The sequence below is a fragment of the Paenibacillus sp. FSL K6-0108 genome (assembly GCF_045040695.1).
GTDB classification, from domain to species: domain Bacteria; phylum Bacillota; class Bacilli; order Paenibacillales; family Paenibacillaceae; genus Paenibacillus; species Paenibacillus pabuli_B.
Genome location: NZ_CP150288.1, coordinates 3,229,600 through 3,460,285, shown reverse-complemented (window position 1 = coordinate 3,460,285; position 230,686 = coordinate 3,229,600). Strand labels below are relative to the sequence as shown.

Below are 230,686 nucleotides of genomic sequence, written 5' to 3'. Positions count from 1 at the left end.
GATGGGTACAATTAATCCGAGAACAATCTTCCCGACCGCGATAACCAACGTATTCACAAAGATCTGCTTCGCATCCGGCAGTTGAAACATATACGTAAAATTGGAAAGCCCAGCCCACTTGGAGCCAAATATGCCTTTAGCTGGAATGAACTTTTGGAATGCCATCACAACCCCAAACATGGGCACAATAGAGAAAATGAACAGCATGATCATGCCGGGCAGCAGCATAAAATGATAGGTCATTTCATCAAAGGTTTTACGTTTCTTTTTCCCCCGGTAACGCACTTCCCGCTCTTGATTAACGGTTGTTTCCACTTGCCCCATTGTCCTTTCCACCTCCAACATGTGCCTAGATTGGACAGGCTTTATGAGCAAAAGCCTGTGCGGAAGTCCACGATCAGGCTTCCGCACCCAAGCTCACGCAATCGTCATCTGCTGCTCATCTCGTTGACTTCTTCAGTAATCTCATCGCCACCTGTACGTTTCCAGGTGTCGACAAACGTATCGAATTCATCTACAGACGCTTCCCCCATAATGATCTTGAGCATGGTTTCCTCTTCGAGCTTCTGCAGATTCGCCCACTTCAGCTTCATCGTTTCAGTTGTTCCATAAAAGCCTGCGGGGATCACTTCCAGGTTTGGATTGTTTGCCTCACGCTGTCCCTCGATTCGGGAGAGATATTCACCGTAGGTGTTTGCATCGACCGCATTCCCTTTCTCTTTGAATTCCTGATAGGCCTTGAAAGAAACCACTCGATCTTCCTGAACAGCGGAAGCATCTCCGGCCTCATCAGCCTTGATCAGATCATCGTAATAACGTTTCAGCACATCGTCATAATCCACTTGCATCGGAATCTGGGTAGGATCATTGTTCCAGCGGCTGGCATCCGTCAGCAACTCGTCGGGGTGCTCCTTCTTGTAATTGACTGCGTCTTCCGTTAAGGAGTACAGGAAGTCCGTTGTTAGATTGACTGATTTCATAATCGCTTCAGGATGAGCAAAGTCCTTCTTTACAACGACGATACCCCCACCCACCGGGTCCTGCCGAATCGTCTTGAACTTGCCATTCGCATCGACCGGTGCAGATACGGCTACCCATACTGCTTCTGGATCTTGCTTGATGGAATCCTTGTAGTTGGTGTAGCCGATCCACCATGGGTTAAACAGCATTCCAGCCTGTCCGTTGATGACGAGAGCTTCCTTCTCTTCATTCGATCGGACAGCAAACTGTTTATCAATCAAACCTTCTTTGTACATAGCGCTCAACTCTGTTAGTGCTTGCTTCACTTCGGGTTGAACAGATCCATATTCCACCTGACCGTCCTTCTGTATCCAGTTCATCGGGAAGGCACCATGTGCAGCAAAGATCGGTGTAAAATTCATGGCATTGGAATCCATGACCATGCCAACCGTCTTGCCTGTTCCCGAAACGTCCTTCTCCACAAACGTTCTGGCGAGATTCCATACATCCTCGACAGATTCCGGCAGCTTTGCACCGACTTTATCCACCCAGTCCTTACGGACCCACAGCAACTGGTGCTGGTTTCCGATATTCGTCATTGGCAGACCCATGATTTTGCCATCCACCTTTACCTGATTCAGCAGCAAGTCACCGTAAGAGCCATAAATATTTTTAACACCCTCGGATGCTGTCTTCTCGTAAACCTCTGTCATATCTGCAATCAGATCGTTATCCACCAATTGATTAAATATTTCGCGGCTGACAAGCATTACATCCGGCAGATCACCTGTCGTCATCGAGAGTGACAGCTTCTGATCCATATCATCGGTCTCCCAAGCCACCTTGGCCTTGACGTTCACCCGGTCTTCTACATAGCGGGTAGCCAGATTGTTCTCAATGGTATCGCCAGCAGGCAGGTTGTTCACATGATTGGTATTCCGGCCAATCGTAAATTCCACGGGTGTCTCATATTTGCCGTATGGTTCATAGTCCTGCTGCGAAATTTGCGGTTGTGCGCTCTCGTTGTTTCCTGCGTTACATCCACTGAATACAGCCATCATCATGCTGCCGATCAGCAGCGTTGCCATCTTTCTGGGTTTGTTCATCCTGTCATCCCCTTTATCTGATCTGATCTGATTTGCTTTTGATAACCAAATTGTATGCGTTTTCAAAAATGGCGTATATGCCACATTTTTCGGATATGTATCACTTTTTTTATGACCTCCAACTTGCTTTATTTTTCTGGTTTAAACGTTTCTAAAAAGAACAAAACAAGCGGCTGCCATGGCAACCGCATCCGTACTAACCTTATTTTTTTCAGAATACCTTAACACACTCATGAGGCAGGAAGGACAATCGACACTTCCGTTCCGTTGCCCGGCTCACTATGAATCACAAGCCCGTAATCCCGACCATAATACAGCTTGATTCGGTCATTCACGTTACGAACTCCACATCCGCCGTTCTCCCCTGTTAACAACCCTTCTGTCTGCATAGGTGTCATGCCCACACCGTTATCACGAACAGTGAATATAATTCCCTCTTCTGCCCGGCAAACCGCAATGTGAATACGATAATTAGTCACATCTGGCTCCACAAAACCATGCTTGATGGCGTTCTCCACAATGGGCTGCAGCATAAAATGAATTACCTCGGTATGTAATACCTCATCAAGGATATGGTAATTCACATCAAATCGGCCATCGTTCATGATGAGCTGCAAATCTAGATATGCCTTAATATGCTGCACCTCATCCTTGATGGTGACCATATTCTTCCCCTGGTTAAGTGTTGTCCTATAGAAACGGGCTAATGCAGATACCATATAACTCGTTTCTATATCCGATCTTTTTTCGGCCCTCCAGCGTATAAATGAAAGAGTGTTGTATAGGAAGTGAGGGTTGATTTGACTGATTAACTTGTTATATTCACTCTCCTTCTTGGCAATTTCGGCGTGATACACCTGGGAGATCAGGCTGTTGATCCTTTTTAGCATCTTGCCGATGCCATTCGTCAGCTCTCCAAATTCATCCCTGGATGAACTTTGGATAATCACATCCAGATTGTTACGTTCCACCTTGTCAACCTTGTTCTTGATATGGATAATGCGTTGCGTAAAGTTATTCGAAATGACATAAATGAGCAGGAAGGTAATGATCAGACTGAGGATGATGACAAACAGCGTAATTTGAAAAATGCCCATTGCATTTGCATACGCATTGGTATTCAACAGATTATAGTGAATGGTCCAATCGTTGTTGGCGAGCGAGCGGCTTAGACTCAGATCACCAGAATCCCTAACTTTCAAACCTGTGGCCACAACAGCACGTTCGTGGTTTTCCTGAAAAATCACATGCTGCTTCGCGTCCTCAATATAAACGGCTACATGTTCCGACAGATTGTCCAGGTCTGCAAAGATGCGATCATGCTGAATGGAGATCACCATGAAATTGCTGTCTTTCGGATTGCTGATCAATTCCTGAACGAGATAAAGCTTCTCCCCATCCACAATCCAGCGCCTGCCTCGAAATCCGTCATACCAGGACTTGCTCTTGAGATCCCCGATTGGCAAAATATTATTGCGGATTCCCAATAAATCCCCGGACGTATAAAAGGTAATGCCTTCAATATCATCATCCATCAACCGGATATTCGAGATCAACGGCTCCAGAATGTCCCGGAAATCCAGGTACATATTATAATAATTTCCCTCGTAGTCTTTCGTAAATATTTGCGATAAATCCCGATTAAGCACCATGAACTCACTTAACGTGTTGTACCGATTAATCTTATAATCCATTATGTTAGACACCTGCTCCAGACTCGCTTCTGCTTCGCTCCGCAGCTCCTTCATTTGAATACGGTAGGACTGTATGAAGGAGAGCAGTCCAAGCAGAAGAATCGGAATGAGTGCAATCACCAAATGCGACAGCAGCAGCTTGTTTCGGAGCCTGATATCATTGAATTTGCTCTTGATCCATCCGATCATGAAGCACCCCGCACTCTCTGAACTGTAACGGACTGACACCGAACCTGTTTCGGAACAGCTTGGCAAAATAAGAATGATTGTCGATACCAACAGCCCCTGCAATATCATTGATTTTCATATTCGAATGAGCGAGCAGATGGCTTGCACGCCGCAAACGGTAATCGGTCAAATATTTCGAGAAGTTTTCCCCGGTCTCTTTTTTAAACAAAATGCTCAAATACCCTGGCGATAAATAAACATCGTGGGCTGCCTCGGACAATGAAATATCTCTCTGATGGTTATCCTTCACATAATCCTTCACCTGTCGAATGACCTTCGATTCCATGGATTCCGGTTCGGGACCCCCGCCATAAGCACGAATCTGCGTAATATCTTCCATCACCTGTAGAAACTCTTCCCTGACCAGCGGCTTGAGTAAATAATTCACCACACCCAGCCGAATCGCACTGCGGGCATATTCGAATTCATCATAACCGCTGCAGATGACAATCTTTATATTTTGCTGCGTTTTCCTGGCTTGTTTGCTAAGCTCCAGTCCGTCCATAAGAGGCATTTTAACGTCAGTGATGAGGATATCAATTGCATTCTGAACCAGAATTCGCTCTGCGCTCTTCCCGTTCTCAGCTTCCCACACTTGAAAGGGAAATCCGTAGTGAGAGATCAAATCCTTAATGCCTTCTCTTTGAGCGCACTCATCGTCAACAACAAGAACATTAAACATCATGACATCTCCTTTGCAGGTGAAATTGAAGGAAACGATAAGTTTGAATATCTTTTTTCCATGGTATGCCAGTCATATCGTAGTATATCATAGATTTTTGGAAAGGCTTTCAAAATGGTATTTCGCCACCTATCAGGCATCAATGTCCATGATATAAGTCCCCAATGCGATAAGCGTATTGATGTTAAACAACAAAAAAAGGCCAACCAGTAATTATTGGCTCACCTGAAAATACGAAAAGCCGCCAATAAGGCGACTATTTCCGTACACGCTCTATCCTTTCACCGCACCCAATGCAACGCTGCCTATAATTTGTCTGGAGAATATCGCAAACACTATGATAATAGGCAAGATCGAGATCGCAACTCCCAAATACAACAGCCCGTAATCCATCCCATAATATCCTTGCACCAGTGCAACGAGTACCGGGAGCGGATATTTATCCAGGGAGAAAAACAGGACCAGCGGCGTAAGGAAATTATTCCACGAACCGATAAAGGTGAATATGCCAAGGGCTGAGATTGCCGGGCCCAGAATGGGCAAAACAATCTGATTGAATGTACGGAACTCCCCTGCGCTATCTACACGTGCAGATTCAATAATCTCATCTGGAATGCTGCTTTCCATAAATTGTTTGATAAAAAATACATTAAATGCATTCGCCGCTGCAGGCAAAATGATCGCTGCATAGCTATCCAGCAAGCCTAACGTACTGAACAGACGATACATCCCGATCAGTGCGAGCTGCCCGGGAACCATCATCGTAGCAAGCAAAAACAGAAATAGCCAGTTTCGTCCTTTGAATTTGAACTTGGCGAAGCCATATGCGGTTAGGGAACCGATATACAGGGATAGCACCGTAGACGTTCCGGCAATGAAAAAGCTGTTGGCAAACCCGCGCCAGATATTGATTTTGGAAGCCATGTTCGTATAATTATCCAACAGGAAGGGTCCGGGCAGAAACGTAAATGTAGATGCGATCGTTGCATTGTTATGTGTGGAATAGATGAGCATGAGATAAAATGGAATGATACAGATCACGGCAAGGCTAATCAAACACAGATAAATAATGACTTTGCCCAGTGTCAGACGCTTCACAGAATCGTAAGACTGTAGAATGACTTTTTGTTGCTCGACCGGTTTGACGGTTTGCATTTCATTTCCCCCTCTCTATGCACGGCTCTTGCGCTTCGTCATCATGAAGGATATGACCGATAGCAGAATAATGATGATGAACAGACAGAATGCAATGGCCGCTCCATAACCAAAACGTGTACTTTGAAATGCCACATTATACAGATACATAATACTCGTCATGGCTGCACGATCCGGGCCACCTGTTCCATTTGTCAACGTAAACGGCTGATCGAAAATCTGAATGCCCCCAATAATGGAAGTGATCATCTGAAACAAAATGATTGGGCGCAGCATTGGAACAATGATATGAATAAAAATATGTTTCTTTTTTGCCCCATCCATTTGAGCGGCTTCCTGCAGAGCGGGATCAATACCCTGAAGCCCTGCCAGGTAGATGACCATGGAGTAACCAAAGTATTGAAAGAACAGAATGGATGAAACGATCAGTCGCATAAACCAGGGATCATTTTTCCAGTTAATTGGATCTTCGATGAGCCCAACTTGAACGAGAAAATGATTTAAGCCTCCGGATTGCCAATCAAAAATCAGACTCACAAGCAGGCCCAAGGATGCAGCGGTAACGATATTGGGAAAGAAATAAACCGCTCTGAAAATGTCTCTTCCCTTAAGCAACTTGTCGTTGAGAATAAAGGCAAGGACAAGTGAAACGGTTAGCTGAGGGACTACGGAGACACCCCAGATAAAAAGGGTATTAAACAGCGTCTTGTAGAAAAGAGGATCTTGTAAAACCGCAACATAATTACCTATTCCAACAAAGTCCGGCGTAGTAATCCCGTCAAAGTTGGTAAAGCTGATGTAGAGCGAATACAAGATTGGATAAAGCCCAAAAATGGCGAAAAGAATGAAGAATGGAGCGATGAAATAGTATCCGTAATGGTCTTTGCGAATGGACTTGGCAAACATGATTTGTACCTCCAGTCATCGGATGATTAAAAGGCATTTGCTTACTTCTAAGCTAATCCACTTCCAGCTCCGGAAATCTCAATTTGACATCACGCTTTATACGTTTTATGGCTTCTTCCTTGGTCTGAATGTCGTTATTGAGGTACAACTGGAGTACATTTTTGAAGATATCATTGTTAATGATCGAATCATATTTGGTTCGCGCATATACAGGAACCTGCTTGGCCGCTTCCGAGAAAAATTCAAAATGCTTCTGCCCGCCCAAATATGCTGAAGATACAGATCTCGCCAGCTGATCATTCACGACCATGTTGCTTGTGAAATAGTCCTGCTCCTTCGCAAGCTCAGACAGGAAATCATGATCAAAGTTATAAAACTCAATGAACTTCCAAGCCAGATCTTTTTTGTCACTTTTGCTGTACATCGCAATATAAGTTCCACCGGCACTAAAAGCAGATGGTCCGGGCGCGAGGCCCCATAATCCTTCGGTATCCGGTGCGTTTGCCTTAAAAGTGTATTGCAACGCCCAGGTCGCTCCAGGATAGAACATCACCTGCCCTTTTTGCATCGAAGCTGCATACCCCGCACTACCATCATCCAACTCTGCAAGCACATGTCGCTGACGTGCTTCACGAACAAGGTCAAGCACCTTCATATAGGTGGGATCGATCACTAACTTCCCATCCTTAACCCAAGGAATACCATCATATGAATTGGATACCGCATTCCAGTTGGCAAGGGCATGAACTTTGTTTCCACTCTGCTGCTGGACCCTCTCGCCAATCTCAAATATCTTCTCCCAAGTATCGATCTGCGGCGCCACCTTCTCCGGATCGTCCGTACCCAGATATTCTTTGGCCAGATCTCTTCGATAATAGATGCCTCCAGGCGTTCCCTGATAACCGATTGCTCTAATATTTCCTTCGCTATCCTTCTCATTGGCCTGCACAAAAGCATATTGTTCTGGAATCAGTTCATTGGCGTTATAAGGCCTTGCCGATAAATTCTCGAGATAAGGCACATCAATCAGCTCTCTTATATTTGCATTCTCGATCATAAACACATCCGGTGCCTTGGACGTTGTCTGTAGTGCAGACTTAAGTTTGGTGATGTAGAAATTGCCCGGAATATTGACAAAGTTCACTTTAATGTCCGGGTATTTCTCCTCGAATTTCTCAATGGCATAACCTGCTTCATCCGTAAAACTCCAAACGGTAATCTCTTCCTGCTTGGGCTGGTTGGCTCCATTTAATTGGCAGCCGGACACCATTATCACTGCGCTTACGAGTGCAATCATGGAGATATATTTAAGCTTAAACTTCTTCATGGGCCCCCTCCTTCAAAAAGGAAACGCTTACAATTTATTAGAGTATATGGATTTTGGAGAAGGCTTTCTCCCCATATATTGTGAATCATCCTTCATATGTTGTGATATTTGTACGATGCTTCTTGCGAAATTCAGACGGAGTGCAGTCATTATATTTTTTGAACAGACGGTTGTATGAGTTCACATTGTTGAATCCATGACCAATGGCAATATCCAGAATGGATTCTTCGCGAAACAATAACGCCCACTCCGATTTGATGATTCGAAAATGATTCAGGTATTCCATCAGTGTGATTCCTTTGACCTCTTTAAACAGCTTGCACACGTGAAACTTGCTGAATTTAATGTGCTCCGCGACCTGATCCAGTCTGATGGGTTCAGCATAGTGCTCCTCCAGATATGCACAGACTGATTCGAGAAATTCAAATTTTTTGGAAGCGGTACATGGCCAACCTGAATTTAATTCGCTTGTAAGTGGAGTGTTTGTACGCAGCATATGAACGATGAGATCATATAATCTGGCAACCATTAACCAGCGATATCCCGTTTGTTGATCCTTTTCTTCATCCAGTAATGCATCTATATATTTTTCCAGATTTTGCTCGTTACTAATGTTTGACGGGATCACCGTAGTTTTATTGAAAAGCTCTCTCAGATTCTGTGTTTCCTTATCCGTTGTAAAACTCCCTGTTAACAATTCCAGTCGAAACTGAATAATGGTTAGATGATTGGTTCCAGGCAAGAAACAGTGAACATCCCCTGGTTTGATTAACAATACGTCCCCTTGTTGCAACTCATGCACATGGTTATTTACGCCAATCCTTGCGCTCTTTCCATTCACCACGACCAATTCAACCTCTTCATGCCAGTGGGCGGCAAAATTAAACGGATTACCGGTATGAATTACCCGGATCGGAAAACCTTCTGTCATATGACCTGTTTCAAGAAAAGTAGGTACACCCATCGAATCACCCTTTCCTCATTTTCCAGTTCAACAATGATCTAGTTATCATTATTATGCATCAAGTATAGCTGTCCCTTCTAAACGAGCTTAAAAAAACGGTTGGAGAACCCAAAGAAGCTCCCTAACGAACATGTGTTAAGGAGCCCCTGAGTTTAGTTTATATTCTTTACAACCTGCTGCACACGTGGCAAGAAACCGAGCATTCTCATTTTGCTTCAAAAGACATCTTCATGAGTCTTTCTTCTACCTGATTTCGAATATCCTGATCCAAGGTTCCAACGCCGAAAATCTCTGAAAACCATAATCCATCTGTTGCTAACTTTATAATAGCAGCATTAACGGGATCAATGCCATCATTCAAAATTTCTGTTTGAAGGACGTTATTTTTTTTATTGTACGATGCAAGTAATTCAGGATTCGAGAATAACACGGCCAAAAGAGCTGAACTCAAAGCTGCAGTTGTTTGGGTGTCATGGAAGGTCGTTTCGATATAAGCCCTGCTCCATTTCCCGACTTCGTTTATGCTTTCAATTGATTTTTGCTGTAGTTCAGAGAAAAACGTATCCCCGAATTCCTCGATCATGGCAGTAACGATAGCTTCTTTATTGGGAAAATGATGAAGCAACCCGCCCTTGCTTACTCCAGCATGTTTAGCAACAGCTTCCAACGTCAATTTCTCCATGCCCAAATGTTCGACAATATATGATGCTGATGCCAAAAGCTCATGACGTCTTGAATTACTTCTCAAAGCGGTAACCTCCTTCATGACGTTTATTTAAGAGTGACTTGCGTTTGATGATTTGGCTGGACTTTTGGATAAGTTTAAAAGTACTACGCCCCCGATAACCAACATGAGTCCGATTCCCGAAAGCATGTTGAAAGGATCATTCCATAAAATGACGCCAAGCAAGGCGGTTATTGCTGTCCCTACACCTGCCCATATGGCGTAAGCAGTACTCAAAGGAATTGTTTTCAAACCCATTGTCAAAAAATAAAACGATAACGCCATGCCAACAACAAGTCCAATTGAAGGTAGCAAATTCGTGAATCCATCCGACAATTTTAGCATAGTAGTACCGAAAACCTCAGCAATAATGGCAATGGCCAGTGCAAAATACCCTTTCATTATTCATCCCTCCATCCTTGCTCAGCTATGAGCCAATTTCATAATTACGACCCCAGCAATGATTAAAATTAATGCCGAGATTTTTCTGAGGTTCACGCTCTCTTTATAAAACACTATGCCAACGAGTGCTGTAAGAGCAGTTCCCACACCCGACCACGTTGCATATGCGGTACCAAGCGGAATGGTTTTCAAAGCCAGTGAAAGACAAAAGAACGCTGTACCCATTCCCAAAATCAATCCTACTATCGGAAGTTTCTTTTGGAATCCGTTTGATAATTTCATCATGGAACTACCAAACACTTCAGATACAATCGCTAAACCCAATAAAAAATATGCAACCATCTCTCATTCCCCCTACCACATACGTAACGTTATTCAACTTCCATTTAACTATACCGTCTGGACGGTTTTCTGTAAAGTTTTATAATAACTTAATGTTTGTCATTATTACTTGCTTTCATGCTACACCGGTATAGCCATAGGCTATAGCTAGATATAACTTAATGGAATTACATTATAACTCCGGATATGTGATAACTTTTTGGTAACATATTGTAGAGGAGTTTTACGTCATGGCAAAAAGCAGTGTATTGGGATATCCACGAATTGGTGCAGATCGGGAATGGAAAAAAGCCTTGGAGGCATTCTGGTCAGGCAAGCTCGAAGAAACAGATTTTCAAGCAAGATTGCAGGAGATTCGGTTAGATCACCTGCGCAAGCAGCAAGAAAAAGGTATCGATCTTATTCCTGTTAATGACTTCAGTTACTATGATCACATTCTGGATACTGCCGTTATGTTCGGAATTGTTCCAAAACGGTTTGCATATGACGGTGGCGCTGTACCTTTGTCCGTCTATTACGGAATTGCTCGGGGAACGAAAGATGCAGCAGCAAGTGAAATGACAAAATGGTTTAACACAAACTATCACTATATCGTGCCTGAACTGGACGGTGCTTCCCCTGCCCTTACGGAAAACAAACCGCTTATTGCTTATCGGGAAGCCAAAGAGAAGCTCGGTATTGAAGGCAAACCGGTACTTGTCGGACCGTTGACCTTCCTGAAGCTGTCCAAAGGATACGATAAATCCGAAACGAACGCTTGGCTGGAACGCTTGCTTCCACTCTATGTACAAGTGCTTCAGGAGCTTGCAAATGAAGGTGTTCAGTGGGTACAGATTGACGAGCCAATCCTCGTTACCAAAACAAGTGATGCTGACCTAGAACTGCTGACTAAAATTTATGAGACGTTTGCATCTGCTGTACCGGGTCTGAACATTATGCTGCAAACCTACTTTGAATCCGTTGAGAACTATAGCAGCATTGTTGCCCTACCGGTTCAGGGTATCGGACTTGATTTTGTACATGGCGCTGCGGGTAACATTCAGTCCATTCAAGCGTCCGGTTTCCCGGCGGATAAAGTTTTGGGTGTTGGGGTTATTGACGGCCGCGGGATCTGGAAAGCCTCTTTGCCAGGAAAACTGAAGCTGTTGGATGAACTGGCTGAACTCGTGACACCTGAACGTTTAATCGTGCAATCCTCATGCAGCTTGCTTCATGTTCCGGTAACGACAGAGCGGGAAACTAAACTCACATCCGAACTGAAAAATGCTCTGGCATTTGCAGATGAAAAGTTGGACGAGATCGTTCTGTTGACAAAAGCATTGTCTTCAAGAAATGCTGAAATCATCGCTGAGATTGAAAATTCCGATCGTACGATCCAGGCTCTCCAGCAATCCGAAGAGCGCAATCGTGTTGCGGTTCAAGAGGCCGTGGCAACACTCCGTGTTCAACAGCCGGAACGTTCCCGTCCGTTTGCAGAGCGTCATATCGCGCAGCAGGACAAATGGAAATTGCCTCTTTTCCCGACAACGACTATCGGCAGCTTCCCACAATCCGCAGAAGTGCGTAAAGCACGTCAATTGTGGCGCAAGGGTGAGTTGAACAATGAGCAGTATGCTGCGTTCATCCGGGATCAAATTGATATCTGGATCAAAATTCAGGAAGAGATCGAAATCGATGTCCTCGTACATGGTGAGTTTGAGCGTACCGACATGGTAGAGTTCTTTGGGGAAAAACTTGCAGGGTTTGCCTTCACACAATTCGGATGGGTACAATCATACGGTTCCCGCTGCGTAAAACCACCCATTATTTTTGGAGACGTTGCATTTACCGGAGAAATGACCGTTGAAGAAACCAAATATGCACAATCCCAGACACAACGTCCTGTAAAAGGTATGCTGACTGGACCGATCACTATCATGAACTGGTCATTTGTACGTGAAGACATCCCGCGCGAGCACATCGCATATCAATTGGCGTATGCACTGAGACAAGAAGTCGAAGCGCTGGAGCAAGCAGGTATTGGCATGATCCAGGTCGACGAGCCTGCGGTTCGCGAAGGACTGCCGTTGAAGGAAAACGAGCAAGCCGATTATCTGGCTTGGGCTGTCAAAGCATTCCGTATTTCCACTTGCACGGTTCAAGACACAACTCAAATTCACACACATATGTGCTATTGCGAATTCCATGACATGATTGATTCCATCGAAGCGATGGATGCCGATGTTATTTCGATCGAGACATCCCGCAGTCACGGTGAACTCATTCACAGCTTTGAGTTGAACACGTATAAACTGGGCATTGGACTTGGCGTGTATGATATCCATAGCCCACGTGTTCCAAGTGTGGATGAAATGACAAGCATGATCGAACGTGCCTTGCGTGTATTGGATCCTAAACTGTTCTGGATTAATCCGGATTGCGGTCTCAAAACTCGTGGACTCGAAGAAACCGTTGCTTCCTTGCGCAACATGGTGGATGCAACCAAGATTGCCCGTGAGAAGCATGCTGCAGCAACGGTTTAAGTTGAATAGATAAAGAATTCAAAAATTCGTTTATAAAAGGCGGACATTCCTATGCTATGGAATGTCCGCCTTTTAAATGAACCAATAAAAACTGAAACTGCCTTTTTACTCACTTCTGCGTATCCGGCACTTTGAACGAGATCATCGATAATGAATCCATCCATTCCCCGCATAACCGCAAGTTCAACCGCTCTCAGTTCACATCAATGGCGAGCTCGATAAGCTGGTCAAGAATATTGGCATAAGTCATGCCGCTAGCTTGGAGCATGTTAGGATAGCGGGAATTCGATGTGAAACCAGGTATCGTGTTGACTTCATTGAACACAATTCTTCCGTCAGTGTCCAGGAACATATCTACTCGCGCAAACCCTCTGCACCCAAGCGTTTTATAAATAGTCAGAGCACTCTCTTTAACCTTCATTGCAGTATCCTCATCAATACGGGCTGGCAAGTGAATCTTCGAACTCATCAAGGAGTACTTTTCCGAATAATCAAAAAAGTGCCCCTGCAGTTCAATTTCATCAATTACGCCGATTATGGGATCAGAATTGCCCAATACAGCACACCCCACTTCAAAACCATTGATATTTTGCTCAATGACAACTTTGCTATCGTGTAAGAAGGCTTGTTCAGTCCCAGTAATCAATTCCTGCTTATTGTTCACCTTCGATATGCCTAAAGACGATCCTGATCTAGCCGGCTTAACAAAGAGTGGGTAACCCAGTGCTTCTGCTGCTGATAACACTTTTTCCATCCGTTCACTTCGATGTATTATAAAGGAACGCGGCGTATCAATCCCTGCTGCCTGCACCAGTTTATGAGCCAGTTCCTTGTCCATACATAACGCAGAGGATAACATGCCACATCCAACAAACGGTATACCCGACAGTTCCAACAATCCTTGCAAGGTTCCATCCTCACCGTATTTGCCATGAAGCACTGGAAACACAACATCAATCGGTGTTACATGATATTCCGTATGCACAAGTTCAATGAGTCCTCTGACTTCTCTGCTCGGCGAGAAAAAGGATGGGATACAACTCGGATGCAAATGCCATCGATCATTGCGAATATCCTCAACCGTTCCACTATATCTGAGCCAAGAACCTTGCTGTGTAATTCCAATTAACACAAGATTGTATTTTTCGGTATCCAAATTTTCAATCACTGAAGCGGCCGAACTCAAAGATACGTTATACTCACCTGAACATCCGCCAAACAATACCGCAATCGACTTCTTCTGCATCTTAAAATCCTCCTAAAATGTAATATAATCCGAATAATTCCTATTGTTATAACTTAATTGTTGGAGAAAGTCGTAACAATGAATCCTTCACGATTCGTTCCTGATATCCGATAAGAATCACATTTCAAGATCGGGATATGACTAGACGCCCCTTTATCCGCTGGAACATAATATATCTGGATTGTCATGTCCTTTTCTTTAACTGTGAGCTGCTCTCCAGAGTACCGATATTGCTGTACAAAATCGATGTACTCCTCTAAACATAGATTGTTTTCTTCCATGATTTTGGAATGGGGGTATCCTACATATCTAAAATGCCATGGCTCATAAGCAATACGAGTGATTGATTCTTTTTCTTGCTTATATCGAAGAATAAAACCGAATTGTATGGCATGTTGTCTGAAGGACTTGTATATGCCCGTGTCCGGAAAGGAAGGTGCAATAAAATCGATATTCGATTTCAATTTACCGACATCGATAGCCAACCCTGTTTGGTGCTCACTCTGGTCAGGCAAGGCTACGTATTTGGAAGTATATTCTGGACCCTGTTCTATCAAACAATCCTGATAGATTTGGGATTGATCTTCTTTGGTTCGATATGCACTGACGGCGACAATTTCATCCATCCCCCCACAAGCCTTAAGTAGAGCATGAAATTGTTTGAAGCACTGCTTCTCCAGAAGCATCTCCTTATTTAACTTCTTTATTGAAAGTAAGGAATCCAAGTACTCTAGTTGATTAGCTTGTACTTGCCTTCTGATTGGGTTTTGAAAATTTATTAACACTAAGTGCCCATGACATAGTTCTTCGTTACTTACGCTGATTTCAATATGTTGTTGTACGACTTCCTGTGATTTCACGTTGAATTTCCCCGCCTTCTTTATAGATTCGCAATACTCTGTCCGTGATGGAACTCGTTATTTCTTGAGATACACCACCGATATGATTGGCTAGTTCCTGAACCGTAATTTTCTGTTCACCTGAATAACCAATGAAGGTCACCTTGGATCCTTCAGGAAAATATATGGGAAGCTTAATCATCAATTGATCCATGGAGATTTTCCCTACAATTTCTGCTTGATGCCCCTCAACCAACACCTTCGTATTTTGCATTCTCTGCGACCATCCATCTGCATAGCCGATAGGCACTGTTCCGATCCATTGATCGGAGTCTGTTTGATAAGCATTGTTGTAGCCCACATATTCGCCTTTTTCTAATCTTTTCGTTTGCAATAATCTACTGTGCATACTGAATGCAGGCTTTAGCTGGATGTCAGGTACTAGTTTTTCCGGATAAAAACCATAAATTGCAGCTCCTATTCGAGCCATATCCATGCACAATTCCGGAAATCGAAGTGCTGCCACACTTCCCGCACAGTGATAATGATTGACTGGAATCCGTGATATACTGCTCCATTCTTTCATTTCCAGGAAGCGTTGAATCTGAAGCTGCAGATAGCTGTTGTCTGCCTCACCCGCTGTCGCGAAATGAGTATAGAACCCGTCTACGATTACATCTGGAGCTCTGAGCCACGGAACCATTTCAAGCCATTTTTCTTCCGTACGTATACCGATTCGCCCAAGACCAGTATCCATTTTCACATGCACAGATAGCTTATGCCGGGTATGAACAGGTTTGTATTTTCTCATCTGCTGAAACCATGAAGCTTGTGTAACGGTAAGCATCAAATCATGTTCCAGAGCCAGAGGTACAAGTTCGGGACGTATCGGAGTCAAAATAAGAATCGGTTGTGTTAAGCCGGCATTTCTTAAGCGGATGGCTTCTTCAATGAAGGCACACGCTAAATAATCCGCGCCTGCCTCTACTGCTTCTTTCGCTGTCTCAATATCTCCATGGCCATATGCATTTGCTTTAACAACTGCCATTAATTTGGCCGAACGGGGTAGAAAATTGCGGATCTGTATGACATTCTCGCGAATTTGCGTTAAATCTATTTCAGCCCAAGTATCTCGGTACATTCGAATGATCCCCTCAACCGAATAGATGGCTTGTTTTTACTTACTATTTTCAGTAGATCCGCATATGCACTTTTCATAGTTTGGCCTCCTAAATGTGTGAATGTGGTGCGTTGAATTGGTCTAAGTGTATATTAAGGCCACTTCAGCTCCTATCGATCAAACTTACACAAAACTGACAACGATGTAAGATTACAGATTTGCACTTCTCCACATCTCATAGTTACAACAAAAAAACCTGCACTAGGGCAGGTTTCTTTCATTATTGTGGATTTTCATTGCTCATCCAGCTATCAACATACAGTGGCTCACTGTAGTCCTCCCGGACCGTAAATTGTTTCAAATGTTTCTCTGCATCTGCACGATTTTCGAAGCCTCCCATAACGACGGTGAATTTTCCATTTTGAGTCTGCACAACGCTGCTGCCATCGGCAGAATACTGTTCAGCCAACATGGCCAGTGCTTCGCCCTGCTCCATGTCTTCGCTACGGACAAAGAAAAGTTCATGCGATTTCGTTGTCTTCCCGTCGGAAAAAAGCTTCAACTGAATATATCCAGGCTGCTGATACTCTGACACGGAGTATTTCACATGATCCTTAAGTTCAACCACAAAGCCAATAGCGGAATCATCCAAAATAATGTTTTGATAGACATCTTTTACATTCTTAAGTGCTTTAATATCCTTCTCCAGCTTGCCATAATCCAGATGACGTACCCCGTTGAAGGTGAAGATCAATCGGTTCGGTCCTTCTTTGTGATCCACGGTATACGATGGAGCAGAGGTGATCTGTTCACCATCAATCTGAAAATGAATGTTTAGTGTATCCGATTCTTTGGTCGTTGTAACCGAAACCCCATCTGTGCGCTCCCCGCCACCACCAACTTGCAGAATTTTAACGACAGAACCTATAACGGGTACATCGGATAAAGCCTTGGCCACACCTGGTACGTTGGCTGTTATCATCACCGCAGCACAGGCAGCAACCAGGGAGGAACTGCGCCAGATCATCATTTTTCTTCGTTTTTGTTTTCTTGCACGCTGGCGGGCTTGCTGAATAACTCCGGAAAGACCGGATGGAATATTGATCTGTTCGTATCTTTCTTTTCCTGTCATGTAAAATCAACCTCTTCCTTGGTTAGATGTTTTTTGAGTTTGTTTAAGATCTTATAGAACCTGGTCTTCACCGTGCTTTCTGGCAGCGATAATACCTCCGCCATATCCTTGAATCGCTGATCCTGGAAAAATTTCAAAATGATAAATGCCCTATCTTCGGGATGCAGGTGATCAAGTGCTTCGTACAAATCCCATTGCTCTTCAAGCCCCATGGAAGTATCTTCGGCTGCAAACGGTATTGTACTGTCTTCCATATACGTGTACTTTTTCTTTCGTCTGATGTGATCCAGAGAACAGTTGATGACGATCCGGGTCATCCAGGTTTCAAAATAATCTGGACTCTTCACTTTTTCATAAGATAGAAAACCTTTGTAAGAGGCTTCGGATATGATTTCCAGTGCTTCCTGCTCGTTTTTCACATAAGAAAACGCGAAGCGATAAAGCTTTTCTTTACATGCCTCCAGACGTTCACTGAACTGCTGTTCAGTTAGTGCTGTACTCACCTTGCTCAGTTGGTCCACCCCCATTGCGACTGTTTATTTTGATTATTGCCGCATTTTTAATAAAGCTTACTTGGTATGTTGTTTCGCATGTTAGACAGCTGAGAGTCGAAAATAGTTTTAAAGAAGATGATTTTTTTGATTTTTTTATCTCGGAACAAGAACTTATATCGTCCCAAACGAAAAAAGCCGCCAATAGGCGACTTCTTTTCCCTTTTCTTCATTAGGAAGAGCAGTAATTGAAAATCAGACTGAAACAGCTATCTTCATATTGTTATCGAGGTCTTATCTAACGTGTTCACTTTTTGAAAATGGCTTATTCCTGGGCGATCCACCCCAAGATGTTCACGAAGTGTGCTTCCCGTATACTCTTTGCGGAAAAGGCCGCGTGCTTGGAGAATCGGTACCACATGATCCACAAATTCATTCAAATCTCCCGGCAGAACGGGTGGCATGATATTAAATCCGTCACAACCATATTCTTCAAACCATTGTTGCATCAAATCAGCCAGTTGTTCATAGGTCCCCACAAACTGCATGTGTCCTCTGGCCCCTATCAGCCTCCGCCCCAGTTTAAGAATGGACAACTTATCTTGTCGCGCCATGTCCATAATCAGCTGTACCGGCTTTTCATGCCATTGGAAGCTTCCACGAGATCTGGAATATCAGGCAGTTGGCCTTCGACAGGATATTCCGAAAGGTCAAACTTAAGCATCCCGGATACCATACCTACAGCAGCCTTCGGAGGACTCCTCCGTTTTATAGCTGATATTGGCGCGGTTATGACCAGCGTTTGCCCCTTCTGAACATGAACACCAACGTTAACCACGAGCGCTGCGTAACGCTGTAATTTCTCATGAAAGTCCCCTAGCATTCTCCTCCACCTTCCCCTGAATATCATTCCCAGTCAAAATAAAATGGAAATGCGATTATACGCGAAAGAAACCGAAACTGTACAAATTTCCGTTTCTTTCGCGTATTTACTTTAGCCCATCCTATCTTATAATTGGAACTCTATGAAAATTTTGCTATACTATTTTATGCTAGATTACTGTTCAGATGAGATTCAATTCTACTATATTCGATGAGTTGGAGGAATACAAAACATGTTACATACACGAATAGGAAAAACAGCTGCTGCCACTCTGCTGGCCTTCTCCTTGCTCGGTTCCACTGCACACCTTAACGATGCCTATGCTGCACCCGCCATTTCAGTCATGCTGGATGATGTTCCCCTGAAATTTGATGCAGATCCTCGGATTGACAAAGGTGTTACCTATGTTCCGTTCCGGACCGTTGGCGAAGCCCTGGGAATTAACATTACGTGGAACAGCAAGGCACAAACCGTAAAAGCAATTGGAAAAGTAAAAGGTCAGTCGACGGAAGTTCTGCTTCAAGTGGGGAGCACTACAGCAACCGTCAATGGAGAAAAAGTGAAGCTCGCAGCGCCACCGGTTCAGCGAGAAGGTCGTGTGCTTATTCCACTCAGCTCGTTCAGCAGCCAGTTCGGTGTTGGTGTAGGCTGGAACCAGTCAACTCGTACCGTTTCTCTTGTTTCACCTCAACGTGAAATGCATTTGAGAGCCTTCTATGCGCTGCAATCCTATAAGGAAATTGATTTGGTGTCATCCATGAACTCTGTCGCTTTTGGCTGGAGTCGTATCGATCGTGAAGGTCAATTTACGCTTCAAGGTAGTGAGTATCAACTCCCTGCTGCTGCCGGTGACGTTACACCTCAATCCATTATTGCTGATGCAGCAAGTCAGAGCATTAAACCGTATCTTATGGTGTATGCTTTGGATGGGAATGGAGAGCTTACCAAAGTGCTGAGTGACAGCAGTATGCGCCAGAAGTCCATTGAGGGAATAACTGCTGCCATAGCTGAGAATGGCTTTGGAGGGGTTGTTCTTGATTTTGAAGGACTGGGTTTCAAGCTGGACGCTGTAGAGCAACAGAAGCTGCTGAACAATTACGTCAAGCAATTGAAGGATTCATTGCCTAAAGACATCGCTCTATCCTTGGCCGTGCCTCCATTAAATAGTGCATATAAAGGTTATGATTATAAGACGCTCGCTTCGTTGGCAGACGATATCATCATTATGGCATACCAATATAATCCTGTCGGTACCAAATCGCAGGTCCCTGAGCCAAACAGTCTTGTGGATCAAGCCATCCAGCTTGCGCTCGATGCTGGCGTCTCCAAGCAAAAGCTTTTGCTCGGGATAAGCTTAAATAGTGAAACCTCATCTTCCATAGATGATAAACTGGGACTTGCCAAGCGATATGATCTCAAGGGTGCTGCCTTCTGGCGACTTGGATTATTCCGTACCTACAGTAATCAGATGGAAGACGCTGTAAATGCCTCCGTTATAAAAGAGTAAAGGAATTTCAATATTCTTGGGCCTCTTCAATTTTCACACACAGAAAAACGAACCGAAATCTCTGGACGCCAACAAGAGATTTCGGTTCGTTTGGTATACAAGAATATTATCTATACGTTCAATGAGGAATGCTCGTTTCTGTGGCTGCACTTCCTACCAGATCTTTTTGGTAAGCAAGCACCTGATCCCAGTCCCCGTGAAAAATCGGTATCCGATAGTACCCCACTCTTTCATAAAGGGCCGCCGCCTCAGGCTGCTTGGGGCCGGTCTGCAGCTTCAGATTGGTGTATCCGAATTCGAGTGCAAGTCGCTCCGCTTCAGCCAGAATGGCCTGGGCCACACCCTTGCGACGAAAATCCGAACGTGTGTACATGCGCTTGACCTCCACGGATGTATCATCAAGGGGCCTGATGGCTCCGCAGCCTACCGGGTATCCATCCAAACGCGCGACAATAAAGGCTGCTCGCGGTGTCTCCACATCGGATGGCTGAAATCCCGCCGTCCCGTCGCCGCCATATAACAACCCCAGTTCTTCGCTTAGCTCCTTGATTAAAAGTTCCGAATCCTCGCTTCGTATATCTTCAGCAGATGCAACCACGATTGACGACATTACGCAAAACCCCTTTCCCTCATTGGATTTATTGGAATTTGTGATTTCTATAAATTATCACGAACTGCTCCTTAGCGTCAATTCCCCATCGATTGAATATTTCAATAAGCAAACTGCCGAACAGGTCACAGTAAAAAAGCCGCCAGATTGGCGACTTTCCCTTCACTTACACGATTACCATTGGCGGATGCACTTGATTCCAAGCCAATGTTTACCCTTCAACCACATCGGCTCGCAAATCCGTTGCAACCTCAATCATTTGCGGAACGACAGCTTCATTGGCAATGGCAACATACAGATCTCCCATATACAGACGAAATGGAATCTGCTGGTTCTCATACGTCCACATGAAGAAATCCCCATCGATAGACATGACACTCTCCGGCCCCTGAACGGTAAGAACAGGTGAGTACGTAAAGTCCGGTTTGGATGCAAAATACACTTTGCATTCTTCCAAAGAGATCGCTTGCTCCGCATTATCTTCTTGCATGGATCGTGTGATCCGAAAACGTTGATTCATGAAATATGCCTCCAATTAGAATTTGTGCAAAACCTGTCCCAGAATTTCAATTCCCTTCACAATTTGCTCATCAGAAGGTGTTGAGAAATTAAGTCTGATGGCATTGCAAGGTTCGTTCTCATCGACGAGAAAAGCAGTTCCTGGAACAACAGCTACACCTTCCGCAGCAGCTGTTTTGGCATAATCCAGCATCGGGATATGAACCGGCAGATCACACCAGAGGAACAACCCTCCATCCGGTTGGGTAAAGGTAATGGACTCACCCATATGCTCCTGCAGCTTGTCCATCATCAAGGCAGACTTTCTGTGATAAATCGCACGGATACTGCTGATGTGCTCTGCATAGTTATACTCAGTCATGAACTTGTGTGCCAGAATCTGCGGCAGCATGGCTGTATGTACATCCTCTCCCTGTTTGGCAACAACCATCTTCTGTACAACCTCGGAAGGAGCCAGAACATAACCAACACGCAGGCCAGCGGACAGAATTTTGGAGAAGGAGCCTACGTAAATGACCAAACCTTCATCATCCATCGACTTAATCGTCGCTACATCTTCTCCGCGAAACCGAAGTTCACCGTATGGGTTATCTTCCAGAATCATAACTCCATACTTCTTGGCAAGATCATAAATTGCCTTGCGCTTCTCCAGACTGGTGGTAAAACCTGTAGGGTTCTGGAAGCTCGGAATTACATAAATCATCTTTACATTCTGCTCGGTTTGCAGGGCATGCTCCAGCTTCGCGATATCCATACCATCCGTCTCCATCGGAACACCGACAAGGTTTGCTCCTGAAGCCCGGAAAGAGTTCAGTGAACCGATAAAGCTTGGGCTCTCACAGATAATCGTATCCCCTTCATTGCAGAATACTTTACAAGCGAGTTCAATTCCCTGCTGTGCGCCAGATACGATAAACAGTTCATCCGAGTCTTTGCCTGTGTCAAAGCCTGTTTTCAGATGTGCAGTCAATGTATCCCGCAGCGGGGCATACCCTTCGGTAATTCCGTATTGCAGTGCTGTTACCGGGTCCTGTTCCAGAATCGATTGGGTGAATGTGCGAATCGCCTCAATAGGGAATGTCTCCGGAGCGGGGTTCCCCGCAGAGAACGGAATTACATTTTGCCCCGAAGAAGCCTTCAGGATCTCACGAATAATGGATGGCTGCAGTGCAGCAATCCGGTTGGAAAATGAATAGTTCATCTTAAAATAATGCCTCCCGAATTCAAGTCTGACTCTTGTCTCTATAACTACAATTAGATTCTATTATACGAGTATTTGGCAGATTTCTAAACGGTCTCGTCAAACTTTGCTGCCATTTATGATCGATGGACAAGATTAATTTCCGATAACCGTGTTGCCTTCACCAAATAAGTCGCCAAACCAGGGAGCATCCGGGCTAAACCAGGATAGAATTTGTTCGTTTTGGCAAAAGCCAGCTTCTGAATTCTCCTTGCACGTCGGAGCAGTCCGGAAAATTCAAGATTGGCTTCCTTTGAATACCCTCTCTGCCACTGCACAAAGCTGATCTCTCCTTGAAGATACCTGTCGGTCCATTCAGCACATAATAGCGCGGAACGAAGTGCAATGGACATCCCGTCACCACACAGAGGAGGTATCATCAGCATGGCATCCCCAATATGAGGATATTGGGACCACGGTTCAGGGACATTGGATAGATGGAGTGGTGCAGCCGAGACCTGTGTTGCTGGCACAAGACTGCCTTCGGCAAGCCTCGAAGCCAATCTTTCGTTAGTCCGAGATGCAGCCTGCAAAATATCATTCACAGACTTGCCGCTTCCCTGCACCGTATCAAGGGTCAGCAATGCAGCCACATTTGCGATGCCATCCTCAATCGGAGAAATGCCGACATACCCTCCCTTGCAAAAATACAACTCTACCCGTGGCGGGATAGTGATTCCCCGATAGTGCGATTTGACACCAACATATGCTTTTTTATCCCGCAGCTCTGCTGGCGAGGTTATCCCCCGCGGCTTCTTCGAGCCATGGGCTCCGATAACGGTTTTTGCTCTATAATGAATCCGCTCATTTCCTTGTTTGGCTTCGACTTCATAGCTATCATCATCTAACTGCTGAATGTTGGTTATCGTTGCCCTCGTAACGATTTCAACGCCTGCGGCTGTGGCCTGCTCATGCAATATCCGATCCAACTCGTATCGGCTAATGCCATGAGCCAATCCTGGCAAAGGGGCTACGATCTCCCCGCCCTGAGGCATAATGATCTTGGCATGATCCAAGGTACTCGGCTTCACCTCTTGTTCACATAGACGGATACCTAGATATTCCAACATTTCCGTTGTCTCAGGTGACATAAATTCACCGCATGTTTTGTGACGTGGAAACGCCTGCCGGTCCAGCAGCAGTGTGTGATGGCCTTGCCTGGCAAGCTGTAACGCACAGGTACTGCCGGCAATACCGCCTCCGATGACGATGACATCCAATGGTTCAGACATTAAGAACCCCCGCTTTCATTTCATGGTGCTTTATAATAATTCCGTATTCATCTGATGATGTTATGATAACGTTCCATGTTGGGGAATCACGACCGAATAGCGAAATAAGGGCTTCCACTCATAAGTCAGCGTGTCATGGTTCAACTGCTGTTTCAAGTCTTGCCAATCCCTTCCTGTAAAGCCTTTTGCTACAGACAGCGGTCCATCATGACGAATATACCGATTGCGTGAGATGATCCGAGTTGTGATCCAGACAACCGCATAGGATACAGGATGCCGATGGATATCGTTAATGACAACGCCATATTTGGAGGCACGCAGCATATGCGAGACCATTTCAACCAGCTGCTTTCCCTCGAAATGATGAACAAATTGTGAGCCAGTCACGATATCTGCTGAGGCATCTGGTAATTCCCTGACATCGGCACGCCGAACTATGATTCTGGGTTCATTCCGGAAGAGGTTTCTCGCTTCCTCACATGCCTCCTCTGTCAGATCTACCAGAGTAATCTCAAGCTTTACTCCCTTACGGTCCGCCCAGCGCAATAACTTCTGGTTTACATCACCTGATCCTGCTCCCACATCAAGCAGCGTCAGCGTAGCGGGACTCCCCATCGCTTTCCATAACTTCTCCACCCCTGCACGGGTTGGAGCGGGAGCAGCGAATATTTTGTTCAGCCATCTCAAATGTTTGAGCGCTTCGCTCAATTCTTCTCCACCCATGGAGAAATCGTCCATTAATTCGTCTTCCCGTGCCCGTACGGATAGTGTTCTAAAGAAGGTCATGATCCCGCTCCTTTACAGCTAAATATCGTGAGTGATTCATCCAATTAACAATTATCCCCTTAACCAAGTCTTATAATCGCAAGAGCAGTGATATGTTATTTTACGAAGAGATCCCCCATCTCAGAATGCTTAAATTCTTTTCAGCTATGTTATCCACCTCATGTTAGGGATGCACAAGTAAATGCGTTATTGGAGCTGAATCTTTCATGAAAAAAAAGTCGCCAAAATTGGCGACCTTATGGGTTAGAGTTATTTCTTGATCATTTGTTCTTGATTTTCATTATTGTTGGCACTTTCTTTAAAATAGATTTCGTTCAGAACGTTGACACGAACGTTAATATTCTGCTCCAGCTTCGGAAACCACTTGGTTTTCCACTCCTTTATCTTTTCCTCTGATAGTTGGGGCCGGAATATCATCCCGATACCCAGTACATCCGATTTTAAGGATTGAATCTTTCTCACGGTTTTATTGAACTGTTGGCTTAACTCCTCCTGCATTTCTTTTTCAATTACTCTATTGCCTTTTCCTTCAGGGCTCTCCGTAATGACCACATCGAGAACAACATTCGTCTGAATGGACGGGCCTTTCTCCGACCACTGGGTCTGATGCTTGATATGTGCGTCCTGAATAAGAACACTTGTGTTCTGTGCCACTTCAATCGTTCCCCCTGTATATTTCCCTTTGAACAAATTAAACAAAAGTGTCTCTTCCTTATTCAGTGTTCCTACCATCCGGTCATTGCGCATGACAGCCGTACCTTTAAAAGTAAACAGGGTTCGTTCGCCATTTTTGAGCATGGGAATGGCCATGTCTTCCGTATACGAGTTTTGGTTTTGATAAGCTTCCCATATTCGGACAATAGATTGATTGGGCGTCCATCCGGCATCCTGACTAAAAAAGTCGTAGGAAGAGATTTCAGGTGTGGGTGAGATCTGATGATACATCGTCTTCTCAAAATCACCATCAATTAACCCTACTAAGCCTTTGATCGATATATCGTTCGCTCTTACAGCAAAATTGATGATGTTCTCAATTCCCTCCTCCGCAACCTTTCTGTCGATTAACAACAACCTCAGATGCACCAATTCGATGCTTTTTTCAGAATCAGTACGTATCAAATCGATCGCTTTACTGATGGATTTCGACTCTTTTTCAAGAATTTGCGTCCTACCTAACGCATCTGGTATTTGGAGAATGATCTTATATTTTTCGGTAGCACCTTTACCCACACCCATGACAACAGGAAGATATTGTTTATTAATATCCTTTGTATCCCAACATCCTGGAAGCAACAAAAGTATAACCAGAGTGGCAATCAGTGCCTTTGCAATACGCATGTTCATGCACTCACCTTCTTTCGCCGCCATTGCGCCGCCAGGAATACTATGATCGGAAAAGCCAAAACACTGTAAAGACAGAAGTAAACATTCAGATACAGGTATGAATTCAGTGCGTTCATATCAGGAATCCACAGACTAACAAGGTACAAGGATACGCTCGTTAGGGAAAGAATCCATAATCTGTTGATCTTCGGTATAAACAGCTGCTGCAGCAGGGATACCAGAATCCAGAGTAAAACGGAAACCTTCAAAACACCAAGCGCGCTTGAAGCCACCACGTAAAAGCTGGGGAGCCAATCAAATACAACCCACTCCAGATCAATGGTGTCCGAGGCCATAAGCATGGGATATTGCAAATGAACTACCGTTTCCTGTCCAAATACAAGAAGTGGAACATACACAGACCCCAAAGCGAATACAAAAATGACACTGACCACAGCAGCTGCTTTACCAAAGCTAATGCGTTGCTTCGAGGGAATCATGCCAAGGAATAAAAACCCGGCTGAAATGACTGTACAGACATAGAAATCCGAATTGGAGAAAAACGACATCTCGTTATCCCAAATCGGAAAAATGTAGCTGATTCTGAAATTCTGGACACTGATGAACATAGAAAAAAGAATGAATGGCATCAAAAGGATACATAATCCGATGCTAGCCCGGATGATTACATGAAGCCCCTTCCAAACGGCATAGAAGCAGATCAAGATGAAAAGGGCCCCTGTCGCAGCTGGCGGTGTTCTCTGTAGAAGTACAGCTTTAATTTCCCCCGACTGAAAATACATAAGCAAAAACAACTCGACATATAGGAAGATGAGCAAAGGCAAAACGATCAGCCTCGTTCCCCATTTGCCAAGTGACTCATTACAGATGTCTACCACTGTTTTTCCTGGAAATTGGGTCAATGCTTTTAGGTAGAGCCATAGAACCAGCAGCTCTGTCACAAAAAGGATTGTTATAGGGATCCAGTGGCCTTTTGAAGTCGCAGAGATGATGCGTTCGGGAAAGATGGCAAAGATTGAAGCAAGATGAAGCAGAACAAACAGTGTCAACATATGAGCTTTATTCATCTGAAGCCTTTCCTTTCACACTTAAACTTAAGTAGGGAACGGAGCATGTGCTCAACGAGGCAAAGTACAGTATAATCCAAATCATCGCAGCCTCAAGACCCCATATTCCAAAAAAGGAACTGATGAGCATGACAACGTATTTATACATTCGTGTGCCCGTCGTATTCATATAACCCGCCAGCACAAAATTGGCAATTGCCGAGGCAACAAGAATAATAATTAATAGATTACTGACGAGTTTAGCCTGGACGATTGCTTGTCCCAACAGAATACCGCCAATCATCGTTATCGTAGGTCCGATGTTTTTGGGGAGTCGAATCGTAGCTTCAATAATCATCTCGAGAAGCAGCATAACCAGCAGCATTTCGATCAACGAAGGATACGGAACCCCTTCTCTGCTCTTGGCTACCGTTATGGCAAGTTGTATTCGCAACAATTCCGGGTTTACCGAATTCAGCACGATATACAGACCTGGAAGTGTAATGGCAAGTAGTGCACCAATTGCCCGTACGGTTCGTAAAAAAACTTGAAACAAATACGGGTAGTTGACATCCAATGTTGTTGACCATAGATCTGATATGATGGCCGGAAAAGCAAAGGCAAACGAAAATTGGTCAATCAATATAACCACTTTTCCGTTCATTAAATTCTGTATCATCTCTCCCGGCAGCTCCGAAGAGATATACGTTGGGGTTATTGAGAATTTTGGATGACCCAATATACTCATCAGGTCCCTTACCGTAGTCAATTCCTTGTCCTTATTTTGTTCCAGCATATCTCGAATAGACGCGATGACCTTGGCTTGGGCAACTCCCTCCAGATATACCATGGCAATTTTCTTGGTAGAACGAGTTCCTGTTTCTCGTCTTTCAATAACCAAATCATCGGAAATCAACTTTTTACGCAGCAAACCGATGTTTTTATTAATATCTTCTGTAAACGCATCGTATGCAGATTGAAGGGGATTCTCACTCTCCGGTGCACTGACAGATCGCGAAATGTCAGTATGCTCCGGTTCCATGACAGCTGCCATCCCCTCAGTGCTGAACAAAACAAGCTTTCCATGCAAAATATGATCACATATCTCATCTAATGACATGGAGGCTTCTTCTTCAAATGGACTGAACATATTTTGAAATGATCCGTTCTCATTGCCACTCGCTGCATGGTTAATTGAAGACAGGGTTGTCGGAAAATCGACAAGGGTCTCCATGTAATACGCTCTGAATTCCTGATCGGCAATAACCACGTTCTTGCTTAAGAAATCAGAGCTTTTTTTGAAATGTTCAGAGAGTTGCTTTTCGATGTCGTGAAGGTCTAGTTCATGGAATCGCTGCAAATTTTACCACCTCTTTTGAAGTAGTATGTCGTTAAGAAAAAAGTTTATTCAGAAATTTCGCCTAGAATTATGCAGCTGTCAGAAAGGCTTTTGTACTGGAAACCAAAATTTAATATAATAGGGTAATGCACCAACGGGTGGGAGGATAGTCCATGAACAAAGAAGAACAGGTCCTATTGGGTTTCAGGGATTTATATAACAAGCTGGTTTGGCTTAATAAAGATAAGATGGAAGAAAGTCTTAAGGGTTATAAGCCCTCTGAGGTACATTGCATCGAATATATTGAAAAGAATGCAGATTCCAATGTAACAAAACTTGCGGAGTCTTTTTATATGACTCGCGGTGCGATAAGTAAATTAACGAAGAAGCTCATAGAAAGAGGCCTTATTGAAAGCTACCAGAAGTCGGATAATAAGAAAGAGATCTATTTTAGACTAACGGAGAAAGGGAAAGTCATTTATCAAATCCATGAGGATTTGCACAACGAGTTTCATGAGCGAGATAAAGCCGTATTTGAACAGGTAAGCGAGGAACAATTCGATAGTATGCTTAATTTCGTAGACAAGTATAGTCAGCATTTGGATGCAGAGATCAAGAAACGGGGTGAAGATATCAAGTCCGAATAAATTTGAATAATGAAAGTAAAACGGAAAGCAGCCAGGCTCTATTGAGGGCAGGTTGTTTTTTTTATCCCCATCATTTTGTTGACAGGGAAACAAAGTAGCTGTACGATATTAATGTTTCCAAGGAAATAAAAACACAACTCTCGAGGGGAGAATTTAATGTTTAAATTTCGATCACGATCACACCATAAACAGAACACAGAACAGAAAATAGAACAAACTATAGACAAACATGCTTTATTATTTGGTCTTGTCTCTGTGTTTCTTTGTGGAATAGGCTTCAGTATCATAGCGCCTGTCGTCCCTTTCTTAGTACAGCCTTATATAAGCCGTCCGGGAGAACAAGCTATTGTTGTTACGCTGTTGACCTCTGTGTATGCTTTCTGCGTATTTTTTGCATCCCCCGTACTTGGTGCTCTCAGCGACAAATATGGTCGTCGTCCATTACTCTTGGTATGCCTTTTGGGTTCCGCAATCGGGTACTTAGTTTTTGGTATAGGTGGAGCACTATGGGTACTCTTTACGGGGCGCATAATCGAGGGGATAACAGGCGGAAGTATAGGCACAATTTTTGCATATTTTGCGGATATCATCCCATCCGAACAGAGAACCAAATACTTTGGATGGGTGAGTGCGGTTGTGGGTGTTGGCACCGTCATTGGCCCGACTGTTGGAGGATTACTCGCCAAGATTGATTATTCTGCACCCATGTATTTTGGAGCAATCATCACTTTGGTTAATGTTATATATGGATTCTTTTTTATGCCTGAGAGTCTTGACAAGAAAAATAGACTGAACGAAATTACGCTTGTAAGACTTAATCCATTCATACAGCTTGCAAACCTGCTTTCCATGAAAAACTTAAACAGACTACTGATCTCAGCGTTCTTACTTTGGATACCCAACGGATCTTTACAGGCTGTTTTCTCCCAATTTTCAATGGATACTTTCAATTGGAAGCCTGCAATCATCGGACTTATGTTCTCGATTATGGGTGTCCAGGATATCATCTCACAAGGTTTCATCATGCCCAAGCTTTTGAAAAGACTTAGTGATAAACAGATCGCCATTCTTGGAATGATTTCAGAGATTATAGGCTACAGTCTCATTGCTCTGTCTACTTTGTTCTCTTTCTATCCTCTCTTTATCGTTGGCATGTTTATCTTTGGTTTTGGTGATTCGATCTTTGGGCCGTCCTTCAATGGCATGCTCTCCAAATCTGTCGATTCTAGTGAACAAGGCAGGATTCAAGGGGGTAGCCAATCTATTCAGGCTTTAGCAAGAATGATTGGTCCTATCATTGGAGGTCAAATCTATGTATCACTTGGTCATGCTGCACCCGCGATTATGGGGATGATCCTTATAGCCGTGGCAATACCCGTTTTGTATAAGCGAACGCAAGCAACTATTTAAAATGCCTGCTTTCATGAACCAAGTATTAGATGATGGGTGCCTTGACACCATAGAACAGATAATAGGGTATCAGAACTTAGATACAAGTTCTGATACCCTATTTGTCTACAGGACAGGATGTTGATTGAATTGATCTGCCTTTCCACACTCCAGTACATAGATAGATGAAGGACGTAATACGTAACCCCGCTTCCAATCCTCGGTCAGAACAATACCTTCTGTGCAATTGATATGATCTGGTTGAAACACGGAGTTGATATTATTGTGCGAATCGCTGGTAATCTCATATAAGGTCCCCACTTCGCTCGCATCAAAAGATTGTAAATCCAGCTCAACCCGTACCTCTTCCAAGCTTCGGTTCACAATAAACAAGGTGACCCTGCTGCAATCATCATTCGTTCCGGCTACAACATCCAGATCGGGGAGTGCGTCCAGCTCTACAGGCGTTTTTTGGTTTGAAGTTACAGAGAATGTTCCACATTCAGCTTCTACGGGTAGAATATAACGAATATCCCGATTCGCGTAAAGCTTTAGTACTTCATAGGTTGGAGTTCCATAAATCGTGAGTGGGTGTCCACTCCATCCAGCCTGCTTGCCCCGATATTGATCGGCATAGAAATCCCCGACACGGATGCATCCCCCGAGCCAACCATTGACCAAGTCAGAGAAACTGCCGATGTGTACACTATCGCTGCAGCGAATCATCTCATTCAGATTGGCTGCATTCGCGACGGCGGCCCCAAGGGTGTGTTCGTCTGGGAACCCTTTTCGTACGGTGTTTGGATAATACATTGTGTTATATTCAGTGATGGCCAGCTTCACATGCTGATGTTTGATGTCGGAATGGATGACCTCCGTTGTCTGGCGGATATAGTGCCGAGTCCACTCGGGGTAACTCGCCATCGCTTTATACCGATCCTCAGCCGGCGTATCTCGATTCATGCCAAAGGGACCGTAGCCATGATACAAATGTAACGTTAGATAATCGATATGTTCCCCGGCGAGAGCAAGCACGGTTTTATTCCAATCCTGTTCATAATGTCCACAAGCCAGCAGCACAATGGAATCATCTGCTTCCTTCATCCTTTTGGCAAACTGTACGGTCCTCTCCGCAAATTGCTCCGCAGAGCAGGCACCCACTTGCCATTGCCCCCAAACCTCGTTGCCGATCTCCCAATACTTGACATGATATGGTTCTGGCGATCCATTCTTCGCCCGAAGGGCTCCCATTGGGGTATCTACACTTCCATTACAATATTCAATCCATTGGGCGGCCTCTTCAGGTGTACCCGAGCCATCGTTCACACAAATTAGAGGTTCTACCTGCAGTTCATGGCAAAAGCGGATAAATTCATCCGTTCCGAAATATTTGCTGGTCCATCCTCCCCATGCCTCGTTGTACATGACGGGTCTCTCCAGAACTGGTCCGATGCCATGCTCCCAGTGATAGGCGCTAATATAGTTTCCTGCAAGTCTCATCATGCCTGCGTTTAGCGCTCTGGTCATCTCTACTACTTCGCGTTTTACCAGAGCAATATGATCCACTGGCAATAAAGACACATGGTCCAGCCAGAGCATTCCTGTGGAGACATGATCGATCCATCTCGGATGCTCTGCCGGAATATATACCCGAATTTCTGCATCGGGGCAAGCTCGTTTAATCGTCAGCCGTCCTTCATAATCCCGCCAGTTATGGCTGTCCAATTCGACTTTCAACTGACCAAGTAATTCTTCCGTTCGTCTATCAACCGCTTCGACCATCAAATATTGTAGTTCGATGGAAGCTCGCGCAACTATACGTACGGTGTAATCCATGGGCCCTTTCAAAGCGGATCTTTGTGCAATTCCAGCGTACGCTTCATCATCACTAAAGATACGAATACGCTGAGCACGGCCCGAATGTCTGTGGGCTGGAGCCTCCATCGCATATTGCGTATTTCTCCCATTGGTGTAAGCGTACCAGCTTCCTGATACAGAAGTGCCTAATTCAGCCTCGCTTTCAAAATCCATATCCTTCAATGGAAAGGCAAGCATCGCCTCCATATGGTCCCGGATGTCTTCCACAAAATGCCCAAACAAATAAGGGTTGACCGTATGCTCGCTTACACGACTACAATCTATACTAATTCTGGCGTTTGATTTCAACATAAGTCCTCCATCATTGTGGTTGATCTGAATTTAACCTTTAATCGATCCAATCATGACCCCTTTAACAAAATGCCGCTGCACAAAAGGATACATCAACAGTACAGGCAAACTGGAGACGATAATCACCGCATATTTGATGCTCTCCGCGAGCAGGATTTTATCCTCCAATCCAAGGCTGCCGTCCACGGCATCGGATTGGCTGATCAGCAGAATTTCGCGCAGTACCAACTGAAGCGGATGCAAATTCTCGTTACGAATATAGATGAGTGCATTAAAAAATGAATTCCAGTGTCCTACAGCATAGAACAGTACCATCACGGCCAGAATCGGCTTGGACAAAGGCAGAATAATGCTCAGTAGCAGCCGCCAATTGGAGCACCCATCCATGTGGGCAGCTTCTTGCAGCTCCCAGGGAATACTCGACTGAAAATACGTTCTCATCACAATCAGATTGTACGTTGCGATCGCGCCAGGAATGATCAGAGCCCACATCGTATCCACCATGCCCAGATTTTTGACCAATAGATAGGTTGGAATTAATCCGCCACTGAAAAACATCGTTAGTGTGATAAACACCATGATTACATTACGTCCAGGAAGGTCAGGTCTGGAAAGAGGGTATGCGGCCAACACGGTCATGATAATGTTAATCACAGTGCCCACGACCGTATAAAATATCGTATTGCGATACCCAAGCCAAATCTTCTCGTTGTGCAAAATGTTCGTGTAGGCGTCCAACGTCAGTCCTTTGGGCAATAACCAGACTTCTCCGTTCAATACTTTCGTGGGATCACTGAATGAAGCACTCACGATAAAAATCAACGGATATAGCACAGCGATGATAATGATTGAGGCTATGATGTAGATGATTACATCGAAAATCCGTTCATTGGAACTGGCTTGCAATGTCGGCTGTTTGGACATGGGATCTTGCCCTCCTTTACCATAAGCTCGTCTCAGACGTCTTTCGCGCAATCCGATTGACCAGTAAAAGTAACAGCAGATTAATGATTGAATTAAAAAGCCCGATCGCAGCTGTATAGCTGTATTCTCCCTTGAGGATGCCTGTCGTATAAACAAACGTTGAAATGACGTCACTGGATTCCAAATTGAGATTGTTTTGCATCAGCAAAATTTTCTCAAACCCTATGTTCATGAAATGACCGATATCCAAAATGAGCAAAATGATGACGACCGGAGCGATGCCGGGTAGCGAAATATGCCAAATGCGCCGCAGCCTTGATGCTCCATCCATCTTGGCCGCTTCATACAGATGCGGGTTCACTCCGCTCAAGGCTGCAATATAGATAATAGATTGCCAGCCCATGTTCTGCCATATATTCGAACTGATAAAAATGGTTTTAAACCAACCAGCTTCCTCAAGAAAACGGATCGGTGTACCTCCGAAAGCCTCAATCAACAGATTGACTGGACCCGTATGAGGCGAGAGAAACACATTCAGTATGCCAACGATAACGACCACTGAAATAAAGTGGGGAATATACGTAATATTTTGCAGCCACTTGCTGAAGGTTTTATTGCGAATTTCGTTAATAATTAGTGCTAGCAGAATCGGAATCGGAAAAGCAATTAATAAGGAGAACAAGTTAATCGATAATGTATTCCATAGAAGTCTCCAGAAATAATAGGAATCAAAGAATCGTTCGAAGTGGCCAAAGCCTTCCCAGCTGCTGCCAAGAATCCCTTTAGCCGGATTGAAGTTTTTGAACGCAATTTGCAGTCCATACAACGGGGCATAATGGAATACCACATACCAAGTGACTGGCAGAAGCAGCATAAGGTACAGGTCCAATCTTTTACCCATTTGCCTTAACACGCCTGAACTCTTTTTTTGATGGCTTCGTGGCATCGTCATCGTTGTATCGGTTTTGACGCTTTTCATAGGCAATTGCTCCTCATCCATGATGTTTCAGCATTATTTCTGCATCTTGTCAAAGGCATCCTGATACAACTTCTCCAGTTCCTCAACTCTCATCTTTTTGAGCGTGGTCTGGAATTGCTCCCACTTGTCAAAACCGATTGCACCCACAATAAATTTTGTACTCTGTTCTTCGTAATATTTATCAATATCATTTCGCAGAATATTGACTTCCTGGGCAGTTTGCTCATCAAACATCGGAGCTGCATAGCGGACTTTTGGCATAAACGGATCGAGCTTTTGCTGCGCCTCCTGCACCTGAGGTGGATTGATAAAGGAAGCCACCTGTTCACTGATCAGATGTGGCGCGCCTCCGCCGGCATAAGGCGTAATTTTGGCCTGGTTACTGATTTCTTTCAAGAAGTCCTCTTTATAGTAAGGAATACCGTCCTTCATCTCGTAATGCTCGCCTTCTCTTCCGAATCGGAGCAGGGTAGAACCCTCGTCACTGTAGAAATAATCAATCCAGCGCATCGTCACTTCCGGATATTTATTAACGGATGTGATTGCAAAAGCTCCAAAATCTCTGGCAATCGGCAGTGCCTGACTCTGCAACCGGTCACCTTGGGGGCCTTCCAGTGGGGCGATACCGGTATATTGGTCCTGTATCGACAGAAAGTTATTGTTTGTCTGGTCAAAGAAAAAACCTGTATTTCCCGATCCCTGCTTGGCCAGATACTGCGCTTCCGTGTGAGAAAATATTTCCTGGTCCAGCAGCTTTTCCTTGTACAGCTTATTTAAATACATCAGCATTTCTTTATTCTGGTCACTGCCCATCCAAACACTTACTTTGTCATTTTCAATATTGATGTTATATCCGAGCTGTGAATCCAATCCGAATGAGCCGCTCATCGCGCTTACAACAGCCAATCCCACGCGGGCAGTCATCGGAAGTTCATCCTGTTTGCCGTTTCCATTCGGATCACCATCACGGAAGGCAAGCAACACGTTGTACAGTTCCTCTGTAGTTTCCGGCACTTCCAGATTCAGCTTGTCAAGCCACATCTGATTGATCCATTTCTTATCTGTACGCGCCGCACTTAGCGTAACAATTCCCGGAATCGCATAAATGTGGCCCTCTGGTGTAGTAATGCCTGAGCGAATTTCGGGATATTGATCCATTAATTTTTTCAAATTCGGAGCATATTCATCGATAAGACCTTCCAGTGGGATCAATTGGCCGGCAGAGCCATAGCGGATGGCTTCAAGCGGGGAAATGCCTGAACGGAACAAGGCATCCGGCAGCTCATTTGAAGCAAACAACAGATTTTTTTTCTCTTGGAAACCATCTGTCTGAGCTTCAATAAAATCCACTTTCACTTGGCTTAATTTCTCGTAATCCTGAAAAACTGGCATCTCCTTGAAAGGGCCATTTACAGGTGCAATTCGGGTAAACATCTTGAGATTAACTGGCTGGTCCACAATCGGAAACCCGGTCGCATGAACTTCGTTTTTCGAAACCTCTGGTGAAGATTCGTTAGTTGTTCCACCAGAACTGCATCCTGCCACCATCAAACTGGAAGCGATCATCATCATGATCATGTTTCTTCCCCAGTGTTTTCGCATAAAGTTGTGCCCCCCACAATTCTTCATCACCAACGTATTTTGTAAGCGCTTCACAGTCGGTGTGTGCTCATTATAATTCACTAGGAATGGAAGGTAATTACAATAATATGACCCTTTACTCCACATATTTTACGAGTTTGAAGTTCACTTATCGTCCTAGTTTCCCATGTGCAAAGACGAGAGCTTAGATTCGTTCTTCCTTTTTTCCGGATTACTCAAATACGCTTGGGGTGTCAAACCCGTTATTTCTTTGAACACTTTAAAAAAATAGTTGTGCGTCGTAAATCCCACTTGTACGCTTATTTCTTTGATTGAATATTGGCCGCTGTCCAGCAGCTTGCACCCTGCATCAATCCGAACTTGATTCAGATATTCCGAGAAAGTTCGCTGTGTCTCTTCCTTGAATATTCTGCTTAAATAGGAGGCATTCAGGCCGATTACGCTTGCGGCAAGCTCCAATGTTACATAACCGGAGTACCTTTCCAGAATGAATTGGATCGTCTGCGTGACATGGCGAGAATAGGAACCGATTACACGATGCTGATTGAGTAAATGAAACAGACTGGAGAAGAAGGATTGCAGGCCTTGCTCCAGTTCTCTAATATTTTTCATGCGCCCAAGCTCGCTTCTTGAAGGCAGATTAGCTATCGCTGGATCTGTGGAAGGCAAGTAGCTCTTCCATGCTTTATCCCCTGTTTGCATGAGCTCGCTAACAATCATCTGAACCGTATGTGAATGAATAGGCAGGTGTTCTATCGAAGCAATAATGGAGGAAATCAATTGGTGCACGCCTTGCTTGTCAAACCTTTCTATAGATAACAGAAGCTGCTTATGCTCCTCGATTGTCAGAGAAACGCGCTGACGTTGATGGACTTCATCTGAATTTTTGTCCGATGTATGCTTGTCCGAACATGGGATTTTAACTTGGGCGGTATGACTTCTGATCGTTTTCACAGACGAAGATCCATCGAGTTCGTATTCGGCTGAACAGTAGCTGGATGCCAACTGTGACAGACTGGTGCATATAGGTCCTACTGCGGTTACACTTTGCAAATTCAGGAACAATTCCAATGCATGCTGAATCTTCCGCAGTTGTCCGTCTACCTCACGCTGCATGATGTGCTCGCTACGTTCCTTGAAAGAAAATACGATAACAAATCGACCTTCCTCTACGTACACCGCTGTACGCTCATGGATATCTCCCAGGCTCTGCTGCATCATATCCACGACCTGCTGAATCAGTCCATTGGTTTGCACGTCACTGTATGACTCTGTCAACAACAGGAACGGAACAATCTGTAAAGCTGCAGCTGCATATCTGAACGCATGCGGATACAGACTGTCTTGCTGGGAAAATTCTTCAACTCCGTATGTTGCTTTTGTCTTTCTTTTGAGCAAATACAGCAAATAATCGCGCATAACCTCGGGACTCACTTTCTCGGCCATGGTGCTCTCGGCGATCTGTTTCTTACGCAACCGATCTTCCTGCTGCATTTCCGATACGGCTTTATTCAGGATGTTGAGCAGTGTTGACTCGTCCAATCGATGCTTGAGCAAATAATCAATGGAGCCATTGTTCAGGCAATCCCGCACATAGTCATAATCGTCAAAGCTGCTAAGCATAATGGTCTTAATCCATGGAAAACGTTCATTAATTGCTCGGTTGAGCTCCACACCGTTCATTTCAGGCATATCGACATCAATAATGACAATATGCGGTGGTGACTGCTCAATCATCGTTAAAGCAATTAACCCATTATGCGCCTGACCGCATAATTCGAATCCATAGTCAGCCCAATTCAATAACGTCCATAGATTATGGCGTACTAACGGTTCATCATCGACGAGCAGCACCTGAAACATGGCTTATATCACCTCTCGTTTGGTATTTTCCATACTTTTCTCCTGTTTGGGGAGCCGAATTTCAGCTTTAGTGTACACCCCCGGTTCACTGCACAAATAGACACCATACGAGTCGCCATACGTTCGAACGATTCGTTCGTGTACATTACGTACACCCATCCCACTAAAACGTGATGTTTCTCCGTTAGTACCCGTGCCTTTCAGTAAATACTCCCGTTGCTCCTCCGTGATCCCCTTTCCATTGTCCACCACATCAATTTTGAGATTGTTTCCTTCTTCATACACCCTTATCAACACGAATCCATCCTGTTCGAGTGGTCCGATTCCATGAATAATTGCGTTTTCGACCAGGGGCTGCAGCATCAGCTTTAATACCCTGCAATCCAGCAATGCGTCATCCTCAATTTCGGTAATCATACGAATCGGCTTCATATATCTGTACTTCATAATGGAGAAGTAGTGCTCAACATATGCCAATTCTTCACGCACCGTAAGAAATTCGCTTGAATTACCGAGGACACTTCGCATGAGTTCAATCAACGATCCCGAGACCGCTTCAATGTTCGGAACTCCATTCATCCTGGCCAGAACCTTGATCGTATTGAGCGAATTGTATAAAAAATGAGGATGGATTTGTGCTTGGAGCGCAGTAAGCTCAGCTTCCCGCTTCTCTTTCTCGCTGACGCGGATTCCTTCGAGCAGACCTTTCAATTCTTCCACCATACCGTTAAAGACATGGTACAGTTGTCCTGTCTCATCCTCACTTTTGATCTCATTTTGTGGAAGTGTCAGATTTCCGTCCTTCACCAACATCATCAGTGATTTTAGTTTCCGGATATTCAAGGTTATTCGGGAAGAGACTTGAAGTGAAACGATCAGAACAACGACAAACACAATAATGGACACCTCTGCCAGCAGGTTGCGCAGTTTCACCGATTCGGTCAGAAGAGAATCCATCGGAACCAAATAAATAGTACTCCACCCAGTATAGTCGGATTGACGGCAAACAACGATATATTCTTTTCCATCGATGTACCGTCTGACCGCTTCACCATCCGTTTTAAATTGCTGATTGATCTCCTTAATTTGCTGGTAAGATGGAGTAACAGGTGAGGTCGCTCGGGTTTCATAGATGAATTGATTTCTCTTGTCCAGCACATAGATCATGCTATCTGTAGTTGGTCTCACGTCATATGTTTTCTGGATAAACTCATAATTCAGGTCAACCATAACGATACCAATGGATGTACGGTTATAACGAATCTCACGACCAATGGTGACGGCATCTGACACTCCTGTTTGCCTGAAATATGCGTGCTTTGATCCATTTTGCAGCATGTAGTTCATCATTGGCGTACCCAAGGTGGTCCTGTCCAGCCAAGGTCCTCCTGAGAAAAACACCTTTCCGTTCAGACCCACAACGGCTATCCGTGAAATGTAAGCTTTATAATCGATTAGAGACGATAGAAATTCATCCATCCGCTTCTGCTCCTGAAACCACTCATAACTGATCTCCTCACTCGGACTGAGCAAAGTATCAATGACTGTGTTTTTGTTTGTCACCACGACCGTATTCAGGCGGTCGATCTCTTCCAGCATCATGTTTAATGATTCATCTGCCTGCCTTATGCTGTCCGAAACCGACGTAATGGCATTTTGGGTAATGGTCTCACGCATGCTCATATAAACGATGACCGTAATCAAAATAATGGATACTAGCGTAACAACCATAAAAGCGATAAAAATTTTTCCCTGAATGCTGCGCTTCGGTGAAATCCATCTCTGCATTGTAGAGAGTTTCATTATGGGAGTCTCCTTTTTAAAGATCCAATAAAAAAGTAAGTGTCCTCCGTACTTGCGATCGGTATGTTCAGGATCAGCTAGAGGTTCTCCGCATCATGATTGGAGGTACTTTATAATAGATTTTGAATGCTCTGGTAAATGAATATAGATTCGGATAACCCAGCGACAAAGCAATCTCCGTAACGGTAGCATCCGTATCCTTTAGAAGCTGTTTGGCCTTGTCCATTCTTATTCTCTGCATGAATTTTAACGGAGGCAGCCCAACCTGAGTGGTGAACATGTTAGAGAAGTAGGAACGATGAACCCCCGCAAAGTCGGCAACCTGTTGCACGGAAATGCCCTCTGTTGCATGCAATTCCATGTAATCCATACATTCATGAATCCAGCCGGCCAATTCTGTAGGTTGTGCATAGCTCGTGTCTGGAACAAGACTGGCTAACAATCCATATACCAACCCATGCAGCTCCAGCGATACTGCTGGCTTCCACCGTTCCACACTTGCCAGTGCATGAATCAGATGTTCTGACTTTTCCTCAACCTGTAGAGAACACATCTGTTTGCCGAATGGACTTTCGGGCGTCAAACCAGCCAGCTCCAATAAAGGTTTGACTTTCCTCCCATCCAATGCCAGCCAGTTCATTTGCAGCGGAGATTCCGAGGGAAGCATGTGATAGTAATAGGTTCTGCCGGGAAACAGACAAAACAGATCATTCTTCTGCAGGTCCACTCGCTTGCCATCAAACTCAAGCCTAACCATACCTTCACGCACAAAATGAAGACTGTAACACTCGATACGTTTGGGGCCAACCCGGTAATTGGATTTGGCTATACTTCGCCCTGCCCGGACTGGCCAGATGTGTTCCTCTTTATCCAAATAACCCGGCTTATAGTAGATGAATTCTGCATACTCGTACTCATATTCCTGCATCGTAGGGAGTTCCCTCCTTCTCCTATTTTGTTTGATCATAACAAAATGACAATAAAAATATAACACCGGGCTATTTTTATAACTCGTTTTTTTCAATATCATTCTACTAGGAGGCGATTACACTTGACGAAAAGACCTAACATTTTGCTAATCACTAGCGACCAGCAGCACTGGAATACGATCGGAGCCTTTCAGTCTGAAATCTCAACACCCAATCTGGACCGGCTTGCCCGGCAAGGAACAACGTTCGATCGGGCATATTGCCCAAACCCTACCTGCACTCCTAGCCGGGCTTCCATGATTACAGGCATGTACCCCAGTCAGCATGGAGCTTGGACATTAGGCACCAAACTGCTTGAAGACCGTCATACCGTCGGGGAAAGTTTCAATAAGGCAGGCTACCGCACCGCGCTGGTGGGAAAAGCACATTTTCAGCCTTTGAAATCCACAGAAGCCTACCCGTCGGTAGAAGCTTATCCCATCCTGCAGGATTTGGAGTACTGGAGACATTTCCACGGACCGTTTTACGGATTTGACCACGTTGAGCTGGCCCGTAACCATACAAATGAAGCACATGTCGGTCAGCATTACGCGCTGTGGCTGGAAGAACAGGGATGTACCAACTGGAGGGATTACTTCCTTCCCCCAACTGGAACGATGGGTCCTTCCGTAACGTATACATGGCCCATTCCTGAAAAATATCACTACAACACCTGGATCGCCGAGCGAACCAATTCCCTGTTGCAGCAATATACCGATGCCGATGACCCCTTCTTTCTTTGGGCCAGCTTCTTCGACCCGCATCCGGAATATCTGGTACCGGAACCTTGGGATTCGATGTACAATCCCGATGATCTGACGATTCCGTCGATAACGCCTGGAGAGCATGATCGTAACCCGCCACATTTCCCATTGACCCAGGAGGAGACCCCTAATTTTGAACATCTGATTGAAACCGGCTTTGGCATTCACGGATACCGCTCGCATCATTATTATGAATACGGCGACAAATCCCGGTTAACGGAGTATGACAAGAAAAAACTGGTCGGTGTGTATTACGGGATGATCAGTATGATGGATAAATATATTGGCAAAATTCTCAATAAACTGGATGAGTTGGGCATTGCAGATGATACGATCGTCGTTTTCACAACCGATCATGGTCATTTCTTCGGGCAGCATGGTCTTCAGGCCAAGGGTGGATTCCATTACGAAGATCTTATCAAAATCCCATTTATCGTAAGATATCCTGGTGAGGTGCCTGCTGCGAAAAAATCAAATGCCATACAATCGCTGGTCGATCTGGCTCCTACCTTCTTGTCTTTTTGCAACATTGCAATTCCGCATGCCATGACGGGCATCGATCAGAAGAAAGTGTGGATGGGCGACAAGGAAGCCGTTCGTAATCATGCTCTCTGCGAATTTCGACACGAACCCACGACGATTCATCAAAAAACATATGTCGAACAGCGGTATAAAATCACAGTCTATTACAATCAAACCTATGGTGAACTTTTCGATCTTGAACAGGATCCTGATGAACGTTTTAACTTGTGGAATGAACCTGAGTACACCGAGCTCAAGTCTGAGCTTCTGCTCAAATATATCTGGGCTGAGCTTGGCAAGGAGTCCATGCCGATGCCTCGAATTCATCATGCGTGATGGAAAGGATAAGGGTAGCATTAAGAACCTGAACGAACAATTTATGTTACTGATCCAGCTTTTTTGGACTTTCTTTTGCATCGGTCCTTCCACCTTTGGAGGCGGATACGCGATGCTGCCCATCATCGAACGCGAAGTGGTGAACAAGAAAAAATGGATGCAAGAGGACGAGATTGGTGAGCTTATATCGCTTGCCGGCTCGGCTCCCGGAGGAGTTGGTGTCAATGCCGCTGCGATAATCGGTCATCGCAAGGCAGGAATTGCGGGAGCTGTGTCTGCCGTCATCGGCGTGACATGTCCCACGTTTTTAATTGTAATCCTGATCAGCGCGTTCGCCATCCTATTTCGTAACTACCCCAAAGTTGAAGCTGCTCTAAAAGGAATGAACGGTGGCATTATTGCACTAATTATTATGGCAGCTTATCGGACGGCCAGGTATTCCATCCTAGATACAACAACTGCGATAACTGCTATTGCAACCGTAGCCGTGCTGTTATTTGCAGGTATCCATCCCCTTTATCTGATTGTTTCGGGATTGATATGCGGTATAGCCGTAATTCGGATAAAGAAGCGGTTGGGGCTTCAAGTGAAAATGGAAAAGGAAGCTGTAACCGGAAACCACCCGGAACTGGAATATTACATTTAAGAAAGACGAATCGGAGCGGATTGAAATGTACTGGGACCTGTTCATGATGTTTATACGTGTAGGCCTTGTTTCATTTGGTGGCGGTTATGCCGTTATTCCGATCATTCAACACGAGGTCACGGAAAAAGGATGGCTGACAAGCGCAGAATTCCAGCAAACTGTAGCGCTGGCCGGGATGGCACCCGGTTCGATCGCAACCAATGCCGCGACGTTAGTTGGTTATCGGACGGCAGGTTATATCGGAGCCGCTGTCTCTACTGCAGGTATGATATTGCCTTCACTCGTCGTAATTGTAGTACTCTCTGCCTTATTTTATCGCTTGAACGACAATTCATGGCTAAAGTCATCTTTATATGGCTTGCGCCCCATAACGACAGGATTCATAATCTATGCTGCCATTCATTTTGGATATCCAGAGGAAAACGCAGGCATAAACTGGGTATGGATCGCGACACTGCTTATTGGCGGAGTTTGTTTGTTTCTCCTGTTCAAATACAAGCTTCATCCCCTGCTGATTCTCATTGCAGCCGGCGCCGCTGGCATTATTTTATTTTAAAGCCAGCATAATGCCCGAGGAAGATTCTCCGCCGACAAATGTCGGTTGCTGCCCTTTTTTTTCAAACAGGTTACTCCCTTCAATGGTTTTAAAAGGAGCAGCGCGATCACAGCAATAGCTGTCCTGGCTGCTCCCTTTATTTTTATTTTACGAATGACGCAGATATAATCTGCTCGTTTCTTCCCAAATTTCTCCCGGCTGCAAACTAAATAACCCAGCTTCTTCCGCCTGCATATCCAGATTTGGTGCATTCACGAGATTGATCTGAGGTTCGGGACAGAAAAAGCCTTCTTCCGCATTGTTGTTCCAGATCATCCATTGTTTATAGGAAGTTCCCACATCGTAGATGAGTGCCATTCCGTTCTTCGTATCCTGAAGCTCCATCCGGTTTCTCCCGTTTTGCGGTACAGCAGTGTAGTGATTATCCATTTCTGCAAAGAACGGATATACCCCGGAGTCACGCATCTGCTCTTCCTCCTGAATCAAGGGCTGAAAACATGTCGTTGGCAGCATACGTTGATTCAATTCCCATCTGTCTCCAATGGTCAATTTGAGCTTGTAATCACGAGCCGATCCTCCCGGATTAAAGGGAGCATTAATTGAGGTATGAAAAGCGATCAGGCACGGCATGCTGGAGCTTCCATGATTGCGAATGCGGACATGCTGCATGAGTCCATCACTGCTCAGCGAGTAACGTAATGTAATACTGAATTGAAAAGGAAAGCATACGTATATCGGATGAGTTTCATCAACAGTTATGGACACCGAGACATGGCTTTCATTCTCGGTATGTCCATACTCATCCACAACCCAGGGCGTATTATACAAAAATCCATGCAAATGATTGCCTGTGGTTTCCTCATTGACCGGAAAATGAAGCGTCTGCCCGTTCCAGGCAAACCGCCCGTCCTCATAGCGATTTGGCGGAAACAAAACGGGGATCCCGTGAATCATGGGTCTTGCCTTGAATGAATCCATCTCTTCTGGTGAGGGTTCATGAAGGAAGCGAAGCCCCCGCTCAAGATCACGATAAGCGACCAGATTACCACCGATCTCCGGCAGCATAACAGCCTCACTGGAACCAAAGCGAAGGTAAATGGCCTTTTCCCCTTGAAAATCGCCTTCCCAGGATCTACTTGTCTCCTTTGTATTCAACACGTATTCCCCTCCTTATTCGCCGGCCGACGATGGATAATGTCCTTCAATAATCGCCCGAATCTGTTCCATCGGTATCTTGGGCTGTCGGTCATACGTCAGCAGACCGTTAATCTCCTGTTCCACATCCGTCAGCTGGGTGTAACAAAATCCTTCTACTACTGGAGAATCCAATAGTGGCTGTACTACGGCATGCAATCGCTGTGCAAAATCCTCATCATTTTCCGCTCCGGAGTAACCCCAGCCTTCCCAGTCACTTTTCTTATACCCGATTCCACCGAATTCGGTAATTAAAATGGGCTGTCCTTCATAACGATAGTTACCCACGCTCAGCTTCCGACTGCCTGGCAGGGCGCTTACCGCATTTTCACGGGTACGATACCGCTCCTCCAAAACGTCCCTTCTCCATTCATAATCATGGATGTTATACAAATCGGTCTGTACCATCTCCCAGCCATCATTAGAAATGACCGGACGGGTGGCATCCAGCGACTTGGTCAAAAAATACATCGACAAGGCGTGATACTGCTGCTCCTTGCTGGTCAGGATATTGGGAACGCCCCAGCTCTCATTAAGAGGTACCCAGACCACAATACATGGATGGTTGTAGTCTCTTTCCAGCGCCTCCTGCCATTCCCGTGTTATCTGAGCGACATATTGTTCCGAGTAATCGTATGCATTCGCCATCTCTCCCCACACCAGAAGACCCAGCTTATCACACCAGTACAGGTATCTCGGGTCCTCAATCTTCTGGTGTTTTCTGGCGCCGTTAAATCCCAGTTCCTTCGTTAATTCTACGTCGCGCCGGATAGCATCATCACTCGGCGGAGTCAGGTTCCCATCCGGGAAATACCCTTGATCCAGAACGAGCTTCATATAATAAGGTCGGTTATTCAGAAACAGCTTGCCTTGTTCAATGGAGATTTTGCGCATGCCGAAGTAACTATCAACCTCATCAACTGCCACACCATCCACCAACACCGTGAAATGAATGTCATACAGATTGGGATGCTCTGGTGACCAGAGCCTGCCGAGGCTGTGTTCGTTAAAAGTATGCAGTCCGATAGCCCGGGTCTCTGTCCTGTCACTGATTCGATATTCATCTTCAGACAGCTGTTCTCCCTGATAGGCAATTTGTACACGCAGCCTGACATCCTGTGCGTCCCAATCCTTTGCTGCTGACTGTTCCCTTTGAACGTAAGCCGCAACCTCGATTTCGTTGCGATCGACATCGGGAGTCAGCCGCACCTTCTGCAAATAAACGGGTGCGACAGCTTCCAGCCACACCGATTGCCATATTCCAGTCGTACGGGTATAGAAAATTTGGGCAGATTGTTCCTGCCAAAACTGCTTCCCGCGCGGAAGCGTTACATCTCGGCTGTAATCAATCACTTGTACAACCAGCACATTGCTGCCTTCCAACAGAGCATCCGTAATATCGGCATGAAATGGCGTGTGCCCGCCCTCATGCCGAACCACCAGTTTTCCGTTCACCCATACAGAGGCTTCATAGTCCACAGCTCCGAAATGCAGCAGCAACCGTTTACCGATGAAGTTCTCGGGAATGTCAAAGGTCCGCTTGTACCATACATTATCGTGAAAATCCGGATCTGCAATGCCACTCAGTTGACTTTGAAAAGCAAACGGCACCTGGATTCGTCGGCTGAATGCCTGTTTGCCCTCACTCCAGTTTTCCGAACATCCCTTGTTATGATCATCAAATTCAAATTCCCATTCCCCATTCAAACTCATCCATTCTTTCCGCATAAATTGCGGCCTTGGATAATCCTGTCTCAGCATGATGTTCAGCACTCCTGTTCTAAATGGATCTCTAGTATTCTCAGGCTTTACCCCAGGTTGATCTTGCGGATCACTTCCAGTGGAACCTTCGGTTTGCGGTCTTCCGTCAACAGACCATTGATCTCCTGCTGCACATCCGTAAGCTGTGTGTAACAAAAGCCCGAGATATAGGGGATGGATTGAATTGCCCCGGTGATGGAACGGAAACGTTCAATAAAGGCTTCAACCGAGTCTACCTGATTGCCGTAACCCCAGCCTTTATCCGATTGGAAAGCAATACCGCCGAATTCACTGATGATAATGGGTTGTCCTTTATAGTGGTAACCTTCAGCAAAAGCAAACTTCCACCGATTGGAAGCAATCTTGTTATTGACGATCATGTCCTTATCCTGATAACGCTCCAGAAAAGCTTCGCCTGACTCTACATAATCATGGAGGGTCAGAATATCTGATACCGTATGCTCCCACCCGTCATTGGTTATAACCGGACGATACGGATCAATGGCTTTGGTCAGATGGTAAATGGATTGCGTGAATTGCTGCTGCTTTACCTCGTGAGCAATCGTCTGTATTCCCCATGATTCATTAAATGGCACCCAGGTAATGATGCTGGGATGATTGTACTGCTGGGGTACAATTTCAAGCCATTCTTTGGTGAATCGGCTCACTGCCTCATCGTTAAACTCGAAGGTTGCTGCCATCTCTGACCAAACCAACATGCCTTTTACATCACACCAATACAAAAAGCGCGGATCTTCCAGTTTCATATGTTTACGAACTCCGTTATATCCCATCTCGGCAATTTTATCGATATCCTCAATCAGTGCTTCCACTGAAGGCGGGGTCAAATGGCTCTCCGTCCAATAGCCCTGATCCAGAATCATTCTTTGGTACAACGGAGCATTGTTCAGCAGAATCTGCCCATTTTCAATCGATATTTTTCGCATGCCAAAATAGGAATGAACCCGATCGATTTCTTTCTCATCTTCGTACATCACAAACTCGATATCGTACAGGTTCGGTGAGCCCGGTGACCATAACGACTGTTTCCACGGGCCACCAGCCTCGTGTTTTACACTTGCCTCTATCGTCATCCAAGGCCTGTCGGGAGACAGGCTGATCGTTTGCACATGCTTTCCATGGAGCTCAATCCGTGTCTCCAGACGCAAGTTGTTCCTGCCTTCAATGCCATTTAGCTGAAAGTCCAATCGAATCATATGACGATCGATATCCGGTGTCATTTTGACTGCTTCAACCCTTGCTTCACTCACATGTTCCAGCCAGACACTTTTCCATATCCCGGTACTTTGCACATAAAAACATTCAAAATTGTCATCCACCCAGCGTTGTTTCCCCCGAGGCTGCATCGCGCTCTGACTGTCTTCTACTTCAAGAACAATGTTATTCTCCGATCCGTAAGTGATATAAGGGGTAATGTCGAATGAAAACGCTGCGTACCCACCTTCATGTTCGCCAACAACCGTTCCGTTCACCCAACATTTTGCGCGATAATCCACGCCCTGAAAATGCAGAATGCTCCGCTTTCCTTTGGCTTCCTGAGGAATCTGAACACTTTTGCGGTACCAGACCAGAGGATGAAATGTTTCAATCCCGATACCGCTCGCCTGGGTCTCATACGTGAAGGGAACCTTGATTTTCGTCCCTTCCGGAAACTGATTCTGATCGTACCAGCGCTCGCTTTCACCCGTCTGATTGTCATCAAAACTGAAATCCCATTCTCCATTCAAATCCAACCAGTCTTTGCGTACAAATTGCGGTCTTGGATAATCCTTGTTGTAAAATTTAGTTGTCATATTGTTCTCCCCGATCTCCTCTATATTTGGCTCGTTGGCCTGAAAACGTGTTAACCCTTAATACCAGACATGCTGATACCTTTGACAATCTGCTTCTCAAAGATGACAAATAATATAATGATGGGAACAGAAGCTACGGCATTGATCACCATCGGTTTAACATAATCCTCTGAATACTGTCCCATCAGCGTTGGAATTCCCATTGGCAGTGTGAACAGATTATCGTCGGTGATCGAAAGAAAAGGCCAGAGGAAATTGTTCCATGAACCAATAAACGTCAGGATAGCCATGGAAGCCATCGCTGGCCGGGTCAGCGGCAGTACAATGCTGGTGAAAATCCGCCAAAAGCCCCCGCCGTCAATTTGCACACTCTCCAACAGATCATTGGGAATGCCGTCGAAGAAGCTTTTAAGTACAATGACTGCTACAGGCGAAGCCAAAGCAGGAATAATCAATCCACTGTAGGAGTTCAGCAGATTTAAATCCTTGGCTACCTGATAAAGTGGAATAATGGTAGCTTCACCAGGAATCAGCAGCCCGCCAAGAATGAAGAAGAAAATAAATGTACGGAAACGAAACGGTACTTTGGACAGGGCAAATCCGGCCATGGCAGCGAAAATTACAGTCAGTACGGTCACAATCACCGCGACAAACAGACTATTAACTACCCACTGTGACAGCTTTGTCGTTGTCAGAATTTCGTTGTAGACGGCAAGTGAGTATGGAGGTTTAAACCAGTCCAGGACCGTAATAATCTTCATGCCCTCTTCTTTGATGGAGACCATCAGCATCCACACAAGCGGGGCCGCAAACATAACCGCCATCAACGCAGAACCTGTGCGATATAGCCATTTCATCAGTATTCCGCTCCTTTCCGGTTCGTCATCCAGTATTGCAGCGCCGATAGCACCAGCAGAATCACGAATAAAATATAGGACATCGTTGCTGCATAACCCAGGTTGTTGTTCTTAAATCCGGTCTGATAGATTAACTGAATAATCGGACGTGTCTGATCCAGCGGCCCCCCGCCAGTAATAACATAAATTTGCATAAAAACCTTGTAGGAAGCGATGATCTGCAGCATGGTTATGGTCTTGGTCAATGGATTCAAATAAGGAAGAGTTATCCGCCAAAATATTTGAGTATCGCTCGCACCATCCAGCCTTGCCGCTTCATAGATTTCATCCGGTATTTCCTGCATCGCAGAAAGATACAGAATAAAGTTAAAACCCACCGTCCACCACAAGGTAATTACGGTAATAACGACCCAGGCGAGCCCGGTTTCCGTCAGCCAGAAAATCTCGGCATTTTGAGGCAATAATTGCACAAGATGCAGGAAGGAATTAACGAATCCCGTATAAGGCTGAAAAACGAATAAACCCAGATAAGCTGCGACGGCGACGGAGAGCACGCTTGGTATAAAGAAGATGATGCGGTAGAACTTTTGCAAAGACGATTTTCGGTTGGCAATCAAGGCCAGCAGAATCGCAAGTATAATCATGGTCGGTGTACTCAAGAAAACAAAAAAGGTTGAATGCCAGATCGCTTCCCAAACCTCTCTGTCCTGAAAAACTTTTCGGAAGTTATCCAGGCCAACAAAATCCATTTTCTTAATCAACGTCCATTTGTAGAAGGTCATCTCTACGCCTTTAATCATGGGCCAGATCGTAAATAAACCATAAATAATTAAGAATGGAAGCAGAAATACCAGTGCCTGCAAATCCGCTCTCATTTTTTTGATCTTCATGTGCGTCTCCCCTTTGATTGGCACGCAAGCCGGCGATTTCTTGTTTACAGATGATGAATACGCACGGCTTGCGTGAACCGTCTTCCTTCTATTCGCTCAGTATTTTCTGAATGGCGGTCTCCATGTTGTTCATGGCATCCGCAGGGGTCATTTTGTTCATCCATACTTCATTCAAAAATTTAAACGCAGCTTCATCGCGAATCTGTGCATTTTTGGTGGAATGTTTGCTGAATTTAACCACACTTGCTACTTCGGAATAATCACTGCGGTATGGCAGATCTTTGAATTCCTGTTTTTCCAGTACGGAAGGCTTCGATGGAATATGCCCGGCTTTCGCCCAGACTTGACCATTGTCAGCAACCCAGTCAGCGAAGATCATTGCGGCTTTGCGTTTAGCCGGGTCCTCATCCTTCGTCAGCGGCAGCACAATGGTATGCGAATCTCCCCATGTTGCTTCCTTGTCGTAAAATTTCGGAATCGGCATAGCTCCAAATTCAAGACCTTTGGTGGATTCCCATGTTCCTGTAGTCCAGACACCTGTCATAATAATTGCGGCTGTTCCACTTTGAAAATTTTTATAGAAGTCCGGATCATTTTTCTTGATATAACCTTCGGTATAAAGCTTCTGAACATAGTCAGCGGCCTTGATGCCTTTCTCCTTATCAATGGCTGCGGACTTCAGATCATCCGACACCACGTCGTTACCACCCAACTGCGAGTACAGAGACCACCACAAGCGATAAGGATCATCATTATTATTGGACAATGCAAACGGAGTCGTTTTGGCAGGCAGCTTCTCTTTTAACGTCTGAAGGAAACTCACAAATCCGTCAGCTGATTGCTCCAGGATCGGCTTTCCGTCTTCACCCAGCAATCCTGCATCTTTTAGAAGTTTTTTGTTGTAGAACATGATAAAGGGATGTGTATCAATGGGGACTGCATAATGTTGACCTTCTACGGTAACCGCATCCAGGAGATTCTGGTTATAGGTGTTCCAATCCACACCTGCATCCGTAGCCGGAGTATCAAGCTCTGTGACAACCCCCTGATTGATCAGATCGGGCAGTCTGGAGGAATGGGAAATCCCAATATCCGGTCCATTGCCGTTACCCACAGCAGTTACGAGCTTCGTATAGTACTCGCCCCAGGCCAATTTGGTATTCTTCACTTCAATGTCCGGATGGCTTTTGTTGAATTCATCGACCAATGTCTGCATGTTTGCGCCATCACCACCATCGAACAGTGTCCAGAAGGACAATGTCACTTTTCCATCACCAGAGCCGCTATCCCCGGCCTCGTTACTGCCTCCGCTGCATGCACTTAAAACGGTTGAGAATGAGAGCAATAATGTCAGAGCTAACCTGCCGATCTTTCTTTTCATGCGAGTATCCCCTTTACTCTAATTTGTAGATACAAACGATATAATTGTTTTATTACACTATTACTGTATCTATAGGGGATTATATAAGGGTAAATCTTTCTTGTCAACGCTTTCAAACATATTTAATGTAATTATTAATAAAAAAAAGACTTTAGTTACATAATATCTGCAACCAAAGTCTTTCTTTCTCGTCCGATTCTAATGAACGGCATAATGTACAGTCATTTTGATGTTTTGATCATAATCCCCAAATTGTCTCCCAAAGAGATTTACGCCTCCTTGATGAATTGCATCCGGCTTAATGCCAATCCTCACCCTTAGCTTGTGGCTATCCTTAAGGTTAAGCTGATCCAGATCAACTGCTGAGATTTTCTCCATATCCAGCGTTGTCTTCGTTTTGTCCACTCGCCAAGTCTTTAATAAACCATACTGTGTTGACCATTCAAACCACCAAGCCGGGTTGAGCTTTCCGCGCCGATCTCCAAAGTCTCCAGGGCATGTCCACATGCCAATTTCCACACCGTTAACCCATACAGAGATATCGGAAGGCCAATTATGATCATAGTTTGGTGCTTCAGAACATATTTCCATGGACAGTTCGAGCGATTCGATTACCGCTTCTGCCGGAATCTCCAGTGGCATTAAATATTCGACATATCCCTTACGAAACCACATAATCTGCGCTCCAACATGCTTCGGATGATAAAAGCTGGCGGGTTCATCCTCACGAATGATCATGCCCTCGCCATTCGCCATGCCGCAAGTGGGTGACACTTCACAATCACTATAATGACCGATAGGCATATCCACTTCATATACCTGAATATCACCTTTGGGAATTGCTTTCTCCAGATTAAGAGCAATGTGAATATCATCGTAATTGCGGCTGCATACCTTCATCGCCCCGCGAGAGGCAGGCAGCAGTTCCGTATTGATTAGCTTTGCAGCTTCCAAAACCTTGATGTTGCTGGCTACCGTGGATACGGGAAGTTTGAGAGCTTCCGCGATTTCGACTATGTTCAGGTTCTGGAAGATCAATAGTCGGAGAATATCCACTCTGGATCGGGTCGATAACGCATGCGTGACCGTGACCAGCTCATCCGGATTATCAAAACTCAGCTCAAGCATTCGTTCACCACCTTTTATGTATTTATAAAACAGAAAATGTAATCGAATGATTTAATTCAATCGATAATATTGTAACAAATCATTTATTTTGTATCAATTTACTTTTTACTTCATCATTTTTCTTAGCTTATCCACGCTAGCGTTGTCATACTTGGGTCCTCTTGATAGAAGCGGATACTTATGAGAGCACCATAGGTCAGTAGTACGATGCCGATACTGATCTTGGAAAATGGTTTCATCATGCCCCCCTTCGATGAAAGATTCCCTATAACGACAAATTAAAGAACTTGTAAAGAACTATTTCGTGTTTTTCCCAATTAGATCCTGCAAACGAATACTGGAATTGTTGATTTTGCCTATCCAAATGAAACTTATAGCACAACACAAGAAAATCCGCCAAACATGGCGGATTTCCCGAGCTACATATGCTCCTTCTTGCCCTAAGAAACTTCACTCTAACTCTTCTGTTAAAAAGCGACAGGTAAGGCAGCCAAGCTCTGTGAACTAAGCGCCAAGTGCCACTCAATGCTTTCCCGAGGAATATGAAGCCGCAGATTAGGCATACGTTTTAACAATGTTGTAAAGGCGATGTCTCCCTCCACACGAGCAAGCGGAGCCCCCAAGCAGGAATGAATGCCATGACCAAAAGCCAGATGGCGATTAATATGTCGTGTAACATCCAGATTCTCTGGCTCTTCATATTGAAGCTCATCCCGATTAGCTGATTTCAACACAGGAATGACCATATCACCTTTTTTAATCTGCTGTCCTGCCAGCTCAATATCCTGAGTCGCAAAACGAGGTCCAGCAATGGTTGCAGGCCCGTTAAAGCGCAGTAACTCTTCGACAGCTGCTGGCACTAAACTAAGATCAGCCTTGAGCTTCTCCAATTGTTCAGGATGATCCAATAACATCATTGCACCTGTAGCAATCAGATTGGATGTCGTCTCATGGCCAGCAAAGATTAATAACGTAATCATGGATAACAGTTCCGGTTCACTGAGTCGATCGCCCTCTTCTTCGATAGCAATCAATTGGCTGATCAAATCATCCGCGGGATGTTTGCGTTTCTCAGCTACCAGCTGCGCGGTATAGTCACCGAAAGCTCGGAGGTGTTCCTCCACTCCCGGCTCACGCACTCCGAGGCCCAGGCCATGTGCAATCGCGGAGGACCAGGTCTGAATCTGCGGGCGATCTGCTTTGGGTACTCCCAGCATATCGGATATCACATGGATAGGTAAGGGATAGGCGTAGTCCTTGACCAAGTCCATCTCGCCTTCGGCTTGAACCTGATCCAGTAATTCATCAGCGATTTGCTGCACACGTGGGCGAAGACTTTCCATATATTTTGGTGTAAAAGCTTTGGAGACCAGTCGGCGTAATCGCCGATGATCAGGTTCATCTACAGAAAGCATCGATTTTCCGGTAAAGAACGTTGGAGGGGCATCTGGATCGATATTCTCCACATAGGCTTTCAGGATATTCTCATTGCCGTCAATGGATAATGGGTCTACTGTGAAGTGAGCATGATCTTTGAGCACCTGTGAAGCTTCTTCCATTCGTGTGACCAACCACTGACCTCGATCTGTACCACCCATTGGCAAGGATACCGAAATAACAGGACCTGTGTCACGCAGCTGCTTGATCAGTGAAAACGGGTTTTCACCACTATCCCCACTAAACAGGCTCAGCGCCGCTTGTTGTGAAGCCTTAAGATCTAACTCACTCATCATAACCATCCTTTCGCTTCGACCATTTTCTACGTTTACATGAATGTATTTATCCAATCATCTACAGCCAGCACATCGGCTTGTTGAGGGAACACACTTTCTACGAGAACTCGATGAACTTCAGGGTCCCGATCCAGACAAGCATCCGAAAGAACGGTAAGCGCGTAATCCTTATCTGCAGCCTCACATAATGTAGACAGCACGACTCCACTTGTTGCGATACCTGTGAGAATCAGTGTATTAATGCCTTGGGATTGAAGGAGGGTCTCCAATTCACTTCCCGAGAATCCACTGACGCGAAACTTGTCCACAATGAGCTCTTCCGGTAGCGGCTGTACCGATTCGTGAACGTCCATAGCCACATTCATCGCTGGATTGGTTTCATTTCCACTACCGAAGCTGGACTTTCTTCCAAACAACTTGTTGCGCTCACTAATTGGAGGGGAATTCTGGCGATGACCAACCTTCACAAAAATGACGGGTACGTTATGTTTGCGAGCTGCTTCTAGCGCTTTTTGAAACGGCACCAGTGCATCTTTGTGCTTCGCATATTGGGATACAATGATGTTCTGCATGTCCATAACCAGAAGTGCAGCTTTGTTATGATGACTCTCCATGGGTTGCACACCCCTCCCGTTTTGATTAAGATTAAGGGGAGAACTCTCCGCTTAATCTCTTCTTGATATTAAACGGAGAGTTCTCCCCTTGTCAAATTATGGACATTGAAGGATAGGAAGTGACCAATTATGGATAGAACCAATACAACCTCTCGTTTGGAACGACGGGATGCCGCGGAGAATCGCCAGCGTATTTTGAATGTGGCTTCTAAATTATTCGAGCTGCACGGCGTCGAGCGGATCAGCATGAATCAGATCGCTTCCGAAGCGCAGATTGGAGCGGGTACCTTATACCGCCGATATCGCAATAAGAGTGAGTTATGCATGGACTTGATCAAAGATAACGCAGCACTGTTCTTCAAAGATGTGGAGATCTACTTACTGGAAAACGGAAATCGTCCGCCATCTGAGCGCTTGCGCGGTCTGCTGACATTGTTTATCAAGTTTAGAGAGAAGAATGCAGATCTGCTCTTGGGCATTGAGAATGAAGTATATCAAGGGTCAGAGTCCAGAACCTCAAGCCCGCTATATGAGCAATTGCATCAACAGCTATTCGAACTATTCGAAGAGATGGCAACAGAGAGTGAAGAATCGCAGGCCATCAGCTTGTTCAAAACAGACATGCTTCTGACCGCTATGAGCAATGACTCGTATCTGTTTCAAAAAAATGTGCGTGGCAACTCTCCCGAACGCATTGTGGAACAGCTCTGTTTAACGTTTCTTTAGGTATCTGGGTATCCGAAAATGCCAAAAAGCCTAATTCATAATCGGTAATCTACCGCTTGAATTAGGCTTTTTGGAGTTGAGCTGTGAATATTGAATCTATAATGTTTTGATATACCATGCATCACAAGCAAAATGCTCTGTTGCATTTAACGGTTCCTCTAACGGAATAAAACCGTTCTTCATGTAAAATTTGTTGGCTGCGACCATGTTGCTAAGCGTCTCAAGATAACATTGTTCATAGTATTCTTTGGCAAAATCAAGGGAAATTTGAAGCAAATCATATGCGATTCCAGTGCCTCGTGCTTCTTTTAATGCATACATTTTCTGCAATTCACAAATATGTGAAAATCCGTCCACGGGTCCGATGCCGCAGCCAGCTACAATGGTTGAATCATGCTCAACTACCCAATATCTGGAGCCCTCCTGTTGATAAAGATGATAGAAATCACCCAGATTCGGATCTGCCCACGCCGTTCCTGACTTATTGGCCCCGAATTCAATCAAACAGCTTCGAATCAGAGACTCCACTTCTTGATTATCTTTTTCTTCTATCTCTCTAATGAACATGCAGTAAGCCTCCGCATCATGAAATAATTGCTGCTCTTAGCTGCACAAATTATACTACAATTCGGATGAACACAATACAATTCAATTACAATGAAACGGAATCATTGGCTCTGGCAGTAAGCGATTGCTTGATTTTCAACAACCGTCTTACATAGATCATAAACAGCAAAAAAGAAACCATAACCGACGAAGCGCTGACCATAAACAATATGTGATAGTTCATGTACTCGGATACCACACCCAGGACCATGGCACCCAGTCCGATACCAAGATCGGTCGCAGTCGAAAAGAACGCATTGGCTGCGCCTTTCCGATCCTCGGGTGCGAGGCGGAGTGTTATCGCCTGAAGGGCTGGCTGAGCGGAACCAAAACCAATCCCGTACAGAATTGCTGAAGCGAGCACGCCAAGCAAACTGCTTGAGAGACTCAGTACAATCAAAGCAATAATCGTAATGATAAGCGCCGGAACAATGACTGCTGTCTCTCCTTTCTTGTCGGACAGCTTTCCGGCAATGGGCCGGGATAGCGCTAGTGTCGCGGCGTAAACCAGAAAGAATGTGCCTGAATTGACTTGGATCTGCTCTGCAAACAGAGGCACAAATGTAGTAATTCCCCCATATGCAATGAAAAGAAAAAAGATTGGCGCCATAACAGGCAAGACCGATTTCTCAAATATTTGGATTTTCTTTCTGTTCGTATGGGGTTGGAATGGCATTTTGGCTCCCAGCGTCAAAAGCAGAGCCATGATAGACAAACCAACAGCAAACATAAACATCGTCTGGTATGACGTGCCTTGCATAATGCCCAGACCAATCATGGGACCAACCGCCATTGCCAGCGTCATGGAGGTACTAAACCACCCCATGCCTTCCCCGCGCCGAGCGGATGGAATCATGTCAGTCACAGCTGTCATCATGGAAGTCGTGGATACGGCCCAGCTCATTCCATGCACAACGCGAAGTCCAATCAGCATGATGATTCCACCGACCCAGTTGTACATGTACATTGCCAGTATAAATAAAAGCAACCCCCCGATCATAAACGGACGTCTACCGAATCGATCCAGTAATCCACCGACAAAAGGACGAAGGATAACGGAAGATAACATTAATGCCCCCATTGCCAAGCCCACCTGTTTTTCACTGCCACCTATCACTTTGATGAAAAGCGGCAGTGTGGGATACAGCATATAAAATGCAGTAAATAAAAAAAGCAAACCCAGCGTCATCAAAATAAAAGATTTTGTCCATAAGCGCTGCATCATTCATCCCCTCACTTTTATTTTGATATCTATAATTCGATCTGTTCTTGTACAAAAACAAATATGGATATATTAATGAACATCTGTTAATAATTATAGACAGAATGAAAAAGCTTACCATTGTTATTTGAACGCATTATGTTAATTAATGAACATTAATCATGGAAATGTTTAATATCTTTTGAAAGTTTGGTGAGGATATCATGACCAAAGTGGATCGACGAATTCGAAAGTCACAAGAAGCCATCAAAGCGGCCGTGATTGAATTGATGTCAGAAAAAAATTTTGATGATATTACCCTTCAGGACATTTCCGATAAAGCGGACGTAAGTAGAGGCACCATTTACCTCCACTACGTCGACAAGTATGACCTGCTGGATAAGCTCATTGACGGGCATATCAAAGAATTAAGTGAAATTTGTCATTCGGTTGCAGACTTGGATTGGAAACAATCCATCGTTCCCTGGTTTACCTATCTGGAACAGAATTACTTGTTCTTCTCAACGATGATGGCCAGTAAGGGAGCAGCACAATTTCGCAACCGCCTGGTTGAGTTTCTTAATGAGGATTTCAAAGAGGAAGTGAATTTATCTCAGGCCAGAAAATCCGGTTTAAGTGAGGATATCATTCTCCAATATGTAGTCATGTCTTATGTAGGGGTCGTTGAATGGTGGATTAAGAATGAAATGCCCCATCCACCTGAGGTCATGTCTGAGCAATTGGGAGAATTAATCAAGATGAATTTAGGGTAACGCGCAATGTGCAAGCAACCAAAAAAGCGGTAGGCTCAGGATACGAAGTTAACATCCCTGAACTACCGCTATTTTTTCGAAAAAGTTGGATGATCTACATTTGGCGCAAACCGCTGCTCTCCAAAATTGTGGCTGCATGCGGACAATTACGATATGGATTCCAAAAGACTTTTGGACAAGGTTTTGACCACCAACTCATATGAATGATCAATCATCACAAAGATATCCTGCTCCGACAAGGAGCCATCTAGAATAATGGTATTCCAATGCTTTTTGTTCATATGGTAACCTGGTTGAACGGCTTCATGCTGCTCTCTCAGGTTTTCTGCAATGATTGGATCACATTTTAAGTTTAAGCGAACGTTGTCCGCCTTTCCCTCAAACATAAGCGCAAACATCTTCCCAGCAATTTTGACTACTACCGTATCAGCTCCGAAGGGATAATCCTTTGTTGCACCTTTTTTCTTCAAACAATAATCAATAATCTTATTTTCCAATTCAGTATCTCTCCTTTGCGCAGAGTGACAAACTTTCCCTACCCAATCTAATGATACCGAATGTACGTTTGCATGTAAATATCAAGCATTTTATCTGATTAGCCAGTAATGCAGGAATTATCTTCTCAGACAGGTTCCTTAATCGCTACGATACGTAATCGGGTTGTGTCAAGAAACCATTGACCTTCCCGCTCAAAGTGAGGCTTAACCTCTGTCACGATGGCTTGATAGATTGCTTCCTGGTCTGCGGAGGAAACGCCCTTAAAGAAATAATCAGCGAAACTGTTTAGCCAATTCCGAAGCCCTTCTTCCCCTTTGAGCGGAGCAGGCTTGTCAAAATGCTGAGCAAATGTGACACGGAAGCCGTTCTGCTCCAGCAAGGTGGCGTATTCACCAAGAGTGGGATGATACCAGGGATTCCGTCCTGCCCACGTATAACCACGCTCCACCAAAGCCTGTTTTATCGCAGTGATCAAGATGGCGACATTTCCGCTTCCGGCAAATTCAGCTACGAATCGCCCACCTTCGCGCAGCGCCAACCAGATGGATCGAGTCAAAGCCGCAGGGTTATTGATCCAATGTATAGCTGCATGTGAGAATACAGCATCAAAGGGTATATCTGTCCGATATTGAGAAGCGTCTTTCACTTGAACATTCAGGTCAGGGTACTTCTGTTGGGCCATGTTCACCATTCTCTCCGATAGATCAATTCCTGTCGGTATCGCACCGGCAGCTGCGATCCTGGCTGTCAAATCACCGTTTCCACTGCCAATATCCAGAATACGTTCTCCGGTTTGCGGCTGCAATAAAGACAGGACATCCACTCCCCGATTAGATAAGAAATCGGTTGAATGATTGTGAGGTACTGAATGATGCTCATTTTTGAATTGTTCACCAGGCATAGGCTCAATCTCCTTTAAAGATCTTAGATATCTATAATAACTTTAATACTCCAAACCTGTCAACTTACGTAGGTAAGGCCGTAATCTAATGAATATCAATGCGAGAATGATGTGTGACACAGCTTCAAAGAACATACTATCAAAAAAACCTATCCCATGAAAAATCATGAGATAGGCAATTCATCATTCGAATTAAGCATAGGCATTTCCTCTACGGGACTAGGAGCACTGAAACGTTCCACCAGTTTATGACTGTAACCTTTTTCGACGACCATAACGCGAGTTTGAATGAACATCATTTACGCCTCCTGATTGCTCCAAGTCATTACATGCATACAATGGCTTGGGACATTTGTTTAACATTCTCTCTATAATTCTATTCTTATTGAAAATGAACTCAATATCACATTGATATTGAGTTCACAAAAAAACCTCCTCCACGAAATGGAGAAGGCTTCTTGCTCATCTTCAAAGAGCTTTATTTACTTTACTGCTCTTGGTTTACCGTAACTTGTACTTTTTTGAATTGATTTACCGTGGCTTGGCTTATTATGATTGGGTTTACTGCTGTTAGGCTTACCATGATCGGCTTTTCCACTCTTTTTAAACCACTCCGACTTGGGCTTTCGAGCGGGATTCGCTTTTGACTTCACAGGTTTATCGGCCGCAGGTTTATGGGCTGCCGATTTTGATGTTTGATTCGGTTTTACAAAAGCAGGCACACTTGTCATCGGATAAGGATGATTTTTCACTTCAGGAATAGTCTTCTTGATTACTTTCTCGATATCCTTAAGGAACGTAAGTTCCTCCTTCTCGCAAAAGGAAATCGCCATTCCGCTATGCCCTGCTCTGCCTGTACGGCCGATTCGGTGAACATATGTTTCTGGAATATTAGGCAGATTGAAGTTGATTACATGTGAAAGTTCCTCAACATCAATGCCCCTTGCCGCTATATCCGTCGCCACCAGTACCCGTGTAACACCGCTTTTGAAATTATTCAGCGCTCTTTGACGTTCATTTTGAGATTTGTTGCCGTGAATGGCCTGAGCCGTAATATTCACTTTGGACAAATCGCGAGTTACACGGTCAGCCCCGCGCTTTGTGCGGGTGAATACCAGTGCCGAAACAATGGATTTATCCAGCAAGATATGATTCAACAGACTTTGTTTTTTGCCATTTTCCAATAAATACACAGACTGTTCAATTCGATCCACTGTGGAGGAGACGGGTGTAATTTCTACTTTTACCGGATCAACCAGCAGCGTTTTTACCATTTTGGTAATCTCGGGAGGCATTGTAGCTGAGAAGAACAGCGTCTGTTTCTTGCTCGGCATCTTCGCAATAATTCGTTTCACATCGTGAATGAAGCCCATATCCAACATCCGGTCTGCTTCATCAAGAACGAGAATTTGCACATGTTTAAGATCAATACGTTTTTGATTAACCAGATCAATCAGTCTTCCAGGCGTAGCAATAATAATATCTGCTCCTTGATTGAGCGCACGCTCCTGAACCTTTTGAGAAACGCCACCCACGATTGCGGCGCAACGAATATCTGTGTAACGGCTGTAAGCCTTAATGTTATCCGAGATCTGAATCGCCAGTTCTCTTGTCGGCGTTAGAATCAACGAACGAATATGACGTGCGGCTTTGGGGCCGTTCGACTTTTCGCTTAATAATTGAATGATAGGTACAGAAAATGCTGCCGTCTTCCCTGTCCCTGTTTGCGCACAGCCAAGCAAATCTCTGCCTGCCAATACGGCTGGAATTGCCTGTTCCTGTATAGGTGTCGGGGCAGTATAGTTTGCTTTGTTCAAGCCTTCCAAAATTGCGGGTAGAATATTCAAGTCTTTAAATGTCATTAGGTCTCCTTAATTTACGCAACAAATATTCATTTGACGTATATCTCATTTCAAAACGTAACACATAAGGATAACACTAAAAAACTCATCTGTATATTATCTTTTCAAACTGCCACGTTGCAGCATTCATCTACCGGGATACTATGATATTACTATAAGTCGAATCCCACAAAAAAATGTTGTATTTACAACATTAAATATATCATTTACAATAATCAAATCATGGATATTCGCAGGAGGAATCTTCATTGCAATTATTAATAACAAGACTATTTACCAAAAACACATTGAACCAAAAGGTCGCTCCGTTTCTATTTGGTATACTATTGTTAAGTTTGGGGATCACCTGCATGATCAAAGCCGATTTGGGTGTATCTCCTTTTGATGCAGTTTTGGTTGGATTACACAATAACTTAGGATTAACTGTAGGAAGCTGGGAAATCATTATTGCTGTATTAATGATACTGCTAAATTCTCTGTTAATTAGACAAAAGCCAGCATTTGCTGGCGTGATAACCTCTTTTATGGTGGGGATAGGCATCGACTTGTGGTTTCTTCTGTTTAGTGTTGTTCCTGCTCCATCCTTTTGGATGCATCAATTCCTTCTCTTTGCGATCGGGTTAATTCTTTCGGGACTGGGAACTGCAATTTATTTGCAGGCTCAAGTGTACAGGATCCCCATTGATCATACGATGCTCATACTTCAGGCCCTTCTTAAGAAAGGAGTGTTTTTCACTAGAACATTGATTTATTTGTGTTTCCTGTTGTTAGCCATTTCCATTGATGGTCCCATTGGGGTAGGTACGATCGTAACAGTTCTTTTGGGTGGGCCTATTCTGCAAATGTTCATGAACGTTCCCAAACGATCAACTCACCAGCTTTAGCCCAACTGCTGATCCAAGCACCATGGCAATAAACAGAATTCTCAATGCATTTCGAGGCTCTCCATAAAATATCATGCCGAGAATGGCTCCCCCAGAAGCGCCGATTCCCGTCCATACGGCGTATGCTGTTCCCATTGGAAGAGTCTTCATTGCAAGGGATAGGAAAAGAAAGCTTAGTCCAAAGCCTGCAACCAAGAGTATGATTGACAACAGGTTACGATCTTTGTGCAATTTGTTAATCATCAGAACCCCAATCATTTCAAAGACACCTGCTAATACGAGAAATACCCAGTTCATGATTCATGTACCTCCTTTGTTTTTCCTTTGCTAAGCATTTTAAGACCAATTACGCCCAATAAAAGAACCCCAATGAGCAGCATTTTCCCAGATTGAATGGCCGCATCAAACAATATAATCTCTGCCAGTACAGTTCCTGCAGTACCCAGTCCAACGAATACCGCATATACGGTTCCTACATCTAATGAGCGGGATGCCGCAATCATTAAGGTGAAGCTGACAATAATGGCGATCAGTGTAGCCCCCCACTCCAGAAAACCACTGGCATGTTTCAATCCAATGACCCAACCGACTTCAAATAAAGCTGCAATAACGACGGACAACCATGTTTTGTTCATCTCTGCCACACTCCTTATCAAATTTTGCTACGTTATTATTAGTTACATGAAGCCAAAATAAAAAAAGCCCGGGAAACAAACTGCATAAAGCAGTTCATCTCCCAGGCTTTTGTCCCTCCGTGACACAACCAACAGGCTGTGAGTTTTCTCTCGGACCAGACCGACATTAACAGTCGCGGAACCCTAGAAAACATTTGAGTATTCTGATGTGACTCCAATTATACACAATTCTTTTTGATTGGCAACCCTTTAACGAATTCTAATTTAAGCAGGGGTTCCTCCTGGCTGAGTCAGCTGATGCTGCGGATGTAGCCTAATTCTTTTCCCATCCTTATATTGACAGCTTGTGATTCACGGAACTATAATCCATACTAAACCAAGTTACATACAATGTTTTATAAAGGGGATGTATCGGATGGCTAATGTTCAGACTTTCAAAGCTACTGCCCATCTGCAAGATGGGGTTCAAGTGATCACCAAAGCAAGACAATTCGAACTGATCATCGATGAGCCAACAAACCTCGGGGGTATGGACACGGGAATGAATCCTGTAGAAGCTTTACTTGCCTCCCTTGGCGCATGTCAATCCATTGTGGCCCGGGTCTATGCCTCGAAATTTGATGTTGTACTTGATGATTTTAGAGTTGATGTTGAAGGTGATCTGGATCTTGACGGATTTTTTAACCGAGCCGATGTACGTCCCGGTTATTCCGATATTCGATACACATTCTATATTAAAACCAGCTCATCTAAAGAAAAAGTTGAATCATTTGTAGAATTTCTAGAAAGTAAATGTCCTGTGGGGGATACGATTTCCAATCCGGTGAATACCAAGCTCAATCGCGTCATTATCGAAAATGGTATATCGTTGTAACAAAACGAATGAACTGGATACCAAAAGATACAAGGAGGCAGCTTTCGAACAAGTTAAATTTGTTCGAAAGCTGCCTCTCTATGAATCTTGTATTTATTGGGTCAGTTGAATAGCTCTTTGGATAAGTGCAGCGGCTTCGGCACGAGTCGTATTTCCTTTCGGTTTCAATGTTCCGTCTGGATGACCGTTAACAAGGCCATTAGCAATAGCTGCCTCAAGAGCAGAACGTGCCCAACTGGATATTTCCGTGACATCGGAGAAGCTAACCTTGCTCTCTGAATCAGCGATCTGCGCTGCACGAACGACCATTGTCGCAATCTGCTCGCGGGTCACCAATTCATCTGGACCAAAGGTGTTATCACTATATCCATTCACAATGCCCATACTTGCCGCAGTGGAAATCGCGACATGCGCCCAATGCGATGTGGTATCTGCAAATCCTTTGTCAACAGAGCCTTGTAAATGTAAAGCCTTAACGACAAGAATAACAAATTCGGCTCTAGTAATTTTATTATCCGGTCTGAAGCTGTTGTCCGGATAACCTTGGATCACACCGAGTCCAACCAGATCCATAATACTTTCATAAGCCCAATGTCCTTCAAGATCCGTGAAGTTTTTGGTTCCTTCCGGCGTTGGTGTTACCGTTTTATCGGATACCAGAACAGCAAACTTGGTGAAATGATCAATGGTTCCCGATACAGTCCCATTCATTTGATCCACTTTCAAATTATCAAGTGCAACCCACTTTTTGGCCTGCTCGTTGAACCAATACAATCCCACTGCTGATTTGTCAAAGTCCACTTTGTTCTTGTCAAATGGTAAGGTGACAGTCACAGGCTTAGTGAAATCCTCACTCTTGCTTGCCGTAATCTCATAGACATCCCCGAGCAGTTTTAATGTGGAATCGGTGAACAGATTCGACGTTTGGCTTACTTTATTTACGGAAATAACGCTGCTCTCCATCGATCCGGCTGGCACATTGATTTTGACACCGCCCAGGCTCAACGATCCACCATTCGCAGTGATCGTTCCACTGTTGGTAGGAGTACCCGTTTGATCAGCATTCGTTCCTCCAGTTGGATTTGAAGGAGTTGAAGGAGTCGAAGACGTTGGTGGAACCGAGGTGGAATTTCCTGCTCTGACGACAGTTACACTGTAAGTCTTGCTTGATCCATTACGTGCCTGCACCGTAATTGGAATTACATTTTTTCCAACAGATAACTCATACGATTGGCTTATTCCGTTTACATAAGGCTCACCTTTGGCTGACAAAGTCGCCTGACTATCCGTAGCCTTCGCCGTAATACGGATGGAATCTACAGCTTGTTCAACATTCAGACTGTAAGCCGTAATTGCAGGATTGAATGCTGGAGTCAGGGAGCCTTGATCAACAGATAAATGATCCAATGTGGAAACGTCAATCAACTTCCCGGTTCGCATATCTTCCTTTACAAGCGCAAAATCCGCTGCGACCTGGTGGGAGTAATCCTCCGCTGCATTAAGAATAAAGTTCTGCAATTCATTCCAGATGGGGACGATATTCGTTACAAAACGTTCTTCAAAACGGTAATTCAACTCATCGGATACCTTGTCCAAGCGCGAGCTTGCATAAGCGTAAGCCTTGGCCGCATCGACCAAATACTGCTCCAGCTCTTGCTTGTTCTTGAATGGCTTATCCGTGTAATCCCCTTTAAAAGGTGAAACTTCCCTGATCAGATACGAGCGATTCATTGCTTGCAGTACACCCAGATAAGAATCGGGATCAACTGAAGTTTTAAGATAGGCATCTTTCGATAAATTGGCGTCCCGAGTCTGCTCTTTCACGTCGAGCAAAATATCATCCGTGTTGGCTTCACTTGCTCCTTCGATCAGCACATTGTAGCGTTCAACCCCAATGCTGCCAATCCCCTGATGAATACGGCGCACCATATCCTTTATCTTAAAATAGGCATCGAATTCATCGTCACTCAGGTTCGGGAAATTGCTTCTGACTTGTAATTTGTATGCTGTCCAAGCGGCTTGCAGGGAAGATTTCTCTGCATCTGTCGCGGATTCAAACTTATCGGAGTTGCCGGCAATGTTCAATTTTCCATCAAGTGCCCGTTTGCCGAGCAATTTTTGCAATGCTTCCTCATAAGACACTTTGGAGACTTTGTCCATGACCTCTTTCGTATAAGCCGTTACATTGCTTTTGGTCAATTTGGTGTTTTTGGGGTTTATCTCGCTATTAATCTCTATCAAAGTATCCTTATAGGTATTTAAAAAGGTGCGAGATACGTCCCGGAAATCGGCGTCCTGTAGATTGGTAATCGCAGAGCTGTCTTTTTCGTATTTGACTACATAAATACTTGTAACAAAGCGAATCAGATCATCATAAAAGCTGCCGATGCCGGAAGAATCCACATCATTCAAGCTGAACACCATTTGATTGGTACTATCGTTAAAGGTTCCCACATTCTGAATATGGGCATCCCCTTGTGTGTAAGTAAGGATATCCTTCTCATTCCAACCTGGAATTACTGCATTTGGAGAAGGAATAAGACCCGCTGCACGATCAGCCCTAAATAAGGAATTTGTTCCGCGCAGGAAAGTATATTCGTTCGCTCCCATGGCATCACTTCCATATTTATATTCTTTGGTAGCAGGGTCATTAAAACCTGTATTGTCTGCTATGATGCTGTCTTCAACGACATGTTTGCGATTCTCATCCGTAAGAACCGATTGACTATACCGAAGCAGGCGGACGCTGATCTCTTCCGAAGCCAGCCAGTCTGTATCCTGCACAGCCTCAGCCATTAACGTCACATTCAGCATGACCGTGTTCATGACAGCGGAAGCGGATGTACCTGAAATGGAAAGCGTAATCGTGTGATCACTGCTACGGCCCTCAGCCTTGATGTTCCAGTCTCCTTCAGGGAGTCCCGTCACACTGTAAGCATTCGAGTCCAGTGTCCCGTCCACGGGAACACCGGCGCTAAGATTGAGTTGGATCGTGGTATTCAAGTCCTTCGCACTGTTCATACGAATGTTGGACGATGAGGAGTCCAATGTTGCTACAATCTTATTGGAAGGTATGAATTGAGCCAATGTTATGGTATTGCTTCCTTGATACACTGTTAAGGATGAGGCGGGTTTGTGTACTTGATCCCACGCATCAGGATGAATCTCAAATGTCAGAAGGCTGTCTGAAACCACATTCCCGGTACCGTCTCCAGTGATGGTCACTTCGATCTGATCTCCGCTCGCACTGGCTTCAGCAGAGAATCCTGCCGGGAGGCCCAGCACACTGAAATCATTGGATGTCCATGGTCCTTGTTTAACCAAACCACCAAATGCAAACAACGTAATTTTGTTATGTACAGGATCCACACTCGAAGCAGACTGCATCTCTATACGTTGATTACTTTTCAGAATGACATAGGCGGAAGTTGTGCTTGAATTGCGAGCCTTCGCGCCTGCGATTTTCTCAAAGTCATTTCCGTTATTTCGGGTGTCCCAGTTATTGCCCCGATTCGGAAACGCCGCTGTTGTAGTTTTCTTCTCCGGGTCCATCGGATCGAACACCAGTCGTTGCATTGTGTTTTTTTTCCCTGCTTGTGGAGCCGGACTTCCCCAATAAGCATCCGCATCATATCCAACAAAATCAACCACATGTTCCTGTAAAACATCAGCCATCGGATCACTCGCCGACAACAATTGTGTTGTATTTAACAAGACCAGCTTTCCACTGTTATTATCCAGTTTGAATGAAGTTTCGCTGGCATCCGGCTGTGGAAGCTGCTCTCCAACATTACCATTGCTGCCGAGCGCAATCAGATAATAGCCATATGCCGGAATCTGGGCAGTCGTTGTACCCAGCAGAGCTATTTTCCAATTATTCTTTTGGGTATCCGCAAATTGTATGGACCAGCCGTTCAGCGAAACAGGTTCTGCTGTCGGATTATACAGTTCTACAAAGTCGTTGCCATACACGTCGACTACGTCGTCTTTCTTACCTCCGTAAAATTGGCTGATGACCACGTTTTTCGCCAAATTACTAGTGTTAAGATCTTGTGATGCTGCTGCGTATCCTATGCCTGCAAATGTCCAGAATGATTGAACAATCATGACTGTCGAAAGGATGATCGCCATCCAGCGCTTATTGATGTCTTTCAAGTTGTCTAACCCCTCTCCCATATAAAAGCTCAGGCTAGTATATCAACCCAATGTAAGAGGATAGTTAAACTAAATAATCATAATATCAAAATTGTAAAATCCTTGAATATGTAAAATTCACAAGTAATGTATAGGATGGATGATATTCAAAAAAACATATTAAAAGAGCCGCGATTACTCGCGGCCCCTGGCTTGCTGGGTAAGGAAACGGAAGCAGCTTTCCCGTTTTCCCTTAAGAAACATTTCCATACCATTTATACGTCATGGCAGACTTACCTGGAATAGTAACAACAAAGCTTTGGCTGCCCCATTGAATCTTCACATTTTTCGAGGAACTGGAAGAGTTGTAGGCGACAACGACTTTTGAACCGTCCGGATTGCGGAAAGCCACATTTTTAACTTCAGATCCCGTGTTACTGTCAATGCGATATGCATTAGGCACTACAAATTTGCTAAAGTGACCGAGCAAATAATATTGTTTGTGATACGTCACATTATTTTCAGGAGCATCATTACGGTTGTCCGAGTTGCGGATGGTGATCATGCCTTTATTGGTATTGTTCGGTGAAAGCAAGGCTGGACCGTCTTTTTGATCCAGAGCAGCATTCCAGAGAATGATGGATTTAGACCAGTTTCTCGTAATATTAATGAACTCGTTCATCATATTATCGAAGCCTGATGAAGTACCATTCTGCGGATCATTCCAGTTGCCGAAACCACCCTCCGTAAACCAAACTTCCTTGTCCGGATGACTGTTATGCATAGAGGTCATTGTTGATCCGTCCCCACTGTCGTAATGGTGGAATGCGCTACCTGATACGTAGCTGCCCTTGCCTGCGTTCTTCAGATTTGTGATGACTTGGTTCGGGAAGTTCCAATCCAGAAAGTTATGATCGAATGCAATAATTTTAGTGTTGATTCCGGCATTTCTGAGTGTTGGTCCAAGATAATCCCCGATAAAGCCCGTCTGATCCTGTACATTCATACCCATGGAAGGATAATGAGATGGCTCGTACATTGGCTCGTTTTGCAACGTAACAGCGTAAATGGGTACGCCTTCAGCCTGGTAAGCTTCAATGTACTTTTTGAAATAATTCGCATATGTGCCGTAGTGCTCTGCTTTCAGTTTGCCGCCGTTCAGATTGTTGGAATATTTCATCCAGGCAGGCGCACTCCATGGGGAACCCATTACTTTAATATTGGGATTCTTGGCGATTGCCGCTTTGACCATGGGCAGGATGTAAGCCTTGTCCCGATCAATCGTAAATTGGCTGAGTGAAGTATCATTTGGTGTATCGGCATAGGTGTAGGCGGCCCAGGCAAAATCGGAGCTGCCGATCGGTTGTCTCAATAAACTAAGACCTATTCCTGTGTTGCCAAACAGCTTCTCCATCACTTCTGCACGTTTGTTGTTATCCAGCTTGTAGTTCATGAGCCATGCAGAGGCATCCGTTAAAGACACGCCAAAACCATCCATTTGCTGGTACGTTTTGTTTTCGTTGACGGTAATAGTCACATCCGCATTGCCTGAATTGCTGCTGAAGTTTTTGGAGGCAATCTTGGTGAGTCTGGCATCTGTTCTAAGTCCTACTGCCGGTTCGGAATTGGGGTCTGAAGTTGAAATCCATACCTCCACCTGTTCACCCGCTGCATGCGCAGTCTTGGGCATATATGAACCATATGAACCCGCAGTTACCAGAAAAGTGGACAGCAGCACTAACGCACTCTTTTTCCATATCTTCATTGACATATCTCCTTTGATTTATTGTAATTTGAACAATCAAATATCAATCACTGTAAAATGAAATCGATTTCATTTTCAAAAACATAAAGTCTGTTTTTCAGTTGTCACATGTCTTAATACTTACACCTCCTTTTTGAAGGGTATCGATAAAGGATATAGATCAAAATTTTGTAAGCGTTAACAAAGATATTTATACACTTTATTGGTAAAAATTTCAACAGTAAAATTCATCTTTTTTATTTTATTTTGCAAATAGTCCAGAAGTTGAATCGATTTCACACTCATGCTTCTCCTCATTTCCCCCTGTTATCCATCATATAATACAAAAATGACGTTCTCTGGAGGTAACTCGGAATGAGCCATGTACTAAGCGCAATTGATGAGGAAATAAGCCGGATGACGACTTCTTTACTTCAACAGCAGCAGCAAGACGGTTCCTGGCGTTTTTGTTTTGAGAATGGTACAGTGATTGATGCTTATGTCATCATTATCTTCCGTATATTGGAAGTTTCCAATGAAGCACTGATCCGTGAATTGCATGATCGTATCCTCAACGAACAACAACAGGATGGATGCTGGAGATTGTACGCCGATGAAGAGAATGGAAATCTATCCGCATCGGTTGAAGCGTACTACGCCCTGCTTTACTCCGGGTACAGCAAGAGTACGGACGAGCCAATCCAGCGGGCCAAAGCGTATATTCAGTCCAAAGGAGGTATCGGCAAAGTCACCAGCATTTTGACCAAAGCCATACTTGCCGCTACCGGACAAATGAAATGGCCTTTATCCATCTCGATGATCCCCCTGGAAATCCTGATGTTCCCTACCTATTTTCCCATCAATTATTTTGAATTTTCCGGTTATTCCAGAGTTCATCTGACCCCGATGCTCATTATGGCAGACCTGCGCTTCGCCCTCACAGTACCCCATGCTCCCGATCTGTCTGATCTGACCGACTTACGAAATATTGAAGATAAGCCAAATTCCAAAGAATATCAGGAAATGCAGGACGATATTCTAAGAGGGAGAAACAGACTCCTTGGCAATCCTCGCCACATCCACGAAACGGCGAGGAGCCGCGCGGAACAGTTCATGATAGAGCGAATTGAGTCTGATGGCACATTATACAGCTATGCCAGCAGTACAATTCTCACGATTTTTGCCCTACTGGCCCTAAAATATGATAAGCAGCATCCTCTGATTACAAAAGCCATCTCCGGACTCACTGCAATGCAGTGCCGTTCTTCTGAAGGTAAAACAACGATCCAAAACTCCCCATCCACCGTATGGGATACGGCCCTGATCACTTACGCATTACAGGAGGCTTCCATTACTGATGACCATAATGCTATTCAACGCGCGGCCTCCTATTTGCTCTCCCGTCAGCAAGATAAAACAGCCGATTGGAGCATCCATAATCCGAACACAGTCCCTGGAGGATGGGGATTTTCGGAATCGAATACAATCAATCCAGATGTGGATGATACAACAGCAGCTTTACGGGCAATCCGAAGCTTGTCCACCACTCTTCCACCATTTCAGGAATCCTGGAATCGCGGGCTGAATTGGGTTCTGTCGATGCAAAATAAAGACGGTGGTTGGCCAGCATTTGAAAAAAATACAAACAAGGAGATGCTCACCTGGCTCGCCATCGATGGTGCCAAATCTGCGGCTACAGACCCTTCGGAGGCTGACTTAACGGGGCGTACCCTGGAGTACCTCGGAAACTTTGCCGAGCTTGATACCAGGCATGAATGGATCAACCGTGGTACGAAATGGCTCATTCGTAACCAGGAGAAGGATGGCTCATGGTACGGAAGATGGGGGGTATGTTATATCTACGGCACTTGGGCTGCACTAACCGGTCTTATAGCTGTCGGGCTGCCTGCAAGCCATGATACAGTGCAAAAAGGAACCGAATGGCTCTTAAGCATTCAGAACTCCGACGGTGGATGGGGAGAATCCTGTCAGAGTGACCGTCTCCTGCACTATGTGCCATTAGGGGAAAGCACCCCCTCCCAAACCGCCTGGGCACTTGACGCACTTATCGCAGTCCACCCCAAACCCACACCCGAAATAAATAAAGGTATTCTAAGGCTTATTGAATCCATGCAGGTAAACGATTGGAGAACCTCTTATCCAACAGGTGCTGGTCTACCCGGTAACTTCTATTCTAACTATCACAGCTATACATATATTTGGCCTCTACTCACGTTAAGTCACTATAGAAGAAAATATGGGGCATCTTAAAACTTTAATCTGCGAAGTACTCTCTCCATATTTCGAGATATTGTTGAGTCGTTCCACCTCTTCTTAACCTAAAAAAGCAGGGAACTCATTGGAGCTCCCTACTTTTCGTTGAAAAAATTTATTGAATGATCAAATTAAAACCATTTTGAATCTGGTTCACATTAGGGTTCGCAATGTTGCTTGTTGTAAGATTATTGAATGTCGCAGAGCCATTTCCGGTGTAGGTGTATATTGCTGCACCTTTATGTGGTGTCGTAAACCTTGATGTCTCAATTCCATCCAAGCCGGTGCCATTAATGTTGATGTTGTTAAACACAATGTTCTGGAAGCCGCCGCCGTATCCGAATTGAACAGCACTGCGCTGCGTATTGAGGATGTCAATATTGGTAAACGTTACGTTCTTGATGGAATCATTGGAAGCTTCCAGATCAATGGCTCCGCGTTCACCGTTGTACAGATCTTTGCTTGTACCGCTGTTAATAATTGTTGTATCAGAGAACACAATACCTGTGTTGTCCTGGAAATGGTATCCCGGGAAAACGGTATTCATTCGGATTGCGGAACCACCTACCGTATCAACAATCAGGTTGTTGGTTGCCTTATGCCCGCTACCACCAAAAAATGCAATACCTGCTGCACGCCAGTTATTCTCAATTGTGTTGAACGAGAATGTGTTGTTCACACCGGCAGGTGCACCATTCACGTTGCTGGTCCATACAGCCAGACCATCATCACCATTGTTGCGGACGCTGCTGTTACGTACTGTCGAATTGCTCGTGCCTTGGGCAAAGTTGACGCCATCGGCAAGGTTATTCCGAATACGACTGTTCTCTATTACCAGTCCATCAGCAATAATTGCAGGTGTGTGGGCGTAATCTCCCACCCAGAAACCACATTCAAAGTGCTCAACCCATACGTTGCTGAACTTCGAATTTTTGCCGAAATTGTCCATGAAACCTTTGTACACTGCATTCTCGTTATAACGTGAACGCAGCATGGAATTCATATAAATATTGCTGAAATCCAGTTTGCCCTGCACGCGGAAAGAAATCCCCCCGGAGGCTGCATTAGGGTTGGTAAATTGAATATTGGTATGCCAGATGCCTGCACCTACAATGGTGAGGTTGTTAATCATATTCGTCGGCGTGCCAATTTTCCACATATTGCCCAGATGGAACGTGCCCTCAGGGATATATAGAGTTTTGCCTGTGGATACTGCGGATTGGACTGCCGCTTCGAATGCGGCAAGGTCATCTTTTCCATCGTTCGCAATAGCACCGAAATCGGTTACAGAGACGGAGTTAGCCGGACGCGGGATCACCGCCTGAACGGGTTCGATTTCGAGAAAATCCACACCATATTCCAGGTTATCTCCATTGTTCTTCTGAATACGAATGGTGTCTCCCGCTTTTAGCGGCGTATCCATTTTCCAGTGCACTTCATCAAAACGGAACAACGGACGTCCGGCACTCGGTGTATCTCCCGGATGATCGCTGGAGAAGTACTGCCAGTTATAGTAGGAGGTCAAAGGTACTGTTTTCGCCTTAGTCCCGTTGACATAGACGTCAAGCGCACCATTAAGACCCATGCCATCTGCGGAATCCGGCATCGTGAATCGCATGGTTACACCTGCGCCTCCCTCCCCTTGTCGAACAGTCCATTGTGCATAGGAACCGTTGGAAGGCAAGGCAATATACTTCTGCCCTGAGGCTTCCGATGCCGTCAATGCCTGGTCGAAAGTCGGTGCAGACTTCAGCGTTGCACTTCCGCCGCGCGTAGCATCATCCGTATCGTAACGGGTATAAGGCATACTTGCGCCACGGGCAGAATATACGTTCAAACTTGTTGTAGCAACGTTGTTCGTTTGTTTTACCGGAGCTTCATTATTGTCCACTGCAACGGTAGTTGTCACATTGTAATTACCGGTTGTAGCAGTCCAGGTGCCGACATTGACATTGACCGAAGCACCCGGTGCCAATGTCCCTGTATAGGAACCACTGTATGTCTGAAGCGTTGCTCCGGCAGCATTCTTGAGAACCACTGTAACTCCGTGTGAACCACCTGCGGAGGCCATGTTGCCTTGATTTTTCAGATTAACCGTAAATGTTACTGTGCTGTTTGCTGTAGGGGTTCCAGGACTCCAAGAGACCGTGCCTACCAGATCAGAACTTGTAATCGGGGTAACCACCAAAGGAGAGGTGTGTGTGTAACTGTTGTTTCCTTCATTCTCTTCGATGATCTGGTTATTCTCATCTACCTTGGCACTGAGCGTATATGATGCAGCTGCTTTATTGCCAGCATTAAGCGAGACCGTAGTCGAAGCCCCTGCTTGCAAAGCAGCTACTGGAGAGGAACCCGCAAGCTCGTTGTTCAGATAGAAGTTTACGCTAGAAGCTGGAGAAGCGGCAGAACCAATGTTTTTGACGATAGCATTCAGGGTGATGGCATTGTTCTCCACTGGAGACGATGGAGACCAGGACATGCCTGTAATCGTCAGATCAGGATTGGGTGCAGGTGTGCCGAATACCTGAAATTCAGCAATTTGACCGGCAGGAGCGCCCGAGTTCGCCGTAATGTTCAGTTGCAGACGTTTTACCGTTGCTGTAACGGGGATAGTCACGGTGTTGCCGGAAGCCGGGTTGAATGTATACGATTGTGAGGATACCAAGTTGCTGAACGTTGTCGTGTCCTGATTATGTCCAAGCACTTGAATGGTCTGTGTACGGGTGCCCCAGATTGGATCTGGATTCAGTTTAAGTACAATGGATGTAATCTTATGATTGGAGCCAAGATCCAGCGTGAGCGAACTTGGATTGCTGCCACCTTCCCAATACGTATTGATATTGTTATCGTTTGCATTCGCAGCTACGAAGTTTAAGGTGCTGGACGATGCAGTAATCGACTTACCGATGGCGATGTTGCTTCCCTCTGTAGGGATTGGAGGATCCACAGGATCGGGGCCAGGTAGCGTTGGTCCCTCACTGCTCGGGCCGTAAATTTCAAATGTTGACAATTGAGCTGCCGGCCACTCGGAATTACCTGTTACGCTTAAGCGAACGTACCTTGTCTCAACAGCAGGAAAATCGATGGTAACCGAGTTCTCCCCAACCGATGGATTAAATACATAATCCGCAGAACCCACGATATCCGTAAACGATGAACCGTTTGTGCTGCCTTGCACGGTTATCGTTTGGGTCCTCTTTTCCCACACTGTCGGAAGCTTCAATACGATTTGGTCAACATTCATATTGTTGCCAAGATCCACCTGAATCCATTGAGGGAACGCGCTATTGGTACTTTCCCAATAGGTTGCTTGGTTACTGTCAATCACATTGGTCGGGCTGTATGTTTGGTTGTACCCGCTCGCGGTAACCTGTTTTCCCTGTGCCAGGTCCGGTCTTTCGGCTGCTGATACAGGCGATGGAAATCCGACAGTCAGGAATACGTTCGAGATCAGCATCGTTAATACGAGTGACCACACAATGTACTTGTTGCGCAAGTTCAATTCCTCCTCAGGTTATTAGCAAAATGGTTATTGAATGAACATGGACGGTTGATCTGCCTCATCTTTTGCTGCGCCAATCATCACCCCCTTATCAAAATACAAGACAAAATATAGCAAAGGCATACAGCACGGCTTACGCAACCGTAATGTGTAATCGTTACTTAACTTTGGGGAGTTTCTTGGAGAACTGATCTGATTCCCTGCTTTCATTTGGCATATCTGGAATAGATTTAGTATAAACCGCTTTCATTCCTCCTTATCGGACCCCTAGAGACGGTATTCGGACTTCTGCTGTTCCATTTTGGATGTTTGCGAGCAATCTGAAGGCTACTGAGTAGAAAATACATCGTTATCCAGACTTTCCTGTGTGTATTTCAGACTTTTGAACCAAAAGAGGGAAATATTTATATTTTTTCAAGCGATGGATTTATATTTTCCTGGCGCGTTTGTTCTAGATCAATGATCAGCATCTCTGAAACAACAAAAAGCACGCATTCATCCACTAAGGGCCGATGCGTACTTTTTATTAACGTCATAAAGTGAAACAACGAATTGGAATAAACGCCCTAGTTCAGACCAAACCCTCGAACGAGCACGAAGCCGATGACGGATAAAATGACAGAGCCCAGCAATCCTGCCAAAAAAGGTTTCTTGCCCAGACGACGGAAGGTTGCCATATCCACTCCCAACCCCAATCCAGCCATCGCCATCGCGAGCAGCATATAGGACAGAACCAGAAGTCCCGAGATCATCTCTTGCGGAATAATACCCAGAGTGTTTAATCCACTCATGGCCAGAAAACCGAAAATGAACCAAGGTACTGGCAATTCACGCCACCGGATTCCTTTAGATGATTGTTGCTCTCCCCCACGCGCCTGTTGTCCACTCCACAAGCCGATCATCAGCGCAATGGGCACCAGCATGGCGACTCGGGTTAGCTTCACGATGACTGCCATATCCAGTGCCGCTTGGCCTCCAGGTGCAGCCCCGGCGATGACGTGTGCCACTTCATGCAGTGTAGCGCCTGTGAATAGGCCGTATCCTTTCGCACTTAAACCCAATACCGGGTATAGCAATGTATAGGCTAAAGTGAAAATTGTGCCGAGTATCGCCACTGTGGCCGCACCTACTGCCGTTTCTTCATCTTTGGCCTTGATCTGTGGCGCAATCGCGACCACTGCCGCTGCACCGCAGATGGCTGTTCCACAAGCAGTCAGCAGCCCTATTCGTTTGTCGATCTTTAACCACTTGCTCAGTCCGTAGACAACAAAAATCGTGACAACAACATTGATTGCCGCTAGCGCAACGACTTTGTATCCTGCATGGACAATATCCATAAGGTTCAGCTTCAAACCCAGCAGGATGATGCCAAACCGCAGCAATCGTTTTCCCGAAAAGGATATCCCTGATTGCTCGGTCAGCGGAACGCCACGCATCGCCCGGTACAGGATGCCAAGCAGAATGGCAATAACGAGTTGACCCATGATATTCAGAAACGGCAGATAACCCAGCAGCTTGGCAATGAACGAGAGCAGTAAGGTCAGTCCAATTCCCTGCAAAAACCCCCGGTTTCTAACCACTTTTATGTTTTTAACGAATCTCAATGGGGTCTGTAAAATCATAGCTCTACACTTCCTTATGGGATAAAGTATATCCTCACTATAGAAGCAGACAGGAAGGAAGTGAAATATGAATCTGCGATCCTAATCATTATAAAAACTTATGATTGATTGAGCATATTGTGTTAAAATGACTCGAATAGGCTTATTTCCATGAAAATACTCTAATCAAATGAGGAATCATAATGATAACTGATGCGCTAAAGGTCTTCGTTACCGTTGCGGAACAAAGCCATTTTTCTAAGGCAGCAGAGCTGTTGAACCTGTCACAGCCAGGGGTGAGCCTGCATATCAAAAATCTGGAGAATGAGTTGGGAACCAAGCTGCTGCATCGTTCGCCAAAACAGGTGTCTCTGACTGAAGCTGGGGCGATCCTCTACAGACATGCCAAAGTCATTCAAGCTCGCTACGATGAAGCGCGGCAGGAGATTCAGATGCTCCGGGATGAGGTGACCGGAAGTATACAGATCGGAGCCAGCTTCACTATCGGTGAATATATTTTGCCTAAGAAACTAACAGAGTTCGCAGCTCAGTATCCACAGGTAAACATTCAGGTTACGATTGGCAATACTCAAGAGATTCTGTCTGCGGTTAGGGGAAATCAACTGGATATCGGATTTGTGGAGGGTGAAGCGCAAGCCTCGTCAGATCTTGACGTTATCCCTTACATGAAAGATGAGATGATCGTTGTAGCTCCTTCCGGTCATCCCCTCTCCGGTTCCGTCGTGGTAGAGCAGAACATGCTTCAGGATCAGGTCTGGGTTCTTCGTGAGTTAGGTTCAGGAACACGTGCGTTTAGCGATCATTATATGGAACAGACTGCGATCCGTCCCAAGCGATCCTATGTCTTCACCAGCAGTCAGGGTGTGAAGGAAGCTGTCGCTGCCGGGCTCGGAATTGCTCTGGTATCCAGATGGATTGTTCATAAGGAGCTGGCAACAGGGGAAGTCGAAGAACTACGAATCAGACAGCTGCATCTGGAACGCAGCTTCTCCATCATTCGGCATAAGGAACATACGCATTCCATGGCGCTTGATGTTTTCTTGCAGAAGCTTCTTTTCGTCAAAAAAGAGGATTGATGGCTATTCGCCACCAGCCCTCTTTTGAACTACACAAGCAGATACATTCTTGCTTCATATGGACGAAGTTCGTTCTCTGAGACAACATCCGAATAGTTACTAATTAATAATGTTTTATCCCCTGCAAATCCCCCAGGTATCTGGAATGGAACAACTTTGCCATAGAAGTTGCACAGGACTAGCAATTTGGTATCACCAAGTGTTCGTGTGTAAGCGAAAAGGTTGGTGTCTTCCGGATACAACAGTTCATACTCCCCATAGATGATTACTTCATGCTCTTTTCGCAGCTGAATCAGTGTTTTATAGTAATGGTAAATGGAATTCGGATCATGTATAGATTCTTCCGCATTAATCTCCGTGTAATTCGGATTCACCAAAATCCATGGTTTGCCTTCCGTAAAACCCGCATTTTCGGAAGCATCCCACTGCATCGGCGTACGTGCGTTATCACGGCCTTTGGCATAAATGGATTCCATCACATCTTCCTCAAGATACCCATGCTCCACTCGTTCCTTATACAGATTCAGCAGCTCAATATCACGGTATTCTTCAATAGGGTAACGTACATTCGTCATGCCTATCTCTTCACCCTGATACACATATGGCGTACCTTGCATGCCATGCAGAAGAGTCGCCAACATTTTGGCAGACTGTACACGATATTCCCCGTCATTTCCCCAACGGGACACGATCCGCGGAAGATCATGGTTATTCCAGAACAAGCTGTTCCAGGCTTCGCCCTTCAGCTCGGTCTGCCATTTGGATAACACTTTCTTTAATTGAAGCAGGTCCAGTGGTTGGAGGTCCCACTTGCCTTTCCCCTCCTGCTCATCCAGGCTAATATGTTCAAATTGGAAGACCATGGATAGTTCACTGCCATCCGGGTTGCTATAAAGCTTGGCACTTTCGGGCGTGGCTCCCCAGGTTTCTCCGACAGTTAGCAGATCACCCTTTTGGAATGTCTCTTTACTGAGTTCACGCATATATTGGTGCAGATTTGGCCCATTGCCTGTAATTTTGAGGTCAGGCTGTTTGCCAATCAGATCGATAACATCAAGACGGAAACCGCCTACGCCTTTATCCATCCACCATTGAATCATATCGTATATCTCTTTCCGTACCTTGGGGTTCTCCCAGTTCAGGTCCGGTTGTTTAACAGAGAAGAGATGCAGATAATACTGTCCCAACTCAGGAACCCATTCCCAGGCCGATCCACCAAACGTTGAACCTAAATCGTTGGGTGGTGTTCCTTCCACACCGTCTCTCCATACATAATAATCGTGATACGGATTATCCTTGCTTTTCCGGGCTTCCTTAAACCAGGGGTGTTCGTCTGAGGAGTGGTTAAGCACCAGATCCATAATAATTCGGATGTCCCGCTTTCCTGCCTCCTGAATCAGCAATTCCATATCCTTAAGTGAACCAAACATCGGATCAATATCCTGATAATCCGAAATATCATACCCGTTATCATCTTGCGGAGACTTGCACACCGGTGACAGCCAGATCGCACCGATGCCAAGCTCCTTCAGATAATCAAGTCTGGATAATATGCCTTTCAGATCCCCGATTCCATCACCATTGCTGTCCTGAAAGCTGCGGGGATAAATTTGATATACGACAATTTCTTTCCACCATTTTTTATTTTCCATAGCGCACCACCTTTCTCTTGAACCAGATTCTGCTCATCCAGACTTTGTTCCATTCACGATTATTCTTTTACCGACCCCACAACAATTCCGGTCACAAAGTATTTTTGCAGCAGCGGATAAATCAGCAGCAGTGGAATGACAGCTACTACGATTTTGGCTGCATTCAGATTTTTGTTCGAAATCTCAGTCAGATTGCTGAGCTGAGCGGAGTTTGTACCGGATTGAAGAAGTTCTGCAATATTCACATTAAGCGACTGAATATAGGTCATCAGCGGATAATTGCTAACTTTGGTCATATAGATCAGTCCACTGAAGAAGTCATTCCATGTACCCACGATGCTGAACAGGGATACCGTCGCCAGTGCCGGAATAGATACGGGAACATACACTTTGAACAGAACCTGCAATGCGTTCGCTCCGTCAATGAAAGCCGCTTCTTCGAGTGCTTTCGGCACTGCGGCGAAAAAGTTCATCACCAGGATGACACTGAATATCGGAACAGCACCTGGCAGTACAAGCGACCAAATGGTATTGAGCATATCCAGGTTTTTGATCAACAGATAACTGGGGATCATTCCCCCACTGAACAGCATGGCAAAAATCATGATATTCATATAAATATTTCTGCCCTTAAACTCCCTTTTCGATTTGGACAGCGGGTAAGCCATCAAAACAATAAGAATCATGTTGAGCACAAGAGATAAAGCCACACGCAGAACGGAAATGCCAAAAGAGCGCCAGAACTGCGCATCATCAATAATTTTCAAATAAGCCGCTGTTGTAAACTTGACGGGTAACAGACCTACGGCATTGGCCGAGACGGCCTCGCTGCTGCTGAATGAAATCGCAACGATATTCCATAATGGAAGGAGGCAGATCAATGCCAGCAGTATAACGATGGCGTAGATGACAAACCGGCCCATTCGGTCTTTCAGGTTTGCGGAATAAGACACAAGTTTCGCCTCCTTAGAAAATTTTTCTGTCGGTGTATTTTTTGGCCAATTCGTTGGCTGACAATAACAGAACAATACCGATCACTGACTTGAACAAACCAACAGCCGTACCAAAGCTGTATTGTCTGCCAACAAGACCAATCCGGTATACATATGTATCCAGAATATCGCCTGACTCATAGACAACCGGGTTATACAGATTGTAGATTTGGTCGAAGCCTGCACTCAAAATATTGGTCAGACTCATGACACCCATGAGCAGAATAATAGGCAGCATGCCTGGCAACGTAATATGCCATACTTTTCTCCACCAGCTCGCTCCATCCATCCCCGCCGCTTCATATAGACCGGGATCAATCGAGGTAATTGCAGCCAAATAAACGATGGAGCTGTAACCGAATTCCTTCCATACGTCCGTCCCGATAATTAACGGCTGAAACCAGGTGTTGCTTCCGAGAAAATTAATATTTTCCAAGCCGAAAAAGGCCAAAATCTGATTCACACTTCCATCCAGACTGAACATGTTAACCACCACGGAGGCCAGCACGACCCATGACAAAAAGTGAGGCAGATAAACTATGGTCTGCACGGATTTTTTAACGAATTTAAAGCGAATTTCGTTTAATAAAATGGAAAAAATGATGGCCATCAGGGTGCCGAGTAGAATCTTGGCGATGGCAATCACCAACGTATTGCTGATTACTTGACCGATGTCCGGCAGCTTGAACATATAAATAAAATGCTTGAGCCCCACAAACTCGGAGCCAAACATACCTTTGGCTGGTACGTAATCCTGAAACGCCGTAATGACACCAACCATCGGAATGTAGCTGAATACCAGCAAAAATAAAATGCCAGGCAGCATCATCATATGATACATGGCACCCGTGCCCAAGCGGTTTCTTGCTTTATATTTTTCCTGTTTCATGGATGAACCCCTTTCCCTGAAGAAAGGCTGCTTATCGCAGCCTGTCAGCAGTGTTAGCTTCATTTATTTTTGGGATGCGGTTTCGGTCTCGATCTCCTGGATCACTTGGTCGCCGCCTTGTTTCTTCCAATTGCTTACGAACGTTTCGAAGTAATCCAGCGGTTCTGCACCCGTTATGATTTTGATGAAAGATTCCTGTTCCATCTTGGTCAGGTTAGCCCACGTCTGTTTCATGCTTGGTGTAGTTCCAGAGAACGCTGGCGTCATCCAGTTGAATTTGCCTTCCTGCGTCAGCTTGTCGATCAGCCCCACTCCGTTTATACGGGAATGATATTTCGACCAAGCGGTTAGATCATCTGTATCCTGGTCTTTCAAATACGTTTGGATACTGCCAATATTGTTCTTCGATTCGGTTGTACGGACCTGATCCAGACCGATCTCACCTTTAATTCCACGAACAACGTCGGAGTAATCATCCAGCAGGGATGTTGCCGAGTTCACTTCAATATTAAAAGGTCTGGTTGAACCGTCTACGCCGCTTTCCAGATACTTCGCTGCCTCTGGCATGGTAGTTGCGACATCTTTGTCATTTGCCAATTTATCGTAGAACAGATTAATAATTTTAATCGCAAGTTCCGGGTGTTCATACCCTTTTCTCACAACGATGAACTGACCGGATGGATTGGCGTGTGCCACGTTTACCTTACCGTCTGCATCCTCCAGCGTGTAAGCCGTGAATTTCGCATGTTTATCCATCTGCTTGACACTGCTCAGTCCCCAGTCTGGAATGTGCCATGGTCCAAAAGCAATGCCGCTCTGACCATTGGTGTAGAGTGCAGTGATATCGTCAAATGTTCGGGTTCCAAATTGCGGGTCAATGATACCTCTCTTGAACCAGTCGGCCATGATGCCCAGCATCTGCTTCGTTTCCTCTGTAGTTGAACCATAAACGATGCTGCCGTCTTCACCCTTCATCCAATATTGAGGATACGCCCCTTCAGTTGAAGCAACACCCAGCATGGTATAGGCAGAACCATTATAGTCCGTCGTATTCAAGGTGTTCACAAAAGGAATCCCCACCGGTTTCCCGGTCTGCCCAGGATCTTTTTTCAGGAACTCTTCTGCTGTTTTCTCTACATCTTCCAGCTTGATCGCACCGTCTCCATCCGCATCGAGTTTGATTCCCAGCACATCCAGCCAATCCTGACGAACCCAGACCATGGTTGGTGCGGAATCCAGGGAAGTCGCCGGAAGGCCCATCAGTCGGCCATCAATCGTGGCATTGTCCAGTGCGCGGCCATCGTAGGAGTCGTAAGTCTGCTTGATATTATCGGTGGCATACTGTTTGTACACTTCCGTCAGATCTTCAATCAGATCATTATCAACCAGTTCTTTAAGTTCATCCTTGGAATCGACACGCATCATATCGGGCAGTTCCCCGGAAGCGATTGCAAGAGAAACCTGACGACTGTAATCTTCACCGTTAGCCTCAAATTGGTCCTTAATTTGTGCGTTAAACGCTTCTTTGACCAGACGGGTATACGCATTGTTCTCGTATGTATCTCCTGCCGGCAATTTCGGATTCGCCGTCGTAACACGCCCCATCGTTACCGTCACTTCGTCTTTATAGGCACTGAACGGGTCTCCTGGTGTCACCTCATACTGGCCCGCATCCTCCGCCGTCGGCGGATTGGAGGCCCCCCCACAGGCTGCCAGGACGGAAACCATCAGGGCGGACATGGATAGCACAGCCAGTCGTTTCGTCAACTGTTTGCTTTTTATTGACCAATTTTTACTCATCAAATTCAACTCCCCTTCGTTCTGATTATTTCTCTATCATGTTGTTTGCGCTTTCATTATAAAACTTGGAGAAGCTTAATCGGGATAGGGATTAAACGCTTGTTTGGATAGAGAAGTGTATACAGTTTTCACTCGGATCAACGAGCAACATGAAGGTTGTGAACATTTATCTTACCTATCGGCTTACATTTATCTACCCTCATTCGTAAGCGAGTTTGGCACAAAGAAAAACCGGCAAACTCCTTAAACAGGAGTCTACCGGCTATGAAGGATTGAATAAAGTAAAAAACGTGTGGAATTCAGCATATTTAGGTTAGCACTTCAGCGCTGCTTCTGGGAAGCAGTCACTTCAGCAGTCACTTGGTCGCCTCCCTGTTCTTTCCACTCCTGTACAAATTGATCGAATGAATCGATCGGTGCAGCGCCTAAAATAATTTTCAGAAATGTATCATGTTCCAGCTTGGACAATTTGCTCCATATTCTCTCCACCGCTGGCGTTCGTTTGTAGGTAAGGCTTCGAACTTTATGGATATTCGGATCAAAGAAGTTTCTTCCACCCACGAGCAGTGAATAACCACGCATAAAGTTCTCGTTGTGCTGATCCCAATACGAAATGCCAAGTTGATCATAAGGCTTTAGCTTGGTTTGTTTAATCGTCGAAACTGTATTTTCCAGCAGCTTATATTCGGACTTGTCCTTGAAATCGGCTGGGGTTTTGGTTCCGGCCAGAATCTCCTGCACGGCCTTGGATTCATATCGGGCTTCATCTGCCGGGGCAAAGAAATTGCGACTGAGCATAAAACTCGTACCATACTTGAACTCATCACGGAGGTATAGATTGTTTATTTTAATGATCGCTTCCGGATGAGCATACCCTTTTCTTACCACCAGGAAAGAACTCGAGGGATTAGCCACCTTCACATGATATGCTCCGTTTGCATCAAGCGGGAGCGCGTATGCCTGCCAGTTCGCCTTTGGATCATTCAGCCATGCGCTTGGAAGCGGCCAGTAGCCCGCAAAGAAACCTTGGAAGAACATCCCCGCCTGTCCGTTAATGACGGTTTCTTCCGGCTCTTTACGGATGCCCAGATCTGGATCAAGGAGACCTTTGGCATACATATTACGAAGCCTGACCAGGGCGTTTTTTGTCTCTGGTAGAATTGAACCGTATACAGGTTCTCCATCTTTCTCAAGCCAATATCCGGGAAAAGATCCATAAGCCGAGAAGATCGGTGTCAGATCAAAAGCAAATCCGCTGTTGTTAAAATCATTAAACAGACTCGTGCTTGAGGCAAGCCCGATTGTATCCCGTTTCCCGTTTCCATCCGGGTCCTGCTCCACAAAAGCCTTTGCGATCTCTTCCAGTTCATCCACCGTTTTTGGTGGTTTCAATCCAAGACGATCCAGCCAGTCCTGCCTGATCCAGAGCATGCTGAAATCTTCCGCAGTGACAGATGGAACAGCCATCATTTTCCCTTCAAAGGTCACTTGTTCCCGTGCCAATCCATTGGTGCTGTCAATAATTTTCTTCATCTCGGGTGAAGCACTGTTTGTATATGCCTCGGTCAGATCTTCAATTTCTCCTGCTTTGACCATCTCGTTCAACTGAACCTGATTAACGATCATCGCATCTGGCAAATCATTGCTGGCGATAGCCAAATCAATTTTCTGACCGAAATTCTCCTTGGATACCTGCCACATGACCTCGACGTCAATGTTGAGGTTTTGCTTAATTACCGTTTTCCACATATTCTTTTCTAATGTTTCTCCTTCGGAGAGATCCGTACCTGTGGGGTCAACCACATATCCCAACCTTATGGAGACTGGATTTTTATATTTACCAAATGGATTTATGGTGGCTGTGTCAGAGATGGTTGTTGCTGGCGCCAGTGGTGAATCCCAAGATTCACGTAAATAGGAAATACTGAAAAATACGATACCTGCAATCAAGCTGACGACAACAACACACGCAGCCATCTTCTTGATCATTGCTTTCCCTTCTTTCACCGGATTCTCAGTCGGTTGTGCGGAGCACACACTATTTGTCCGCTCTGCCTAATTGTCGATATTCACTCGGCAGCACGCCTGTCAGTTCGCGAAAGATTCGGCTGAAATATTTCTCATCCGTATAACCCACCCGCTCTGCAATCCAGAAGATCGTGTTGTTTGTGTTCAATAAATACTCTTTCGACTTCTCCATTCGTATATATCGGGAATAATCATTAAAGGTTTTTCCCATGATGTCTTTGAAGCATTGGCTAAAATAGCTGCGGCTAATGTTGAGCTGCTGGGACAGCCCTGAAGCTGTAAATGCCTGATCCAGATCATTCTGCATAATCATTACGGCTTTTTTCACCCCATCTATCATTTCCTGAGAATACGAAGTCTGTTCATCCGCCTTTCGAATACTCTCAGCAGTCTGTTTGATCCACTGTTCCACCTCGTACCAGGATTGAAAAGAATGGATCATGGAGATTCTGCCCAGCGTAGTCTGTGCGAAAAGATGGTTCCACTCCATGACCAGGGAGTACAGTAATCCCATCAGCTGACCTTTTTGCAGCCTTAGAGATCTAAATTCTTCAACAAGCTGGTTGTAATAATTATCGTTATGCGTCCACGGAGATAGAAACCAACTTCGCTTAATCCGATCCATGTCCTCATCCCGAGGTTCTGTTGGAGCTGTATCTTCTTCATTTATAGAAACGGCAATAACCGGATCTTGGGGTTCATACGCATAAAATAAGGACGTTTCTGTATAGTTTATAATCCAGTTTTGAATTTGCGACCATGTCCGTTCCTGTACATCAGACAGCACCAGTAGCGCACCTTGAGGAACTTGATCCAAATAACCCTTCAATCTATCAAATAGCTGATCCTCTCCACCCTGAGGTACCGCCCACATCCAGCTGTTCCGTTCCACTTCAAATCGGACCTCGTCTACGCTGGGTTCGGATTCAATAGGCCAGATCTGGCCGGATTTTCGTTTCAGTGAAACAAGTGCATACACTTTACGATAATGGACGTTAGTTTCACCTAGCTGCGGCAGCTTTCGTCTTGTATTCGTGAGCTCACCAATCCGGGTATGTATTCGATTCAGTACATGTTCGAATTGTTCCTTCTCAAGCTGAACTTTGGCTATATAGTCGATCGCTCCCAGCCGAAGCGCTTCCTGGATATAATCAAAATCCTGATGAAGGGTAAGCACGACAATATGAAGTTCCGGGTAGATCTGTCTTGCAGCTCGCATCAGTTCAATGCCTGACATCACAGGCATCGCAAGATCGGTTAACATCAGATCTACCGGGTTGGATTCCAGAAAATCCAGCGCTTTAGCCCCGTTACTCGCTTCTCCCACAACCTCCATGCCGAACTCATCCCATGGCATCGCGGAGCTTATTCCTTTTCGTACCAATTTATCATCATCCACAATCAATACCTTAATCATGCCGAGATATCTTCTCCTTTGATCGGAAGTATAAGCAATATGCTTGTGCCTGTTCCCAATTCACTCTCAATCACCAGTTGAGCTTGATCTCCGTATTGTGCTTTTAACATACGGTGAACATAATTGAGCCCAATGCCCATCCCTACTTTTTGATGTTCGGCTACACGATTATTCAGAAGTCTTTCAATTGCTTCCTCCGTCATGCCTGCTCCATTATCCTGAATCATAATGTTCAGCGTTTCTTTGCGTATCACTTCAATTTGAATAAAACCTTCGTCGCTCAGTCCATGGTAAAGTGAATTTTCAACCAGCGGCTGTAGAATAAAACGAGGTACCGGTATTTGAAGCACTTGTTCATCAGCCGAAATGCGCACATCAAATTCAAAGTCATAACGGATTTGCTGCAGAATTAAGTACTGTCTAAGCGCATCAATTTCCTCTTCCATCGTGGAAACCTGACCTAACTTGCCCAAATTGTAGTACAACAGCTTATTCAGTGACTGTACCAGCTTATCAATCTCCCCTTGTCCATTCATCACCGCCAACCAGTGCACGGTATCCAATGTATTCATCAAAAAATGAGGATTGATCTGGTACAGCAGCTTCTCCACTTCAAGATCTGCACGAATTTTCTCTTTCTGCTGCACCTCTTTAAAGAGGTCACCGATTTGATGCTGCATATTCGAGAACTCGCCCAACAAAAAATCAAATTCGGGAATTTGTGTGCGGGTCTGGCTGCCTGTCGTTTGTGGATTTTGAGACATTCCGTTGATTTCCGAATGGAACAGTCCGAGGGGTTTATACACCATCTTCCACAGCAGCCAAGCCAGAAATACCGTAAAACCAAGGAAAAATAAAGCGACCAGCAATATTTGAAGCAACCACTGGTTTTTCTCCTGTTGATACTTGGCCTGCGAGATTACGGACACAACGCTCCAGTTCTGAGTGGAATCCTGCCTGAACCAATGATGATCACGAGCTATTCCGTCGGACACTGCACCCTTCGATAAGCTGGAGAAATTCTCCCCCACTTTCATCGCTTCCGGAATCTCACTGTACACAATGTTTCCCTCTCCATCGAGGATCAGATGGGATACATCCCCCTTGTACTGATTGTAACCCAATATATCCTGTGCAAGATGAAAACCAGATTCAACGTAAATATAAACATCGTCCCTCTGGGGTAATTTTACCTTCCGCATAGCGGATAAGACGAGTTGATCGTCAAACCGGTTCATACTGACATGAGGACCATAGTAGGTAATCCCATACGCTTTGGAGAGCACAGGCAAAGATTCGGGTGCAAAACGATCCTTTATGGGGAAGTTTCCGAACTGTGTGGAGCCATCCTTCTGAAAATAATACAATGTCAAACCTATATTCGGGTTGGTAAACGTGACGACGTTTAATTCGCTCTTTAATTCATCCCGCGTTTCAATCAATTCAAATATATTGGAGGATGGTTTCAGCACCTCGTCTAACTTCTTGCCTAATGTACCACTGTAGGACAATTGCTGAGTAACATGATTCAGGTTGGTGATCGAATTCTCCAGTGAGGAAGTCACCTGCTGTAAATTGCTCCGAATGCCATCATCGATCTTGTTCGCAAAAATGGAATCAATGGTGTAGTAGGAAATTGCAAATATACTAATGAAGGGGATAAACGCACTGAGAAAAAACAGCAAAAATATTCTTTTTTTGAGTGTCATTCCAACCTATTCTCCTTAACTTCATCCATTCGATGTTGAATGCATAACTCCATAATTATAGATTGATAATTCAATATGTCAAACGCTTTCAAATTGTGATCATGACAAAAAGACCCTGCCAGCGTGATGCCAGCAGAGTTGTTCATAAGGTAAAGGAATTAAACCAGGAAAGCTTTAGAGATGATGACCAACAAGATGAACAGAACAAGGATTGCGCCGATGGATGTGAAACCACCGTATCCACCAAGACCTCCAACATTTCCATATCCTACTTCACTCATGTAATCTCCTCCTCTTTTATGTTATGTCACAAGGTATTCATATTGTTGTGTATTGACAAGGCTATTCACGCAATCATCAAAAAAAGGGGCTCTATCCGCTTATAACAGCAGACAGAAGCCCCATCTTCATAAGGAAGATGACAAAAGTCACCTTAAACGAATTACTTTGTACACTTATATACGATTTAAATATCCTCGATACTTAGGTTACACAAAAAAACAGACGAGGTGCTTACCATGAATCCAATATCTTTAACAATCTCATTATTAATTGTTGTACTTATTTTGAGGGGCGTTATCCAGGGCAGCAAGAAGCCTTTGCACGAATCAGGCCGGAAACTATTAATTCCGATCCTTTATATCTCTACATCTTTGTTTGAATTGTTCGATCCTACGTTGGTGCTTACATCTGGCAGAATGATCAGTTCAATCGCTATAGGTGCGATTCTGTCGATCCCATTAATTCTGCTGACGCAATTTGAGCGGAAATTGGATGGCAAGATGTATTATAAAAGGAACGTATCTCTTTATGTTTTAATTATTGTTATCTTCTCGATCCGATTCTTTGACTTCATGTTCATCTCAGGTATTGATCCCAAGACTCTTGGATTCCTGAATAATGTAGTCGCCTTAACCTATATTGCCATTTGGCGAATGGCCAGCTTCATTAAATTTCACAATTCGAAGTCTAGTACGATTAGCGCTTGGGACAGAACTGCTTAGTCGTACGGTTAGCCAGAGCTGTTTGACTTGCCATATTAAGCATGTTAACCTAGGCCGAGTATCATTAACAATGATTGTAAAACCCTCCTACTCTTATAATGATGAAAGGTAATTCAATAAATGATGATTTATAGTCGTCTCGCCATCATGATGCCCCCCTTTCCCTAGCTAGGCTCATATTCTTGTTGTCATAACAGAGTATAAGCTTGTAGGAGGGCTAATCTATAATGAAGAAATATGCAGTACCATCTTTGCTGTTAATGATTGTTCTTATCGCTTTTCCACAAATCAGTGAGACCATCTACACTCCATCGTTGCCAGATATCGCAGCAGCACTGGGTGTATCTGATAGTTCCGTACAGTTCACATTAAGCATCTATTTTATAGGATTTGCCTTGGGCGTCTTCTGCTGGGGCTGGCTGTCGGACTTGATTGGTCGAAGACCTGCAATGCTGGGCGGTCTCATCGTATATGGGATCGGAAGCTTGATGTGCTTTTATTCGGATTCGATTCAGTTGCTTCTCATTGGCCGTTTCATACAGGCTTTCGGTGCCGCAACTGGCTCGATTATCACCCAAACCATGCTTCGAGAAAGTGTATCGGGAGATCGAAGACATGCGATGTTTGCCCAAATCTCTGCTGTCATTGCATTTACGCCGGCAGTTGGACCACTTATTGGTGGTTGGATTGATCAGGCCCTTGGCTTCAGATGGGTGTTCTTGGCGTTAGTAGTGATGAGCGTGTTGTTGTTCATTTATGCTTTTCTTAAACTGCCGGAGACAACGAACGTTTCTTTACGATCCAAAGTCGCTATACTTCCGGTTGTAAAAAAGATGCTAGCTATGCCGCGCGTAATGGTGTTTGGTGTGTTGATCGGAGGTATTAACGGCGTTTTATTCAGTTATTATGCCGAAGCTCCCTTCATCTTCATTGAACACTTTGATCTGTCGCCTGGCGTTTATGGTTTTCTGGGCATTATTGTGGCCTTGGCATCGGTGGTCGGTGCAATGATCTCCAAAAAATTATTGACCGTTTACGCACCGGAAAAGATCATTCGTTTGGGTTGTCTGGTCATGACCAACGGAGCTCTGCTCTTAACTCTTGGAAGCAGCTTGTCTATGCTGCCCAATCTTTTGCAGATCAGTTGCATGTTATTTGCCATGTTTGTTCTGTTGATTGGCGCAGGTATTGCTTTACCCAATTGTCTAAGTCTTGCGCTTGTTCATTTTCATGATGTGATTGGCACCGCCGGTGCGATATTTAGCTTAGGCTACTATTTGCTGGTAAGCCTTACGACATGGGGAATGGGTGCTCTCCACAACGGTTCATTGCTGATGATGCCTTTATATTTTCTGGGCATTAGCGGCGTAATGTGGTTGCTTGGCAAAGGTTTTATTTTGAAGAGTAATTCATTGAGATAATTCATTAGAATCAGTATGAAAGCCAACTGCCTTATCGAATGCTAGTCCTGTACGAAGCGAGGACTTTAAAGCTTGAACATTTGAAATTCTGGGATATTGAATACGTCATCATCCACCGCCCTTTCGGGCGGTATTTTGTTTGATCATATCTATTCCATGAAATACAACTGATGCTTCTTGCGGTACTCTCCAGGCGTGATGGAAGTTTGACGTTTGAACAACCGTGTAAAATAGTTATGGTCCTGCAGTCCACACAACTCGCCGATACGCTTGAGTGGAAGCTCAGAATGTGCCAATAACCGTTTGGCCTTCTCTATTTGCAGGTGATGCCTGTATTGCAGGGGGCTCATCCCCGTATACTGCTTCAGGCAGCGAGCCAGGTAATCAAAATGATAAAGCAGATCACGCTCCATCTGTCCGGAATCAAACGGTTGCTCGAGGCGTTGACCCAGATAAGTTGCCACCTTCTCGCTTAGAAAATAGGAGCGAGCCTGCGGGCTGTTCTGTCTCATTCCCTTCTGTAATTGCAGCAGGAATTGGCCCAACAGAACATGAAGCTCGACTGAACGCTGACGGGTGAGTACATGGTGAAGCTCAAGCATTTTTTTCAGTATCGGCTCTAGGTTACGTAGATCCACTGCGGCGAATTTGGGAATTTCAATGACTCCTGGGGGAGCCGCAATATCCTGGTCTGTTTGTTGAAGCAAAGGCTGCTCCCAAGTCGTCTTTTCTTTCAAAATCATCTTTTGCACAGAGGAGAGCTGGAAATGAATCCAGTATACCTCCGTCTGCACATCCGTTGGTCTATAGCCACGGTGGTCTTTGCCAGGTTCAAGAACCAGCATCATTCCTTCCGCAATCTCGTAACGGAGGCCATCTTCCTCCATGTACAGCGCTCCTTTGGCGCAAATAATAAGATCGAACACATCAAAGCTACGCTGCGCATGCTGCATTCCCGGCTGCCATTCGGTGTGTCCAATGGCTGCTAATAGCGGAAACGGCGGAACTTGAAGTTCAAGTACAAGCATAAGATCCCTCCTTTGTTCAAAATGTAGAGAATGTGCTATCAATAGTCGTGATTGTCAGCTGTATTGAAGCTGATGATCGATTAGAGTGGTAGATATAATATGATTCTATCATTTAATGACCAGGGGGAAGCAAGCATGAAATTCCGTCAAGTTCATCTCGATTTTCATACGTCAGAAGCCATTGAAGGCATTGGCCGTGATTTTTCGAAGCAGCAATTTCAGGAGATGCTCCAAACTGGACATGTCGATTCCATCACCATATTCTCCAAGTGCCATCATGGCTGGGCCTATCATCCGACTACCGCCAATCAAATGCATCCACATCTGAATTTCGATCTTCTGGGTGCCCAGATTGAGGCTGCTCATGAGATAGGTGTGAAGACTCCGGTCTATCTCTCCGCTGGCCTGGATGAGCGGCTCGCCCGCAAACATCCACAATGGCTCATCCGCAATCAGCAGGAGCAGATCAGTTGGACAGTCGACTTCATGACGCCAGGATATCATCAATTTTGCATGAATACCCCTTATCTTGACGTTCTCACCTTACAGGTCGAGGAAGTCGTAAAGAAATATGATGCCGACGGCATCTTCCTCGATATCGTTGGTGTTCGTGAATGTTATTGTCAATATTGTGTTGCCGAGATTCGCTCACAGGGCTCCGATCCACGAAACATTCAAGATATGAAAAAACTGTGGGAACAGACGTATGCTCGTTATGCTAATCGAATGAATGCAACGGTAAATGCAGTGAAACCTGGATTACCCGTGTTCCACAACAGTAGTCACGTCGACCGTGGGCGGCGGGATCTCGCCCATGTGAATACCCATCTGGAGTTGGAATCGCTACCAACAGGCGGCTGGGGCTATGACCACTTCCCGCTCTCTGCACGTTATGCGCAAACACTGGGCATGGATTTCCTCGGCATGACCGGAAAATTCCATACGTCCTGGGGCGAATTCGGTGGATACAAACATCCCAACGCGCTGCGTTATGAAACTGCACTGAGTCTTGCGAACGGGGCACGCTGCTCCATTGGAGATCAGCTGCATCCGGGTGGTCAGATGGATCATGCCACGTATTCGTTGATCGGGGAAGCTTACCGTGAGGTAGAAGCAAAGGAAGAATGGTGTCAAGATACTACCGCTATTGCCGATATCGCATTGCTGTCAGTGGAGGCAGCCTTATGGGAAACCGGAGGCGATCCTCATAACCAGCACATGCACCACCACGATACCGGAGCTGTAAGAGTTTTGCTGGAAGGCCACTTTCTCTTCGATGTGGTCGATCTGCAGGCTGATCTGTCCAAATATAAAGTTGTTATTTTGCCGGATGCCATTAGCATTACAGAGTTAATCAAAACCAAACTGACAGCCTTTCTTGCCGGGGGCGGCAAAATTCTGGCCACTGGCCGTTCCGGTCTCTCACCGGATGGAACGGGCTTTGAATTCGATTTGGGCGTAGAATATCAGGAGGTTTCCTCATTCCGTCCCTCCTATTTCCGTCCGAAATTCGAGCTTCCTTCGCTGCGTACAGCCTCTTTCGTCATGTACACCGAAGGACAGAACACCGTACCAACGGCAGACGGCATCGTACTTGGCAGTAAGGAAAATTCATATTTTAACCGTGACTTGTTCACGTTCTGCTCTCACCAGCATACACCTTCTGATCTGCAGGAATCGGGAACTGGCATGGCTGAAGGTGAGGATGGAATCTATATCGCATGGAATGTTTTTGAAGATTATGCGACGAAGGGGAGCTTGGCTGTCAAGGAAATCATCTGTTATGCGCTGGACCGGTTACTAAGTAATAATAAATCGTTGATGACCAATCTGCCTGCGCAAGGGGTTACCACGCTGCAGATGCAGCCGAACTCAAAACGTTGGGTGAATCATCTGCTGTATGCCTCTCCAGTACGTAGAGGACAAGGTGTGGAAGTTATCGAGGATTTGGTCCCGCTCATTAATACAGAGGTCACAATTGCAGCGGATGATCAAGTAAAGGACGTGTATCTGGCTCCTCAGAACCTTAGTCTCCCTTTCAGTCAGGTGAACGGCCTTGTGACCTACACAATACCGGAGTGGTCCTGTCATCAAATGGTCGTGGTTCAATTTTAGAAGTACATTTATAGAACATATAACAGCAAATGAAAATAAAAGAAGTCGCCATCCGCATGGCGACTTCTTCATTGGCGGATTACTCCGCCTTGTACTAACCTTTAAATATTAATGGACACACATACTTTAAATATAACAGGGTTCTTTTGTTTGGTTTAAGACCTGGGAAATATCACGAATCAGTGAATCCACATTTTCCCGCTGGGTTGCCCAACTGGTACAAAAACGAACAACGCTGTGTGTATCGGACACCTTTTCCCAGAATGTGAACGAGTAACGGCTGCGTAAATCCTGAAGCAGGTCGTCTGGCAGAATCGGAAATTGCTGATTGGTTGGTGAGTCATATAGGAAAGCAATACCTTGCTCCGCAAGCGAATCATGAATCAACATGGCCATGTCCACCGCATGCTGGGAAATTTCAAGATACAAACCATCTTCAAACAGCGTTTCAAATTGAATCCCCAACAACCTGCCTTTGGCGAGCAGGCCTCCTTTTTGTTTGATCATATAACGAAAATCTGGCTTGAGCTTGTCATTCAGGATGACTACCGCTTCCCCCATCAATGCTCCGATCTTGGTTCCGCCAATATAGAATACATCACATAGGCGGGCGAGATCAGCGAGAGTCATATCACAATTCCGGGAAGCAAGAGCATACCCAAGACGCGCCCCATCAATAAAGAACGGGAGACCACACTGTTGGCTTACATCAAACAATGCTTGCAGCTCTGCCTTGCTGTACATCGTACCGTTCTCGGTAGGCTGGGATATGTAAACCATTCCGGGCTGGACACAATGTTCAGGTGCTGCATCATTCCAATGAGCATCATAGACAGCTTTGACCTGGTCTGACGTGATCTTCCCATCTTCGCTTGGTACCGTGATCACTTTGTGACCTGTGGCTTCGATCGCTCCCGTCTCATGGACCGCGATGTGGCCCGAAGTCGCTGCAATCACGCCTTGGTATGGACGTAAAATGGATGCAATAACCGTTGTATTGGTCTGTGTACCACCAACCAAAAAATGCACATCCGCCTGTTCATTTTCACAAGCTTGTCGAATGAGACTTCTCGCCCGATCACAATGGGCATCTTTACCGTAGCCGCTCGTTTGTTCCATGTTCGTTGAAATCAGTCTTTGCAAAATGCGCTCATGCGCGCCTTCGTTGTAATCACATTCGAATCGTATCATCGTCTTGTCTCTCCTGCTCTTTTGTTCAACTTATCCTGAATATTCATCATTGAAGCGTACACTTCTCTGATCTCTTCCTCATCCAAACCTTGCATTAACTTCACAATCTGCTGATCTGAACGTTCATTTAACTCACCGTAAAGCTCCTGCCCTTTTTCAGTCAGACGAATCAAACTAACCCGGCTGTCAGCAGCTGAATCCACTTTTATGAGCAGCCCTTCTCTGGTCAGTTTACTTACAATTCGGCTCATATAGCTGCGATCAATGGTCAGTGTATCCACCAGATTGTTCGCAATGCTCTCCCCTTGAATGCCAATCTCAATAATGACCCTTGCTTCGGCGAAGGAGTATCCCGTTCCCAGAATATGCTTGTCAAGTACACCGAGTATATTGGTATAAAAACGGTTAAAACGCCGCATTTCAGTCAACATATCTGCATTTATTTTCTGAGAGTCGATGTTAAACCCTCCCTTTTAGTGGACATTGTCAACATTATGATAATCAGATTAGTGGACGTTGTCAACAATATAAATGATGATAGGCAAGTCAATTCACCTAATGAAAAGCTTAGCTAAATCCGTAGTTTGCAACATTGGAATCAACTTGCTACATCCGCACAAACAAAAAACCGCGAAATATGCGCGGTTTTGGCGTTACAACATTATGAATGGCTGTATTGTACCTGATGAAGTCTGCTATAGATGCCTCCGGCAGCGACCAGTTCTTCATGATTACCCTGCTCCGCAATGCCATCAGCATTGACTACCAGGATGCGATCTGCATTTTTGATGGTTGTCAGTCGATGTGCAATAACAAGGGTTGTTCTGCCCACTGACAGTTCCGCCAAGGACTTTTGAATTAACGCTTCGGTTTCGGTATCCAAAGCAGACGTAGCTTCATCCAAGATGAGAATCGGTGGATTTTTCAGGAACATGCGAGCTATGGACAAACGCTGTTTCTGGCCTCCGGAAAGTTTGACACCACGTTCTCCGATGACCGTATTGATTCCTTCCGGCAAACTAAGAATCAATTCTTCCAGAGACGCACGACGGGCTGCATCCCAGATTTGCTCGTCCGTCGCCGTTAAATCGCCATAAGCGATATTTTCCTTAATTGTACCTGAGAAGAGAAATACATCCTGTTGAACAATACCGATATGTCTGCGCAAGGATTCCAGCTGAACCTCTCGAATATCCATCCCGTCAACAGTGATCCGGCCTTCCTCTACTTCATAGAATCGTGGAAGCAGGCTGCAAATGGTCGTTTTACCCGCGCCGGAAGGACCGACAAATGCAACGGTTTCCCCTGGATTGATGGACAGACTGATATGATTCAGAATACGTCGATTCTCTTCATAACCAAAGGAGACATTTTCGAAGCGAATTTCTCCACGCACACTTTTTAGCTCAACGGCATTTTTCGCATCAGCAATTTCCGGCTCCGTATCAATGATTTCCAGATAACGCTTGAATCCGGCAATCCCCTTAGGGTAACTCTCGATTACTGCATTTATTTTCTCAATCGGACGGAAGAAGATATTGGACAACAGCAGGAATGCCATGAAATCACCCATATCAATTCTGCCATCGATGAAGAACCATGCACCGCTGATCATAACGAATACAGTAACGAGACGCATCATCATGTAGCTGACCGATATACTCTTCGCCATCGTTTTGTAGGCAAGCAGCTTTGTTTTACGGAAGTTCTCATTGTCTACGGAAAATAGTTTTTTCTCATGCTCTTCGTTAGCGAACGATTGAACAACACGAATTCCGCCTACGTTGTCTTCAATACGGGAATTAAAATTCCCCACATCGCCAAAGAGACGCCGATAGGTCTTCGTCATGCGCCCACCAAACACGATAATGACCCAGGCCATAATAGGAATAATGATAAAGGTGATCAGTGCAAGCTCCAAATTAATGTTCGCCATAAGCCAGAAAGATCCGATTAATGTCATCACTGCGATGAAAACATCCTCCGGTCCATGGTGAGCCACCTCGCCAATATCGTTAAGATCATTCGTAAGATGACCGATCAGATGACCCGTCTTACGATTATCGAAGAACCGGAAGGATAACTTCTGAAGATGAGCAAACATCTTCGATCGCATGTTGGTCTCAATGTTAATGCCAAGCATATGTCCCCAGTAAGTAACGACATAATTCAAGGCCGTATTCAGCGCGTAGATTGATAACAGTACGACACATGCGAGGATAATGAGCGGCCAATCTTGACCTGGCAGCAACTCATTGATGAATTTGCTTACAGCAAGTGGAAATGCCAGCTCTAATAAACCAGCTATTACTGCACATCCAAAATCAATTAAAAACAGTTTTTTGTAAGGACGATAATACGAGAAAAAGCGACGAACCATTCTTATTCACTCTCCAGATCCTGATTAGGGCTTTCTTCTTCATTTTGCAATTCAAAAAGTTGGATGTATTCATCAATGACCTGATCAATGGCTTTTAGTTCACCACTAATCATCTGATGAATATTACGGAACTCCTCTTGACCGAGCTGTCTGGCCAATGTAGCTCTTCGATTCTGCATTTGTTCCAAAAAGACAAGAATTCTCCCACGTCGAAACGTTTGTGCCCCGTTACCCCGTTTTCCGTGATGCTCTCCATGCCCTCTCCCACGTCTGGAACGTTCACCTTGTCGCTCATCTTCCCCACGACCGCGTCTGGATCGCTCTCCATGGCGGTCAGGCTGTTCGTTCTCATTTATATGTCTTTCTCTCATTTGAGAAGCACCTCCAATTTCGTATACATTTGTATACATTTCGTTTACGTATACGATTGTATACACAACAAGCTGTTCTGTCAACCCGTATTTTTCCATTTTTTCAGGTCAATTCATATTCAGTTCATCGCCCTAGAGTACACTAACTCAGGTACCACCACAGAGATTCCCAATTCACAGATAAGACAGGAGAAGATGAGATTGAACTGAAAAAACGAACTTCATTCGCGGCGGTAACCCTGATGTTAACGATGTTGGCCCCAACCGTTCTTATCAGTCTGTGACAGGGCTTGGAAAGATCGCCTCCTCGGAATACCAGGCAGAAAAGTTTGAAACCAATACATTACCCGAAGATGTAACAGCCGCTTGGCAGAAGCGCGAAGGCAACATGTATTATCTGGTGAATGAAAAATACACCTCAACGGTATATGACAGTGCAACGCCAATCATCCCTATTCATATGTTCAATGAGGTACCAGGTTATGTGTATACCAATAAAATTATGGATGCAAACCTGGCCGTGAACCAACTTCAAATTCCAGGCTTGGCGGGTCGGGATACGATGGAGTATGAGTTCTACGAGAAAAACGGCGTGGAATACGTTACAGCAGGAGGAAAGATCTACGTTAGTCAAGAACTTGTGAGACCACTCTATTCAGGGAAACAATCAAAGACAACGATCCAAACGAATGGTTATGCGACATGGTACTCGATACCGACAGCAGCCGCAGGTAAAGTGATGACAGTGAAAATGCCTTCGAAAGGTGCTTTCACTGTATATGACCAGACGGGTATCCGTACGAATCATACCGTGGTTAGTGGTGAAGATGAAGCTACATTGCCTGAAAATGGTACGATTGTATTTGCTGGTGATGCGGGTTCAACGTTCGAAATTTCATTAACAAATCAATAATAATGAGAACGAAAAATACGCCCGTTCCCCAGTATTTTATCGGGAAACGAGCGTTTCGTTACTTCTTTAATCAATTCTGAAAGGTACTACGTTTATTTTACTTCGTTCATAAACTTCCTGAAGTTTTCGGTTATTTCTTTGGATCGGGTGTGATGCAAATAATGATCTCCCTCGAAAGTCATCACTTTTCCATGCACTGAATCTTTGACTTGCTCTTCATGCAAGGGTATCCAGCCTTCCGTTTCGGTATCATTCGCCTGTAAGAAGAAAATTACGGGAAGATCTTTGGGGAAGGACAAGTTCTCAGCTGCTTTGAAATTATGACCGAAGTTTTCGCCTTCATTCAGATTGTTCGGATTAAACGTATTTTTGAGTGAAAGGATTCTAATTTGCTCTCTGGTTTCATCATCAACATCAGGTGCAATCAGTTGATCAGGGGCCAGTTTCATTAACAATCGGTAGAATCCTGATTTTTTAAGCAGTTTGTACGTTTCAGTTGGGAATGGATCATCGTTACCTCCCTGCGTTGGGACACTGCTCTCGATGCCGACAAAGGAAGTTACTTCGTTTGGATATTTGTTCACATAATCCAGTCCGTATATCCCTGAAATGGAGTGAGCCATGAGCGTGTAACGTTGAATACCAAGTTGCTGTAACGCTTCATGAATTTCACTAACCATATTTTCCGTAGTACGCTCTTTTTCAGTAATGTCACTTAATCCATAACCGAAAGGTTCAATGACAACGACTTTGTAAAATGGAGATAGCTTATCGATGAGCGGTTTGAAATCAAGGGCTGGGGCGGGTGTTCCATATCCAGGAAGCAATACCACCGTTTCTTTGCCTTTTCCTTGAATTAACACATTCATGTTTTTGCCGTCAACCGCTACAAACTGGCCATAAGGTTTTATTTTCCCTTCCTCCGATTTGTTGCTAAATACATTAACAATAAAGACAGTCGCAATAAATAATGCAAAAGCGATAACTATGGCTCCGAATATTTTGAGCAAAATGATTAATATTTTTTTCATCATGATGGTTCTCTCCTGTTGAGTTCGTTTATTGTACAAGCGTTTGAAACTCTACTCCTTTTAATTTTTTAATGAAATTTGAAATTGGGAACCAGCCTCACCTGCAAATACAATACGGCCGTTCTCTGGTAAAACAACAACATTCTTACCGCTGACTACGCTGTGATTAATACAAATTCCGTTCTGATCATAGATAGCAAAGGCTCCATTTGCAGGTAACTTCACTGTCATGACTTTCCCTTTCGCAGTAGCGGGTACCGAAAACCATTTGGCATATCCATCTGCTTGAATGGTTGTTGCGGATCGTTTACCCGAATAGATTGGTTTCACCATTTCCTCACTGGCGAATACATAACCTGAAAATGTAAGATACTCTCCTCCGTTCTTTTTGGAGAAATGAATGTCCATCGGTTCTCGTCCGGCAGTACCCGGAATCTGCAATTGATTGGCTGCTTCGTTTGCTCCAATAATCTTATTATTGGACATATACCCTGGATTCTCTTTATTCATATGAATAGGCAGGATCGAAGTAGCATTAAGATAAAGCATTGATGTGTATTTCGCATTCACCAGATAATATTTTTTACCATCACGCTTTGCCCATGCAGCGTTAATCTCCTTGGGTAATGTATTGGCTTTGAGCTTCTCCGCATTATATTCTGAGAGAGCCACCTGTCCGAGTCCTGGAACGGAGATATAAGATCGAGACCACAGGTAGGTATTCCCATTTCCCTCCACAACGAATTTCAACTTTTCTGTACCATCATCACTCACAAAAGTACCATCTGATGTAAAGGTGTATTCTTGAACTGGATTACTTGGAGCCGTGAGAGAGGAAACCGTCATTTGTCCAGCCTTATTTATTTTGATCTTCGTAACTGAATTATTGCCACCATATATCCCTGCAAACTTGGAGATTTCTTTAGGCATATCAGCCTTCACAGGTACACCAAATGATTTTTCCGGTTTCCGTTCTTTAATAATGCCCTTTTCTTCAAGTGCGCTAAGTAATAACTCACTCGCAATGAATTGATTGGTTATGCTTGCTCCGCCTGAAGAGATCACGGCTGCAGCCATGTTGTATTCCGGAAGTACGACGAGTGAAGAATGATAAGATAACGTATCTCCACCTTTCGTAACAGCCTTGATGCCGTAGTCACTGAATGGGAACAAGTCCACACTATCCCACCCTAATCCGTAAGACATAGAAGAATCACTATCCTCTGGCCACATGCCTCTTCTGTATTCTTTTTGCTCCATGGCTTCTACTGACTTGTTGGAAAGAATCCCTTTGACCTCTCCTGTGAAGATTTGCGAAAATTTCACCAGATCCTTAGCGGTGGAATATATGCCTCCTGAAGCAATGATATTATAATTCTCTTGTGGAAGCTGCCCCTTATACACCGGAGAATAGATTCCCGCCATTTCTCCCGTATTAACTATATCCTGTGGTGTTTTGGTATAATTCATTTTCAGAGGCTCTGTAAAATATTTGTGTATAAATGCCGTAAAGCTCATACCAGTGACTCTCTCAACCAGAATTTCAGCTAATGTAAATCCATCGTTAGAGTACACCGAATACGCACCTGGCTCTGCCATCAGATGCTGGGTCGCCAATTGATCCAAAAAGGTATCATGTGCATAGGTATCATTGTCCCCATACAGTATCGCACTACCGCTAGAGGTTCCGATAAGCCCGGCCGAATGATTCAGCAACATTCGAGGTGTAATCTGTTTGTATCGGTTATCTTTCATTTTAAAGTCAGACATATAGTTCACAACAGGCACATCCAAATCAATCTTGCCTTCATCCACCAGCTTCATCACTGAAGCGGTAAGAAACATTTTACTGGTTGAACCAATACCATAGATCGTGTTCGTAGTAAGAGGTACCTTGTCGTTTAGATCGTTCTTCCCCGTTTGACCGGACACCATAATCTCTCCACCATCCATGAGCGCATATTGCAGACTCGTCGTACCGTACGTTTCAGTCAGTAATTTGGCTTTTTCGATTACGGTTTTCTTTGTTGTCTCATACGTAAGGTTAATGCTGTTATTCGTGATAGCCGGTGCGGCCATTGCAGATAGCGGGGCTAACATGGTTAACACTAGCGTTAAAGCTGCAATTGAAGTTTGTTTTTTGACTGTTCTCTTGACCACGTTCTTCATTTTCTCTTGTTGTATCATTTGCATCTTCTCCTGTCATTATCTCTTTATTAGAGTATCTTGCTTTGGTGCTAAAATAAGCTTAACTAAAATAATTGTACTGCTCGTGACGTCTATATGAACCGAATATGAACGGATAAAATAATTTGAGTACATGATGATTTACGACCCCTGAATCTTCCTTTTTCTCCATAAAAATATCCCCTTTATGCGATACTAAAGGGGATAAAAACTTTGCCTATTTCAATGAAATTTCAAATGTGGAACCAACGTCACCTGCAAATACAATGCGGCCGTTTTCCGGTAAAACAACCTCATTTTTACCGCTGACTACGGTGTAATTGATGCATACACCGGTTTGGTCATAGACTGCAAAAGCACCGTTCGAAGGCATATTCACCGTCATAATCTTACCTTTGGCAGTCGCTGGCACCGAAAACCATTTGGCGTAACCGTCTGCTTGAATCGTTGTTACAGATTGTTTGCCCGAATAGAGTGATTGTACGATTTCCTCACTGGCGTATATGCTACCTACGGCTGTAATGTACTCTACTCCGTTCTTTTTGGAGAAATAAATCTCCTTGGTATCACGTCCAGCCATGCCAGGAATTTGCAGATCCGTAACTGCTTCATTGGCTCCAATAATCTTAATATTGGACACATACCCTGGAGTCTCTTTATCAATATCAATGGGGAGGATTGGTGACGAATGGAGATAAACCGTTGATGTATATTTCTCATTCACCACGTAATATTTTTCACCTTCACGCTTGTTCCATGAGTCGGTAATGTCCCGGGATAATTCATTGGCTTTCAGCTTCTCCGCTTTATATTCTGAGAAAGCCAACTGACCAAGTCCTGGCAAGGATATATAAGATCGAGACCACAGATACGTACTTCCGTTCTTCTCCGTTACGAATTTCAACTTTTCTGTGCCTTCATCGTTAACAAACGTACCATCCGCTGTATATGTGTAAGTTTGAGCCGAATTACTTGGAGCAGTAAGTGTGGAGACAGTCATTTGTCCGGGATGTTTCATTTCGATCTTCTTAACCGAATTATTGGCACCATATATACCGGCATACGTGGATATTTCTTTAGGTATATCAGACTTCACTGGCACCCCAAATGATTTTTCCGGCTTCCGTTCTGTAATAATGCCCTTTTCCTCAAGTGCACTGAGTAATAATTCACTCGCAATGAACTGATCTTTGGCACTTGTCCCACCTGAAGAGGTAACGGCTGCAGCCAGATTGTATTCCGGAAGTACAATTAATGAGGAGTGATACGATATGGTATCCCCACCTTTGGTAACAGCTTTGATGCCGTATTCACTGAATGGGTACAAGTTCACACTATCCCATCCTAACCCGTAAGATATAGACGTATCGCTATCCTCCGGCCACATGCCTCTTTTGTATTCTTCTTGCGCCATGGCCTCTACCGACTTATTGGAAAGAATGCCCTCGACCTCTCCCGTGAAAATTTGTGAAAATTTCACAAGATCCTCAGCAGTGGAATAAATGCCTCCAGTAGCGATGATATTATAATTCTCTTGAGGAAGCTGCCCTTCAACCAAAGGAGAATAGATTCCCGCCATTGCTGCCGGATCGACCACATCCTGCGGTGTTTTGGTATGTTTCATGTCCAGGGGCTCTGTAATATATTTGTGTATAAAAGCTGTAAAGCCCATGCCGCTCACTCTTTCAACTAGAATCTCGGCTAACGTAAAACTGTCGTTACTATACACCGAGTACGCGCCAGGATCAGCCTTCAGGTGTTGATTCGCCAATTGCTCCAGAAACGTGTCATGTGAATACGTATCGTTATCTCCGTATAATGTGGCATTGCTTCCGGTGCTGCCTAACAGACCAGCGGAATGATTCAACAACATACGTGGTGTGATTAATGTGTACCGGTTATCTTTCATCTTAAAATCAGGTAAATAGTTCACAATTGGCACATCCAAATCGATCTTGCCATCATCAACAAGCTTCATAACAGAAGCTGTAAGAAACATTTTACTTGTTGAGCCGATGCCGTAGATTGTATCTGAAGTAAGCGGTACTTTATCCTCTAGATCGTTCTTGCCTGTCTGACCGGACACCACAATCTCTCCAGCATCGATTAATGCATATTGCACACTGGTCGTACCGTACGTCTCAGTAAGGATCTTCGCTTTCTCCGCTACTATTTTCTTGGTTGGTTCGTACGTTAGATCGCTGTTGTTACTCGTAGCTGGTGCGGCCATGACTGACATTGGAGCTAACATCATTAACACCAGAGTTAAGGCGGTGATTGAAGTTCGTTTTCCCGTTTTTCGTCCCATTGACATCATCTCCTGAGTTTAAATTAGAGTTCTTTCGGATCTACAAATTTCACCTCTGGGTAGATGTCGCTCGGCCCCTGTATCAGGTTTCCACCGGTTCCTTTCAGCTGCTTTTTAAAGAAATCGAGGACATATTGATTTACGATGTCTGATCCTCTTTTACCATTGATCTCTCCTGTGATCCCGGACAGTTTAATCAGTTCTGAATAAAATTGAAGATCCGTGAAATTGAAGTGCTGGGTTCCTTCTATATAAATCACATTTCCCCCATGTTCAATAACATTTTTCATAATGTGCAGCTCATCTGAAAGAAATTTAGTTACTTCGTCATCCGAATTTCTATCCTTTTCAAAATTGGCTAACCAGTCTTCAAAATTTCCCGATCTGATAAACATAAACGGCTTGTTTATATCATCTCTATCTTCTACTTCATTCAGTGACCCATCCATATTAACCCCGGCCTTGATTCGATGATCTAAATACGTTGCATTAAACGCCGTTGCACCCCCAAAAGAATGCCCCATTGCACCGATGTTATCTACATCGATTTTTCCTTTAAACTGACTTTCAATTGCACCTGAATTCAGCTTTTCAATTTGATCAATTACAAACTCCACGTCTTTTGTCCATATATCGCCAACTTCTCTGCGGTCATCTATGGTTGTCATCTTTGTTGTATAACCCGTTACACGGCCATCAGGAAAAAGGGTAGCAAACGTGCTGTACGTATGATCGATTGTCACTACGATAAACCCATGACTAGCCAGATTCTCCGCCTGTGATGCTTGTAGAACTCTACTGGTTCCCATACCATGAGATAACAGCACCACAGGATAAGGACTAGTAGAAGGTAATATTTCTACATTTTCATAAGAGTTGCTATGACTATACTTCCAGTAGTCGAGCACAAATTCAGGCAGTTTCAAAGAAGCAGAGAAGCTCTGAATATACGTTTTGAACATTTCTTTATTATTTGGAAACAGCGTGTCACGCTTCTTGTTATTAATATTTTCAGTTGGGTACCATACTTGAACCATTAATTCCCTCTTATCACTTTGATCATCAGTCAAGATTTCATCTCTGTTCTGATCTGTAAAATGGAAGGTTTGAGTACCTACTTTCTCTGGACCCTCCGGCTTCGGCAAATCAAAGACAGGTAAGTATACGGACAAAAGGGTAGAAGCAACAAGCAGAATGACGATTAGGGAAGATAAACTATACTTCAACACCTTTCCTATTTTTAGATTCACCATTTTTTCGGAATGCCGGAGTAAAACGATGATTATGAATAGAGCCGTCATGATATATACCAAAAGCAACTGCCATCTGTATCCCTCAACCAATAAATGAGCTACGAGTATGACACTGCTTCCTATGCCTATACCTAGGCCTGTTTTCTTTGCACTTCTTTTAATAAATAGTAGGTCTACGAGTAAAGCGAAGCAGGATAGAACTAAAAGTATCTCAAATAATCTCATTTTGAATGCCTCTCTCTTTCATCACGGACATCGTCCGAATTAGATATTTATTTTGCTTCGTTTATAAAAGCTCTAACGTCTTCAGCAATTTTTTTGAATTGAGTATGATGTAAATAATGTGAACCATCCATTGTAATTACTTTCCCATGTACCGAATCTTTGATCTGCCCTTCATGCAATGGGATCCATCCTTCTACCCCTTCATTATTCGCTTGTACAAAGAGAAGAAGTGGAAGATCTTTAGGGAAGCTTAAACCTTGAGCTCCTTTAAAATTGGTATTAATATGGTCCATCTCGTTTAATGAGGTGGGATTGTACATGTTTTTATTCGAGATCATCTTCATCTGCTCAACCGTCTGTTCATCGAATGCAAGTCCCTCATAGGGGTCTGCACCCACTTTCATCATTAATCTTAAGAGACCTGTATTTCTGAGAAAAGCAAACGTTTTTAATGGGAACTTTGCATCTGTAATACTTGGTTGGGTGGATACACTGCTATCAATACCGACAAAGGCAGTTACCTCATCCGGATATTTGTTCACATAATCAATGCCGTAAATACCCGCAATGGAGTGACCCATGAGCATGTACTGCTGAATATCAAGTTGTTGCAGAGCTTCATGAATTTCACTTACGACATTCTCCGTGGTTCTTTCTTTTTCAGTTTCGTCACTTAATCCATAACCGAATGGCTCAACAGCAACAACTTTGTAATATGGTGATAATTGATCAATAAGCAACTTGAAATCAAGCACTGGAGTTGCTGTTCCATAACCAGGCAGAAGCACGATTGTTTCCTTGCCTTCACCTTGAATGAGCACATTCATATTTTTCCCGTCTACAGATACATGCTGACCGTAGGGCTCGATCTTTTTCGCCTCTGAATTGGAACTGATCACATTCGTGATATAAACAATACCTAGAAACAGAATAATAGCGATTACGATTGCTCCTAGTATTTTAAGTATAATGTTTCGTACTTTCTTGGCCCTTGATCCATTCTTCGCTTTCTTTTCCTCTGGTTGTGTCACTCTCATCTTCTCCTATCTTGAACTGCTTATTGGGCTTGCTTCACTGCCGTCAATGAAATCTTATCCAATGAAGATGTACTCCTCGTGACGACAATATGAACTGAATATGAACAAGTAAGGAAATGTTATGATGTTATGTTACGGGCAAGGAGCTTGTACATCATGGAGTTATTGAATTCCTCCCATAAAACCCCTAAATTTTTCAGCGATTTCTTTGGCATGGGAACGGTATAGATAATGATTTGCTTCCAGCAGCACCATTTCACCACGCGCAGAGTTGTCTATTAACTTCTCGTGTTCGGGAACCCAATTGTCCACTGCAGGATGATTCTTTTGAACAAAGAAAAGAACCGGGAGATCGACTGGGAACGTTAACTGTTCAGCTGCTTTAAAATTGGAATACATGCTTACAATCTCGTTTAACTGAGTTGAATTAAACATGTTCTTTTGTATCAAAATGTTCAATTGTTCCTTGGTTTGTTCATCATACGGTAGACCAGCATATGGATCATCACTCATTTTCAATTGCAAACGTGGGAAACCCAAGTTACGATACCATTTAATCGGTACGATTTCTGATGCTTCAACCTTCTGTTCACTAATCGCTGGAACACTGGTATCCAACCCAACATATGCACTTATTTCATCTGCATATTTGTTCACATAATCCAGACTATAGATCCCCGAGATGGAATGACCCATCAAGATATAACGATCAATATGTAGACTCTGTAACGCTTCATGAATTTCACTGACGATATTTGCTGTACTGCGTTCCTTTTCGGTCTGATCACTCAATCCATAACCAAAAGGTTCAACCACGACGACTTTATAATCGGGAGATAATTCTGAAATGAGTGGCTTAAAATCAAGTGCAGGTGACGCTGTTCCAAAACCCGGCAGAAGCACAATCGTTTCCTCGCCTTCGCCTTGAATGAACACATTCATATTTTTCCCATCTACGGATACATGTTGACCATACGGCTCCATTCTTTTTTGCTCCGAATAACTACTGATTTTATTAACGATATATACGGTAGCTACAAAAAGTAAGATTGCTATAAGGATTGCGGCAAGCACTTTAAACAAAATGCTTAACACTTTCTTTGTTTTGCTTTTACTCTGTACTTCTTTGTCTGCTTGTTGATTCACATTCATCTGCTCCAATCCTCATCTGTGTATTGGCCTAAGAGGCCGTTAATGCAAGCCTAACCAACAAAGATGTACTCTCCGTGACCGGAATATGAACGGAATATGAACAAGCAAAAAAACCATGTATAACATGCAAGGAAACTTGCATGTTATACATGGTATGAAAATTCGGTTTTGAATTATCCGATGGAAATTTTAGTTATTGGCCTATCCTGCGAGCCTAACTATCCGTTGGTGGATGGATGGGTAACGTGATGATAAAGGTCGTCCCTTGACCAGGTTCACTTTCCACTCGGATGTCACCCTGATGAAGCGATACGATCTGTTTAACGATAGCAAGTCCCATACCACTGCCGTCATATTTACGACTGTGGGAACGATCCGCCTTGAAAAAGCGCTCGAATATACGCTTCTGGTCTTCAAGGGGAATACCGATGCCCGTGTCGGACATTCGGATAGTCACATTTTTGATATCCTCTTCGATACTGACTTTAATCATACCGCCATCATTGGAAAACTTGATGCTGTTTCCCAGGATGTTCGTCCATACCTGATTTAACTGATCGTGATCAGCCATTACCTTCACGTTCTCCAAATCAAGCTCGAAATGAATATTGCGCGCAGACCATTGCGGCTGGAGTGCCACGATAACCCGACGGATCTGTTCATCCAGACTTAAGGTATTGAGCCGAAGTTGCTGTGACTGCGATTCAAGCAAACTCAGCTTGAGCAGGCTGTCGCTCATTTTGGACATTCGCTTGGCTTCAGCAATAATAATATCCAGATAACGGTTCCGCTCGCGTTCTGAGAGGTTTACTTGCTTCAGAGCTGAAGCGTAACCGGATATCGAGGTGAGCGGAGACTGAACCTCGTGCGAAACATTTGTAACGAATTCCCTGCGCATCTGCTCCAACTGCTGCAGATCGTGCATCATCTCTTCAAAACTGCGAGCCAACGTACCTATTTCAGTCTTTTGCGTGATGTTCAGCTTGACATTGAAATCTCCAGCTGCAATCCGTTTGGTCGCTTTGGTCAATTTCTTGATTGGTCTCACCAGGTATACAGAAGCAATCAGAATCAGCAGACTTCCTGCAATCAACGAACAGCTTGCAAAGATTAAGCCAAACTGGACTACAAAAGAGGCGGAGGGCGGTGCGAGTGTTTCCAAAAACATCGCTTTTGTGCCCATTTCCGTCTTGATCGGTAGCCCCAAAAGAACGGTAGCGATCCCCTTGGGTGTGTCTTGAACAACCCCTCCATTTAACACTTTTTTGAGTTGCTCCATCGATACAGCAGCTGATTTATGTCCATTAAGCTTCCCATAAGTCTGGAGTTTGCCCGTTGCATCATAAATTCGAATATGATATGAATCAAGCTGTTTCATTCTGCTAACGAATAATTCTGCTTCATCCAGAGGCATCGTCTTATATATCTGCACTACGTCTTGGCCAAAGTTGCGTATGTTAATTCGGGCATTTTCGTTCAATTTATCTTCGAATATCCAGGTTGACATAAAAAAAGAAATAACTGTACCAGCGATGACAGAGATCAGAAAGGTGAGCACCACACGAATGTATAATGATCTGATCATTCATAAACCTCAAGTCTGTATCCTAGCCCACGCACCGTTTCAATCCGAAAATCAGGTGTCGTCGCGAATCGTTCGCGCAGGCGCTTGATATGTACGTCTACCGTTCGATCATCTCCGGCGTAATCAATACCCCATATCTGATCAATTAACTGCTCACGTGTATAGACTTGGCCAGGTGTTCCAGCAAGCTTATACAGCAATTCGAACTCCTTCAATGGCAAAGTAAGCGATTCTGTACCTCTCGTCACCTTATACGTCTGACGATCCAGAATGACGTTGCCAAACTGGATTGTGTGTGTGGAGCCAATCTTATATCGTTTCAGCAATGCTCGGACACGTGCGGTAAGCTCCAATGGATCAAACGGTTTTGTCAAATAATCATCCGTACCCAATTCGAACCCTTTCACCTTCTCCCAAGTCTCTCCTCTCGCCGTCAGCATGAGTAACGGGAGATCCGGATTGGCTCTGCGGAGTTCCTTGCATAATGCCCAGCCGTCCATAACAGGCATCATAATATCAAGCACGACAAGATCGACATGTGATGAGCTGTAAACGGTCAGCGCTTCCTTGCCATCCGCAGCTTCAGCCGTTTCGAATCCGTCATTTCTCAAAAATAAACAGACGAGTTCCCGAATGTTCGGATCATCGTCAGCAACCAGTATTGTAGGCATTTGTTTCCTCTTTTCCTGTTTCCATGTCATGTAGTCGTAATCTTTATACTATTATTGGATTTTTGACACTCCCACCCCTAAAGGGGCAAGATCACTAAAGTGATTGGGATTCTTAGCTAAGCTTAACGTCCTCATTTCATTTCTGCTTTGGACAGATGCTAAGATTAGGGTATGCCATTACCCCTCCTAAGACAGTGCATATAGCATCCTAGGCTGATTGACTGTTACCGCCAATCACAGTTGCGTAGCGAATATTCATCGCCCCAACGATATCACGATGTTTCTTGAATCCACATGGACACGTATATCTTCTATTTTGCGCCTTGTTCTTTTTTGAACATTCTGGACAGGTTTGACTTGAATATGCAGGGTTCACATATTCCACTTTGATCCCTGCCATATTTGCTTTGTATTCAATGAAGTGTGCCAAACGGTAGAATGACCATGTGTGTAGATTCTTTTCGTTTTTACGACTTGTTCTTGTCGTCTGCCTAATATTCGTTAGTTGCTCTAAGCGAATGACAGAAGTCTTCTTTTCGACTGCGAAATGAACGATTTCACGGCTGACTTTGTGGTCTTTGTCTTTCATCCATCGTTGTTCTTTATCATCTAACTTGCGAATAGCGTTCACTTTCTTTTGTTTTCCTAGCTTTTGACGAACACTACGAAACTTCCGTTTCTTGTATTTGTTTTCTCGCCCATTCCCAAAGAAGCGAACGTGATCATTATCTGTGATGGCTACGGCAGGGACTTTCAGCCCTAAATCAACGCCCAAAATCCGCATACCCGTTTTTTCAGTTGTTGGCATGGTGACAGCAATTTGGGCTACCCACTTACCTGAGCTTTTCGTGACACGGAGCGTACCCAGTTTATGCTTCAAAAGGTCAACGTTTCGATGGTCCCTGCCTATGAACAATGCACGAATTTTTATACGCTTAGATTTTCCCTCTACCATGAATGGAATGGAAATGTGCGTGAAGTCAAGAGAATAGTTTTGGTTATTCCATACGCAAATCGGTTTCTTTAGGATCGGTATGATTGCGTATTTACTTTTCTTAACTTTGGTAGAGAATACACTATTCGCATCTTTAATCGCTTGATTTTTTACTGCACTTGGTAGATTAGCAGGAATGTCTTTTGTTGTCTTCTTCAACCTTTTCTTTTCTTCTACCATCTCGGCCACGAGTGTATTCACAACTCGGATATATTCATGACTACTTTGTTGCAATAGTTGGATCTGCTCTTTCGTCGGCAGCAGCTTTACCTTAACCGTTATGGTCTGAGACATATACTTCACCCCCTTGTCTTTTGTTGTTCAACATAACGCTTGATGGTCTCACTTGATACATGTCCAGCGGTAGAAACAAAATAGGAACGTGTCCACAAACTGGGCAAATGCAGAAGGTGGGGAAACTCTTCTCGTAGTTTTTTGGATGTGACTCCTTTTATTTTTGCCATGATCTCAGCAGGGCTTAAGGTTGGAAGTGCATTGAGAAACATATGTGTATGGTCTTTGTCGCACTCCATGGCAAAAATCACAATTTTAAGCTCTGCACATACCTCATGCACCAGTTCCTTGAAGCGCTGTTCTACCTCAAATTTGAGAAATATCTTTCTCCTGTATCGTGGGCAGAACACAAAATGATAGTTCAACAAAGATACGGTTGTGTTTGTTCTTCTATATTCATTCATATCTATATTGTATCAGTTTAATAGATAAATTGAAACAAGCTAAAAAAATTAAGAACGCAGACTATTTCGGATACTTGAAGCATCACAATAGTGATACTCCGTATCCCACCTCACTTTCATCCCAAATGTAAAGAATTGGGCTTTCTCGTTCGGGGATTCTGTAAGAAATTTAATCACGCCATTCCCTCAGCATGTTCTGCATCTCCGCCTTATTATGAAGAAACTGTTTCACACGAGAGCCATTGGCACCAGATGGATGAGGGAATCCCCATAAAATTTTCCCATTATCTATCCGATGTTCATCAAGCAATTGATGAAGTACAGCCTCCACCGACTTTCCTAACGGAATAATAAGAGGATGCTTCAACTGTTCCAATTCAGGCAGAAAAGACTCAAGTACGACTTGGTATAAAAATGTATTTTTAAGAATGGAAGGCTGGTGTCCATTGTAATTTTGTTTATTTACCAAGATTGGATATCGAATTAAGGAAGTTGTATGTAACCAGGTACAATCTGTTTCAAATAGCCTTTGCACATGAGGAACTCTTACATATTCATTCAAGCCTATTTCCTGAAGCATTTGAAGCAAGTTGGTACGCATGGACCCGGCCATTCTTGCAGCCATTTTGGCTTCTTTACAGGCTTGCTCATATGAATGATGTTCTTTCAAAGCTTGGATGGCCGTTCTATAAGCAATCTCCATCTGCTGCCACCCTGGTGTGATGCCCACAAGCATGACTTTTGCGGAAGGATTGATATATTCATTATGGGGAGAATAGAACATCTCAATCTCACCCGAAGAGCTTAATTTCAGATCATTAATCAGCAGTTGTGCTTTAGTATACTTTGGCTGTAAATGATCATGATCTTATTTTGTACCAAAATAGCCTAATGAATTGAAATAAAAAGGGTAATTGACAGACCAACGTCCATCGATTACCCTTTATGGCATTCTTTTAGGCTGAAAGGACCGGCAGTTGTACTGTAAATGTTGCACCTTCTCCCGGTTCACTGAACACGGAAACAGTGCCCTCATGCATCTCCACAATTTTATGAACGATGGAAAGGCCCAGCCCACTGCCGCCCAAGGCACGTGTACGGGATTGATCCGCTTTGTAGAAGCGTTCAAATATGCGAAGCTGATCCTGCTTGGTGATGCCAGGTCCACTGTCAGTAATTTGTACACTGATTTTGCCTTCTGTCTGTGTAAGGAAAACATCAATTTTCCCACCTTCTGGTGTGAACTTGATTGCATTATGAATCAGATTGATCCACAATTGAATCATCAAGTCCTCATCAGCAAAGATTTCAACTTCTTCCAGCTCTACATTCATATCAATTTTCTTGTCATCCCATTGGGGTTCACAGGCCAGAACCAGAGTCACCAGCTGCCGGTCCAATCGGTATGTTGTTTTATGAGATGCATGCTCGGATGAATCCAGAACGGCGAGCTTCATCAAATTATCACTGAGTCTGGACAAACGAACACATTCCGTCTCAATAATCGTCAGATACTTTTCCCGCGTCTCCTGGTCCATATCTTTATTTTTCAACGCTCTGGCGAACCCGCTGATTGACGTGAGCGGTGATCCGATCTCATGTGATACATTGGAGATGAATTCCTGACGAAGATCTTCCATCACTTTGAGATTTGCTGCCATATCATTGATGCTCTCAACCAACTGCACAAACGGGTGGGGATTTCTCTGTCTCCCATTTCTATTGGCAAATTCAGCGTCTAGATTTACACGAAAATCGCCCCGGGAAATGCTTTTCAATGCCAGAATCATCTCATTAAAAAATTCGTACTGCCTGCCTTTAACCAGCGGACCTATGATTGTAATGCAAATTCCAAAGAAAATGAATCCCAGCATGGCATTAATCAGAAAAGAAAGCAATTCATGCGGTTCCCATGGGATAAAGGAATATACATATCTCGTAAGGTAGAAAGACGCTGTCCAGCAGGAAAACAGGGCCAGAGATACCAGAATGACGTTTCTGGCAATATGAAGAAATCCAGGCTCCTGCCTCTTCATTGCCTTACCTCCAGACGATAGCCCAAACCTCGCATGGTACGAATGACGAAAGCATGCTCTTCCTCCGGAAATCGTTCACGAAGTCGTTTGATATGCACATCAATCGTCCTCTCATCCCCTTCATAATCATAACCCCAGATCTTTTCGATTAACTGATCACGGGTAAAGGTCTTGCCAGGATAACTTGCAAGAGTAAACAGTAGTTCAAATTCCTTGCGTGGCAAAACGATATCCTGATCTCCCTGCTTGCACTCATACGTATCACGACGCAAAACAAGTTCACCTAGCAGTATTACTTGTGAAGTCATGATACGGTATCGTTTCAATAAAGCTTTCACACGTGCAACCAGCACCAGCGGATCAAAAGGCTTCACCAGATAATCATCCGTCCCAAGCGTAAATCCTTTGATGATTTGCGAGGTTTCCCCTTTTGCCGTTAACATCAGGAGCGGCAGATCTGTCTGCTGCCGTAACTGACGACACAGCTCCCATCCGTCCATGCCTGGCATCATAATATCGAGAACGACCAGCTCAACCTTATGCTCAGCAAGTAATCGCAGAGCATCCAGGCCATCAACAGCCTCGATTACGTGCAAACCCTCCTGCTGTAAAAAGTGTCCTACCAGCTCTCGGATATGCGGGTCGTCATCAACGACCAATATGCTTGTCAATGTGACCACCTCCATTTTTCAACCTTGTCTTATACTCCACATTCTGTCAAGAAGGAGACCTTAAACCATGAAGGCATAACGTCTCTTTCCTGACGTCCAACACTTTTCAGCAAAAATTCATCATTTTCAATTACGTTCTGCGCATATATGCACGGACTGTCAACGGTGCAAAAACAGCTACAATAACCACAGCTCCAGCAAGGCTCGTTACCAGATCTGTGCCGACTGTTCCTTGATTCGCCAAATCCCGGACAGCAGAGACCAAATGGGATATTGGATTAGCATTAACAACCCACTGAAGCCAATTTGGCATCGTATCTACCGGAACGAAAGCATTCGAAGCAAAAGTCAGCGGAAACAGCACGAGCATGGAAATCCCTTGCACACTGGACGCTGTACGCGCAATAACACCGAGAAAAGCAAAAATCCAACTGATCGCCCAAGCGCATACAATAACCAGCAGTCCTGCCATGGCAACATGACCTAATCCACCTGCAGGGCTATATCCCAATAAATAGCCGATCGCAAAGGTAAGGAATGTTGCGATGGTATAGCGGATGGTGTCTGCCAGCAATGCACCGGCCAGCGGAGCAATACGTGCTATTGGCAATGATTTGAATCGGTCGAAGACCCCTTTATCCATATCTTCACGCAATTGCACACCCGTAACGACTGAGCTTGTAATTACCGTCTGCACAAGTATACCCGGAATAATGACCAGCAAGTAAGCTTGAATATTTCCCGAGACCGCACCGCCAAAAATGTACGTAAACATCAATGTGAAAATGATCGGCTGTAGGGTAACATCGAATAATTGCTCTGGTGTGCGTCTAACCTTCAATATCCCACGATAAGCCATCGTTAAGGAATTCCGGACGGTTTGCCCTACGCTTGTGTATTTTCTCAGCTTCCGACTTGGATTTTGTTTCGCTATTGTACTGTTCATACTTGCAACTCCTCCACTGCTTTTGTTTCTTGAGACGTATGAGACGCTTTGCCAATCGCATCTTGGCCCGTAATGGTAAGAAATACTTCATCAAGTGTAGGTTTCTGGACACTCATCTCTGCCAGATCAATGTTTGCAGAACGGAAAGCAATCAGGAGATCTGCTGCAATATTCGCATTGGCCATCGGTGCAGTAATCTTCCCTGCTTCCGCCGATACACTGGAATCTGTACGAAGGATCTGCTCGACAATCTGACGAGCGTGTTCAATCCGTGTCGGTTCCTGAATGCGCAGTTGAAGTGACGCCGTGCCAACTGAAGCTTTCAAATCATCCACCGTACCCTCGGCTACAACATGACCCTGATCGATTACGGCAACACGGTCAGCCAGCTGATCCGCTTCATCGAGATATTGCGTTGTCAGAAGCACTGTTGAACCAGTCTTGACCAACTGGCGAATCGTATTCCACATCTGTGCACGTGTCCGTGGGTCAAGTCCAGTCGTCGGTTCGTCCAGAAAGATCAGCGGCGGCTGAGCAATAAGACTTGCCGCCAGATCCAGACGGCGGCGCATGCCTCCCGAGAACCCTTTGATCGGACGTTTCGCCGCATCTGTCAAGCCGAACTCTTCCAGCAGTTCAGCCGTTTTACGCTTCGACTCTGTGCGGCCAAGACCCAACAGTCGTGAAAATATCATCAAATTTTCGTTGGCACTAAGTGACTCGTCAACAGAAGCATATTGTCCTGTAAGTCCAATCAGCTGGCGCACGATATGTGACTCTTTCACCACATCATGCCCAAATATTTTGGCCGATCCTCCATCTGGCCGGAGCAGCGTACCCAGCATACGAATGGTTGTTGTTTTCCCTGCTCCATTCGGACCAAGCACGCCGTAGATCGTACCTGCCTTCACGTTCAGATTTACACCATCCACTGCACGCTTATCTCCAAATATTTTTACAAGCCCCTCTGCTTCAATGGCCCAATCTCCAAGTTCATTACCTGTTGTTCTTTGCTGTATGTTTGTCAATTGTGGTTCCTCCCATATCGTTGATAGGGGAAGAATAACGTACTTTTATGAACTGAATATGAATGGAAACGAAAGTTTGTTTTCAACTTCAAAATCACAAAACCCTGCCAGCGTCCCAATGGACACCAGCAGGGTTCGGATCTGTGTATCATTTTCTAATTGGCAGGTTTGATATCAAAAAAGTCCAGTTCACCATACCCTTCCCCTTTGGAAAAGCGGATTTTGTTTACACCAGCCTTGAGCTGAACTCTCGCTGTAGACAGGCCCCAATTCTCCCATCCCTTGTTCGTAATGTAGAAAGGGCTGGCTGTACCTCCATTCACACTCAACAGAAGGTTGGACCAGTTGCCGCCTGTGGTGCCATTCGCGGTCCTTGCCAGGAGAATATATGGGCCTGCAGTTGCTGCATTGACGTTAAATTCAACATAGCTGTCCGCCGTATCCATATGGCCCGCTTTCATACCGCCAGAACCGGAAGGACTTTGAGATGCGTAAGCGATTCCCCCAAAGATTCCCTCTTCACCCTCATATCGAACGATTGATTTTTCTCCCGAAGGCAGGTCAATAGGGGCATTGGGATTCACCGGTGCACCCAGATTCGGGGTATTGTCAGCATTCCAGGTGAACTTCTGCAAGCGGATCTCACGGTTCCATCCGGAATTATTGAATTTCGCTGTGTGGTACATGATCCAGTCCTCAGTTCCATCAGGCGATTTTGTAAAGGAATGATGGCCCGGACCATACAAGCCGTTGCCGGATTGAAAGATAGGTTGACTGCGCTTTCTCCATGATGCCGGATTCAGCAGATTACTTGAGGCACTGGCGGTAATAAGCCCAAGACAATAGTCATTGGTCCAGCTGCCACTTGCCGAATACACAAGACTAATCACACCGTTTCGTACGATCACCTGCGGTCCTTCATTTACATTTGGGGAATGATTGGTTTCCCAGGCGTAGGTTGGTCGTGCTATTTCTACACGATTCGAATCAATGGTCCAAGGATTGCTCATGTGGGCAATGTATAGATTCTGCCTTACATTCGTATCCCCTTCCCAGCCCGACCAGATGAAGTAGAGCTGTCCGTTTACCTGTAATACTGTCCCGTCAATGGCCCACTTGTTGGTGGGGTCGGTGATCTGCCCTTTGTATTGCCAAGTCCCCTGTGTGGGATCAGCTGATGTATTTTCCATCACATACATGCGATGATTGACGTTGTCTCCATCATCCTTGGCATAATAGATGTACCATGCACCGTTGATGTAATGAAGCTCAGGTGCCCAGATGCCGCAGCAGCCGGTATTCACCACTGTGGTTGGAGCCGCATCAATGGTTGTTAATTGAGCTGACTTCCAGATGGTAACGTTACCACCGGTTGTTTTCGTAAAATAATAAAATCCGTCTGTGTGCTTGTAAACCCATGGATCTGCTCCATCCTGCATCACAACATTATAGAAGTTATTCTGAACGGTAGCTGCATGCATCGTCTGTCCCATGGGAAAAATAAGAAATGCACACAAGGCCAGCAACAATTTGTTCCTGTAATTTATTATCTTCATCTATAGTCACGCTCCTTATCGGATGATGGATCATGCACGCAACCAACCTTTAATGTTCAATCTTCTATTGCAGCCTTGCGGGAATTGATGCGACGAATCGTTTCCGGGTCGAATTTGGGACGGCGGTCATACGTGTACAGTCCATTCACTTCCTGTTCCACATCATAGAGCTGAGTATAACAAAAACCGAACATCTTCGGATGGTCCAGCAGAACATTGGTTAATCCCTCATAACGTGCAATGAAAGCTTCTTCGGATTGCGGTCTGTCTCCATAACCCCAAGCTTTCTCATCATGCTGATCCGGATTCCACCAGATACCACCATACTCGCTAATAAAATAAGGCTGCCCTTCATATGTCTGTCGTTCCGGAAAGGTATTGAACACTTCCCCGCCGCTTTTCATCGGTTCATATCTGGCTCGGAACGTTTCCGGGTTCTGATCATAGTCATGCAAATCAAAGATATCCGTTACCACATGAAAGTTGCCGCTGGTATCAATGACCGGACGTGTCGGGTCCATACGTTTAGTCATCTCATAGACAATTCGGAGCACGTCGTCATCCTGCCGGGTTCCATTACGATCCCACGTTTCATTGAACGGACACCACCCGACAAGTGATGGATGATTGAAGTCACGTTCCATGCCTTCCATCCATTCCGGCAGGAACCGCGCGAGACTTTCGGTCGTTGTGATATCCTGTCCCCAGTTGGCATGTTCTCCCCATACCAGATATCCAAGCTGATCCGCCCAATACAGGAAACGTGGCTCAAACATCTTTTCATGCAATCTCGCGCCATTAAAGCCAAGCTCCATGGAGATCTCGATGTCCTTGCGCAGATCCTCGTCACTTGGTGCCGTGTAGATGCCATCCGGGTAAAAACCCTGATCCAGCACAAGCCGTTGAAAAACGGACTTTTCATTGATTCGGAATGCCATGCCGTCCAGCCTCACTGTCCGCAGTCCGAAATACGATGTAACCGTATCGCTCGTCTGATTCTGCCCATCCAGATTCAGTTCCAAGTCATACAGTTTGGCGTTCCCCGGCTCCCATAAGTGGATTTCGGATAATGGAATAGTAAGCTTTACAACAGGTCCATGAACAACGGCCGTTACCGATCCCACATCCTTACCGTCAAAGCGGGCAGTTGCAGCCAGTTCCCCTCCAGCAGCGTTACCCCCTATTTGCACGTCCAGGTGCACGCATGCATTATCCGGATCAGCGGCGACTTTCATGTCGGACAGATACACCTCCGGCACCTGCTCCAGCCACACCGTTTGCCAGATGCCGGTTGTCCGCGTGTAATCGCAGCCGTGCGAATGGAATCGTTCGCTCTGTTTGCCTCGCGGCTGAAGCCCGGAACGCACATCGTCTTCCGCATACACCGTGACGACATTTGTTCCCGACGACACATGGGATGTGATATCAAAGTGAAATGACGAATAACCTCCCCGGTGCCTTCCAACGGCTTTTCCATTGACCCAGATCTCGGCTTCGTAATCAACAGCCCCAAAATGAAGCAATATGCGTCCATTCATCCAGGTATCCGGGATCGAGAATTCTCTTTTGTACCATACAGCTGCCATAAAATCGGTATAGGCCACACCGGACAGCTTACTCTCTGGACAGAACGGAACAATGATTGTTCCAGACAGGGGATGTTCGGGCTGCTCATAACCGCGCTCTTTTCCACTTTTGCCATGATCCATCTCAAATTGCCAGGATCCATTCAGATTGATCCAATTGCTTCGTACCCATTGAGGGCGAGGGTATTCCGGGCGTGGTGTCAGTTGTGTCAATGTCATCTTGTCTTTATTCATACGTAAATCACTCCTATTAGCCTTTGATTGAACCGATGTATACTCCTTTGACAAAGTACTTTTGCAGGAAAGGGTATACCATCAGTATTGGAATGGTGGACACAACAATGGTGCAATATTTGACCAGTTCCCGATAAGCGGTTGAACTGCCAGCACTATCAATCACTACTCCGCTTGCACTACCCATGGTAGTTGCAGTGGAGTCATTTGCTACCAGAATTTCTTTCATTAACAGCTGCAGCGGAAATTTGTCCCGGTCCTGCAGCAGCACCATGGCATTAAACCAGGAATTCCAGTTGCCAACCAGATAATAGAGGAAAATGACCGCCAGGGTGGCTTTGGATAGTGGCAAAATCACATACATCAGTATTCGTGCCTGACTCGCCCCATCAATGGTCGCTGCCTCTTCCAGTTCCAGCGGAATCGCCTGAAAGCCGGTCCTCAGAATGATGATGTTCCACGTACTCAGCGCCGTAGGCAGAATCATCGCCCACAGATTGTTGAACAGGCCAATATCTTTCATTAAAAGGAACCACGGAATCAGTCCGCCTCCAAAGAACATCGTAATTGTGATGACAATCATGATCGCATTTTTAAAATACAAATCACGTCTGGACAAGACAAAAGCTCCCATAATGGTCATGACCATATTGATAAAAGTGCCTAGACCCACGTAAATTAACGTGTTTTTATAACCCACCAGGAGACTGTTATCCTTAAAAATCAGCTTATATCCATCCAAAGTGAAGCCCAGTGGTTTAAGTAGAAGTCCCTTATGCGCCACTAATCGAGCCGGATCACTAAAGGAAGCAAACACAATATGCAAAATGGGATATAGACAGGCCAGCGTCAACAGGGTCAGCAGCGAATAATTGAAGATGTCAAACATTCGGTTGCCCATCGTTTTGCGATATTTCATTTCAGTTTACCCCTCCCTACCATAAGCTGACCTCAGAGTGGCGTTTGGCAATTCGGTTCGTCGCCCAAAGCAAAGCGAAATTGATGATTGCGCTCAACAGTCCAACAGCTGTGGAATAGCTCAGACTTGCTTCCCTTAACCCTCTTCGATATACGTAAGATGCAATGACATCGGCGGTATCATAGGTCAACGGATTATATAGAAGGATAATTTTCTCGTAACCGGATGCCATCAGGCCGCCGATTGCAAATATGAACAGAATGACGATCACCGGGCTGATTTGGGGCAACGTAATATGCCACATCTTTTTGATTCTCCCTACGCCGTCCATATCCGCTGCTTCGTACAACGTAGGATCGATCGTACTCATCGCAGCCAGATAAATGATGCTCTCCCACCCGATACTCTGCCAGATTCCCGAAAAGATATAAATGGTCCTGAACATGGAGGAGTACCCCAGCAGTGAACTGTATTCCTTGCCTGTGATGAACTGCAATACCTGGGTAATAATACCTTCATCAGCAGTAAAGATATGAATCATGCCGCAGACAACGACGAGTGAAATGAAGTGAGGCATGTAGGTAATGGTCTGTACGACTTTTTTGAATCTGCTGTTCCGGGCTTCATTCAGCATTAATGCCAATAGGATCGGGGCCGTAAAACCAAATACAATGCCCCACACATTTAACAGCAGCGTGTTCTTGACCACTCTCCAGAAATAAGGACCCTGGAAAAATTCTATAAAATGTTTGAACCCAACCCACTGGCTATCTGCGAAGCCAAGAAGCGGCTTGAAATCCTTAAAGGCAATCAGCACGCCCCACATCGGTCCGTAACAAAAGACGAGAAACCAAGCGATCACCGGGATCGCCAGCATGTAGGCAAACCAGTTCTTTTTAAAATCCTTTTTGATGATTTGACCGGTATTTTTGCGCTTGGGGTTGATCATCCCACTGCGCAGCTCCCTGTTTTTTCGTACAGTCAGCATCTCATAGGCACCTCATTTCTAACTGCTCACTGCTCAGAAATTCATGCTACCTTTGGTTATACCGATCCAGCGCTGCCTGATGGATACTCAGGAATTCATCCAGCCCCATCTTTTTGGCATCGGTTAGAAACTTGTCATATGCATCAACCTGAAGTTCGCCCATGATGATTTTGGCAAAATACTCACCCCGCAGCGTGGACAACTGGTTGCCCAATTCAGCTTCTCGTGATGCTTCTTCCTGAGTAAACGTGATTGGCGGCATCGCCATGCTCGTATCCATGTTCTCTGTCCACTCTTTCCGAATGTTTCCGGAGTAGCTGCCTTTGGCCACAATTAGTGGATTGGAATTATGCTCGTCACGAATGGCTGGCCAGGAGTGCATGCGGTACTTCAACAAAGTCGTCGCAACAGGCTGGCCCTCAGGGTCTTTGTAAATGTAGCTGTCTTCTGGGAAGTATGGTTTTCCATTCTCATCAATCAAATGAACTGTTCCATATTCGCCGTAATTGAGAATTTCCCAGCCTTTTTTGCTGTAGTTAAAATCAAGCCAAGCCATTGCGGCTTCCACGTCATCACATTGCGTGGTAATTGCCGCTGTGGTCCCTGTTCGTTTGAAGTTCTTGTAGGTTGTTGCTGATTTATCGCCTTTGTTCAGGACAGGATTAAGTGCGCCAACAAAATCGATATCGTTCTGCTGCTTCCAGTAACTCCACATGGTATCGGGTGAATCCATCATGACTGCGGTTTTGTCCGAGATTGCGCTTGCCATCCTTTGGTTAAAGTCTGCGGTGGCCCAATCCCGATTAAGCAAGCCCTCTTTGTTCCACTGCTGCATCGTTGTCAGGTATTCCTTGGCTTTTGGTTGCGCAGGGCCCCAGGCGACCTTTCCATTTGCATCGAGGAATGTCCAGTCCCATACGCCGTATGCGCCGTTAATAATGCCCGTAAAGACCTGACCATAAGAAGATCCGTAATTCAGCGGTTCAGCAAATCCAACTTCCTTGCTTTTTGTCAAAAAGGTGTGCCATTCCTCAATCGTGGTCGGTACTTCCAATCCCGTCTTTTCCAGTGCTTCCTTCTTGATTAACGTACCGAACCAAGTCCATTCGGAATACGGTGCAATTCCGTAAAAACCGAGCAGTTTACCGCTATCGGTAACGGTCGTTTTTCTTCTCGTCTCATCAGAGTTCCGCCATGCTGAATAGTTGGGAGCATGGGTCTCCATCAAGTCGGTGAGATCCTGATAAGCTCCGTCATTCAAACCGGCTTCAAGACCTCCCGGATATCGTTCAGGATTGATAATGATATCGGGCAGCTCCCCAGACGAAATCATCAAGGTAAAGGCATCTGCCTCCTGCCCCACGGGTGGTGTGATGAAGTTGACCTTGATTCCGGTTAGCTGCTCTACCTGCTTTTGCACGGCATGTTTGTTCATATCGGGGATATTGGGATTGGCTGGCATCCAAACGTCCAGCGTGACATCTTTCTTATAGGGATACGCTGAGTAATCGTTCGGGATGGTTTCTTCGTACAGATCCCCCAAGTAGGTGTCATTTAACGTTTGATTGACTTCGTCTGCCTGCTCCGGTGTTGGATTTTTGTTGCCGCGAATGTCCTGACTTATATCCTCAAATGTGACGTTATTCCTCTCTTTGGCAACCTCTTTCTCCTGCGATACTGCTTCTCCCGCATCATTTCCGCTACTGCATGCTGCAGTAGAAAGCATAAGCACCGATACCAATAACAGACTGTATAGCCGCTTTGTGAATTTCACCATATTCATCCCCCGCTACGAATTTGAAATTCTCCCCAGAACGATATTGATCTGATTTGTTATTTTCTGTATTCGAATCAAAGTATAGTTACATAATAATTAGATGTCAACGCTTTCAATTTACTTTTTTGTAACAAAAAATAGTAGTAATTCTTGCTTCCTTTTCCATCAAGCAGCATGGCGTACTCAGATAACTCACTGGAACACATCGTCAAATTACTGCTTTTATGCGATATTCATTCACTTTAAAACCAATACAAAACATTGCTTTATGCACCTGATGAACGCATGCGTTTTCACCAAAGCATTAATTTCCTTCGTCTTTAGTTACAAAATAATTGTAACTAAAGACATACCAATACATCATTCTCGCTTCTTCTGATTTACTCTCCCGATGGAAGTTGAAGCGCATGATCATCACTGAAAGGTACACCGAAATCAGGTGTTCCATCCGTGTTCCATTCAAATTTTTGAATGCGTGTTGCCCGTAAACCGGTATCTGCACCTGGTGCAGGAAGGGCATGATATACGATCCAATCCTCCAGGCCATCTGGTGAGGTTGTAAAGCTGTTGTGCCCCGTGGCATATACACCATTCGCCGTATTCTTCCGAAAAACAGGTTGCGGGGACTTGGTCCAGGACGAGGCCAGCATCGGATCATCTTCTTCATTCATGGTCAGCATGCCAAGTGCATAGTCTTCCGACCAGGTTGTGCTTGCGGAGAAGATCAGAAAAACTCGTCCATTACGATGCAGCGTAACCGGGCCTTCATTAATGGCCATTCCACCCTGCTTTTCCCAAGATAGGGTAGGCGCTGTTAACAGCACATGGTCACCTGTCAGCCTGTAAGGATTAGACATCCGCATGATATAGATCGCTGAGCCATAGTCCGGAAAATGACCGTAGCCAGCATACAGAAAATAGAGCTGACCATCCAGTTTCAGCACGGTACCATCCAAACCGGGGACAGGAGTGTCCAGTGACCCCTTCCACACCCAATCGCCGTCCATGGGATTCGGACTTTCATTCTCCAGCACACAAATCCGCCGTGAATCGTCCCCTCCCCCATCATTGGCGGTATAGTAAATGTACCATTTCCCATTCAAAAAATGGATTTCCGGTGCCCACAAATGATAACTGTAACGCCCGCCAGGCTCCGGTGTCCAAATGATTTTCCGAATCCCTTCGTCAATTTGCGATAATCGCGAGGACTGAATCAGCTCCAGGTAATTAGAGCGTGTACGCATAAAATAATAATTACCATCGGAGTGCCTATAGACCCAAGGGTCTGCGGATTGCAGTGCCACCGGATTACAAAAAGTTGTCCTGTTCGTCATCTCTGCTCTCTCCCTTCAATGTCGTGCTATTTTCTATTATCTGGCAGGATTCATTTACACACAATTGTGAAAACGCTTAAATCAGGGTGAAAAAAAAGACAACCTTCAAGCGATATCGTCGGTCGAAAAAAACCGTCCGCAGACGGTTTTCCTGTGGAAGCTTTATTGAAGGTTCTGCATCCGCCATTCCAGTGGGGTAACCCCAACAGATCTGACAAAATAATCATAAAATCTGCTGGACGAAGTGAACCCTACTTCCGAAGATATCATTTCAACTGCCTTGTTGGTTTGTTGTAACAACCGTTTGGCTTCCATTAGACGAAGATTAATAATGTATTGCTTCGGAGAAACCCCAACCGTTTCCGTAAATTTCTTCCGCAGATTGCTTTCCGACAGAAAATGTCGAGAGGCCAATTCACTAACCGTAATCGGCGTGTAGTAAGATGAATGGATTTCTTTCAACACTTCCTGAATAATGCCTTGACCCGTTGGATCGTTCACAGCATGGGGAGCTTCAAGTGAGCAATTTCGCTGGAACAGTAGCAGTGTAGTCTCCAGCGCCAGACGTATTAAATGACTGGAGTCAACACTCTGCTTGTCTTCAGACCTCCACTCCTTCTCCAATTCAGCTAAACTGATATCTGCCCAGCGAAGACTGTCTTGATTTAGATGGGCAAGCTGAATGCGATTTCTGTAATGGTCCTGCTCATTAAAAAGATATCGACAATGCACGGGCAGGTGGTCATGGTAATAATGTACGGAAATACCCTGCCATGGCTCGGTACACACATAACCGTGATACAACCCTGGCGGGATCATAATGAGGTCACCCGCAACCACTTTGACATTCTGCTCCGGTGAACTGTAATACCCTTCTCCTTCCAGTATAAGTGTCAGCTCATCATAAGCATGTGAATGGGACTTGAATAGACCTTCACCCTGTTCCAGTTGAAACAAATTCGGTTTAAAACGCTCGATACTCACGATAAATGGAGTACCATTATTTCGCATATCTCGCATCCTTTTCACCCGCATTCATCGTATACCTTACCTGCATAATAATGTTCTGTTCGTGATCCCCGAACTCATTGCCAAACAGGTTCATGCCTCCCTGGTGCCTCGCATCCGGATCAATTCCAATGCGTAATCTTAACTTGGGTTTATCATCAAGTTGAAGATCTGCCAGGGACACATCCGAAATTTTCTCCTTGTCCAGCATGGTATTATTACAGTCCACACGCCATTTTTTGAGGATGCCGTATTGGGTGGAACCATCTGGCCACCATGCCGGATTCCGTTTCCCCCGGCGGTCGCCCAAATCTCCGGGACTTGTCCACATTCCGATCTCAGTACCATTTACCCAAACGGAAATATCCGACGGCCAGTCATTGTTATAGGTCGCTACTTCAGAACAGATTTCCATGGACAATTCCAAAGCTTCAATCGTTGCGCCTTGTGGAATATCCATCGGAAGCAAATATTCCAAATATCCTTTTGCCAGCCAGATGATCTGAGCATCAATATGTTTGGGGTGATAAAAGCTTGCCGGGTCGTCTTCCTTCAGAATCATGTCCTCCATGCTCGCCATGCCGCATGTTGGAGCAACTTCACAGTCGCTGTAATGTCCGATCGGCATCTGAACTTCATAGACATTCGTATCCCGTGTGAGAAAAGAATTCACATGATTCAGGGCAATATGAATATCATCATAATTGCGGCTGCAAACCTTCATGGCCCCACGAGAGGCCGGGAGCATTTCGGTATGTATTAAATGGGCCGCCTCCAGCACTTTAATATGGTTGGCTACCGTTGACACTGGCAAGTTAAGTGCTTCGGCAATTTCAATAATGTTTAATTTGTTGGCATTTAAAAGCTGGAGAATGTCAATCCGGGAACGAGTCGACAGGGCGTGTGTTACAGTTACGAGTTTTTCCGGGTCGTTAAAGCTGAGTTCCAGCACGTATTTGCTCTCCTTTGGAAAATATGAATTAAAAATAATTCTACTGAATAAGAGGAATAAACACAATGTTGCCATGCTTAGTCGTTCTTTCGAAAGAAATCATTTGAGAACATTTTCCACGTAATCTTTCCTATTACGAAGGCAATGAATAGAAGTAATCTGTATTCTTGGGAGAGGAAGGTTAGCGTGATAAGTGAAATCAACAGCTGGATCAGGCATATTGCTTCTAACTATATATTGATTATTGCGGCAGCTGTCATTTTCTTCGCGATTAAGGGTGTAATTGGATTCTATACTTACAAACATTACAACAAACAATTGGACCATCTTTACCATAAAGTCGATCTACTCATTAAAGAGCAACAGATTCTCGCTCAGCAGTTTTCCTTTCCTAACGGAAACCAAGATATGACGCAAAAAGAAGACCACTTCGAGTCTTCATCGCAAACGCCTCTAATGTGATCTTCTCATATGATATGTATGGTTGTTCTTATAAAAGCCGTAGATCGGATGCTGTATGGTATTATCCCCTTTAAGTAGACACTTAAAAAAACCTTCATGTTATCATGAGGGTTCAAGTGACACTTGGAGGGGATATTTTCATGGCAATAAAAGGGCAAACATTTCAGACGTATACCGAAGAATTTAAATTGAATACAGTTAGATCATATGACGAAGGTACTTCAAGTTACAAGGTGGTCTCTGAGAGCGAAGGGATTCGAATCTGTTCACAACTATAGGTGTGGGTGAAAAGTGGGAAAATAGAGAGCGTTCAATGAGCGAAAAAACAGTGTCCTGAATCTACTGAAGGGACGCCCCCGTACAACCTTTGGCAGCGTGGAGGAAGAACGAGATTATCTCCAAGCACAGGTGGGGTATTTAAAAAAAGGTATCCAAATCTAGTAAAGAAGAAGCGCTGAGCCAGCGGGAAACTACGCTATCCTATATGAACTACGGTCCTTGCATGGCATTACACGCCTATTATCCATTACAGCAATACCCCGTTCCAGTTACTACAAATGACGAGCAATACAGCCGCAGCGAGACGCTAGACAAGACCGTGAGCGTGAGATCAAAGAACACATGATGGCTATTTATTTGACCAACCGAGAGTTTAGTTATCCTCGCATGAGAACGGCGTTGTGGGAGGCTGGTCTGAACGACAATCACAAGAAAGTATGGCGAATCATGCGGGAACTATCGATCCAATCGGTGATTCGCAAGAAGCGGAAGAAGTCCAGCTATACGCCATCTGTCCTCTATCCGAATCGCCTGAAGCGCCAATTTCATGCGACAGCACCCCAGCAAAAAATGGTGACGGATATTACCTATATTTCGGATGCGAGCGCTTTCGTTTACCTGTCTGTGATTCAAGACTTGTTCAATAACGAGATTGTAGCTTGACAGTTATCTAAACGGAACGATGTCCAGCTCGTATTGGATACGGTGGAACAGTGGACACAAAAAAGAGACGTTTCGGAAGCTGTACTCCATTCGGATCAAGGCTTCCAGTACACGTCTGAGGCGATCAACTCACGATTAGAAGGATTCGGCGTCAGGGCAGCCACTCTCGCAAAGCAACCTACCTGGATAACCATGCGTTGAATCCTTCTTTTCGCATCAGACGCTTTCAATCCAGACTTAAACAGCGCGCACCGATACCTCTTGAAGCTTTCATTGAAGGAGTTATAACATTACTCGGTACGGAAGCAGACGAAATTCTAGTAGAAGAAACAAAAATGATGCGTAATAATCAGGGCCCGAATGAAGGAGCCTTTGTAACCCAGGTTAACGATATGATGACTCAGGCACCTACAGATCATTAATTCGATCCTTAGGCTGTGAAACTCAATACCATGAAGTAAAAAAAGCCCGCAAGCGGATTGTCTTTGAGATCTGTCATGAGTTCTGTTTGAACCCCAGGTGGAATGATTTTTAACACTTTTACTGTTGTATCTTTAAGCAAATAACGTTGAGACAACGTATAGGAATGGAGCGCTGCTTTGGTGGCCGAATATACAGCGTTCGTTGCTAGCGGAACGAATCCAAGCGCAGAAGTCGTGTTAATGATTACGGCCTCTTCTTTGGACTTCAAATGTTCGATTAATGAAGAAGTCATCCATTATTCCACAAACCTGCCCGTTAGTTTAATGAGTTAACTGGCAAAATAATAATAGATACATGTCTAATCGGAAATGGGAATATGTTCTTGTCCCTCGACAGTGGTGTGTACGATATCATCTACTGGATATCTCCTTGAGAACTTTCATGCTGATAAGGACATTCGAATTTATTAAGTATCGATTCATTTTTACTTAAATAATGATACTCAATGCTGCTGAAAGAAGTGTTCTCATCAAAATTGTATTTAAAAGCAACACTGGGAAAAGACTCAATTTCCTTCCAAGAGGATACGATAATTTCTTTGCTCCTCTTTCCTGCTAACTCTAACCTAGTACAGAAGAAATTTTCACTGAACTGCTTGATTAATTTCTCAAGAACCCAGGAAAGTTTTCCTTGCTGAGGTGTTTGATTGAGCTTAGCGTGGGAAATAATGAAATCTATACTCTATACATTGAAAGGAGGAATCTGAAGATGAATCCAACCTCAGACAATCAGGAAGCGGTTGAGAAGGTTCAGGAACTGATCAAAGACATTGACATCGCAATGCTTACAACGATATCCGAAAAAGGGCTCGTTTCTCGACCCATGAAGACCCAGGATGTCGAGTTCGACAGCAACCTATGGTTTTTGACTAAAAAAGATACTAGCAAGTTTCATGAATTGCTTCACAACCAACAAGTCAACGTCGCGTTTGTGGGTAAATCTTTCGTCTCCATCCGTGGTAACGCGGAACTCGTAGAAAGTTCAGAGAAGGTAAAAGAGTTCTGGAACCCGGCCTACGAAAAAATACTTGAAACGACGTATGACGACCCAAACCTCGTTCTCATCAAGATCATAGCTGAAACTGCCGAGTATTGGGATTCCGGCAACAAATTCAAGATGGTCCAATTTATGTTCCGTAGGCTGCTGGGTAAAAATACGGAAGGGACAGATATCAATCAGATCGTGGAATTGAATTAGCTTGGTTATAAATAATTGATGAAGAGAATGCCCATCATGCAATAGGTGATAGGCATTTTACTTTTTTTACTCTCTGTGAAGAACAAATTGATCCTAAACCCTAAATGACCATCAGTCCTTCAATCAGTATCAATCTGTTTCTTCATCTAGCTTCCCCAGTTATCCTCAAAGCTTCTCTCAGATTTGATGGAAAATGTTTTTTGTGACACTTCCGTCCCTCAGAAGAACCCAACTTTTATAGGAGGGAAACGATCCTATTAAGAACTATGGATATACAAGTTGACCACCGAAATGCCCAGTCATGATTAGCATAACAAGCCCTGTGAATGACAAAACGAACAAGATTCCTCTTATAAAAGTAGAAGGATTTTTTTTCTTAATACTACTGTATTGAATTAAAAGTGTTAAAGCAAATATGATGAGTGTGAAGATTCCAAACATTTGATGTTTAGTTATCGTTTCTGATACATTCGTAAATGTCTTTACTGCGTAATCTACACTGTTGAAACCAGAAATGACAGCAGCAATCAAGAAAACAAATCCTCCTACTAATGAATAATTTGCTAATCGCCTATAGAAGTCAGATCCCCAGAAGGAAATCCATAAAGATATGACACCCACTAATAACAGCACTATAGGGAAATGTATAATCATTGGATGAAACTGCATAGTACTTCTCATTCCTTTCTTAAATGCTAGGATTCGATTCGACATGGGGTCTCCGACAACGAATCAAAAATGATCACTCCACATTCCTAAAGAAAGAGGGCCTTTAAACGGCCCCTTCGTAAGGAATCTATCCTCACACATCCACTCCGGAGACTTTAATTGAAATGTCAATTAAGGAAGACCTTATCTATTGATTTTCAATTTTCCGGTAAGTACAAATCCGTCCCTCATGCTCATACTCATTAGGAATAGGTTGAAACTACCGCATATGATTTCAATTAGTTGAACCAATAAGAATTTTACTCCAAATTGACCCGTTGAAGCCCACATATCAAGCAATATAGCAGACGGTATCATAATTAATACACCAATCAAGGCAATAAATGGCATACGCTTCTTTTTCTTATCAATAATCTTTCCTTTCCTACCCCGAGATATTTTGAAGCCCGTTGCCCCAGTTATCGCCATGGCAGGAATCAAAATAATCAATCCTGGTAGAACAATCAAACTTTTTAGTCTAGCAATCGTTTCATGACTACAGAATAAATCTACTATAATAGTTGAAATAAGAAAAACAGCTATACATAGAATCGATATAATGCTAGCAAACGCATGTAGTTTCTTCATTTAGTAGGAAGCTCCTATTCTGAATTATAAATATTGCGGTTACGGATGTAATCATCAGAAACTAGCCTCTTGGCTTTTAAAATATTCAAAGTAAAAAAATATAGATAGCATGAGTCCCATTTTCTCAAATTTCTGAATCTCAGTTAGAGGCGTTACACCTGTTGCCGATAGTCTACTGATACCAACGGACGCTTGCCTGATTGATCCATCCACGTACCGTATAGAACATCTACTCGTATGCAAGGCTGTTTTTCAAGCGGTAAATGTTCAGTGAATTCATAACCTGGCTTACTTCTTTGAGCTGCCAGTGCTTTTTTAACTTCCTCTGGGTCAGTGATAATTTGGGCAATCCCCATAAATTGAAATGCCTTTGCCTGCTTTCTATTTTCATATCCTGTTAAATTATATATTGATAATGCTACCTGGGAATTCACACTGATGTTATGCAACTTTCTCGTTCCTGGAACAGAAAACAGATAAAACACAGGTCTTTGTTCTTGATCTGTAACTGTGGCAAAATGCATAGCATGAATAAGTGGCCAACTATTAGGAGTTAACGTTGCCAGATTAGCAACCTCTTGTGCTTCTAAAAAGTCCAAAATGTCTTGTTTGATTTCATTTTCCAATTCTTGTTTAACTAACTTAGGCATAAGATCTTTCTGTTCCAATCTGTTTTCAATCCAATACGTTGATTTACTATTTCCCATAATCTGCACCTCCGATAATTAAACTGTACTGTACAGTTTAATTATAATGAAGAGAATACCAACCGTCAATATGTTCCTCCTGCTTACGGGATAACGCTTCTTATTTGACGATGTTGGTTTAGAAATCTATAATGAGATCAGAAATTTGTAGATTATATAGGGAGCGGTTTCTTTGAGAACAAAAAGTGAAGACAAGAGAAAAGCAATAATCGATGCTGCATTACAATTGCTAAAGAAAAGCGCTTCATATGAAGTATCCATGTCCGATATTGCTGCGCGTGTCGGTGGTTCCAAAGCAACTTTGTATAACTATTTTTCATCAAAACAAGAAGTCTTTGTAGAATTGGTCAAACAGTCCGTTCAACCCGAATTAGCGACCATAAAGTCCATATTGTCAGAAAATGATGATCTTAATATAGTGTTACAGAATTTCGGGGAACATTATTTGCATCAACGGTGTAGCCCGGATACAATTGCTATTAACCGGATGCTAATTGCTGAGTCCACACGCTCTGACATTGGAATGTTATTCTTTGAAGAGGGACAAAGGAAAATTCACGATATGTTGTCTGTACTTTTTGAGAAAGAAATGAATGCTCACAAGATAAAAAAGAGAGATACAAAGACGGTTGTGTCACACTATATAGCTTTAATCGAATCGGAGCTAGTGGAAAACTGTATATTTGGCTTTATTGAAGATCCATCCGATGCTCAAATCAAAGTATGTGTTGAGCGAGCTGTTAGTGCTTTTTTGGATTCGTATTTATCAAATTAAGTTATTGAAAATAAAGTACTAGTACTAGTTATAACATGTTGACACGCCAGCAAAAGGGATTTGCTCGAAGCCTAAAGCTTTGCTAGTTATAAAAGGTCGCCTCTAACAGCTCAAACATGATGTGTGAGAACTGTTGATGCCGCTCCGATTCAGACTCTTCTGTTTGCCCCTGCTTGTCCCATTGCATCAGATCTATGATGGTTAACAACCTTTCACTCATGGAAGACACCTCACTTGTTTTTTGCATGTCTCGAGCTGCTCTCAGATCTGAACATGCTTCTTCTTGTATCCTTACACCCTTGTGTTTCTGGGATTGCTCGGGTGTAACACGGATTCAACTGTAGTTCAGTTTAGGTTGAGCTGAACGGTATTGTTTTGAAAATCAGGCTTCCCCAAGCTGAATAGCATATGTTGGATTAGATAACAAAAGGAAGCCAGATCAATCAGCTCCTTTTTATCATGTTATGAAGTTGACAGATCACCACAAATATAAGTCGCTTCCTTTTAATTTAAAAATGGCTTCCATAAAATAGTAGTCTCCATATATGATGGACTGTTGATGTTCTTTCACATGATAGGCTGCTGAGCCATTTTTCAGGATGCAGTCACCAATCCTTGCTCCAGTTTGTCCGATGTTCATCTTACATTTACAATTACAACTACCGACGCTTTCAAGCCAAACTCAAACAACGCGCACCGATTGAATATCGATGCGCGCTGGCAGCATAGCTTTTTTCATCTGTCTACTTGACCAGGGGTATGACCAGTAAGCATCAAATTTACGGTTTTTGTTATTTGGCCTGTATGATATTAATCTTTCTCCTAGTGCACAATCTTCACAGGCAAGTACGTCAGAGACTGGCCTGGAGCCGAGACGGTCAGGTTATTTTCCAAATCAAATGATTCAACCGATTCGATGAAAGGTACCCTTTCTACAAATGCAGTCAAAGCAACACTCAATTCCATTCTCGCCAGCGGAGCACCCAGACAGAAATGTGGACCATTTCCAAAGGTAAGGTGTTTTTTGTTATTGGGACGGTGAATGTTCAAATCGAATGGATTTTCAAATATGGTTTCATCCATATTCGCTGCACTCATCCAGGAAATGACGACATCTCCTTTTTTCAATTCTACACCCAACAGATTATTATCCTTCTTCACGGTCCGGTGTCGCTTGGCGTTATGGAAGCGATAACGAAGCATCTCTTCCACGGCAAGTGGGATCAGCTCAGGGTTCTCTCGTAACTGCACATACAAGTTGGGGTCATCATAGAGAAAAGAATAAAATGTATTGGATACCATGTGACTGGTCGTTTCGATACCAGCTCCGAGCAAAAGCATTGTGGTTCGAACAACCTCATCATCGGAAAATGTCTCGCCGTCCACATCCACTTTCAACAGATCTGTAATGATATCGTCGCCAGGCTGAGACCGTTTCTGAACGACAATGGGATACAGGAACTGATAATACTCCTGCGCCGCGACCTGTTTTTTCAGTTCCATTTCATCTGCATTTTCTCTATTGGCGGGTTGAAACAGAATATCTACCCAGCTTTTGAAGCGGTGGCTGTCCTTCAGCGTTATGCCCAGCAAATCAGCCATTACCATGGAAGGCAATGGTGCTGCCAGTGCTTGCACGATGTCGATCGTAGTATTAAGTTCAATATCCTCCACCAGTTCCTTCGCAATGTTCCGGATTCGTGGCTCCCAGTTTTTCAGGCTGCGGGGTGTAAAAGCAGCAGAAAGCAGCGAACGGCTTTTTTGATGACGCGGAGGATCTATACTCGAAATATTCATTTTGTCCGGCGGTGTGCCTTCCTTGCTTTTTGCCCCAACTGCAATGGTTGTTCTTGAGCCTTCGGATGAAAAATATTCATGATTGCTTAGTACCTGCTTGACATCCTCATATCTGAACACATTCCAGGTATCCGTATCCTCATGATAGTAGACAGGCTTCTCCGACAACATCTTCCGAAACCAGTGAAGGGGAAAAAACTCTTCCGATCTTGACTGAAAATTGGTTATATCGTGAGCACGAATCACTTCTTTGTACATCCTGACACCGCCTCTTAAACTATTGTTATTCACACATGAATTGACAGTTCAGCGCACAACCAATTTTATACTAACCGTATATTATTTGGAATGAAACTTTTGAACTATATTCAAAATATGGATATTTCAGGGTTTTTTTCAGACTAACAGTATATTTATGGCGGATATGAAGTTCTGAACGGATAGATAAGCATGAACATGTCTAAACCTAATACGTGGACCATATGGTTTACTATGGTATGCTTAAACACAAGACTCATTCTTTGCACATCGGGGTTTCGTTCGGGAGGGATACAGTGAGTTGGATACGTCCGGTGAATAGAGGGGAATCCGTCTTTAAAGTTAAAAATAATCGCATTATTTACTTTGCCAAATTATCTATTCCACTAAATGCCCTTATCGCACTTGGAAAAATACTTTTGGGAATCTTCTCGCTCTCCTTCTTTTTATGCATTAACGCATTTTATAATATTGGCATCGCTGTAGCCAAGTATTACGCAGCAAAAGCACATGAGGACTCGAATCTTGTTGATTCCAGCCCGGAGGAAATTCTAAAGAAACAACACGCAGCCTATCGGCTTATAGGGCAGATTGTACTCGCTTCAAGTGCGGTCTACATCATCTATTGCAGTAAGTTATTATTCGTTACAGGCAGCAGGACGCATTACCCTCACTATGTCGCCTTTATCATCGCTGCCGTTACTTTTACCGAAATCGCCGTTTCTCTTGGGGGTGCCATTATGGCGAGACGGAATAATGAGCCGGTCATTGAAGCCATCAAACTGACGAACTTCTCCTCATCATTGATCTCACTTTCTTTAACACAAACTGCGATCATGTCATTTTCATACAAAGGAGATCCAACCTTTTACAATGGATTGTCAGGCATCATTTTTGGTGCTCTGGCAGCGCTCATCGGACTGTATATGATATTACGAACCCCCACAGGAGAATAGCCCGTTTATACCTTGTTAAAAGACATCTGACTATGGTTGATCCTGACTATAGCTGGATGTTTTTTTGTTATATCAAGTCATTGTAAGAGTAAGCACGAATTAAAGAGAACTGCTTGGCAAGAAAATGCGGTGCGTAGGGCATGTCATTGCGAAGCCAGGATACAATGGTACCAATCAGGGCTGAAGAACTGTACCAGATGGCGATCTCCTTATGGATACCCGCTTGAGCAAAGGAGTTCCCCAGCTCCAAATTTTCAATTTTGGCCGATACGAGTTTTGTTAGCAATTTCAAAAGCCTCTCCGTAAAAATAGGGGTACGTCGGGAAGCGAGAACGACACGATAAAATTTGGAATGGTCAGCAAAGTGTTCAAGCAATTTCACAAGCACTGGCCAACCATCGTCTTTGGCAGCATCCTCAAATTGAGGAGCATGTTCGTCCACAATCCGTTCAATGTGCTCAATCATCTCATCCGCCATTTTCTCCATCATATCCGTGATATCTCGGTAATGCAGATAAAAAGTCACCCGGTTGATCGTAGCTCGTTCTGCAATCCGATTGACCGACAACTTCTCGATATCCATTTCCTGCAAAAGATCTACAAAAGCATCCCGAATCAACTGTCTTGTACGAAGTATACGAGGATCTGTAGCAGAACTCTTTTGGTTTTTCATGCAAATCACTCCTCAAATTTTGAAAATTACAATTTTAAATGATCAGTCGTTTATTTACTATTTAGACGACATATTTCATTATTTCGTAAAATAAGCAACAAAAATACCCAAAATCGTAAATTGTAATCTTCGGGAATATGTATATAATTCAATAAATACAATGTAAACTATACAACACGTTGTAAATTTAGTCACGTGTGGATTGAAAGGATGGAATGGATTGAGCCAGGCTAGATTAAAAGAAAGAGATGACGTAAAAAAGGGCCCCATACTGTTTGTTATGATTTTGGGTGCATTTCTTGCCACATTGAACCAAACCGTTATGAGTGTGGCAACTCCGGAGCTGATGGGTGATTTTAATATCTCAGCAGCAACAGCCCAATGGTTTACGACAGGCTACATGCTGGTGAATGGAGTACTTATTCCCATCACAGCCTATTTCATGCAACGCTTTTCGACACGGCAACTATTTCAAGCTTCAATGTTTATTTTCCTCATTGGTACGATTATATCTGCCCTTGCGAGTAACTTCGGTACACTGTTGACTGGACGTATGGTTCAAGCAGCCGGTGCTGGTATTATCATGCCATTGTTGATGCATGTCATTCTAACCCTGTTCTCTCCTGAGAAAAGGGGGGCAGCGATGGGCATGGTCGGTTTTGCCATCATTTTCGCTCCGGCAATTGGGCCAACGCTTGCTGGATATATCCTTGAGAACTACACATGGCAAACGATGTTTTACGGAATGATCCCACTAACCGTTATTGTTATTGGTTTTGCGTTTGTATATCTCAAAAATGTATCGGAACGAATCAAACTCAAGTTCGACACACTCAGCGTATTGCTGTCCACGATTGGATTCGGCGCATTGCTGTATGGCTTCAGCCGAGCGGGAAGTCTGGGATGGTCAAGCGCAGAAGTCATCATATGCCTTGCAGCAGGAGTTGTTGCTCTGGGACTGTTCACATGGAGACAGCTCGCGTCTACAAATCCGCTGCTCGATCTGCGTGCTTTCAAGTATAATATGTTCTCACTGACCACGATCATTAATATCGCTATCACGATGATTATGTATGCTGATATGATGCTGCTTCCTTTATACCTCCAAAATGCACGGGGTTACACTGCATTGGAGTCCGGATTATTATTGCTTCCAGGGGCGCTTGTCATGGGCTTCCTGATGCCAATAACAGGGAGATTGTTTGACCGGTTTGGCGCAAAATGGCTGGCAGTTATCGGGATGGTTATCACGATCGTAACCACTATTGGTTTCATCGATCTAACGGATTCTACCAGTTATACTTACCTGGTATTAATGTCAACAGGCCGCCGAATTGGTATGGCCTTGCTCATGATGCCAATCCAAACAGCAGGTTTGAACCAACTGCCTCCAAGACTTGGGCCACACGGTACAGCGATATCCAACACCGTGAGACAAGTCGCTGGCGCTGTGGGTACTTCATTGCTCGTAAGTGTAATGACCAGTCGCACAACGGCACATGTACAGGATATGGTGGCAACGGGTGCAGCCAAAGGCTTAACCCAGCAGCAGTTGGGAATGGAATCCATGATCCAGGGAATTAATGATGCTTACGTTGTCATTATCGGCATTGCCGTTCTCGGATTGCTGCTTTCCTTCTTCATCAAACGTACCAAACAAGCAACGGAGGAAGACTCCAAGCAGACTGTAAGACAAAAAGTCTCGATGAATACAAATTAAGCATAGCATCTACATGAATGACATCGCGTAAAAACAAATGTATCTTATACAGAAAGCGGCAGATCAGGACCGTAAGCTTTACGTCCAATCTGCCGCTTTTTGGTGTTAAATAATAAAAATGAACAATAGCCTTCCACATTAAGTATGAACTGCTGCGTTGACGTTTATTTCGTGCTTTCCATCGAGATTAGCCTGATTTGTTCGAGGTACGAGCTGCAATCTTTGACAATCCTGCTTGCCTCGTACTGAACGGAATTCGATTCAAATTCGGTTTGAAAAGCATGCAGGGTTACTTCCAACATGGACATATTGATCTCTTTCTGCTCGACTAAAGCAAGCAGTCCTTGGGTTAGTTCTTTCGCTTTAATAGACACTTCTGAATGGAGAATAGAATGACTGAATTTCTGAAGATCTGCAATCAAATTGTTTTTACCCTGAGCAATTTTTTTGGAACCAGGAGCGATCATCAAAAGGCTTGGAAAATCAATAATATGCTCCTGCCTTTCCAGCATGGAACGAAGCAAAATTTCAATGTAGATCAGGATTTTTGGCACAAGATGGCTCCAATCCGGTTGGTGAAGATGAAAGTTTCTCCACATGTTCGAGATTTGATGGATCATGCCAAATCCAAATATAGCCCCTTCATAAGCAAAGGGTCTTAATTCTTCTCCAAAAACCTGTACCAGTCGTTCAGATAGCCAATTGATCTGCATGCGAGTCAAATTTTCCAAATCGCATTCTTCAGAGTAGAAGCCTGTCCAGAATAGCTCTACAACAAACTTTTTTTCTGGCAAAATCAATGGCACCATAATCTGATCCACCAGTAAATCAAAATCGGAAGCATAGCTTTGGTTCTCCAAATCTTTGCGAATCGTCATGTCTTCCTGTACCCGCTGCTCCAGAATGGCAAGAATACAATCATCCTTCGAACCAAAGAATTTATAAAATGTCCCTTTGGAAACACCCGACTCGTCTAAGATCATCTGTATGGAGGTGTTGGTCACCCCATATTTCTCAAAGAGCACAAGCGCTGAGTCCAGCAGCATACGTTTCCGTTTATTCATAAGTCCCCCTGGATGATATGGTGGTTCACGTTACGATAGTTATAAACTACTGCAAATCAACTGCAAACATCATATGTTCCTTCCATATTCCCTTAATTTTAACATTCTGGCGATCTTCCTCATGAAAGCCTGCCTTGCGTAACACTCGAATCGATCCGGCATTATCGGGCAGCGCACCTGCCTCCACTCGTCTTATCCCTGCTTCTTTCCTGGCAAAATTCAGTACCAGCTGAAGGGCTTCACTCATGTATCCCTTGCCATTCTGCACCTGGTCGAGCACATAACCAACTATCCATTTGGTGGTGGAATTCAGTTCAAGCTCGAACAGAGAAATCTCCCCAAGAAGCTCATGCGTATTGTTCAGGAAGATCCCGAAAGAGTAACGTTTCCCTTCTTCTCTGGCCCTGTTCCAACGTTCAAGAAGGGCAACCTGCCCCTCCAGTGTATAGAATGTCTCCGATCGTTCACTTGCCGATATTTCTTCGAAAATAGCCCGATTGCGATATTGCAAATCCAACAGTGCCGTCGCGTCCTCCACTTTCAAAAATCGTAAATATATGCGTTCTCCATCATAACTCATCTTCTGTTCATCCTTGTCTCTGGTTGTAGTTTAGGCCCTGTTGGGGTTAATCACCTAGCTTTTCCAAATCATCTTGCAGGTTCATCATTCGGATGCGGAAGTTGTCTATCTTCGTCTGTAATTGGACTAATTGCTCCATCATTTTTGTCTCAGCCGATGAACATCCCTCCGAACTATAAGTTGGTTTTGTTCTCCATTGGTGCAGTTTCAATTCACAATGTGTCTTCTCTTCCTCGGCTTTTGCCAATTCCTCCTCGGTGACGCCAATCTGGTGCTCCAGATATATGAGATCTGAGGAGTTTCCGTGGGTTAAGCGCTGTGAATACGTCATCGTTCACCTCATTTCTGATCATTCATTGCTTTCCCAAGGTCATATGGCTGAATATCGATATCCAACTCCATACCCAGAGCCAACTTGGCCAGTTGACTTCCAATAAAAGGCCCCATCGTTAGACCGGACGCTCCAAGCCCGTTGGCTGTAATCAAGCCTTTCCAACCGGGAACAGCACCCATGACCGGAAGAAATCCCGGTGTAAATGGACGGAAGCCTACTCTTACTTCCTGAAACGTGCTATCAACTAAACCGGGAGCCAGTTCCAACCCTTTATTCAATATTCCCTGCATTCCGCCTGCGGTTGCTCTTGTATCATAGCCTTCAATATCATTTTCGTGAGTCGCCCCAATCACAATCTTCTGTTGATCAAAAGCCAACAGATATTGATCTGAAGGAGGCATGACTACAGGCCAGTTACCTGTGTCTTCTCGATTGTGTTCCTGCAAATGCATAATTTGTGCCTTCTGATAATGAACCTTGAAATCAATGCCCAAAGGCTTGAACAATTCACTCGCCCAAGCACCAGCACACACAATGACCTCGTCAGCCGATATGATTTTACCATCAACAACCACACCAGTTACCCGGTCTGATTCATATTGAAGAGTCGCGTCCCCATCCATCAGGATCGCCCCATTCCGTTGTGCTGACCGGAGTAAAGCATCACGCAGCGCACGTCCATCGATACGCGCAGCACCGCTGATGTACACAGACTGAACATTTTCCTGGAGAAGTGGAAATCGCTGATGGGTTTCTTTGGCATCCAGACGAATAATGTCAGCAATCTCCGGTGCATCTTCTTTACGAAGGTGTGCCCGCTCCTGCATCTTGTTAATTTTCTCCACATCGGTATGAATACTAAGGGCTCCCACTTGCGCGTAACCCGTTTCCGTTTCCCCTTCACGCTCAAGTTCCTCAATCAACCCGGGATAAAAACGTGCACCTGCCTTGGCAAGCTGATACCAATCCTGATTGCGGCGCTGGGATAACCAGGGACAGATAATGCCGGCGGCAGCATCTGTAGCCTGTCCTCGATCTTTCCGATCTATAACAAGGACCTCCGCACCCCATTTTGTTAATTGATAGGCTGTTGATGCTCCTAAAATTCCTGATCCTACAACGATGACTTTCTTCATGATTGCATCCCTTTCCTAAATCACTGTATCCATTATAGCCTATACTGTTGGGTCTGATAATGGCAAGGTATCGACATTATGATACATATCCCTAAAAGGTTTTCGATGAGAAATTCACCGAGTTGAAAATAGTTGAACAGAATATTTAAATTAATGTTATTTATGTAATATAATTCAAATCAGGTTTCTTTTAACGCTGTATCCGCGCCATTTACGCACACGACCTTTAACGAAATGAGGAATAAGACAACGATGCCGAAACCTAGTATGGGGAGAACGCTGGATACCGATATGCCACTTATGATTACAGGCCAAAACCAGCTAACTGTAGATGAATTAATGCATTGGAGCGACCATTCACGGGATTACAGCATTGTGCAGTGTATCGGGGGAACAGGGAAAATCGCAGCTCAAAATCATGAGTTTTCAATTCGAAAAGGAATAGCTCTCATTATGTTTCCGGAGGTCACATACCGTTACGATAATCTGAGTGATTCATTATTGTTCGATTGTCTTTCCTTTAATGGCTATTTATTGCCCCGGTTTCTGCATACCTTGCAGATCGGGGAGCTGCGCGCCTTCAAGCCGGACGGAATGCTCCATATCCTGTTGCATGAAATAACGTTGGCGCTGCAGTCCCGGCACAAGGATCAGATCTGGCACGTATCCGCATTGCTGTACATGCTTCTGGTCAGGTTAACCATTGATGGAGATCGTAATGGTGCTTATGAACGCTCGGATGCCCGCTTAAAGCTGGGCGGACTTGTAACTTTTATCAAGCAAAATTATCATCAGGATATCTCGCTCTCCATGCTTGCTCAGCAGATGAACGTCACGGAACAGCATTTGAATCGAATTTTCAAAAAAGAATTTCAAATGACTCCGCTTGATTATCTGACACGATACCGGTTGTTAAAAGCTAAAGAAATGCTCGTCCATGACGCCGGAGTAACAGCCCATGAGATTGCGCGGGCTGTCGGTTTTAACAGCGCCAGTTATTTTGGATCCGTATTCAAAAAATATGAAGGGATTTCCCCGATCGAGTTACGCAAGCAATACCAGGGTTAAAGAATTTCCATTGTGAGCTCTGCCAGCGAGGTTAACCGCAGATCATACTTCGAGAATTCCAGATTACGCGTTACCTCGTTAGGCACAATGACACAACGAATGCCCGCGGCTTTGGCTGCCTTCAGTCCATTTGGTGAATCCTCGAACACAACCGCTTCGGCTGCCCCGATCCCGAGACTCTCCAGGGCAAGCTGATATAATTCCGGGTCCGGTTTGACCCGCTTGACGTCCTCAGACGTATGAATGACATCGAATAGTTCAATAACGCCTAGCGTACGTAAATATCCATGAACCCAATCCCGGGTAGAGCTGGAAGCAACGGCAAGGCGAATTCCCTTTTCACGGGCAGCATGGAGCATCTCAAGCACGCCTGGAAGAATGGCTGCCTGTCCCAGATACGCTTCATATTTCTGTTCAGAGAGCAACCTGATCTGATCATGATCGATTGGTTGTTGCAGCGCCTGCTCCAGGTACAGAAAAGGATGAAATTCCTCAAACGATGTACCTACATTTTTAGACCAAAGCTCCATGCCTAGTTCAAGTCCATGCTCTTTATAGATATCGCGAAAGGCATAGAACCATGGGGTCTCCGTGTCCACAATAAGTCCATCAAAATCCAAAATAAAGGCTTTTACCATGACGCTTTTCTCCCTCCAATGATCAGCCGATTGGCAGGAGTGAGCTTAGAAGCGTGCAGTCACGTCCGGACGGGTAACATTCATGGATAAAAAGTGACAGGTGCATCCCGTTCCGGTTGGTGACTGTCCAACAACTCCAGCCCGAATCTCCCCCTCGATCGGCATGCCGAAATATCGAATTAGTTTCCACTCCACCGCATCGGGTGAATAAAAAAATGAAATGCAGTCCTCCACCTTGCGTATGCGCAGATAAGGATTAGTAACGGAAACTTCAATCGAATTGCAATCGTCGGATGATCCATCCTTCGTCACCACTGACACAATGGTAGCTGCTTTTCCATCGTACTCAAAACAAAGCTTGCACCAGTTTCGTTCATCCGCCATAATCATCAAACACCCGGAATCATACTGGTGTTTCATGTCCACGGTAAGCTGGGTCGTCATTTCAAAATCATTAGGCACGGACATCGATAGAAATGGGGCTGTTGCACGGACGTTTTTACCCGCCGGGTCCTGGAAAAAATCCGTATCGGCTTGAGCTTCTACAATGAGTACTCCTTGATCCGTATAAGACCAGGTATCCGGCTCATTGATCCAGTTCATTTGGTTTCTTGTTTCTGTTGCAAATACGTTTGTCATTCTCTTGGCCTCCCAGGTTCATTTTCTGTATTATATATTCGTGTCATATACAGAAAACCCCTTCTCCTACATATTTTTGTAAGTGGTGATCACTTGGGAGTGTTTTTGTGGATCAGGAAGGAACAACATAATGATCATGAGTACGATGTAAAGTGCAAGAATGACGCTAAACAGCAGTACGGGATTATAGTGATACAGCAGGCCTGTAAGGTAACCTGATGGAATTGCTGTTAACGTCATGACGGTCTGCACTGCCGAAAACATATCCGCTTTTTCATGTGTACCCAATCGGTTCATGAGCAGTGAGTCACGGTATGTTTGCAAGATGAAATTGCCTGCGGCCAGAACAATTAGAGTCAGAAATAACATGGCTATATTCCCCGCAGGTATCAATAGAAAAAGGATGGCCCCAACTGTACTCAGAATAATGGAGAAACCGACATACTTTTCTTCCGATCGCCGTTTCAGACGCGGGATGATGACCAAATACAGCAGCATGACGGTTACTGCGGTGACGACGGGTATAAATGAAATAATCTGATCATTGAATTTCAACTGTTCCTTGAAAAAAATCACCTGAAAGAAATTCAATTGCAGGATCAGATTGGACAGCACCGTAATCAGAATAATCGGTAAAAGCCTCCGTTTGTAGAACGATCTGCCAAATAGTCGCAGACTGGAAGCCAGACTCTGTATCACCCGGGTCTGGCTATGCATTCCCATAAGTTCCTTCCCTACTGTGGTCTCATCCGTATATCGGTTGCGAATGAAGAACATTACGGTCATGAGAATACCACCGACAAAATAAATACTGGCTAGTGTTGGCACGATGCCAAAATCGGCAATCACTACCCCGGCGATCGGTGTCAGTACTCCAGCACCAGTAATGATCATGTTGAGAATGGCGAATACCTTGGATCGCTTGTGTTCCTCAACATCCTCAATAATTAGACAGTTGAAGGAAACCGTCACAAATTTGGAGGTTGCATTCAGCAAGTAAGCGATCAGAAACAACCAAAAGTTCTGGGAGAAAGCCCAGATGAACATGGGAACACTCCAGGCAATCAAATCAAAAATCAGTGTTGTTCGCTTGCGACCCAGCTTATTCGTGATTGAACCCGCAAATAACTGAAATATAAAGGCAAAATAAAGATTCACCGAATTGATCAAACCAATTTCAATATCCGAAAGTCCGGCTTCCTTCATATATAAGGGAGCATAGAAAAGAACAATCGTGCCCGGAATGGCCCATACCGGTTCAAGTAAGATGGAGTACCGCGGATTTCTCGGCAAATCCTGTAGCAGCTTCAATCGATATCTCCCCCTTTTTCTGCGGTGGTTTTCACCGCTGCGAATTCCTCTTTTCGCAGCGGCGAACCCGATAATGACTACATGCTTATAGAATAAGAGCTGTTTTGACCGAATTCATGGGCAGCGTCTCTCCGGTACGCAGGTCATAACCAATCGTCCCATTGAAGGCCTGTTCATAATCACTCAGCAGTTCCTTGGCCGTCACCATCTGCTCCAGTTCGGGAATACTTTGAGCAAATTTTAATGCTGTACTGATCATCGAGTGATTAGCTACCGCCCCAATGATACTAATGCCATCATTAATTACGGCAGTTGATTTGAACGTCACCTCATAACTGTCGTCATAACCCATAGGAATGATCTTGCCGCCTTTGGCAATCATCTCAAATCCTACATGAAGCTGATTGCCAACCGCATCCACCACGATATCGAACTTCTTCTTATTATTAATCTCGTATACTTTATCGAGCGTCAGTTCCTGAGGATAGAATACATGATCCGCAATCTCTGAAGCGAACTCTTTGCGGAATGGATCAACTTCCGTGCCTACAGTAAGCCTTGCCAATCGTTTGCTCACAAGCTGACACAGAGAACCGATTGCACCAGAACCGAGGACCAGTACAGAGTCACTTGGCTTAGTCCCTGCTTTCATGAAAGTCTGAAGTACACATCCCAGTGGTTCGATCATCATGGCCGTTTCCCAGCTCATGGAATCCGGGATGGCATAGATATACTTTTCGTCCCCAACAAAATATTCAGCAAAGGTTCCGTGTGTCGTCATCCCTACTTGATAGTCATCAAAATTCTCGCAGTAGATGAACAGTCCTTCGCGGCAATAGGAGCAGGTACCGCAAGATTGCGTGGGATCAACCAATACCCGATCACCTACCTTGAAACCGCGAACTTCGTCGCCAACCTCAATCACTGTACCTACACCTTCATGACCAATAATCGTTCCTTTATTCGCCGGCACTTTGCCTTTGACAATATTCAGGTCTGTACCGCAGATGCCTGACCCATAGATTTTAATTTTGACCTGGTTTGGCTTTTGTATGGTTGGCTCCTCAATATCCTGGTACGTCACCTGTTTAAGATCCTGATATACGAGTGCTTTCATTGAATATTCCTCCTAGTCGATGTTTTATATAAGTTGAACTAAAGATTTTACACAATCCACTCCGATGACAGAACAACCTTCCAATCGCTGTTATCCCCAGATTTTATAATATAATTTGGATAAAATTTTAAACGTTTTCGCAAATCTCAATTCGAAAGATGTTCCTGTTTCAGCTCTTCTTTCCAGTCCGATAGTGTTTGCAAAAGAGCTTCCTCCACCCATAGCAGTTCTTCCCGGGTATGAGCATCAGAAAAAATAAAGTACCCTTTGGTGAAAATTCCGAAGTGGGCCATTCGTTTGACCATAAACTCACGGAAAGGATCGGTATGGAAGTTTTCCTCTGAAATAGAGCTAATGGAAAAGCTTGCATAGGTCCCCTTCAACGCCAATTGATCGGTTAGTCCAAGAAGCACGAGCTCGGCTTCAATCAGGTCCATAATCCGAATGGTGGCCTCACGCCAGCTAGGCCATACTTTAGCGCTTTTCATCAATCGCTCACATGCAATCGCTGCTGCGAGCGCAGTGGTCTCGCTGGAATGGGCGTTGCTGAATCTGACCTGTCCCGATAATGACATCAGATGTTCCGGTCCCATTACGGCTGCGAGTGGCAGTCCATTCGCCATGCCTTTGGAAATACAGAGCAAATCCGGCCAGATGTCATATTCCCCTGCTGTAGCTTGTTTGCCCATTCGAATGCCGGAGGTGACTTCATCAAATATGACGATGATATCCAATGATCGGCATAGGGATACTACTTGCTCCAACGGCTCACGTTTCCATTCATTCGGACAAAGGACGATGCAGGCGATATCCTCGGGAGAGGATTGGATTTGGGCCTCGATCCGCTCTGGCGAGGGCTTGTCTATCCAGATGGTTGTTCTTTCGATATCCAATGGAATGCCTCGCTCTTTCGTTTCGCGACCATAGTACCCGTAGGCAGACCAGTCATGCCATCCGTGATACGCCGTTGCGATGACCCTGCTTTTGCCACTTCCCGCACGAGCCAGCCGTACGGCTCCACTAACGGCATCAGCGCCGCTTTTGGTGAATCGAATTGAAGGGTAGCGGCCTTCAAACCGTTCCAAAATCAGTTCAGCGCATTCAAGTTCAATGTCAGCAGGAATGGAATAACTTGTCCCTTTTTTCAACTGATGAATGACGGTCAGTTGAACTTCGTGCCTTGCATGTCCCCATGGCGCCGTCCCCATGGCCATCTCGCAATCCAGCCATTCATTTCCATCAATATCGATAAAACGGGAATTCCGTGCTTCTGCGCAGCATACGGGCGTATATCCCGGAAATAATCGTTCTGGTGCTTTGGCTAACGTACTGCATCCGCTCGGAATGACCTTTTTGACATGTTCCAACCACTCCATATTACGTGTAAACCTTACGGCACGATCCAGCGTGCTCTCTTTTGAATTCACCTTTGGTTCCTCCCTGTTTACTTGGTTTTTGAGTTAGCGAACTTTGGAGCCCGGCCAGCAGCCATCATATATGCGATCCATGGTAATGACATTGCCATACAGATCAATAATCAGATCTTTAGCCCGATGAGCATGTCTCATCTCAATCCAGTAACGGTTTTCCAGCAAACGGGCGAAATTATCCACTAGAAACAATAATCGGTTTTCGCTGTGAATCAGCTCCTTGCCCAGTACCTGCGGCAGCCAGATGGCTCCATTCGAGTTAAAGCGGTTGGAATAGTCACGCACCTCAGCAACAGATGCAATGTCAGCTTCCTCCAGCTTGGTCCAGAATGTATCCGCGTCACTGCGAACTTCTGCAAGATCAATACCAACGATTGGCAGATGCTGATATTCACTCTGGCTATCCAGCTGTTCTTTCAGATGACTGAATACAAATGGCCACACATCGGCCTCAATTTGCCCGCCCCACTTTTTCCAGAAACGTGCCAGATTGTTTTTCCGGTTGAAGTTGCGATGTATGCCACTGCTCCGTTCCCAGTGATAGGCGAGAATATTCGGGTTAATGACCGTATCATATCCGGCTGCCCGTGCTCGCATCTGATAATCAAAATCCTCATATCCGTTAAAAAACTTCTCATCCAACTCGCCTACCGTTTCATACACTTCCCTCTTCATTCCGAACATGGCGAATACAACAAGCTGAACTGAAAATGTTTCCTTTGGAATGTCTTCAGGGGATGCATTCAGGAACAAGTGACGGCCGATGGTGTCGGCAAATGCAATCCCACAATGCTGCACACCTCCCGTCTGTGGATACAAGAGTACCCCGCCAATCATGCCGATAGTAATATCAGTATCCATAGTCTCTTTCATCATCAGCTGCCAGTTCGGTTGAAGAATCGTGTCGGAGTCTAGGAAGAAAATATAGTCTCCCTCTGCTCGCCGCAGTGCACTGTTAATCGATACGGCACAACCGAGTGGAAAATCATGCTGCAGAATCTCGATCGTTACACCTTCCCTTACCTCTTGCTTCAATCTCTCCAGATGCTGCAAGACAGCAGAACCGGAACCATCGTTGATAAAAATGATTTGAGTGGACGGGCTTACTGTCCGAAGCAGTGAATCGGTAAACAGGTTCAAAATGTTATAGTCCTGATTGACTGGCACAATAATGGTGTAAAGCATGGAATCCCTCCTGTTGGATATGATGGAATGCGTGCAAAAGTGGCTTCATACGGTATCCGTTTCAGTGCAGATTATCGACCTCCTTGCCGGAAATTTACTGTCTTAATTTGGTAATGATTTGAATCTACTAGAAATTTATATCATTTTTTGTAAGTTTAAAATCTTAAATTCTGAACACTGTTAAATTTTGAATATGTACCCGTAGGATTAACTCAATCTTTTGGAGTAAATAAATTAGTTTTCCAACGCAAAAAAACACGCCCAGAGCCAGTCCGTATCCATTGACACGGTTGACTACCAGACGTGCTTCAACGTCCTCTATTATTGGTGATGAAGTGGAAAGCCTAAACACAAGAGCCGCCTTTCGGCGGCTCTTGGCATGAATAGCATTCTCCGTTGCTTACAGCTCGATAATTCTCGTTGCAATATTTGCACAAAATTCACTGTCATGCTCTACAAAGAGAAGGGTCGGGGAGTACTCCAGCAGCAAGTCTTCAATTTGCATGCGAGAGATAACATCTACAAAGTTGAGGGGTTCATCCCAAACGTGAACATGAGCTTTTTCACTGAGACTTTTGGCAATCAGCACTTTCTTTTTTTGCCCTGCGCTATACGTCGAGATATCCTTCTCCAACTGCAATCTGGAAAAATCCAGCTTTCTTAATATCGATTTAAACAGGCTTTCATCAATATTCTGAGCGGCCGCATAGTCGGATAAATGGCCTCCAAGATCAGACGTGTCCTGCGACACATATGAGATTTTGAGCTGTTGATCCTTTCGAACATAACCTGTATAAGGGATATGCTCACCGCAGATCAGTTTAAGGATGCTTGATTTACCCGAACCATTTTTTCCATAAAGCGCAATACGCTCCCCTTTTTCAACAGTGAAACTCACATCCCTACAAACGACATTGGAATCATATGCAATGGATACATGTTCCAATTCCACAAGTTCCTTCTTGTGAAAATCCAGTTGATGAATCTGGAGGCGTTCTGCACTTTCGATATTTTTGAGCAGTTTGGACTTTTCCTGGATGGCGGATTGCTGCCTCTGCTCGATATTTTTGGAACGCTTCATCATTTTGGCAGCCTTGTGTCCAATATAGCCTTTATCCACTTTTGAACCGGAATTTCTTGTGCCATTCTTGGTTTTTTCGACTTCATGCGACCATCCACCCGTCCGTTTGGCCGAGTCGGATAGACGCTTGATGTCCTTTATTAACTTCTCATTGCTTGCAAGTTCAAACTGATCTTGTCTTTGTTTATTTTCCCACCAAGCGGAGAAATTCCCTTTCTGAATCTCGATGTTATTCTTATTGATGGACAGAATGTGATCTACGCTGTTATCCAAAAAGGATCGATCGTGAGATACCAAAATAAACCCACTTTTACTGCGAAGATAATTACTGACGAGTTTTCTCGCATGAATGTCGAGATGATTGGTAGGTTCATCAATAAGCAAAAATCGATTATCCTTCAGGAACAAAGCCGCCAGCATCACCTTCGTTTGCTCCCCGTTGGATAAGGAATCGAAAGGTCGATACAGAATATCTTCTGAAACCTTTAACAGATTAAGCTCACGCACAAGCTGCCAGTGCAGATACTCAGGGTAGATCTCTTCAATGACATCAAGAGTCATAGCTTCTTTATTCTCAACCTGAAAAGGAAAGTATTCAAAGCTGACGTTCGCAGAAATAGTTCCGCTGTATTCATATTTACCGAGTAACAGATTGAGGAATGTCGTTTTTCCTCTTCCGTTCCTTCCAGTAAAGCCTAATTTCCAATCGGAGTCCAACTGAAAACTTACATTTTCAAATATATTATCGTAGCTGCCGTCATAGGCAAAGGTTAGGTTCGTAACGTTGATTAAAGACATAAGGATCATCCTTTTTATGTGAAATATAAAAGTTAACCGACAGGGTAGTTACCAACATGGCCCCTCACTTTATATTTGAACATAATCAGAATTTCAATCCGCTTCTGAATGAATGACAACTTATCAATGTCTGATTTATTAGAATATCCTCAGATGAAAAAACACAAAAAAGCCCCAGTTTTCCGGTGCTTTTTTGCTTTACATCAACCTGACTATACAGTAAAGAAATCTGGCGTCCTAGAACTTAACGCCGAGACGACCTATGTATAGGAGGATAAAGTGCCGGATTCTGATTAGTTATGTTGTGAACCATGTCAATGTTCATGCTCGCTGACAGGTCCACATAAACATCTACAACGTCTAATTCAGTCATCGCTCTATCCCCCTTTAAAAGCTAAACAATTTAATACCAGAAACTTAACATGAATTACACCCATGGGTCAAGGCGCCAAATCAGACTCATATGGATCAAATCATTGATTAACGGCAGCATACAATGGTTTGTACACCGGATGCCACATGGCAGCTTTTACGGCCTCTTCTACGTCTTTGAGTTCCACACGCGCGACCCCATCTTCCACTGCAGCCATAGCGACCGCCACTGCAACTTTATACGAAACAGCTTGCAGCTCTTTCACTCTTGGCAGAAGCGGAGCACCTGGTGCAGAGGAATCAACCGAATTAGCTACAGCCACTGCAGCCGCAGTGAACATGTTTTTGGTGAACTTCGATGCTTTGGCAACAATTGCTCCCAGTCCCAAACCAGGGAACACAAAAGCATTATTGGATTGACCAATTTCATATAAAGTGTCATTATACATGACTGGCTCAAATGGACTACCTGTTGCAATCAGCGCTTTGCCATTCGTCCATTCAATCAGACTACTTGGTGCTGCTTCAGCCAGCGAGGTCGGGTTGGACATCGGCATAATGATTGGACGCTCCACATGCTTCGCCATTTCTTTAATAACTTGTTCATTAAAGGCACCTGCCACACCGGAAGTCCCGATCAAAATCGTTGGTTTGATCTGTTTCACAGCTTCCAGTAAACTGACCTGTCCCAGCTCATTTAATACCCAATCTTTCACTTCCGCAGCTTTACGTACATATGGTTTCTGGAATTCAAATAACCCTTCCGTCTCATCGGTGAGAATTCCGCGGTAATCGAATGCCCAGAACCGGCTCTCCGCTTCCTTTTGTTCAAGCCCTTCCTCCATCATGGCGTCACGAATCTGATCCGCGTTGCCAATACCAGCGGCCCCTGGTCCAAATACAAGGACACGATGTTCATGAAGAGGTACACCCGTTATTTGGACTCCAGACATGATTGCCGCAAGGGTTACGGCACCCGTTCCCTGAATATCATCGTTGAACGTAAGGAGTTCTTCCCCATATTTCTGAATGATATTTCTGGCATTTACGCTGCCCAGGTCTTCCCAGTGAAGCAGAATATCCGGAAACCACTTTGTTGTTTCTTTCACAAAGGCTTCGATAAATTGGTCATACTTCTCCCCACGGATGCGTTCATGACGGTTGCCTACATACAATGGATCATTCAACAATTTGGGATTATTGGTTCCAACGTCCAGCACGACAGGTAATACACGGCTTGGATCAACACCTACGGCTGCTGTGTACACCGCGAGTTTACCAATGGCAATATTAATGCCTCCTACACCCCAGTCGCCAATCCCCAGAATACTTTCCGAGTCAGTCACCACAATCAAATCGACATCTCCAGCGTTTAACCCACTGTTTCGGAAAGCTTCCTCCAGCCCGTCCATATCATTAATGGATAAATATAAACCACCCGGTCTTTGGTACTGATGACTGTATTCCTGAATGGCTTGTCCGACCGTAGGGGTGTACACAATCGGCAGCATTTCACTAAGATGATCCTTCATTAGACGGTAGAATAGTACAATATTCCGGTTGAACAAATCACTAAGCATGATACTTTTACGCAAATTATCCGATTCATTCTTCAATTGCTGATATACTCGAACCACTTGTTCCTCAATATTTAAAACCATCGGTGGCAGGATGCCATTCAGGTTAAGCTCTCTTCTCTCTTCTTCGTTAAAGGCAGTGCCCTTGTTTAACATGGGATTGGACAGAATATCCTTGCCTTTTAATGAGGTTTTTAAGTTTCCATCAGAATCTACAAAAAATGAGTTCATTTACTGATTGCCTTCTTTCATGATGTCTCTTGACGTTTTCTCTTCTTTTTAATTTCTTTTTTATACTTCATAACTTTTAGTTAGTCAACGATCTTCCGATGCCAATTATAAATTATTTTCGAAGGCATGTAAACGAACTCATGAAACTTTCATGAATGAAATTAAATTTCTGCCTGATAAACAAAATTTATCACTTTGACATTTTTCAACAAATTCATTTTATGAATATATATTTAACTATATGCCAAAAAGCCACGATCTTCGTGGCTCCAAGTGGTCTTCCTTTCTGAATGTTCATTTCCTAATGTTACATTGATTTAGATGCTAAGGTCAGTACAGATATCCTAAGAAATCAAGTTCTCCTTCTCTCCAAGGCACTGTTCCAATTTCTTTGACCATTAATCCGTCGATCTTCTCAATTCCAACTCCAATTGTAGTTAAGGTCTCATGATCAATTTTCAACCACTTACAAGTGTTGCTGACCGTTGTGAATCCATTTTTGCTATACAAGCTTTCATTGTCTGCAAATAAAAGCACAAAATCAATGTGCCCTCTGGACAGCTTGTCCACTTCTGCTAGCAACAAGGAACCGATTCCTTGAGAGCGATATGCAGTAGAAACACAGAGATCAATTACCCCCAGCACTCTTATTGCTTTTCCATTTAAATTCATCATTCTGTAATCTAATCCTACATGTCCAATCAATTGATTATCTGGGTTAAATGCTAATATTCTGCAATGTGGAATTTGCTTGAAAAACAAACGGTCTTTCGGATAAATCTCTGGAAAACTGGCAACAAGTAATTGTTGAAGGTGGGTTGACCATTCTTCATTTAGATCCATATCATATGCTTTAATTAATTTCAAAAATATCCACCTATCCAATCCGATTTTGATTTGATTTTTATTTGTGCTCATCGACTCGTTCAAAGTTTCAACCTACGGAACATAGGCATCCTCGACCTCAACCTTTCTTTCATTGCCGTCTGCTATGTACCTTACGTTAATAACATTTCCTTTCTGGAATTGCGGGATAAGCGTAACCGGGATGTAGGTCTCCACAGTCGAAGAAAAAGTACGCCCATCTCCTTGGGTTACGGTCAAATCCAGTCGCACTCCCGGCCTTCCATCCATACTGGATGAAGTTTGTGTAATGTCATGAATAACCGCCTCCGCGGGAATCCCCTCCATTAAAACCCTTTTTCGAGAGTGTTGTTTCTGTTTGTTGTTGCGGAGCATTTTAAATATCATAACCATAGTGATCGTGCCTGTTATAAGCCCGAAGCCAATAATAGCAACAATAATAATTAATGTAGTCGTCATAAAAGCCTCCTTTCATTTGAAACTTATGTTTATTAGTTCTTGATTATATCTCTTATTCCTGCAAATTTGCTTGAACAGGAACATCTTCATGTCAAAAAAGCCACCTTGTTGGTGGCTTCATACAGTTTTTGAACTGTAGCAGTGTATGTTCAACTTAGTCTACTTTCGCACCATATGAGCGTACAAACAGAACCGCTTGTTCGCGATCCAAACGTACGCCTTTAATATCCAATGATTTCAAATCGATTCCTTCCAGGTTGGCGCCCCTAAGATCGGCCCCTTGCAGCTTCGCTCTGCTCAGAACTGCTCTTGTGAGATCACAATCTCTCAAATCAGCTTTGGTGAAATCTGTATCTGTAAAATCGGCTTCAAAGAAACGAATGCCTCGCAAATCCTGTTTGCCCAAACGGGTATGTCTCAGATTCGTATAAGACCAATCACCCTGAGTTAGTGTAATACCATCCATTTGCGCACCGGAAAAGTCCGAACCCGTCATCTTGCAGGAGGTGAATTTGGATGCAAAAAGGTTAGCGCCACCAAATAAGCAGTTTTCAAAAGCCGACTCTGTGTGAATGGAACCATTCATGGAAGCCCCTTTAAAGTCACATTCGATAAAACGGCAGTTGCTTGTCTCGATTTCTTCCATGGAAGCATTCATAAAGGTACACTGTTTGAAAACACAGCTTATTAGTTCTCCATACCGCAAATCACGTCCTTCAAAATGTACACCTTCATATTCCTGATCCTTATATTGATACATCACGTACACCCCATCTTGTATGATTATCATGTGTTCACCATTGAACGAACTTTTTATAATATACCATACGGCTGTCAAGTACCTGCTTAAACGCCTACAAAAGTCAAGGGACTTATTTCAAAGAAAACGGCTCTCTTATCATAAAAAACCGCGAAAATCGCGGCTTTTGGCTCCATATATTTGTTTTTTAATACTTCATCCGGATGTGGACAGGGATTCGTAACGATGCGTCACTGGCTTTGGCTTGGTCTTTACCCTGCTTCTCTTCTTGCACAATCCACTGTCTGCCAATCAACAGTTGAAGCAAACTGATCTGCTTATCGGTTAAGTATACCTCTTTCAGTGACAGGTCTTCCTGGATAAAATCCTGTTCTGCTTTAAGGCCAAACCGGAAATAAAGCAGTCTTTTCAAGGCGTTAATATGCAAAAATTTGAACTCGTAGACACCGCTTCGTATGGCCTCTTCCCAGTTGTCTCCCACTTCTGCTGCTGTATCCAGTCTCCCCAGTAGATCCATCGTTGGTTCCTTGATCTTGGATAACAGCGAAGAGAAGTCCCTTCTCTGCAAACAATTGATAATTACTTCACCCGGTTCACCGCTCGTCAGAACATTTTCCACTAACAGAGCTACAGGGATGGACAGCTGAACCCGGCTCATGCTCCGCCCTCTCCATCTCTGAGGTATTGATTAAACCAGGCATTGACCTGTTCAAAGCTATCCACGCGCAGCGATGGTTTTCCGCTTTTGAGCAAAGTGTGATTGGAGCCTGGATATCGAATCAGTTTGGTCGTTTTGCCATATCGTTTCAACGTGGTATATAACTCCTCCGCCTGTCCGATCGGTGTACGATAATCTTGCTCACCATGCATAATCAGAAGTGGCGTCTCAATCTTGTGCGCATGAGCAAGGGGTGAACGGGACCATAACATGTCTGCTTTTTCGGTCGGATTGCCACCAATTACGCCCTCCACATAGGAGATTCCAATATCACTCGTTCCATACAGGGACAACCAATTGGATATGCAGCGCTGTGTTACTGCCGCCTTAAATCTATTGGTATGAGCCACAATCCAGTTGGTCATGACACCTCCATAACTGCCACCCCCTATGCCCAGCCGTGTTTCATCCAGAAAATCATATGTTGCCAGTGCATAATCCACCGCCTCAAGCAGGTCCCGGCAGTCTCCCCCGGCAAAATCACCTCGGCAAGCTCTGGCGAATTCCTGCCCGTATCCCATACTTCCACGGGGATTTACCCATAGAACCGCATACCCCTGTGCAGCAAGAGTCTGCATTTCGTGGCTGAAGGTGCCTGTATACATGGCATGGGGGCCACCATGAATCTGTAAAATCATCGGCACTTTCGTAGTTGATTCCTGCATTACCGGCTTCAACAACCAACCTTGGATCGGCCACCCGTCCGACAAGGTAAACTCCACACGTTCAGGTACATGGACTTGCAGTCCTTCCAAAAATTCATCGTTTCGCCGGGTGAGTCTGAACATCTCTCCACTGTTGATATCCACACGGTATAGCTCGCCGGGGTGATCTGCGGTTAAAGCACCAACAACCATAGCCTTGCCATCGGGCGATAACGTATATTGATACACGTCCTTCTCGCCGATTCCGGTTACGGATTGACACTGCCCATCCTCATTAATTTGATACACATCCACATTTCCATCCTGCGTACCCAACACATATGCCGTACATTGCCCAAAAAGGTCGTTAACCAGGGGTGACGGCGACGGGCTTGCCGATTTCATGTCTCCAAGAGCGGCGTTTCCCAGCTGCATATCTACTTCAGGTGCCAGCTGCTTGGGAGTACCGCCTCTGGTGGACACTTCATACAGTCTGTTGTGACTCCCGCTGCCATACACCCGGTCGCTTGCAATCACTAACAGTCGCTGCGCGTCGGGTGTATAGGCGAACTGGCTCACCTGCAGACTGGAATCCGTTATTTTACTGAGCGCACCATTATCCAACTTCACAGTGTAAATATCTGCAAAGTACAACAGATCAGCATCCAGATCCTGATCCTGTACCTGCTTGGAAACAAAAGAAATAGACTGAGCGTCTGGCGACCATACCGGAGCAGTAACATTCCATCGTCCGGTTGTGAGCTGTGTGATGGTCCCACTTTCGATCTCATATACAAAAAGATGGCTATAAAGACCATCCCACCAGCCGGAGCCCTCTGCCTTGGGTGTCGTGCGCTCAAATACCTTGCCTCGCAGAAGATTTACATCATGTGATTCGTCTGGCTTGAATGCTTTGCCCATCTTGGACGTTTCATCCGTCTTCGCTTCTTCGTTGCCTTCTGCAACTTTGCTGGTAAACGCAATATATTGCCCATCCGGGGACCATACAAACTGTAAAAGCTTACGCTCAGGCGAGATGCGATTTATAGCCTTTGTATCACCTGACGAAAGGGTCCACAACCCTTTCCCCCCTTTTTCCAATCGTAAAAAAGCGAGCTGTGTTCCATCTGGTGACCAGGAAGGAGATGAATCCTTTACTCCATCTGTAAGCGTCTTGTCCTCACTGCCATCAAGTAAAACGCCACGAATTTGGGTAATATATTCATTTTTCTGCTGATCAATTGTTTGTTCAACGTAAGCCACCTGACCATCTTGATTGACTACAGGCTGGCTGACCCAGCGGTAATGAACTAAGTCCTCCGGCAAAATCGGTCTTTTATTCATGTCCATGGCTCCCATCTACGTTCCTTTATTTTTTGTTCGTATCCGTACGTGGATCAAGCACATCGCGCAGCCAATCGCCCAGGAAAATGACACCGAGAACCGTCAGGGTAATTGCCAGTCCGGGGAAAGTTGCCACCCACCAGCTTGTAGCCACATATTGTCTTCCATCACTGAGCATGCCTCCCCACGAAATGTCAGGCGGCTTAATGCCAAGGCCCAGGAAACTGAGCGAAGCTTCCATAATGATCGTGGTCCCCACATTCATCCCACAGATCACGATAAAAGAGGATAAAATATTGGGCAGTATATGTTTCAGAATTAATCTTCCATTCTTGGCACCGATCGATCTGGCAGCGTGAACAAAGTCCCGTTCCTTGATACTCAATACTTCACTGCGAACTACGCGGGTGAAAGGCACCCAGTTCGTCACACCGATAACCAAAATCAGCGTCGTAATGCCCGGACCCACAATAGCCATCACAACGAGCATAAATAAAATGGTAGGGATGGCCATGAATGCATCACCCACACGCATAATAACGGCATCCAGCCATTTCCCATAGAATCCGGACAAGAGACCAAGAATCGCACCCAGTATCCCGGATACGATGACTGCACCCATACCTACGATTAATGAAACCCGTGCCCCATATACAATTCGGCTCCACATGTCCCTGCCCAGATTATCCGTACCCAGCCAGTATTCAGCTGTTCCCCCATCAAGCCAAACCGGCGGTTTAAGACGATTGAGGGGATTCACTGCACCGGGATCATGACTTGTTAACAGAGGTGCACATATTGCGATTAACACAACCAACAGAACGAGCACAGCGCCAAATATTCCGGTCTTACTGACGATGAGTTGTTTCCAGATATAGCGAAGTCCTGTTGGTGTACGTACATTCTTATGGTCCTGTTCTGCACCCGGCATTGGCATTTCATTGCTGCCTGTCATCGATTGCACCTCCTTCTAATCGTATTTAATGCGTGGATCAAGCAGCCGGTAGGCCACATCCGTCAATATATTCGTTACAACTACGATAAACGCAATGACAAAAACAGCAGCTTGAACAATCGCCATATCGTGGGTATTGACAGCAACAACCAGCAGCTGACCCAGCCCGGGCCAGGAAAATACGGTCTCTGTAATCAATGTTCCGCCAATCAAGCTTGTAAACTGCAAACTCATAATCGTCACAACCGGAATCAAACCGTTGCGAAACGCGTGTTTGCCAATCACGACCATCCGGCCAAGCCCTTTGCTCCGTGCTGTGCGGATATAATCCTGACTCAGAATTTCCAGCATGCTGGAACGAATCAGACGCGTCATCTGCGCGGCCAGTCCGACACCAAGTGTAAAGGCAGGCAATATCAAATGTGATACGCCGCCGCGGCCGGATACGGGCAAAACTCCCCACATGACTGAAAATAACAAAATGAGCATAATGCCCATCCAAAAGTTCGGCATCGCTTTACCAATAACCGATATCCCGGAGATGATCAGATCGGTAAACGTATTACGTTTGACTGCTGAAGCAACTCCAAGTGGTATAGCCATCACAATGGCAAAAAACATCGCTGCAACAGCCAGTTCAAAGCTGGCGGGCAATCGTTCCAATACGAGCTGTAATGCTGGTTCTCCGTAACGGAAGGATTGACCGAAGTCTCCCTGCAAAGCGCTGCCAAGGAACTTCATGTACTGTGTAAATAACGGCTGGTCCAGTCCAAGTGCCTGCGTTAATACAGCGCGGTCTTCCGCGGTAGCTGTTTCAGGCAGCATCAGAGCAACCGGATCACCCGTTACACGAACCAATATAAATACGATTAATGAAACAATGAACAGAACCGGTATAACTTGCAGTAGTGACCTAAGTACATATTTGCCCATTCTCTGTCCACCTCCCTTTTAAAAAGAACGGCAGGAACGTGGTACAGTCCCTGCCGTTCTCGGCTTATCCTTGTCATAACAGGTTGTTACGTCCTGATGTTACTGTGCAGGTGTAATTTCGTCGGCGTAGAACATCTCGTCACTGCGAGGCTCGAAGTTCACACGGTTATCGGTGCCATATACTCCTTCCATCTGGTACAAGTACACAGCCGGACGATCTTCAGCAAGAATTTGCTGTACTTGCTGATACTCTTTCTCTCTTGAAGCCGGATCCATGTTAACAAGCGCAGACTGGAGCAATTTCTCCACTTCCGGATTGTTATAATCCGACTCTCCTTTGGCCTCTTCCAACATGTAACGATTGTAGTTATTGGAAGCATCAAAGAGGGAGTTCCCGATTCCGATCATGAAGATTTCCTTGAATGATTTGGAACTGTAACGTTCACTGAACGCACTTGGCTCAAGCACATCCAGATTGATTTTGAAGCCTACTTGCTCCAGCATCGCTGCCACAACTTCAGCAGGCTCCTTGTATTGGGAGGATACCGAGATGGTCATCTCTGCTTCACCTTCCGCATAACCCGCTTCCTGCAGCAGCTGTTTCGCCTTCTCCTGATCATAAAGCGATGTTTTGTACAACGAAGGATCTGCCCCGAAGTTACCTGGTGTTACGGATGTGCGAGTCACGATCCCTGCACCTCCGGCAATGCTGTCTACGATACCCTGCTTGTCAATCGCCAGATCAATAGCCTCCCGAACCTTGGGATCAGCTGTGACGCTACCCTCTGTTTGACGGAAAATCAACTGAAGTACGCGCTGAATTGGCGCTTTGACAATCTTCTTGTCTGCCTCGCCTTCAATGCGGGCAATATCTGTTGACGGAATGGAGGCCGCGATATCAACACCACCTGCCAGCAATTCAGATACCCGTGTGGAAGCTTCGGGGATGACGCGGAATACAACCTCATCCCATTTCGGTTCACCATCGAAATAGTTTTCATTTTTCACAAGTTCAACGCGATCATCTTTGGCCCATTTGCTGAATTTGTAAGGACCTGTACCAACAGGTTGTTTGAGGAAAGAATCAAAACCATTATCCTCAATATATTTTGCTGGCAAGATGCCGGCTCCCATTTTGGACAGACGATTAAGCAGCAGCGGGTCCGGTCCGTCTGTAATAATATCTACCGTATATTCATCGACGGCTTTGACTTCAACGATGTTTTTGAAGTAACTGTTTTGTTTCAATGTATTGTCTTTGGCTACACGCTCCAGCGTATACTTCACATCGGCAGAAGTGAATGGATCACCATTATGGAAGGTCACGCCTTCACGCAGCTTGAAGCGCCGGGTTGTGTCATTCACTTGCTCCCATGAAGTCGCGAGACCTGGAACCTTCTTCTGTTCACTGTCATTTTTGATCAGATAATCAAATACGTTGACCAGCACCGCTTCACTGGATGTATTGTTGTTGTTGTGCGGGTCAAAGCTCTCAATATCCGTAGCAGCTGCGATCGTAAGCGTAGTGCTCGCAGATGTTCCGCTTCCTGATTCACTTGATGCCGAATCGTTGTTCGTACCAGCACTCTTACCACCGCAAGCGCTAAGCACTAATACTACAGCCAATAAGGTAATCCACATACCTGTCCATTGTCTTTTTCTCATTTTCCATGCTCCCCCTCAGAAGTTGTGTGTCTTGCCAAATATTCAAGCGCTACGGCGGACAGCATGCCCACACCATAAGGCATCACCGTCTCATCCAGATCGAACATCGGATGGTGAAGCGGATAACGGGTTCGCTCTTCCTCGTTACCTGAACCTAGTCGGAAGAAAACACCCGGAATCTGTTCACAGTAGAACGCAAAATCCTCGCCGCCCGTGGAAGGTGGAATGCTGCTCCAACCCTTCGTCCAATCGAGGCCGTCAACAGTTTCCGTAAGCAAATCCACCATACCCAGATCGTTAACCACAACCGGGTAACCATCGCCATAGATGACTTCGTGACCTGCCCCGAACGAACTGCACACACCACTTACGACTTGTTCAATCAACGCCGGCATGCGTTCACGAATGGCTGGAGAGAGTGTTCGAACCGTACCGATCATCTCAACCTCCGGTGCAATGGCTGTACCCATGTAGCCCCCGGTTATTTTACCGATTGTAACGACAACAGGCTCCAGCGGGTCTACCATACGACTAGCCAGATTTTGTAGTGCTGTAATGACCTGAGCAGATACCGCAATAGCATCGATACCTTCATGCGGCCTGGCAGCATGTCCACCCTTGCCAAGTATGCGAATCACCAAACGATCGGCCGACGCAAACGCCACACCTTTACTTACTCCAACGGTCCCCGTATCCTGTCCCGGAGTCATATGCAATCCTGCAATGGCATCCACTTTTGGATTTTCCAATACACCATCCTGAATCATCGCACGCGCACCTGCCAATCCTTCCTCCGCAGGCTGGAACACAAATTTGATATTGCCCGATTTTGGCCGACCGAGGCTCGTGAGCAGCTCAGCCGCTCCCATCAGAATGGTTGTATGTGCATCATGACCGCACAGATGCGCCTTGCCTTCGACTTGGGAACTGTACTCAGCCGACTTCTGATCTTGTATAGGCAATGCGTCCATATCTGCCCGAAGTGCAAACGTGGGGCCCTTTGTTTCTCCCCTCAGTAAGCCGACGACTCCGGTTTTTCCCACATTACGCGTCACTTCAAGACCCAGGCTTTCCAAGTGCTTGGCTACAATCTCTGACGTTCTGAATTCCTCATAGCCGATCTCCGGATGGCGATGAAAATCTCTCCGCCAGGCAATGAGTTTTGGCTGCAATGCTTGTGCACGTTGAAATAGTTGTAATTGGTCCATTAGCTCTCATTCCCTTCTTTGTCATTCGATTCTGATACCAGTCGCGCGTAGATCGCATCCGCCGAGAACTCAATGTGCCTTTTCATGGTCTCCCGGGATTTAATACTGTCACGTGCTTTCAGCGCTTCAAGAATCTCCATATGTATCCCATGATTGACGGAGCGGATTCGGTCATCATATGGCATCAGGTCCAATGCCGGATTAATTTTTGTCCTGATCTGTCTAACAGCCGCTTCGCAGTATGGATTCCCGGATGACTTAGCAATGGCCAAGTGAAATTTCACATCCAGAGCCCGGAACCACTCCCTTGTACAATGGGGTTCAATACTTTGCTCCATGTAGGCTTCCAACAGCTCCAGCTCGCCTGCGGTGATCCGCTCAGCAGCCAGAAAAGCCGCTTCCGGTTCAATAATGGTCCGATACTCAAACACTTTCAGCATTTGTTCCCAATCCCGTTTAATTTCTTCTCTTGTACGTTTATGAGAATTGGCGGTCAGAGGTAAAACAAAAGTTCCCCCTTTGGCCCCCACTCGCTTCTCAATCAGACCCTTGTCTTCCAGCGTAGATAGCGCCTCACGTACCGTAATGCGACTTGCATTGAAAATCTCGGCCAGCTCTCGCTCAGAAGGAAGCTGTTCTTCACTCATTAATTCCTTGAGTATGATGGCTTCCTCCAGCTGTTCCCTAATAAATTCACTGACCTTCTTGGTAGATACTTTTTCAAAACGAAATGAAAACGTACTGGACATGTAAACACTCCGATCTGTAAATGGTCTAGACCTTATACCATTAATATAATTCCGACTAAACATATATGCAATAGTTTTTTTTGATATATTAAAAAAAAAGATGCATCTGGATTAGACAGACACATCTTTTTCACTGGAATATTCCTCGGTACTATTTCGTTGTTTCATGCAAATGAGTCTCTATTCTTCTCTAGAATTTCTTGTCTGCAAATGGTTTGAACTGTTCTGTAATCGCCAACTTTTTGCTTCCTTCCAGGTAGAACTGATCATCTGCTTGCCAGGTATGAGTTTGTTTGTTCGATCTCCGGTGATATACATAGTTAAAAGGCGACGTAGCATATGTTTTGAACCCTTTTTTTCTGCATTGCCTTAGAAAGGTTACATCTTCTCCAATGGAACGATCCGTGAATCGGACCTTCTTCAATACCTCCCTTTTGAAGAGAAGCGTGCCGCCTTGTATAAATTCCACATGTTTATTCTTTTCTTTGGGTGATCTGACGAGCAGCATTTTTGAGGCACCCAAGTAAACCAGACACGAATGTTTGCCCACAATATCGCTTTTCGTTCGTTTTAGTCCGTTCACTTGTTCTTTCAAATAATAAGGCGAGTAATAGTCATCATCATCAAATTTGGCGATCAACGAAAATCGGGCTCGGGTGATACCAGCATTCAGGCTTTGTCCTAACGATATGCGTTCTGGAACTTGATAAACGGTAACATTAGCATGTTTTCGAACGCGGTTCCGATATAATTGCAGATTCATGCTGTCATGATTCAAAATGATGATAAGTTCTTTTCCTTTGTAGCGCTGTCGATTGTAATTTTGCAGGATGTTGTCAAAGAATTGTGGCCGATTGGTACATACAATAATGGTCACACCGTTTCCCGTTTTATTTCCAGTCATGACATACCCTCTTTTCTGCACATATATATTTTTTCATCATACGTTTAGAAGTAGAGAATGGTATGGACGAATCAATAGCGTAAAAAACACCAAAAAACCCTCTGTCCCCAAGATCAGGACAAAGGGTTCTTACATTCACTCTAGGCTTGATTGGATTCGTTCATGTATACGGCTTTACCTGTACGAGCGGACTCATAGAGTGCCTCCAGAATTTGTGAAACCACCAAAGCCTGTTTCGGCGTCACGACCGGCTCAAGGTCCTTATCGATCGCTTCAATCCATTTTCTCATCTCGATATCCGGTGCACTTTCACTCTTTCCATCGTAGAAAGCAACTCCGCCTGCATTCAGATCAATTTCATTGGTGTACAAACGGCTGTATTTCTCACCATTGATGCGCAGGCCATTCTTCATATCTGCACCCGCTTCGCTTCCACTCAAGCTGCATTTCGCTTCATCCACATCCAGTGAATTGAGCGCCCAGCTGGATTCCAGCATAATTGTCGCACCATTCTCCATTACAATCATGCCAAATGCAGAATCTTCAACCGAGAATTTTTGCGGGTCCCATGGGCCCCATGCATTCGCTGCATTTTCCCGTTGTGAAAGCTCGTGATGGGTTGTGCCCAGAACAACTTTTGGTTGATAGTTATCCATCATCCACAGCGTCAGATCAAGTGCGTGTGTTCCGATATCAATCAGCGGTCCGCCGCCTTGTTTCTCCTCATCAAGGAAAACACCCCAAGTAGGTACCGCTCTTCGTCTAATCGCATGTGCTTTGGCAAAATAAATGGAGCCCAGTTCGCCAGCTTCACATAGCTGCTTCAGATACAAGCTGTCCTCTCTGAAGCGGTTATTGTAGCCAATAGTCAGTTTTTTACCCGTACGCTCGGCTGCTTCGAGCATTTTTTGCGCTTCAGCAGCTGTCTTGGCCATCGGCTTTTCACACATCACGTGTTTACCGGACTCCAGTGCGGCAATCGAAATCTCTGCGTGAGAGATATTTGGCGTTAGAACATGAACAATATCAATCGTTGCATCCTGAAGCAATTCCTGGTAATCCGTGTATACTTGCGCTTCAGAACTACCATACTTTTCTTTGGCTTCTTCTGCACGTTCCTGAACGATATCGCAAAAAGCAACCAGTTCTACATTACCAAGCTTGCTCAGACTTGGCAGATGCTTGCCGTTTGCAATCCCGCCACAGCCAATAATTCCTATACGATACGTTTTACTCATATCTAATCACCCTCACTTTTGGTTTGGTTGTTTCATTTTACGGAAAGCCGATGGGGTCATCCCCAGACGCTTGCGAAAAACAGCATGCAAATAATTGGCATTGGTAAACCCTGAAGCCAGGGCAATTTGTTCGATGGAAACATTGCTTTCTTCCAGATTGCGGCACACCGCGCGCAGGCGTATATCCTCCAGCACACGGCTAAAAGGCATCTCCGGCTGCACTTGATAAAAAATTCGTTGCAGTTGTCTGCTGCTAATATGCAGCTTCTCTGCTACATTCTCCAGCGTTACTGCTGAGGGATGATTCGCTTCCATATACTGAATGGCATAATCGTACCTGTACACAGACATGTCTCGCACTGGAGCCTCCGCCCGATTCCCCCCAATATCATAGGCTCGGACGGTCTTCAGCAGAATGCTAATCACCTGCTGCTTAATGGACGTGTAATATCCTATCAGTTTACGGTCACAAGCCTCATAGGCTTCCAGAAAGCAGTTCATGGCACGATGATAATCATGTACCGGAGCAAGAGGAAGTGTTCTAAGCTTTTCGATCGTTTCCTCTGATTCTGCTGCCTCCCACGGATCTACACCCTCTCTGGGATGTTCGATGATATCCACGTGCAGGCACAGTTCATCCATTGCCTCTTGGGAATCCGCCTCCTGATAATGAACAAGACCCGGACCCGTTAAATACAGCATGCCTTCAGAGAGCGGATGCATTTCATCCCCCAGAATGACTTTTCCTTTCCCTCTCGGGATGAAATGGAACTCGAATTCCGCATGATTATGAAAATCAACGATTCTGCCTGCCGGAAAAGAAGTCAGATGAAATCGCAGAACCCGTATCTCGTAATGTCCCCACAGGATCGAGACATCCAGTCTTTCCAGGATATCCTGTCGTTCAAGCATTTTTTCAAAAGGATATCGGCTCAATGCGGCACCTCCCAATACCCTATCCCTGTAACTCCTTCAAGGAGATTTTACGCCCTTCTTTGGCAGAAAGGTTGGCCGCCTCCATCAGGCGAGTCAATTGCGTAGCCGTCTGCAAATTCTCGGTAGCAATCGTATCATTTTGAATATGGGAAACCCACTGGCTGAATGCGCTTTCTCTTCTGTCCAGCAGAGGAATCTCCGTCCACTCTTTCTGTTGATCTGAACCAACATTTGTGCGAATTAACAGCTTATCCTCCGGTGTTCCGTATAACAGTGTTCCCTCTGTACCATGAACCTCAATGGCGAACGGAGAATGACTGTTCACAAATCCGGCCTCCACCACACCGATCGCTCCAGAATCCGTAAATAAGGTAGCCACCGCGTTATCTTCGACCTCTTTGCCTGTCACATATCCAAAATTAGCATTAACGCCTGTCACTTCTTGCCCAAGGAAAAGATTCGTCAGATACATCGGATGACAACCGAGGTCAATTAAAGCCCCGCCTTGGCAATCTTGCAGATCGTAAAAATGCTCAGGCAGCCAATTGGCAATCGCACCGTTATGCGACAGACGCACACGAACATAAGTCACCTTACCAAGCAGTCCTTGGTTCAGAACATCTTGAATCGTTAATGTATATCCATCGTTCAAACGCGGTAAAGAAACCGTCATTTTCACTCCATTATCCTGTACATCAGAAATGATCGTATTTACTTCTTTAATGGTTGAAGCGATAACTTTCTCTGTGAAAATATGTTTTCCTGCTTTTGCAGCAGCAGTGATCACTTCTTCATGAAGACGTGTCGGTGCATCCACAATGACAGCATCGATATTGTCCTGTGCCAGCATATCTGCAAGCGATGCATAGAAAGGCACGTTCAGACGTTCAGCTGCTTCCTGTCCGCGCTCGGCATTTTCATCCCATACAGCAGCCATCACCGTATCTTCATGCTCCTGAGCCTGTTTAATATAATCCCAGGCATGTACGTGCCATAAGCTGATTTTACCTATTCGAATGGTCACTATGTCTTACCTCCATACTATATGATATTCTGACATCTAACTATAAATTAACACAGACTTAAACTATTTTTAATAGGAACTTACGACAATAAGTATATAAAATTACGACATGAAGCAGGTATGAACGGTTTAATCGAATCATTATTGATAAGCAGCTTTGTTTTTGGTCATTTGCTTCTTAACGGCTGTGATTTCTCAATGCCCACAGTTCGTTCCAATGATCATATGCAATATGATGCATTAGAACGAATCTTAGGCAACATCTCTTGAATTTACACACAAAAAGCCGACAAGCCATTAATCTTTGGGCTTGTCGGCTTTTCCTTTGACTTTCACATATTGTGCGGATGCTTCAATTAAGGCAACGGAATTTCGTCATCATCAGAAGGCACAATCGCTTCAGAAGCTTCAGGAGCTTCAGGAGCTTCAGGAGCTTCAGGAGCCTCTGGCGCAGATACGAACAACCGTCCTGGCGCTTCCGCTTCGACTTTGTTTCCTGCTGCATCCTGAGCACGGATCACGATCACTCCGCCCTCAAGCACCAGCGATGAAGCTGTAGTATAGGTGCCTGTATAATGACCAGGTTCCGTTTCTACCAATGGAATCTCACCCCCAGCCTGTGTGCTTAGATTAGATGGCAGTTCAATTCGGAAAGAAGCCTGTAGTTTGGGTACACTGTCAAACGAAACCGTTACGGTTTCTCCTGCCACAATGCGTACATCCTCAGCCGGAGAAATATTGGTCAGTTCAGGCAAAGCCGTTTCCACATACACTGTCCGGGTAACGGTTGTTTTATTGCCTGCAATATCTGTCGCAATGATTGTGATGATGTTCTTGCCCTCATTCACAAGTACGCGGTGATTAAAGTTTCTATTTTGCTCCAATTTCACCTTCTGTCCATTGATGGTCACCTTATCGAGGAATTCGTCCTGTACATCTCCGGTTACATGAACCACTTCGGTATTGATTCGACTTCCTTCTTCAGGTGTAAGGACCGTTAACACAGGTGCTGTCTGATCCAAGATGATCACAACTGGAAGGGAGCGATCTGTCGTTTTACCGTTAACTACCGCCTCGGCAGTAATTGCATTAACACCTGCACGAAGTTTAACATTCAGCTTGAATTTTCCGTTTTCTACTGTCGTTGTTCCGGCTAGTTCTTTCCCGTTATATATTTTGATTTGAGCCCCAGAAGCTGGGGAAGTTCCCGATACATCAAATGTCGACTGATTCGTATAAGTGTTCTTCGGTTGCGTCAGTAGAGGTGCATTCACCGGATATTTTACCACTGCACGAATCATATAGTTACCCTCTTCTGCTGGTGAAGTACTCCATACACCACCTACACGCTGCCAGCTCCGCCCTGCATTCACACCATTTTCATCGGTTGCGAGTCCAGGTGCGCTCGTTCCAACAGCAGTCTGTACATACACGATGTAGAAATCGCCTTGTACTACAACTGGCTCAGGAAATTCAACGGTTGTCCACTGATCATTGCGCAATGCGGTACCATCGAACGGACCCGCCAGCAGTCGGCCTGGCGCTCCACCTGATCCGGAGGCATCATAGACGGCATATTTGAATGCTGTCCCTCCTGGTACTGGCCATTGTGTATTCCAGAATCGAAGTGATGCACCTGTAAGCTGTGCTGTCTCCAATTCCGGCGTCATACGTACAGCCCATGCGTTATCTGCTGCCACAAAAGCTCTTGCATTTTCAGCCGTTCCATCGTCATAAGCGATTTCACCAGGAAATCCGATAAATGGTTTTAATGCAACTTTCGCTTCGACAGTACCGTTTCCAGGTACCGTTACATTTACAGTTTTGCTATAATAGTCAGTCGCGATGATCGATAATGTATAACTTCCTTCCAGAACATCCAGAGTAAATTTACCATCTGCTCCTGTGCGTACAGCACCTACTTGAGCATCTTCCAACACGAGGACGGATGCTCCAGCGATAGGTTTCCCTGTCCGCTCATCGCTCACAATCCCTTCAATCTTTCCTTGAGGAATGGTTTCCAGATTGAAGTTGGCTGTTGCTCCACTTCCATCGGTGATGGTTACCGTCTTGGTTTGAGGATAATAGCCATAAGCCTCAGCCTTCAACGTGTAATCACCCGCCACGTGAGTGAAACTGTATTTGCCTGTTGTCGGGTCTGTCTTCACGGAACGTCCTGTTTCCAGAACAGTGACCGTTGCACTTGCAGGCAAGCTTTGAGGCGTTACAGAGCCTGTTCCAGGTTTCTGTATTTCGGGCTGTTCCTGCTTGGTTTTATTGAATTCAGCTTTGTCCGTACTTGAAATTTTGTACCAAGGACTATCGTATTCCGGCTTAGGCTTGTCACTGTTCAGAACAACCGCGGTATCTTTCGTAACCGCCTCAGTGGCGATACCCAGAATGCGGAAGTCATCGATGTACCAGCCTTGCTTGACGACACTACTGTCTGAAGTCAATCTGAACCGGAATTGAACTTCATTCCCTTTTAATCCTGCCAGATCGTAGAATACTGGAGTCCATTGTTTTCCATTTGAGGAATGAGAGAATTTTCCAAGCTCCGACCATGTATTACCACCGTCTTTCGTGGCTTCAACATAACCGTAATCGTATCCACTTTCGATTTCATACCAATGATTGAACGTCAGCGTGGCTTGATCCACCTGAGTTAAGTCTACAACTGGCGAAACCAGAGAGTAGTTAGAACCGTTCTCATAGGTGCTGTCCAGATCGGTTGCCCATACATTCGGCGAAGAAACTGCACTGGCAGGTCCAACGACGGGTACTCCGCGTTCCCACTCATCCTTGGTGCCGGAATGGGTCCACCCATTGTCGCTGCTGCCGTCAAAGTGATCGATGAAAATATCTTGAGGGACCTCCACGGTCACTGATACCTCATTCGACTTGTCACTCTCATTGCCACTATAATCAAGAGCCGCTACCGTGTAAAAATACGTCGAATCTGTTACTGTAGCCGTATCCGTAAATGTCGTTGCAGATGTATTTCCAAGCAATTCATAATCTGAGCCGGAATTCGTTGAACGATACACGTTGTAGGATTTCAGATCCTCATCGTCCGATCCCGTCCAGGACAAGTTTACATTCCCCAGAATGTCGGCAGAGGCGGACAATCCGCTTGGTGCTCCCGGAGCAATATCATCTGGAGCTTGTACTGAAAAGTCATCGATATACCAACCAGCCTTTTGAACGGAATTGTCACTGGTCAGATTAAATTTGATAAATACCTGTTGGCCGGCGTACTCACGCAAGTCAATATATTGCGTTTTCCAACCTCCACCGGCACCTGTAAAGCTCAATGCCTCTTCGAATGCGAAGTCACTATCCTCTGTTGCAATGTACACTTTCCCAAAATCGATGTTGCTCTCCAAATCGTACCAGTGCTTGAAGGATAACAATGCTCCGTCAGGGCTCTGGGTAAGATCAATTGGCGGTGCGAGCAAGTAGGCATTGCTGCTAGCTGCATATGTCCCCGTCAGGTTGGTTGCAATCACTTTGTCACCAGAGTAGGCACTTCCCGGTCCACTCGTTGGTGCTCCCCATGCCCAGGTGTTGCCAACTCCACCCGAGGTAAAGCCCAGATTGTCTTCCTCAAAGTCTTGCAGATACCCAGGCTGAACTCCATTGGAGACAGCGACCTTATAAACTTCACTTTCGAATCCGTTATTGCCATAATCATTGACCCGTATATAGTACTCCAAGCCTTGTGACTCGATCAGAAATGCCGGGATTGTCGCTGTGTAGGTTCCATCTTTGGCGTCCCCTGCTACTCGATTCATCGGCAGATATACGTACTGACTCGTACCCGTTGTTTTGGCAAAAGCCTCCACTGTGGTTACACCGACATTATCGGTAACACGTGCAGTCAGTGGAATATCAAGCCCCGTAAAAGCAGAATTTACAGGCGTATGTTCCAGGACTGGCGCTTCCAGATCGTCACCTGCTGTGACAACCCTGCCGGATACCGTGCCTATACCTTCTAGGACGGAGCCCACAGCATCCAGTGCATTGATAATGCCGTGACCGTAGCCGTTATTGGGCGAGGTTGGATATCGGCTGTCTGTTCTCGGTGTCGCTGTATCCATAATGATCTGCTCCAACTGATCAACCGTAAGGGAATGATTGGCTTGAAGCAGGAGTGCGGCCAGTGCAGTGGTATGCGGGCCTGCCATGGACGTGCCGTTCCAGCCTCCCTCATACACTCCGCCCGGAACAGAGGAACGGATATTTACACCTGGAGCCGAAACTTCCGGTTTAATTTCCTCATAAGGGGAAGGACCAAGGAGGGAAAAAGAAGCCAGATTCCCGTTGATATCCGTTGCTCCCGTAGCGAAGCTCTCTGGATAGTTCGCAGGGTTCGCAACCGAACCTGGACCTCCCGGATTCGTCAATGTCACATTCCCGGCTGAGAATTCCGGAAAGATCTGTGCATCACGCCAAGCCTGAACCATTGGACGGAACCATTCGTCCAATCCTGGACCACCACCCCAGGAATTGTTAACCACATCCGGGGCAAGCTCAGGGTGCAAGTTTCCTTCAGCATCCACTGGAGCAATCAGCCATTGCCCGCCATCCAGTATAATGGCATCGGTCGTACTCGGATTGAAAATCCGGACAGCAATCCATTTTGCTCCGGGAGCAACCCCGATTTTGTTGGTGCCGTTCGCTTCGGAGCCTACCATTGTACCCATCGTATGTGTACCATGACCGTCTCCATCTGCAGGAAGGGAGGCATGGCTATGAGGATCATACCAGCTTAGCTCGGGATCAACGACATTTCCGGAAGCATCAAGTCCTCTCCATTTGCTGCGGAGGGCCGGATGGGTATAATCAACCCCGCTGTCCAGGTTGGCAACAACGATTCCTGTACCGTCGATTCCTCTATCCCAGACTGCTGGTGCATTGATAGAATCGATGTTCCATTCAACGTTCTCTGTCTGCAGGCTCTTATCGTTAGCAGCTGCACTTTCCTTCTTATCTGCCTCTTTGGCTGGTGCCTTGGCAGACTCCGTTGCTGGAGCAGCTGTTGCGCTTTCGCTACTAATCTCGGTTTTCTGCATATAACGCTGCTCGTTAGGCAGTATTTTATCCACCTCGGGAAGAAGTGCAATCTGTTCCATGACTTCCTTGGTGCTCGTTACTGCGAGTGCATTAACGATGAAATAGCTTTTATATTCTTTGACCTTGCCAAGGTCAAGTTCCTTTTCAAGAAAACTTTCCAGGGTGTACTGGGATCGTGAGGCCGTTTCCCGCAGAGTACTGACAACCGTGCTTCGCACGGACAATTTCGTTGCCGAAGCCGTTTGCTTGTCGATGGTTGCCTTTTGCAAGGCTTGTTTGGAAACAGAAGCTGTATCTACCTGTTCTTTCATTTTCACCAGATAAGTAACATAATCATTACTCTCAAATTCTTTGTTCAGCTTGGCGTTGACTTTGGAGGTGGTGATATTGCCCGAACTGGATTTCATATCGATCTTCTGCGACGCGGCGTTTTCAGCTGAAACCGGATGAATGATAGATAATGCAAGGAGAAGCGATAAGCCCATGGAAAGCGGCTTGCGCAAACGATTCATCTTTATCAAACTTTTCCACTCCCTTTACCCGGTTTTTGTAATACAGTGATGCACTGTATCCATTTCTTTAAACGAAACGATGAAACGGCCTCAACTAAACAGACTTATTGCGTTTATTTACATCAAGCCTCACCTCCTTTACAGGACAGGTTATTAACTAACATCATATGTAACAGATCGTATGTGTAATATAGTAGATAGCCAATTTCAGCGTAATATGGAAGAGTGGATTTCAGATCAATTCATCTAGTGGGTGGAAGTTTATTCACATTGGTTAAGGAGAGTAATCACCAGCGTTAGCAAGAACGCATTCTTAACAAGGGAGTATTATGGATCTGGGTAGATCAGGAGATTTCTTTATCTATGTACAAACAAACTCTTAAAATTACATATAATATAAAATTTAGAATCAAATTGTATATTTATGGTATATTATAGAGTCACAAAAAGAGATATACAAGCACTTTTATAGAAAAATATAGAAAATAAGCCTTTTTAATGCTTTTGTAAGTCTAATGGCTCTCCGTTATTCATCTGCTTTTCGCAAATATGAAAACCCTAACGTTTTAATTGATCCAAGCAGCCCTTTTTAACTATGTCAGATTCTTTTGGACATCAAAAAGAACGACGCGAGCAATTCGCATCGTTCTTTTTAGGTTCTGATATCTTGGTTAAATGTTGTATTGTTTTCCCGGACAAATTGTTTCATGTGCCCTGCTTCAGACGTTCCAACACCAGATACACAACGATCGCATCATCCAGATAACCAATGGGAAAGAGATAGTCCGGGATCAAATCGGCAGAAGAAATAAAATACAACAATGCACTGCCGATCAGAGTACGATTATTCTCGGGTGTAATCTCATCACAGTATTGAATGTGCATTTCCTTCAAATGATCTATGAACGGCCCTGCACCATTTATTTGATTGATCTTTATTTCAAACTCCTTACAGATGATTCGATGCCCTTCATCCGTACGTGCATATTGTTCGTACTTAACCATTTCCTGTTCAATCCGCTCTGTTGTCACATCGATGTCGAATAATTTCGTATGCTGCAGGACGGTCTTAATCGATTCAAGCGAATCCAGAATCCCCTGCTCGGCCCCTTTTGGGGTGTGATTAATTTTGTAGCCTGTAGCCTCAATTAAATGATCCAGTGAAACGTCCAACTGTTCAGAAAAGATCTGCAAATGTGTGAGCTTCGGTTGCTGCTTCCCGTTAAGAATTCGAGAAATGGTAGCCGTGTCCATTCCGCACAGCGTACTGAATTTGCGCATCGAGAGAGAGCGTCTGGCTAGCATAGGCTTGATCAAATCTCCGATATGGCAATCCTTTGTTTGATCCCTCGCTTTCACCAGCATCCCCCCAGAGATATATCGATACTCTATTCTATGGGACAATGTGGTGAAAGTTTACCTTCTTTCTTCATCTGCAGCGTTTTGTTGCATTTTTCTCATGAACGGGCACACGAATCTCAACACGACATACATTAAGAGCAGATTACAGATCATGAGGTGATTTTATGGCGTGGATGCTTATTCTTGCGTTGGCAGTATCTTCGAGTCTTGACAATCTGGGTGTCGGACTATCGTACGGGATCAGAAAAATCAGAATCAGCCTATTTTCGAATTTTTTGATCGCCGTTGTTTGTTTATTGTTCAGCTATTCAGGCATTTTGTTCGGGAAATGGATTTCGATTGTGCTTCCTGGCGTTTTCCCTATACTGCTGGGGACATTTATCCTACTCGTTATCGGTTTTCGTATCATCTTGTTATCGGTTCCCCGCAAGAAGAAAGATCAGGAAGAGACCGACTCCCAAACCCTCGGGATCGGGTCTATTTTGCAAAATCCGGAACGGGTAGATTTAGACAAATCAAATCATATTGGAGTTCTGGAAGCATTGATTCTGGGCGTTGCCCTTTCGACAAATGCACTGACGAATGGCTTAAGCGCCGGGCTGATGGGCTTATCCCCCTTGTATATTTCCCTTACCGCAGCGATCGGCAGTTTTGTTACCGTATGGTTTGGTGTGTGGATGGGGTCCAAAGCGGCTAACATTCGTATCGGTTCGTTCACATTGGGACAGTTCGGAACGCTTGTCAGCGGGATTCTCTTATTGCTGATTGCAGCCAATAATTTGTTTTGATCATTTAGGGCTTCAAAACCTAAAAAATCAAGTAAATTGAAGAAATAATGTCTCTGTGATTCGTTAGCTCTCAGATCTGGGCAAATTGGAGCGAATAGCGTGTGTAAGGTTCATTAAAACAAAATAACACTAAAAAAGGATGTCCCTCGTCATATTCATGACTTATGGGACATCCTCCATGTTAGAACTTTGTTGATGGATTCTTGACTTGTCAGAATCATGGGTCATATATCCGGCTTATCCTATTTCAGTGCTGTAACCACTTCTTCACTGGAGCGAATCCGACCCAATCTGGGGAAAATGGTGTTACAAACGTAGTCATGCTCTTCTTTGGTAGCAGCTGTCATTGCATCTTCTACAAAAATCTGTTGATAACCATGCTGATAAGCTTCTCTGGCAGTAGTGTCCACGCCGATTGACGTGGATACACCACATAATACAATGGTATTTATTCCCCGACGGCGCAACTGTAGATCAAGATCCGTACCAAAGAAAGCACCCCATTGACGCTTGGCAACCGTATGATACGGAGTATGGGCAGTCATTTCAGGCACGAATTGATCCCAGTCTGCGCTAAACTGAATCGCTCCCCGTTCCATATCCGTCTTTGGTTTTAACATGTCTTTCCCATCCACGGACGATACTTTTACAAGCACGACAAAGGCTCCTTTTTCCGTAAAAGCCTGTGCTAACTTGGCTGCATTCTGCACCACCTGCTCACCTGTGCGTGGAGCCTGTAACGGGCTATTTACAATCCCCTTTTGCAAATCAATCACAACCAACGCTGTTTTTTCTGCTATAAGTTGTTCAGCTTCTGCTTTTTTCAAGTTTTCCATGATCTTCTCTCCCATTGGTTTCAAGTTTTTTGTATACCTTAAAATACACCCAGCCAGCATTGATCAATATCAATGCACTGGTAATCAAGAACACATATCGTATTCCCATCCAGGCAGCCACTTGTCCGCCCAAGACGGCACCGCCGAATACACCCAGATATCCTGCTGACATGTTGAAACCAAACATTCTACCTGTCAGTGAAGCTGGTGTGATTTTTTTGATCAACGTATTCACAGAAGGAATCAGCCCAGCTGCTGCCAATCCCAATAAAAAACGCAGGCCCATCAATTGCCATGGACTCGTTACAAACGCCTGCGCTATGAAGAGAACTCCGGCAGCTAGAAGAGCAGCCAGTATTACTTTCTGCGCACCTATTCGGTCCGATAGCTTGCCCAGTCTTGGTGCCGCAATGAGATTGGCGAGTCCTGATGCCGAGAACACAATTCCGGCCAACAGAGCAACATGCGCAGTGTTACCGGAAAGCTGCGTAATGTACACGGTAATGATAGGCTCTACCGAATATAAAGCCACAGTGAGTACAAAAAAAGTAACAAACAAGTTAATCGTCAAACTTTTCTCGGGCACTTTTCGCCATACTTCTATAAGGCCAAGCACCACCTTGTCCTCTCGCGTGAACGATTCCTTCACAAATAGTGCGGTCGTAATAAAGGCGATCATCATCAGCCCACCCGTTATAAAAAACGAATTCTGGAGCCCCCACTTCACCCCAATGAAACCACCGATCGTGGGACCGATCAAGGAACCTGCAATGTTAGCAGTTGAAAGTGTGCCCAGAGCATAGCCTGCATGTTTGGAATCGGTTTGGGTCGCTATCAGCGTTGTACAGGCGGTGCTGTATCCTGTGATGACACCCTGTAGCAGCCGAAGTCCAATGAGCATGTACACATTTGTTGAGAACCCCATACAACCTATCACTACAGCCATTCCCAAACTGGCTCGAAGCAGCATCGGTTTTCGTCCCCATCGGTCGGCAGCCGCTCCCCATATGGGGGAGAAGATGGCGGAAAGTATAAACGTGATGCCAAAGGCAATTCCGGAGAATTGGGCAATCGCTGCTGAATCATTCACACCAAGCTGCTTGATGTACAGCGGCAAAATCGGTGCGATCTGACTCATGCCTACCCCGGTCACAAACATGCCGAACCAGCATACAATCAAATTTCTTTTCCACAGCGGCATATCAACAAGCCTTCCTCCCGCTTCAGAATCATATCCTCATCTTAGCGATCAGAATGGCTATTCACCATGCATTATGTTAAACTCCATGGACATTTTTGCTGTAAAATTCCGATGGACTCATTCCTTCCAATTGTTTAAAAAGCCTACTGAAATAGAACTCATCCGTGTATCCGAGTAACTGCGCCACCTCTTTAACTTTGCTGTTCCCTTCCAAAATGATCTCTTTTGCCTTATCCATCTTCAGTTTGTTGAAAAATTCTATAATCGAGTAGCCTGTAATCTCTTTGAAAGCTCTTGATAAATACGGGGCAGATAGCTGCACCAGCTCAGATAACTCGGTCAAGGTGACTTTACGATGCAGATGTTGATTCATATAGTTGATGATCTTTTCCACTTTCAAGGATGTAGCGTAATTACGATGACGCTTTTTTATATTTTGGGCGATCGCGATAATCAATTGCTGCAATAAGGACTTGGTGCGAAACTCATAACCCGGTAGTTTCGTATGCCAGTTGTCTACCATATGTTTAAATATTTCTTCCAATTGATAATAATCCTGTAATTGTTGGAGAGCTGGCAGGGGAAACATCTCTACGTCCTCGTTTACAGTCCATGCATTGTCATTCTGCTCGATTCGGACATAACTGAAGTGAACCGAAAAAAAACTTATCGGATTATTAAGGTCAATCTCTATCAAGTGAGGGACATCCGGTTGAAGGTAGATCAGGGCGCCTTCCTGAATGGTATGTCTTTTACTATCAATGCTAATCTCCGCTTTGCCATCTGTAATAAAAATGAGTTCGTGATGCTGAAGCGTCCGCACCCCTTTATTAGAAAATGTCCTAAGTTCATTCGGTTTCCTTGAATTGCAGTATAAAATATGGAAAAAGAGCTGTTCAATATTCATGGTTCCCTCCACGCACATATCTTCTTGCTATCTCGTTCGTTCTACCGGTTCACTCGTTCAGGATTTCCAAATAGCGGCATGTTTAGTATGAATGGGAATCTGGCTGCCCATAGTTCCTCCGTCGCTTCATTCAATCCTGTTTCTGACGAAGATAAACCTAAAAGAACAAAAAAACAAGCTGTCTCCATTACAAATGGAGCGCAGCTTGTTTGCGATTTTATTTATTTGTTTGATCGTCAAACTAAATCCGGTATAGCCACTATTAATTCAATTTGTTAAACGACCATCGTTGTGCATCTGTACCATTATCATTCCATTGCTGAATTGCAGCCCCATCCGCCGTTGAAGAGCTCGACACATCTACTGCCAATCCATTCACCTTGGAAATGATTTTGTAGTAACCGTTACCCGCATCCTGGATGCTCCACCTTTGGGCGTTAGAGCCGTTATCATCCCATTGCTGGAGCTGTACGCCGGGTGATGCTGTTGAATTAGGCACATCCAGAACTTTTCCGCTGTGAACAGCCGTGAGTTTATAGAAACCATCTCCAGTGCTGTCGACTCTGAACGTTTGGTTGCTCGCACTGTAGTTGGTCCATTGTTGTACTTTGGCTCCGCTTGCCGTAGATACATCCACGATATCCAACACTTTACCGCTTGCTTTGGAACCGATCGTATAGAGACCGCCGCTGACAATGTTCGGTGTACTCGCTGCTTGATATACCCGCACATAATCCACCAGCATTTGTGATGGGAAAGGAGTCGCATTATTTGGGCTGCCAGGCCAGTTCCCACCTACAGCCATATTGAGCAGAAGGAAAAACGGACGCTGGAACTCCTCAGTGTTGCCTGTTCCATTTTCGATGTAAAACTCATTGAATTGTTTGCCATCCACAAACCATCTTATATATTTGGAATCCCATTCAATGCTATATACATGAAATTGAGAAAAATCAAGATTTTCCGATATCTTACCATAATCGGCATGCCCGTTAGCATCCCAATGCACGGTACCGTTCACAAAAGCATTGTTGTTGACCCGCTCCATAATGTCAATCTCTCCGCTCTTGGGCCAGCCGACAGAATTAATGTTGCTTCCCAGCATCCAAAAAGCAGGCCACAGCCCCTGACCGGATGGCAGCTTAATGCGTGCTTCTACTTTCCCATAAGTAAACGATTTCAAACCTTGGGTTTTAATTCGTGCCGAGGTATAACTGCTGCCATTGTAATTTTCTTTACGTGCAGTGATGACCAGATTGCCACCCGTCACTTGCAGGTTCTCGGTGCGATTCGTATAATACTGCAATTCATTATTTCCCCATCCACCGCTGCCGGTACCGATCTCTGCAGACCAATTTGACGTATTCAGAGAACTTCCATTGAATTCGTCACTCCATACCAGATTCCAATTGGTCGCTGCGTTTGTCGTCGTGCCAGGCAGCAAAGCAATTAGGAAACTGAACAGCACCAGCGTACTTACGATTTTTCTTTTTTTCAACAATCTTTCCCTCCCCATATTAACGGACCGATTCTGAACGGGACACCCCGATTTTTTCTCAATCCGTAACAACGTTTACATTAAATGTATTCTGCCTGTGACTCGATTATTTCTACCAGCGAACAGGATATATCCTGGACAAGAAAGCATTCGAAGTATTTTATCAAGCCTGTGCGAATGAACGGTCCATACCTAGTGACCTTTAATATATTAGGGAAATGGAAAATGATTCGTTCTCAACGTGAGGAAGGAGATCAGAGGTATGAGCAAGCAAGTGATCATTAATGCGGATGATTTCGGGCTGTCGCCCGGTGTTAATCAGGGAATTATTCAAGCGTATCAGGCTGGTGGAATTACGAGCACTTCGATGATGGTGAATATGCCGGGCTTTGATCATGCACTGAGTTTAGCCAAATCACTGCCAGACCTCGGAATCGGTTTGCATTTTAATCTGACTTACGGGAGACCCGTGTCCGATCCGGCCTTTGTACCTTCTTTGGTGAAGCCTGACGGTTCTTTTCATCAATGCCAATGTGGTTTCATACGAGACGTCGCTGATATTGCCAAAGAACTCGATGCTCAATGGAATGTTTTGGTTCAAGCGCCGCTTTCTCCTACACATCTGGATTCCCATCAGCTGCTGCATCAAAACGATCCCATCATATTTCAAATCATGGCGGAAAAAGCTGTCCGGGAAAACATCCCGCTTCGCAGATCACAGGTTCGGCATGCAAGCCCTGATATGCCACCCCCTCGGATGACGGATACGATTCTGTTGGATACTTATGGAGATCATGAGGGTTTGCAGCGATTGCTTCTATATTTATATACGCTCCAAGATGGCATTACCGAGATTGTTTGTCATCCGGGATATGTCGATGATGCTCTGCGTGAAATTTCCAACTGGCTGGACATCCGCGAACATGAGCTTGCCGTATTTGTCAATCCGGATGTTCCCCGAACGTTACAGGCGCTGGGCATTGTACCAATAAACTACAGAGCCGTAGTGGATACCACACATAAATCATGCGAACTTCCACCAATACAAATGACTTCACCTCTCAAACCAGTAGAAAAAAAACGGCCTCGTCATGTGCGACAGCGCTTATTGAAGCAGCAGCGTTTGGCGAAGATACATCGCTTGTCCAAAAAACGGAGAACACTCCGTCGACCTTCTTCAACCCGAAAACGAGTGTAATCCATTGCAGAATCACACAAAAAACAGGACTATAACCAGTACATATCACTGTAGGTTATAGCCCTTTGATCTCATCTCTTAATCAAGCTCTATTTTAAATACGACGGGTGAGCTGCTCTGCACGTTTCTTGTCGTTATCGTCAAGGACTCTTCCGTTCTGCTCCATTCCGGTTGTTCGTCGAAGCCCAATACCTGAATGTCCCTAATCAGTCCATGGAAATGATGAGAGTTTTCCTTCAGCGAACGGATATGAACAATCCCGTTCTCCGGGTAGGCCATAACCGTGGCATAAAGGCAGCTTTCTTTTACAGTGAAACGAATGTCCTCACTTGTAAAGATCTTGGTCTCGCCATCTGTAAATTGCCCTTCCTTCACCTCGGTAGGCCCTTCCCCATACGTCCGCCAGAACGTCGTGTCATAAATCGCTTCGCCATTCACTTCCAGCCATTGACCTATGGCAAGCAAAATATCTCTGTCTTCATTCGGGATACTTCCATCTGCCTTTGGTCCAACATTCAGCAGCAGACTGCCATTTTTGCTTACAATATCGACGAGGTCCCTGATAATCTCATCCGCTGTTTTATAGTTGTTGTTTTCTGTATAACACCAGGAATTTTTGGCGACAGCCGTATCCGTTTGCCAAAAATACGGTTTCAGATCGGCGAATTGTCCACGCTCCACATCGGGAACGGCACAACCGAGCATAAAGGCATCATGTTTATAGTTAATCGCTACCGGAATGCCCCACTCTTCACCTTTGTTATAGTAGTAGGCGCTGAACTTTTTCAAGTAAGGTTTGAACGCTGCCGTCTGGATCCACCAGTCAAAATAAAAAACGCTCGGCTGGTATTGATCCACCAGTTCACAGCAACGAATCAGCCAATCTTCCAGATATTCATCCGTTGGAGGTGAGCCGTGTAAGTCCTGATGATCCGGTTCTGGCATGGCAGGCCAGTAGAAATCACCGCGTTGGAGCGGCTCCTTAATATCTGAATCGAAGTTTTTTCCATGGGACATGAAAAACCAGTGCTCAGCACGGTGTGACGAGACACACAAGGTAAGACCCTGCTTCTCATACGCGACCTTCATCTCGCCCAGCAAATCCCGTTTGGGTCCCATTTCATATGTGTTATAGTGAGAGATGGAGCTTTTGTACATTTGAAAGCCATCATGATGCTCGGCTACAGGCATCACATAACGGGCTCCGGCTTGTTTAAAAAGCACAGCCCACTCATCTGCGTCGAATTTCTCGGCGCGGAACATCGGAATGAAATCCTTATAGCCAAAATCCTTCGGATGACCATAGACATCAAGGTGATGTTCATAAGCTTTGGAACCTTCGATATACATATTTCGTGAATACCATTCACTGTCATACGCAGGGATCGAGTAAAGACCCCAATGAATGAAAATACCAAACTTGGCGTTTTTGTACCACTCAGGAACCTCGAATGCGCTAAGTGAACTCCAGTTGTCCTTATACTTTCCTTCGACAATCGTTTTGTCGATCTGCTGCAAATATTCGTTTTTGTCCAGTATTGTTCTCATTCGGTTCTCATTCCTTCCGTTATCAGCTGCACTTGTATTGTAGTAGCTGGATGAACAGATAGACATGCAGAACGTTAACTTTAGGATGGACAATATTAACCTTTGTAGGGAGTTGAGATAATGAATCATAAGACATTGCTCACGAACCATTTATCCAATCTGCAGGTTGATTTGTTCATGGTCAACTTCAATCGCTGCGATACGGATTGGCAGGACCTTGATTACACACCCGATTACAGCAAATTTTATTTGATCTGTGAAGGCGAGGGCTGGCTCAAGATCGGCGATCAGGAGTATTATCCTGCACCTGGACAGCTTTTTTTGATGCCGGAGGGGGTCACGCAGTCTTACTCTGCCATCAGTGATCGTCCTTTTCTCAAATACTGGTGTCATTTCAGTGCTAAGGTTGGAGGCATCAACCTATTTCAAATTTTGAATTTCCCCCACTTCTGTTCATCGGATCGGCCCGACCTGATACAGGAAATATTCAACAGCATTCTTAATTACACCCGATCCGGTGAAGTCTATGCGCATATGATGGCAAAAAGCAAATTAATAGAGTTGTTGTCCCACTACATTATGCATCTGGATCAGGAGCAGATTAGTTATATCAATGTGCCTGTTATGGAGAAAATATCTGCAATACTGGCCTATATCGATGCCAATATTGAAGAGAATATTTCTGTCCGGGATCTGGCTCAGATTGCCTACATGCATCCCAATTATTTCATTCGTTTCTTCAAACAGCACATCGGCGTTCCACCCATGCACTACATGGCCAGCAAAAAAATGGACAAGGCAAAAGAACTTCTGACCTGTACGCCAAAAACAGTCACTGCCATTGCCGAGCATCTTGGTTTTAGCGACTTATATTATTTCTCAAGGCAATTTAAAAAGCATACAGGTCTTAATCCAACGGAGTACCGCAAACAAATTATGGTATGAACCTTGAACAAAGATGACATGATTGCACTCGCTCAAAAGCAAATGGAGCCCCATAAAGGGAACTCCATTGTCATAACTTGCTGCGGTTTTCCACTCCTTGCTCAACCACTCGTTTGACCTCTCTCAAATAGGCGTACCCATTCATATGACCATGTGCAAACGTATAGTGGGGCTCAAATTCCATGCTTGCGTCAAAGGCAGGTCGATTAAAGGTAGGTTACCACTCATCAAGCAACTGTTATATTATAATCCCAGTGTACTCAATCAGCCGGGTCTAGTATTAACCGGCACTAGCGGGAATAAGTATGTTCTGTTTATTGATGAGAGTGGAGGAACACCAAATCTAGCGATTCAAAGAGTATAAGTTCGCTGGATGCAATATAAAAAGGCGATACTCTGAGTTAATTCTCTGAGTATCGCCTTATCTTTCATAACAACATTATTACTCTTGGTTAATCAAAATGGACAAAGCACTTTTGGCTTCGAGTTGGAAACTTAACAGTTCTTCTTCTCTTAGCTGAACCTGTACATTTCCTGTCACTTCACCATCATTGAATAACACAACGGCAATCGATCCATCCGTATTTTTGAAGGCTACGGAACGAATGGATGCCTCATTGGAGGAAGAGTCAATGCGTACCGCTTTGGGACGAATCAATGCACTGAAATGAGCCAGGGCATAGTAGTCCAGTGTATAGGTAAGCTCCTTCGTTTGCTGATTGACTTTCACAATGCCGCGACACGTACTCTTCCCGAAGCCAGGAACAGTAGGCCCGTTGTTCTCATCAAGCGCCATATTCCAGAGCACAAAAGATTTGCTGTAATTGCGAAGAATTTCAATCCCTGTTCTGATCACATTGGAGAAGGCCTGTTCGAATGGAGGAATCCATTCGCCTCCTGATCCTTCGGTGAAGTGTACCTCCTTGCCTGGAAAGGCTTCATACACTTTCGTTTGTGCTGAGGCTTCGCCCCCATACCAGTGCCAAGCGACTCCATCTACCTCTTCTGCCGCCTCATCAAGCACGGTCAGCGGATAATCCGGACGATCCCAGTTGTGATCATAACAGAGGATTTTGGACTGAATGTCATTGCTGACAAAAGCCGGTTTGAGATGATTTTTGATAAAGTCGGCTTGTGCTTCGGCTGGCATCAACATACCAGGATAATGACCCGGTTCATAAAGCGCCTCATTCTGTGGTGTTACTGCATGGATAGGCAATCCATGGGATGCGTAGGCTTGGATATATTTCACAAAATATTCCGCATATGCCGGATACCACTCATTTTTCAATTGACCTGTAATCATCGAGCCGCTTGTTTTCATCCAGCCCGGGGCGCTCCAAGGTGAAGCGAACAGCTTCAGCTCAGGATTTAACTCCAAAGCCTTCTGAGTCAAAGGAATAACATCCGCTTCATCGTGTGCGATGCTGAACCCGGAACATTCCGGGTCCGTTTGATTTTCTGGCAGATCATTATAGCTGTATACCGTTCTGGCATAGTCTGAAGCTCCCATCGGATTGCGGATGACCGACAATCCAATGCCTTCCTCGGGATGGAACAACCGATTCATGACTTCCGCTCTCTGCTCATCGCTTAATACCTGGTTAATCAGATAGGCAGATGAGTCAGTAAAAGATGCCCCGAAACCATCCATTTCCTGATATGTTTGCTGATCATCCAAAAGGATAGTCGTTGTCTCCAAGCCGGAGTCCTGCGATTTCAATTGATCCTGGGACACGGATACAAACAATGCATCTTCTCCCGTGGATTTGTACATTTTGAATTTCGTCATATGTTTTCCCTCCACATTCCTCTTATTGGATACCCAATTTCTCTTTATTCTGTTTCATTTTCTCACTACGAACCTTCAGGATTTCATCCCAACGGTTTTCACCTAAAAATGACTTGTAAGCGGCGAGCGCATTGTCAAAAGAGGCATCATCTTTGGCACGAACCATGCTTACCAGTGTTGAATTCCACTTGGCGTTGATTGCCGACAACGCACGGGCCTCAGGTGTTCCTTGATTCGGACTAATATTTTCCAGAATGAAGTGTGGTTTCAGTTTTCCTTTGCCCCACTCTTGCATTTGTTTAATGGCTTCCGGGAAAGCATCCGCACTTAATGCTTTGTGACGGTCATGGCCAAAGAACATGAATTCACCCATCCGATATTCCTTTTTGAATTTGTCCGCATTATGCAGCTGCAGGTCCTTCACAGCTGGCAGCAGCTCAACCGTACCATCTGCATTCTTTTTATACGTCTCGCCTTCAATACCATAGTTCATCAGAAGCTGACCTTCTTCACTCAGCAGATACGTAAAGATTTGCATCGCTTTGGCTGGATCTTTGGCATCCTTGGAGATGAAGTTAATCATCCAGCCCGTAATACCAGATTGATTAAGAGTCGGTGCATTCCCTTTGGTGCTTTGTGGTCCATCAATGGCAACATACTCTTTGCCTTCATTGGCACTCAGATAAATTTGCAGATTTCCTCCTTGTTGAGGTGTGCCATCCAGCAGCATCGTTGCATATTTTCCGGATTTCACTTTTTCCTCAAAGCTCGTACCATCATCAGCAAAGCTATCATCACTGATATTTCCGTCTCTGTATACCTTATTTAAAGTCTTCAGCCATGTAAGATAATCTTCATCCTGATTGCGATCATAAAATTCTCCATTTTCCGTTTCAAGCGGAACACCGATGAAGTCTTGCAGCGTATCTCCAAGTGAACCTGTTCCTTCACCAATAGAGTTAAAACCAAATGGAATCAGCGTTGGGAACTTTTCCTTGATCTGTTTCATCACACTTTCAAATTCCTCTGGCGTTCCAATGACAGGACTGCCCAAAGCCTCGTACACATCTTTACGAATGATGAATGCCGTTTTGGCCGGAATGTTGCCGCTATCATAATCGGCTTGCGTATTGGAATAGTTTGGATAGCCGTACGTCTTGCCATCAGCCAGCTGGAACCAGTTCAGGGTATCGGCAGCCGCGACTTTGTTGAAGTATGGATCATATTTCTCCGCAAGATCGTTCAGCGGCATAGCCCAGGTTGCGGCTTTTTGCACCACAGGAGAGTTAGAGTCAAATACCGTCAGCAGGTCAGGCATGTCACCACCGGCAAAGAAAGTATTTAATTTTGTGTCATCCCCTGTAATGAATTTGATATTAATGTTCAGATCTTCCTTGATCTTCTTGGTCACAATATCTTTGCCAAAATCCGTGTTCCACCAGTCTGCATTAACGTACCAGGTAAGGTCTGTAACTTCTTCCTTTTTATCGAGCTGCCAGGCTGGTTTTTCCGGGTCGACGGTATAGCGATCTTCGATGGAAACCCAGTTTCCATCGCTCGCCCCCCCTGAACCGCTGCTGCAGCCTGTAATCATGATCACCGCTGTCAGTAATGCTGCGCACAGTTTAACTCCTTTTTTGCCTGCTGCCTTATTCATCTTGAACATATTGTTTCCTCCTCAAAGTTAGGTGAGAAATATTAAACAGAGCGAACTTTCGAACAAGCTTGAATCTCCCTTACTCCTTGACAGCACCCAGCATCATGCCGGAGATAAAATATCTTTGTAGTACGGGATAGATCAATACGATCGGCAGTGTGGTAATAACAATCGTGGCCAGTTGTACTCCTTTAGTCGTTGTTTCAATGACTGCCGACCCGCCGATATTTTGCATCGATTGCGTCTGGGACTGAACGATAATCTCGTACAGCATCATCTGCAATGGATACAGCGACTGATCGGTAATGTACAACTTGGTTGTCATAAAGTCATTCCATTGCCCAACTCCATTGAACAATGCAATAGTTGCCATCGCTGGCATGGATAGCGGGATGAAGATTTTCAGGAAAATATGCCAGTCTCCCGCACCATCGATTTTGGCTGACTCCTCCAGGGAATCCGGTACATTCCGGAAGAAATTCATCAGAATGACGACATCATAGAAGCTAAACAATGCCGGAATAATGTACACCCAGAAGCTGTTAAGCAGGCCAAGGGATTTAATCAACAGGTACGTTGGGATCATTCCGCCAGAGAAGAACATCGTGATAACCCCCATGGCCACGTACAGCTTACGGCCACGTATGTACTTTTTGCTCAGGCCGTAACCGACCATGGCGCAGAAAAACACGTGTGTAACGACACCGATTGTTGTTTTGGATACGGAGATGAAAAACGCTTGCCAGATGCTCGAATCGTTGAACACAGCTCTGTAATTCTCCAGCGAGAACTCCGGTGACCAGAAGATGAACCCACCTTCCGCCAAAGCCTTGCCCGAGCTAAAAGAAGAGATGATAACATTCCAGAGCGGAACCACAATAATGACAGTACAAATAACGAGTAAGATAATATTTAAGGTATCAAAGATCCGACTATCGAGATCTTCTTTAGCCACCTTTCCATTCACAGAGGATGCCTCCTTTACAGCACAGATTGATTATCGTTTAATTTGCTTGTAATTTTGTTCGCGGTGACCAGCAGAATAACAGACACAATCGAGACGCCCAGACCAACCGCGGTAGCATACGAAAAGTCACCCTGTGACATCCCCATACGATATACATACGAATTGATAACTTCTGCCTTATCACGGTTTTGCGAGTTCATCAGAACCAGCGTCTGGTCCAGATTGGAACCGAGTAAACCGCTTACAGTAAGAATCAGATTAAGGCTAATGATCGACTTCATGTTGGGCAATGTAATATTCCAGATTTGTCTGAGACGGCTTGCACCATCAATTTTGGCTGCCTCGTAATACGTTGGATCAATCTTCGACATAATCGCCAAATACAGAATCGTTCCCCAGCCAGCCTCTTTCCAAATATCGGATAAGACTGCAATCCACCAATACTTCCCTGCATCCAGCAAAATGTTTTGCGGTTGCGAAATTACTCCCAAGCTAAGTAACAACTGATTAAACAATCCCGTTGTTGAAAACCAGGTGATAAGCATACCGCCCAGTACGATCCAGGACAGAAAGTGAGGCAGATATGAAATCGTTTGCACAAATTTCTTGAAGCGACCGCTGTTTAATTCATAGATCATGATCGCGAGGATGATGGGAATGACGAACCCAATACCCAATTTCAAAAAGCTGATCCCCAGCGTATTCACTACGGCATCCCAGAAGTATTTGTCTGACATAATGATTCGGAAATTTTCCAAACCGACCCATGGTGCACTGGACAGCGTATCAATGACAGTGTAATTTTTAAATGCAATCGTCAAACCGTATATGGGAATGTAACAAAAAATAATCATAAAAATGATGCCAGGTATAATCATTGATTGAATTTCCCATTGTCTTCGGTAATCAATGACGAACTCCTTCATTCTTTGTCCGATTGGCTTCCTTCCCCCCGGTCTGACAGGCTTTTTACCGGTTGACGATGTCTCTACGGCTAATTTACTCACGCTCTTTTGCTCCCCTCCAACTTAAGCATCTTGATAAAAACGTTTTTATTTTCCGACAAAAAACCTCCTATTTTCAAATCAACAATTTAAAAAGACCGGAAATGATTGAAACAGCACTATGTTAAATAACCACTCCGGTCGATCTTCACATGACTTGAACCCCGTATAATAAGTTCACCCGCCAGTTTCTCTGAAACGCCATGTTCCTTCTTCTTGATCATGCGAACCAGATGGTTGACCGCCAGGATACCCTGCCTTGCAATCTGGTTTCTTACGGTGCTTAATGGTGGGGAAAAGTATTGGGCAATATCAATATCATCGAAGCCTACTACACTTACATCCTGGGGAACTTCGAAGCCATGAGACTTCAAGGCCTGGATGCAGCCAATGGCGCTCACATCATTTCCTGCCAGAAAAGCATCAGGCAGCTTGCCAGGATGCAGATGAAGGAATGATTTTATCGCACTATATGTGCCCTCTTCCTCAAAATATCCCTGTATGATGTAATCATCATCCAGCGGAAGTTGATACTCATGCAAAGCAGCCAGGTAACCATCTCGACGCTGATTACTGTCAAACATGGTGTCAACACCGGATATGTAGGCAATTTTTTTGTGACCCAGTCCAATTAAATACTTTGTCGCTTCATACCCTGCCACATAGGAGTCAAAAATGACGCTTCCCATAGTTTCGCTCTGATAGACCCGATCCAGAAATACAGCCTTGATCTTGTCTTTCTCCATAGCGACAATGTCCTGCTCATCAATCCGAAGTTCTTCGTAGATGATGACGCCATCCACTCGCCGTCCGAGAATATTACTCATAATGACCTGCTTATCCTTGGTCACAAACACATTCAGCCCGTAACCCAGACGATCGCATTCACGAGACATGGATTCAACCAGCTTATAGAAATAGGGACCCGACACACTTGTGGTGAAAAAGCCCAGCATTTTGGTTTGTCCGGATTTCAACAGCTTGCCGTTCAGGTTGGGAACGTAGTTTAAACGCTCTGCCACCTTCAGGACATGTGATTTCGTCTCCGGGTTTAAGACATCTACGCCGTTCAAGGCGTTGGAAACTGTAGAAATGGATACACCGGCTTCCCGTGCAACATCTTTAATCGTAATCTTTCCCATAATGTTTTGGTCCTTTGCTATAAAAACGTTTTTATATATTTTAAATTAGCATAAAACCGTTTTCAACACAACACTTTTTCATTTAATTATTTTTCACCTTCTTTTTGGTCCACACACATAATCATCGTGGGAACTGTGAAAACAAGGAATCTGGAAACCACCTCTTCCACTACAATTCTTTTTGTTGAAACATCCCTTTCAGTCAGCCAGAAAGAATTTGCACAGAAATCAGCAGGCGACCAATCTGGATGAGTTGGTCGCCTGCTGTCAATGTCATCGTTCTTTTCAGAAATTCTTATTTCCAGTCTCTCTTGCGAAGATAGGACTCAAATACAAATGTTCCAAAAGGCAACAAGCCCGCTATCAAGCCCATTAACCAGCGTAGAGCTTTCCATTTCTTCACCACTGCCAGATGCACAAGTGCAATCAGATACAGCGGAAACAGAATTCCGTGAATCATGCCCATTATCGTTACAGGAGCGGATATATCAGCGAAATATTTTAGCGGCATGGCTATAAAAATCAGCAGCAGCAATGATATCCCTTCCCATATGCCTGCAATTCTGAATCGACCTGTCACTGTCTTCATCCTGTTCAATCTCACCTTTCCAGCGGCTAGTTTGTGAAATATGTAACTTGTTACAAGATGTTTCAACTTGAAGCCACATAATCTGTAGTTATGCAGCTTCTCTTGAACCTTCTTGTACAGTATACCGCATGGTTCTGGTCCGAAAATGCTTCAATTTTGAATAATTAATGACTGAACTATGTGTGAATGAGATGTTGAGCCTTAAATTTGAAAATTGCATCAACAGCGTATGGATACCCGCCTGATTTCCGGAAGGATTCCTGCATGCTCGCAGCAGCTTTCTCGAAAGAGGGAGTGTTTAATACATGTTCCACTGCTTCAAACAGCTGATTGGCAGTCAAGGTTTTCATTTGTAAGCTGATGCCTGCTCCCCTATTGACAACCTGCTCAGCGATGATTGGCTGATCTGCACTTTGGGGAATCACAATAAGGGGAACTCCAAAATATAAACCTTCACTGGTACTGTTCATCCCGCCATGAGTGATAAATAATTTAGCGGATTGTAATACATCCATCTGTGGCACATAACGTTTAACGATAAAATTTTCCGGAATCGCTCCCAGATCTGTAATGTGTGTTCTGTCCCCTACAGACATGACAACAGTATGATCGGTATTCCCCAATGCTTCAAAACAAAGCTTATAAAACTCAAGAGCTTGGTTAAAAATCGTGCCCAGTGAAATATAAATAAGTCTTTTCCCTTTAATTGCTGCCAGATCGAAGTCTTCATGTGTAAATCGCGAGAAGATGGACGGTCCTACAAATTGATACGATTGGTCGAATTCTTCTTCACTAGGCTGGAAATCCCTTGTTGTATATACGAGGGTAAGCGGAGCAGGATTGCAAAACACTTCATAGGGAGAAGGAATCTCCACATCATATTTTTCCTGTAACCTTCTCGTTAGGCTATGGAATGTATCGTTTATGGGTTGGACGATTTCGGGAGGAACATCTAAGAAAAATCGTTGCATCAACTGATTGAATGATTCTTCGGTCTGTGCAAAAGAAGTGCATGAATTAATTGCAGGCAGCTTCAGAATTTGCGCAAGCAAGCGTCCACAGCCAAACATGGAGTCATGGATGATGTAATCAAAATGCTCACCCTTGATCTGTTCAAGCACGCTCGGAATGACGATATCTGCTGTAAGCAAAAGACCATTGATTCGTTCAAGCAAATAATCTCTGCCACCTGAGACAAACGCTTTAATGAACTTTTGGTCGTCAAATGTTCGGACTATAGCCCCCGTCTTCTCCATTCGTTCCCGATATGCTTCAATTGTGAAATACACGACCTCTTCCCCGCGTAAAATAAGCTCTTTCACAACGCCAATCGTTGGATTGACATGTCCCTCTGATCCACCGTTAATAAATAAAACACGTGCCATAACGATCCCTCCTTTGCTAAGATACGTTCTCTAAATGGTGTAAGAATTCGTAAGCAATGACGTACTTTACTCCCCCAAAAATCAATTCAGGTGGTCGCACGTTCTATCAGTTTGAATTCCAATTGCTGAGGCTCTAGCTCCTGCTTGCCAAGAACGGCCCATAATCGATGAAATGCCTGAGTAGCTTGTTCAGCAATTGGATTATGTATAGTAGTTATTCCAAGAACACGGGACAGCTCTATATCATCGAAGCCAACAATGGCAAGTTGATCGGGAACTTGTATATTCTGTTTGCGTGCTTCGGACCAGATTCCGATTGCTGCATAATCATTCGAACATAACACCGCTTGAGGAAGTTTTGGCCAACTTGCGATTCTTTGCATCGCCTCTTCTCCGTCAGATGAACTGAACACAGAATACTGATAGGCTTCACGCAATACAGGCAGTCCCTTATCTGCCATAAATGATTCGTAGGCTTCCCGCCGACTCTGGGTATTCAGACTTTCTGCTCTGCCAAAGGCATTGGCAATACGGGTATAACCTTTGGATACCAGATGTTCGAGAGCCAGCTTGTAGCCTTGCGCCTGATCCATAGCCACTGACGGAATTTCGTCATCTCCCATCCGCTGCCAAGATACAATCGGACCATACTCGCAATAGGCTTTCAGTTTGTCTGGAGGATTGACACAGGTCATAATCACCAGTCCATCCACTCGTTTACTCCGCAGATCCTCGAACGCCTGCAATTCAATTTCTTTATCTCCACGCGAAGTATAGATCAGGGTCTGAAATCCATAATCCATCGCAGTATCAATGAATTGATTCATGAATGTAAGAATAATCTCGTTGGTTGCTGATGTGACAATTCCAATTTGCTTGGTCTGTCCGGTGGACAACGAAACGGCATTTCGGTTCGGTATATAGTTCAGCTGTTTCATGATTTCCGTTATTTTCTGCCGAGCCTCGTCGCTCACATGTCGCGAATGATTAATTACTCTGGATACCGTGGCCTTCGAATAGCCGGACTGCTTCATAATCTCATCGAACTTGGACACATGAAGTCTCCTTTCCTGCTGACTTTCTATGATGAATTACAGTTTGCCTCAAAATAAATAAAAAGTAAAACTTGACGTGTAACCCGTTCCAACGATTAAGCTTTTTTTATGCAGTGCTGCTGTATGTAATATTCACAACGAATTCATAACGATTGGAGCGATACACATGACTCATTCTCAACATCCATCATTTGATTTCCCCGAAAACTTTCTGTGGGGTGGTGCGATTGCCGCCAACCAGGCTGAAGGTGCATATAATTTAGGCGGCAAAGGTTTGTCTACTCAGGATGTGGCTCCCAAAGGCATCATGGGTCCCATTACTGAAGAACCGACTGAAGATAACATGAAACTGATCGGGATCGACCTGTATCACCGTTATAAAGAGGACATCAAGCTATTCGCCGAGATGGGATTCAAGGTATTCCGCACTTCCATCGCTTGGTCCCGTATCTTCCCTAAGGGCGATGAACTGGAACCCAATGAAGAAGGTCTTCAATTCTATGATGATCTTTTTGACGAGTGTCTTAAATACGGAATCGAACCACTGGTCACCCTTTCACACTACGAGACACCTCTCCATCTCTCCAAGGAATACGACGGCTGGGTCAATCGGAAGATGGTCGGGTTCTACGAGCGTTATGTAACTACCGTATTCAAACGTTATCAAAATAAAGTGAAGTACTGGCTCACATTTAACGAAATCAATTCAATTCTGGAAGCACCTTTCATGAGTGGTGGGATCTACACACCAAAAGAAAAATTGAGCAAACAGGATCTTTATCAAGCGATACATCATGAGTTTGTAGCAAGTGCTTCTGCTGTGAAGCTTTGTCATGAGATCATTCCAGGTGCGCAGATTGGTTGTATGATGCTCAGTATGCCGACCTATCCGCTAACACCGAATCCCGATGACATGATTAAAGTGATGGAATTCGAACACAGCAATTATTTCTTCGGAGATGTGCATGTGAGAGGCCGCTATCCTGGATACATGAAACGTTACTTCCGTGAAAATGGAATCCAGATTCAGATGGAAGAGGGCGACGAAGACATGCTGCTCCATACCGTCGACTTCATTTCTTTCAGCTATTACATGAGTATCTGCCAAACGGCTGATCCGAACAAACAAGTTGCAGGTGAAGGTAACCTGCTTGGTGGCATACCTAACCCTTACTTGCCTGCAAGTGAGTGGGGATGGCAGATCGATCCGCAAGGACTGCGTTATGTGCTGAACATGTTCTATGACCGTTATCAGAAACCACTCTTTATTGTGGAAAATGGACTGGGCGCTGTGGACGAGCTCATTACCGGACCTGATGGTAAAAAGACCGTTGAAGATGACTATCGCATTCAGTATTTGAATGATCATCTTGTTCAGGTTCGGGAAGCCATTGAAGACGGCGTTGAAGTTATGGGTTATACGTCCTGGGGATGTATTGATGTAGTCAGTGCTTCGTCAGCACAATTGAAAAAACGTTATGGTTACATCTATGTTGATCGCCATGACGATGGTTCAGGAACACTCGAACGATATCGCAAAAAGTCGTTCCACTGGTACAAAGAAGTTATTGGCAGCAACGGCAAGAGCCTGAAACGTTAAGGAATTGAAATACCTTTAGCAGGAAAAAAATGTTCTCCCCCAGCAGAAATCAAGGACAAGCATTGGTTACACCATGTAATGATGCCCTGTTTTCTTCTGGGGATTTTATTCATATGCTGAGTCCCGTTTTCAATTCAATTAAACTGGACCAGACCCGGTTCCAACGCTTTCAGTGCTAACCATCGCATCCCTGCTTCAAAATCCTCCCGAAACGAATCAATCAGAATGATGTCAGGATAAGATGGCATCGACAGCTCGACTTGATACATTTGCCATGCTTGAATAACTTCATCTCCTTCAACCATCTGCTGGTAAATGACAACCTGATTTGGCGCAAGGATCGCATTTACCGTTTGAATCATGTTACATACCGTTTTAATAAACAATTCCTTTTCCATTGAGCTATACCAATCAACCCCCATAGGGAGGTATTTCACTTCCCCAGCCATGCCAAGTTTTCCCCGGATCACTTTACCATCCAGATGAATACCCATACCTGGCGGGTAATGAGTCGGAAAATACATTCCGATGACACACTGGTCCTCATCTAACTCCTGTTTGGCACAATATCCGCTAATTGCAGCATTCACATCATTTTCCATGATGACTGGTAATCCGAACTGTGCTTCAAGATCTTCAGTCATTCGGATACCTTCTAACTGCCGGTGACTGCTCACCGTAATTTCCCCATTCACGGTTTGCCCCGGAATACCGATCCCAATCACTTTAATGGAAGCATGCTGGGCCAGCACGTTCCCAATGATCTCATAGAAGTGCTTCTGATCAAACGTAGGCATCGTATATTCTTCTCTGAACACCATGTTATCCTCTAGGTTAATCACGGTAGCGGTGATCAAATCCTGTCCCTGCTTTTCGTTGATATACATGACCAAAGCCAAACTGAAATCGTAATTATATCGGTAGGTTAATGCAGGTCTGCCACCGTTCGAAGGTACCGTCTCGTCCTCAAACAGTTCCCCCATATCACATAACTCTTTAACCAGTGAATTGACGGTTACTACACTGAGCTTGGTCATGGAGGCCAGTTGTGGCTTGGTTGCTGTTTCCACCCGTTTCATAACCTGGCGTACATGGTTTATATTAATTTCTTTCATCAAATACGCGTTCGCTATTTTCATAAGCACCCCTGCTCCATAGTTTCTTCTCCAATGTAGTAACTATACAATATCTCCAAAGGGTTTAAAAACACCCGATGAAAAACATCGGGCATTCTGAGGGTTAATATACACTTGGCGTTAGCTTCTTTTATACTTCGTTTTGTCTGCTTCCGTTATTTGGCGAATAACTCTGCATGGATTACCTGCAGCAATTACATCAGAAGGTATGTCCCTGGTAACTACACTACCTGCCCCAATGATGGTGTTATCTCCAATAGTGACACCCGCAAGAACGGTCACCCCGCCACCAATCCAAACATTATTACCCACTGTGATGGGACCTACAATTTCAAGGCCTTCGTTTCGTTGTTCCACATCAAAAGGATGACCAGCAGTATAGAATCCACAATTCGGAGCAACAAATACGTTGTCACCAAAACGGATTTTGGCTCCATCCAACATAACGATATTATGATTGCTATAGAAGTTCTCACCAATTTCAATGTTATAGCCGTAATCACATACAAACGGCTGCTCGATCAGGAAACGATCCGTTGTTTTTCCAAGCAGTTTTTTGAGGAGCGCTTCTCTCTCGGTAATTTTGGCTGGATGAAGCTGATTATACTCGTAACAAAGTCCCTTCGCGTGCAAACGCTCATCAATCAATTCGTTGTCGTAATTTGCATTATACAGCAGTCCCAGTTGTGATTTCTCTTTTTCTGTCATGAATCCTGTGCCTCCAGCTCTTCTGTCCAAAATAAATAGTTTAAAGTTCAATCTCTTTAATGATTCTAGCAGGATTTCCACCAACAATCATGTTATCCGGAACATCTTTGGTGACTACGGCACCGGAAGCAATAACAACGTTATTGCCGATGGTGACCCCTGGATTAATGACTGCCCTGCCTCCGATCCATACATTATTCCCGATGGTAACCGGCTTTCCATACTCTGCACCTGTGATCCGTTCGAATGGATTCAAGGGATGCGTGGCGGTGTATATGTGGACGTCAGGTCCCATTAAACAGTTGTCTCCAATACGCACTTCACATACGTCGAGTATCGTACAATTAAAATTGGTATAGAAATGTTCTCCAACATGAATGTTGTATCCATAGTCAAAATGAATATTCGGTTCCATGCTCAGATGTTCACCCGTTGAACCCAACAGCTCTTTTAATACCTTTGTACGGAGCTCGCCATCTGTTTCTGTCGTCTGATTGTACATACGTGTCATTCTTCTTGCATATTCCCTGTCTTGAGACAATTGGGGATCGGAAGCCAAGTACAGCTCACCATCGATCATTTTTTGTTTTTCCGATTTTGTTGTGATATTGCTCATGATTGTGTCCCCTTTGCGTTTATGATTAATAGTTGAACTCATAAATTAAGATACTTTATAAAGCTATAATAATTATATGGGATAACCTAAATAAATCAAGTTCTTTTACACTTTGATTTCAAAGCTATTATGCCAATTGTTATAAAAAAACCTCTGTACATCCAATAAATTATTGGACGCAGAGGTTTGTTAAAGTAAAACAATATAAGAGCCGTTTGTCTAGACAAACATTTAAACTAAAGCTTTATCCGACCGCTGAACAGTTTGTTCCTTGCGACTAATTGCATAAACAGCTGACAGCAGACCCATCAGAATCAGAACCGATCCAACCCATCCTGTATACATAATGGATGAGTGATCGATTACCACTCCGCCAATATAAGTTCCCAGAGCAATACCAGCGTGTGCAATGCCTGAATTGGTGCTAATTAACGTTTCAGCCGTTGCTGGTGAAGTTCGGATGATCAGGCTATTTTGTACCGGGGTAACCGTCCAGCTCAGCGCACTCCAGATACTTAGCAGGATCAAGAAAGCAATCAAAGGCAAGCCCGTACTAAATGGAATAACTGCCATACTCACGATAAAAGGAATCAGCACAATGACAATGGCTTTGGCCGGATGCAAACGATCTGATAAAATGCCCCCGATGCCGCCGCCTGCCACAGCAGCGATACCAAACATCATATAAATAAAGGTGACCATCGTTGAGCTGGCTCCCAGTGCTTCCTGAAGGAAAGGTGTGAAATACGCATATAACGTCAAATGCCCTGCCAGCACAAGTAATGTTGTACTATGAATTGCCAACATTTTCGGATTCCACAGAGCAGCAAGCTGCTTCTTCAAAGGTACTGCCGGAATCGGCTGCACTCGATCCATGGCAATGCCAATAGCAACCATCACCACTGCAGTCAAAATCGCGATCAACATAAACACTTCACGCCATCCCGCGAGATTACCGACGAAGATTCCAAGCGGTACACCCAAAATCAGAGATGCACTTCCTCCCATTGTGATTATCCCCACGGCACGGCCTTTATACTGAGGTTCCACAATCCGAGCTGCGAGCGTCAATGACAAAACAAAAATCAATGAGCCCGTTGCGGCTCCCAGAGCTCTGCCTGCCAAGAGCATATAAAAATTGGCACTGAACGCAGAGATGAGATTGCTGATTAGAAAAACGAATAGAGTGCACATATATACTTTTTTACGCTCGAATCTGGCCGTCATATTTAACAAAATAGGCGCAGATAACGCATAGACAAGTGAGAAAATGGAGATTAAATACCCAGCTTTGGCCAAGGTCAGATGAAGATCTGTTGCAATCAAGTCCAGAATGCCGCCTAAAATGAGTTCAACGGTACCCACTACAAATGCCGCGATCGCCAGGACATAAACTTTTTTATTCATATTTTTGAATCCTCCTCGAAAGTTACAACTACGATAGTAACCTAATAACAAGGAGATTTCAATACAAAAAAAGCTATTCTCAGAAAGAATAGCTTTGGAACTCTCGTTTTAATAAATTAATCTTGCCAGCAAACGTGCAATTTCTTCGTCCTGAAGCAGATGATCACCGAATTTTTTGGTGATTTGGGTAAGCGCGACATCATGATAGAAATAATCCGTTAATGCTTTCACAATTGGCTTGGACGTTGTCTTGATGGCCTTCCAAGAATCATGCTCGATACCTGCAAACAAAAGATATTCATGGTCAACAATAATGAGTTGTGAAGGCTCAAGCTTGCTGTCCTCCAGCATGGGGATTAACGAATACTTATGGGTTAGTGACGTCTGCAATCCCCCTACAGCTAAAACCTCAACATGTACACCTTGAGTCTCTTTCTTCTCCAGAAGTTCCCGGTATTTCTCCATTTGCTCGTTCCACGCCAGAAAAAGGATAGATGAATCCGCTTCTTCAATAAGCTGTTCTATATTCGATGCAATGGATGACGCATCCTTCAAAGTCCATATATGTTCATCTGTAAATGTACGTTTGATTTTATATGTCTTTAATTCTTCAATATCCTTCTCAAAGTCGGCTCTTATTTTGAGGATAATGGACTGAAGATCAACCGCCATGTACAACTTTTTCTTCCCATGCATAGTGGTTAGGACCGTTCCCTTATCAATTAGCCGATTAAGCACTTCGTATATCTTGGCCTTGGGTACATTAGAGTAATTAACAATGGATGTGGCATCAAGCGGCGCATCCTGCGCAAAGATGGCCTCATACACCTGACTTTCATATTGAGTAAAACCGAATTTCTGCAACATGGTTCGATTCGGGCTCCTTCTTGTTATATATCGTTCTATACAGTTTAGACGCCTGAACTTCCCATGTCCAGTTTATCCCACCGACGATCATCCAAGTCAGACAGTGATATTACGGTCAGAGTGGAGCAGCCAAATATAATGACTTCTCAATGGTTATATTAAGATTCAGGCTACACATTTTGTTTTTGAGGAGGTGTGTTTAGACATGGAGAGTACACATGATTTTGTAAAAAAAGTGAATGAGAATGCCGAAAAAGCACGTCATAACAAAAACAATGGCAAAGGTACGCCAGCGGATAAACTGCCGTCGAAGCAGCACAGCACCAATAAGTAAGGCGCATATCGGATTTTTTAATTAAAAGGGATTCTGCGCACCCCCTTTAAGCACATAGGTTGTGCCCAAGGCATAGCTGGTGATTGTCCCATTTATTGGTCATCATGCCTTTTGTCTAGCACCTTTATCATCTTCTTTTCATTTACTATAAGGAATCTAATAGAAAAGAGATGATGAGGATGGCTAGTGCAAAAGCTGTTCCACAACCGGATTTGGTATTGATCTATTGGTCCAGAAACCCGCTCGTTCCCGGTTCTGCACGCCGAATCAGAAGTGTACGTGTGATTGGAAACACATCCCCTTGTACCTTCACACTGGTGCGTGGTGCATTGCTGATCAATGCCTTAAACTGCTTGTTGGACCATGATATTGGTTTTAAAGTGGTCTACAGCAAGAAAACATCCAATATCAGCGGTGTTTTATTGTTGAAACGCAGATCATAAACGAACAAAACAAACAGGTGCCCCTCCTTCAATAAGGAGACGCACCTGTTTGTTTTTCAATAAAATGAACGGCTGACTTTCAACCTATTTGACGTTCATATAACGCTCGAAGGCATTATTACGGATGGTCAGCAACTGTTCAAGCCCCATATCATTCAGTTTTTTGATATAAGCATCCCAGCCCTCTTCGATGCCGCCTTTGGTTACCCACTGAGCACGCATCGTTGCTACATACCCGTCAATATCCGTTGTTAGCGTTGGCAGCTCCTGGAACTCCTCTGCATTGTACATAACCTTCGGATAAGGTGTCGTAACATCGGCGCTGCCCAACTGATCGATTTCCAGCTTGAGTCCGTCACCAGCCTTCGGATTAAGCTTAATTTTTTCTTCAAAGGAAGGGCTTACATATTTGGGTCCGAAATCACGCAGGGATTGATCCCAGTACCAAGCATCGGCGCTGGTGCCTGCCGGCGGGTCCATCAGTGTGTATGTGCCATCATCATTTTTCTCAATTACCGTTCCGATCGCACCCCAGAAATTCTGAATGCTGGCTTCGTTGGAATAGAACTGATCGGCCCAGCGTGCCGCGACTTCCGGAACAGTACATGAACTGGTGATAAGCAGTTCATTACGGGCCAGATTCATGCCGCCAGGATCCCCTGGCTGATAGCGTTTGCCATCCGGTCCGGCAATAGGCGCAATTGCTTCGTATTGGTCGCTCCACTTACCAAACACCGCATCGGGTGTCCATTGGTTGCTGAAACCTACAATTGGAATGTCTGCATTTTGCCATTTGGCTGATGTCATTGTATTGTCTTGTGTGAACAGTTCCTGATCAATCAACCCTTCTGAATACAGCTTGTGTGTATAAATAAGAGCTTCTTTATAGGCGTCGGTCGTTGGGAAGAAGACCGGTTTGCCGTCCTGCACAATCATACTGCTGGCGTTAATGTCAGTGATTCCGAATGGATTGAGGAAATCCACATTCAGACCCGTTTCTGTGTACGGAATTTCGTCCTGTTTTCCATTTCCGTTTGGATCTTTTTCCTTAAACGCTTTCAATACCTGATACAGTTCTTCTGTTGTCGTTGGTGCTTTCAGCCCCAGCTTATCAAGCCATGCCTTATTGATTACAGGCTGGTTCCGGCTCTTCGGACGCGCAGGCAGTCTGGTTGGCATTGAATAGATTTTGCCATCAGGAAACGTGCTGATTTTCTTCATATCTGGCGTCTCTTCCATAGCCGCCTTCAAGTTGGGCATATAAGAGTCGATGTATTCATCCAATGGACGGAAATAGCTCAGATTGTTGACAATGTCCGAATCGCTGAACACCTGATCGCCCAGAATAATGTCGGGAAGCGTACCGCTGGCAAGCATGATAGACTTCTGTTCACCCCAGTCATTGGAGGACATGACCTGCCACTCAATTTTCACATTGGAATCCTTCTCCAAATCCTTGAGCCATTGATTCTGAGTAAAGGTGTCGCCCATATTTCCCCAGCGAACTGTCAGTACCTTGAGTGTGACCGGTTGATTGACAATCGGCAGTCCTTCCTTATTAAAATCGCTTGATACCGAAGGCTCCGCCGTCTCATTGCTATTTCCACTACTACAGCCAACAACGCTGACCAACAGGACTGACGCGAGAAGCACGCTGCTCATTTTAGTAAATAATTTCTTGCCTATCTTTCTTCCCATTTGGGAACCCCCTTGATTCGTAATGAACTTCAACCTGCCTTATTCTTTCACTGCGCCGATCATCACCCCCTGATTGAAATACTTTTGGATGAACGGATACACACACATGATTGGAATTGTGGCGATAATAATAACGGAATACCTCATTAAATTGGCAAGACGCAGGGCTACTTGTGCCGCTTCTCCTGTACCCATGCCGGACTGCATCTGATTTGTGATGAGGATATTGCGCAGAATCAACTGCAGCGGATACAGATTCGGATCTTTCAAATAAATCAAGGCGTTAAAATATGAATTCCAATAGCCTACAGCAATCCAAAGTCCGAGGACCGCGATGATTGCTTTGGACAATGGTAATACGATCAGTACGAAATACCGCAGGTTACCACAGCCATCGATCTGGGCAGCTTCCCATAAATCTCCCGGAATGCTGGTCTGGAAAAATGTCCGGGCGACGATCATGTCGAAAACCACGACGGAGAACGGAAGCACCATCACGAGGAACGTGTTATAGAGATGGAAGTCGCGAATCGTCAGAAACGTTGGGATCAATCCCCCGCTGAAGAACATTGTAAAGATAAAGAACAGTGAGAAAAATTTACGTCCGACCAGATCTTTTCTCGATAATGCATAAGCCGCCGAAATATTGACCACAAGCCCGAAGAGCGTTCCCACCACCGTATACAGAATGGTATTTCGATATCCGATCCAGATGTTCTCGTGTCGCAGCAGTTCCCTATATCCTTCCAGAGTAAAACCTTTCGGAAACACCCACACCTGTCCGTTAGCCACAGATGAAGGATCACTGAACGAGGCGATGATTATAAAATAGATTGGATAAATGATAGCTATTAGAAAAAGAACTGCAAAGGCATATAGTACGACTTCTGCAATCGAAACACGTGATCGACGTTTTGCTCGGGGAGCTCTGGTCATTGCTGCCGGTTCCATAACACTCATCTTGTTTGTCTCCCCCCTACCATAGACTGTTTTCACTGTATTTCTTGGACAATTGATTGACCAGAATAAGCAAAATGAAATTAATGACGGTATTAAACAGGTTGATTGCTGAGGAGAAGCTGTATTGGCTGCTCAGCAACCCGATTTTGTATACATAAGTGGACAGAATCTCACTTGAGAGAATGTTCAGGTCATTCTGCATCAGATACACCTTCTCAAAGCCTACGCCGAGTAATCCGCCTACCCGCAGAATAAGTAGCGTAATGGCCGTCGGCAGCAGCATCGGAATATCGATATAACGAACCTTGTGCCATCGACTTGCTCCATCAACCGTTGCCGCTTCATAGAGACTTGGGTCTACGGCGGACAGCGCGGCAATGTAGATAATGCTGTCCCAACCGACATGCTGCCACACGTCAGACCATACATACACACTGCTGAACAGAGCTGATGAACCCATTAAGTCCGGTGCTTGTGCCCCAAACAGCTGATACATATTGCCAACAAGTCCTGTACTTGGCGAGAACAGGATCAGCATCAACCCGACCATAACTACGGTTGAAATAAAGTGAGGCATATAAGAGACTGTCTGAAAAAACCTCTTGAACCTCCCTGCTCTCATCTGGTTCACCAGTAGTGCAAGCATAATTGGAATCGGAAAAGTAGCCAAGCTGTACAGACTGATCACAAGTGTGTTACGAATCGTATTCGTAAATTGATAGGATTTAAAGAATTTCTCAAAGTATTTGAATCCAGCCCAAGGGCTGTCTCCGATCCCAAGCGCCGGACTGTAGTCCTTAAAGGCGATTAATACGCCGTACATCGGCTTGTAGGCAAATAAAAGTGTCAACAGAACCGCTGGAAAAAGCAAAACGTAAAGGCCCCAGTTTCGCCTGATTCTCTCCAACGTTCTTCCGATATAAAGTGGATTGGTCCTCATGGTTCTTCCTTCCCTCCTGTAAATATACTGATGCTGCTCTCCCGCAGGACCTGTCATCTCTGGAATAGCTTCAGTATAAACTGCTTCACATTGGGTTTACCGGACCGCTAAGGACGTTATTCGGACTTCTATGGTTCCATCCATGAACTTTACAAGTAACCAAGACGGTTACGAACAAAAATCATATCGTTATCCAGACTTTCGTGTGTGTAATCCGGACTTCTGAATCAAAAGATGCAATTCTTTATGTTTTTTTCAAATAAAGGTTTTATACTATTCCTGAGATATTAAAGCGTATTCATAACCAAGCAATCAAGAAAGTGGTGCATTGTTCCATGGCAAACCTGAACGCGATCAAACCCTACCCCATCCGGCATTATATCCGTATGATGTTCGTCATTTCTTTTGTTGTGCTCATCTTGGATCTCGTGATCAGCATTGCTTCCATCTCCATGGTCAAACAGCAGTCCACCCAATACTTGCAGGATGCGGCCGATCTGTATATCAATCGCATTAATCACGATTTTGCGTACATTAATCATTTCATGGGGTGGACACTGGCCAATGACGAGAATCTCGACAACATGAATACATATGGCGTGAACAGTATTCCGTTCCTAAAAGCCAACGAGAAACTGCATTTGCTCTTTGCCGAACTACAGCGAAACTACGGGCAGTCGTACAATTTCTTTTATTATTTGGAGAATAGTGAATATTTCCTCAACTGCGCACCAATAAGCATCTCCTATTCGGATTATTCAGAAGTGAAAAAACAGATCATTACGCTGACCCGTGATAAAGGTGTATATGAGAAGTTCTATTCCCATTGGACACCCATTCACGTGAACGGCACTTCTTATCTTATCAATATTGTGCCGTACTACAACCGTTATCTTGTTGCCTTAATATCCGCAGATGAACTGATCGCCCCTCTTCAGCAGATTAATCTGGGTGCCAACGGGTACGCCTCTCTGGTAGACGAGAATGGACTGCAACTTTCCGGACCTGCTGGCGGGGATCACATACCGGAAAAGAGACATTCATTTTTCGATCTGTTTCAGTCTCATAACATTGTCAGCAGCGACTTCTCCAATGCGGCATTCAGCGTGCATATGGCCATCAAGTTTGGCGCATTCGAGAAAATCATGGTAGCCCAGCTGCTCATTATGCTGCTATTTCTGATCGTGACCTCCACGTTAAGTGCAATCATCATGTTTTTCAGGAGAAATCTGCTTGTTCCCATTCAGCGATTCTCCAAAAATCTGGCGCGTATTAACGAAGGGGATGAAGCGACAGACTTCAAGAGCAGCCGAATTATGGAACTGGAGCAGGTTAATGCACAGTTTAAAGAACTGGTAAGCCAGATTAAACGGTTCAAAATCGATCGCTACGAGCAGGAATTGGAGAAACAAAAAATACGACTGGATTATATGAAATTGCAGATTAAGCCCCACTTTTTCCTGAATTGTCTGACGAGCATGTACAGTATGGCACAGATGCAGATGTACGAGGAAATTGAGAGTATGGCCTTGGCAACCTCCCGTTATTTCCGATATATCTTTCAAAGTGGAGAGAATTTCGTTCTTCTGGAGAATGAGATTGAACATGTAAGAACGTTCCTGGACATCCAGAAGTCACGTTACCGTGATGCTTTCTCCTATCGAATCGAACAGCCAGAGGTCATCACGGGCATCGCTGTGCCACCACTCGTCATTCAGACATTCATCGAAAATGCCGTTAAATATGGGGTCTCGCGGGACCGGGAATTATGTATTACGTTATCCGTGACGGAACAACGACAGGAAAATGGAGATTATGTGCTCATCCGAATTTCAGATACAGGTCCAGGCTTTAGCCCGGATGTTCTTGATGCTCTGATGCGTGGAGAAGCACTGGAGCAAACAGGCGGTAACCGGATTGGAATTATGAATACCATCCAACGTCTGGAGTTGTTATATCGGGATGAAGCAAATATTACATTTGCAAACGACGCAAGTGGCGCTCGGATCACGCTTTCCTTGCCTAAAATGATACTGAATTCAGATACTCCGGGAGAGGTGACAAATCATGAATGCATTGCTGGTTGATGATGATTACTTTGTGGTCATGGCTTTGGAAAAGAAAATTGATTGGAAGGCATTGGGGATTCATACAATATTCACAGCCTACAATATTGCACAGGCCAAGGAAGTTTTGCAAAATCATCCCGTACAGATTCTCATATGTGATATTGAGATGCCCCAGGGAAGCGGGCTGGAACTGCTCGCATGGGTCCGGGAGGAGTCGCATAATGTACAGACGATATTTCTGACCAACTATGCCGATTTCAACTATGCCCAGAAAGCCATCGAGCTGCAAAGCTTTGATTACTTTCTGAAGCCTATTGAGTTTGACAAGTTAACGCTTATTATACAAAAGGCGGTTGCCAAAGCCCGAGACCAGCAGTTTATAGAGAAAGCCATTCATGAGGGCGAACTGTGGCAGAAAAACCGGAGCAAACTGATTGAGGACAGCTGGCGCAGGTTAATCACCGGTAAAGCCTTTCCTTCCGGCCCGGCGGACGTCTCTGCCTTTTTGACAGAACAACATCTGCCTTATGAAACAACGGATCTGTTTCTGGCTATTCTGGTTAACCTGTTTCCGTATGATCAAACGCTGGGCAAGACGGACAAGAACCTGTTCGATTACGCTTGTTTGAATGTGATGGTTGAACGGTTTCAGGACACTCTTTTCTCCATTGAAGCCATTACCGAGATTAAGGATCATAACTGGATGATTATTCTAAAATGGAACGGAGCGCCGGATGCACCGCTGATCGAATTCATGTGCGGTTCGTTCATTCCGGAGGTTAATAATTATCTGAAGTCGGATGTCTGCTGTAGTATCGGATGCTCTCTACCCCTGGGTCAGATTCGTCATACCATCAACGAGCTCTTGCTTATGAATGAAGAGCGAATCAAACACCGCAATCAAACCTTTTTTCTGGAAAACTATAATAGACCCGAGTTGAATTACATACCGCCTGACCTTGGACTACTGGAGCAATTGTTGAATGAAAGTCGCTTTCAGGCGTTTCTGGATGAAACGGGTCGTTACATGCATCAACTGGTCCGTGAAGGTGTGGTGGGTACCGCTGTACTAAGTTTGCTGCGTCTTGATCTGGTGCAACTTGTGTATGCCCAATTGAAAAGTAAGGAGATCGAAGTGCACAAGCTGTATATGGGCAAAACGAATGATCAATTGTTCATGCAATCTCTGCATTCTATTGAAGACATGCAATCCTATATTGCCTACCTGGTTAATACGGCTGCGGAATATCTGAATGTTGCCGAACAGCCCAAGTCGGTTGTACATGAGATTACCGATTATATACGCACACATTATGGAGAAGATTTAACGAGGAATAATCTGGGGGAGATGGTCTATCTGAATCCGGATTATCTGGCAAGGCTGTTCAAGAAAGAGATGGGAATATCACTGGGCCATTATGTCATTCATACCCGTCTTGTGGCAGCCCGGCACCTACTGGAGACCACCGCACATTCGGTGCATACCATTGCTGGAAATGTCGGCTATACCAACTACTCTCACTTCACCAAGCTGTTTAAGCAAGAGATGGGCTGCAGCCCCAATGAATATCGCAAGAAGCAAAGAGAAGGCTCTCATGAAACCGGATGACCTTTCATTGTAATACAAATGCCACCCTGAGAATCGTACGCAGAGTGGCATTTGCTATTTTGCTATTTTGCTGTTTACTTATTCGCGTTAATGACTTCGTTCACTTCCTGAGTGATCTGGTCACCACCAAGTTTTTTCCAATTGGCAACAAAGTTATCAAACTCGTCAATAGACAGGTTGCCATAGATGATTTTCAGAAACGTCTCAGCACGCAGTTTATCCAGGGTTGCCTGTTTGGTGTTCATGGTTCTCGTTGGAGCGTAGATGAATTCATTCATGACAATGAGGTCGTTATCCCGATAATATTTAATGACACCCTGCGAGCTTTCCGGTCCAAAAATACGTTCCATATGCCACTTATCCAGATTGCCATTGCGGTAATCCATAATATCATCGTAGAACAGCTTCGCTTCAAGCTCTAATCCAGATGTATCTCCCGTTTTGAGCGCCTGCTCGACTTCATCCTGTGCTTTTACGTTTTTGTTGGCAGGCAGATTGGACACAGTCGCATTATGAAAACCAAGTCCGGTCAAGCCGTTCAAATACGCAGCACGCTCTTCCTTGGCTGACTCACCAAACATTTTCTCTGCCTGGAAGTTCAGCAGCTTGATTAACGCTTCCGGGTGTTCATAACCTTTGCGTACGGCAAATATGCCGCCCAAGCTTAGGTGATTCTGTGTTTTGGCAGGCTGATCGTCGATGGATTGAACCGGATAAGGCAGCCAGTCCACGTTTTTATCTTTCTTGATCATGCTGCTAACCTGAAATGGTGCCCATTGCGGCAGGAAGAACATGCCTGACTTGCCTGCATTCACATCTTCCATCATTTTTGTAAAATCCTTAACACCAAACTCAGGGTCAATTACTCCCTTTGAATACAGATTTTGCAGTTCGCGTAATCCTTCCTTCACCTCAGGCTGAATGGTTCCATTGACAACCTGACCCGAGGCATCCTTGATCCAGGTTTCGAGATAACCATGATAACCAAGCAGGAACGCATTAATGGGCAAATCCTTGTTGAGTGCAATACCATACGTATCATTTTTGCCATTTCCGTCCGGATCCTCAAAGGTGAAGGCTTCTGCAATCTTGATCACATCCTGCATTGATTTTGGCGCTTCAAGCCCGACCTTCTTCAACCAATCCTGGCGAATCCAGATCATATCCGAGGAATCCAGCGAGCCCGGGAAACTGACCATCGCGTATATCTTGCCATCCTTGGTTACTGGCTTCAAACCTGCTCCGTCCTCAGCAGACATAAATTCCTTAACGAGATCGGATGCATACTTATCATAGACTTCGGTCAAGTCTTCCAGCATCCCCGCTTCATGCAGCTGTTCAAACTGCACAGCACTCACTTTTAATACGTCCGGCAAATCGCCACTCGCCAGGGTGACATTCATTTTGTCATTATAATTGGCATCCGGGACAATCCAGTCGTAGGTGACATCGATCCCCAACTCATCCTTGTATCCTCTGGTCCAAATATTATTGGCATGTGTATCGCCTTCGGCAAGCGATTCTTTTCCGGTTTCATTCATGGTTGATGTTAGTTTGATGGGTGGATCATATTTCGTAAGCGGACCTCCCGCATCCTGCTGTGTGTTCGGTTGGGCTTCATTCTCAGCACGACCCGTACCCGATGAACAGGCTGCAATCGTAGTTGCCAGAACCATGGTTAACGATAACAATGAGAATTTCTTGAATGACATGTTCATGCGAATCCCCCTTTATTTTCCTCCCATGAGGTATAATTTTATTGTAGTAAGAAAGCGCTATCACTTCGAGTGTACCCCGTTGACATCTGGTATCTTTGATTTACCATTTAAGGATTCATCTAACTTTTTTGATCCCGATATTCTTGTGGCGTGCAGCCTGTAGCTTTTTTGAAGAAACGATAAAAATAATGCTGATCACTAAATCCGACCTTGGCGGATATTTCATGCATTTTGCAGGCAGAGCCAAGCAGTAATTCCTTGCTGCGCTCAATGCGCCGGTCATGGATATAGTCGGATATACCTTTGCCTGTAATGCGTTTGTACCAACGGGACAGATATGAAGGATTGAGGGAAACCTCTTGTGCAATTCGGGTTAGCGAAAGGTCATCCTCCAGATGGTGCTTGATATAATGATGAATGGTAATAAGAATCTGCGACTGATCATGGATGCGTGTAACACTTCTTTTGGAGATGATCCATTCATATGCCGATTGATAGAAGACCACCAGATCAGACCAGGGCGTATGGATGTCAAAATGAAGCATTCGAGACAACGCAATTTCCTCCATTGCTGCTTCGTACAAGCCCAATTCATGAAGAAGCTCAATCAGTCCATTGCCTGCTCCTGAATAGATTTTCATTCGAAAGAATGGGTCCTGCAATCCTTCCTTTGAAGCCTCTGTCCATTTGTGAAAGGACTCCATCCACTCCCTCTCTCCTGCTGCAACATGCTGCTTAATCTGATCCAGATGAAGGGCCGCAATACTCTGTTGATTCAAAATATTGGGACTGTATAGCGAATCATGCTGCACATTGACACGAAGCAGCTTCTCCATCCCAAGTCCCGGGCCCTCGTGGATGGACAGACGCAACTGCGCGATGGCCTGACTTAGCTCCATCCACTCCACCGCCTGCTCGCTCACCATAATGGATACAGACAGATTCAGGCAATCTGCACAGGATTGTTGTACAGACTCCAGCGTTCCATAGACGAAACGCAAGGTTTGTTCCCAGTTCTGCTGTCTGCTGCCATAGTAGCTATTTGAAGATTCCACCGTGGTTTGAATGAAACAGGCGATGACCTGATAATCCAGATCAATGGCTTTGACTTTGGCCTTATCCTGAAGCAGCTCCTCGGCAACATTAGCAACCGCATAGCGAATCAGACTCCGGTCCGCTTGGGATTGATAGTTATTCCACTCCTCAACCCGTATGATGACCGGGATTACAGGCTCATTGGATATGAAAGGCAGCTGCACCGCATCCAATTCCTCCTGAAGCGAAGCGATATCATGTCTTTCTGTTCGCTTTAGAAGATCAAGCAGTAACTGTCTTTGCAGCTGGGGCAGTGCTCTGGGCAGCTTGCTGCGAAACCAGGCATGCTGGTAACGGAAGTCATTTTCCTCCGAAATTTGTGTTAACGCTCGCTCTACCGCAGCGCGAATATGGCTCATGCCTTCTGTCTTCAACAGGTAATCCACCACACAAGGGTTGCGTATCGCTTGGTGCGCATAATCAAATTCGTTATGTCCTGTCAGCAAAAGAACTTTGCACCGTGGCCATCGATCCATAATCTTCTCGATCAGCTCCATGCCATCCATGCCAGGCATACAGATGTCGCTGAGCACGATATCAATTTTGACGGAATTCAACCATTCGATTGCTTCAAAAGCAGAGTATGCCTTAATAATCTCCATATCCTGAAAATCCGCTTTTTGAAAGAAAGCATACAGTCCGTCCAAAATAACGGGTTCATCATCCACAATCAACATCCGCTGCATACAACTACTCCCCTCTCCATGGAATATTTAAAATCATGCATAAACCGCCCAACTCACTGCGCTGCGCATAAAGGCCATAGCCAGTCCCAAACTTGATTCTTAAACGTTGATTCACATTCATCAGTCCCGTAATCTCTTCATTCCCATGTCTCTGGTTGGCAGATTCCTTGAAAGATGCTTGCAGGCTATTCAGGATTTCATCCGTTAATTGATCGCCATCATCCTCTATCCGAATGGACAACGTGTCATGTTCGACTTGATAGGATAATTTCAGAATTCCACCCTGACTTCGTTTGGCAAGGGCATGTTCGAATACATTCTCGACAATTGGCTGAATAATGACTCGGGGAATGGCAATGTCTCGATACTCCCTGCTTAGTTCCTCCAGTTGCAGCTGGACTCTTGAACCAAATCGAATTTTCTGAATAGAAGCATAGACCAAGGCATGATCCACCTCTTCACCGAGCGAAACCTGAGAATGAGAATCCCTGGACATATACCTGAAATATTGGCCCAAATAGTCGGTAAATTCCTGAATCAGTTCAACATTCTCGACCTCGGCCATTTGCTTGATGCTGAACAGGCTGTTATACAGAAAGTGAGGCTGAATCTGGGACTGCAGATGTTTGAGTTCTGCCTCGCTGGTTCGAATCCGGGCAACATAATTTTCATCAATCAAAATATGTAAGCGCTCTATCATGTGGTTGAAGCGAGAGTATAAATAACCGAATTCATCACGTCTGGATTGCGGAATATGAATACTGGTCTGACCTTGCTCCGCCATTCTGAACCCGCGAATGAGTACGGATAATGGCTTGTGGATCGATCTGTAGATCGAAAAGGAGAAGATCATAATGATAACAATGGAGATAACCGTCAACATCCATAACCACAGGTTGTATTGTTCCAAGGGTGCTTGGAGCACATCATTAGGGATCCTGGCCGTCAACGTGAACGAATGGTCGGGATCGTATAGAGAATAGTACAGATAAGAATCGGTTTGAAGTCTCGTAACTTCCATGGATACCGGTGCTTCCGATAATAAATGTTGCAATTGGGCCGCTGAAGCAGGTTCATCGGAAGAGGAGATGACCACATTGTGCTGCTCTCCAAAGCTCAGCGTAATATCACTGCCCCCTGTTTCCGCGAGCTGCTGCAATCTGTGCTTCAGTTCTTCCGCTGACAAGCGGATGCCTAATATAAAATTTGGCGGTTCCTCATGATTCATGTTATACGGATTGCTTTTGAGAAAATAAAGATCGTTATTCGAATAAGACAACTCACCCTCCAGATTTCCCATAGTTGCCAGCAAATCCTTCCATTCTGTATCCTCCACATTGCGAATTCCGTCCACCGCGCTGACCCGTTTATGCAGAGTAGGAACGTAATACACAACATCGCTGATATAAGGACTCGTCACCATGATCTGACTCAGCTTATTATGAATATTATTGAGACTGGAAGTTACCTCATATCTGCTCATAATCGCAGCTCGTGTACTTAGGGTAGACATCGTTTCATCGAACGAAAATTCGGTAACAAGCCCACTCATTCGCTCCAGTTCGAATTGCAGATGATTGTGGTAAAAATACAGCTTCGATTCATGCGCCTTCTCCACTTCCGTCTGCATTTGCTTGGAGCTGGTATGCGTGATCATAATGCTGATTCCATAAAGGGGCAGAATGACGAGCACAAAAGCAATCATCAGTTTAACGACGATGGATGCATTTTTCCAGCCACCCACTGCAAATCTCATTTTCCCTTCACTCCTCTCCTCAACGGCAAAAAGGAGCCGGAAATCGGCTCCCCCCATTGGTTTTCCTTCATCGATCTTATCCCTTTACACTGCCGACAACAAGTCCATGAACGAAATACCTTTGCAGGAACGGATACACGAGCAGAATGGGAATAACGGATAAAAAGATCTGTGATGCCTGCGTCGTTCTATCCGACACCTGACTTAACAGGGTTGCATCCTCCAGGGTCATCATCTCACTCTGAATCATCGTCACTTGCTGGAGCATCGATTGCAGATACGTGGCTAGCGGGTAACCTTCCGGACTTTTCATATAGATCATGCCGTCAAACCAAGCGTTCCAGTGCCCCACCATGGCAAACAGCGTGATGGTTGCAATACTGGGCAATGAAATAGGAAGGTAAATGCTCCATAGTGTGCGGAAATGGCCTGCGCCATCCATCCAAGCCGCCTCTTCCAGTTCCTTCGGCAAACCCCGGAAGAAATTCAGCATAAGTAGCACATTAAAGATCGGAACGGCTCCCGGTAAAATCAGGGCCCAGATCGAATCCAACAGACCTGCTTCCTTAACAACTAGATAACCCGGAATCAATCCACCACTGAACAGCATGGTAAAGACAAAAATCCATGCATAAAACGTTCTGGATCGGAATTTTGCTGCCTCTTTGGAAAGTGGATAAGCAACAAGAATCGTGAAAATCAGGTTGGTCGCAACTCCGAGTACAACGCGGAGAAGACTTGTGCCGAATGAATTTAGAAACTGCTGATTCTCAAGAATGTATTTATACGAAGACAAGGTGAATTCCACCGGCCAAAATGTCACACTCCCCGCCTTGACTGCATCACTTGAACTAAACGAAATCGCTAAAATATTTACAATGGGAAACAGGCATAGCAAGGCAAGAAGGGTCAGGATGACATAATTCAATCCCAGAAACCAACGATAGGCTCTCGAAGCGTGATGCATGTTCTTGCCACCTTTCTAGAAAATCCGGTAATTTGCTAATCGATAGGCGAGGAAATAACCAAGCCCGATAAAGATAAACGAAACGACTGACTTAATAAGACCCAATGCGGTTGATACCGAATACTGTGCATCCTGCAAACCAATCCGATAGATCATCGTATCCAGAATGTCTCCGGATTCATAGACAAGCGGATTATAAAGGTTGAACACTTGGTCAAAACCACCGTTAAGTACGTTACCAAGACTCAGTGTAACCATCAGAATCACGATGGGACGAATGCCAGGCAGCGTAATATGCCAAGTCTGCTTCCATCTTCCTGCTCCATCCATTACAGATGCTTCGTACAGGGATTTATCGATGTTGGTCAGTGCCGCCAAATATATAATCGTGCCAAATCCGAATTCTTTCCATTGGTCCGTAATGACGAGTATGTAAGGAAACCATTCGTTACTGGCCAGAAATTGAACCGGCTCTACACCTACTGCCTTGAGCAGCATATTTACGATTCCTGTACTGGGGGATAATACATCCACAATGATTCCGGCCAAAATGACCCAGGAAAAGAAATGCGGCATATAGATAACCGTCTGAATCGTTCGTTTAAAGCCTGTTCTGCGCACCTCGTTCAGGAGCAGGGCCACAAGTACCGGAATGACCAAACCGGACACAATCTTCATCACGGAAATAAATACGGTATTCCATACGACCTGTCCGAACCCCGGCAGATCAAACAGATACCTGAAATTGTCCAGGCCGACCCAGTTCATATTTTTGAATCCGGCAATGGGAGAGAAATTCTGAAAGGCAATGGAGAGTCCCGCCATCGGAATGTAACCGAATACAATAATGATGATCAGTCCAGGCAATATCATGAGATGAAGCGGCACGTTTCGTATAAATTGTTTGTAGTTGGAACGCATAAGCTGTCTCCTCCTTCAAATTCATTATAGAATCCGTCAGGAATCGGCAATAGTGTAGGCTATTTACTTTAGGTATCTTTTGTTGACTCTCTTCGCGGAACGCCAAAAAACCGCGAGTGTCGCGGTTCTAAGGCTGCAACATATAAATCTGGGGATAACAGCGGTCGGAAGATGGTTCTGACCACGTAGTGACTCGTGTGAAAATGATTGGTTCAACTTATATAATTATTTCCGGACATCCATAACCAGTACATTGACCGAATGGGCAGGAAGCTGCAAGACAACCGAATCATCTTGCAGATGAATCACTTGTTCTTGTGGAACAATTTTCTCATCGTTCTTCTGATTCACGTTGGGAACATGCAGCAATTCTTCATCTCCGCCAAGTGTTATCCATTTCGCAACAGAGGTAACGCTCAGATTCTGAAGGCAAATTTGGGTTGCTTTGTCCACCCCGTCTGCGTTCACCAGCTTCACATACACATGCTGCTCGTCTCTCGTAACGGAATGGAATACATCCCGATTGTACGCTTCCAGCTTGTAATCCAGAATTCTGCTAGTCGTGTGACCATCGGTATAAGAGCAGATCAGATTCTTCCCTGTATCACCACCATAGTTGACGGTAATCGTGTAAATCGTATCGTTCTCCAACGGTTCATAGTTGGCTGCTCGGAGATTTCCCGCTGCTGAACTGGAAGAATAGTCGCCAAGGGTGTAGCCTTCTACACCTTGTTTATATACCTTGATTCCCGTTGCATTGCAGCCATATCCAATCGCGTATTCGATGACATCCTTTTTCTCAGGTGAAATATCCGTCAAACCCACACCAATGGTGAAGCCCTCCTCACCCGATATTCGCTGCATCTCGACTTCCACTTTGTAATTGGTCCATTCATCGTTCAAAAGGTATATCCCGTTCAGACCGCTTGCCTGTGCTTTCAACATCAGGCCTGTTCCTCTCACCAACGTATATCCTGCTGATCCGGGAATCCAATTCCACGCCTTATTTAATGCTGTCTGTTCTCTGAAATCTTCCGCAAACAGCACGCTGCCATCCTGGTTCGATGTGACTGTAATCCGCTTCACTACAATGTCGGCATTGCCTGTCGCAATCTCGATCCCGCCACGTGGAATGAGTTCCATCGGTTGACCCTTGCTGTACGTTGAAAATGAAGTCCTCAGCACCTGCTCACCCACATACTTGGCAAAAAGCTGCTGTACATAGTAATTCGGTGTGTACCATACCGTCTCATCATCAAACCAGATGCAGTCCGGCGTCCAACGATAGGTACCGTCCGTCAACACTTTATTGAACAGTGGCGCATAGGCAGCCAAGCGAACGACGTCTGCATTATTTTCAAATCCGGTCATGACCGCAGCTTCGGCGATTGCACCTGCCAGTGTATTTTTGTCCGTGGACGCATATTCTCCCACAAATACCTTGGAGGTCTCATTCCAATCCATACTGCCGTCTTCATGATACGCGCGCTCATAATAGTTGTACCGATCCACGTTATTCAGCAGATAGTCATTGGAACGATAGTAATGTTCATCGGCAATGGTATCCATATAGTTGTCCTGGTTCTTATACCAAGTGACCGTCTCTTCGATTACCTCATTACCATCTGCAAAAGACACTTGAGCTGATCCGGTCAGATTGCCACTCAGGAATTTCCATCCCTGCTGGTACGCATCATCGTCTGCCTGGGCGCCGACTGTCGATATGATATGAAGCTCATGATCAGGATAATTACGTTTCATATAGTCATCAATTGACGTCTTGAATACTTCAAAGTTGGCAAAAAATTCAGTTCCCCAGTTCTCATTGCCTACCCCAAGATAACGCAGATCAAATGGTTCAGGATGCCCCATGCTGCTCCGCATGGCCGCCCATTCATTGTGTTCAATATCTGTACTGAGCGCGAAATCGATCAGGTCTGTAAAGTTACGGATATAGTAATCCCTCAAAGCCCCACCCGCCGGGTGTGCGTAATCCGAACGTGCCTGACATAGAACACCACAGGCCATGACCGGAACCGGAGCAGCATTCAAGTCTTCTGCCAGTTGGAAATACTCCATATAGCCCAGACCCATCGTCATCATGTAACCCCAGACGTTATAGTTCTCTTTGCGGAGCTCCACCGCTCCCACCGAATCTTTCCAATCGTACACATTGTCCCAAATGAACGATCCTTCCGAAATACATCCCCCTGGGAAACGCAGAAACTTCGGATGCAGATCGATAAGGGCCTGGACCAGATCTTTTCGGAGTCGATAGTTCGGATTCCCGGTGTAGTTGGCATGTGCTGAAGCGGACACTCCCTGCTCTTTCGGATCGGCTCCCCATACATCCTGCGGAATTAACGACACCATGTCTATGGAAATGTCTCCTGCGAAGGTGAGTACCAATTGCCCCAGCGCTGTCTCCGTTCCCGTCAGGGTCACATTCGAATTGGTGATCCCGTACTTCTTCCATGTGTTACCACCTTCAACTTGCAGTGCAACTGTATCACTGATGGCATCACCGTTCCCATCTTGCAATTGAATCGTAATCGTTCCTGCAGATACCGCCTTGGCCCAGACGGTAAAATCATACGCCTCACCCTTCTTAATGGACATGGCACAATGTTGATTGGAATCCGAGAAGCCACGATTACGAATCGTCGCACCAGCCTGAACCGTTACATAATAAGCATTCACTTCGGGGTCTTCCACGTTAAGATGAGTGTTTATTCCATCGGTATGCTGTACGATCATTTTCTCGATATCCCCGGACCAGGCAAACAAAGGATCACGGTTCCGGCCTGTCGAACAACCACATTCGCCAGAGTCATGCGAGTACGTATCGAATGCAAAGGATTCGAACGAGCGGTTCTGAACCAACTCCGCATAGATTCCCCCATCTGCTGCATTGTTGATATCCTCATAGAATAGGCCATACATCACTTCACTAATATCCGTCACCTGCTGGTCCCCATGGATGGTCACGGTATAAGGCGGAAGGTGTTCTGGAACAACAGACACATCAAAACTTTTGTTCAGCGCAATTCCACCCTTGGTTAAGAGTGCATTCAAACAAATCTCCTGTGCCGAGGTCAGAGGTTGAACCTCTCCATTTGCTGACAGAACATCAGGCTGACTTGAGTTCCATTGAACGTTTACTTTACCCCCCAGCAAATCTACAGGCAATGACACATCTTTGGTAATAATCCGGGCTGGAGCAGACAAATATTTATCTCCCGCAAGCTTCACAATCTCTCTATCAGTCAGAGACTCGCACATCACTTCAATTACTTCATGCATGGAAAGAGAGGCTTGATAAATCCGAAAATCGGACAATGAGCCTGCAAAGTCCACATCGGCCGCATACTGAGAGCGTCCAATATAATTTCGGCTATAATTCACAGGGTCCACAAACGAATCAAACCATCTGCGCAGCTTGGCATAATTGCCGCTGGACGTCTGACTGATGGAGCCGTCCGCTACTTTCTCACCATTCACGTATACAACCGGACCCGCACTGCTGCGTGTGCCGCCCTGACTGCCTGCTACTGACAACGCAATATGCATCCATTCCCCACTAGCAAATCCGCGTCCTGGGTCTACAACCAGATCATCACCTGCATATAACGTGCCTCGCATCTGACGAGTCAGAAATAAATAAGGGCTCTTCTCGCCATTGCCAAAGTCGAAAATCCGCTCCCACACGTTTGATCCCTTGCCCAAATGGACCCATGCTGCAACCGTCACTCCGGTGTTGTCGCTTACATTTTGCAGCAAATTCGAAGGCAGCTCCAAATAGGATGTTCCGTTCAATCCTCCGGTAAAAGTCACCGCCCATCTGCCATTCACTTCAGAAATGTGGGGCGATTTCTCTCCTGCAGCGGCTCCAACGTGCCCATTCCCTGAACTATCCTTGCCAATGTCGGCTGCATCTTCAAACTTGTAGTGTGCGATGAGTTGATTGTGAAATGTAGTCATGTTCATTCCTCCTATGTAGCGTAAATTATCGTAGATGAGCTTCCTTTAATTCGAATAAATATAAATTAATTAATAAATATATAAACACATGATCTAATCGTATAGTATCTTATTCCGAGTAAAGATTTCAATCCCAAAATCACAAAAAAACGTTATATCATAGGAATTTTCTCGAATACATCGCTCTTTTGTCTCTCTCCCTTTCCATCCTAAAGACAACCTAACCCTGATATTTATAGTTTACAAATATATAAACTGGTTGATAATATAACAAATGAAAGCGCTTGATTATATGTGGCACTTAAAGGAGGGCTGTCCAGCCAGTTAACGTTTGCGGCAGTGAATAGGCTATTTTCATTTCAGGTATTGGGAAAGGGGAAACATATGAAACGTTATTGGGTAAGCGTACTTAACATTTCTGTACTGAGCACTGCATTATTTACGACAACAGCTTTGGCTCCCGTCTCCGTATTGGCGGACAGTCCGGGGGCAATCAGTTCCAACCCGCAAGTTTCCACATCCAATGAGAATACAGCTCCAGCATTCAGGAATGTCTCCGTTCATGACCCTTCCGTTATTAAGGTGGGTGATATCTTTTATATTTTTGGTTCACATCTTCAAGTAGCCAAATCCAAAGATTTGATGAATTGGGATTCGGTCGCCTCCGGGGTTACGGATGACAATCCTGTTGTGCCCAATGTAACCAAAGAATTTGCTGAAGCCCTGCAATGGGCACAGACCGATACGTTATGGGCCGCAGACGTCATTCAGTTGGCGGATGGCAAATTTTATATGTACTACAATGCGTGCAAAGGGGATTCCCCCCGCTCTGCTTTAGGCGTTGCTGTGGCAGACAACATTGAGGGGCCTTATAAGGATCAGGGGATTCTGCTCAAATCCGGCATGTGGGATGAGATCAGTGAGGATGGCACCATATACGATGCAACCGTTCATCCGAATGTGGTCGATCCCGATGTATTTTTCGATAAAAACGGCAAGCTCTGGATGGTATACGGTTCCTATTCCGGGGGGATTTTCATCCTGGAGATGGACGAAACGACGGGGAAACCACTCCCTAATCAGGGTTATGGCAAAAAACTGACCGGAGGCAATCACAGCCGAATTGAAGCACCTTATATGCTCTATAGTCCCGAAACCGACTATTATTATCTGTATCTGTCCTATGGCGGATTGGGTGCTGACGGGGGATATAATATTCGGGTAGCTCGCTCCAAAACACCTGACGGTCCTTTCCTCGATGCCGAAGGAAACGATATGATCAACGTCAAGGCAGACAAGGACAAACCCTTGTTTGATGACCGCTCAATCGAGCCTTTTGGCGTCAAATTACTAGGCAACTTCCTGTTTCAAAGACAAATCGGAGACCCAGGCAAAGGTCAAGGTATCGGCTATGTATCGCCAGGACATAACTCCGCTTATTACGACGCTGATACAGGAAAACAATTTTTGATCTTCCATTCCCGCTTTCCAGGGCGCGGAGAAGAGCATGAAGTCCGTGTACATGAGATGCATATGAACTCGGAAGGATGGCCTGTCATTTCTCCTTACCGCTATGCGGCATTAGAAGAAAACACTGCCCAACTGACAACTCAGGATATTGCTGGTCAATACAACTGGGTGAATCACGGGAAGGAAATCACGGCTGAGATCAAATCTTCACAGACCGTTCAGTTTACAGCGGATGGACAGATTAGTGGTGCGGTGACGGGAACATGGAGCCTTGAAGCAGACAATCAGGTGCAAATCACATCAAATAATGTTGTATATAAAGGTGTCTTCACGCATGAATGGGAGCCGGATTCCCAGAAGACCATTCTGACCTTTAGCGCTCTCTCCTCCTCTGGCGTAGCAATCTGGGGAAGTCAGAAGGCTGCAATGAAGGATCAGGATGTTGTTAATGCAGTGAAAAAGGATCTGAGCATCGGCGACACGAGCAATGTATTCTTCAACCTGTCCCTCCCAACCAAAGGAACACGTGATGCAGAGATTACGTGGAAATCTTCCAATACCTCTGCGCTGTCCGCTACGGGAGTAGTAAATCGCCCTCGCACGGGTAAGGGAGATGCCAAGGTTGCATTAACCGCAACGATCCGCAAAGGTAGTGCGGTAAGTTCCAAAACGTTTAACGTTATCATTCCACAACAAGCGGTAAGTCCACTGCTTGGAGAATATACGTTTGATCAAAAGAAACTTGCAAAAATCGCACAGGATTTCAGCAAAAATGAATATCATGGCCAAGCTTTTAATGTGACGACTTCTGCGATTAGCAGCAAGAACCAGGCTGCTGCTTTTAACGGAACCAACAGCTACATCCAACTGCCCGGAATTATTACCGACACGACGGATTTCACCTTTAGTGCATGGGTCAACTGGAGTGGCGGCGGAGCCTGGCAGCGAATTTTCGACTTTGGAAATGGCCTGACCAGACATATGTTCCTTACTCCCGTCCAGCATACTGGCGCTCTGCAATTCACCATTCATGATCAGGGACGTGATCAAAGTCTGATTGCTGCTGAACCACTGCCCTCCAATCAATGGGTGCATGTCGCTGTTACTCTCCAGGGAGATACCGGCACTCTATATGTGAATGGAAAAGTCGTAGCAAGCAGCACGGAAATCACGTTTAACCCGAAGAATCTGCAAGTGACGGAAGCTTATTTGGGCAAAAGCCGTTATACAGCCGACCCCTTTTATAAAGGCTCGCTGGATAATGTAAAAGTATATGATAAAGCTTTGACCTCCGCGGAAATTCAGCGTCAGGCCAAAGAAAAGCCTTAATTCATTCAAACTCTTCGCATGGAATTGACTTGAAATAACAAAAACGCCATTATAACAGTCTGAATCCACAGGCTGGTGTATTGGCGTTTGTTTGTTTGTTTGTTTGTTTGTTTGCTTACATCTCACTTTGAATAATGGATAACCATGCTTAATTTATTCACAGAGGCACCCAAATTTTTATAGCCATGAGGTTTGTCCGCACGAAAACGGATCGACTCCCCTTGCATAACCGTATAATCCTCCGCTCCAACCCGAATCGTAACTTCCCCTTCAAAAACCGCAATAAATTCCTCTGCCCCTTCGATATGCGGTTCAGCATTCAAAGAAGACCCTTCATCCATTTCCATCATGTACATCTCGAAACGACGCCCCTCTTCAAAAGTAAAATGCGGATAAATCCGAATCTTTCCCTCATTCTCCATCAATGCTTGAATATCACTGCCCGTTACGACAGTTGTGTCCGACTTCGGTTCGTGGATCAAGGCGGTAAAGGATATTTTCAGACCGTTCGCAATCTTCCATACGGTAGCAATTGTAGGGTTGGATTCACCTCGTTCAATCTGACCGAGCATCGTCTTGCTGATGCCAGACATCTCGGCGACCTTGTCCAGACTAAGCCTTCTTTGTTCCCTGAGCTGCTTCAAATTCTGTGCCAGAATAACATTAATGTTTTTCAATATTCAGTCACCCCTGAACTAAAAGATTATGTTGTGCTATATAACGTACATATTGTACAATCATAAAGAACATGCGTTATAACGTACATTTCAATTAAATATAACATACAACAAGGATGACATGTGGAGGACTTATGAATATCATTCCGTTACTAACTTACGCAATCGTGGCTTCATTCACCCCGGGTCCCAACAACATCATCGCCATGACGCATGCAAGAAACGAAGGGTTCAGAAAAATCCTTCCGTTTATTGGTGGCGTTGCAGCTGGCTGTCTGCTTATTATGTTTCTGTCCAGTTATTTCAACCTTATTCTGCATCAATACATCCCTAGGATCAAACCGGCCCTGAACGTGGTAGGCTGTGTATACATGATCTATTTGGCGATCAAAATCATCCGAAGTAAACCCGCGGATACCAAAGATCCAAAGGTCAATCGTTTTACGTTTCTCTTTGGCTTCACCCTGCAATTCATCAACCCCAAAGTCATTCTGTATGGTCTTACGGCCATTTCGGTATTTGTTATGCCTCTTGGAGAATCTCATATTCATATAATCATATTTTCGTTACTGCTAACGATCATTGGCATTAGTGCCAATATGACCTGGGGGTTATGCGGTATGTTATTCCAGAGCTTTTTATTGAAATATGAGCGTCCTTTTAATATCGTAATGGGTGTATTGCTAATCTATAGCGCCCTATCGATCCTATTGTAAAACAATAGGAAAAGCGTTCACTCAATCGAATGAGTGAACGCTTTTTATAACTGCTCTATAACTTCCTCAAGTTAATCTCCACCACGGATGGATTGGATAACTCCCCGTATGCAGCACAACCTTCTCACCAATTTTGGGCGTTGCAATGGTGACATTCAAGGCATGTGCAGCCTTGGTGATCCTTTCAATCGGCTCGTTCCAGGCATGATAGGCCAACGTAAAAGCGGCCCAATGAATAGGAATGAGCAGCCCTCCCTTTACATCCAAATGTGCCTGTACCGTTTCTTCCGGCATCATATGAATGTTGGACCAACGCTCATCATATTGCCCGCATTCCATCAGGGTCAGGTCAAAAGGACCGTACTTACTTCCGATTTCCTTGAAATGAGGACCGTATCCGCTATCACCGCTAAAGAAAACCCTCGTTTCTTTCCCAGCAATGACCCACGAACACCATAGTGTAGAATTGCGGTCCAGCAGCCCCCTGCCCGAGAAATGTCGCGCCGGCGTGCAGGCTAAGGTCAAACCTTTGAAAGAAAGCTCATCCCACCAGTTATGTTCGGTAATCTGTTCCGCAGGCACACCCAGTTGAATCAGTCGTCGACGTACGCCAAGGGGTACGATAAATCGCTGTGTTTTATTCTTCAATCTGCGGATAGAGGAATAGTCCAGATGATCATAATGGTCATGCGATATAATGATCGCATCCAAGGCTGGAAAATCCTCGGGTTGAATTGGCAGATTCGTGCTGTATCGTTTCGTTCCCGCCCAAGACACCGGAGATGGCCGATTGCCCAGCATTGGATCAAAAAGCAGCCTGTGTCCTTCGATTTCAAGCAAAAAAGCCGAATGACCGAACCATGCCACCTGTGGATGATCGGATACCTTTAACGATTCCGTTGGTTCATATTTCTCTACCGGAATGCTGCCCGCAGGTCTACGCTCTATGCTTCTCCGCATGGAATCCTTCAACATACTTACGAGGGAGCGAAAGCTCATACCAGCGGCTGTCGGTATCTGGTTTTCGTATTTTGTCATTATTCATACCTTCTGTTCTGTATAATCAATAATTCAAGCAATAATTCAATCTTGAGTAAAACAGGAGCAATATTAGCCTTTATATTAAATCATTGATCGTATATAATCAATTCGCCTTCGGTTATCTGAATTTGAACTTCAATCCATCCTAATGAATGGAGGACATGTTATCATGATTAAACTTATTCAGGACGTTGTTGAGGACATGAACAAGCAGCTAGAACGCATTGAAACCAGCTTGAGCAGGTTGAATGAGGAACAGATTTGGAAGAGACTCCAGCCTGGCCTGAACAGTGTGGGGAATTATTGTCTGCATTTGGCGGGCAATGAATATCAGAACCTGGTTACAGGTATCGGGAATCAACCTCTGATCCGGGAACGCTCTGCTGAGTTTAATACCAATGGCGGTCTGACCGGGAAGGAATTGTTAGCCAAGCTCCGGCATGTTCGGACAGAGTCAATCGCGATATTATCTGGTCTGGAAGAGACGGATTTGACAAAGGAAGTGACCATTCCCTATGAACTGACCGATTGGAATCGTATGAACCGCAGTGAGGATAAAGCCAAAGATGCGTATGAGCATAAAATCGTACGTACTCTGTTGATAAAGGTCGCTGCGCATTATGGCTATCATACGGGGCAGATCGTACTGCTATCGAAGATTTTACAGCCCACTGACGACCATCTCACAGGACTCTATCACTAGGCTATTCGATTAACGCAAAAAAACGGTAGTGTCCCCTCTTTAAGGACACTGCCGTTTTCTAAAATGGGTCCGTTACTTCATTGATCTTGTATTCAAATGGAAACCAAACTATCCAACGCCGTCTTCAAATTATCCGAAGCGGAATCCACATCGTTCTGGTTTGCTTCCAGATTTGTATCAACCCCGACTGCATTCGTGAAAACAGCCTGTAATTGCGCGTAGCTCTCTTCCGTATAATCCTTCTCATCCACTGCATTTGCCCGTTCCATCAGCAGGGTAAGGAGCGTCCTGTCCACAATCTTCTCATAGAACTCCAGCTCACCAATATTGGCGAAGCCATTTGGCGTGTAATAACGCAAATAACGATAAGCATGGTTACTGGTCAAAGTCTGCTTATACCACTTGATATCACTTACACCACTTATTGTATAAAGTGTATCAAAGTTCACCCCATCATTAGATCCTTGGATCAGTGCTCCATTCATACGAGCGGCATTGCCGATGCGCGGGATAAACCTGATGCTGCCAACTACTTTGGCGTAATCCGCCCCCAGATCGACTTGGGTCCATCCTGCTGCTGTTTTGGTGTCTGGCGATGTGGCAGGATCCCCGTCAAATGCGCGCCATCCATTAGTAATCGCATCAACCGTTCCATCCCAGGAAATGGAGGATGCAAGCACCATCTCAGTGTCTACATGAATTGGAGGATATAAATCAGCGACAGAGATCAGCAGGGTCTTGGCTGCAATTAATTCTTTAAGCAATGCCATCTTGTTTGCATTCGGTTCGGTTAATGAAGCTTTGATCCGGTTAATCTCCTGCATATACAGATAATAACTTCCTTGGGTGTAGCCTTCAGGCGCAACCACTTTTGAATCCACAACCTCCGCATCGTAGTCTACATCACCATAAAACTCAACTTCAGCAACATTACCACTCCATGCCGAGTTGTTGTACAGTTTCAAATATCGATAATATCCATTATTCAGAAGCTGATCCTGTCGAATATCGGACCATGTTCCCTCTTGTGTACCTTTTAGAGGCTGTGTAAGATCCGTCCAGTTTGAATTATCGTTGGAGCCCTGAATGACAAGCCCGTTCATTCTTGAGCTATTGGAAGCTCTTGGCATCAGCACAATTTCATCCAGCTGCACAGACAGTCCTTCACCGAAGTCCACCGTATAGAAGGAACCAGATGATGTATTCAGATCCCCATAGGTGGATGTATCACCATCGAATAACAGATAACCCACCTCATCCTGGGATAACCCGCTACCTGGCCATTGTTTATCTGAAGCCTTTACTTTCGCCATCATGGATACATCAATATACCTGCCGCCATCTACAAGGAACAGCTTCGAATTATCAGTGGTCAGCACAGTCCGCTCCCCTGCTGTTCCGTCACTCTGTTCGTAATCCACCGTAAACTTGATCGTACCTGTAGTTACATCATCACCCATCGTAGCCGCCGCTGTCCAATGGATCTGATCCTGAGTTGTAACGGTTGCTGCAATTCCTTGGATGGTCGCCGTTACGTTCTGGATTGCTTCCTTGGCCTGAATCGTCAATTGTACCGTGTCCCCAGTTGCAATCTTGCCACTTACACTTTGATCCGAAAAGATGGAGACAGACTCCAGCTTATTGCCAGTCTCATGACGTTCACCATAAATCCGGAACTCGGTCATTTCGAACAAATTCCTGACAATGCCATACAATACATCCGGCTGTGGCTGAAGCAGCTGAACCTTGATGAATCGGAACGAATCGTCCTGGTATTCGGGAGCAACATCCAGAGTCTGAAAGCTCTGAGTAAATGCCGTTAACCCCGGGGTCAATCGTACCCAATTCTCCCCATCATTGGAGCCAAAGACAGCTGACTTCGCGAGACGATCGGCAAAAATATTGCTTTGGAATCCAAAGGACGTAGCCGATACTTTGAAATCTGGTCCGAAATCAATCAAATGGAACAGGTTTGGCGCACGCGTATACGAAACCCCTGTCTGATTATCCCCGTCCACCATATTGGCGATGTCTGTCCCAAAGGTCGATGACGCAACGATGTTGTGGTAATCAATACCGCCGCCCTGTTCCAGCAGCGGTGTGACCAGCTTCAGCGCTTCCGCTGCTTGGGCTAGCTCCTGCAGCTGCCCATAGAATACTTCATCTGTAGCTGTATCAAGCTGGTCCAGGGTATCCTCATAGACTGCATGAAATGAGTTGAGTGTCGCTGCGACATAGATTCGATCCTCATCATAAGCAGTTATGGCCTGCTCCACAGCGGAAGCCCGATTCGCAGAAACGACAATCTTCACATTTCTTGTCGTGATTGTTGTACCATCTGAAGCAGCAACATGGAAGGAATGAGTTCCTGTCTGTGGCACCCCCGGCTGCCAGAGCATCTCACCCGTGGCTCCATTCAATACTGCTCCTTGAGGCAGATTAGGGCTGGAATAGGTCACCACATCCGATCCCCCAGCATCGGTTGCTGCAAAATCAACACGAATCGGCGATCCAGGATAGGCGAATATGGAGAGATCAGCATTGCCTGTCTTAAATACCGGAGGCGTGAGCTGTTCACTAGCTTTGATATGAATGTGGTCCATATCTACTGTTGTATCCGAACCTGTGACCTTCATATACAGGATATCGTTCAGACTCTGGAAGCTGCCCAGCGTATAAGTCACATACCGCCACTGTCCATGCGTATCTGGCAAAGTCAAGGTATCATTGATTCCCGGAGTAAGCTCCAAACGGGCCGGTCCAGTGGTACGGATGCGGAAACCAATAATTTTCTCACTGCTGGAACCGTTAAGAAAGGCTATCCGACTTCCCGCTTCTGTAGCCTGAAACCTCACAAACGACGTATCTCCTTCCTTTATGGTGGTTGTGTTGCCGCCAAGCTTCGTATAACGATCTTCGATGTCGATCAATGATCCGCTGGTCTGCTCGCGCGGCAGAAATTCAGCACCTTCAGACGCTGCCTCCTCTGGCATATACAACCAGAAGTCTCCGCCTCCGTCCACATTGTCCCAGTTTTTATTCAGTGTACCACCATAATAAAAGTTGGAAGGCAGCCGCTTCGTGAAAGCTTCATAATAATGAGGAGCCTTCTCAGCAACATTAATGCCTCTGACATATGTGTAGTAATAATACATATCCCAGAAATTTGCCGTATTCATTCTACCTTTGTAGGCGTTGGATATATGATTATACGTATCCCGAATCGTTCCATCTGGTGAAATGGCGTAGGCCACTGGTGTCCAAGGCGTATCATAACCAAGCATGAATTGCCAAAAGAAGTCTGCGGCCGCCAATATACGATCATCCAGAAACTCATACGGTCCGACCGCATTTGCCTCTGTTGATACGGTACCATTCAGGGGATCGACCTTTGTTCCCTGAGCAAGCAGCATACGTGATAAGATAGCAGCGTTAGTGAGGTCTCCACCCCCATGTGCCTGGTCCCTCCCCATCTCCACATGTTGAATCACCGGCTCATCCAGTGGCTCCCCAGTCAGATCATTGGTATTCATCAGGCGGAACAGCTGCTTAACCGATCCATTAAAGCCTTGGTCCTGGGCAGTGTTGTTGACGGTGAACCACTCAACCGCCTCGTTATATCTGCTCTGATTGTTGGTGAAAATATACCCTGCCATCGCACCAAGCAGAGGATAGTTATGCTGATTCATAAAGCGATTGTTGTTATGTTGGAAGGTCTCGATAACCGGATTAATCAGGTTGGTTGTAAAATTGGTTGTATCCTGCGCTGTCCATCCAAGCTCATCCGTCTGATAACTTGTATATCTCAGAATCTCAGCTGCCGTAACCATACGATTCAGCGGAATCCCGGTATGAATGTGAGCATCATTAAAGTAAACATATTTGCCAGGGTCCATCTGCGACCAGATCCGAATGATCCGCATCGCATTAGCCCGATACGTCTCATCTCCTGAAACATAATACATCAACGCTTGTGTATACGCTTTCAATCCATCGCTTATAAAACGGGAGTTGAAGCCTTGGCTGTTGAAGGCATCACTTGCAGGTTTTGTCGGATCCGTTTGGCTGGAATTGCTGGACGTTACTGTCTTGGAGGCAGATGCCGAACTAGTCATCGCTACATAGTAGGAGTACCAAGGTTCCTGCTGCGACAGCACCTGCTCTCTCATGTTCTCAAGAATTTTTTTAGTTAGTCCAACTCCGGGATGCGTGAAACCACCTGAAATTGTTTCATTGATCTGAACTTCATATCCTGACACAGTAACATCGTTTGAATCCGCAGCAGCTGCGATGGAGTGGGCACCGACCGGTATAAGTGCTGCCAACAGACTAATTGCAGCAAGTAAAGCAGTCACCCATCTCCATCTTTTTCCCTCATGAAATCCGCTATTCATTTCCATATCAAACCTCCTCATTTTCATGGAATTCGATGTTCTTGCCTTGAAGCCCGCTTGTGCCAGACATTGAAATTACACATCCCCCCTTTCCTGTTTACGTCCGCATTTTCTTCTAATGAACATTCATTAGCGGAATGTGATGCCACGTACATAATCGTTTATTTCAATCGCTGGATGATCCGGGCTGTCCACACGTTGACCTGCAATCGTCAGATTATTAAACGTTACTCCTTCGATACTGCGCTCATTGTCATAACCATGGATTCGGGAAGGATTCAGCGACCCGCCTGCATACTCGATATCCTCAAATAAAATGTGTTCAATCCGCCGACCAGGAGCGGGATTATAATCCTTGTTCCGAATCACACGCAGATCGAAAAGCTGACCCTGCTCAAAAGTTTCCACTCTGATCTGCGAATAGACAACGTTTCGCACGGTATTATGATCGCCCGCATTAATAGCCATGGCTCCCCAATAGTTGGGTTGTGGCTCGTGATGTTCCAGAATGTCGATATTTTCGTATCGAATATCCTCAATCACATCACCGTTCGCCTCGTAGTCCCCGTGAGTGCCAATCATAAGTGGATGTGCCACATCAGCCCACAGCACTGCATGTCTAACCCGGATACGACGCGAGTCACCGCGGTAGCCCCATCGGCTGCCATAGATCGCGATACAATCATCCGAGTTGCGCATAAAAACATGTTCGATCTCAATATCCGAGCTGGACATGATATCAATACCATCCGACCAGCCCCGTGTGCTGAATGACTTGATACCTCTGATGGACACGTAATGTGAGCTCCCGATGTAGACACTGTAATGCGGCACGTCGATGATCATAATGCCTTCAATGGCAATCCGTTTCGAATGCATCAACCGAACTCCTCGGAATGCAGAGAAGCGATGAAAGTCTGCTAAATAGATCATACCTCGCCCTCGGATTGTAACGTTCTGAACCTGATCACAGACGAAAGAGCCGGCGACAGCAGCACCGCCATTAATATAGACCGTCTTGCCCGATGGAATGCGTAGGATGGTTTCTTCAATGTAATGCATACCTGGTGCAAAATAGAGTATTTTAGCCTCTGTCTCCAGCCATTCCGTACGATGGATGCCGGGTTGTATGACGTGAACACATGGATCATCCATACTTGGAGCATTGGTCTCCAGCTCGTTCCCGAACAGATGCAGATTACAAAATCGTTCACCATTCACCTCAATGGATAACTTAAGAGGTTCTTTCAGTTCAAATGAGATCATATTGCCTTCAATCTGTGATTGGATGTCATGAGATAAAGGCCGAATATCAACAGTCTGCACCTCCGTGTACTTGCATTCAATTTCCAATTCAACAGGAACACCCATATCAAAATAAGCCATACTGGCCTGCCGCACATGGTGCATATCAACCTTCACTCCGTACACCTTTACATCAGACCACGGTCCGTCATTGCCAGCCTCACGAATACGAATAATGTAATCTTGAGATTGGGGAATTTCCTGAATCAGGGGATAACAGATGATTGGCTTCACAAGCGTTCCTCCAGCTATGATATAGGTGTAGACCCCGGAGTATCATGGGGTCTACAGGTACATTGGTACTTATATAATGGATTCGTTCAGTTGTATCCACGATTCTACCTAATCGGAGTCTATTACTTTTTGTTTGCTGCAAAAGCATCCAGTTGAACCTGTAATTCAGCCATAAACTTGTCGAATCCGGCGCCTTCCAGCTGTTTCTTCACATTGGCAAGATCGGCATCAATATCCTTGGTAATGCCCACTGACAGCGGAACGATATACTGCGATTTAACTGTCTCCATGCTTGCAAGCTCTGCAGCCACGTTAGATGTGGCAAGCCCGAA

At 44.8% G+C, this 230,686-nt stretch carries 194 protein-coding genes, 1 pseudogene and 1 riboswitch (2 of these 196 running past the window's edge); of the genes and pseudogenes, 38 read left to right on the top strand and 157 right to left on the bottom strand.

The genetic code is table 11. The features are described from left to right. From MHB49_RS15820 to MHB49_RS15770, 11 genes are all read right to left on the bottom strand, one after another. Positions 1-243: the start of an ABC transporter permease gene (locus MHB49_RS15820; protein ID WP_405157150.1), read on the bottom strand. It extends 627 nt beyond the left edge of the window; the window shows 243 of its 870 coding nt (coding positions 1-243); its start codon is at positions 241-243; its stop codon lies off the left edge, out of view. Between the two features lie 185 nt (positions 244-428). Beyond that, positions 429-2,066 (bottom strand): ABC transporter substrate-binding protein, encoded by a 1,638-nt coding sequence (locus MHB49_RS15815; protein ID WP_405156803.1) that lies wholly within the window; start codon positions 2,064-2,066, stop codon positions 429-431. Between the two features lie 230 nt (positions 2,067-2,296). Further along, positions 2,297-3,949, bottom strand: a complete 1,653-nt coding sequence (locus tag MHB49_RS15810; RefSeq protein ID WP_405156802.1) for a sensor histidine kinase — start codon at positions 3,947-3,949, stop codon at positions 2,297-2,299. Further along, positions 3,918-4,673 carry a response regulator gene (locus MHB49_RS15805; protein WP_247902775.1) on the bottom strand — a complete coding sequence of 252 codons (756 nt, stop codon included), beginning with the start codon at positions 4,671-4,673 and terminating at the stop codon, positions 3,918-3,920. The genes MHB49_RS15810 and MHB49_RS15805 overlap by 32 nt, the downstream gene beginning before the upstream one ends. Positions 4,674-4,943: 270 nt before the next feature. Then, positions 4,944-5,825: a carbohydrate ABC transporter permease gene (locus MHB49_RS15800; RefSeq protein WP_247902774.1), complete on the bottom strand. Its 882-nt coding sequence runs from the start codon at positions 5,823-5,825 to the stop codon at positions 4,944-4,946. Positions 5,826-5,840: 15 nt separating this feature from the next. Beyond that, entirely contained in the window at positions 5,841-6,731 is an 891-nt protein-coding gene (locus MHB49_RS15795; RefSeq protein WP_247902773.1) for a carbohydrate ABC transporter permease, read from the bottom strand. A gap of 52 nt (positions 6,732-6,783) precedes the next feature. Beyond that, entirely contained in the window at positions 6,784-8,058 is a 1,275-nt protein-coding gene (locus MHB49_RS15790) for an ABC transporter substrate-binding protein (RefSeq protein ID WP_405156801.1), read from the bottom strand. Between the two features lie 85 nt (positions 8,059-8,143). Continuing rightward, a complete protein-coding gene (locus tag MHB49_RS15785) occupies positions 8,144-9,022 on the bottom strand; it encodes an AraC family transcriptional regulator (RefSeq protein ID WP_405156800.1) in 879 nt (292 codons plus the stop codon). 205 nt (positions 9,023-9,227) lie between these two features. Further along, positions 9,228-9,770 carry a TetR family transcriptional regulator gene (locus MHB49_RS15780; RefSeq protein ID WP_405156799.1) on the bottom strand — a complete coding sequence of 181 codons (543 nt, stop codon included), beginning with the start codon at positions 9,768-9,770 and terminating at the stop codon, positions 9,228-9,230. A gap of 27 nt (positions 9,771-9,797) precedes the next feature. Then, positions 9,798-10,148 (bottom strand): DMT family transporter, encoded by a 351-nt coding sequence (locus tag MHB49_RS15775; protein ID WP_405156798.1) that lies wholly within the window; start codon positions 10,146-10,148, stop codon positions 9,798-9,800. Positions 10,149-10,169: 21 nt separating this feature from the next. Beyond that, entirely contained in the window at positions 10,170-10,490 is a 321-nt protein-coding gene (locus tag MHB49_RS15770) for a multidrug efflux SMR transporter (protein WP_090897674.1), read from the bottom strand. A gap of 230 nt (positions 10,491-10,720) precedes the next feature. Here MHB49_RS15770 and metE point away from each other — a divergent pair, with 230 nt between their 5' ends. After that, on the top strand, positions 10,721-13,012 hold the full coding sequence (metE, locus tag MHB49_RS15765; RefSeq protein ID WP_405156797.1) for a 5-methyltetrahydropteroyltriglutamate--homocysteine S-methyltransferase: 2,292 nt from the start codon (positions 10,721-10,723) through the stop codon (positions 13,010-13,012). A gap of 193 nt (positions 13,013-13,205) precedes the next feature. Here the strand turns inward: metE and vanG are convergent, their stop codons facing one another. The 7 genes and pseudogenes from vanG to MHB49_RS15730 form a co-directional block, all read right to left on the bottom strand. Beyond that, positions 13,206-14,258, bottom strand: a complete 1,053-nt coding sequence (gene vanG, locus MHB49_RS15760) for a D-alanine--D-serine ligase VanG (protein ID WP_405156796.1) — start codon at positions 14,256-14,258, stop codon at positions 13,206-13,208. Between the two features lie 53 nt (positions 14,259-14,311). After that, a complete protein-coding gene (locus MHB49_RS15755) occupies positions 14,312-15,118 on the bottom strand; it encodes a D-alanyl-D-alanine carboxypeptidase family protein (RefSeq protein WP_405156795.1) in 807 nt (268 codons plus the stop codon). Continuing rightward, complete coding sequence (gene alr / locus MHB49_RS15750; RefSeq protein WP_405156794.1) at positions 15,084-16,238, bottom strand: alanine racemase; 1,155 nt, start codon at positions 16,236-16,238, stop codon at positions 15,084-15,086. The genes MHB49_RS15755 and alr overlap by 35 nt, the downstream gene beginning before the upstream one ends. A 259-nt stretch (positions 16,239-16,497) precedes the next feature. Next, positions 16,498-17,349 carry an SPOR domain-containing protein gene (locus MHB49_RS15745; RefSeq protein ID WP_405156793.1) on the bottom strand — a complete coding sequence of 284 codons (852 nt, stop codon included), beginning with the start codon at positions 17,347-17,349 and terminating at the stop codon, positions 16,498-16,500. Beyond that, positions 17,346-17,876, bottom strand: a complete 531-nt coding sequence (locus MHB49_RS15740) for a sigma-70 family RNA polymerase sigma factor (protein ID WP_405156792.1) — start codon at positions 17,874-17,876, stop codon at positions 17,346-17,348. The genes MHB49_RS15745 and MHB49_RS15740 overlap by 4 nt, the downstream gene beginning before the upstream one ends. Positions 17,877-18,115: 239 nt before the next feature. Further along, on the bottom strand, positions 18,116-18,388 hold the full coding sequence (locus MHB49_RS15735) for a hypothetical protein (protein WP_405156791.1): 273 nt from the start codon (positions 18,386-18,388) through the stop codon (positions 18,116-18,118). 218 nt (positions 18,389-18,606) lie between these two features. Beyond that, a pseudogene (locus MHB49_RS15730) lies at positions 18,607-18,723 on the bottom strand (aminopeptidase); the annotation flags it as partial. Between the two features lie 232 nt (positions 18,724-18,955). Here MHB49_RS15730 and MHB49_RS15725 point away from each other — a divergent pair. Continuing rightward, positions 18,956-20,230 (top strand): stalk domain-containing protein, encoded by a 1,275-nt coding sequence (locus MHB49_RS15725; RefSeq protein WP_405156790.1) that lies wholly within the window; start codon positions 18,956-18,958, stop codon positions 20,228-20,230. 118 nt (positions 20,231-20,348) lie between these two features. On the opposite strand, the gene MHB49_RS15720 is transcribed toward MHB49_RS15725, so the two are convergent. From MHB49_RS15720 to MHB49_RS15685, 8 genes are all read right to left on the bottom strand, one after another. After that, entirely contained in the window at positions 20,349-20,840 is a 492-nt protein-coding gene (locus MHB49_RS15720) for a GNAT family N-acetyltransferase (protein ID WP_247902761.1), read from the bottom strand. A gap of 211 nt (positions 20,841-21,051) precedes the next feature. Then, on the bottom strand, positions 21,052-21,360 hold the full coding sequence (locus tag MHB49_RS15715; protein WP_405156789.1) for a hypothetical protein: 309 nt from the start codon (positions 21,358-21,360) through the stop codon (positions 21,052-21,054). A gap of 15 nt (positions 21,361-21,375) precedes the next feature. Further along, positions 21,376-22,560: a PLP-dependent aminotransferase family protein gene (locus MHB49_RS15710; protein WP_405156788.1), complete on the bottom strand. Its 1,185-nt coding sequence runs from the start codon at positions 22,558-22,560 to the stop codon at positions 21,376-21,378. Positions 22,561-22,676: 116 nt separating this feature from the next. After that, positions 22,677-23,831 (bottom strand): NAD(P)/FAD-dependent oxidoreductase, encoded by a 1,155-nt coding sequence (locus MHB49_RS15705; RefSeq protein ID WP_405156787.1) that lies wholly within the window; start codon positions 23,829-23,831, stop codon positions 22,677-22,679. A gap of 60 nt (positions 23,832-23,891) precedes the next feature. Beyond that, on the bottom strand, positions 23,892-24,617 hold the full coding sequence (locus MHB49_RS15700; RefSeq protein ID WP_405156786.1) for an SAM-dependent methyltransferase: 726 nt from the start codon (positions 24,615-24,617) through the stop codon (positions 23,892-23,894). Between the two features lie 249 nt (positions 24,618-24,866). Beyond that, a complete protein-coding gene (locus MHB49_RS15695) occupies positions 24,867-25,961 on the bottom strand; it encodes a Ger(x)C family spore germination protein (RefSeq protein ID WP_405156785.1) in 1,095 nt (364 codons plus the stop codon). Then, positions 25,958-27,013, bottom strand: a complete 1,056-nt coding sequence (locus MHB49_RS15690) for a GerAB/ArcD/ProY family transporter (RefSeq protein ID WP_405156784.1) — start codon at positions 27,011-27,013, stop codon at positions 25,958-25,960. Before MHB49_RS15690 ends, MHB49_RS15695 begins: the two co-directional genes overlap by 4 nt. 7 nt (positions 27,014-27,020) lie before the next feature. Beyond that, the gene (locus MHB49_RS15685; protein ID WP_405156783.1) at positions 27,021-28,367 is read right to left on the bottom strand and encodes a spore germination protein; all 1,347 of its coding nucleotides are present in this window, start codon (positions 28,365-28,367) and stop codon (positions 27,021-27,023) included. 152 nt (positions 28,368-28,519) lie between these two features. On the opposite strand from MHB49_RS15685, the gene MHB49_RS15680 reads away from it, so the two are divergent. Both MHB49_RS15680 and MHB49_RS15675 read left to right on the top strand, forming a co-directional pair. Continuing rightward, complete coding sequence (locus MHB49_RS15680) at positions 28,520-28,993, top strand: MarR family winged helix-turn-helix transcriptional regulator (protein WP_405156782.1); 474 nt, start codon at positions 28,520-28,522, stop codon at positions 28,991-28,993. A gap of 156 nt (positions 28,994-29,149) precedes the next feature. Then, a complete protein-coding gene (locus tag MHB49_RS15675) occupies positions 29,150-30,403 on the top strand; it encodes an MFS transporter (protein WP_405156781.1) in 1,254 nt (417 codons plus the stop codon). Positions 30,404-30,508: 105 nt separating this feature from the next. On the opposite strand, the gene MHB49_RS15670 is transcribed toward MHB49_RS15675, so the two are convergent. From MHB49_RS15670 to MHB49_RS15640, 7 genes are all read right to left on the bottom strand, one after another. Continuing rightward, positions 30,509-32,548 (bottom strand): alpha-L-arabinofuranosidase C-terminal domain-containing protein, encoded by a 2,040-nt coding sequence (locus MHB49_RS15670; protein ID WP_405157149.1) that lies wholly within the window; start codon positions 32,546-32,548, stop codon positions 30,509-30,511. A 33-nt stretch (positions 32,549-32,581) separates the two neighbouring features. Next, positions 32,582-33,475: a carbohydrate ABC transporter permease gene (locus MHB49_RS15665; RefSeq protein WP_247902751.1), complete on the bottom strand. Its 894-nt coding sequence runs from the start codon at positions 33,473-33,475 to the stop codon at positions 32,582-32,584. A 16-nt stretch (positions 33,476-33,491) separates the two neighbouring features. Continuing rightward, the gene (locus tag MHB49_RS15660) at positions 33,492-34,454 is read right to left on the bottom strand and encodes an ABC transporter permease (protein WP_405156780.1); all 963 of its coding nucleotides are present in this window, start codon (positions 34,452-34,454) and stop codon (positions 33,492-33,494) included. 33 nt (positions 34,455-34,487) lie between these two features. After that, positions 34,488-36,056, bottom strand: coding sequence for an extracellular solute-binding protein (locus MHB49_RS15655; protein WP_405156779.1), 1,569 nt, complete (start codon positions 36,054-36,056; stop codon positions 34,488-34,490). 156 nt (positions 36,057-36,212) lie between these two features. Then, the gene (locus tag MHB49_RS15650) at positions 36,213-37,919 is read right to left on the bottom strand and encodes a response regulator (protein ID WP_405156778.1); all 1,707 of its coding nucleotides are present in this window, start codon (positions 37,917-37,919) and stop codon (positions 36,213-36,215) included. 3 nt (positions 37,920-37,922) lie between these two features. Next, on the bottom strand, positions 37,923-39,722 hold the full coding sequence (locus MHB49_RS15645; protein ID WP_405156777.1) for a sensor histidine kinase: 1,800 nt from the start codon (positions 39,720-39,722) through the stop codon (positions 37,923-37,925). Between the two features lie 73 nt (positions 39,723-39,795). Next, the gene (locus MHB49_RS15640; RefSeq protein WP_405156776.1) at positions 39,796-40,650 is read right to left on the bottom strand and encodes an AraC family transcriptional regulator; all 855 of its coding nucleotides are present in this window, start codon (positions 40,648-40,650) and stop codon (positions 39,796-39,798) included. Positions 40,651-40,773: 123 nt separating this feature from the next. On the opposite strand from MHB49_RS15640, the gene MHB49_RS15635 reads away from it, so the two are divergent. The 3 genes from MHB49_RS15635 to MHB49_RS15625 are packed head-to-tail and all read left to right on the top strand — an operon-like array spanning position 40,774 to position 43,514. Next, complete coding sequence (locus MHB49_RS15635; protein WP_405156775.1) at positions 40,774-42,312, top strand: sulfatase; 1,539 nt, start codon at positions 40,774-40,776, stop codon at positions 42,310-42,312. Beyond that, positions 42,305-42,958, top strand: a complete 654-nt coding sequence (locus MHB49_RS15630) for a chromate transporter (protein WP_405156774.1) — start codon at positions 42,305-42,307, stop codon at positions 42,956-42,958. The genes MHB49_RS15635 and MHB49_RS15630 overlap by 8 nt, the downstream gene beginning before the upstream one ends. 25 nt (positions 42,959-42,983) lie before the next feature. After that, the gene (locus MHB49_RS15625) at positions 42,984-43,514 is read left to right on the top strand and encodes a chromate transporter (RefSeq protein ID WP_405156773.1); all 531 of its coding nucleotides are present in this window, start codon (positions 42,984-42,986) and stop codon (positions 43,512-43,514) included. 147 nt (positions 43,515-43,661) lie between these two features. Here the strand turns inward: MHB49_RS15625 and MHB49_RS15620 are convergent, their stop codons facing one another. From MHB49_RS15620 to MHB49_RS15580, 9 genes are all read right to left on the bottom strand, one after another. Then, positions 43,662-44,672, bottom strand: coding sequence for an aldose 1-epimerase (locus MHB49_RS15620; RefSeq protein ID WP_405156772.1), 1,011 nt, complete (start codon positions 44,670-44,672; stop codon positions 43,662-43,664). 12 nt (positions 44,673-44,684) lie between these two features. Further along, the gene (locus MHB49_RS15615) at positions 44,685-46,469 is read right to left on the bottom strand and encodes a glycoside hydrolase family 2 protein (RefSeq protein ID WP_405156771.1); all 1,785 of its coding nucleotides are present in this window, start codon (positions 46,467-46,469) and stop codon (positions 44,685-44,687) included. Between the two features lie 47 nt (positions 46,470-46,516). After that, positions 46,517-48,283 carry a glycoside hydrolase family 2 protein gene (locus MHB49_RS15610; RefSeq protein ID WP_405156770.1) on the bottom strand — a complete coding sequence of 589 codons (1,767 nt, stop codon included), beginning with the start codon at positions 48,281-48,283 and terminating at the stop codon, positions 46,517-46,519. Between the two features lie 50 nt (positions 48,284-48,333). After that, positions 48,334-49,140 (bottom strand): carbohydrate ABC transporter permease, encoded by an 807-nt coding sequence (locus tag MHB49_RS15605; RefSeq protein WP_247902739.1) that lies wholly within the window; start codon positions 49,138-49,140, stop codon positions 48,334-48,336. After that, on the bottom strand, positions 49,140-50,030 hold the full coding sequence (locus MHB49_RS15600; RefSeq protein ID WP_405156769.1) for a carbohydrate ABC transporter permease: 891 nt from the start codon (positions 50,028-50,030) through the stop codon (positions 49,140-49,142). The genes MHB49_RS15605 and MHB49_RS15600 overlap by 1 nt, the downstream gene beginning before the upstream one ends. Positions 50,031-50,118: 88 nt before the next feature. Further along, positions 50,119-51,411 carry an ABC transporter substrate-binding protein gene (locus MHB49_RS15595; RefSeq protein ID WP_405156768.1) on the bottom strand — a complete coding sequence of 431 codons (1,293 nt, stop codon included), beginning with the start codon at positions 51,409-51,411 and terminating at the stop codon, positions 50,119-50,121. 198 nt (positions 51,412-51,609) lie between these two features. Next, complete coding sequence (locus MHB49_RS15590; protein ID WP_405156767.1) at positions 51,610-52,539, bottom strand: ArsR/SmtB family transcription factor; 930 nt, start codon at positions 52,537-52,539, stop codon at positions 51,610-51,612. A gap of 467 nt (positions 52,540-53,006) precedes the next feature. Continuing rightward, the gene (locus MHB49_RS15585; protein WP_405156766.1) at positions 53,007-54,272 is read right to left on the bottom strand and encodes a cytochrome P450; all 1,266 of its coding nucleotides are present in this window, start codon (positions 54,270-54,272) and stop codon (positions 53,007-53,009) included. Positions 54,273-54,304: 32 nt separating this feature from the next. Next, positions 54,305-54,886, bottom strand: a complete 582-nt coding sequence (locus MHB49_RS15580) for a cysteine hydrolase family protein (RefSeq protein WP_405156765.1) — start codon at positions 54,884-54,886, stop codon at positions 54,305-54,307. Positions 54,887-55,015: 129 nt separating this feature from the next. On the opposite strand from MHB49_RS15580, the gene MHB49_RS15575 reads away from it, so the two are divergent. Continuing rightward, a complete protein-coding gene (locus MHB49_RS15575; RefSeq protein ID WP_405156764.1) occupies positions 55,016-55,612 on the top strand; it encodes a TetR/AcrR family transcriptional regulator in 597 nt (198 codons plus the stop codon). 96 nt (positions 55,613-55,708) lie between these two features. Here the strand turns inward: MHB49_RS15575 and MHB49_RS15570 are convergent, their stop codons facing one another. Further along, complete coding sequence (locus MHB49_RS15570) at positions 55,709-56,179, bottom strand: GNAT family N-acetyltransferase (protein WP_405156763.1); 471 nt, start codon at positions 56,177-56,179, stop codon at positions 55,709-55,711. 85 nt (positions 56,180-56,264) lie between these two features. Continuing rightward, entirely contained in the window at positions 56,265-57,440 is a 1,176-nt protein-coding gene (locus tag MHB49_RS15565) for an MFS transporter (RefSeq protein ID WP_405157148.1), read from the bottom strand. 203 nt (positions 57,441-57,643) lie between these two features. Here MHB49_RS15565 and MHB49_RS15560 point away from each other — a divergent pair, with 203 nt between their 5' ends. Next, complete coding sequence (locus MHB49_RS15560; protein ID WP_247902732.1) at positions 57,644-58,192, top strand: TetR/AcrR family transcriptional regulator; 549 nt, start codon at positions 57,644-57,646, stop codon at positions 58,190-58,192. 146 nt (positions 58,193-58,338) lie between these two features. Here the strand turns inward: MHB49_RS15560 and MHB49_RS15555 are convergent, their stop codons facing one another. The 4 genes from MHB49_RS15555 to MHB49_RS15540 form a co-directional block, all read right to left on the bottom strand. Next, positions 58,339-58,689 carry an MmcQ/YjbR family DNA-binding protein gene (locus MHB49_RS15555; RefSeq protein WP_405156762.1) on the bottom strand — a complete coding sequence of 117 codons (351 nt, stop codon included), beginning with the start codon at positions 58,687-58,689 and terminating at the stop codon, positions 58,339-58,341. Positions 58,690-58,814: 125 nt separating this feature from the next. Then, positions 58,815-59,591: a class I SAM-dependent methyltransferase gene (locus tag MHB49_RS15550; RefSeq protein ID WP_405156761.1), complete on the bottom strand. Its 777-nt coding sequence runs from the start codon at positions 59,589-59,591 to the stop codon at positions 58,815-58,817. 164 nt (positions 59,592-59,755) lie between these two features. Next, entirely contained in the window at positions 59,756-59,890 is a 135-nt protein-coding gene (locus MHB49_RS15545) for a hypothetical protein (protein ID WP_405156760.1), read from the bottom strand. A gap of 183 nt (positions 59,891-60,073) precedes the next feature. Further along, complete coding sequence (locus MHB49_RS15540; RefSeq protein ID WP_405156759.1) at positions 60,074-61,453, bottom strand: DEAD/DEAH box helicase; 1,380 nt, start codon at positions 61,451-61,453, stop codon at positions 60,074-60,076. A gap of 248 nt (positions 61,454-61,701) precedes the next feature. On the opposite strand from MHB49_RS15540, the gene MHB49_RS15535 reads away from it, so the two are divergent. After that, a complete protein-coding gene (locus MHB49_RS15535; RefSeq protein ID WP_247902727.1) occupies positions 61,702-62,337 on the top strand; it encodes a YitT family protein in 636 nt (211 codons plus the stop codon). Here MHB49_RS15535 and MHB49_RS15530 read toward each other — a convergent pair. Together MHB49_RS15530 and MHB49_RS15525 are read right to left on the bottom strand one after the other, a co-directional pair. Continuing rightward, positions 62,320-62,634, bottom strand: coding sequence for a DMT family transporter (locus MHB49_RS15530; RefSeq protein WP_405156758.1), 315 nt, complete (start codon positions 62,632-62,634; stop codon positions 62,320-62,322). The two genes, MHB49_RS15535 and MHB49_RS15530, sit on opposite strands and share 18 nt — an antisense overlap. Then, the gene (locus tag MHB49_RS15525; RefSeq protein WP_063565132.1) at positions 62,631-62,972 is read right to left on the bottom strand and encodes a multidrug efflux SMR transporter; all 342 of its coding nucleotides are present in this window, start codon (positions 62,970-62,972) and stop codon (positions 62,631-62,633) included. The genes MHB49_RS15530 and MHB49_RS15525 overlap by 4 nt, the downstream gene beginning before the upstream one ends. A gap of 96 nt (positions 62,973-63,068) precedes the next feature. Continuing rightward, positions 63,069-63,170, bottom strand: a riboswitch (guanidine-I (ykkC/yxkD leader). A 217-nt stretch (positions 63,171-63,387) separates the two neighbouring features. Here MHB49_RS15525 and MHB49_RS15520 point away from each other — a divergent pair. Continuing rightward, positions 63,388-63,846, top strand: coding sequence for an OsmC family protein (locus MHB49_RS15520; RefSeq protein WP_405156757.1), 459 nt, complete (start codon positions 63,388-63,390; stop codon positions 63,844-63,846). A gap of 93 nt (positions 63,847-63,939) precedes the next feature. On the opposite strand, the gene MHB49_RS15515 is transcribed toward MHB49_RS15520, so the two are convergent. Together MHB49_RS15515 and MHB49_RS15510 are read right to left on the bottom strand one after the other, a co-directional pair. Next, entirely contained in the window at positions 63,940-68,001 is a 4,062-nt protein-coding gene (locus MHB49_RS15515; protein WP_405156756.1) for an S-layer homology domain-containing protein, read from the bottom strand. 232 nt (positions 68,002-68,233) lie between these two features. Next, the gene (locus tag MHB49_RS15510; RefSeq protein WP_405156755.1) at positions 68,234-69,745 is read right to left on the bottom strand and encodes a glycoside hydrolase family 30 protein; all 1,512 of its coding nucleotides are present in this window, start codon (positions 69,743-69,745) and stop codon (positions 68,234-68,236) included. Between the two features lie 354 nt (positions 69,746-70,099). Between MHB49_RS15510 and shc the strand changes: the two genes are divergently transcribed. Beyond that, a complete protein-coding gene (gene shc / locus MHB49_RS15505; protein ID WP_405156754.1) occupies positions 70,100-71,995 on the top strand; it encodes a squalene--hopene cyclase in 1,896 nt (631 codons plus the stop codon). A 118-nt stretch (positions 71,996-72,113) separates the two neighbouring features. Here the strand turns inward: shc and MHB49_RS15500 are convergent, their stop codons facing one another. Further along, positions 72,114-75,455 carry a discoidin domain-containing protein gene (locus tag MHB49_RS15500; RefSeq protein WP_405157147.1) on the bottom strand — a complete coding sequence of 1,114 codons (3,342 nt, stop codon included), beginning with the start codon at positions 75,453-75,455 and terminating at the stop codon, positions 72,114-72,116. A gap of 611 nt (positions 75,456-76,066) precedes the next feature. After that, complete coding sequence (locus tag MHB49_RS15495) at positions 76,067-77,122, bottom strand: YeiH family protein (RefSeq protein WP_405156753.1); 1,056 nt, start codon at positions 77,120-77,122, stop codon at positions 76,067-76,069. Between the two features lie 182 nt (positions 77,123-77,304). On the opposite strand from MHB49_RS15495, the gene MHB49_RS15490 reads away from it, so the two are divergent. After that, positions 77,305-78,198 carry a LysR substrate-binding domain-containing protein gene (locus MHB49_RS15490; protein ID WP_405156752.1) on the top strand — a complete coding sequence of 298 codons (894 nt, stop codon included), beginning with the start codon at positions 77,305-77,307 and terminating at the stop codon, positions 78,196-78,198. A 29-nt stretch (positions 78,199-78,227) separates the two neighbouring features. Here the strand turns inward: MHB49_RS15490 and MHB49_RS15485 are convergent, their stop codons facing one another. From MHB49_RS15485 to MHB49_RS15450, 8 genes are all read right to left on the bottom strand, one after another. Next, positions 78,228-79,850 carry an alpha-glucosidase gene (locus MHB49_RS15485; RefSeq protein ID WP_405156751.1) on the bottom strand — a complete coding sequence of 541 codons (1,623 nt, stop codon included), beginning with the start codon at positions 79,848-79,850 and terminating at the stop codon, positions 78,228-78,230. Positions 79,851-79,909: 59 nt separating this feature from the next. Continuing rightward, on the bottom strand, positions 79,910-80,803 hold the full coding sequence (locus MHB49_RS15480; RefSeq protein ID WP_405156750.1) for a carbohydrate ABC transporter permease: 894 nt from the start codon (positions 80,801-80,803) through the stop codon (positions 79,910-79,912). A 13-nt stretch (positions 80,804-80,816) separates the two neighbouring features. Then, on the bottom strand, positions 80,817-81,731 hold the full coding sequence (locus MHB49_RS15475; protein ID WP_062319870.1) for a sugar ABC transporter permease: 915 nt from the start codon (positions 81,729-81,731) through the stop codon (positions 80,817-80,819). Positions 81,732-81,794: 63 nt separating this feature from the next. Continuing rightward, entirely contained in the window at positions 81,795-83,531 is a 1,737-nt protein-coding gene (locus MHB49_RS15470; RefSeq protein WP_405156749.1) for a sugar ABC transporter substrate-binding protein, read from the bottom strand. Positions 83,532-83,852: 321 nt separating this feature from the next. Then, entirely contained in the window at positions 83,853-85,520 is a 1,668-nt protein-coding gene (locus tag MHB49_RS15465; RefSeq protein WP_405156748.1) for an extracellular solute-binding protein, read from the bottom strand. Between the two features lie 49 nt (positions 85,521-85,569). After that, complete coding sequence (locus tag MHB49_RS15460; protein ID WP_405156747.1) at positions 85,570-86,976, bottom strand: response regulator; 1,407 nt, start codon at positions 86,974-86,976, stop codon at positions 85,570-85,572. Continuing rightward, a complete protein-coding gene (locus tag MHB49_RS15455; protein WP_405156746.1) occupies positions 86,973-88,685 on the bottom strand; it encodes a histidine kinase in 1,713 nt (570 codons plus the stop codon). Before MHB49_RS15455 ends, MHB49_RS15460 begins: the two co-directional genes overlap by 4 nt. Positions 88,686-88,843: 158 nt before the next feature. Continuing rightward, positions 88,844-88,966, bottom strand: coding sequence for a sporulation protein YjcZ (locus MHB49_RS15450; protein ID WP_079697598.1), 123 nt, complete (start codon positions 88,964-88,966; stop codon positions 88,844-88,846). A gap of 237 nt (positions 88,967-89,203) precedes the next feature. On the opposite strand from MHB49_RS15450, the gene MHB49_RS15445 reads away from it, so the two are divergent. After that, the gene (locus tag MHB49_RS15445) at positions 89,204-89,689 is read left to right on the top strand and encodes a CcdC protein domain-containing protein (RefSeq protein ID WP_405156745.1); all 486 of its coding nucleotides are present in this window, start codon (positions 89,204-89,206) and stop codon (positions 89,687-89,689) included. A 227-nt stretch (positions 89,690-89,916) separates the two neighbouring features. Then, positions 89,917-91,110, top strand: coding sequence for a multidrug effflux MFS transporter (locus MHB49_RS15440; protein ID WP_405156744.1), 1,194 nt, complete (start codon positions 89,917-89,919; stop codon positions 91,108-91,110). Positions 91,111-91,259: 149 nt separating this feature from the next. Here the strand turns inward: MHB49_RS15440 and MHB49_RS15435 are convergent, their stop codons facing one another. Next, a complete protein-coding gene (locus MHB49_RS15435; RefSeq protein ID WP_405156743.1) occupies positions 91,260-92,138 on the bottom strand; it encodes a helix-turn-helix transcriptional regulator in 879 nt (292 codons plus the stop codon). A gap of 135 nt (positions 92,139-92,273) precedes the next feature. Here MHB49_RS15435 and MHB49_RS15430 point away from each other — a divergent pair, with 135 nt between their 5' ends. After that, positions 92,274-94,253, top strand: a complete 1,980-nt coding sequence (locus MHB49_RS15430) for an alpha-amylase family protein (protein ID WP_405156742.1) — start codon at positions 92,274-92,276, stop codon at positions 94,251-94,253. Positions 94,254-94,379: 126 nt separating this feature from the next. Here MHB49_RS15430 and MHB49_RS15425 read toward each other — a convergent pair whose 3' ends face one another. The 4 genes from MHB49_RS15425 to MHB49_RS15410 form a co-directional block, all read right to left on the bottom strand. Then, positions 94,380-95,444 carry a threonine aldolase family protein gene (locus MHB49_RS15425; RefSeq protein ID WP_405156741.1) on the bottom strand — a complete coding sequence of 355 codons (1,065 nt, stop codon included), beginning with the start codon at positions 95,442-95,444 and terminating at the stop codon, positions 94,380-94,382. Continuing rightward, the gene (locus MHB49_RS15420; RefSeq protein WP_247902708.1) at positions 95,441-95,875 is read right to left on the bottom strand and encodes a MarR family winged helix-turn-helix transcriptional regulator; all 435 of its coding nucleotides are present in this window, start codon (positions 95,873-95,875) and stop codon (positions 95,441-95,443) included. The genes MHB49_RS15425 and MHB49_RS15420 overlap by 4 nt, the downstream gene beginning before the upstream one ends. A gap of 230 nt (positions 95,876-96,105) precedes the next feature. Beyond that, positions 96,106-97,824: an ABC transporter ATP-binding protein gene (locus tag MHB49_RS15415; protein WP_405156740.1), complete on the bottom strand. Its 1,719-nt coding sequence runs from the start codon at positions 97,822-97,824 to the stop codon at positions 96,106-96,108. 2 nt (positions 97,825-97,826) lie between these two features. Next, entirely contained in the window at positions 97,827-98,195 is a 369-nt protein-coding gene (locus tag MHB49_RS15410; protein ID WP_405156739.1) for a hypothetical protein, read from the bottom strand. 280 nt (positions 98,196-98,475) lie between these two features. Here MHB49_RS15410 and MHB49_RS15405 point away from each other — a divergent pair, with 280 nt between their 5' ends. Continuing rightward, a complete protein-coding gene (locus tag MHB49_RS15405) occupies positions 98,476-99,108 on the top strand; it encodes a hypothetical protein (protein ID WP_405156738.1) in 633 nt (210 codons plus the stop codon). A 92-nt stretch (positions 99,109-99,200) separates the two neighbouring features. Here the strand turns inward: MHB49_RS15405 and MHB49_RS15400 are convergent, their stop codons facing one another. The 23 genes from MHB49_RS15400 to MHB49_RS15290 form a co-directional block, all read right to left on the bottom strand. After that, positions 99,201-100,142 carry an alpha/beta fold hydrolase gene (locus MHB49_RS15400; protein WP_405156737.1) on the bottom strand — a complete coding sequence of 314 codons (942 nt, stop codon included), beginning with the start codon at positions 100,140-100,142 and terminating at the stop codon, positions 99,201-99,203. A gap of 57 nt (positions 100,143-100,199) precedes the next feature. Then, positions 100,200-102,326 carry a serine hydrolase domain-containing protein gene (locus MHB49_RS15395; RefSeq protein WP_405156736.1) on the bottom strand — a complete coding sequence of 709 codons (2,127 nt, stop codon included), beginning with the start codon at positions 102,324-102,326 and terminating at the stop codon, positions 100,200-100,202. Between the two features lie 217 nt (positions 102,327-102,543). Further along, positions 102,544-104,634 carry a serine hydrolase domain-containing protein gene (locus MHB49_RS15390; RefSeq protein WP_405156735.1) on the bottom strand — a complete coding sequence of 697 codons (2,091 nt, stop codon included), beginning with the start codon at positions 104,632-104,634 and terminating at the stop codon, positions 102,544-102,546. A 23-nt stretch (positions 104,635-104,657) separates the two neighbouring features. Further along, on the bottom strand, positions 104,658-106,112 hold the full coding sequence (locus MHB49_RS15385) for an alpha/beta hydrolase family protein (RefSeq protein ID WP_405156734.1): 1,455 nt from the start codon (positions 106,110-106,112) through the stop codon (positions 104,658-104,660). Between the two features lie 47 nt (positions 106,113-106,159). Continuing rightward, positions 106,160-107,143, bottom strand: coding sequence for an alpha/beta fold hydrolase (locus MHB49_RS15380; protein ID WP_405156733.1), 984 nt, complete (start codon positions 107,141-107,143; stop codon positions 106,160-106,162). Between the two features lie 168 nt (positions 107,144-107,311). Continuing rightward, on the bottom strand, positions 107,312-108,301 hold the full coding sequence (locus tag MHB49_RS15375) for an alpha/beta fold hydrolase (RefSeq protein WP_405156732.1): 990 nt from the start codon (positions 108,299-108,301) through the stop codon (positions 107,312-107,314). A 214-nt stretch (positions 108,302-108,515) separates the two neighbouring features. Next, the gene (locus MHB49_RS15370) at positions 108,516-109,886 is read right to left on the bottom strand and encodes a sensor histidine kinase (protein ID WP_405156731.1); all 1,371 of its coding nucleotides are present in this window, start codon (positions 109,884-109,886) and stop codon (positions 108,516-108,518) included. Next, positions 109,883-110,557, bottom strand: coding sequence for a response regulator transcription factor (locus MHB49_RS15365; RefSeq protein WP_405156730.1), 675 nt, complete (start codon positions 110,555-110,557; stop codon positions 109,883-109,885). Before MHB49_RS15365 ends, MHB49_RS15370 begins: the two co-directional genes overlap by 4 nt. A gap of 208 nt (positions 110,558-110,765) precedes the next feature. Next, positions 110,766-111,845, bottom strand: coding sequence for an RNA-guided endonuclease InsQ/TnpB family protein (locus tag MHB49_RS15360; protein ID WP_405156729.1), 1,080 nt, complete (start codon positions 111,843-111,845; stop codon positions 110,766-110,768). 5 nt (positions 111,846-111,850) lie between these two features. After that, positions 111,851-112,249, bottom strand: a complete 399-nt coding sequence (gene tnpA, locus MHB49_RS15355; RefSeq protein WP_405156728.1) for an IS200/IS605 family transposase — start codon at positions 112,247-112,249, stop codon at positions 111,851-111,853. 169 nt (positions 112,250-112,418) lie between these two features. Beyond that, positions 112,419-113,033, bottom strand: coding sequence for a hypothetical protein (locus MHB49_RS15350; protein ID WP_405156727.1), 615 nt, complete (start codon positions 113,031-113,033; stop codon positions 112,419-112,421). A 172-nt stretch (positions 113,034-113,205) separates the two neighbouring features. Beyond that, the gene (locus MHB49_RS15345; RefSeq protein WP_405156726.1) at positions 113,206-114,285 is read right to left on the bottom strand and encodes a sensor histidine kinase; all 1,080 of its coding nucleotides are present in this window, start codon (positions 114,283-114,285) and stop codon (positions 113,206-113,208) included. Then, the gene (locus MHB49_RS15340; RefSeq protein ID WP_405156725.1) at positions 114,282-114,956 is read right to left on the bottom strand and encodes a response regulator transcription factor; all 675 of its coding nucleotides are present in this window, start codon (positions 114,954-114,956) and stop codon (positions 114,282-114,284) included. The genes MHB49_RS15345 and MHB49_RS15340 overlap by 4 nt, the downstream gene beginning before the upstream one ends. A gap of 130 nt (positions 114,957-115,086) precedes the next feature. Further along, positions 115,087-115,902: an ABC transporter permease gene (locus tag MHB49_RS15335; protein ID WP_247902691.1), complete on the bottom strand. Its 816-nt coding sequence runs from the start codon at positions 115,900-115,902 to the stop codon at positions 115,087-115,089. Then, positions 115,899-116,930 (bottom strand): ATP-binding cassette domain-containing protein, encoded by a 1,032-nt coding sequence (locus MHB49_RS15330; RefSeq protein WP_405156724.1) that lies wholly within the window; start codon positions 116,928-116,930, stop codon positions 115,899-115,901. The genes MHB49_RS15335 and MHB49_RS15330 overlap by 4 nt, the downstream gene beginning before the upstream one ends. Before the next feature lie 155 nt (positions 116,931-117,085). Then, a complete protein-coding gene (locus tag MHB49_RS15325) occupies positions 117,086-118,486 on the bottom strand; it encodes a family 43 glycosylhydrolase (protein ID WP_405156723.1) in 1,401 nt (466 codons plus the stop codon). 56 nt (positions 118,487-118,542) lie between these two features. Continuing rightward, positions 118,543-120,306: a glycoside hydrolase family 2 protein gene (locus MHB49_RS15320; RefSeq protein ID WP_405156722.1), complete on the bottom strand. Its 1,764-nt coding sequence runs from the start codon at positions 120,304-120,306 to the stop codon at positions 118,543-118,545. A 16-nt stretch (positions 120,307-120,322) separates the two neighbouring features. Then, positions 120,323-121,225, bottom strand: a complete 903-nt coding sequence (locus MHB49_RS15315) for a carbohydrate ABC transporter permease (protein ID WP_247902688.1) — start codon at positions 121,223-121,225, stop codon at positions 120,323-120,325. 16 nt (positions 121,226-121,241) lie between these two features. After that, positions 121,242-122,213 carry an ABC transporter permease gene (locus tag MHB49_RS15310; protein WP_405156721.1) on the bottom strand — a complete coding sequence of 324 codons (972 nt, stop codon included), beginning with the start codon at positions 122,211-122,213 and terminating at the stop codon, positions 121,242-121,244. Positions 122,214-122,259: 46 nt separating this feature from the next. Continuing rightward, on the bottom strand, positions 122,260-123,990 hold the full coding sequence (locus tag MHB49_RS15305; protein WP_405156720.1) for an ABC transporter substrate-binding protein: 1,731 nt from the start codon (positions 123,988-123,990) through the stop codon (positions 122,260-122,262). 380 nt (positions 123,991-124,370) lie between these two features. Next, positions 124,371-125,324: a family 43 glycosylhydrolase gene (locus MHB49_RS15300; protein WP_405156719.1), complete on the bottom strand. Its 954-nt coding sequence runs from the start codon at positions 125,322-125,324 to the stop codon at positions 124,371-124,373. A 162-nt stretch (positions 125,325-125,486) separates the two neighbouring features. Then, on the bottom strand, positions 125,487-126,335 hold the full coding sequence (locus MHB49_RS15295) for a helix-turn-helix domain-containing protein (protein ID WP_405156718.1): 849 nt from the start codon (positions 126,333-126,335) through the stop codon (positions 125,487-125,489). Further along, on the bottom strand, positions 126,325-127,284 hold the full coding sequence (locus MHB49_RS15290) for a transcriptional regulator (RefSeq protein WP_247902683.1): 960 nt from the start codon (positions 127,282-127,284) through the stop codon (positions 126,325-126,327). The genes MHB49_RS15295 and MHB49_RS15290 overlap by 11 nt, the downstream gene beginning before the upstream one ends. 186 nt (positions 127,285-127,470) lie before the next feature. Between MHB49_RS15290 and MHB49_RS15285 the strand changes: the two genes are divergently transcribed. From MHB49_RS15285 to MHB49_RS15275, 3 genes are all read left to right on the top strand, one after another. Next, complete coding sequence (locus MHB49_RS15285) at positions 127,471-127,746, top strand: hypothetical protein (protein ID WP_405156717.1); 276 nt, start codon at positions 127,471-127,473, stop codon at positions 127,744-127,746. Between the two features lie 567 nt (positions 127,747-128,313). After that, on the top strand, positions 128,314-128,688 hold the full coding sequence (locus tag MHB49_RS15280; RefSeq protein ID WP_405157146.1) for an IS3 family transposase: 375 nt from the start codon (positions 128,314-128,316) through the stop codon (positions 128,686-128,688). 197 nt (positions 128,689-128,885) lie between these two features. Beyond that, positions 128,886-129,110 (top strand): hypothetical protein, encoded by a 225-nt coding sequence (locus MHB49_RS15275; RefSeq protein WP_405156716.1) that lies wholly within the window; start codon positions 128,886-128,888, stop codon positions 129,108-129,110. 8 nt (positions 129,111-129,118) lie between these two features. Here MHB49_RS15275 and MHB49_RS15270 read toward each other — a convergent pair whose 3' ends face one another. Continuing rightward, positions 129,119-129,403: an SDR family NAD(P)-dependent oxidoreductase gene (locus MHB49_RS15270; RefSeq protein ID WP_405156715.1), complete on the bottom strand. Its 285-nt coding sequence runs from the start codon at positions 129,401-129,403 to the stop codon at positions 129,119-129,121. A gap of 476 nt (positions 129,404-129,879) precedes the next feature. On the opposite strand from MHB49_RS15270, the gene MHB49_RS15265 reads away from it, so the two are divergent. Further along, positions 129,880-130,368, top strand: coding sequence for a pyridoxamine 5'-phosphate oxidase family protein (locus MHB49_RS15265; protein ID WP_405156714.1), 489 nt, complete (start codon positions 129,880-129,882; stop codon positions 130,366-130,368). A gap of 264 nt (positions 130,369-130,632) precedes the next feature. Here the strand turns inward: MHB49_RS15265 and MHB49_RS15260 are convergent, their stop codons facing one another. From MHB49_RS15260 to MHB49_RS15250, 3 genes are all read right to left on the bottom strand, one after another. Beyond that, positions 130,633-131,022 carry a DUF2231 domain-containing protein gene (locus tag MHB49_RS15260; protein ID WP_405157145.1) on the bottom strand — a complete coding sequence of 130 codons (390 nt, stop codon included), beginning with the start codon at positions 131,020-131,022 and terminating at the stop codon, positions 130,633-130,635. 198 nt (positions 131,023-131,220) lie between these two features. Further along, positions 131,221-131,664: a hypothetical protein gene (locus tag MHB49_RS15255; protein WP_405156713.1), complete on the bottom strand. Its 444-nt coding sequence runs from the start codon at positions 131,662-131,664 to the stop codon at positions 131,221-131,223. Positions 131,665-131,816: 152 nt separating this feature from the next. Further along, complete coding sequence (locus tag MHB49_RS15250; protein WP_192267447.1) at positions 131,817-132,371, bottom strand: pyridoxamine 5'-phosphate oxidase family protein; 555 nt, start codon at positions 132,369-132,371, stop codon at positions 131,817-131,819. 172 nt (positions 132,372-132,543) lie between these two features. Here MHB49_RS15250 and MHB49_RS15245 point away from each other — a divergent pair, with 172 nt between their 5' ends. Next, positions 132,544-133,146 carry a TetR/AcrR family transcriptional regulator gene (locus MHB49_RS15245; protein WP_405156712.1) on the top strand — a complete coding sequence of 201 codons (603 nt, stop codon included), beginning with the start codon at positions 132,544-132,546 and terminating at the stop codon, positions 133,144-133,146. 82 nt (positions 133,147-133,228) lie between these two features. Here the strand turns inward: MHB49_RS15245 and MHB49_RS15240 are convergent, their stop codons facing one another. Continuing rightward, entirely contained in the window at positions 133,229-133,366 is a 138-nt protein-coding gene (locus MHB49_RS15240; RefSeq protein WP_405156711.1) for a hypothetical protein, read from the bottom strand. A gap of 395 nt (positions 133,367-133,761) precedes the next feature. Here MHB49_RS15240 and MHB49_RS15235 point away from each other — a divergent pair, with 395 nt between their 5' ends. Next, a complete protein-coding gene (locus MHB49_RS15235) occupies positions 133,762-133,875 on the top strand; it encodes an IS3 family transposase (protein WP_405156710.1) in 114 nt (37 codons plus the stop codon). A gap of 93 nt (positions 133,876-133,968) precedes the next feature. Here MHB49_RS15235 and MHB49_RS15230 read toward each other — a convergent pair whose 3' ends face one another. Next, a complete protein-coding gene (locus MHB49_RS15230; protein WP_405156709.1) occupies positions 133,969-135,201 on the bottom strand; it encodes a cytochrome P450 in 1,233 nt (410 codons plus the stop codon). Between the two features lie 296 nt (positions 135,202-135,497). On the opposite strand from MHB49_RS15230, the gene MHB49_RS15225 reads away from it, so the two are divergent. Beyond that, positions 135,498-136,157 carry a hypothetical protein gene (locus MHB49_RS15225; protein ID WP_405156708.1) on the top strand — a complete coding sequence of 220 codons (660 nt, stop codon included), beginning with the start codon at positions 135,498-135,500 and terminating at the stop codon, positions 136,155-136,157. A 67-nt stretch (positions 136,158-136,224) separates the two neighbouring features. Here MHB49_RS15225 and MHB49_RS15220 read toward each other — a convergent pair whose 3' ends face one another. Further along, positions 136,225-136,830: a TetR/AcrR family transcriptional regulator gene (locus tag MHB49_RS15220; RefSeq protein ID WP_247902679.1), complete on the bottom strand. Its 606-nt coding sequence runs from the start codon at positions 136,828-136,830 to the stop codon at positions 136,225-136,227. A gap of 280 nt (positions 136,831-137,110) precedes the next feature. Between MHB49_RS15220 and MHB49_RS15215 the strand changes: the two genes are divergently transcribed. Continuing rightward, positions 137,111-138,550: a DHA2 family efflux MFS transporter permease subunit gene (locus tag MHB49_RS15215; RefSeq protein WP_405157144.1), complete on the top strand. Its 1,440-nt coding sequence runs from the start codon at positions 137,111-137,113 to the stop codon at positions 138,548-138,550. Positions 138,551-138,714: 164 nt separating this feature from the next. Here the strand turns inward: MHB49_RS15215 and MHB49_RS15210 are convergent, their stop codons facing one another. Genes MHB49_RS15210 through MHB49_RS15195 form a run of 4 tightly spaced genes read right to left on the bottom strand, consistent with a single transcriptional unit; the run spans position 138,715 to position 141,664 of the window. After that, a complete protein-coding gene (locus MHB49_RS15210) occupies positions 138,715-139,614 on the bottom strand; it encodes a TetR/AcrR family transcriptional regulator (protein ID WP_405156707.1) in 900 nt (299 codons plus the stop codon). 46 nt (positions 139,615-139,660) lie between these two features. After that, positions 139,661-140,194 (bottom strand): GNAT family N-acetyltransferase, encoded by a 534-nt coding sequence (locus MHB49_RS15205; protein ID WP_405156706.1) that lies wholly within the window; start codon positions 140,192-140,194, stop codon positions 139,661-139,663. Positions 140,195-140,240: 46 nt separating this feature from the next. Continuing rightward, positions 140,241-140,525, bottom strand: coding sequence for a hypothetical protein (locus tag MHB49_RS15200; RefSeq protein ID WP_247902676.1), 285 nt, complete (start codon positions 140,523-140,525; stop codon positions 140,241-140,243). A gap of 8 nt (positions 140,526-140,533) precedes the next feature. After that, positions 140,534-141,664 carry an NAD(P)/FAD-dependent oxidoreductase gene (locus MHB49_RS15195; protein WP_405156705.1) on the bottom strand — a complete coding sequence of 377 codons (1,131 nt, stop codon included), beginning with the start codon at positions 141,662-141,664 and terminating at the stop codon, positions 140,534-140,536. Positions 141,665-141,916: 252 nt separating this feature from the next. Here MHB49_RS15195 and MHB49_RS15190 point away from each other — a divergent pair, with 252 nt between their 5' ends. Then, positions 141,917-142,732, top strand: coding sequence for an AraC family transcriptional regulator (locus tag MHB49_RS15190; RefSeq protein ID WP_405156704.1), 816 nt, complete (start codon positions 141,917-141,919; stop codon positions 142,730-142,732). Here MHB49_RS15190 and MHB49_RS15185 read toward each other — a convergent pair. The 24 genes from MHB49_RS15185 to MHB49_RS15070 form a co-directional block, all read right to left on the bottom strand. Continuing rightward, positions 142,729-143,370, bottom strand: a complete 642-nt coding sequence (locus tag MHB49_RS15185) for an HAD family hydrolase (RefSeq protein WP_405156703.1) — start codon at positions 143,368-143,370, stop codon at positions 142,729-142,731. The two genes, MHB49_RS15190 and MHB49_RS15185, sit on opposite strands and share 4 nt — an antisense overlap. A 45-nt stretch (positions 143,371-143,415) precedes the next feature. Further along, positions 143,416-144,009 (bottom strand): DUF1349 domain-containing protein, encoded by a 594-nt coding sequence (locus MHB49_RS15180; protein WP_405156702.1) that lies wholly within the window; start codon positions 144,007-144,009, stop codon positions 143,416-143,418. Positions 144,010-144,075: 66 nt separating this feature from the next. Beyond that, complete coding sequence (locus MHB49_RS15175) at positions 144,076-145,320, bottom strand: MFS transporter (RefSeq protein WP_405156701.1); 1,245 nt, start codon at positions 145,318-145,320, stop codon at positions 144,076-144,078. 85 nt (positions 145,321-145,405) lie between these two features. Next, positions 145,406-146,437 carry a zinc-binding dehydrogenase gene (locus tag MHB49_RS15170; protein ID WP_405156700.1) on the bottom strand — a complete coding sequence of 344 codons (1,032 nt, stop codon included), beginning with the start codon at positions 146,435-146,437 and terminating at the stop codon, positions 145,406-145,408. A gap of 146 nt (positions 146,438-146,583) precedes the next feature. After that, positions 146,584-147,864: an aminotransferase class III-fold pyridoxal phosphate-dependent enzyme gene (locus tag MHB49_RS15165; RefSeq protein ID WP_405156699.1), complete on the bottom strand. Its 1,281-nt coding sequence runs from the start codon at positions 147,862-147,864 to the stop codon at positions 146,584-146,586. Between the two features lie 33 nt (positions 147,865-147,897). Further along, positions 147,898-149,052, bottom strand: a complete 1,155-nt coding sequence (locus MHB49_RS15160) for a glycosyltransferase family 2 protein (protein WP_405156698.1) — start codon at positions 149,050-149,052, stop codon at positions 147,898-147,900. Positions 149,053-149,452: 400 nt separating this feature from the next. Then, positions 149,453-150,931, bottom strand: coding sequence for an Lsa family ABC-F type ribosomal protection protein (locus MHB49_RS15155; protein ID WP_405156697.1), 1,479 nt, complete (start codon positions 150,929-150,931; stop codon positions 149,453-149,455). A gap of 473 nt (positions 150,932-151,404) precedes the next feature. Beyond that, positions 151,405-153,111: an NAD-dependent malic enzyme gene (locus tag MHB49_RS15150; protein WP_405156696.1), complete on the bottom strand. Its 1,707-nt coding sequence runs from the start codon at positions 153,109-153,111 to the stop codon at positions 151,405-151,407. A 330-nt stretch (positions 153,112-153,441) separates the two neighbouring features. Further along, positions 153,442-153,978, bottom strand: coding sequence for a GNAT family N-acetyltransferase (locus MHB49_RS15145; RefSeq protein WP_405156695.1), 537 nt, complete (start codon positions 153,976-153,978; stop codon positions 153,442-153,444). Positions 153,979-154,050: 72 nt separating this feature from the next. After that, complete coding sequence (locus MHB49_RS15140) at positions 154,051-154,434, bottom strand: hypothetical protein (RefSeq protein WP_405156694.1); 384 nt, start codon at positions 154,432-154,434, stop codon at positions 154,051-154,053. Between the two features lie 154 nt (positions 154,435-154,588). After that, positions 154,589-155,194: a pentapeptide repeat-containing protein gene (locus MHB49_RS15135; RefSeq protein ID WP_405157143.1), complete on the bottom strand. Its 606-nt coding sequence runs from the start codon at positions 155,192-155,194 to the stop codon at positions 154,589-154,591. Between the two features lie 187 nt (positions 155,195-155,381). After that, entirely contained in the window at positions 155,382-155,852 is a 471-nt protein-coding gene (locus MHB49_RS15130) for a hypothetical protein (protein ID WP_405156693.1), read from the bottom strand. After that, positions 155,849-157,900, bottom strand: coding sequence for a prolyl oligopeptidase family serine peptidase (locus MHB49_RS15125; protein ID WP_405156692.1), 2,052 nt, complete (start codon positions 157,898-157,900; stop codon positions 155,849-155,851). Before MHB49_RS15125 ends, MHB49_RS15130 begins: the two co-directional genes overlap by 4 nt. Before the next feature lie 25 nt (positions 157,901-157,925). Continuing rightward, positions 157,926-158,831: an ABC transporter permease gene (locus tag MHB49_RS15120; RefSeq protein WP_405157142.1), complete on the bottom strand. Its 906-nt coding sequence runs from the start codon at positions 158,829-158,831 to the stop codon at positions 157,926-157,928. Between the two features lie 39 nt (positions 158,832-158,870). Continuing rightward, positions 158,871-159,788 carry an ABC transporter permease gene (locus MHB49_RS15115; RefSeq protein WP_405156691.1) on the bottom strand — a complete coding sequence of 306 codons (918 nt, stop codon included), beginning with the start codon at positions 159,786-159,788 and terminating at the stop codon, positions 158,871-158,873. 99 nt (positions 159,789-159,887) lie between these two features. Next, the gene (locus MHB49_RS15110) at positions 159,888-161,453 is read right to left on the bottom strand and encodes an ABC transporter substrate-binding protein (RefSeq protein WP_405156690.1); all 1,566 of its coding nucleotides are present in this window, start codon (positions 161,451-161,453) and stop codon (positions 159,888-159,890) included. Further along, positions 161,450-162,661, bottom strand: a complete 1,212-nt coding sequence (locus MHB49_RS15105) for a M20 family metallopeptidase (protein ID WP_405156689.1) — start codon at positions 162,659-162,661, stop codon at positions 161,450-161,452. The genes MHB49_RS15110 and MHB49_RS15105 overlap by 4 nt, the downstream gene beginning before the upstream one ends. Then, entirely contained in the window at positions 162,661-163,410 is a 750-nt protein-coding gene (locus MHB49_RS15100; protein ID WP_405156688.1) for a FadR/GntR family transcriptional regulator, read from the bottom strand. The genes MHB49_RS15105 and MHB49_RS15100 overlap by 1 nt, the downstream gene beginning before the upstream one ends. Before the next feature lie 190 nt (positions 163,411-163,600). Continuing rightward, positions 163,601-164,314: a glycosyltransferase gene (locus MHB49_RS15095; protein ID WP_405156687.1), complete on the bottom strand. Its 714-nt coding sequence runs from the start codon at positions 164,312-164,314 to the stop codon at positions 163,601-163,603. A gap of 140 nt (positions 164,315-164,454) precedes the next feature. Further along, positions 164,455-165,552: a Gfo/Idh/MocA family protein gene (locus MHB49_RS15090; protein WP_405156686.1), complete on the bottom strand. Its 1,098-nt coding sequence runs from the start codon at positions 165,550-165,552 to the stop codon at positions 164,455-164,457. 12 nt (positions 165,553-165,564) lie between these two features. Continuing rightward, a complete protein-coding gene (locus MHB49_RS15085) occupies positions 165,565-166,488 on the bottom strand; it encodes a helix-turn-helix domain-containing protein (protein WP_405156685.1) in 924 nt (307 codons plus the stop codon). Between the two features lie 19 nt (positions 166,489-166,507). Further along, positions 166,508-167,512: a Gfo/Idh/MocA family protein gene (locus MHB49_RS15080; RefSeq protein WP_405156684.1), complete on the bottom strand. Its 1,005-nt coding sequence runs from the start codon at positions 167,510-167,512 to the stop codon at positions 166,508-166,510. Positions 167,513-167,868: 356 nt separating this feature from the next. Then, complete coding sequence (locus MHB49_RS15075) at positions 167,869-173,109, bottom strand: S8 family serine peptidase (protein WP_405156683.1); 5,241 nt, start codon at positions 173,107-173,109, stop codon at positions 167,869-167,871. Between the two features lie 696 nt (positions 173,110-173,805). Continuing rightward, a complete protein-coding gene (locus MHB49_RS15070) occupies positions 173,806-174,465 on the bottom strand; it encodes a DUF1232 domain-containing protein (RefSeq protein WP_405157141.1) in 660 nt (219 codons plus the stop codon). A gap of 161 nt (positions 174,466-174,626) precedes the next feature. Here MHB49_RS15070 and ytaF point away from each other — a divergent pair, with 161 nt between their 5' ends. After that, positions 174,627-175,250 (top strand): sporulation membrane protein YtaF, encoded by a 624-nt coding sequence (gene ytaF, locus MHB49_RS15065; RefSeq protein WP_405156682.1) that lies wholly within the window; start codon positions 174,627-174,629, stop codon positions 175,248-175,250. 242 nt (positions 175,251-175,492) lie between these two features. Here the strand turns inward: ytaF and MHB49_RS15060 are convergent, their stop codons facing one another. From MHB49_RS15060 to MHB49_RS15050, 3 genes are all read right to left on the bottom strand, one after another. Further along, positions 175,493-176,086 carry a hydrolase gene (locus MHB49_RS15060; RefSeq protein ID WP_405156681.1) on the bottom strand — a complete coding sequence of 198 codons (594 nt, stop codon included), beginning with the start codon at positions 176,084-176,086 and terminating at the stop codon, positions 175,493-175,495. Continuing rightward, complete coding sequence (locus MHB49_RS15055) at positions 176,058-177,287, bottom strand: multidrug efflux MFS transporter (RefSeq protein WP_405156680.1); 1,230 nt, start codon at positions 177,285-177,287, stop codon at positions 176,058-176,060. Before MHB49_RS15055 ends, MHB49_RS15060 begins: the two co-directional genes overlap by 29 nt. Before the next feature lie 76 nt (positions 177,288-177,363). After that, on the bottom strand, positions 177,364-178,110 hold the full coding sequence (locus tag MHB49_RS15050; RefSeq protein WP_405156679.1) for an AraC family transcriptional regulator: 747 nt from the start codon (positions 178,108-178,110) through the stop codon (positions 177,364-177,366). Positions 178,111-178,167: 57 nt separating this feature from the next. On the opposite strand from MHB49_RS15050, the gene MHB49_RS15045 reads away from it, so the two are divergent. Then, positions 178,168-178,473: a hypothetical protein gene (locus MHB49_RS15045; RefSeq protein WP_405156678.1), complete on the top strand. Its 306-nt coding sequence runs from the start codon at positions 178,168-178,170 to the stop codon at positions 178,471-178,473. Here the strand turns inward: MHB49_RS15045 and MHB49_RS15040 are convergent. Further along, entirely contained in the window at positions 178,457-179,710 is a 1,254-nt protein-coding gene (locus tag MHB49_RS15040) for an RICIN domain-containing protein (RefSeq protein WP_405156677.1), read from the bottom strand. The two genes, MHB49_RS15045 and MHB49_RS15040, sit on opposite strands and share 17 nt — an antisense overlap. A gap of 244 nt (positions 179,711-179,954) precedes the next feature. Here MHB49_RS15040 and MHB49_RS15035 point away from each other — a divergent pair, with 244 nt between their 5' ends. Further along, entirely contained in the window at positions 179,955-180,890 is a 936-nt protein-coding gene (locus tag MHB49_RS15035) for a carbohydrate deacetylase (RefSeq protein ID WP_405156676.1), read from the top strand. A gap of 78 nt (positions 180,891-180,968) precedes the next feature. Here MHB49_RS15035 and MHB49_RS15030 read toward each other — a convergent pair whose 3' ends face one another. Continuing rightward, a complete protein-coding gene (locus MHB49_RS15030; protein WP_405156675.1) occupies positions 180,969-182,438 on the bottom strand; it encodes an alpha-L-fucosidase in 1,470 nt (489 codons plus the stop codon). A gap of 120 nt (positions 182,439-182,558) precedes the next feature. On the opposite strand from MHB49_RS15030, the gene MHB49_RS15025 reads away from it, so the two are divergent. Then, the gene (locus MHB49_RS15025; RefSeq protein ID WP_405156674.1) at positions 182,559-183,383 is read left to right on the top strand and encodes an AraC family transcriptional regulator; all 825 of its coding nucleotides are present in this window, start codon (positions 182,559-182,561) and stop codon (positions 183,381-183,383) included. A 442-nt stretch (positions 183,384-183,825) separates the two neighbouring features. On the opposite strand, the gene MHB49_RS15020 is transcribed toward MHB49_RS15025, so the two are convergent. From MHB49_RS15020 to MHB49_RS14985, 8 genes are all read right to left on the bottom strand, one after another. Beyond that, positions 183,826-185,175 carry a glycoside hydrolase family 30 protein gene (locus tag MHB49_RS15020; protein ID WP_405156673.1) on the bottom strand — a complete coding sequence of 450 codons (1,350 nt, stop codon included), beginning with the start codon at positions 185,173-185,175 and terminating at the stop codon, positions 183,826-183,828. A 22-nt stretch (positions 185,176-185,197) separates the two neighbouring features. After that, the gene (locus MHB49_RS15015) at positions 185,198-186,841 is read right to left on the bottom strand and encodes a sugar ABC transporter substrate-binding protein (protein WP_405156672.1); all 1,644 of its coding nucleotides are present in this window, start codon (positions 186,839-186,841) and stop codon (positions 185,198-185,200) included. Positions 186,842-186,911: 70 nt separating this feature from the next. Further along, complete coding sequence (locus tag MHB49_RS15010) at positions 186,912-187,799, bottom strand: carbohydrate ABC transporter permease (RefSeq protein WP_247902637.1); 888 nt, start codon at positions 187,797-187,799, stop codon at positions 186,912-186,914. A gap of 14 nt (positions 187,800-187,813) precedes the next feature. Then, positions 187,814-188,725: a sugar ABC transporter permease gene (locus tag MHB49_RS15005; RefSeq protein WP_052016450.1), complete on the bottom strand. Its 912-nt coding sequence runs from the start codon at positions 188,723-188,725 to the stop codon at positions 187,814-187,816. Between the two features lie 197 nt (positions 188,726-188,922). Then, positions 188,923-189,945, bottom strand: a complete 1,023-nt coding sequence (locus MHB49_RS15000) for a LacI family DNA-binding transcriptional regulator (RefSeq protein WP_247902636.1) — start codon at positions 189,943-189,945, stop codon at positions 188,923-188,925. 295 nt (positions 189,946-190,240) lie between these two features. Further along, a complete protein-coding gene (locus MHB49_RS14995) occupies positions 190,241-190,534 on the bottom strand; it encodes a DUF3817 domain-containing protein (RefSeq protein ID WP_247902634.1) in 294 nt (97 codons plus the stop codon). 176 nt (positions 190,535-190,710) lie between these two features. Continuing rightward, entirely contained in the window at positions 190,711-191,919 is a 1,209-nt protein-coding gene (locus tag MHB49_RS14990) for a macrolide family glycosyltransferase (protein WP_405156671.1), read from the bottom strand. Positions 191,920-192,005: 86 nt separating this feature from the next. After that, positions 192,006-192,974 (bottom strand): LacI family DNA-binding transcriptional regulator, encoded by a 969-nt coding sequence (locus tag MHB49_RS14985; protein ID WP_405156670.1) that lies wholly within the window; start codon positions 192,972-192,974, stop codon positions 192,006-192,008. 166 nt (positions 192,975-193,140) lie between these two features. On the opposite strand from MHB49_RS14985, the gene MHB49_RS14980 reads away from it, so the two are divergent. Then, positions 193,141-194,574, top strand: a complete 1,434-nt coding sequence (locus MHB49_RS14980) for a glycoside hydrolase family 1 protein (protein WP_405156669.1) — start codon at positions 193,141-193,143, stop codon at positions 194,572-194,574. Positions 194,575-194,708: 134 nt separating this feature from the next. Here the strand turns inward: MHB49_RS14980 and MHB49_RS14975 are convergent, their stop codons facing one another. The 5 genes from MHB49_RS14975 to MHB49_RS14955 form a co-directional block, all read right to left on the bottom strand. Then, entirely contained in the window at positions 194,709-195,713 is a 1,005-nt protein-coding gene (locus MHB49_RS14975) for an ROK family protein (RefSeq protein ID WP_405156668.1), read from the bottom strand. 117 nt (positions 195,714-195,830) lie between these two features. Further along, positions 195,831-196,418: a sugar O-acetyltransferase gene (locus MHB49_RS14970; RefSeq protein WP_405156667.1), complete on the bottom strand. Its 588-nt coding sequence runs from the start codon at positions 196,416-196,418 to the stop codon at positions 195,831-195,833. A gap of 40 nt (positions 196,419-196,458) precedes the next feature. After that, entirely contained in the window at positions 196,459-197,034 is a 576-nt protein-coding gene (locus MHB49_RS14965; RefSeq protein WP_247902628.1) for a sugar O-acetyltransferase, read from the bottom strand. A 231-nt stretch (positions 197,035-197,265) separates the two neighbouring features. Next, positions 197,266-198,441: an MFS transporter gene (locus MHB49_RS14960; protein WP_405156666.1), complete on the bottom strand. Its 1,176-nt coding sequence runs from the start codon at positions 198,439-198,441 to the stop codon at positions 197,266-197,268. Positions 198,442-198,549: 108 nt separating this feature from the next. Then, a complete protein-coding gene (locus tag MHB49_RS14955; protein ID WP_405156665.1) occupies positions 198,550-199,308 on the bottom strand; it encodes a TrmB family transcriptional regulator in 759 nt (252 codons plus the stop codon). A 205-nt stretch (positions 199,309-199,513) separates the two neighbouring features. Between MHB49_RS14955 and MHB49_RS14950 the strand changes: the two genes are divergently transcribed. Both MHB49_RS14950 and MHB49_RS14945 read left to right on the top strand, forming a co-directional pair. After that, positions 199,514-199,642 (top strand): DUF4023 family protein, encoded by a 129-nt coding sequence (locus MHB49_RS14950; RefSeq protein WP_082703947.1) that lies wholly within the window; start codon positions 199,514-199,516, stop codon positions 199,640-199,642. A gap of 179 nt (positions 199,643-199,821) precedes the next feature. Then, a complete protein-coding gene (locus MHB49_RS14945; RefSeq protein ID WP_247902625.1) occupies positions 199,822-200,085 on the top strand; it encodes a hypothetical protein in 264 nt (87 codons plus the stop codon). Between the two features lie 84 nt (positions 200,086-200,169). On the opposite strand, the gene MHB49_RS14940 is transcribed toward MHB49_RS14945, so the two are convergent. The 3 genes from MHB49_RS14940 to MHB49_RS14930 form a co-directional block, all read right to left on the bottom strand. After that, entirely contained in the window at positions 200,170-201,747 is a 1,578-nt protein-coding gene (locus MHB49_RS14940; RefSeq protein WP_405157140.1) for an ABC transporter substrate-binding protein, read from the bottom strand. Positions 201,748-201,822: 75 nt separating this feature from the next. Beyond that, positions 201,823-202,719, bottom strand: a complete 897-nt coding sequence (locus MHB49_RS14935) for a carbohydrate ABC transporter permease (RefSeq protein ID WP_257032059.1) — start codon at positions 202,717-202,719, stop codon at positions 201,823-201,825. A 40-nt stretch (positions 202,720-202,759) separates the two neighbouring features. After that, on the bottom strand, positions 202,760-203,683 hold the full coding sequence (locus MHB49_RS14930) for a sugar ABC transporter permease (RefSeq protein WP_076288345.1): 924 nt from the start codon (positions 203,681-203,683) through the stop codon (positions 202,760-202,762). Between the two features lie 335 nt (positions 203,684-204,018). On the opposite strand from MHB49_RS14930, the gene MHB49_RS14925 reads away from it, so the two are divergent. Together MHB49_RS14925 and MHB49_RS14920 are read left to right on the top strand one after the other, a co-directional pair. After that, entirely contained in the window at positions 204,019-205,770 is a 1,752-nt protein-coding gene (locus tag MHB49_RS14925; RefSeq protein WP_405156664.1) for a sensor histidine kinase, read from the top strand. Next, positions 205,751-207,361, top strand: a complete 1,611-nt coding sequence (locus tag MHB49_RS14920) for a response regulator (protein ID WP_405156663.1) — start codon at positions 205,751-205,753, stop codon at positions 207,359-207,361. The genes MHB49_RS14925 and MHB49_RS14920 overlap by 20 nt, the downstream gene beginning before the upstream one ends. 74 nt (positions 207,362-207,435) lie before the next feature. On the opposite strand, the gene MHB49_RS14915 is transcribed toward MHB49_RS14920, so the two are convergent. From MHB49_RS14915 to MHB49_RS14890, 6 genes are all read right to left on the bottom strand, one after another. After that, positions 207,436-209,079: an extracellular solute-binding protein gene (locus MHB49_RS14915; protein ID WP_405156662.1), complete on the bottom strand. Its 1,644-nt coding sequence runs from the start codon at positions 209,077-209,079 to the stop codon at positions 207,436-207,438. Between the two features lie 119 nt (positions 209,080-209,198). Continuing rightward, positions 209,199-210,860, bottom strand: coding sequence for a response regulator (locus tag MHB49_RS14910; protein WP_247902619.1), 1,662 nt, complete (start codon positions 210,858-210,860; stop codon positions 209,199-209,201). 4 nt (positions 210,861-210,864) lie between these two features. Continuing rightward, positions 210,865-212,616, bottom strand: coding sequence for a sensor histidine kinase (locus MHB49_RS14905; RefSeq protein WP_405156661.1), 1,752 nt, complete (start codon positions 212,614-212,616; stop codon positions 210,865-210,867). A 76-nt stretch (positions 212,617-212,692) separates the two neighbouring features. Next, positions 212,693-213,583, bottom strand: coding sequence for a carbohydrate ABC transporter permease (locus MHB49_RS14900; protein WP_247902617.1), 891 nt, complete (start codon positions 213,581-213,583; stop codon positions 212,693-212,695). Positions 213,584-213,598: 15 nt separating this feature from the next. After that, complete coding sequence (locus MHB49_RS14895; protein ID WP_405156660.1) at positions 213,599-214,504, bottom strand: ABC transporter permease; 906 nt, start codon at positions 214,502-214,504, stop codon at positions 213,599-213,601. 225 nt (positions 214,505-214,729) lie between these two features. Beyond that, a complete protein-coding gene (locus MHB49_RS14890; protein ID WP_405156659.1) occupies positions 214,730-218,485 on the bottom strand; it encodes an alpha-L-arabinofuranosidase C-terminal domain-containing protein in 3,756 nt (1,251 codons plus the stop codon). Between the two features lie 384 nt (positions 218,486-218,869). Here MHB49_RS14890 and MHB49_RS14885 point away from each other — a divergent pair, with 384 nt between their 5' ends. Next, positions 218,870-221,284: a family 43 glycosylhydrolase gene (locus tag MHB49_RS14885; protein WP_405156658.1), complete on the top strand. Its 2,415-nt coding sequence runs from the start codon at positions 218,870-218,872 to the stop codon at positions 221,282-221,284. A gap of 122 nt (positions 221,285-221,406) precedes the next feature. Here the strand turns inward: MHB49_RS14885 and MHB49_RS14880 are convergent, their stop codons facing one another. Then, a complete protein-coding gene (locus MHB49_RS14880; RefSeq protein ID WP_405156657.1) occupies positions 221,407-221,961 on the bottom strand; it encodes a helix-turn-helix domain-containing protein in 555 nt (184 codons plus the stop codon). A gap of 134 nt (positions 221,962-222,095) precedes the next feature. Between MHB49_RS14880 and MHB49_RS14875 the strand changes: the two genes are divergently transcribed. Next, a complete protein-coding gene (locus tag MHB49_RS14875) occupies positions 222,096-222,677 on the top strand; it encodes a LysE family transporter (protein ID WP_405156656.1) in 582 nt (193 codons plus the stop codon). A gap of 66 nt (positions 222,678-222,743) precedes the next feature. Here the strand turns inward: MHB49_RS14875 and MHB49_RS14870 are convergent, their stop codons facing one another. After that, positions 222,744-223,715 (bottom strand): MBL fold metallo-hydrolase, encoded by a 972-nt coding sequence (locus tag MHB49_RS14870; RefSeq protein ID WP_405156655.1) that lies wholly within the window; start codon positions 223,713-223,715, stop codon positions 222,744-222,746. 172 nt (positions 223,716-223,887) lie between these two features. On the opposite strand from MHB49_RS14870, the gene MHB49_RS14865 reads away from it, so the two are divergent. Beyond that, complete coding sequence (locus tag MHB49_RS14865) at positions 223,888-224,421, top strand: DUF1572 family protein (protein ID WP_405156654.1); 534 nt, start codon at positions 223,888-223,890, stop codon at positions 224,419-224,421. Between the two features lie 92 nt (positions 224,422-224,513). Here MHB49_RS14865 and MHB49_RS14860 read toward each other — a convergent pair whose 3' ends face one another. The 3 genes from MHB49_RS14860 to MHB49_RS14850 all read right to left on the bottom strand — a co-directional run. Continuing rightward, a complete protein-coding gene (locus MHB49_RS14860) occupies positions 224,514-228,821 on the bottom strand; it encodes a discoidin domain-containing protein (protein ID WP_405156653.1) in 4,308 nt (1,435 codons plus the stop codon). 123 nt (positions 228,822-228,944) lie between these two features. Then, complete coding sequence (locus MHB49_RS14855) at positions 228,945-230,354, bottom strand: glycosyl hydrolase family 28 protein (protein WP_405156652.1); 1,410 nt, start codon at positions 230,352-230,354, stop codon at positions 228,945-228,947. Between the two features lie 122 nt (positions 230,355-230,476). Further along, on the bottom strand, positions 230,477-230,686 hold the end of the coding sequence (locus tag MHB49_RS14850; RefSeq protein ID WP_405156651.1) for an ABC transporter substrate-binding protein. 1,347 nt of this gene lie beyond the right edge of the window; only the last 210 of its 1,557 coding nucleotides appear in the window; its start codon lies off the right edge, out of view — the gene reads right to left on this strand; the stop codon is at positions 230,477-230,479.

What these genes read in the sequence shown, in the direction of transcription:
- MHB49_RS15610 (WP_405156770.1), bottom strand. Translation starts at nt 48,283, where the DNA reads ATGACAACTAAATTTTACAACAAGGATTATCCAAGACCGCAATTTGTA.
- MHB49_RS15040 (WP_405156677.1), bottom strand. Translation starts at nt 179,710, where the DNA reads ATGGGGAGGGAAAGATTGTTGAAAAAAAGAAAAATCGTAAGTACGCTG.
- MHB49_RS15115 (WP_405156691.1), bottom strand. Translation starts at nt 159,788, where the DNA reads ATGGGCAAATATGTACTTAGGTCACTACTGCAAGTTATACCGGTTCTG.
- MHB49_RS15130 (WP_405156693.1), bottom strand. Translation starts at nt 155,852, where the DNA reads ATGAGCCGGGTTCAGCTGTCCATCCCTGTAGCTCTGTTAGTGGAAAAT.
- MHB49_RS15365 (WP_405156730.1), bottom strand. Translation starts at nt 110,557, where the DNA reads ATGCCTACAATACTGGTTGCTGACGATGATCCGAACATTCGGGAACTC.
- MHB49_RS15035 (WP_405156676.1), top strand. Translation starts at nt 179,955, where the DNA reads ATGAGCAAGCAAGTGATCATTAATGCGGATGATTTCGGGCTGTCGCCC.
- MHB49_RS15210 (WP_405156707.1), bottom strand. Translation starts at nt 139,614, where the DNA reads ATGAATAAACGGAAACGTATGCTGCTGGACTCAGCGCTTGTGCTCTTT.
- MHB49_RS15255 (WP_405156713.1), bottom strand. Translation starts at nt 131,664, where the DNA reads ATGAAGAAACTACATGCGTTTGCTAGCATTATATCGATTCTATGTATA.
- MHB49_RS15520 (WP_405156757.1), top strand. Translation starts at nt 63,388, where the DNA reads ATGGCTAATGTTCAGACTTTCAAAGCTACTGCCCATCTGCAAGATGGG.
- MHB49_RS15370 (WP_405156731.1), bottom strand. Translation starts at nt 109,886, where the DNA reads ATGATCAGATCATTATACATTCGTGTGGTGCTCACCTTTCTGATCTCT.
- MHB49_RS15595 (WP_405156768.1), bottom strand. Translation starts at nt 51,411, where the DNA reads ATGAAAAGAAAGATCGGCAGGTTAGCTCTGACATTATTGCTCTCATTC.
- MHB49_RS15190 (WP_405156704.1), top strand. Translation starts at nt 141,917, where the DNA reads ATGCCGAAACCTAGTATGGGGAGAACGCTGGATACCGATATGCCACTT.
- MHB49_RS15335 (WP_247902691.1), bottom strand. Translation starts at nt 115,902, where the DNA reads ATGAACAGTACAATAGCGAAACAAAATCCAAGTCGGAAGCTGAGAAAA.
- MHB49_RS15230 (WP_405156709.1), bottom strand. Translation starts at nt 135,201, where the DNA reads ATGTACAAAGAAGTGATTCGTGCTCACGATATAACCAATTTTCAGTCA.
- MHB49_RS15665 (WP_247902751.1), bottom strand. Translation starts at nt 33,475, where the DNA reads ATGTCCAAACAGCCGACATTGCAAGCCAGTTCCAATGAACGGATTTTC.
- alr (WP_405156794.1), bottom strand. Translation starts at nt 16,238, where the DNA reads ATGTACCGAGATACTTGGGCTGAAATAGATTTAACGCAAATTCGCGAG.
- MHB49_RS15690 (WP_405156784.1), bottom strand. Translation starts at nt 27,013, where the DNA reads ATGTTGACACTGTTTGTTCTGCTTCATCTTGCTTCAATCTTTGCCATC.
- MHB49_RS15250 (WP_192267447.1), bottom strand. Translation starts at nt 132,371, where the DNA reads ATGGGAAATAGTAAATCAACGTATTGGATTGAAAACAGATTGGAACAG.
- MHB49_RS15655 (WP_405156779.1), bottom strand. Translation starts at nt 36,056, where the DNA reads ATGCGAAAACACTGGGGAAGAAACATGATCATGATGATGATCGCTTCC.
- MHB49_RS15090 (WP_405156686.1), bottom strand. Translation starts at nt 165,552, where the DNA reads ATGAGTAAAACGTATCGTATAGGAATTATTGGCTGTGGCGGGATTGCA.
- MHB49_RS15485 (WP_405156751.1), bottom strand. Translation starts at nt 79,850, where the DNA reads ATGGAAAATAAAAAATGGTGGAAAGAAATTGTCGTATATCAAATTTAT.
- MHB49_RS15215 (WP_405157144.1), top strand. Translation starts at nt 137,111, where the DNA reads ATGATTTTGGGTGCATTTCTTGCCACATTGAACCAAACCGTTATGAGT.
- MHB49_RS15030 (WP_405156675.1), bottom strand. Translation starts at nt 182,438, where the DNA reads ATGAGAACAATACTGGACAAAAACGAATATTTGCAGCAGATCGACAAA.
- MHB49_RS15565 (WP_405157148.1), bottom strand. Translation starts at nt 57,440, where the DNA reads ATGCAGCGCTTATGGACAAAATCTTTTATTTTGATGACGCTGGGTTTG.
- MHB49_RS15775 (WP_405156798.1), bottom strand. Translation starts at nt 10,148, where the DNA reads ATGAAAGGGTATTTTGCACTGGCCATTGCCATTATTGCTGAGGTTTTC.
- MHB49_RS14970 (WP_405156667.1), bottom strand. Translation starts at nt 196,418, where the DNA reads ATGACAGAAAAAGAGAAATCACAACTGGGACTGCTGTATAATGCAAAT.
- MHB49_RS15545 (WP_405156760.1), bottom strand. Translation starts at nt 59,890, where the DNA reads ATGATGTTCATTCAAACTCGCGTTATGGTCGTCGAAAAAGGTTACAGT.
- MHB49_RS15420 (WP_247902708.1), bottom strand. Translation starts at nt 95,875, where the DNA reads ATGTTGACTGAAATGCGGCGTTTTAACCGTTTTTATACCAATATACTC.
- MHB49_RS15460 (WP_405156747.1), bottom strand. Translation starts at nt 86,976, where the DNA reads ATGATTAAGGTATTGATTGTGGATGATGATAAATTGGTACGAAAAGGA.
- MHB49_RS15470 (WP_405156749.1), bottom strand. Translation starts at nt 83,531, where the DNA reads ATGAGTAAAAATTGGTCAATAAAAAGCAAACAGTTGACGAAACGACTG.
- MHB49_RS15590 (WP_405156767.1), bottom strand. Translation starts at nt 52,539, where the DNA reads ATGCTTGAGCTGAGTTTTGATAATCCGGATGAGCTGGTCACGGTCACG.
- MHB49_RS15295 (WP_405156718.1), bottom strand. Translation starts at nt 126,335, where the DNA reads ATGCGAAATAATGGTACTCCATTTATCGTGAGTATCGAGCGTTTTAAA.
- MHB49_RS15055 (WP_405156680.1), bottom strand. Translation starts at nt 177,287, where the DNA reads ATGCCGCTGTGGAAAAGAAATTTGATTGTATGCTGGTTCGGCATGTTT.
- MHB49_RS14955 (WP_405156665.1), bottom strand. Translation starts at nt 199,308, where the DNA reads ATGTTGCAGAAATTCGGTTTTACTCAATATGAAAGTCAGGTGTATGAG.
- MHB49_RS14925 (WP_405156664.1), top strand. Translation starts at nt 204,019, where the DNA reads ATGGCAAACCTGAACGCGATCAAACCCTACCCCATCCGGCATTATATC.
- MHB49_RS14885 (WP_405156658.1), top strand. Translation starts at nt 218,870, where the DNA reads ATGAAACGTTATTGGGTAAGCGTACTTAACATTTCTGTACTGAGCACT.
- MHB49_RS15800 (WP_247902774.1), bottom strand. Translation starts at nt 5,825, where the DNA reads ATGCAAACCGTCAAACCGGTCGAGCAACAAAAAGTCATTCTACAGTCT.
- MHB49_RS15375 (WP_405156732.1), bottom strand. Translation starts at nt 108,301, where the DNA reads ATGAATGTGAATCAACAAGCAGACAAAGAAGTACAGAGTAAAAGCAAA.
- MHB49_RS14930 (WP_076288345.1), bottom strand. Translation starts at nt 203,683, where the DNA reads ATGAGGACCAATCCACTTTATATCGGAAGAACGTTGGAGAGAATCAGG.
- MHB49_RS15160 (WP_405156698.1), bottom strand. Translation starts at nt 149,052, where the DNA reads ATGCTTTACACCATTATTGTGCCAGTCAATCAGGACTATAACATTTTG.
- MHB49_RS15350 (WP_405156727.1), bottom strand. Translation starts at nt 113,033, where the DNA reads ATGTTCTATTCTCCCCATAATGAATATATCAATCCTTCCGCAAAAGTC.
- MHB49_RS14900 (WP_247902617.1), bottom strand. Translation starts at nt 213,583, where the DNA reads ATGCATCACGCTTCGAGAGCCTATCGTTGGTTTCTGGGATTGAATTAT.
- MHB49_RS15100 (WP_405156688.1), bottom strand. Translation starts at nt 163,410, where the DNA reads ATGTCCAGTACGTTTTCATTTCGTTTTGAAAAAGTATCTACCAAGAAG.
- MHB49_RS15745 (WP_405156793.1), bottom strand. Translation starts at nt 17,349, where the DNA reads ATGACAGGAAAAGAAAGATACGAACAGATCAATATTCCATCCGGTCTT.
- MHB49_RS15095 (WP_405156687.1), bottom strand. Translation starts at nt 164,314, where the DNA reads ATGACTGGAAATAAAACGGGAAACGGTGTGACCATTATTGTATGTACC.
- MHB49_RS15645 (WP_405156777.1), bottom strand. Translation starts at nt 39,722, where the DNA reads ATGAAACTCTCTACAATGCAGAGATGGATTTCACCGAAGCGCAGCATT.
- MHB49_RS15205 (WP_405156706.1), bottom strand. Translation starts at nt 140,194, where the DNA reads ATGAGTTATGATGGAGAACGCATATATTTACGATTTTTGAAAGTGGAG.
- MHB49_RS15815 (WP_405156803.1), bottom strand. Translation starts at nt 2,066, where the DNA reads ATGAACAAACCCAGAAAGATGGCAACGCTGCTGATCGGCAGCATGATG.
- MHB49_RS15605 (WP_247902739.1), bottom strand. Translation starts at nt 49,140, where the DNA reads ATGAAATGGCTATATCGCACAGGTTCTGCGTTGATGGCGGTTATGTTT.
- MHB49_RS15445 (WP_405156745.1), top strand. Translation starts at nt 89,204, where the DNA reads ATGAATCCAATATCTTTAACAATCTCATTATTAATTGTTGTACTTATT.
- MHB49_RS15550 (WP_405156761.1), bottom strand. Translation starts at nt 59,591, where the DNA reads ATGCCTGGTGAACAATTCAAAAATGAGCATCATTCAGTACCTCACAAT.
- MHB49_RS14965 (WP_247902628.1), bottom strand. Translation starts at nt 197,034, where the DNA reads ATGAGCAATATCACAACAAAATCGGAAAAACAAAAAATGATCGATGGT.
- MHB49_RS15435 (WP_405156743.1), bottom strand. Translation starts at nt 92,138, where the DNA reads ATGCTTGTACTTGAACTTCAAGTTCCGCCGTTTCCGCTATTAGCAGCC.
- MHB49_RS15790 (WP_405156801.1), bottom strand. Translation starts at nt 8,058, where the DNA reads ATGAAGAAGTTTAAGCTTAAATATATCTCCATGATTGCACTCGTAAGC.
- shc (WP_405156754.1), top strand. Translation starts at nt 70,100, where the DNA reads ATGAGCCATGTACTAAGCGCAATTGATGAGGAAATAAGCCGGATGACG.
- MHB49_RS14915 (WP_405156662.1), bottom strand. Translation starts at nt 209,079, where the DNA reads ATGAACATGTCATTCAAGAAATTCTCATTGTTATCGTTAACCATGGTT.
- MHB49_RS15395 (WP_405156736.1), bottom strand. Translation starts at nt 102,326, where the DNA reads ATGATACAACAAGAGAAAATGAAGAACGTGGTCAAGAGAACAGTCAAA.
- MHB49_RS14870 (WP_405156655.1), bottom strand. Translation starts at nt 223,715, where the DNA reads ATGACAAAATACGAAAACCAGATACCGACAGCCGCTGGTATGAGCTTT.
- MHB49_RS15320 (WP_405156722.1), bottom strand. Translation starts at nt 120,306, where the DNA reads ATGAATAAAGACAAGATGACATTGACACAACTGACACCACGCCCGGAA.
- MHB49_RS15360 (WP_405156729.1), bottom strand. Translation starts at nt 111,845, where the DNA reads ATGTCTCAGACCATAACGGTTAAGGTAAAGCTGCTGCCGACGAAAGAG.
- MHB49_RS15500 (WP_405157147.1), bottom strand. Translation starts at nt 75,455, where the DNA reads ATGCTGATCTCGAACGTATTCCTGACTGTCGGATTTCCATCGCCTGTA.
- MHB49_RS15025 (WP_405156674.1), top strand. Translation starts at nt 182,559, where the DNA reads ATGAATCATAAGACATTGCTCACGAACCATTTATCCAATCTGCAGGTT.
- MHB49_RS15135 (WP_405157143.1), bottom strand. Translation starts at nt 155,194, where the DNA reads ATGTATCAATATAAGGATCAGGAATATGAAGGTGTACATTTTGAAGGA.
- MHB49_RS15300 (WP_405156719.1), bottom strand. Translation starts at nt 125,324, where the DNA reads ATGACGAACAGGACAACTTTTTGTAATCCGGTGGCACTGCAATCCGCA.
- MHB49_RS15810 (WP_405156802.1), bottom strand. Translation starts at nt 3,949, where the DNA reads ATGATCGGATGGATCAAGAGCAAATTCAATGATATCAGGCTCCGAAAC.
- MHB49_RS15345 (WP_405156726.1), bottom strand. Translation starts at nt 114,285, where the DNA reads ATGAAGAGGCAGGAGCCTGGATTTCTTCATATTGCCAGAAACGTCATT.
- MHB49_RS14975 (WP_405156668.1), bottom strand. Translation starts at nt 195,713, where the DNA reads ATGAAAATAGCGAACGCGTATTTGATGAAAGAAATTAATATAAACCAT.
- MHB49_RS15390 (WP_405156735.1), bottom strand. Translation starts at nt 104,634, where the DNA reads ATGGGACGAAAAACGGGAAAACGAACTTCAATCACCGCCTTAACTCTG.
- tnpA (WP_405156728.1), bottom strand. Translation starts at nt 112,249, where the DNA reads ATGAATGAATATAGAAGAACAAACACAACCGTATCTTTGTTGAACTAT.
- MHB49_RS15400 (WP_405156737.1), bottom strand. Translation starts at nt 100,142, where the DNA reads ATGATGAAAAAAATATTAATCATTTTGCTCAAAATATTCGGAGCCATA.
- MHB49_RS15510 (WP_405156755.1), bottom strand. Translation starts at nt 69,745, where the DNA reads ATGAAGATATGGAAAAAGAGTGCGTTAGTGCTGCTGTCCACTTTTCTG.
- MHB49_RS15305 (WP_405156720.1), bottom strand. Translation starts at nt 123,990, where the DNA reads ATGGTGAAATTCACAAAGCGGCTATACAGTCTGTTATTGGTATCGGTG.
- MHB49_RS15540 (WP_405156759.1), bottom strand. Translation starts at nt 61,453, where the DNA reads ATGACATTTAAAGACTTGAATATTCTACCCGCAATTTTGGAAGGCTTG.
- MHB49_RS15640 (WP_405156776.1), bottom strand. Translation starts at nt 40,650, where the DNA reads ATGCAGGAATATGAGTACGAGTATGCAGAATTCATCTACTATAAGCCG.
- MHB49_RS15005 (WP_052016450.1), bottom strand. Translation starts at nt 188,725, where the DNA reads ATGAAGGAGTTCGTCATTGATTACCGAAGACAATGGGAAATTCAATCA.
- MHB49_RS15430 (WP_405156742.1), top strand. Translation starts at nt 92,274, where the DNA reads ATGAAATTCCGTCAAGTTCATCTCGATTTTCATACGTCAGAAGCCATT.
- MHB49_RS15625 (WP_405156773.1), top strand. Translation starts at nt 42,984, where the DNA reads ATGTACTGGGACCTGTTCATGATGTTTATACGTGTAGGCCTTGTTTCA.
- MHB49_RS15015 (WP_405156672.1), bottom strand. Translation starts at nt 186,841, where the DNA reads ATGTTCAAGATGAATAAGGCAGCAGGCAAAAAAGGAGTTAAACTGTGC.
- MHB49_RS15530 (WP_405156758.1), bottom strand. Translation starts at nt 62,634, where the DNA reads ATGAACTGGGTATTTCTCGTATTAGCAGGTGTCTTTGAAATGATTGGG.
- MHB49_RS15455 (WP_405156746.1), bottom strand. Translation starts at nt 88,685, where the DNA reads ATGACACTCAAAAAAAGAATATTTTTGCTGTTTTTTCTCAGTGCGTTT.
- MHB49_RS14950 (WP_082703947.1), top strand. Translation starts at nt 199,514, where the DNA reads ATGGAGAGTACACATGATTTTGTAAAAAAAGTGAATGAGAATGCCGAA.
- MHB49_RS15045 (WP_405156678.1), top strand. Translation starts at nt 178,168, where the DNA reads ATGGAAAAAGAGCTGTTCAATATTCATGGTTCCCTCCACGCACATATC.
- MHB49_RS15630 (WP_405156774.1), top strand. Translation starts at nt 42,305, where the DNA reads ATGCGTGATGGAAAGGATAAGGGTAGCATTAAGAACCTGAACGAACAA.
- MHB49_RS14980 (WP_405156669.1), top strand. Translation starts at nt 193,141, where the DNA reads ATGACTCATTCTCAACATCCATCATTTGATTTCCCCGAAAACTTTCTG.
- MHB49_RS15705 (WP_405156787.1), bottom strand. Translation starts at nt 23,831, where the DNA reads ATGTCTGAACCATTGGATGTCATCGTCATCGGAGGCGGTATTGCCGGC.
- MHB49_RS15740 (WP_405156792.1), bottom strand. Translation starts at nt 17,876, where the DNA reads ATGGGGGTGGACCAACTGAGCAAGGTGAGTACAGCACTAACTGAACAG.
- MHB49_RS15490 (WP_405156752.1), top strand. Translation starts at nt 77,305, where the DNA reads ATGATAACTGATGCGCTAAAGGTCTTCGTTACCGTTGCGGAACAAAGC.
- MHB49_RS15105 (WP_405156689.1), bottom strand. Translation starts at nt 162,661, where the DNA reads ATGGACCAATTACAACTATTTCAACGTGCACAAGCATTGCAGCCAAAA.
- MHB49_RS15575 (WP_405156764.1), top strand. Translation starts at nt 55,016, where the DNA reads ATGGATAGAACCAATACAACCTCTCGTTTGGAACGACGGGATGCCGCG.
- MHB49_RS15570 (WP_405156763.1), bottom strand. Translation starts at nt 56,179, where the DNA reads ATGTTCATTAGAGAGATAGAAGAAAAAGATAATCAAGAAGTGGAGTCT.
- ytaF (WP_405156682.1), top strand. Translation starts at nt 174,627, where the DNA reads ATGGCGTGGATGCTTATTCTTGCGTTGGCAGTATCTTCGAGTCTTGAC.
- MHB49_RS15240 (WP_405156711.1), bottom strand. Translation starts at nt 133,366, where the DNA reads ATGAGTGAAAGGTTGTTAACCATCATAGATCTGATGCAATGGGACAAG.
- MHB49_RS14895 (WP_405156660.1), bottom strand. Translation starts at nt 214,504, where the DNA reads ATGCGTTCCAACTACAAACAATTTATACGAAACGTGCCGCTTCATCTC.
- MHB49_RS15615 (WP_405156771.1), bottom strand. Translation starts at nt 46,469, where the DNA reads ATGCTGAGACAGGATTATCCAAGGCCGCAATTTATGCGGAAAGAATGG.
- MHB49_RS15440 (WP_405156744.1), top strand. Translation starts at nt 89,917, where the DNA reads ATGAAGAAATATGCAGTACCATCTTTGCTGTTAATGATTGTTCTTATC.
- MHB49_RS14905 (WP_405156661.1), bottom strand. Translation starts at nt 212,616, where the DNA reads ATGAGATTTGCAGTGGGTGGCTGGAAAAATGCATCCATCGTCGTTAAA.
- MHB49_RS14865 (WP_405156654.1), top strand. Translation starts at nt 223,888, where the DNA reads ATGATTAAACTTATTCAGGACGTTGTTGAGGACATGAACAAGCAGCTA.
- MHB49_RS15150 (WP_405156696.1), bottom strand. Translation starts at nt 153,111, where the DNA reads ATGAACTCATTTTTTGTAGATTCTGATGGAAACTTAAAAACCTCATTA.
- MHB49_RS15715 (WP_405156789.1), bottom strand. Translation starts at nt 21,360, where the DNA reads ATGAATCAACGTTTTCGGATCACACGATCCATGCAAGAAGATAATGCG.
- MHB49_RS14995 (WP_247902634.1), bottom strand. Translation starts at nt 190,534, where the DNA reads ATGAAGACAGTGACAGGTCGATTCAGAATTGCAGGCATATGGGAAGGG.
- MHB49_RS14875 (WP_405156656.1), top strand. Translation starts at nt 222,096, where the DNA reads ATGAATATCATTCCGTTACTAACTTACGCAATCGTGGCTTCATTCACC.
- MHB49_RS14940 (WP_405157140.1), bottom strand. Translation starts at nt 201,747, where the DNA reads ATGAGCAGCGTGCTTCTCGCGTCAGTCCTGTTGGTCAGCGTTGTTGGC.
- MHB49_RS15660 (WP_405156780.1), bottom strand. Translation starts at nt 34,454, where the DNA reads ATGAAAAGCGTCAAAACCGATACAACGATGACGATGCCACGAAGCCAT.
- MHB49_RS14960 (WP_405156666.1), bottom strand. Translation starts at nt 198,441, where the DNA reads ATGAATAAAAAAGTTTATGTCCTGGCGATCGCGGCATTTGTAGTGGGT.
- MHB49_RS15710 (WP_405156788.1), bottom strand. Translation starts at nt 22,560, where the DNA reads ATGAACTATTCATTTTCCAACCGGATTGCTGCACTGCAGCCATCCATT.
- MHB49_RS15410 (WP_405156739.1), bottom strand. Translation starts at nt 98,195, where the DNA reads ATGAGAGAAAGACATATAAATGAGAACGAACAGCCTGACCGCCATGGA.
- MHB49_RS15220 (WP_247902679.1), bottom strand. Translation starts at nt 136,830, where the DNA reads ATGAAAAACCAAAAGAGTTCTGCTACAGATCCTCGTATACTTCGTACA.
- MHB49_RS14935 (WP_257032059.1), bottom strand. Translation starts at nt 202,719, where the DNA reads ATGACCAGAGCTCCCCGAGCAAAACGTCGATCACGTGTTTCGATTGCA.
- MHB49_RS15580 (WP_405156765.1), bottom strand. Translation starts at nt 54,886, where the DNA reads ATGGAGAGTCATCATAACAAAGCTGCACTTCTGGTTATGGACATGCAG.
- MHB49_RS14860 (WP_405156653.1), bottom strand. Translation starts at nt 228,821, where the DNA reads ATGGAAATGAATAGCGGATTTCATGAGGGAAAAAGATGGAGATGGGTG.
- MHB49_RS15415 (WP_405156740.1), bottom strand. Translation starts at nt 97,824, where the DNA reads ATGGTTCGTCGCTTTTTCTCGTATTATCGTCCTTACAAAAAACTGTTT.
- MHB49_RS15020 (WP_405156673.1), bottom strand. Translation starts at nt 185,175, where the DNA reads ATGACGAAATTCAAAATGTACAAATCCACGGGAGAAGATGCATTGTTT.
- MHB49_RS15270 (WP_405156715.1), bottom strand. Translation starts at nt 129,403, where the DNA reads ATGACTTCTTCATTAATCGAACATTTGAAGTCCAAAGAAGAGGCCGTA.
- MHB49_RS15140 (WP_405156694.1), bottom strand. Translation starts at nt 154,434, where the DNA reads ATGACGACTACATTAATTATTATTGTTGCTATTATTGGCTTCGGGCTT.
- MHB49_RS15170 (WP_405156700.1), bottom strand. Translation starts at nt 146,437, where the DNA reads ATGAAAGCACTCGTATATCAGGATCTTAAACAGGTGACGTACCAGGAT.
- MHB49_RS15200 (WP_247902676.1), bottom strand. Translation starts at nt 140,525, where the DNA reads ATGACGTATTCACAGCGCTTAACCCACGGAAACTCCTCAGATCTCATA.
- metE (WP_405156797.1), top strand. Translation starts at nt 10,721, where the DNA reads ATGGCAAAAAGCAGTGTATTGGGATATCCACGAATTGGTGCAGATCGG.
- MHB49_RS15325 (WP_405156723.1), bottom strand. Translation starts at nt 118,486, where the DNA reads ATGAAGATAATAAATTACAGGAACAAATTGTTGCTGGCCTTGTGTGCA.
- MHB49_RS15785 (WP_405156800.1), bottom strand. Translation starts at nt 9,022, where the DNA reads ATGGGTGTACCTACTTTTCTTGAAACAGGTCATATGACAGAAGGTTTT.
- MHB49_RS15385 (WP_405156734.1), bottom strand. Translation starts at nt 106,112, where the DNA reads ATGAGATTATTTGAGATACTTTTAGTTCTATCCTGCTTCGCTTTACTC.
- MHB49_RS15675 (WP_405156781.1), top strand. Translation starts at nt 29,150, where the DNA reads ATGTTTAAATTTCGATCACGATCACACCATAAACAGAACACAGAACAG.
- MHB49_RS15700 (WP_405156786.1), bottom strand. Translation starts at nt 24,617, where the DNA reads ATGACCTTCTTTAGAACACTATCCGTACGGGCACGGGAAGACGAATTA.
- MHB49_RS15585 (WP_405156766.1), bottom strand. Translation starts at nt 54,272, where the DNA reads ATGATGAGTGAGTTAGATCTTAAGGCTTCACAACAAGCGGCGCTGAGC.
- MHB49_RS15180 (WP_405156702.1), bottom strand. Translation starts at nt 144,009, where the DNA reads ATGACAAACGTATTTGCAACAGAAACAAGAAACCAAATGAACTGGATC.
- MHB49_RS15110 (WP_405156690.1), bottom strand. Translation starts at nt 161,453, where the DNA reads ATGAGAAAAAGACAATGGACAGGTATGTGGATTACCTTATTGGCTGTA.
- MHB49_RS15195 (WP_405156705.1), bottom strand. Translation starts at nt 141,664, where the DNA reads ATGAAGAAAGTCATCGTTGTAGGATCAGGAATTTTAGGAGCATCAACA.
- MHB49_RS15070 (WP_405157141.1), bottom strand. Translation starts at nt 174,465, where the DNA reads ATGCTGGTGAAAGCGAGGGATCAAACAAAGGATTGCCATATCGGAGAT.
- MHB49_RS15720 (WP_247902761.1), bottom strand. Translation starts at nt 20,840, where the DNA reads ATGTCGTCAATCGTGGTTGCATCTGCTGAAGATATACGAAGCGAGGAT.
- MHB49_RS15560 (WP_247902732.1), top strand. Translation starts at nt 57,644, where the DNA reads ATGACCAAAGTGGATCGACGAATTCGAAAGTCACAAGAAGCCATCAAA.
- MHB49_RS15120 (WP_405157142.1), bottom strand. Translation starts at nt 158,831, where the DNA reads ATGCCGGGTGCAGAACAGGACCATAAGAATGTACGTACACCAACAGGA.
- MHB49_RS14945 (WP_247902625.1), top strand. Translation starts at nt 199,822, where the DNA reads ATGGCTAGTGCAAAAGCTGTTCCACAACCGGATTTGGTATTGATCTAT.
- MHB49_RS15525 (WP_063565132.1), bottom strand. Translation starts at nt 62,972, where the DNA reads ATGAACAAAACATGGTTGTCCGTCGTTATTGCAGCTTTATTTGAAGTC.
- MHB49_RS14890 (WP_405156659.1), bottom strand. Translation starts at nt 218,485, where the DNA reads ATGACTACATTTCACAATCAACTCATCGCACACTACAAGTTTGAAGAT.
- vanG (WP_405156796.1), bottom strand. Translation starts at nt 14,258, where the DNA reads ATGCAGAAGAAGTCGATTGCGGTATTGTTTGGCGGATGTTCAGGTGAG.
- MHB49_RS15000 (WP_247902636.1), bottom strand. Translation starts at nt 189,945, where the DNA reads ATGGGAAAGATTACGATTAAAGATGTTGCACGGGAAGCCGGTGTATCC.
- MHB49_RS15060 (WP_405156681.1), bottom strand. Translation starts at nt 176,086, where the DNA reads ATGGAAAACTTGAAAAAAGCAGAAGCTGAACAACTTATAGCAGAAAAA.
- MHB49_RS14990 (WP_405156671.1), bottom strand. Translation starts at nt 191,919, where the DNA reads ATGGCACGTGTTTTATTTATTAACGGTGGATCAGAGGGACATGTCAAT.
- MHB49_RS15310 (WP_405156721.1), bottom strand. Translation starts at nt 122,213, where the DNA reads ATGCTGACTGTACGAAAAAACAGGGAGCTGCGCAGTGGGATGATCAAC.
- MHB49_RS15260 (WP_405157145.1), bottom strand. Translation starts at nt 131,022, where the DNA reads ATGATTATACATTTCCCTATAGTGCTGTTATTAGTGGGTGTCATATCT.
- MHB49_RS15465 (WP_405156748.1), bottom strand. Translation starts at nt 85,520, where the DNA reads ATGATCAAGAAGATGGCTGCGTGTGTTGTTGTCGTCAGCTTGATTGCA.
- MHB49_RS15770 (WP_090897674.1), bottom strand. Translation starts at nt 10,490, where the DNA reads ATGGTTGCATATTTTTTATTGGGTTTAGCGATTGTATCTGAAGTGTTT.
- MHB49_RS15185 (WP_405156703.1), bottom strand. Translation starts at nt 143,370, where the DNA reads ATGGTAAAAGCCTTTATTTTGGATTTTGATGGACTTATTGTGGACACG.
- MHB49_RS15735 (WP_405156791.1), bottom strand. Translation starts at nt 18,388, where the DNA reads ATGCAGTTTGTGGGGACCTATGAACAACTGGCTGATTTGATGCAACAA.
- MHB49_RS15450 (WP_079697598.1), bottom strand. Translation starts at nt 88,966, where the DNA reads ATGAGTGAAGTAGGATATGGAAATGTTGGAGGTCTTGGTGGATACGGT.
- MHB49_RS15795 (WP_247902773.1), bottom strand. Translation starts at nt 6,731, where the DNA reads ATGTTTGCCAAGTCCATTCGCAAAGACCATTACGGATACTATTTCATC.
- MHB49_RS15680 (WP_405156782.1), top strand. Translation starts at nt 28,520, where the DNA reads ATGAACAAAGAAGAACAGGTCCTATTGGGTTTCAGGGATTTATATAAC.
- MHB49_RS14920 (WP_405156663.1), top strand. Translation starts at nt 205,751, where the DNA reads ATGAATGCATTGCTGGTTGATGATGATTACTTTGTGGTCATGGCTTTG.
- MHB49_RS15125 (WP_405156692.1), bottom strand. Translation starts at nt 157,900, where the DNA reads ATGAATAAAAGACCGATTTTGCCGGAGGACTTAGTTCATTACCGCTGG.
- MHB49_RS15695 (WP_405156785.1), bottom strand. Translation starts at nt 25,961, where the DNA reads ATGAACATGCGTATTGCAAAGGCACTGATTGCCACTCTGGTTATACTT.
- MHB49_RS15315 (WP_247902688.1), bottom strand. Translation starts at nt 121,225, where the DNA reads ATGAAATATCGCAAAACGATGGGCAACCGAATGTTTGACATCTTCAAT.
- MHB49_RS15725 (WP_405156790.1), top strand. Translation starts at nt 18,956, where the DNA reads ATGTTACATACACGAATAGGAAAAACAGCTGCTGCCACTCTGCTGGCC.
- MHB49_RS15155 (WP_405156697.1), bottom strand. Translation starts at nt 150,931, where the DNA reads ATGTCTTTAATCAACGTTACGAACCTAACCTTTGCCTATGACGGCAGC.
- MHB49_RS15600 (WP_405156769.1), bottom strand. Translation starts at nt 50,030, where the DNA reads ATGAAGATCAAAAAAATGAGAGCGGATTTGCAGGCACTGGTATTTCTG.
- MHB49_RS15265 (WP_405156714.1), top strand. Translation starts at nt 129,880, where the DNA reads ATGAATCCAACCTCAGACAATCAGGAAGCGGTTGAGAAGGTTCAGGAA.
- MHB49_RS14910 (WP_247902619.1), bottom strand. Translation starts at nt 210,860, where the DNA reads ATGCAGCGGATGTTGATTGTGGATGATGAACCCGTTATTTTGGACGGA.
- MHB49_RS15475 (WP_062319870.1), bottom strand. Translation starts at nt 81,731, where the DNA reads ATGAAACAGGAAAAATATAAAGCAAGAAACCGCTTGGGCACGGGTGCC.
- MHB49_RS15650 (WP_405156778.1), bottom strand. Translation starts at nt 37,919, where the DNA reads ATGTTTCAGGTGCTGCTCGTCGATGATGAACCGTTAGTACGCCATAAT.
- MHB49_RS15495 (WP_405156753.1), bottom strand. Translation starts at nt 77,122, where the DNA reads ATGATTTTACAGACCCCATTGAGATTCGTTAAAAACATAAAAGTGGTT.
- MHB49_RS15805 (WP_247902775.1), bottom strand. Translation starts at nt 4,673, where the DNA reads ATGATGTTTAATGTTCTTGTTGTTGACGATGAGTGCGCTCAAAGAGAA.
- MHB49_RS15425 (WP_405156741.1), bottom strand. Translation starts at nt 95,444, where the DNA reads ATGATACGATTCGAATGTGATTACAACGAAGGCGCGCATGAGCGCATT.